General features: G+C 53.5%; 207 protein-coding genes, 2 tRNA genes, 1 other RNA gene and 9 pseudogenes (1 of these 219 cut by a window edge). 134 read left to right on the top strand and 85 right to left on the bottom strand.

The window, feature by feature from the left end; genetic code table 11:
• The 8 genes from tar to flhE form a co-directional block, all read left to right on the top strand.
• Positions 1–1,001: the 3' portion of a methyl-accepting chemotaxis protein II gene (tar, locus tag HV318_RS05065; RefSeq protein ID WP_182271842.1), read on the top strand. 667 nt of this gene lie to the left of the window's left edge; the window shows 1,001 of its 1,668 coding nt (coding positions 668–1,668); its start codon lies off the left edge, out of view; it ends in the stop codon at positions 999–1,001.
• Between the two features lie 124 nt (positions 1,002–1,125).
• Positions 1,126–1,992 carry a protein-glutamate O-methyltransferase CheR gene (gene cheR / locus HV318_RS05060; protein WP_182271841.1) on the top strand — a complete coding sequence of 289 codons (867 nt, stop codon included), beginning with the start codon at positions 1,126–1,128 and terminating at the stop codon, positions 1,990–1,992.
• On the top strand, positions 1,989–3,038 hold the full coding sequence (cheB, locus tag HV318_RS05055) for a protein-glutamate methylesterase/protein-glutamine glutaminase (protein WP_182271840.1): 1,050 nt from the start codon (positions 1,989–1,991) through the stop codon (positions 3,036–3,038). The genes cheR and cheB overlap by 4 nt, the downstream gene beginning before the upstream one ends.
• 17 nt (positions 3,039–3,055) lie before the next feature.
• Positions 3,056–3,445, top strand: coding sequence for a chemotaxis response regulator CheY (cheY, locus tag HV318_RS05050; protein ID WP_182271839.1), 390 nt, complete (start codon positions 3,056–3,058; stop codon positions 3,443–3,445).
• A gap of 10 nt (positions 3,446–3,455) precedes the next feature.
• On the top strand, positions 3,456–4,100 hold the full coding sequence (gene cheZ / locus HV318_RS05045; RefSeq protein WP_182271838.1) for a protein phosphatase CheZ: 645 nt from the start codon (positions 3,456–3,458) through the stop codon (positions 4,098–4,100).
• A gap of 151 nt (positions 4,101–4,251) precedes the next feature.
• Positions 4,252–5,400 (top strand): flagellar biosynthesis protein FlhB, encoded by a 1,149-nt coding sequence (flhB, locus tag HV318_RS05040; protein ID WP_182271837.1) that lies wholly within the window; start codon positions 4,252–4,254, stop codon positions 5,398–5,400.
• Entirely contained in the window at positions 5,393–7,471 is a 2,079-nt protein-coding gene (gene flhA, locus HV318_RS05035; protein WP_182271836.1) for a flagellar biosynthesis protein FlhA, read from the top strand. The genes flhB and flhA overlap by 8 nt, the downstream gene beginning before the upstream one ends.
• Positions 7,471–7,863, top strand: coding sequence for a flagellar protein FlhE (flhE, locus tag HV318_RS05030; protein ID WP_182271835.1), 393 nt, complete (start codon positions 7,471–7,473; stop codon positions 7,861–7,863). The genes flhA and flhE overlap by 1 nt, the downstream gene beginning before the upstream one ends.
• A 33-nt stretch (positions 7,864–7,896) precedes the next feature.
• On the opposite strand, the gene argS is transcribed toward flhE, so the two are convergent.
• Positions 7,897–9,630 (bottom strand): arginine--tRNA ligase, encoded by a 1,734-nt coding sequence (gene argS / locus HV318_RS05025; RefSeq protein WP_182271834.1) that lies wholly within the window; start codon positions 9,628–9,630, stop codon positions 7,897–7,899.
• Between the two features lie 239 nt (positions 9,631–9,869).
• Between argS and HV318_RS05020 the strand changes: the two genes are divergently transcribed.
• Entirely contained in the window at positions 9,870–10,430 is a 561-nt protein-coding gene (locus tag HV318_RS05020; protein WP_182271833.1) for a VOC family protein, read from the top strand.
• Positions 10,431–10,508: 78 nt separating this feature from the next.
• On the top strand, positions 10,509–11,252 hold the full coding sequence (gene cutC / locus HV318_RS05015) for a copper homeostasis protein CutC (RefSeq protein WP_182271832.1): 744 nt from the start codon (positions 10,509–10,511) through the stop codon (positions 11,250–11,252).
• A 203-nt stretch (positions 11,253–11,455) separates the two neighbouring features.
• On the opposite strand, the gene cmoB is transcribed toward cutC, so the two are convergent.
• The 4 genes and pseudogenes from cmoB to HV318_RS04995 form a co-directional block, all read right to left on the bottom strand.
• Complete coding sequence (gene cmoB, locus HV318_RS05010; protein ID WP_182271831.1) at positions 11,456–12,427, bottom strand: tRNA 5-methoxyuridine(34)/uridine 5-oxyacetic acid(34) synthase CmoB; 972 nt, start codon at positions 12,425–12,427, stop codon at positions 11,456–11,458.
• Complete coding sequence (gene cmoA, locus HV318_RS05005) at positions 12,424–13,167, bottom strand: carboxy-S-adenosyl-L-methionine synthase CmoA (RefSeq protein ID WP_182271830.1); 744 nt, start codon at positions 13,165–13,167, stop codon at positions 12,424–12,426. The genes cmoB and cmoA overlap by 4 nt, the downstream gene beginning before the upstream one ends.
• A gap of 40 nt (positions 13,168–13,207) precedes the next feature.
• Positions 13,208–13,603 (bottom strand): MAPEG family protein, encoded by a 396-nt coding sequence (locus HV318_RS05000; RefSeq protein WP_182271829.1) that lies wholly within the window; start codon positions 13,601–13,603, stop codon positions 13,208–13,210.
• A 52-nt stretch (positions 13,604–13,655) separates the two neighbouring features.
• A pseudogene (locus tag HV318_RS04995) lies at positions 13,656–14,003 on the bottom strand (DUF72 domain-containing protein); the annotation flags it as partial.
• A 52-nt stretch (positions 14,004–14,055) separates the two neighbouring features.
• Between HV318_RS04995 and HV318_RS04990 the strand changes: the two are divergent.
• The 3 genes from HV318_RS04990 (at position 14,056) to HV318_RS04980 (ending at position 16,988) form a co-directional block, all read left to right on the top strand.
• The gene (locus HV318_RS04990) at positions 14,056–15,681 is read left to right on the top strand and encodes a recombinase family protein (RefSeq protein ID WP_182271828.1); all 1,626 of its coding nucleotides are present in this window, start codon (positions 14,056–14,058) and stop codon (positions 15,679–15,681) included.
• A 66-nt stretch (positions 15,682–15,747) separates the two neighbouring features.
• Entirely contained in the window at positions 15,748–16,650 is a 903-nt protein-coding gene (locus HV318_RS04985) for an AbiTii domain-containing protein (RefSeq protein ID WP_047360925.1), read from the top strand.
• A gap of 41 nt (positions 16,651–16,691) precedes the next feature.
• Positions 16,692–16,988, top strand: coding sequence for an AbiTii domain-containing protein (locus tag HV318_RS04980; protein ID WP_182271827.1), 297 nt, complete (start codon positions 16,692–16,694; stop codon positions 16,986–16,988).
• On the opposite strand, the gene HV318_RS04975 is transcribed toward HV318_RS04980, so the two are convergent.
• A protein-coding gene (locus tag HV318_RS04975; RefSeq protein WP_223610842.1) for an IS1 family transposase occupies positions 16,982–17,679 on the bottom strand; the annotation gives its coding sequence in 2 pieces (ribosomal slippage) (positions 16,982–17,430 and positions 17,430–17,679; 699 coding nt in all). The genes HV318_RS04980 and HV318_RS04975 overlap by 7 nt on opposite strands.
• A 41-nt stretch (positions 17,680–17,720) precedes the next feature.
• Between HV318_RS04975 and HV318_RS04970 the strand changes: the two genes are divergently transcribed.
• The gene (locus tag HV318_RS04970) at positions 17,721–18,374 is read left to right on the top strand and encodes an AbiTii domain-containing protein (RefSeq protein ID WP_275943675.1); all 654 of its coding nucleotides are present in this window, start codon (positions 17,721–17,723) and stop codon (positions 18,372–18,374) included.
• 400 nt (positions 18,375–18,774) lie between these two features.
• On the top strand, positions 18,775–19,329 hold the full coding sequence (locus HV318_RS04965; RefSeq protein WP_032667372.1) for a recombinase family protein: 555 nt from the start codon (positions 18,775–18,777) through the stop codon (positions 19,327–19,329).
• 399 nt (positions 19,330–19,728) lie between these two features.
• On the opposite strand, the gene HV318_RS04960 is transcribed toward HV318_RS04965, so the two are convergent.
• On the bottom strand, positions 19,729–20,709 hold the full coding sequence (locus tag HV318_RS04960) for an IS5-like element IS5 family transposase (protein ID WP_000019402.1): 981 nt from the start codon (positions 20,707–20,709) through the stop codon (positions 19,729–19,731).
• A gap of 100 nt (positions 20,710–20,809) precedes the next feature.
• Here HV318_RS04960 and HV318_RS04955 point away from each other — a divergent pair, with 100 nt between their 5' ends.
• From HV318_RS04955 to HV318_RS04920, 8 genes are all read left to right on the top strand, one after another.
• On the top strand, positions 20,810–20,959 hold the full coding sequence (locus HV318_RS04955; protein WP_154598168.1) for a type II toxin-antitoxin system HicB family antitoxin: 150 nt from the start codon (positions 20,810–20,812) through the stop codon (positions 20,957–20,959).
• Between the two features lie 57 nt (positions 20,960–21,016).
• Complete coding sequence (locus HV318_RS04950; protein WP_182271825.1) at positions 21,017–21,580, top strand: helix-turn-helix domain-containing protein; 564 nt, start codon at positions 21,017–21,019, stop codon at positions 21,578–21,580.
• Position 21,581: 1 nt separating this feature from the next.
• Positions 21,582–21,719 (top strand): hypothetical protein, encoded by a 138-nt coding sequence (locus HV318_RS04945; protein ID WP_182271824.1) that lies wholly within the window; start codon positions 21,582–21,584, stop codon positions 21,717–21,719.
• Positions 21,709–21,852, top strand: a complete 144-nt coding sequence (locus HV318_RS04940; RefSeq protein WP_182271823.1) for a hypothetical protein — start codon at positions 21,709–21,711, stop codon at positions 21,850–21,852. Before HV318_RS04945 ends, HV318_RS04940 begins: the two co-directional genes overlap by 11 nt.
• Entirely contained in the window at positions 21,852–22,127 is a 276-nt protein-coding gene (locus HV318_RS04935; protein ID WP_182271822.1) for a hypothetical protein, read from the top strand. The genes HV318_RS04940 and HV318_RS04935 overlap by 1 nt, the downstream gene beginning before the upstream one ends.
• Positions 22,120–24,207: a tape measure protein gene (locus HV318_RS04930; protein ID WP_182271821.1), complete on the top strand. Its 2,088-nt coding sequence runs from the start codon at positions 22,120–22,122 to the stop codon at positions 24,205–24,207. Before HV318_RS04935 ends, HV318_RS04930 begins: the two co-directional genes overlap by 8 nt.
• 608 nt (positions 24,208–24,815) lie before the next feature.
• Positions 24,816–25,379, top strand: a complete 564-nt coding sequence (locus HV318_RS04925; protein ID WP_249421791.1) for a hypothetical protein — start codon at positions 24,816–24,818, stop codon at positions 25,377–25,379.
• Positions 25,376–25,639, top strand: coding sequence for a hypothetical protein (locus tag HV318_RS04920; protein ID WP_182271820.1), 264 nt, complete (start codon positions 25,376–25,378; stop codon positions 25,637–25,639). The genes HV318_RS04925 and HV318_RS04920 overlap by 4 nt, the downstream gene beginning before the upstream one ends.
• Positions 25,640–26,209: 570 nt before the next feature.
• Here HV318_RS04920 and HV318_RS04915 read toward each other — a convergent pair.
• Both HV318_RS04915 and HV318_RS04910 read right to left on the bottom strand, forming a co-directional pair.
• Positions 26,210–26,704 (bottom strand): annotated as a pseudogene (locus HV318_RS04915) (DUF72 domain-containing protein); the annotation flags it as partial.
• The gene (locus HV318_RS04910) at positions 26,701–27,267 is read right to left on the bottom strand and encodes a hydrolase (RefSeq protein ID WP_182271819.1); all 567 of its coding nucleotides are present in this window, start codon (positions 27,265–27,267) and stop codon (positions 26,701–26,703) included. The pseudogene HV318_RS04915 and the gene HV318_RS04910, both read right to left, overlap by 4 nt.
• 263 nt (positions 27,268–27,530) lie before the next feature.
• Between HV318_RS04910 and aspS the strand changes: the two are divergent.
• The 6 genes and pseudogenes from aspS to ruvB all read left to right on the top strand — a co-directional run.
• Positions 27,531–29,315, top strand: a pseudogene (gene aspS / locus HV318_RS04905) (aspartate--tRNA ligase); the annotation flags it as partial.
• A 103-nt stretch (positions 29,316–29,418) separates the two neighbouring features.
• Positions 29,419–29,862: a dihydroneopterin triphosphate diphosphatase gene (gene nudB / locus HV318_RS04900; RefSeq protein ID WP_182274531.1), complete on the top strand. Its 444-nt coding sequence runs from the start codon at positions 29,419–29,421 to the stop codon at positions 29,860–29,862.
• 27 nt (positions 29,863–29,889) lie between these two features.
• On the top strand, positions 29,890–30,630 hold the full coding sequence (locus tag HV318_RS04895) for a YebC/PmpR family DNA-binding transcriptional regulator (protein ID WP_182271818.1): 741 nt from the start codon (positions 29,890–29,892) through the stop codon (positions 30,628–30,630).
• A 37-nt stretch (positions 30,631–30,667) separates the two neighbouring features.
• Positions 30,668–31,189 carry a crossover junction endodeoxyribonuclease RuvC gene (gene ruvC / locus HV318_RS04890; protein ID WP_014832404.1) on the top strand — a complete coding sequence of 174 codons (522 nt, stop codon included), beginning with the start codon at positions 30,668–30,670 and terminating at the stop codon, positions 31,187–31,189.
• 273 nt (positions 31,190–31,462) lie between these two features.
• Entirely contained in the window at positions 31,463–32,074 is a 612-nt protein-coding gene (gene ruvA, locus HV318_RS04885) for a Holliday junction branch migration protein RuvA (RefSeq protein WP_182271817.1), read from the top strand.
• Between the two features lie 8 nt (positions 32,075–32,082).
• Complete coding sequence (gene ruvB / locus HV318_RS04880; protein ID WP_182271816.1) at positions 32,083–33,093, top strand: Holliday junction branch migration DNA helicase RuvB; 1,011 nt, start codon at positions 32,083–32,085, stop codon at positions 33,091–33,093.
• A gap of 59 nt (positions 33,094–33,152) precedes the next feature.
• On the opposite strand, the gene znuB is transcribed toward ruvB, so the two are convergent.
• Together znuB and znuC are read right to left on the bottom strand one after the other, a co-directional pair.
• Complete coding sequence (znuB, locus tag HV318_RS04875; RefSeq protein WP_182271815.1) at positions 33,153–33,938, bottom strand: zinc ABC transporter permease subunit ZnuB; 786 nt, start codon at positions 33,936–33,938, stop codon at positions 33,153–33,155.
• A complete protein-coding gene (gene znuC / locus HV318_RS04870; protein WP_182271814.1) occupies positions 33,935–34,690 on the bottom strand; it encodes a zinc ABC transporter ATP-binding protein ZnuC in 756 nt (251 codons plus the stop codon). The genes znuB and znuC overlap by 4 nt, the downstream gene beginning before the upstream one ends.
• Before the next feature lie 77 nt (positions 34,691–34,767).
• Between znuC and znuA the strand changes: the two genes are divergently transcribed.
• The 3 genes from znuA (at position 34,768) to lpxM (ending at position 38,140) form a co-directional block, all read left to right on the top strand.
• Positions 34,768–35,712: a zinc ABC transporter substrate-binding protein ZnuA gene (gene znuA, locus HV318_RS04865; protein WP_182271813.1), complete on the top strand. Its 945-nt coding sequence runs from the start codon at positions 34,768–34,770 to the stop codon at positions 35,710–35,712.
• A 15-nt stretch (positions 35,713–35,727) separates the two neighbouring features.
• Positions 35,728–37,047, top strand: coding sequence for a murein DD-endopeptidase MepM (gene mepM, locus HV318_RS04860; protein WP_182271812.1), 1,320 nt, complete (start codon positions 35,728–35,730; stop codon positions 37,045–37,047).
• Positions 37,048–37,168: 121 nt separating this feature from the next.
• Positions 37,169–38,140 (top strand): lauroyl-Kdo(2)-lipid IV(A) myristoyltransferase, encoded by a 972-nt coding sequence (lpxM, locus tag HV318_RS04855; protein ID WP_182271811.1) that lies wholly within the window; start codon positions 37,169–37,171, stop codon positions 38,138–38,140.
• Between the two features lie 51 nt (positions 38,141–38,191).
• On the opposite strand, the gene pyk is transcribed toward lpxM, so the two are convergent.
• Entirely contained in the window at positions 38,192–39,634 is a 1,443-nt protein-coding gene (gene pyk, locus HV318_RS04850) for a pyruvate kinase (protein WP_182271810.1), read from the bottom strand.
• Between the two features lie 116 nt (positions 39,635–39,750).
• On the bottom strand, positions 39,751–40,656 hold the full coding sequence (locus HV318_RS04845; RefSeq protein WP_182271809.1) for a MurR/RpiR family transcriptional regulator: 906 nt from the start codon (positions 40,654–40,656) through the stop codon (positions 39,751–39,753).
• Positions 40,657–40,975: 319 nt separating this feature from the next.
• Here HV318_RS04845 and zwf point away from each other — a divergent pair, with 319 nt between their 5' ends.
• From zwf to kdgA, 3 genes are all read left to right on the top strand, one after another.
• Positions 40,976–42,451, top strand: a complete 1,476-nt coding sequence (gene zwf, locus HV318_RS04840; RefSeq protein WP_182271808.1) for a glucose-6-phosphate dehydrogenase — start codon at positions 40,976–40,978, stop codon at positions 42,449–42,451.
• Between the two features lie 234 nt (positions 42,452–42,685).
• The gene (edd, locus tag HV318_RS04835) at positions 42,686–44,497 is read left to right on the top strand and encodes a phosphogluconate dehydratase (protein ID WP_182271807.1); all 1,812 of its coding nucleotides are present in this window, start codon (positions 42,686–42,688) and stop codon (positions 44,495–44,497) included.
• Between the two features lie 39 nt (positions 44,498–44,536).
• Positions 44,537–45,178 carry a bifunctional 4-hydroxy-2-oxoglutarate aldolase/2-dehydro-3-deoxy-phosphogluconate aldolase gene (kdgA, locus tag HV318_RS04830; RefSeq protein ID WP_006811025.1) on the top strand — a complete coding sequence of 214 codons (642 nt, stop codon included), beginning with the start codon at positions 44,537–44,539 and terminating at the stop codon, positions 45,176–45,178.
• A gap of 41 nt (positions 45,179–45,219) precedes the next feature.
• On the opposite strand, the gene purT is transcribed toward kdgA, so the two are convergent.
• Entirely contained in the window at positions 45,220–46,398 is a 1,179-nt protein-coding gene (gene purT, locus HV318_RS04825) for a formate-dependent phosphoribosylglycinamide formyltransferase (protein ID WP_182271806.1), read from the bottom strand.
• A gap of 195 nt (positions 46,399–46,593) precedes the next feature.
• On the opposite strand from purT, the gene ptrB reads away from it, so the two are divergent.
• Positions 46,594–48,654 carry an oligopeptidase B gene (ptrB, locus tag HV318_RS04820; protein WP_182271805.1) on the top strand — a complete coding sequence of 687 codons (2,061 nt, stop codon included), beginning with the start codon at positions 46,594–46,596 and terminating at the stop codon, positions 48,652–48,654.
• On the opposite strand, the gene exoX is transcribed toward ptrB, so the two are convergent.
• From exoX to HV318_RS04805, 3 genes are all read right to left on the bottom strand, one after another.
• On the bottom strand, positions 48,651–49,313 hold the full coding sequence (exoX, locus tag HV318_RS04815) for an exodeoxyribonuclease X (protein ID WP_182271804.1): 663 nt from the start codon (positions 49,311–49,313) through the stop codon (positions 48,651–48,653). The two genes, ptrB and exoX, sit on opposite strands and share 4 nt — an antisense overlap.
• Positions 49,314–49,337: 24 nt before the next feature.
• Complete coding sequence (locus tag HV318_RS04810) at positions 49,338–49,988, bottom strand: carbon-nitrogen hydrolase family protein (protein WP_182271803.1); 651 nt, start codon at positions 49,986–49,988, stop codon at positions 49,338–49,340.
• Positions 49,989–50,098: 110 nt separating this feature from the next.
• Complete coding sequence (locus tag HV318_RS04805) at positions 50,099–50,329, bottom strand: DNA polymerase III subunit theta (RefSeq protein ID WP_182271802.1); 231 nt, start codon at positions 50,327–50,329, stop codon at positions 50,099–50,101.
• Positions 50,330–50,466: 137 nt separating this feature from the next.
• On the opposite strand from HV318_RS04805, the gene yobA reads away from it, so the two are divergent.
• Genes yobA through HV318_RS04790 form a run of 3 tightly spaced genes read left to right on the top strand, consistent with a single transcriptional unit; the run spans position 50,467 to position 52,064 of the window.
• Positions 50,467–50,838, top strand: coding sequence for a CopC domain-containing protein YobA (gene yobA, locus HV318_RS04800; protein ID WP_182271801.1), 372 nt, complete (start codon positions 50,467–50,469; stop codon positions 50,836–50,838).
• A gap of 1 nt (position 50,839) precedes the next feature.
• Positions 50,840–51,709 (top strand): copper homeostasis membrane protein CopD, encoded by an 870-nt coding sequence (gene copD, locus HV318_RS04795; protein WP_182271800.1) that lies wholly within the window; start codon positions 50,840–50,842, stop codon positions 51,707–51,709.
• Positions 51,710–51,725: 16 nt separating this feature from the next.
• Entirely contained in the window at positions 51,726–52,064 is a 339-nt protein-coding gene (locus HV318_RS04790; RefSeq protein WP_182271799.1) for a YebY family protein, read from the top strand.
• A 696-nt stretch (positions 52,065–52,760) separates the two neighbouring features.
• On the opposite strand, the gene HV318_RS04785 is transcribed toward HV318_RS04790, so the two are convergent.
• The 3 genes from HV318_RS04785 to HV318_RS04775 all read right to left on the bottom strand — a co-directional run bounded on the left by HV318_RS04785 (position 52,761) and on the right by HV318_RS04775 (position 55,362).
• Positions 52,761–53,213: a DUF3828 domain-containing protein gene (locus HV318_RS04785; RefSeq protein ID WP_182271798.1), complete on the bottom strand. Its 453-nt coding sequence runs from the start codon at positions 53,211–53,213 to the stop codon at positions 52,761–52,763.
• A gap of 1 nt (position 53,214) precedes the next feature.
• A complete protein-coding gene (locus tag HV318_RS04780; RefSeq protein ID WP_182271797.1) occupies positions 53,215–53,574 on the bottom strand; it encodes a CHAP domain-containing protein in 360 nt (119 codons plus the stop codon).
• Positions 53,575–54,420: 846 nt separating this feature from the next.
• Positions 54,421–55,362, bottom strand: a complete 942-nt coding sequence (locus HV318_RS04775; protein WP_182271796.1) for a VirK/YbjX family protein — start codon at positions 55,360–55,362, stop codon at positions 54,421–54,423.
• Between the two features lie 178 nt (positions 55,363–55,540).
• On the opposite strand from HV318_RS04775, the gene pphA reads away from it, so the two are divergent.
• Entirely contained in the window at positions 55,541–56,185 is a 645-nt protein-coding gene (gene pphA / locus HV318_RS04770) for a protein-serine/threonine phosphatase (protein ID WP_182271795.1), read from the top strand.
• 38 nt (positions 56,186–56,223) lie between these two features.
• On the opposite strand, the gene HV318_RS04765 is transcribed toward pphA, so the two are convergent.
• From HV318_RS04765 to yebS, 4 genes are all read right to left on the bottom strand, one after another.
• On the bottom strand, positions 56,224–56,463 hold the full coding sequence (locus HV318_RS04765; RefSeq protein ID WP_182271794.1) for a YebV family protein: 240 nt from the start codon (positions 56,461–56,463) through the stop codon (positions 56,224–56,226).
• Between the two features lie 105 nt (positions 56,464–56,568).
• Positions 56,569–58,011: a 16S rRNA (cytosine(1407)-C(5))-methyltransferase RsmF gene (gene rsmF / locus HV318_RS04760; protein ID WP_197972223.1), complete on the bottom strand. Its 1,443-nt coding sequence runs from the start codon at positions 58,009–58,011 to the stop codon at positions 56,569–56,571.
• Between the two features lie 76 nt (positions 58,012–58,087).
• Positions 58,088–60,721: a PqiB family protein gene (locus HV318_RS04755; protein ID WP_182271792.1), complete on the bottom strand. Its 2,634-nt coding sequence runs from the start codon at positions 60,719–60,721 to the stop codon at positions 58,088–58,090.
• The gene (yebS, locus tag HV318_RS04750; RefSeq protein ID WP_182271791.1) at positions 60,690–61,973 is read right to left on the bottom strand and encodes a membrane integrity lipid transport subunit YebS; all 1,284 of its coding nucleotides are present in this window, start codon (positions 61,971–61,973) and stop codon (positions 60,690–60,692) included. Before yebS ends, HV318_RS04755 begins: the two co-directional genes overlap by 32 nt.
• 132 nt (positions 61,974–62,105) lie before the next feature.
• Between yebS and msrC the strand changes: the two genes are divergently transcribed.
• The 4 genes from msrC (at position 62,106) to htpX (ending at position 66,529) form a co-directional block, all read left to right on the top strand.
• The gene (msrC, locus tag HV318_RS04745; protein WP_182271790.1) at positions 62,106–62,603 is read left to right on the top strand and encodes a free L-methionine (R)-S-oxide reductase MsrC; all 498 of its coding nucleotides are present in this window, start codon (positions 62,106–62,108) and stop codon (positions 62,601–62,603) included.
• A 96-nt stretch (positions 62,604–62,699) separates the two neighbouring features.
• A complete protein-coding gene (proQ, locus tag HV318_RS04740; protein WP_119937251.1) occupies positions 62,700–63,386 on the top strand; it encodes an RNA chaperone ProQ in 687 nt (228 codons plus the stop codon).
• 19 nt (positions 63,387–63,405) lie between these two features.
• Positions 63,406–65,454, top strand: a complete 2,049-nt coding sequence (gene prc, locus HV318_RS04735) for a carboxy terminal-processing peptidase (protein ID WP_182271789.1) — start codon at positions 63,406–63,408, stop codon at positions 65,452–65,454.
• Positions 65,455–65,647: 193 nt separating this feature from the next.
• Entirely contained in the window at positions 65,648–66,529 is an 882-nt protein-coding gene (htpX, locus tag HV318_RS04730; protein WP_182271788.1) for a protease HtpX, read from the top strand.
• Positions 66,530–66,579: 50 nt separating this feature from the next.
• Here the strand turns inward: htpX and HV318_RS04725 are convergent, their stop codons facing one another.
• The gene (locus HV318_RS04725; RefSeq protein ID WP_182271787.1) at positions 66,580–67,953 is read right to left on the bottom strand and encodes an MFS transporter; all 1,374 of its coding nucleotides are present in this window, start codon (positions 67,951–67,953) and stop codon (positions 66,580–66,582) included.
• 178 nt (positions 67,954–68,131) lie between these two features.
• On the opposite strand from HV318_RS04725, the gene kdgR reads away from it, so the two are divergent.
• Positions 68,132–68,923 carry a DNA-binding transcriptional regulator KdgR gene (gene kdgR, locus HV318_RS04720; protein ID WP_182271786.1) on the top strand — a complete coding sequence of 264 codons (792 nt, stop codon included), beginning with the start codon at positions 68,132–68,134 and terminating at the stop codon, positions 68,921–68,923.
• A 66-nt stretch (positions 68,924–68,989) separates the two neighbouring features.
• On the opposite strand, the gene HV318_RS04715 is transcribed toward kdgR, so the two are convergent.
• Complete coding sequence (locus tag HV318_RS04715; protein WP_182274530.1) at positions 68,990–69,229, bottom strand: YobH family protein; 240 nt, start codon at positions 69,227–69,229, stop codon at positions 68,990–68,992.
• A gap of 160 nt (positions 69,230–69,389) precedes the next feature.
• On the opposite strand from HV318_RS04715, the gene mgrB reads away from it, so the two are divergent.
• The 7 genes and pseudogenes from mgrB (at position 69,390) to rlmA (ending at position 74,626) form a co-directional block, all read left to right on the top strand.
• Positions 69,390–69,533 (top strand): PhoP/PhoQ regulatory lipoprotein MgrB, encoded by a 144-nt coding sequence (gene mgrB / locus HV318_RS04710; protein WP_182271785.1) that lies wholly within the window; start codon positions 69,390–69,392, stop codon positions 69,531–69,533.
• Positions 69,534–69,607: 74 nt separating this feature from the next.
• Positions 69,608–69,898 carry a YebO family protein gene (locus tag HV318_RS04705; protein WP_182271784.1) on the top strand — a complete coding sequence of 97 codons (291 nt, stop codon included), beginning with the start codon at positions 69,608–69,610 and terminating at the stop codon, positions 69,896–69,898.
• Positions 69,899–69,921: 23 nt separating this feature from the next.
• On the top strand, positions 69,922–70,911 hold the full coding sequence (locus tag HV318_RS04700) for an MBL fold metallo-hydrolase (RefSeq protein WP_182271783.1): 990 nt from the start codon (positions 69,922–69,924) through the stop codon (positions 70,909–70,911).
• 526 nt (positions 70,912–71,437) lie between these two features.
• Positions 71,438–71,582 (top strand): annotated as a pseudogene (locus tag HV318_RS04695) (DUF2627 domain-containing protein).
• Positions 71,583–71,594: 12 nt separating this feature from the next.
• The gene (gene cspE, locus HV318_RS04690; protein ID WP_001062678.1) at positions 71,595–71,804 is read left to right on the top strand and encodes a transcription antiterminator/RNA stability regulator CspE; all 210 of its coding nucleotides are present in this window, start codon (positions 71,595–71,597) and stop codon (positions 71,802–71,804) included.
• Between the two features lie 219 nt (positions 71,805–72,023).
• A complete protein-coding gene (gene ftsI2, locus HV318_RS04685; RefSeq protein ID WP_182271782.1) occupies positions 72,024–73,742 on the top strand; it encodes a peptidoglycan DD-transpeptidase FtsI2/PBP3(PARA) in 1,719 nt (572 codons plus the stop codon).
• Between the two features lie 68 nt (positions 73,743–73,810).
• Positions 73,811–74,626, top strand: a complete 816-nt coding sequence (rlmA, locus tag HV318_RS04680) for a 23S rRNA (guanine(745)-N(1))-methyltransferase (RefSeq protein WP_182271781.1) — start codon at positions 73,811–73,813, stop codon at positions 74,624–74,626.
• Here the strand turns inward: rlmA and mntP are convergent.
• The 5 genes from mntP to manX all read right to left on the bottom strand — a co-directional run bounded on the left by mntP (position 74,623) and on the right by manX (position 78,824).
• Positions 74,623–75,189 carry a manganese efflux pump MntP gene (gene mntP / locus HV318_RS04675; protein ID WP_182271780.1) on the bottom strand — a complete coding sequence of 189 codons (567 nt, stop codon included), beginning with the start codon at positions 75,187–75,189 and terminating at the stop codon, positions 74,623–74,625. The genes rlmA and mntP overlap by 4 nt on opposite strands.
• A 398-nt stretch (positions 75,190–75,587) precedes the next feature.
• Positions 75,588–76,046 (bottom strand): DUF986 family protein, encoded by a 459-nt coding sequence (locus tag HV318_RS04670; protein WP_182271779.1) that lies wholly within the window; start codon positions 76,044–76,046, stop codon positions 75,588–75,590.
• Positions 76,047–76,149: 103 nt separating this feature from the next.
• Complete coding sequence (locus HV318_RS04665; protein WP_182271778.1) at positions 76,150–77,001, bottom strand: PTS mannose transporter subunit IID; 852 nt, start codon at positions 76,999–77,001, stop codon at positions 76,150–76,152.
• 12 nt (positions 77,002–77,013) lie between these two features.
• On the bottom strand, positions 77,014–77,814 hold the full coding sequence (locus tag HV318_RS04660) for a PTS mannose/fructose/sorbose transporter subunit IIC (RefSeq protein ID WP_182271777.1): 801 nt from the start codon (positions 77,812–77,814) through the stop codon (positions 77,014–77,016).
• 47 nt (positions 77,815–77,861) lie between these two features.
• Positions 77,862–78,824: a PTS mannose transporter subunit IIAB gene (gene manX / locus HV318_RS04655; protein ID WP_182271776.1), complete on the bottom strand. Its 963-nt coding sequence runs from the start codon at positions 78,822–78,824 to the stop codon at positions 77,862–77,864.
• 464 nt (positions 78,825–79,288) lie between these two features.
• Here manX and yoaE point away from each other — a divergent pair, with 464 nt between their 5' ends.
• Positions 79,289–80,848, top strand: coding sequence for a CNNM family cation transport protein YoaE (gene yoaE, locus HV318_RS04650; RefSeq protein ID WP_182271775.1), 1,560 nt, complete (start codon positions 79,289–79,291; stop codon positions 80,846–80,848).
• A 6-nt stretch (positions 80,849–80,854) separates the two neighbouring features.
• Here yoaE and pdeD read toward each other — a convergent pair whose 3' ends face one another.
• From pdeD to pabB, 4 genes are all read right to left on the bottom strand, one after another.
• Complete coding sequence (gene pdeD / locus HV318_RS04645) at positions 80,855–82,453, bottom strand: cyclic di-3',5'-guanosine monophosphate phosphodiesterase PdeD (protein WP_182271774.1); 1,599 nt, start codon at positions 82,451–82,453, stop codon at positions 80,855–80,857.
• A 130-nt stretch (positions 82,454–82,583) separates the two neighbouring features.
• Entirely contained in the window at positions 82,584–83,948 is a 1,365-nt protein-coding gene (gene sdaA, locus HV318_RS04640; RefSeq protein ID WP_182271773.1) for an L-serine ammonia-lyase, read from the bottom strand.
• A 183-nt stretch (positions 83,949–84,131) separates the two neighbouring features.
• Entirely contained in the window at positions 84,132–84,710 is a 579-nt protein-coding gene (locus HV318_RS04635) for a CoA pyrophosphatase (RefSeq protein ID WP_182271772.1), read from the bottom strand.
• A gap of 3 nt (positions 84,711–84,713) precedes the next feature.
• A complete protein-coding gene (gene pabB / locus HV318_RS04630) occupies positions 84,714–86,063 on the bottom strand; it encodes an aminodeoxychorismate synthase component 1 (RefSeq protein ID WP_182271771.1) in 1,350 nt (449 codons plus the stop codon).
• A gap of 61 nt (positions 86,064–86,124) precedes the next feature.
• On the opposite strand from pabB, the gene HV318_RS04625 reads away from it, so the two are divergent.
• Complete coding sequence (locus HV318_RS04625; RefSeq protein WP_008500497.1) at positions 86,125–86,307, top strand: YoaH family protein; 183 nt, start codon at positions 86,125–86,127, stop codon at positions 86,305–86,307.
• 151 nt (positions 86,308–86,458) lie between these two features.
• Here HV318_RS04625 and HV318_RS04620 read toward each other — a convergent pair whose 3' ends face one another.
• Positions 86,459–86,803: a RidA family protein gene (locus HV318_RS04620; RefSeq protein ID WP_182271770.1), complete on the bottom strand. Its 345-nt coding sequence runs from the start codon at positions 86,801–86,803 to the stop codon at positions 86,459–86,461.
• A 131-nt stretch (positions 86,804–86,934) separates the two neighbouring features.
• Between HV318_RS04620 and yoaA the strand changes: the two genes are divergently transcribed.
• The 5 genes from yoaA (at position 86,935) to rnd (ending at position 93,315) form a co-directional block, all read left to right on the top strand.
• Positions 86,935–88,845 (top strand): DNA repair helicase YoaA, encoded by a 1,911-nt coding sequence (gene yoaA, locus HV318_RS04615; protein WP_182271769.1) that lies wholly within the window; start codon positions 86,935–86,937, stop codon positions 88,843–88,845.
• A gap of 66 nt (positions 88,846–88,911) precedes the next feature.
• Complete coding sequence (gene tsaB, locus HV318_RS04610; RefSeq protein WP_182271768.1) at positions 88,912–89,607, top strand: tRNA (adenosine(37)-N6)-threonylcarbamoyltransferase complex dimerization subunit type 1 TsaB; 696 nt, start codon at positions 88,912–88,914, stop codon at positions 89,605–89,607.
• Between the two features lie 38 nt (positions 89,608–89,645).
• On the top strand, positions 89,646–90,227 hold the full coding sequence (locus tag HV318_RS04605) for a Slp family lipoprotein (RefSeq protein WP_182271767.1): 582 nt from the start codon (positions 89,646–89,648) through the stop codon (positions 90,225–90,227).
• Between the two features lie 203 nt (positions 90,228–90,430).
• The gene (gene fadD / locus HV318_RS04600) at positions 90,431–92,116 is read left to right on the top strand and encodes a long-chain-fatty-acid--CoA ligase FadD (protein WP_182271766.1); all 1,686 of its coding nucleotides are present in this window, start codon (positions 90,431–90,433) and stop codon (positions 92,114–92,116) included.
• 83 nt (positions 92,117–92,199) lie between these two features.
• Positions 92,200–93,315 carry a ribonuclease D gene (gene rnd, locus HV318_RS04595; RefSeq protein WP_182274529.1) on the top strand — a complete coding sequence of 372 codons (1,116 nt, stop codon included), beginning with the start codon at positions 92,200–92,202 and terminating at the stop codon, positions 93,313–93,315.
• 91 nt (positions 93,316–93,406) lie between these two features.
• On the opposite strand, the gene minE is transcribed toward rnd, so the two are convergent.
• Genes minE through minC form a run of 3 tightly spaced genes read right to left on the bottom strand, consistent with a single transcriptional unit; the run spans position 93,407 to position 95,220 of the window.
• Positions 93,407–93,673, bottom strand: coding sequence for a cell division topological specificity factor MinE (gene minE / locus HV318_RS04590; RefSeq protein ID WP_024909868.1), 267 nt, complete (start codon positions 93,671–93,673; stop codon positions 93,407–93,409).
• 3 nt (positions 93,674–93,676) lie between these two features.
• Positions 93,677–94,489 carry a septum site-determining protein MinD gene (minD, locus tag HV318_RS04585; RefSeq protein WP_182271765.1) on the bottom strand — a complete coding sequence of 271 codons (813 nt, stop codon included), beginning with the start codon at positions 94,487–94,489 and terminating at the stop codon, positions 93,677–93,679.
• Positions 94,490–94,512: 23 nt separating this feature from the next.
• Positions 94,513–95,220: a septum site-determining protein MinC gene (gene minC / locus HV318_RS04580; protein ID WP_182271764.1), complete on the bottom strand. Its 708-nt coding sequence runs from the start codon at positions 95,218–95,220 to the stop codon at positions 94,513–94,515.
• A gap of 123 nt (positions 95,221–95,343) precedes the next feature.
• On the opposite strand from minC, the gene HV318_RS04575 reads away from it, so the two are divergent.
• The 3 genes from HV318_RS04575 (at position 95,344) to ycgN (ending at position 96,860) form a co-directional block, all read left to right on the top strand.
• Positions 95,344–95,619 carry a YcgL domain-containing protein gene (locus HV318_RS04575; protein WP_182271763.1) on the top strand — a complete coding sequence of 92 codons (276 nt, stop codon included), beginning with the start codon at positions 95,344–95,346 and terminating at the stop codon, positions 95,617–95,619.
• A gap of 47 nt (positions 95,620–95,666) precedes the next feature.
• Positions 95,667–96,326: a fumarylacetoacetate hydrolase family protein gene (locus tag HV318_RS04570; RefSeq protein WP_182271762.1), complete on the top strand. Its 660-nt coding sequence runs from the start codon at positions 95,667–95,669 to the stop codon at positions 96,324–96,326.
• 93 nt (positions 96,327–96,419) lie between these two features.
• Positions 96,420–96,860: a cysteine cluster protein YcgN gene (gene ycgN, locus HV318_RS04565; protein ID WP_182271761.1), complete on the top strand. Its 441-nt coding sequence runs from the start codon at positions 96,420–96,422 to the stop codon at positions 96,858–96,860.
• 126 nt (positions 96,861–96,986) lie between these two features.
• Here the strand turns inward: ycgN and dsbB are convergent, their stop codons facing one another.
• Both dsbB and nhaB read right to left on the bottom strand, forming a co-directional pair.
• Positions 96,987–97,517: a disulfide bond formation protein DsbB gene (gene dsbB, locus HV318_RS04560; protein ID WP_032641201.1), complete on the bottom strand. Its 531-nt coding sequence runs from the start codon at positions 97,515–97,517 to the stop codon at positions 96,987–96,989.
• Between the two features lie 143 nt (positions 97,518–97,660).
• Positions 97,661–99,199, bottom strand: coding sequence for a sodium/proton antiporter NhaB (gene nhaB / locus HV318_RS04555; protein WP_182271760.1), 1,539 nt, complete (start codon positions 99,197–99,199; stop codon positions 97,661–97,663).
• Between the two features lie 200 nt (positions 99,200–99,399).
• Here nhaB and fadR point away from each other — a divergent pair, with 200 nt between their 5' ends.
• Positions 99,400–100,119, top strand: coding sequence for a fatty acid metabolism transcriptional regulator FadR (fadR, locus tag HV318_RS04550; RefSeq protein WP_182271759.1), 720 nt, complete (start codon positions 99,400–99,402; stop codon positions 100,117–100,119).
• Positions 100,120–100,187: 68 nt separating this feature from the next.
• On the opposite strand, the gene HV318_RS04545 is transcribed toward fadR, so the two are convergent.
• Positions 100,188–101,720: a SpoVR family protein gene (locus HV318_RS04545; protein ID WP_182271758.1), complete on the bottom strand. Its 1,533-nt coding sequence runs from the start codon at positions 101,718–101,720 to the stop codon at positions 100,188–100,190.
• A gap of 320 nt (positions 101,721–102,040) precedes the next feature.
• On the opposite strand from HV318_RS04545, the gene HV318_RS04540 reads away from it, so the two are divergent.
• From HV318_RS04540 to HV318_RS24485, 3 genes and pseudogenes are all read left to right on the top strand, one after another.
• A complete protein-coding gene (locus HV318_RS04540; protein ID WP_182271757.1) occupies positions 102,041–103,339 on the top strand; it encodes a D-amino acid dehydrogenase in 1,299 nt (432 codons plus the stop codon).
• 14 nt (positions 103,340–103,353) lie between these two features.
• Entirely contained in the window at positions 103,354–104,424 is a 1,071-nt protein-coding gene (gene dadX / locus HV318_RS04535) for a catabolic alanine racemase DadX (RefSeq protein ID WP_182271756.1), read from the top strand.
• 16 nt (positions 104,425–104,440) lie between these two features.
• Positions 104,441–104,539: pseudogene (locus HV318_RS24485) on the top strand (hypothetical protein); the annotation flags it as partial.
• On the opposite strand, the pseudogene HV318_RS04530 reads toward HV318_RS24485, so the two are convergent.
• A pseudogene (locus HV318_RS04530) lies at positions 104,537–106,204 on the bottom strand (potassium/proton antiporter); the annotation flags it as partial. The pseudogenes HV318_RS24485 and HV318_RS04530 sit on opposite strands and share 3 nt — an antisense overlap.
• A gap of 97 nt (positions 106,205–106,301) precedes the next feature.
• The gene (gene ldcA / locus HV318_RS04525) at positions 106,302–107,216 is read right to left on the bottom strand and encodes a muramoyltetrapeptide carboxypeptidase (protein WP_182271754.1); all 915 of its coding nucleotides are present in this window, start codon (positions 107,214–107,216) and stop codon (positions 106,302–106,304) included.
• A 107-nt stretch (positions 107,217–107,323) separates the two neighbouring features.
• On the opposite strand from ldcA, the gene emtA reads away from it, so the two are divergent.
• Positions 107,324–107,935: a membrane-bound lytic murein transglycosylase EmtA gene (gene emtA / locus HV318_RS04520; protein ID WP_182271753.1), complete on the top strand. Its 612-nt coding sequence runs from the start codon at positions 107,324–107,326 to the stop codon at positions 107,933–107,935.
• A gap of 35 nt (positions 107,936–107,970) precedes the next feature.
• Here the strand turns inward: emtA and ycgR are convergent, their stop codons facing one another.
• On the bottom strand, positions 107,971–108,702 hold the full coding sequence (ycgR, locus tag HV318_RS04515; RefSeq protein ID WP_182271752.1) for a flagellar brake protein YcgR: 732 nt from the start codon (positions 108,700–108,702) through the stop codon (positions 107,971–107,973).
• A 208-nt stretch (positions 108,703–108,910) separates the two neighbouring features.
• Between ycgR and HV318_RS04510 the strand changes: the two genes are divergently transcribed.
• Positions 108,911–109,165: a GlsB/YeaQ/YmgE family stress response membrane protein gene (locus HV318_RS04510; protein WP_182271751.1), complete on the top strand. Its 255-nt coding sequence runs from the start codon at positions 108,911–108,913 to the stop codon at positions 109,163–109,165.
• 74 nt (positions 109,166–109,239) lie between these two features.
• Here HV318_RS04510 and treA read toward each other — a convergent pair whose 3' ends face one another.
• Both treA and HV318_RS04500 read right to left on the bottom strand, forming a co-directional pair.
• Entirely contained in the window at positions 109,240–110,922 is a 1,683-nt protein-coding gene (gene treA / locus HV318_RS04505; RefSeq protein WP_182271750.1) for an alpha,alpha-trehalase, read from the bottom strand.
• A gap of 126 nt (positions 110,923–111,048) precedes the next feature.
• Positions 111,049–112,005, bottom strand: coding sequence for an AraC family transcriptional regulator (locus tag HV318_RS04500; protein ID WP_182271749.1), 957 nt, complete (start codon positions 112,003–112,005; stop codon positions 111,049–111,051).
• A gap of 116 nt (positions 112,006–112,121) precedes the next feature.
• Between HV318_RS04500 and HV318_RS04495 the strand changes: the two are divergent.
• Positions 112,122–113,309: pseudogene (locus tag HV318_RS04495) on the top strand (MFS transporter).
• A gap of 49 nt (positions 113,310–113,358) precedes the next feature.
• Here HV318_RS04495 and gap read toward each other — a convergent pair.
• Positions 113,359–114,369 carry a type I glyceraldehyde-3-phosphate dehydrogenase gene (gene gap / locus HV318_RS04490; RefSeq protein WP_182271748.1) on the bottom strand — a complete coding sequence of 337 codons (1,011 nt, stop codon included), beginning with the start codon at positions 114,367–114,369 and terminating at the stop codon, positions 113,359–113,361.
• An 80-nt stretch (positions 114,370–114,449) separates the two neighbouring features.
• A complete protein-coding gene (locus tag HV318_RS04485) occupies positions 114,450–115,430 on the bottom strand; it encodes a GlxA family transcriptional regulator (protein WP_182271747.1) in 981 nt (326 codons plus the stop codon).
• 858 nt (positions 115,431–116,288) lie between these two features.
• Here HV318_RS04485 and HV318_RS04480 point away from each other — a divergent pair.
• The 29 genes from HV318_RS04480 to comJ all read left to right on the top strand — a co-directional run bounded on the left by HV318_RS04480 (position 116,289) and on the right by comJ (position 151,858).
• Positions 116,289–116,783 (top strand): SH3 domain-containing protein, encoded by a 495-nt coding sequence (locus HV318_RS04480; RefSeq protein WP_182271746.1) that lies wholly within the window; start codon positions 116,289–116,291, stop codon positions 116,781–116,783.
• A gap of 23 nt (positions 116,784–116,806) precedes the next feature.
• Positions 116,807–117,310 (top strand): type VI secretion system lipoprotein TssJ, encoded by a 504-nt coding sequence (gene tssJ / locus HV318_RS04475; protein ID WP_182271745.1) that lies wholly within the window; start codon positions 116,807–116,809, stop codon positions 117,308–117,310.
• Between the two features lie 28 nt (positions 117,311–117,338).
• Positions 117,339–118,682 (top strand): type VI secretion system baseplate subunit TssK, encoded by a 1,344-nt coding sequence (gene tssK, locus HV318_RS04470; RefSeq protein WP_182271744.1) that lies wholly within the window; start codon positions 117,339–117,341, stop codon positions 118,680–118,682.
• 17 nt (positions 118,683–118,699) lie between these two features.
• The gene (locus HV318_RS04465) at positions 118,700–119,938 is read left to right on the top strand and encodes a DotU family type VI secretion system protein (protein ID WP_182271743.1); all 1,239 of its coding nucleotides are present in this window, start codon (positions 118,700–118,702) and stop codon (positions 119,936–119,938) included.
• Positions 119,939–119,941: 3 nt separating this feature from the next.
• On the top strand, positions 119,942–123,562 hold the full coding sequence (gene tssM / locus HV318_RS04460) for a type VI secretion system membrane subunit TssM (RefSeq protein WP_182271742.1): 3,621 nt from the start codon (positions 119,942–119,944) through the stop codon (positions 123,560–123,562).
• A gap of 16 nt (positions 123,563–123,578) precedes the next feature.
• Positions 123,579–124,295 carry a type VI secretion system-associated protein TagF gene (gene tagF / locus HV318_RS04455; RefSeq protein ID WP_182271741.1) on the top strand — a complete coding sequence of 239 codons (717 nt, stop codon included), beginning with the start codon at positions 123,579–123,581 and terminating at the stop codon, positions 124,293–124,295.
• 11 nt (positions 124,296–124,306) lie between these two features.
• Positions 124,307–125,320 carry a type VI secretion system protein TssA gene (gene tssA / locus HV318_RS04450; RefSeq protein ID WP_182271740.1) on the top strand — a complete coding sequence of 338 codons (1,014 nt, stop codon included), beginning with the start codon at positions 124,307–124,309 and terminating at the stop codon, positions 125,318–125,320.
• 75 nt (positions 125,321–125,395) lie between these two features.
• A complete protein-coding gene (gene tssB, locus HV318_RS04445; protein ID WP_008502644.1) occupies positions 125,396–125,920 on the top strand; it encodes a type VI secretion system contractile sheath small subunit in 525 nt (174 codons plus the stop codon).
• A 3-nt stretch (positions 125,921–125,923) separates the two neighbouring features.
• Positions 125,924–127,423: a type VI secretion system contractile sheath large subunit gene (gene tssC / locus HV318_RS04440; protein ID WP_182271739.1), complete on the top strand. Its 1,500-nt coding sequence runs from the start codon at positions 125,924–125,926 to the stop codon at positions 127,421–127,423.
• Positions 127,424–127,521: 98 nt separating this feature from the next.
• Positions 127,522–127,941, top strand: a complete 420-nt coding sequence (locus HV318_RS04435; RefSeq protein WP_182271738.1) for a T6SS amidase immunity protein Tai4 family protein — start codon at positions 127,522–127,524, stop codon at positions 127,939–127,941.
• A 180-nt stretch (positions 127,942–128,121) separates the two neighbouring features.
• Positions 128,122–128,604, top strand: coding sequence for an Hcp family type VI secretion system effector (locus tag HV318_RS04430; protein WP_182271737.1), 483 nt, complete (start codon positions 128,122–128,124; stop codon positions 128,602–128,604).
• A gap of 57 nt (positions 128,605–128,661) precedes the next feature.
• Complete coding sequence (locus tag HV318_RS04425; RefSeq protein WP_182271736.1) at positions 128,662–129,204, top strand: hypothetical protein; 543 nt, start codon at positions 128,662–128,664, stop codon at positions 129,202–129,204.
• A complete protein-coding gene (locus HV318_RS04420) occupies positions 129,195–129,602 on the top strand; it encodes a putative T6SS immunity periplasmic lipoprotein (protein WP_182271735.1) in 408 nt (135 codons plus the stop codon). Before HV318_RS04425 ends, HV318_RS04420 begins: the two co-directional genes overlap by 10 nt.
• A 96-nt stretch (positions 129,603–129,698) precedes the next feature.
• A complete protein-coding gene (gene tagH / locus HV318_RS04415) occupies positions 129,699–131,453 on the top strand; it encodes a type VI secretion system-associated FHA domain protein TagH (protein ID WP_182271734.1) in 1,755 nt (584 codons plus the stop codon).
• A complete protein-coding gene (locus HV318_RS04410; RefSeq protein ID WP_182271733.1) occupies positions 131,450–132,247 on the top strand; it encodes a PP2C family protein-serine/threonine phosphatase in 798 nt (265 codons plus the stop codon). Before tagH ends, HV318_RS04410 begins: the two co-directional genes overlap by 4 nt.
• 16 nt (positions 132,248–132,263) lie before the next feature.
• Positions 132,264–133,250, top strand: coding sequence for a hypothetical protein (locus HV318_RS04405; protein ID WP_182271732.1), 987 nt, complete (start codon positions 132,264–132,266; stop codon positions 133,248–133,250).
• Positions 133,251–133,259: 9 nt separating this feature from the next.
• Positions 133,260–134,072, top strand: a complete 813-nt coding sequence (locus tag HV318_RS04400) for a type VI secretion system accessory protein TagJ (RefSeq protein WP_182271731.1) — start codon at positions 133,260–133,262, stop codon at positions 134,070–134,072.
• A complete protein-coding gene (gene tssE, locus HV318_RS04395; RefSeq protein WP_182271730.1) occupies positions 134,065–134,628 on the top strand; it encodes a type VI secretion system baseplate subunit TssE in 564 nt (187 codons plus the stop codon). The genes HV318_RS04400 and tssE overlap by 8 nt, the downstream gene beginning before the upstream one ends.
• A 2-nt stretch (positions 134,629–134,630) precedes the next feature.
• Positions 134,631–136,502: a type VI secretion system baseplate subunit TssF gene (gene tssF / locus HV318_RS04390; protein ID WP_182271729.1), complete on the top strand. Its 1,872-nt coding sequence runs from the start codon at positions 134,631–134,633 to the stop codon at positions 136,500–136,502.
• Positions 136,499–137,542 carry a type VI secretion system baseplate subunit TssG gene (tssG, locus tag HV318_RS04385; protein WP_182271728.1) on the top strand — a complete coding sequence of 348 codons (1,044 nt, stop codon included), beginning with the start codon at positions 136,499–136,501 and terminating at the stop codon, positions 137,540–137,542. The genes tssF and tssG overlap by 4 nt, the downstream gene beginning before the upstream one ends.
• 34 nt (positions 137,543–137,576) lie before the next feature.
• The gene (tssH, locus tag HV318_RS04380; protein ID WP_182271727.1) at positions 137,577–140,192 is read left to right on the top strand and encodes a type VI secretion system ATPase TssH; all 2,616 of its coding nucleotides are present in this window, start codon (positions 137,577–137,579) and stop codon (positions 140,190–140,192) included.
• Positions 140,193–140,216: 24 nt separating this feature from the next.
• Positions 140,217–141,653 (top strand): serine/threonine protein kinase, encoded by a 1,437-nt coding sequence (locus tag HV318_RS04375; protein ID WP_182271726.1) that lies wholly within the window; start codon positions 140,217–140,219, stop codon positions 141,651–141,653.
• 37 nt (positions 141,654–141,690) lie between these two features.
• The gene (locus tag HV318_RS04370) at positions 141,691–143,157 is read left to right on the top strand and encodes a Tle-like phospholipase domain-containing protein (protein ID WP_182271725.1); all 1,467 of its coding nucleotides are present in this window, start codon (positions 141,691–141,693) and stop codon (positions 143,155–143,157) included.
• A 2-nt stretch (positions 143,158–143,159) separates the two neighbouring features.
• Positions 143,160–143,921 carry an ankyrin repeat domain-containing protein gene (locus HV318_RS04365; RefSeq protein ID WP_182274528.1) on the top strand — a complete coding sequence of 254 codons (762 nt, stop codon included), beginning with the start codon at positions 143,160–143,162 and terminating at the stop codon, positions 143,919–143,921.
• Entirely contained in the window at positions 143,918–144,391 is a 474-nt protein-coding gene (locus HV318_RS04360) for a hypothetical protein (RefSeq protein WP_182271724.1), read from the top strand. Before HV318_RS04365 ends, HV318_RS04360 begins: the two co-directional genes overlap by 4 nt.
• A 65-nt stretch (positions 144,392–144,456) precedes the next feature.
• Positions 144,457–146,382, top strand: a complete 1,926-nt coding sequence (tssI, locus tag HV318_RS04355) for a type VI secretion system Vgr family protein (protein WP_182271723.1) — start codon at positions 144,457–144,459, stop codon at positions 146,380–146,382.
• Between the two features lie 206 nt (positions 146,383–146,588).
• A complete protein-coding gene (locus HV318_RS04350; protein WP_182271722.1) occupies positions 146,589–147,029 on the top strand; it encodes a DcrB-related protein in 441 nt (146 codons plus the stop codon).
• Positions 147,030–147,032: 3 nt separating this feature from the next.
• Positions 147,033–151,376, top strand: a complete 4,344-nt coding sequence (locus tag HV318_RS04345) for an RHS repeat-associated core domain-containing protein (protein ID WP_249421790.1) — start codon at positions 147,033–147,035, stop codon at positions 151,374–151,376.
• A complete protein-coding gene (gene comJ, locus HV318_RS04340; RefSeq protein WP_182271721.1) occupies positions 151,376–151,858 on the top strand; it encodes a competence protein ComJ in 483 nt (160 codons plus the stop codon). The genes HV318_RS04345 and comJ overlap by 1 nt, the downstream gene beginning before the upstream one ends.
• Positions 151,859–151,989: 131 nt before the next feature.
• On the opposite strand, the gene ychF is transcribed toward comJ, so the two are convergent.
• A complete protein-coding gene (ychF, locus tag HV318_RS04335) occupies positions 151,990–153,084 on the bottom strand; it encodes a redox-regulated ATPase YchF (protein ID WP_182271720.1) in 1,095 nt (364 codons plus the stop codon).
• A gap of 126 nt (positions 153,085–153,210) precedes the next feature.
• Positions 153,211–153,795 (bottom strand): aminoacyl-tRNA hydrolase, encoded by a 585-nt coding sequence (pth, locus tag HV318_RS04330; RefSeq protein ID WP_182271719.1) that lies wholly within the window; start codon positions 153,793–153,795, stop codon positions 153,211–153,213.
• 274 nt (positions 153,796–154,069) lie between these two features.
• On the opposite strand from pth, the gene ychH reads away from it, so the two are divergent.
• Together ychH and HV318_RS04320 are read left to right on the top strand one after the other, a co-directional pair.
• Entirely contained in the window at positions 154,070–154,345 is a 276-nt protein-coding gene (ychH, locus tag HV318_RS04325) for a stress-induced protein YchH (RefSeq protein ID WP_182271718.1), read from the top strand.
• Between the two features lie 122 nt (positions 154,346–154,467).
• Positions 154,468–155,526, top strand: coding sequence for a MerR family transcriptional regulator (locus HV318_RS04320; protein ID WP_182271717.1), 1,059 nt, complete (start codon positions 154,468–154,470; stop codon positions 155,524–155,526).
• Here the strand turns inward: HV318_RS04320 and dauA are convergent.
• From dauA to lolB, 4 genes are all read right to left on the bottom strand, one after another.
• Complete coding sequence (dauA, locus tag HV318_RS04315) at positions 155,512–157,191, bottom strand: C4-dicarboxylic acid transporter DauA (protein ID WP_182271716.1); 1,680 nt, start codon at positions 157,189–157,191, stop codon at positions 155,512–155,514. The two genes, HV318_RS04320 and dauA, sit on opposite strands and share 15 nt — an antisense overlap.
• Before the next feature lie 124 nt (positions 157,192–157,315).
• A complete protein-coding gene (gene prs / locus HV318_RS04310; RefSeq protein ID WP_003856663.1) occupies positions 157,316–158,263 on the bottom strand; it encodes a ribose-phosphate diphosphokinase in 948 nt (315 codons plus the stop codon).
• A gap of 125 nt (positions 158,264–158,388) precedes the next feature.
• Entirely contained in the window at positions 158,389–159,258 is an 870-nt protein-coding gene (gene ispE / locus HV318_RS04305; protein ID WP_182271715.1) for a 4-(cytidine 5'-diphospho)-2-C-methyl-D-erythritol kinase, read from the bottom strand.
• Positions 159,255–159,866, bottom strand: a complete 612-nt coding sequence (lolB, locus tag HV318_RS04300; RefSeq protein WP_182271714.1) for a lipoprotein insertase outer membrane protein LolB — start codon at positions 159,864–159,866, stop codon at positions 159,255–159,257. Before lolB ends, ispE begins: the two co-directional genes overlap by 4 nt.
• 201 nt (positions 159,867–160,067) lie before the next feature.
• On the opposite strand from lolB, the gene hemA reads away from it, so the two are divergent.
• Genes hemA through kdsA form a run of 6 tightly spaced genes read left to right on the top strand, consistent with a single transcriptional unit; the run spans position 160,068 to position 165,371 of the window.
• On the top strand, positions 160,068–161,324 hold the full coding sequence (gene hemA, locus HV318_RS04295) for a glutamyl-tRNA reductase (RefSeq protein WP_182274527.1): 1,257 nt from the start codon (positions 160,068–160,070) through the stop codon (positions 161,322–161,324).
• 41 nt (positions 161,325–161,365) lie between these two features.
• Entirely contained in the window at positions 161,366–162,448 is a 1,083-nt protein-coding gene (gene prfA / locus HV318_RS04290) for a peptide chain release factor 1 (protein WP_182271713.1), read from the top strand.
• On the top strand, positions 162,448–163,278 hold the full coding sequence (prmC, locus tag HV318_RS04285; protein ID WP_182271712.1) for a peptide chain release factor N(5)-glutamine methyltransferase: 831 nt from the start codon (positions 162,448–162,450) through the stop codon (positions 163,276–163,278). Before prfA ends, prmC begins: the two co-directional genes overlap by 1 nt.
• Positions 163,275–163,667 (top strand): invasion regulator SirB2, encoded by a 393-nt coding sequence (gene sirB2, locus HV318_RS04280; RefSeq protein WP_182271711.1) that lies wholly within the window; start codon positions 163,275–163,277, stop codon positions 163,665–163,667. Before prmC ends, sirB2 begins: the two co-directional genes overlap by 4 nt.
• A gap of 3 nt (positions 163,668–163,670) precedes the next feature.
• The gene (gene sirB1, locus HV318_RS04275) at positions 163,671–164,480 is read left to right on the top strand and encodes an invasion regulator SirB1 (RefSeq protein WP_182271710.1); all 810 of its coding nucleotides are present in this window, start codon (positions 163,671–163,673) and stop codon (positions 164,478–164,480) included.
• Positions 164,481–164,516: 36 nt separating this feature from the next.
• Positions 164,517–165,371, top strand: coding sequence for a 3-deoxy-8-phosphooctulonate synthase (kdsA, locus tag HV318_RS04270; RefSeq protein WP_182271709.1), 855 nt, complete (start codon positions 164,517–164,519; stop codon positions 165,369–165,371).
• Positions 165,372–165,852: 481 nt separating this feature from the next.
• Here kdsA and HV318_RS04265 read toward each other — a convergent pair whose 3' ends face one another.
• The gene (locus HV318_RS04265) at positions 165,853–166,995 is read right to left on the bottom strand and encodes an IS481 family transposase (protein ID WP_524537210.1); all 1,143 of its coding nucleotides are present in this window, start codon (positions 166,993–166,995) and stop codon (positions 165,853–165,855) included.
• 194 nt (positions 166,996–167,189) lie between these two features.
• Positions 167,190–168,290, bottom strand: a complete 1,101-nt coding sequence (chaA, locus tag HV318_RS04260) for a sodium-potassium/proton antiporter ChaA (RefSeq protein ID WP_182271707.1) — start codon at positions 168,288–168,290, stop codon at positions 167,190–167,192.
• A gap of 490 nt (positions 168,291–168,780) precedes the next feature.
• Here chaA and HV318_RS04255 point away from each other — a divergent pair, with 490 nt between their 5' ends.
• Positions 168,781–169,476, top strand: a complete 696-nt coding sequence (locus HV318_RS04255; protein WP_182271706.1) for a gamma-glutamylcyclotransferase — start codon at positions 168,781–168,783, stop codon at positions 169,474–169,476.
• 42 nt (positions 169,477–169,518) lie between these two features.
• Here the strand turns inward: HV318_RS04255 and HV318_RS04250 are convergent, their stop codons facing one another.
• From HV318_RS04250 to HV318_RS04240, 3 genes are all read right to left on the bottom strand, one after another.
• The gene (locus HV318_RS04250; RefSeq protein ID WP_182271705.1) at positions 169,519–169,758 is read right to left on the bottom strand and encodes a DUF1883 domain-containing protein; all 240 of its coding nucleotides are present in this window, start codon (positions 169,756–169,758) and stop codon (positions 169,519–169,521) included.
• 212 nt (positions 169,759–169,970) lie between these two features.
• A complete protein-coding gene (locus tag HV318_RS04245) occupies positions 169,971–171,755 on the bottom strand; it encodes a methyl-accepting chemotaxis protein (protein ID WP_182271704.1) in 1,785 nt (594 codons plus the stop codon).
• 106 nt (positions 171,756–171,861) lie between these two features.
• Positions 171,862–172,215, bottom strand: coding sequence for a DsrE/DsrF/TusD sulfur relay family protein (locus HV318_RS04240; RefSeq protein WP_182271703.1), 354 nt, complete (start codon positions 172,213–172,215; stop codon positions 171,862–171,864).
• A 73-nt stretch (positions 172,216–172,288) separates the two neighbouring features.
• Here HV318_RS04240 and nasR point away from each other — a divergent pair, with 73 nt between their 5' ends.
• From nasR to HV318_RS04205, 7 genes are all read left to right on the top strand, one after another.
• The gene (nasR, locus tag HV318_RS04235; protein WP_182271702.1) at positions 172,289–173,473 is read left to right on the top strand and encodes a nitrate regulatory protein NasR; all 1,185 of its coding nucleotides are present in this window, start codon (positions 172,289–172,291) and stop codon (positions 173,471–173,473) included.
• Between the two features lie 229 nt (positions 173,474–173,702).
• Positions 173,703–174,950, top strand: coding sequence for a CmpA/NrtA family ABC transporter substrate-binding protein (locus HV318_RS04230; protein ID WP_182271701.1), 1,248 nt, complete (start codon positions 173,703–173,705; stop codon positions 174,948–174,950).
• Positions 174,951–174,952: 2 nt separating this feature from the next.
• On the top strand, positions 174,953–175,834 hold the full coding sequence (gene ntrB / locus HV318_RS04225) for a nitrate ABC transporter permease (protein WP_182271700.1): 882 nt from the start codon (positions 174,953–174,955) through the stop codon (positions 175,832–175,834).
• A 9-nt stretch (positions 175,835–175,843) separates the two neighbouring features.
• A complete protein-coding gene (locus HV318_RS04220; protein WP_182271699.1) occupies positions 175,844–176,632 on the top strand; it encodes an ABC transporter ATP-binding protein in 789 nt (262 codons plus the stop codon).
• A gap of 13 nt (positions 176,633–176,645) precedes the next feature.
• Positions 176,646–180,632 (top strand): nitrite reductase large subunit NirB, encoded by a 3,987-nt coding sequence (nirB, locus tag HV318_RS04215; RefSeq protein WP_182271698.1) that lies wholly within the window; start codon positions 176,646–176,648, stop codon positions 180,630–180,632.
• The gene (locus tag HV318_RS04210) at positions 180,629–183,115 is read left to right on the top strand and encodes a nitrate reductase (protein WP_182271697.1); all 2,487 of its coding nucleotides are present in this window, start codon (positions 180,629–180,631) and stop codon (positions 183,113–183,115) included. The genes nirB and HV318_RS04210 overlap by 4 nt, the downstream gene beginning before the upstream one ends.
• A 152-nt stretch (positions 183,116–183,267) precedes the next feature.
• A complete protein-coding gene (locus tag HV318_RS04205; RefSeq protein WP_182274526.1) occupies positions 183,268–184,674 on the top strand; it encodes a YchO/YchP family invasin in 1,407 nt (468 codons plus the stop codon).
• 2 nt (positions 184,675–184,676) lie between these two features.
• Here HV318_RS04205 and narL read toward each other — a convergent pair whose 3' ends face one another.
• Entirely contained in the window at positions 184,677–185,327 is a 651-nt protein-coding gene (gene narL / locus HV318_RS04200) for a two-component system response regulator NarL (RefSeq protein ID WP_003856701.1), read from the bottom strand.
• Complete coding sequence (gene narX, locus HV318_RS04195) at positions 185,320–187,116, bottom strand: nitrate/nitrite two-component system sensor histidine kinase NarX (protein WP_182271696.1); 1,797 nt, start codon at positions 187,114–187,116, stop codon at positions 185,320–185,322. Before narX ends, narL begins: the two co-directional genes overlap by 8 nt.
• A gap of 310 nt (positions 187,117–187,426) precedes the next feature.
• Here narX and HV318_RS04190 point away from each other — a divergent pair, with 310 nt between their 5' ends.
• Entirely contained in the window at positions 187,427–188,824 is a 1,398-nt protein-coding gene (locus HV318_RS04190) for a NarK family nitrate/nitrite MFS transporter (protein ID WP_182271695.1), read from the top strand.
• Positions 188,825–188,869: 45 nt separating this feature from the next.
• Here the strand turns inward: HV318_RS04190 and HV318_RS04185 are convergent, their stop codons facing one another.
• A complete protein-coding gene (locus HV318_RS04185; protein ID WP_182271694.1) occupies positions 188,870–191,158 on the bottom strand; it encodes a patatin-like phospholipase family protein in 2,289 nt (762 codons plus the stop codon).
• A 347-nt stretch (positions 191,159–191,505) separates the two neighbouring features.
• On the opposite strand from HV318_RS04185, the gene HV318_RS04180 reads away from it, so the two are divergent.
• The 4 genes from HV318_RS04180 to narI are packed head-to-tail and all read left to right on the top strand — an operon-like array spanning position 191,506 to position 198,165.
• Positions 191,506–195,249, top strand: coding sequence for a nitrate reductase subunit alpha (locus tag HV318_RS04180; RefSeq protein ID WP_182271693.1), 3,744 nt, complete (start codon positions 191,506–191,508; stop codon positions 195,247–195,249).
• Positions 195,246–196,781: a nitrate reductase subunit beta gene (gene narH / locus HV318_RS04175; protein ID WP_182271692.1), complete on the top strand. Its 1,536-nt coding sequence runs from the start codon at positions 195,246–195,248 to the stop codon at positions 196,779–196,781. Before HV318_RS04180 ends, narH begins: the two co-directional genes overlap by 4 nt.
• The gene (gene narJ / locus HV318_RS04170) at positions 196,778–197,488 is read left to right on the top strand and encodes a nitrate reductase molybdenum cofactor assembly chaperone (RefSeq protein ID WP_182271691.1); all 711 of its coding nucleotides are present in this window, start codon (positions 196,778–196,780) and stop codon (positions 197,486–197,488) included. Before narH ends, narJ begins: the two co-directional genes overlap by 4 nt.
• Positions 197,488–198,165 (top strand): respiratory nitrate reductase subunit gamma, encoded by a 678-nt coding sequence (gene narI, locus HV318_RS04165; RefSeq protein ID WP_182271690.1) that lies wholly within the window; start codon positions 197,488–197,490, stop codon positions 198,163–198,165. The genes narJ and narI overlap by 1 nt, the downstream gene beginning before the upstream one ends.
• Here the strand turns inward: narI and HV318_RS04160 are convergent.
• A complete protein-coding gene (locus tag HV318_RS04160) occupies positions 198,162–199,058 on the bottom strand; it encodes a DMT family transporter (RefSeq protein WP_182274525.1) in 897 nt (298 codons plus the stop codon). The two genes, narI and HV318_RS04160, sit on opposite strands and share 4 nt — an antisense overlap.
• 107 nt (positions 199,059–199,165) lie before the next feature.
• Between HV318_RS04160 and HV318_RS04155 the strand changes: the two genes are divergently transcribed.
• Entirely contained in the window at positions 199,166–199,609 is a 444-nt protein-coding gene (locus tag HV318_RS04155; RefSeq protein ID WP_182271689.1) for an Lrp/AsnC family transcriptional regulator, read from the top strand.
• A gap of 30 nt (positions 199,610–199,639) precedes the next feature.
• Here HV318_RS04155 and HV318_RS04150 read toward each other — a convergent pair.
• The 5 genes from HV318_RS04150 to HV318_RS04130 all read right to left on the bottom strand — a co-directional run bounded on the left by HV318_RS04150 (position 199,640) and on the right by HV318_RS04130 (position 201,630).
• Positions 199,640–199,770: non-coding RNA, RtT sRNA (locus HV318_RS04150), on the bottom strand.
• A 47-nt stretch (positions 199,771–199,817) separates the two neighbouring features.
• A tRNA-Tyr gene (locus tag HV318_RS04145) sits at positions 199,818–199,902 on the bottom strand.
• 136 nt (positions 199,903–200,038) lie between these two features.
• Positions 200,039–200,123, bottom strand: a tRNA-Tyr gene (locus tag HV318_RS04140).
• Between the two features lie 157 nt (positions 200,124–200,280).
• The gene (gene purU, locus HV318_RS04135; RefSeq protein ID WP_010432980.1) at positions 200,281–201,123 is read right to left on the bottom strand and encodes a formyltetrahydrofolate deformylase; all 843 of its coding nucleotides are present in this window, start codon (positions 201,121–201,123) and stop codon (positions 200,281–200,283) included.
• Between the two features lie 48 nt (positions 201,124–201,171).
• Positions 201,172–201,630, bottom strand: coding sequence for a YchJ family protein (locus tag HV318_RS04130; RefSeq protein WP_182271688.1), 459 nt, complete (start codon positions 201,628–201,630; stop codon positions 201,172–201,174).
• Between the two features lie 113 nt (positions 201,631–201,743).
• On the opposite strand from HV318_RS04130, the pseudogene rssA reads away from it, so the two are divergent.
• The 3 genes and pseudogenes from rssA (at position 201,744) to galU (ending at position 204,860) form a co-directional block, all read left to right on the top strand.
• Positions 201,744–202,645: pseudogene (gene rssA, locus HV318_RS04125) on the top strand (patatin-like phospholipase RssA).
• 92 nt (positions 202,646–202,737) lie between these two features.
• Entirely contained in the window at positions 202,738–203,751 is a 1,014-nt protein-coding gene (gene rssB / locus HV318_RS04120; protein ID WP_182271687.1) for a two-component system response regulator RssB, read from the top strand.
• 200 nt (positions 203,752–203,951) lie between these two features.
• The gene (galU, locus tag HV318_RS04115; RefSeq protein WP_182271686.1) at positions 203,952–204,860 is read left to right on the top strand and encodes a UTP--glucose-1-phosphate uridylyltransferase GalU; all 909 of its coding nucleotides are present in this window, start codon (positions 203,952–203,954) and stop codon (positions 204,858–204,860) included.
• 200 nt (positions 204,861–205,060) lie between these two features.
• Here the strand turns inward: galU and hns are convergent, their stop codons facing one another.
• Positions 205,061–205,474: a histone-like nucleoid-structuring protein H-NS gene (gene hns, locus HV318_RS04110; RefSeq protein WP_008502781.1), complete on the bottom strand. Its 414-nt coding sequence runs from the start codon at positions 205,472–205,474 to the stop codon at positions 205,061–205,063.
• Positions 205,475–206,025: 551 nt separating this feature from the next.
• Between hns and tdk the strand changes: the two genes are divergently transcribed.
• A complete protein-coding gene (gene tdk, locus HV318_RS04105; protein ID WP_182271685.1) occupies positions 206,026–206,640 on the top strand; it encodes a thymidine kinase in 615 nt (204 codons plus the stop codon).
• Positions 206,641–206,720: 80 nt separating this feature from the next.
• Here tdk and adhE read toward each other — a convergent pair whose 3' ends face one another.
• Positions 206,721–209,396 (bottom strand): bifunctional acetaldehyde-CoA/alcohol dehydrogenase, encoded by a 2,676-nt coding sequence (gene adhE / locus HV318_RS04100; protein WP_182271684.1) that lies wholly within the window; start codon positions 209,394–209,396, stop codon positions 206,721–206,723.
• A gap of 477 nt (positions 209,397–209,873) precedes the next feature.
• Between adhE and HV318_RS04095 the strand changes: the two genes are divergently transcribed.
• The 6 genes from HV318_RS04095 (at position 209,874) to oppF (ending at position 216,920) form a co-directional block, all read left to right on the top strand.
• Entirely contained in the window at positions 209,874–210,521 is a 648-nt protein-coding gene (locus tag HV318_RS04095) for a YchE family NAAT transporter (RefSeq protein ID WP_182271683.1), read from the top strand.
• Positions 210,522–211,291: 770 nt separating this feature from the next.
• Positions 211,292–212,926 (top strand): oligopeptide ABC transporter substrate-binding protein OppA, encoded by a 1,635-nt coding sequence (gene oppA, locus HV318_RS04090; protein WP_182271682.1) that lies wholly within the window; start codon positions 211,292–211,294, stop codon positions 212,924–212,926.
• Between the two features lie 124 nt (positions 212,927–213,050).
• Positions 213,051–213,971 (top strand): oligopeptide ABC transporter permease OppB, encoded by a 921-nt coding sequence (gene oppB, locus HV318_RS04085; RefSeq protein WP_182271681.1) that lies wholly within the window; start codon positions 213,051–213,053, stop codon positions 213,969–213,971.
• A 14-nt stretch (positions 213,972–213,985) separates the two neighbouring features.
• Complete coding sequence (gene oppC, locus HV318_RS04080; RefSeq protein ID WP_182271680.1) at positions 213,986–214,894, top strand: oligopeptide ABC transporter permease OppC; 909 nt, start codon at positions 213,986–213,988, stop codon at positions 214,892–214,894.
• 11 nt (positions 214,895–214,905) lie between these two features.
• The gene (locus HV318_RS04075; protein ID WP_182271679.1) at positions 214,906–215,919 is read left to right on the top strand and encodes an ABC transporter ATP-binding protein; all 1,014 of its coding nucleotides are present in this window, start codon (positions 214,906–214,908) and stop codon (positions 215,917–215,919) included.
• The gene (oppF, locus tag HV318_RS04070) at positions 215,916–216,920 is read left to right on the top strand and encodes a murein tripeptide/oligopeptide ABC transporter ATP-binding protein OppF (RefSeq protein WP_182271678.1); all 1,005 of its coding nucleotides are present in this window, start codon (positions 215,916–215,918) and stop codon (positions 216,918–216,920) included. The genes HV318_RS04075 and oppF overlap by 4 nt, the downstream gene beginning before the upstream one ends.
• Before the next feature lie 73 nt (positions 216,921–216,993).
• Here the strand turns inward: oppF and HV318_RS04065 are convergent, their stop codons facing one another.
• Positions 216,994–217,323 (bottom strand): HI1450 family dsDNA-mimic protein, encoded by a 330-nt coding sequence (locus HV318_RS04065; protein ID WP_014832243.1) that lies wholly within the window; start codon positions 217,321–217,323, stop codon positions 216,994–216,996.
• Between the two features lie 33 nt (positions 217,324–217,356).
• Positions 217,357–218,817: a cardiolipin synthase gene (cls, locus tag HV318_RS04060; protein ID WP_182271677.1), complete on the bottom strand. Its 1,461-nt coding sequence runs from the start codon at positions 218,815–218,817 to the stop codon at positions 217,357–217,359.
• A 144-nt stretch (positions 218,818–218,961) separates the two neighbouring features.
• Between cls and HV318_RS04055 the strand changes: the two genes are divergently transcribed.
• Both HV318_RS04055 and leuE read left to right on the top strand, forming a co-directional pair.
• On the top strand, positions 218,962–219,135 hold the full coding sequence (locus tag HV318_RS04055; RefSeq protein ID WP_182271676.1) for a YciY family protein: 174 nt from the start codon (positions 218,962–218,964) through the stop codon (positions 219,133–219,135).
• Between the two features lie 221 nt (positions 219,136–219,356).
• Complete coding sequence (gene leuE, locus HV318_RS04050) at positions 219,357–219,992, top strand: leucine efflux protein LeuE (protein ID WP_182271675.1); 636 nt, start codon at positions 219,357–219,359, stop codon at positions 219,990–219,992.
• A 31-nt stretch (positions 219,993–220,023) separates the two neighbouring features.
• Here the strand turns inward: leuE and HV318_RS04045 are convergent, their stop codons facing one another.
• Complete coding sequence (locus HV318_RS04045; protein ID WP_182271674.1) at positions 220,024–220,320, bottom strand: YciI family protein; 297 nt, start codon at positions 220,318–220,320, stop codon at positions 220,024–220,026.
• Between the two features lie 220 nt (positions 220,321–220,540).
• Here HV318_RS04045 and tonB point away from each other — a divergent pair, with 220 nt between their 5' ends.
• The gene (tonB, locus tag HV318_RS04040) at positions 220,541–221,263 is read left to right on the top strand and encodes a TonB system transport protein TonB (RefSeq protein ID WP_182274524.1); all 723 of its coding nucleotides are present in this window, start codon (positions 220,541–220,543) and stop codon (positions 221,261–221,263) included.
• Between the two features lie 38 nt (positions 221,264–221,301).
• Here the strand turns inward: tonB and yciA are convergent, their stop codons facing one another.
• The 4 genes from yciA to HV318_RS04020 all read right to left on the bottom strand — a co-directional run bounded on the left by yciA (position 221,302) and on the right by HV318_RS04020 (position 223,571).
• Positions 221,302–221,697, bottom strand: coding sequence for an acyl-CoA thioester hydrolase YciA (gene yciA / locus HV318_RS04035; protein WP_182271673.1), 396 nt, complete (start codon positions 221,695–221,697; stop codon positions 221,302–221,304).
• Positions 221,698–221,801: 104 nt separating this feature from the next.
• Complete coding sequence (locus HV318_RS04030) at positions 221,802–222,341, bottom strand: septation protein A (protein WP_182271672.1); 540 nt, start codon at positions 222,339–222,341, stop codon at positions 221,802–221,804.
• 56 nt (positions 222,342–222,397) lie between these two features.
• Complete coding sequence (locus HV318_RS04025) at positions 222,398–223,141, bottom strand: YciC family protein (protein ID WP_182271671.1); 744 nt, start codon at positions 223,139–223,141, stop codon at positions 222,398–222,400.
• Positions 223,142–223,166: 25 nt separating this feature from the next.
• Positions 223,167–223,571: a YkgJ family cysteine cluster protein gene (locus tag HV318_RS04020; protein ID WP_182271670.1), complete on the bottom strand. Its 405-nt coding sequence runs from the start codon at positions 223,569–223,571 to the stop codon at positions 223,167–223,169.
• Between the two features lie 281 nt (positions 223,572–223,852).
• Here HV318_RS04020 and ompW point away from each other — a divergent pair, with 281 nt between their 5' ends.
• Entirely contained in the window at positions 223,853–224,485 is a 633-nt protein-coding gene (gene ompW, locus HV318_RS04015) for an outer membrane protein OmpW (RefSeq protein WP_182271669.1), read from the top strand.
• A gap of 94 nt (positions 224,486–224,579) precedes the next feature.
• Here ompW and uspF read toward each other — a convergent pair whose 3' ends face one another.
• From uspF to HV318_RS03985, 7 genes and pseudogenes are all read right to left on the bottom strand, one after another.
• Positions 224,580–225,014 (bottom strand): universal stress protein UspF, encoded by a 435-nt coding sequence (uspF, locus tag HV318_RS04010; protein WP_182271668.1) that lies wholly within the window; start codon positions 225,012–225,014, stop codon positions 224,580–224,582.
• Between the two features lie 139 nt (positions 225,015–225,153).
• The gene (gene yedF, locus HV318_RS04005) at positions 225,154–225,387 is read right to left on the bottom strand and encodes a sulfurtransferase-like selenium metabolism protein YedF (RefSeq protein WP_182271667.1); all 234 of its coding nucleotides are present in this window, start codon (positions 225,385–225,387) and stop codon (positions 225,154–225,156) included.
• A pseudogene (gene yedE / locus HV318_RS04000) lies at positions 225,384–226,599 on the bottom strand (selenium metabolism membrane protein YedE/FdhT). Before yedE ends, yedF begins: the two are co-directional and overlap by 4 nt.
• A gap of 234 nt (positions 226,600–226,833) precedes the next feature.
• Entirely contained in the window at positions 226,834–226,920 is an 87-nt protein-coding gene (mgtU, locus tag HV318_RS24480; RefSeq protein ID WP_395121666.1) for a magnesium transporter protection protein MgtU, read from the bottom strand.
• Positions 226,913–227,026 (bottom strand): protein MgtR, encoded by a 114-nt coding sequence (gene mgtR / locus HV318_RS03995; RefSeq protein WP_182271666.1) that lies wholly within the window; start codon positions 227,024–227,026, stop codon positions 226,913–226,915. The genes mgtU and mgtR overlap by 8 nt, the downstream gene beginning before the upstream one ends.
• Positions 227,027–227,047: 21 nt before the next feature.
• Positions 227,048–229,780 (bottom strand): magnesium-translocating P-type ATPase, encoded by a 2,733-nt coding sequence (mgtA, locus tag HV318_RS03990; protein WP_182271665.1) that lies wholly within the window; start codon positions 229,778–229,780, stop codon positions 227,048–227,050.
• Positions 229,781–229,936: 156 nt separating this feature from the next.
• Positions 229,937–230,632, bottom strand: coding sequence for an MgtC family protein (locus HV318_RS03985; protein ID WP_182271664.1), 696 nt, complete (start codon positions 230,630–230,632; stop codon positions 229,937–229,939).
• Between the last annotated feature and the right edge of the window lie 54 nt (positions 230,633–230,686).

The raw sequence follows: 230,686 nt of genomic DNA, 5'->3' as shown, positions 1-230,686 counted from the left end.
TGATTGCCCATATCCGTGAAATTGCCGGTGGTGACCTGACCAAAACGCTGAACGTTTCCGGTCGCAATGAGATAACCGAGCTGGCGACCAGCGTTGACCATATGCAGCGCTCGTTGATTGATACCGTTGCCAACGTGCGTAACGGCTCAGATGCCATCTATACCGGCACCAGCGAAATCGCAATGGGGAATAACGATCTCTCTTCCCGTACTGAGCAGCAGGCTTCTGCGCTGGAAGAGACGGCCGCCAGCATGGAAGAGCTTACCGCTACCGTGAAGCAGAACGCCGATAACGCCCGTCAGGCATCTCAACTGGCTGAAAGTGCCTCCGAGACGGCACAGCGCGGTGGTCGTGTGGTGGACGGCGTGGTGAAAACCATGCATGAAATTGCCGACAGTTCGAAGAAGATTGCCGACATCATCAGCGTTATCGATGGCATTGCGTTCCAGACCAATATTCTGGCACTGAACGCTGCCGTGGAAGCCGCGCGTGCCGGTGAACAGGGCCGTGGGTTTGCGGTGGTGGCCGGGGAAGTACGTAACCTCGCCAGCCGTAGTGCCAATGCGGCAAAAGAGATTAAAGCCCTGATTGAAGACTCCGTCTCTCGTGTGGATACCGGCTCAGTGCTGGTGGAAAGCGCGGGGGAAACCATGAATGACATCGTGAATGCCGTGACCCGCGTAACAGACATTATGGGTGAAATCGCCTCTGCGTCTGATGAGCAAAGTCGCGGTATCGACCAGGTTGCCCTGGCGGTATCGGAAATGGATCGTGTGACACAGCAAAACGCCGCGCTGGTGCAGGAGTCCGCCACGGCGGCCGCTGCACTGGAAGATCAGGCCAGCCGTCTGAAGATGGCGGTATCGGCATTTCGTCTTGCTTCACTCGCGGGACATACAGTCGACCCGCATGCGACTCAACACACCCCGGCCTCCGCGCCCGCTGCAACACGTACGCGTGCCGGAGCGACCGGACAAGATGACAACTGGGAAACATTTTAACTGACATGTAAACCGTGGCGGCTTGCCGCTGTATTTAATGTGAAAGAGCAGGTTGAAGCAGTAACAGAAGTCGGGCGGTCGCAGGCCGTGCCAGTTGTATCCTGAATGTGATTAAGAAGGCGCTATGACATCACCAATGCCCTCAGGGCAAACGTCATTATTGTTACAGATGACACAGCGCCTCGCGCTGTCCGACGCGCATTTTCGTCGGATATGTCAGTTAATCTACCAGCGCGCGGGGATTGTGCTTGCCGATCATAAGCGAGACATGGTCTACAACCGTCTGGTTCGGCGCTTGCGTACGCTGGGGCTGGATGATTTTGGGCGCTATCTGAGCATGCTCAAAGCGAACCAGAACAGCGCCGAATGGCAGGCTTTTATTAACTCATTAACCACCAACCTGACGGCATTCTTCCGGGAAGCACATCACTTCCCGGTGCTGGCAGAGCACGCGCGCCGTCGTACCGGGGAGTATCGCGTCTGGAGTGCGGCAGCCTCTACGGGTGAAGAGCCGTACTCGCTGGCGATCACCCTCGCGGACACGTTGGGCATGGCTCCAGGGCGCTGGAAAGTGTATGCCAGCGATATTGATACCGAAGTGCTGGAGAAGGCTCGCAACGGAGTTTATCGCCAGGATGAACTGAAAACGCTGTCGCCTCAGCAGCTACAACGTTACTTCATGCGTGGAACAGGCCCGCATGAAGGGCTGGTGCGCGTACGCCAGGAACTGGCGAACTGCGTTGAATTCGCGCCAGTTAACCTGCTGGATAAGCAGTACAACGTTCCGGGGCCATTTGATGCCATTTTTTGCCGTAACGTAATGATTTATTTTGATAAAACGACGCAACAGGAGATTCTGCGTCGCTTTGTTCCGTTGCTCAAGCCTGACGGTTTACTGTTTGCCGGGCATTCGGAAAACTTTAGCAACCTCGTGCGTGAGTTTAGCCTGCGTGGGCAAACGGTCTATGCACTGAGTAAGGAAAAAGCATGAGTAAAATCAGGGTATTGTCTGTCGATGATTCGGCGCTGATGCGCCAGATCATGACTGAAATTATCAATAGCCACAGCGATATGGAGATGGTGGCAACCGCGCCAGATCCTTTGGTTGCGCGGGATTTAATTAAAAAATATAACCCCGACGTGCTTACGCTGGATGTCGAAATGCCGCGCATGGATGGCATTGATTTCCTGGAAAAATTGATGCGTCTGCGCCCGATGCCGGTCGTGATGGTGTCATCACTGACCGGGAAAGGTTCCGAAATCACGTTGCGCGCGCTGGAGCTGGGGGCGGTGGATTTCGTCACCAAACCGCAGCTGGGTATTCGTGAAGGGATGCTCGCCTACAGTGAAATGATTGCCGAGAAGATCCGTACCGCGTCACGTGCGAAACTTGCTGCCCACAAACCGATAGCCGCTCCGGCAACACTGAAGGCCGGCCCGCTACTCAGCTCGGAAAAACTGCTGGTGATTGGTGCATCAACCGGTGGAACAGAGGCAATTCGCCATGTACTCCAGCCATTGCCGCTTTCAAGCCCGGGTATTCTTATTACTCAGCATATGCCGCCAGGATTTACCCGCTCGTTCGCGGAACGTCTGAACAAACTGTGTCAGATCAGCGTGAAAGAGGCGGAAGACGGTGAACGTGTGCTCCCCGGACATGCTTATATTGCGCCGGGTGACAAGCATATGGAACTGGCGCGCAGTGGCGCAAACTATCAAATCAAAATTCATGACGGGCCGCCGGTCAACCGGCACCGTCCGTCGGTGGATGTGCTGTTTCATTCGGTGGCGAAACATGCGGGGCGCAACGCCGTTGGGGTGATCCTGACGGGGATGGGCAACGATGGTGCCGCCGGAATGCTTGCAATGCACCAGGCGGGAGCCTGGACGATTGCGCAGAATGAAGCAAGTTGTGTGGTGTTCGGCATGCCGCGCGAGGCCATCAATATGGGTGGCGTGAGCGAAGTGGTCGATCTTAGCCAGGTAAGCCAGCAGATGCTGGCGAAAATCAGTGCCGGACAGGCAATACGTATTTGACTCAGGAGTATTATTTTATGGCGGATAAAGAGCTTAAGTTTTTGGTTGTGGATGACTTTTCCACCATGCGTCGCATTGTGCGCAACCTGCTGAAAGAGCTGGGTTTCAACAACGTTGAAGAAGCAGAAGACGGCGTTGATGCGCTGAACAAACTGCAGACAGGCGGCTTTGGTTTTGTTATCTCCGACTGGAACATGCCAAACATGGATGGTCTGGAACTGCTGAAAACCATTCGCGCAGATGCAGGAATGGCCTCTCTGCGGGTTCTGATGGTGACCGCGGAAGCGAAAAAAGAGAATATCATTGCCGCTGCACAGGCGGGCGCAAGTGGCTATGTGGTGAAGCCATTCACTGCGGCGACTCTGGAAGAGAAGCTCGGCAAGATCTTCGAGAAACTCGGCATGTGAGGTGTTGGATATGTTGCAACCTGCTATGAAACCCGTTGAAGAACATTCGCCCAGCGATATTATTGCCCGCATCGGTAGCCTTACGCGCATGCTGCGTGACAGCCTGCGTGAACTGGGGCTTGACCAGGCTATCGCAGAAGCGGCAGAAGCGATTCCGGACGCGCGTGACCGTCTGGACTATGTCGTACAGATGACCGCTCAGGCGGCTGAACGTGCGCTGAACAGCGTTGAAGCATCACAACCGCATCAGGATGCGATGGAGAAGGGCGCGAAAGCGCTGACCAAACGCTGGGACGAGTGGTTTGAGAATCCTATTGAGCTGTCGGATGCCCGTGAACTGGTGACCGATACGCGTCAGTATCTTGGTGATGTGCCGGGTCACACCAGCTTCACCAACGCGCAGTTGCTGGACATCATGATGGCGCAGGATTTCCAGGATCTGACCGGTCAGGTTATCAAGCGCATGATGGATGTGATTCAGGAGATTGAACGTCAGTTACTGATGGTGCTGCTGGAGAATATCCCGGAACCGGCCTCTCGTCCGAAGCGCGAGAACGAAAGCCTGCTCAATGGCCCGCAGCTTGACGCCACCAAAGCAGGCGTTGTGGCAAGCCAGGATCAGGTGGACGACCTGCTGGACAGCCTCGGCTTCTGATTGTACTTCCCGCCTCAGGTTGCGAACGCGGCCTGAGGCGGTAAACGCGAAGAATCACCGAAAAGAGCCAGAATAAACTGGCTTTTCCCGCCATTGGATTTCCGCTGCACTGGCATGATACCCGTGACTAAATGGGCTGCGAGCATGCACTGTGGCAGAAGATAACGACGACAAAACGGAAGCCCCCACACCCCACCGACTTGAAAAAGCGCGTGAGGAAGGGCAGATCCCCCGATCCCGAGAACTGACATCCCTGCTGATCCTGATTGTGGGTGTGTGCGTTATCTGGTTGGGTGGGGAGTCGCTCGCCCGCAGACTGGCAGGAATGCTCTCAGCAGGGTTACGTTTTGACCACAGTATGGTTAATGACCCCAATCTGATCCTCGGACAAATTATTTTGCTGCTTAAAGGGGCGATGACCGCCTTGCTGCCGCTTATCACAGGCGTGGTGCTGGTGGCGATTGTGTCACCGGTTATGCTCGGTGGCCTGGTGTTTAGCGGCAAATCGTTGCAGCCTAAATTTTCCAAACTCAACCCGCTCCCGGGTATAGCCCGTATGTTTTCCGCCCAGACCGGTGCCGAGCTGGTTAAAGCGATCCTCAAATCCACCCTGATGGGAAGTGCCGCCGGGTTTTACCTGTTGCACAACTGGCCCGACATGATGCGCCTGATCAGTGAATCACCGTTAAGTGCAATGAGTAACGCCATGAATCTCATCGGGTTGGGCTCGCTGCTGGTGGTGCTGAGCATTATTCCAATGGTGGGCTTTGACGTTATCTTCCAGCTTTATAGTCACTTCAAGAAGTTACGGATGTCACGCCAGGATATCCGTGATGAATATAAGCAGATGGAAGGTGACCCGCATGTAAAAGGGCGTATTCGCCAGATGCAGCGTGCCGCCGCCCGTCGACGGATGATGGAGGATGTACCAAAAGCCGACGTCATCGTCACTAACCCGACCCACTACTCCGTTGCGCTGCGATACGACGAAAACAAAATGAGCGCGCCGAAAGTGGTGGCGAAAGGGGCGGGGTTGATAGCGCTGCGCATCCGCGAAATCGGTACCGAAAACCGCGTGCCAATTCTGGAAGCCCCGCCGCTGGCGCGTGCCTTATATCGCCACGCGGAAATCGGACAACAAATCCCGGGACAACTCTACGCCGCTGTGGCGGAAGTGCTGGCCTGGGTATGGCAATTGAAACGCTGGCGTCTGGCTGGCGGTCAACGGCCTGTGAAACCTGAAAACCTTCCGGTGCCTGCCGCGCTGGATTTTATGAACGAGAAGGACACTGATGGCTAATCTGGTGGCAATGTTGCGCCTGCCCGGCAACCTGAAATCGACTCAATGGCAGATCCTTGCCGGGCCGATCCTCATCCTGCTAATTTTGTCGATGATGGTACTGCCGCTACCGGCATTCATCCTCGATCTGCTTTTCACATTCAACATTGCGTTGTCCATCATGGTGCTGCTGGTGGCGATGTTCACCCAGCGTACCCTTGAGTTTGCGGCGTTCCCGACCATTTTGCTGTTTACCACCTTGCTGCGACTGGCGCTGAACGTGGCGTCCACGCGTATCATCCTGATGGAAGGTCACACCGGCGCGGCGGCGGCGGGTAAAGTGGTTGAGGCTTTCGGCCACTTCCTCGTGGGCGGTAACTTTGCTATCGGTATCGTGGTGTTCGTTATCCTCGTTATCATCAACTTTATGGTTATCACCAAAGGTGCCGGGCGTATCGCCGAAGTTGGCGCGCGTTTCGTGCTGGACGGGATGCCAGGTAAACAGATGGCGATCGACGCCGACCTGAACGCCGGGCTTATCGCCGAGGATGAAGCCAAAAAACGCCGTGCAGAAGTGACCCAGGAAGCGGACTTCTACGGTTCGATGGACGGTGCGAGTAAGTTTGTGCGTGGGGATGCCATCGCGGGCATTCTTATCATGGTGATTAACGTGGTGGGCGGCCTTCTGGTTGGGGTGTTGCAGCACGGTATGGACATGGGGCATGCGGCGGAAAGTTATACGCTATTGACCATCGGTGACGGCCTCGTCGCCCAGATCCCGGCGCTGGTTATCTCTACCGCTGCGGGTGTTATCGTGACCCGCGTCAGCACCGATCAGGACGTTGGTGAGCAGATGGTCGGACAGCTTTTCAGCAATCCGCGCGTAATGCTGCTGGCGGCGGCGGTGCTCGGTCTGCTCGGCCTGGTTCCGGGTATGCCAAACCTGGTGTTCCTGCTGTTCACCGCCGGTTTGCTGGGTCTTGCCTGGTGGATGCGCGGACGTGAAAGCAAGCCAGTTGCGGAGCCTGCGCCGGTAAAAGTACCGGAGAACACGCAAGCCGTCGAAGCAACCTGGAATGATGTTCAGCTGGAAGATTCACTGGGAATGGAAGTGGGTTATCGCCTGATCCCAATGGTGGATTTCCAGCAGGATGGTGAACTGCTTGGCCGTATCCGCAGTATCCGTAAAAAATTCGCCCAGGATATGGGCTTCCTGCCACCGGTTGTCCACATCCGTGACAACATGGATCTCCCGCCTGCGCGCTATCGCATTCTGATGAAAGGGGTGGAAATTGGCAGCGGTGATGCCTATCCAGGTCGCTGGCTGGCGATTAACCCGGGCACGGCGGCAGGAACGTTGCCGGGTGAACAAACCATCGATCCGGCCTTTGGTCTGGCGGCTATCTGGATTGAAAGCGCACTGAAAGAGCAGGCGCAAATCCAGGGTTATACCGTAGTGGAAGCCAGTACCGTGGTGGCGACCCATCTTAACCACCTGATTGGTCAATTCTCGGCAGAGCTGTTTGGTCGCCAGGAAGCACAGCAACTGCTCGACCGTGTGACGCAGGAGATGCCGAAGCTGACCGAAGATCTGGTGCCGGGTGTGCTGACGTTAACCACGCTGCACAAGGTGCTGCAAAATCTGCTCGACGAAAAAGTTCCTATCCGCGATATGCGCACCATTCTGGAAACGCTGGCCGAACATGCACCGCTGCAAAGCGATCCGCACGAGTTGACGGCGGTCGTGCGCGTGGCGCTGGGTCGTGCAATCACCCAGCAATGGTTCCCGGGAACCGGCGAAGTGCAGGTGATTGGTCTTGATACGCCACTTGAACGTCTGCTGCTTCAGGCATTGCAGGGTGGTGGCGGGCTGGAGCCGGGTCTGGCTGACCGCTTACTGGCCCAAACCCAGGAGGCGCTGGCGCGTCAGGAGATGCTGGGTGCGCCACCGGTTCTGCTGGTTAACCACGCGCTGCGACCGTTACTGTCGCGCTTCCTGCGTCGTAGCCTGAATCAACTGGTGGTGTTGTCGAACATGGAGCTGTCGGATAACCGCCACATTCGTATGACCGCGACGATTGGAGGTAAATAATGCGTAAGTGGCTATGGATCTTATTTTTCCCGCTGGCGGCGCAGGCTGCGGGCGAAGGGATGTGGCAGGCCAGCAGCATGGGCGTAACGCTCAATAATCGTGGTGTGTCGATGTCTTCGAACCCGCTGTCACCGCCTGATGCGGTTTCCGGGCTGATGACGATGGTGGTGTGGAACTATAAGCTGATTGGCCCAACGCCTGCCGGGCTGCGGGTGCGTTTGTGTTCGCAGACTCGCTGTACGGAAATTGACGGGGAAAGTGGCACCACGCAGGCGCTCAACGGTGTGCCAGCGGTGGAGCCTTTACACTTTGTCTGGGAAGTGCCGGGGGGAGGACGTTTGATCCCGGCGCTGAATGTTCAGAGCAATTCTGTGATTGTTAACTACCGTTAATCACCGTCCGCCCCTTGAGGCGGACGGTTCTGCTTACATACGCTCTACGGTTTCGATACCCAGAGTATCCAGACCCAGCTTCAGGGTTTTCGCGGTCAGTTGCGCCAGCTTCAGGCGGCTGTTACGCACCGCCTCGCTGTCTGCGGACAGGATAGGGCAGTGCTCGTAGAAGCCGGAGAACAGACCAGCCAGGTCGTACAGGTAAGCACACATCACATGTGGAGTACCGTCACGCGCGACAACCGTCAGCGTCTCCTCAAACTGCAACAGGCGCGCTGCCAGCTGCGCTTCACGATCTTCAGTGAGGGTGACAGTTGTTTTTGCCAGCACGCTTTCGTCGATGTCGGCTTTACGGAATACCGAGAGCACACGGGTATAGGCGTACTGCATGTACGGTGCCGTGTTGCCTTCAAACGCCAGCATGTTGTCCCAGTCGAAAATGTAGTCGGTGGTACGGTTCTTGGAGAGATCCGCATATTTCACCGCACCGATACCGACGGCATTGGCCAGTTTTTCCAGTTCATCAGCTGGCATATCCGGGTTCTTCTCGGCCACCAGGCGACGGGCGCGTTCCAGCGCTTCGTCCAGCAGGTCAGAAAGTTTCACGGTACCACCCGCACGGGTTTTGAACGGTTTGCCGTCTTTACCCAGCATCATGCCGAACATGTGGTGTTCCAGCGGCACAGAGTCAGGCACGTAGCCTGCTTTACGCACGATAGTCCACGCCTGCATCAGGTGCTGGTGCTGACGGGAATCGATGTAGTACAGCACACGGTCAGCGTGCAGGGTTTCGTAACGGTACTTCGCACAGGCGATATCGGTGGTGGTATACAGATAGCCGCCATCCTTTTTCTGGATGATCACGCCCATCGGTTCGCCTTCCTTGTTTTTGTACTCATCAAGGAACACTACCGTTGCGCCTTCGCTCTCAACCGCCAGACCTTTGGCTTTCAGGTCGGCCACAATGCCAGGCAGCATTGGGTTATACAGGCTTTCACCCATCACATCGTCACGGGTCAGCGTTACGTTCAGGCGGTTGTAGGTTAACTGGTTCTGGGACATGGTGATGTCAACCAGCTTGCGCCACATTTCCAGGAAGTACTGGTCGCCACCCTGCAGTTTCACGACATAACTACGTGCGCGCTCAGCAAACACTTCATCTTCGTCGTAGTGTTTTTTGGCTTCACGGTAGAAACCTTCCAGGTCCGCAAGCGCCATCTCGCCCGCGTTTTCTTGTTGCTGTTTTTCCAGGTAAGCAATCAGCATACCGAACTGAGTACCCCAGTCACCCACGTGGTTTGCGCGGATCACTTTATGGCCGAGGAACTCCAGGGTGCGGACAGCCGCATCACCAATGATGGTGGAGCGCAGGTGGCCGACGTGCATCTCTTTCGCCACGTTTGGCGCAGAGTAGTCAATCACCACGGTCTGCACTTCTGGCTGGGTGACACCCAGGCGGTCAGACTTCAGCGCGGCGTCAACATTGCTTGCCAGGAAGGCAGGCTCAAGGAAAATGTTGATAAAGCCCGGGCCGGCGATTTCGGTTTTGCTGGCGATACCGGTGAGATCCAGATGAGTCAGCACCAGCTCAGCGAGTTGTCGCGGCGGCATGCCCAGTTTTTTAGCGACTGCCATCACGCCATTAGCCTGATAGTCACCAAACTGTACTTTTGCTGACTGACGAACCTGCGGTTCGCAATCCGCAGGCGCGCCTGCGGCAATCAGTGCCTGACTGACTTTTTCTGAGAGAAGAGCCTGAATATTCACCTGGATACCTTACGTTTTTGATGCGGGTTAATAACCACCTGCATCAGTTAAAGAATTTAGGGCGGGAGTATACTGCAAATGCCTTCTGGCGTCAGCATTACGGGGGCCGAAGATTGCTCAGAATCCAGGCTAAGAAGGTGTGCATAATCATGCAGTCATAAAATCCGTTATTCTGCGGTTGGTCGAAAAGGGACAACAGAGTAAATTAGCGGCTTTGCGACACGATAAGAGACTGACATATGGCGAACTGGCACTCCATTGACGAACTGCATGATATTTCCGCAGATTTACCGCGCTTCACCCTGGCGTTCACAGAACTTGCCACCCGTCTTGGTCTGGATATCGCGCCGCTTGAGGCCGATCACATTTCCCTGCGCTGCCATCAAAACGCCACCGCTGAGCGCTGGCGTCGCGGGTTCGAACAGTGCGGTGAGCTGCTCTCTGAGAATATTATTAACGGCCGTCCTGTCTGCCTGTTCAAACTGCATGAACCGGTATGTGTGGCGCACTGGCAGTTCAGCGTTGTCGAACTGCCGTGGCCTGGGGAGAAACGTTACCCGCATGAAGGCTGGGAGCATATTGAAATTGTGCTGCCGGGTGAGCCGGACACGTTGAATGCCCGCGCGCTGGCGCTGTTATCCGACGAGGGCTTAAGCCAGCCGGGTATTTTTGTGAAAACAAGTTCCCCCAAAGGTGAGCGGGAGCGTTTACCCAACCCAACGCTTGCCGTGACGGACGGGCAGGTGACGGTGAAGTTCCATCCGTGGACGATTGAACAGATAGTTGCCAGCGAAGCCTGAGAGTTGTGAGTTCACGCCGGGACGAGGTACGGACGGTGTGTCATGATGGTGCGTTTAGTGGAATTTAAGGAGGATTGAATGGCGCTGCTGGAGATTTGTTGTTACAGCGTGGAGTGTGCCGTGACCGCGCAAAAACAGGGGGCCGACCGTATTGAACTGTGCGCAGCTCCCAAAGAAGGTGGGCTGACGCCTTCATACGGTGTGCTGAAATCTGCCCGCCAGGAGGTTAGCATCCCGGTTCACCCAATTATTCGTCCACGCGGCGGTGATTTTTGTTACACGGCGGGTGAGTTTAGTGCCATGCTTGAAGATATCGCACTCGTTCGTGACCTGGGGTTCCCGGGGCTGGTTATCGGTTTGCTGGATGAAGACGGTCATATCGATCTACCGCGTATGCGTCAGGTGATGAGCGCGGCAAAGGGGATGGCAGTCACGTTTCATCGCGCGTTTGATATGTGTAAAGATCCTCTTCAGGCGTTTGATACGCTTGCAGAACTTGGCGTGTCGCGAGTGCTGACATCGGGTCAGCAGTCCTCTGCTGAAAAAGGATTAAAATTAATTACGGAACTAAAAGCACATTCCGGTGTTCCAATAGTAATGGCTGGCGCAGGAGTACGTGCCAGCAATCTGGAACTGTTTTTAAACGCAGGGGTGGAAGAGCTTCATAGCTCAGCGGGTAAGTGGATACCGTCACCCATGCGTTATCGCAATACAGGGTTGTCAATGTCGACGGATGCTGAAGCGGATGAGTACTCGCGCTACGGTGTAGATGGAGAGTCGGTTGCGGTAATGAAATCGATAATTGAGCGTCATCACGTGTAGCAACGTACTGATTTTTACCGCGCATCATGTCGCCCAATATGATGCTTGCTTGTACCAGGCCCCTGCCAATTAAACAGGGGCCTTTTTTTCGCCTTCATATTTCAAGCCGCCGCTGCGTTGCCGTCTTGCTGCAACGTGAACTATTCTGGAGAAAACGTGCTACGAGTAGGCCGGGTAAGGCGTAGCCGCCACCCGGCAAAAGGCTACGGCTTCGTCGCAATCAATACCGCACGCATTGGCGCAGGGTAGCCTTCAATGGTTTTACTGTGATCCGCCGGGTCGAGGAATTGTTCCAGGGATTCGGTCACCATCCAGTCCGTCCGGCGCTGTTCTTCGATTGAGGTGACGCAGACGTCCGCAATGCGCACATCCACAAAACCGCACTTCTCCAGCCAGTTTTTCAACGCCAGCGCGGAAGGGATAAAGTAGACATTGCGCATTTGCGCGTAACGGTCACCCGGCACCAGAACGGCATGTTCATCACCTTCGACAACCAGCGTTTCCAGCACCAGCTCGCCGCCGCTGACCAGCTGATCTTTCAATTGCCACAGATGCTCCAGCGGGGAACGACGGTGGTACAGCACCCCCATCGAGAACACGGTATCAAATGCCTTCAGGGCTGGCAGTTGCTCAATCCCCAGCGGCAGCAGGTGGGCGCGCTGGTCGTTGCCCAGCAATTTACGCACCGCTTCAAACTGACACAGGAACAGCTGCATTGGGTCGATACCGACTGCCAGATGGGCACCCGCACCAATCATGCGCCACATGTGATAACCGCTACCGCAGCCAACGTCCAGAATCGTGCGCCCGGTAAGGTCGGACAGATGGGGAAGAACGCGATCCCATTTCCAGTCTGAACGCCATTCGGTATTGATGTCGATGCCATAGAGCGAGAACGGCCCTTTGCGCCACGGCATCAGGTTACGCATCAGTGTTTCAATACGGTTTGCCTGCCCGGCTGAGAGGGGTGTTTCGCTTTCTGCGGTTACGCTGTGGAGCAAGTCCAGACGATAGGGTTTCAGCTCAGGCAGAAACTCCACCGCGTTTGACCACTGCTTTAACAGACCGTGTTGCTGATCGCGCTGCCAGGTAGCAATCTGCGCCGGTAAGGTTTCCAGCCAGTGGGAGAGGTGGTTTTTCGCAATCAGTGAATAGAAGTTACCAAACTCGATCATGCCGCATCCTCAGCTTTCAGCGCGACCAGAGAGCCAAAGTTAAAGCACTGGAACCACAATTCGCTGTGTTCAAATCCGGCTTTACGCAGGCGTGCTTTGTGAGCTTCAACGGGATCCGTCAGCATTACGTTTTCGAGCATGCTGCGCTTCTGGCTGATCTCCAGCTCGCTGTAGCCGTTGGCGCGTTTAAAGTCGTGGTGCATGTTGAACAGCAGCTCGCCTACGTCAGCGTCTTCAAAGCTAAACTTCTCTGATAACACCAGCGCGCCACCGGGGTTAAGACCTTTATAAATTTTATCCAGCAACAGCTGACGGTCTTCAGGCACCAGGAACTGCAGGGTAAAATTCAGCACCACCATTGAGGCATTCTGGATGTCAATATTGCGAATATCGCCTTCCACCACTTCAACCGGCGTCGGAGCCTTATAAGCGTCAATATGACGACGGCAGCGTTCAACCATTGCGGGTGAGTTATCGACGGCAATGATCTTACAGCCCTCGTGGCGAATGTTACGACGAACCGACAGCGTTGCCGCGCCGAGCGAACAGCCCAGGTCATACACCTGCGTACCGGGCTGAACGAAACGCTCAGCCAGCATGCCGATCATGGAGATGATATTGGAATAACCGGGAACAGAGCGCTGGATCATATCCGGGAAGACTTCGGCTACCCGTTCATCAAAGGTCCAGTCGCCCAGGCTGGCGATAGGCGCGGAAAAAAGCGTGTCGCGATCTGACATAACGTAAAAATCCGGGAAAAATAAAGTGGCGTATTGTGCGCTAATGGAAGGAGAAAACCAACTCCCACGGCATATACCAAAGGTTAGCCAGCACCATCAGCACAAGCGAACACCAGGTCGCGCTCATGCCGGAACGACGCCAGCGGAATAAGCGGTGATGAAAGCCGTAATAGTGCATTAACCGGCCAGCAAGCAAAAGCAGACCACAGATATGTACCATCCAGGTTTCTGCACCATCCATCTCCATAAACAGCAGTAAAATGAGCGCAATGGGGATGTATTCGACCGCGTTGCCGTGGACGCGGATAGCACTTTGCAGTTCCGAAAAACCGCCGTCACCGTAGGAGACGCGGTATTGCATTCTCAGCCGAACAACATCAAACGAAAACTTAATCAGCAGTAATGCACCTAACACCGCATACAGCGCGCTGACCATACAAACTCCCTGTTTTTTGGCAGATGGTACCTCTCTATGATAGGGGGCTTCCTCAGAAAAGAGAAGATTGTTGTGGAATAGAGGGGGCGTTGCCCACCGACGGAACCACGTCCTGTAAGGCTTGCCACAGAACATCGACCAGTTCAGGTGCCTGGGCGATATCCGGGGTGTGTAAAAAGAGATACGGCGTGGTGCTTTGCTCCCATTTTGGCAACGTTTGCAGCCACACGGCGAACATGTCCCGATTTTGCGGCATGTTATCGCTACCGATAAATCTGACCATTGGGTTATGCGCAGTCACGACGGCATGGACGGGTACTTTGGGCTTTTTGCGTTGTGCATCAATGATGGCTTCGTTATGCGGAATGGCGCTGTGTACAGGGCGGCTGTCGAGGATTACACCTTTCTTATGATACACTTGTTCAATCTCTTCATAACCCATCATAAACCCCATGCCAAAAGCAATCTCATACATACGATTTTCTACAAAAATTCAATCGGTTGGTGATTCTACTAAGCGTCAAAGCAAGTACATTAACGATTGGTTGAAACGAAATCCCGATTACTATTTAGACGAATCATTACGTTTTCAGGATTTGGGTATAAGCGGCTTCTCCGGTGCTAATGCTAAGTCAGGTGCATTTGGTGAATTTCTAGCCGCTGTTGAATCTGGCTACATTGAAGCGGGTTCAGTTCTTCTTGTCGAATCTCTGGACAGGGTAAGCCGTCAGGACATCGACACAGCAGGGGAACAGCTAAGAAAAATTCTCCGCTCTGGCGTTGAAGTGGTGACACTTGTCGATAACGAGTGGTACACGAAAGAAAGTCTGAAAGATTCACTGTCCATGATTAAAGCGATGTTGGTCATGGAGCGAGCACATGAAGAATCAGCGATGAAATCTACCCGTTTAAGGTCTGTATGGGCTGCTAAGAGGGAACGGGCTGCTAAAGGTGAAATCATGTCTAAGCGTTGTGCAGCATGGTTAAAAGTCTCTGAAGACCGTTCACACTTTGAATTCATCCCTGAGAATGTGAAGGCTGTTCAACGTGTCTTTCAGCTACGGTTAGAAGGTAAATCACATGCCAAAATTGCTAAACAGATGAATGAAGAGGGCTTCTACACTCTCAATCAATTCAAGTCTGTTAAAGGTGGCTGGTCTCAATCGTCGGTCACTGAGTTACTTTCAAACCGTTCAGTGATTGGTTTCAAAGTTCCTTCTAAATCAATGGCTGTAAAGGGGGTTTCAGAGATACCAAACTATTACCCCTCAATAATCACCGATGAGCAATTTTACGCTGTACAGCAGCTTAAACAGGGTTCAGGGCGTAAACCTTCCTCTGACCTACCTTTGCTAACAAATCTCTTCAAGGGCGTTCTCAGGTGCTCTGAGTGTGGCTTTATCGTCGTTGTTGCGGGTGTCTCTGCTAAGAGGTCTGGTATATACAAATGCTCAATGAAGAGTGAAGGGCGCTGTAATAGTGTTGGGTTCAGCAGATTGCAGACTGACCGCGCATTGGTTCAGGGGCTGCTTTACAATACTAACCGTCTTGCCCTAAATCGTGATAATGGCTCTGCTATAGGCTCTCTTCAAAGTGAGTTAGAACAGCTTCAGAAACAGCGTGAGAGGCTCATTAAGCTGGCTATGCTGGCAGATGATACCGAATCAATGGCAAAGGATTTGAAAGCCCTGAATAGTCAAATTAAGGACGCTGAAAAGGCTGTCTCAGAGGTTCACCAGCGAGAGCAATCAAGCCAGCTTGAGACAATCAGTCATCTTGATTTGACTGTGAAGAAAGACCGGATAGAGGCGCAAATTATCATTAAGCGGATAGTGAAAGAAATCCGACTTAACACGGCTAGAAAGAAATGTGATGTCTTCTTACATAACGGCTTAAAGCTGCTGAATTTCCCATTGGATAGGGTGGTTGATGGCGCTCAGTGGCTGGAGGTTTTACCGCTGATTGATGGTGATGAGTTCGACTTTGAAGGGTTCACCACTAAGCCACAACACATAGCCTTAGAAGAGGCTCCAGAGTGGGTGAAAGAGATGGAAGAGCAACCTAATCAGCCGCTGTGAAAACTTTGCTTACACTTAGCACCGCTAAGGGTTAAAATCGAGTTGTGCAGAATAGGGAAAGAAAGAATGACTAACTCACCAGTTCTTGAGCTTCAGGCTTTAGCCAAAAATCGCGATAGCGACATTATCGAGGTTCTTTTAACAGCTAAAATGATAGCTGTGAAATTAGGATTGAAAGACCTTAGTGAATGGATGGAATATGAAATTGATGGTTATCCAGGTGGTGTGGATGTTCCTGATTATCGAAAAGGACAGGGCATTATAAGGTTCTGGAATCCCTATCATGGTTGGCAAAATCTTCAGTTTAGAAATGTTCCCGCCGATGTCATTACTACTATACAGACTTTCACTATTGATGAGTCTATATCCTCGATGCAAGGGATTGAAACTGAAGACGGAATGTTACGTTTAGTTATCCCCCCTAATTTGGTCGAACTGCTTTTTACACGCCAAGAAATCCCTACGGAAATTTGCTGGTTTTTCAGCGCAAACAAGCTCAAACACATTGTAACTACAGTAAGAAATAAAATTCTTAACTGGTCTTTAGAGCTTGAGTCACAGGGGATTTTTGGCGATGGGTTGCTTTTTACTCAGAAAGAAAGGGATGTCGCGCCATTAACCGTTTATAACACAAATATATTCAATGAAGCTGTTAATAACAATGGGGCAATTGGAGCGGGTAACTCAGGTAACATTCAGCAGCAAAATACCATCAAGTCGGGTGATTTTAATTCTCTGGGACGTGACCTCAAAAAGTATGGTATCGATGATGAGGATTTGGGGGATTTAAAGCATATTATTGATGATTCACCTGCACCAGCTACCCAAGACGAAGTAGAGCGATACTTTAGTCACTGGATTGGCAGTATGACAGTCAAAGCACTGAGTGGTGGGCTTAACATCGCTGGTACGGTTGCTCCAAATGTTCTGACTAAAGCTCTGTGTGATTACTTTAAAATTCAAGCTTAGCGGCTAACAAACCTTTTCTCTTCAGTGGTAAGGAGGTTCTTTTGTTGCATTCACCCGTTATTGAGCTTCAGTCTCTTGCAGGTGACCCGGATGCGGACATCATCGCAGTACTAATGAAAGCCAAAATGATTGCTGTAAAGCTAGACCTCACAGACCTTGTCGAATGGATAGAGTTAGAGCTTAACGGTTACCCGAACATTGCATCAGTGCCTGAATATCGTTCGGGGCAGGGGCAGTTGAAAGCATTCAACCCATTCAGGGGGTGGATACCTGTTGATTTAGGGGTTTCTGACCCGAAAATTACTACACCATTTACGGTAATGACTCCAACTTACTGATAGTGTTTTATGTTCAGATAATGCCCGATGACCTTGTCATGCAGCTCCACCGATTTTGAGAACGACAGTGACTTCCGTCCCAGCCTTGCCAGATGTTGTCTCAGATTCAGGTTATGTCGCTCAATGCGCTGAGTGTAACGCTTGCTGATTACGTGCAGCTTTCCCTTCAGGCGGGATTCATACAGCGGCCAGCCATCCGTCATCCATACCACGACCTCAAAGGCCGACAGCAGGCTCAGAAGACGCTCCAGTGTGGCCAGAGTGCGTTCACCGAAGACGTGCGCCACAACCGTCCTCCGTATCCTGTCATACGCGTAAAACAGCCAGCGCTGACGTGATTTAGCACCGACGTAGCCCCACTGTTCGTCCATTTCCGCGCAGACGATGACGTCACTGCCCGGCTGTATGCGCGAGGTTACCGACTGCGGCCTGAGTTTTTTAAGTGACGTAAAATCGTGTTGAGGCCAACGCCCATAATGCGTGCACTGGCGCGACATCCGACGCCATTCATGGCCATATCAATGATTTTCTGGTGCGTACCGGGTTGAGAAGCGGTGTAAGTGAACTGCAGTTGCCATGTTTTACGGCAGTGAGAGCAGAGATAGCGCTGATGTCCGGCAGTGCTTTTGCCGTTACGCACCACGCCTTCAGTAGTGGAGCAGGAAGGACATCTGATGGAAATGGAAGCCACGCAAGCACCTTAAAATCACCATCATACACTAAATCAGTAAGTTGGCAGCATTACCACCATTTACAACGTTTAAACTTACTGAGTCGATAGCTTCAATGAAGAGGCTAAAAGATAAAAAATTAGGGGCGGTAAGTCTTCCTATTCCTGCTGGTTACGCTGATATGCTTTATTCTGGACACTCGGACAGGTATGAAATTCGCTGGTTCTTCAGTGCCGGGAAAATTGACCATGTTATAACCACCGTCCGAAACAAGATTCTTGACTGGTCATTAGAATTAGAGAAAAAGGGAATACTCGGGGAAGGATTAATATTTACTAGAGAAGAAAAAGAGGTTGCACCAATGACGGTTAATAATACGAATATCTTTCATGGCTCAGTGAATAACGCCGGAGCTATCGGGGCAGGTAACACCGGAAACATCAATCAACAAAACTCTATCTCAGTTGGTGACATTGCATCCCTTGAGCGTGAGCTAAAGGGTCACGGTCTTGATGATAATGATGTTGCTGAATTGAAACAGCTTGTTGAGCAATCACCTAAACCAGCTTCAAAAGAAGAAGTTGAAAAAGGTTTTGGCTCATGGATTGGTAAGATGACAGGCAAGGCTTTTACAGGTGCTTTAAAAATCGCTGGTGCAGCCGCTCCTGCTGTTCTTACTAATGCACTTTGCGGTTACTTCGGGATCCCTGTTTAACTCTTTTAAGGTCGCTATGGTTAGCCAGATTCCCTTTACGGTTTCTGAAACTTCCATAGTGACCCCCCTTCAATGACTTGCTAACGCTGAATGATAGCCGTTTAGATGGCTAAATTAACAGTAAAAAACAGTCTCTCCGAATAGTGCTAAAACCCCTATCAACACCAGTGATTTCAATAGCTCTAGCCTATTAACTGTTTTAGTTCCGAAAAGAGATAAGAATCAGTATTTATATAACCTGTTTCAATGGTTTGGATTGTCTCAAAAGGAAGTGGTTTTGATACTGCTGAAAAGGGTCTCGAAAGGTGTGATTAGTTTGTCTCAAAAGGTTGATTTTGTTTTTTGGTACAGGTGTTATTTTGAGACTAGGTTTTGAGACAACTTTCAGGGAATCACCATAATGTCATCTGTAATCGCTTATGTCCGTGTATCAACTTCTGACCAGACTATTGAGAATCAGAAGCAGCAGATTAAAGAAGCTGGTTACCAGGTTGGTAAGTGGTTCTCTGATGAGGCTGTATCAGGTGGCATTAAGGCTACAGAGCGTAAAGGATTCGGTGACCTGCTGAACTATGTCCGTGAAGGTGACACGTTGATTGTTATCGCTATCGACCGCTTAGGCCGTAACACTATTGATGTTCTCTCAACAGTTGAGACTTTACAGGCCAAAGGTGTGAAGGTTATCAGTCTCCGTGAAGGATTCGACCTGTCTACACCAGTGGGTAAGGCTATGCTTACTATGATGGCTGGATTGGCTTCTTTAGAGAAAGACTTGATAGCAGAGCGCAGAACAGCAGGGATTAAACGTGCTCAATCTGAAGGTGTCCATTGTGGCAGACCGATTAAAGCAACCGCTGAACAGGTTCAGGAACTAATTGGACAGGGGATGTCGCCAAAGCAGGTACAGGATGAGTTACAGATTAGTAAGGCAACTTTCTATCGACTGAACAAGTAACAATTAGATAGTGATTCACAATGCCCCTTTATCGGGGCTTTTTTTATGTCTGGCGTTTATCAGGATCCCTGTAACGCATTCTAAGCAGTCTTTATTATTAACCTATGGGTTAGGGTTACCATCATTAAATAATCGCTTAGAACGCTGTACAGGCTCAGATATGTTCATTTTTTGCCATTGCTATGGAATCTTTGAAAAGGGCGCTACTAAGCAGACAGATTCAGACTATCCAATATCTTCAAAGTTGCTCTAGGGAAGGTGCGAATAAGTGGGGAAATTCTTCTCGGCTGACTCAGTCATTTCATTTCTTCATGTTTGAGCCGATTTTTTCTCCCGTAAATGCCTTGAATCAGCCTATTTAGACCGTTTCTTCGCCATTTAAGGCGTTATCCCCAGTTTTTAGTGAGATCTCTCCCACTGACGTATCATTTGGTCCGCCCGAAACAGGTTGGCCAGCGTGAATAACATCGCCAGTTGGTTATCGTTTTTCAGCAACCCCTTGTATCTGGCTTTCACGAAGCCGAACTGTCGCTTGATGATGCGAAATGGGTGCTCCACCTTGGCCCGGATGCTGGCTTTCATGTATTCGATGTTGATGGCCGTTTTGTTCTTGCGTGGATGCTGTTTCAAGGTTCTTACCTTGCCGGGGCGCTCGGCGATCAGCCAGTCCACATCCACCTCGGCCAGCTCCTCGCGCTGTGGCGCCCCTTGGTAGCCGGCATCGGCTGAGACAAATTGCTCCTCTCCATGCAGCAGATTACCCAGCTGATTGAGGTCATGCTCGTTGGCCGCGGTGGTGACTAGGCTGTGGGTCAGGCCACTCTTGGCATCGACACCAATGTGGGCCTTCATGCCAAAGTGCCACTGATTGCCTTTCTTGGTCTGATGCATCTCCGGATCGCGTTGCTGCTCTTTGTTCTTGGTCGAGCTGGGTGCCTCAATGATGGTGGCATCGACCAAGGTGCCTTGAGTCATCATGACGCCTGCTTCGGCCAGCCAGCGATTGATGGTCTTGAACAATTGGCGGGCCAGTTGATGCTGCTCCAGCAGGTGGCGGAAATTCATGATGGTGGTGCGGTCCGGCAAGGCGCTATCCAGGGATAACCGGGCAAACAGACGCATGGAGGCGATTTCGTACAGAGCATCTTCCATCGCGCCATCGCTCAGGTTGTACCAATGCTGCATGCAGTGAATGCGTAGCATGGTTTCCAGCGGATAAGGTCGCCGGCCATTACCAGCCTTGGGGTAAAACGGCTCGATGACTTCCACCATGTTTTGCCATGGCAGAATCTGCTCCATGCGGGACAAGAAAATCTCTTTTCTGGTCTGACGGCGCTTACTGCTGAATTCACTGTCGGCGAAGGTAAGTTGATGACTCATGATGAACCCTGTTCCATGGCTCCAGATGACAAACATGATCTCATATCAGGGACTTGTTCGCACCTTCCATAGCTTATTGAATTGCATGAAGGAAAGCCCAATGAGAAAAGACATCCCACAGCAAGTAACAATCCGCGTTGAAGTATCACACGCCATTCACCGTAAAATTGTTGAAATGGCAGCGAAACAGGGTGTTAGCTACTCAGCCCTGATTAAAAACATGATTCGTGAAAATGTAATCACAGCTTAAACCGAACAATATACGGCCTTGTTAAAAGGCATTTCTGATATTAGGAAAATCCCATGAATGAAACTCTATGAAATCCCGTTTATCCCCGCTTATAGTGATGTAACCCGAATCACTTCTTTCAACGGTGTTAAGTTATCTCTTTCAGCTAAAATGATTTACCTGTTTATGGTAGGTCTTCAAAGAAACGGTCAAGAAGTCTTCCCCTCAATCAATTACCTGTGTGAATTGTTCGGTATTGGACGAAAGGTTGCTTTAGGGGCTTTAACCCAATTACATGAATCTGGTCTTATTAGTTCTATTCAGCGTTATGATAGTTCTAAGGTGTACACAGTTGAAATCATGCCACCTGAATTGATTAAATGCCACCAGCAAGAGAATCAACCTGAACCAGTATCTGAACCAGAAACCACAATCACCAGTGATTCTAATAACGTCCTTCCCTTTCCAGTGATTGAAAGAGATGAAAATCCAGTTATCGACGTTGTAGAAGAGATTGAGCCAATTATTATCCGTCTTTCTAAGCCAAAGCATAAGCCAGAAAGTAAACTGAATTATCTGTTTGTCAGTGATTCAGAGGAAGACGAAGAACCATTTAAAATGCCAGCCTATGAGGAATTGTAAAATGAAATGCAGAGGTACAGTAGTACACATTGCACCAGCACTAATGAAAAAGCTGGAAGAATTATCAGAGATGTACGGTTTGAGCCGCCAGAAAACCTTAGAAATTATCCTGAAAGAGGAATTAAACAATGTCGGATAAGAAAGAACGTTCAGTAATAAATCTGTCGGATAAGACGCTTGGCCTTCTTAATCAGCTAAGTGAAAAATATGATTTGCCACGTCAGCAGGCCTTAGCGGTGTTGCTTAACAAGAAAATGAAGGAAATGAAATAATGAAAAACCGATTTTTGAATATGCTAAACAATCCTGTAACGCATCCTGATTTAACTGATGCAATCTTTAACTCAGTGAGTGAGCCGGAATTGTGTCTAACAGTCCTGAAAACTCTTCCAGAGATTAACCAAATCACTATTGCTACATTCTTTAGCGGTCAAGGGTTATCACTGATGGGTGCTGCACTAATCTATGAAATGGTGCTGAAGGCACACGATGCGCTGGTTGATTTAATCTGGAATGAATACGAGGTAACCAATATGACTAATGGCTAACTATACAGTCGATGAATTCATCATCCAATTAGGTTTTAACGAGAACGTTTCAAAGAATCTTCAAAAACTCGAAAGCAGAACATTAAAAGTCGCTGAACGAATTGAAAAGAATCTCAACCGTGCATTTACCCCAAAGGGTAATTTCAATAGTGTGATTCAATCCGCTAATACCGCCTCAAAACAAATTAACCGTGCATTCTCAAAGAACATGAATTTTGATGATGCTGGTAAATCCTCTGTGAAGTCTGTAGAGAATGCTGCTAAGGCTTCTGCAAAGCGCATTAAAGATTACATGAGCGATGCTTACGGGGCTAAAGGAAAAGGTGGACATTCAAATCCACCAGCCGGAAAGCCAAAGGCAGGCTCAGATTTAACAGCTTCTAATTCAATCCGTTCACTCGCTAATACTCAGTTCTATTCGAATCTGACCAGACGCTTAGAGGCTATGGGTTCAACTGGACAAGTAAGGGCGATGAAATTACGCCAGCAGATTCACGGATTAAGAGATGATGCTCTAGCCAACCCCTCAGCCAGCCTGAACCAGTTCCGTTTAGCTTTACGTGCAGCCACTGACAGCGCTTCTAAATGGGCTTCTCAGAACCGCAAGCAGGTATCTAATGCAGAAGGGTTATCAAGCTCCTTCGGTCGTCTGGTAAGCGTTTCAGCGGCCTTATACGGGACATTTGAAGCCGTCCGTAAGGTGGTTGAAACAGGTGTAGCCCGTGAAGGTGTGAATCTCTCCGCTGAAGCTGTCTTCAAAGGCCAATCAAAAGACGCTAAAACGTTCGCCGCTCAGTTCTCTGACCAAATCGGACAGGGTGTCACAGAGACCTTGAAGCAGTACACTGGCTTTGCTGCTGGTGCTCAGAATTCGTTAGGCTATCAGGGTACACAGGACTTCTATAAGAACGCTGCTGTATTCGGTCGTATTCGTGGGCTTGATGCTGAACAGTTGAAGGGTATCATGACAGCATTCACACAGATGGCATCTAAGGGACGTGTACAGGCTGAAGAACTCAGAGGCCAGTTGGGTGACCGCTTACCGGGTGCTGAACAGATGTTCGCTGATGCTTTAGGTGTGAACACACAGCAGCTTGATGCACTGATGAAGAACGGCAAATTACTGTCTAAAGATGTCCTTCCCCGTGTATCTGCTCAGATGAAAAAGATGGCTGATGAGGCAGGGGGATTAGACCGTGTATCACAAATGGCTGTAACTGGTATCGGACGTGTTAAAGCAGCGATGGAGAATGACCTTAACAAGGCTTTCACCAAATCTGAAAAGGGCTTAGGCCAGTTTAACGCCTCTGTAGCTAATATGCTCAATGATGCTTCACCAATTGCTGAGGCTTTAGGGCATATCCTCGGAAAGGTTGCCTCTATGACATCTGGAGCGGTTGACCACGTGGACGAATGGAGCCGTAAACTCTCAGCGTTAATCCTGAGAACTTCAGCATGGTACGATGACTTGTCAGACGGTCAAAAGAAACTGGTTGATTCTGCTGAACAGTTCGCTATCGGGGCTGCTGGTGTGTTGGTGCTGGTTAAGTCTATCGCTGGTGTGGCTAACAAGCTGAAATGGTTAAGTGCTCTGTTAGGTGGTGGTGCTGAAGCTGGTGCGGCTGCTGGTGCAGGTGGATTACTCAAGGGTGCATCCCGTTTAGCTGGCCCTGTAGGAGTTGCTTTAGTCGCTCATGATGCGGTTGATGCTTCAGGAGTTGAACAGAAGTACCCAAATGCTTTAGGGACTGATAACCCTATTGCAAAGGCTCTTAATTGGCTAACCAATCCTTCTAAAGTGTTGGGTGCTCAGGATGGTGACTCAATCACTAACAGCCCGTTCACACGTGCTATGGGTTCATTGGGTGACTGGCTTCAGGGTAATAATGCGCTGTCCGGTCAGGCTAATACATTCGCTGTCCCGTCTATGTATAACCCTGCTCAGACAACTATCCGAAATGACCAAAGAATCAACATTAGTGTGAATATGGATAGTCAGAAGATTGGAACATTCCAGACACAAGTTTTAACTGGTGGCTTTGAAGACCTGAATATTAACGCTGAACATTTAAGTGATTAGTAATTGTTTGAGTTTTACAGATTAGAATTATCATGTGATAATTGTTTTATCTGGTTTGCTTAATCAAAAAATCAACTGGTACAGGTCAAGAGGTATTTTGAGAAAGCAATGTAAAAGGGACTCTTCGGAGTCCTTTTTTATTTGTGTTGAGAAAGGTTCGATTATGAATGAAGACATATTGCAAAGTAACAGGAAAAACCTGTCACACTATCCATACTGAATTAAGAAAGATTGGTGATTTGATTAACCCAATCCCGAATAAGAAATATCACATCAAAAGAATGATGACTAAAGCCACTCGCTTATTACTCATTAAATCAATCAGTGAAAAAATTAAAAATAACCGTTGACAATTTGTTAATATATGACAGAATGGTTATATGAGTTAGAAATATTCACTATCCATCAATCACCGATTATTTCTGGCTCCTCAGTTTCCCTCTGTTTATCTTCTCAGGCATCCATCCCGAATGAGTGACGGGAATTCCTCTTGAGAAGATGAACAACCTAATTTGAAAATATTGAACCGTGTCCCGTAACATTAAGTTGGCTGGATGCGGTTTTGTGCTTTCTGAAATCTAAGCAAACCAGACTAAGAGTAAATTTAAATGAATACTTTAAATCAAGCTGTAAAAATTGAATCACCCGTTGCAAGTATCAGCCACCTCTTACCATTTGAGCAACGTAATCATATTGAAAAACTGTACTTTCCAAAGATTCAACAGGCAACTGACCGAATGAATAAGGCTGAAGCCGAATACCAGGACGCCTTAGAGTCCCGTTCAATGTTGATTAATCAGAAAGCTGCTGAATATCTGGCTAATCCTTCAGAACGTCACGGATTCATTGTGAAGCAGGTTTATCCAACTAACCAGCAACAAGTGATTCAAAGCATGGCTGAACAAGGTTATATGGTTCACCGTGTAGGAATGGGCTTAATCTATTTCATCTCAACTAAAAAGAATGCTTTGAAAGATGCAACTGACAAGGCAACTTCTGAAGCTGAGATGTCAATTGATAAGATGATTGAACGTCTGAAGGTAAAAGCCTCTGAAGCTGTCCACCAGCGTAATAAGATTGTGATTGAAGCCCGTAAAGCTCTGGATGCTGTGAAAGACTTTACCGATTACCTGAACGTGATTGTAACTGATTCTGAAGAGGTGTCCGAATGAGTATTCCAATGAAAGGGCTGTCCAAACGTGGCAGCTATAATCATCTGACTGATTCAATGGAATACAAATATTTCAACGGTACAGCAGAGATTAGCGAATCAACCTATAAGCTACTTGCTTCAGGTAATAAACCTAAACCAACAGTGAAACCAGCTAAAGCTGTCACCACGTATAAGGTGAAGCCTAAGCCGCCAACAGTTGAACAGCAAAGAGATGCAGCTTTAAAGGCTGCTATTAAACAGATGGTAAGCGGGGGCTGATAAATGGAAGAGAGAATCAACGCACCAATCAACTATTACGACTCTAACGGCTGTTTAATCGTCGGGGCTAACGTGGTTGGTAGAATTCATAATCAGCTAATGAGCAAATTAATCAGACGTTCTTCAAACGATGGCTCAAAACGTACACAGCAAGCCCGAATTACAGAATACTTAGAAGGACTCTTAACCAATGTCTAATACAACCACGATTAACACCCCTGATAAGCCGTGTATTCATTGCGGCTCAACTGTTCGCTATACCTCATCGGGTTCTTGTGTGGACTGTACAAAGACACGTAGACAGCCGCCTAAGCCTAAACCAAAGATTGCACGTGTAACCGCTACAGCAGCCGTTGCACCGTTCCATTCAGAGGGTGGGGATAACAGCAATAACATCATTGTGAAGCTCTCTAAACCCGCTTTAGATAACCTTGACCGTGTAGGATATGAGTTGGTTAGAAAGTATCGTCTAGCCGGATATTCACCAGAACGAATCCGAATGATTGCCCTGTCTCACCTGCTTGAAGCCGCTTAATCCCCGCTACAAAATCCCATCTTTAGAGTGTATCAATAGAAAGGTCTCTTCAGGATCACCCGGTTGACCGAGCGGTCATGCAGACCGCGATTAAGGGCTTTTTCGGCCTCACCTTTGGCAAAAAAGTCAGGATGCCTGACTTCCACACCATAAGTAAATTCCCGGGGCAGGGCGTCGAGAAACGGCCAGAGTGCGGGCAGGTCACGCGGGCCAAACGTCGCAGGAAGCTGGAGCCAGTACTGGCCGATACGATTAGCCAGTGGCACCATGCGGCTGAAAAATTCTTCGGTCAAATCGCCGCAGTTACGCAGCGCAGCGTTATGCGAAATGGTGGCCGGAAACTTAAAGCAAAAGCGGAAATCATCGGTAGTCTGTTCACGCCAACGCTCAACAATTTCTGCTCTGGGGAGGGCATAAAGCGTGGTATTGCCTTCAACACAGTTAAAGTGTCGGGCATACTCTTCAAGGCTGGTGATGCCAAGGCGCACCCATTTGGGGTGCGACCATTGAGGCAGGCCCACGTACATCATAAGGCGCTTAAGATTTCATCTGTGCTGCGCACGCGACCGATGCGTGGGAAGATGTGGGTCATGCTACCCTGGTGCTGATCCGTTGAGCCTGCGCTGCACGCATCTTCGGCGATCACCAGGTTAAAGCCCAGCTCCCAGGCGTTACGGGCGGTGGACTCTACACCAATGTTGGTGGAAATCCCGCACAGGATGATGGTGTCTATGCCACGACGACGCAGCTGTAGTTCCAGGTCGGTACCGTAGAATGCGCCCCACTGGCGTTTTGTCACTTCAATATCGCTGTCGCATTTACCAAGCGATGCCGGATACGTCCACCAGTTCTCTGGCAGAGCTCGCGCCGCTGGCTGGGCGTCAACAGGCTGTTTTAACGCTTCGGCGAAATCCGCAGACCAACCGACGCGAACCATGACAACAGGTGCACCGCTGGCACGGCATTTTTCCGCCAGGCGGGCGGCACGGCTGACCACACTGTCAGCGGTATGCGGGCCGCCGGCAAAGGGGAGGATCCCTTCCTGCAGGTCAATCACCACAAGTGCAGTTCTGGTGGCATCGAGTGTAAACATAATAACTCCAGTTAAATAAACAACCTGGGCTACACCTTACGACGTTGTGCCCTGCTGTGGGTCGGATAATTTTGTTAATTTTTGTGAGAATGCGCAATAAGAGCGCAGCAAACGTGCGTCTGGCGTGCTTCGCTCTTATCGTCCGGCGGAATTTCCAGTATAATAGCCGCCTTTTTTCATCCAGTTGTGACATACAGAAAGCTGCGACATAGTAGCCTGCATACCAGGCAACATTTAGCCTGCGGCTAATTAAGGGATATCTCATGCGTACAGAATATTGCGGGCAGCTGCGTCAGTCCCACGTCGGACAGCAGGTCACCCTGTGTGGTTGGGTCAACCGTCGACGTGATCTTGGTAGCCTTATCTTCATCGATATGCGCGACCGCGAAGGTATCGTTCAGGTGTTCTTCGATCCGGATCGTGCGGACGCGTTGAAGCTGGCTTCTGAGCTGCGTAATGAGTTCTGCATTCAGGTGACCGGCACCGTGCGTGCGCGTGACGAGAAAAACGTCAACACCGACATGGCAACCGGCGCAATTGAAGTGCTGGCGTCCGATCTGGTTATCATCAACCGTGCTGAAGCGCTGCCGCTGGACTCTAACCACGTCAACACCGAAGAAGCGCGTCTGAAGTATCGCTACCTGGATCTGCGTCGTCCGGAAATGGCTCAGCGCCTGAAAACCCGTGCGAAAATTACCAGCCTGGTACGTCGCTTTATGGATGACCACGGTTTCCTCGACATCGAAACCCCGATGCTGACCAAAGCCACGCCAGAAGGCGCGCGCGATTACCTGGTCCCTTCACGCGTTCATAAAGGCAAGTTCTACGCGTTGCCACAGTCTCCACAGCTGTTCAAACAGCTGCTGATGATGTCCGGTTTTGACCGCTACTATCAGATCGTAAAATGCTTCCGTGACGAAGACCTGCGTGCTGACCGTCAGCCTGAATTTACCCAGATCGACGTAGAAACCTCCTTCATGACCGCCGGGCAAGTGCGTGAAGTGATGGAAGCGCTGGTGCGTAGCCTGTGGAACGACGTGAAGGGCGTTGAGCTGGGTGATTTCCCAATCATGACCTTCGCCGAAGCAGAACGTCGCTACGGCTCAGACAAACCAGACCTGCGTAACCCGATGGAGCTGGTGGATGTGGCAGACCTGGTGAAATCCGTTGAGTTCGCGGTATTTGCCGGCCCGGCTAACGATGCGAAAGGTCGTGTAGCTGCGCTGCGCGTACCGGGCGGTGCGAGCTTAAGCCGTAAGCAGATTGACGACTACGGCAACTTCATCAAGATCTACGGTGCGAAAGGTCTGGCTTATATTAAAGTGACCGAGCGTGCAAAAGGCCTGGAAGGCATTACCAGCCCGGTGGCGAAGTTCCTGAACGCGGACATCGTGGAAGCGATCCTTGAGCGCACTGGCGCGCAGGACGGCGACATGATCTTCTTCGGCGCAGACAACAAGAAAGTCGTTGCTGATGCGATGGGCGCACTGCGTCTGAAGCTGGGTAAAGACCTGAGCCTGACCGACGAAACCAAATGGGCTCCGCTGTGGGTTATCGACTTCCCAATGTTTGAAGACGACGGTGAAGGCGGCTTGACCGCAATGCACCACCCGTTCACCTCGCCAAAAGATATGACTGCGGCAGAGCTGAAAGCAGCACCAGAAGACGCGGTGGCAAATGCCTACGATATGGTCATCAACGGCTACGAAGTTGGCGGTGGTTCTGTGCGTATTCACAGCGGCGAAATGCAGCAGACCGTGTTTGGCATTCTGGGCATCAACGAGCAAGAGCAGCGCGAGAAATTTGGCTTCCTGCTGGACGCGCTGAAATACGGTACGCCTCCGCACGCAGGCCTGGCATTCGGTCTTGACCGTCTGACCATGCTGCTGACCGGCACTGACAACATTCGTGACGTTATCGCCTTCCCGAAAACCACCGCTGCGGCGTGTCTGATGACCGAAGCGCCAAGCTTTGCCAACCCGGCCTCTCTGGCTGAGCTGGGCATTGACGTGGTGAAAAAGGAAGAGAAAGGCAATACTAAGCGCGAAGAAATTGAAAGGGAAATCAATAAATGGCGTCTGGAAGGGGTGTTCCTTGATGTAATTAAATGGCCTGATTCATTCAGTAAGGATGAAGTTGAGCACGATTAAGATGACATTTAAGCGCCCGGTTTCCGTTCTTGTCGTCATATACGCCCAGGACACGAAGCGGGTGCTGATGTTGCAGCGGCGCGATGACCCTGATTTCTGGCAGTCGGTTACCGGCAGTCTGGAAGAGGGGGAAACCGCGTTGCAGGCCGCCGCGCGCGAAGTAAAGGAAGAGGTCACCATTGATGTTGCTTGCGAGCAACTGACCCTGAAGGACTGTCAGCGCACGGTGGAGTTTGAAATTTTTAGCCATTTACGTCATCGCTATGCTCCGGGTATTGAGCGCAATACGGAATCGTGGTTCTGTCTTGCGCTCCCCCGCGAACGGGAGGTCGTGTTCACCGAACACCTGGCCTACCGTTGGGTGAATGCGGCGGATGCCGCCGCGCTAACCAAGTCGTGGAGCAACCGGCAGGCGATTGAAGAATTTGTAATTAACGCTGCCTGAGAAGGCGCGATTTTTGGAGAACTTTTTATGGCAGGTCATAGTAAGTGGGCCAACACCAAACACCGCAAAGCGGCACAGGATGCCAAGCGCGGTAAGATCTTTACCAAAATCATTCGTGAGCTGGTAACGGCAGCACGTCTGGGTGGCGGCGATGCGGGTTCTAACCCACGTCTGCGTGCGGCTATTGATAAAGCGCTGTCTAACAACATGACGCGTGACACCCTGAACCGTGCTATCGCACGTGGCGTGGGCGGTGACGAAGACGCGAACATGGAAACCATCATTTATGAAGGTTACGGCCCTGGCGGTACTGCGGTAATGGTTGAATGTCTGTCTGACAACCGTAACCGTACCGTTGCGGAAGTGCGTCATGCGTTCAGCAAAACCGGTGGCAACCTGGGTACCGACGGTTCTGTAGCGTACCTGTTCAGCAAAAAAGGCGTGATTTCCTTCGAGAAAGGCGATGAAGATGTGATCATGGAAGCGGCGCTGGAAGCCGGTGCTGAAGACGTTGTGACCTTCGATGATGGTGCTATCGACGTGTACACCGCGTGGGAAGAGATGGGTGCAGTGCGTGACGCCCTGGAAGCGGCTGGCCTGAAAGCGGACAACGCTGAAGTGTCTATGATCCCGTCAACCAAAGCGGATATGGATGCTGAAACAGCACCGAAACTGCTGCGTCTGATCGACATGCTCGAAGATTGCGATGACGTGCAGGAAGTGTATCACAACGGTGAAATCTCTGATGAGGTTGCGGCTACGCTGTAATGGCGTGGCTTAATTTTATCGTTACAGGAGACGCGTGATGTCGATTATCCTCGGGATAGACCCCGGCTCGCGCGTCACCGGTTATGGCGTCATCCGTCAGGTTGGACGCCAGTTAACCTACCTGGGCAGCGGTTGTATTCGCACCAAAGTTGACGATTTACCGTCCCGCCTGAAGCTCATTTATGCAGGCGTGACGGAGATTATCACCCAGTTTCAGCCGGACTATTTCGCCATCGAGCAGGTCTTTATGGCGAAAAACGCCGATTCGGCGTTAAAGCTCGGCCAGGCACGCGGCGTGGCCATTGTTGCTGCCGTGAACCAGGATCTTCCGGTATTTGAATACGCGGCACGACAGGTTAAGCAGACGGTGGTGGGGATTGGTAGCGCGGAGAAAAGTCAGGTACAGCACATGGTGCGCACCTTGCTGAAGCTTCCCGCAAACCCACAGGCCGATGCCGCCGATGCGCTGGCCATTGCGATAACCCACTGTCATGTCAGCCAGAACGCGATGCAAATGAGCGAGTCGCGGCTCAATCTGGCGCGAGGCAGGTTACGATAATGAGAAATCAGGCTGGATGTTTATCCAGCCTTTTTTTATTATACCCGTCATAATTCAAGCTGCATGTGCGTTGGCTGCACTCGCTCACCCCAGTCACTTACTGGTGTAAGCTCCAGGGGATTCACTCCCTTGCCGCGTGACTCGGCCTATGGCCTCGCCCCTTCGGGGCCAGCGCAAGCGCTGTTCAAAACGCTAAAGGCGTTTTGTCCTGCAACTCGAATTATTTAGGGTATACGTCGGCAGTTAATTTCTTCCAGAACGCAGGAGCGTCACGTGATAGGCAGACTCAGAGGCATCATCATTGAAAAACAACCCCCGTTAGTGCTGCTGGAAGTAGGTGGCGTGGGCTATGAAGTCCATATGCCAATGACCTGCTTCTACGAGCTGCCGGACGCGGGTAAAGAGGCGATTGTCTTTACCCAGTTTGTGGTGCGTGAAGATGCCCAGTTGCTGTACGGCTTTAATAACAAGCAGGAACGTACGCTGTTCCGCGAGCTGATTAAAACCAATGGCGTCGGGCCAAAGCTGGCACTGGCTATTCTGTCCGGGATGTCTGCCCAACAGTTTGTGAATGCCGTTGAGCGCGAAGATCCCGCTGCGTTGATTAAGCTACCGGGTATCGGTAAGAAAACCGCCGAGCGTCTGATTGTCGAGATGAAAGACCGCTTTAAAGGTCTCCACGGCGATCTGTTTACGCCAGCGGCAGACCTGGTGCTGACCTCTCCTGGTGCGCCAGCATCGGATGACGCCGAACAGGAAGCGGTTGCTGCGCTGGTAGCACTGGGCTATAAACCTCAGGAGGCCAGCCGCATGGTGAGTAAAATCGCCAAACCGGATGCCAGCAGTGAAACCCTGATTCGTGAAGCGCTGCGCGCTGCATTGTGAGGTAAAGGATGATTGAAGCAGACCGCCTGGTATCGGCAGGCACTATTCAGGCAGATGACGTGGTGGATCGCGCGATCCGCCCCAAACTGCTTGATGAGTATATCGGCCAGCCACAGGTTCGTTCCCAGATGGAAATTTTCATCCAGGCGGCAAAATTGCGTGGCGATGCGCTCGATCACCTGCTGATTTTTGGCCCTCCAGGCCTGGGTAAAACCACGCTGGCGAATATTGTAGCCAATGAAATGGGCGTAAACCTGCGTACCACGTCTGGCCCGGTGCTGGAAAAAGCAGGTGACCTGGCGGCGATGCTGACCAACCTTGAACCTCACGATGTACTGTTTATCGATGAGATCCACCGCCTGTCACCGGTGGTGGAGGAGGTGCTCTATCCGGCGATGGAAGACTATCAGCTGGATATTATGATTGGTGAAGGCCCGGCGGCACGCTCTATCAAAATCGACCTGCCGCCGTTCACCCTGATTGGTGCGACGACGCGTGCCGGGTCGTTAACCTCGCCACTGCGTGACCGTTTTGGCATTGTACAGCGCCTGGAGTTTTATCAGGTTCCTGACCTTCAGCATATCGTTGGCCGTAGTGCCCGCTATATGGGGCTGGAGATGAGCGAAGAAGGGGCGTTCGAAGTGGCGAAACGCTCTCGCGGTACACCGCGTATTGCTAACCGCTTGCTGCGCCGCGTGCGTGACTTTGCTGAAGTGAAGCACGATGGCTCGATTTCCGCTGAGATTGCCGCACAGGCACTGGACATGCTGAATGTGGATGCTGAAGGCTTCGACTATATGGATCGTAAGCTGCTGCTGGCGGTACTGGACAAGTTCTTTGGCGGCCCTGTCGGGCTGGACAATCTGGCGGCGGCAATTGGTGAAGAGCGTGAAACAATTGAGGACGTACTGGAGCCGTATCTGATCCAGCAGGGCTTCTTACAGCGTACGCCGCGTGGACGTATGGCAACGGTACGAGCGTGGAATCATTTCGGGATCACCCCACCGGAGATGCCGTAATGCTGTGTTCCCTCTCCCTGTGGGAGAGGGCCAGGGTGAGGGCATCAGCGCCCTCGGTCTTAACTTGCTGTTTTCTTCATCATACTGAAAATAAACAGCAGCGCCGCGCACAGCACTACTGACGGGCCTGCCGGTGTGTCATAAAATGCCGAGAAAGTCAGCCCGCCTGTTACCGCAATCATCCCCACGATAACCGCTACACCCGCCATTTGCTCCGGCGTACGGGCAAAACGACGTGCTGTGGCCGCCGGAATGATCAGCAGTGAGGTGATAATCAGCGCACCGACAAATTTCATTGCTACCCCGATGGTCAACGCAGTTACCAGCATCAGTAGCAGCTTCACGCGCTGCAGTTTCACGCCGTCGACAAACGCCAGATCCGGGCTCACGGTCATTGCCAGCAGGTTACGCCACTGCCACAGCAAAATGCACAGCACCACCACAACCCCGATGGCGATAGAAATCAGGTCTTCCGGCGTCACGGCCAGCAGGTCACCAAACAGGTAGGCCATCAGGTCAACGCGGATATTGGACATCAGACTCACCACGACCAGCCCCAGCGACAGGGCGCTATGCGCCATAATGCCAAGCAGCGTATCAATGGCGAGGTGAGGGCGCTTTTCCAGCCAGACCAGACCGGCAGCCAGCAGCAGCGTGACCACAATCACCGCATAGAACGGATTGATGTCCAGTAACAGGCCAAAGGCAACCCCGAGCAGAGAGGCATGCGCCAGGGTATCGCCGAAATAGGACATTCTGCGCCACACCACAAACGAGCCAAGCGGGCCCGCGGCGCAGGCAAGCATAATCCCGGCCAGCCAGCCGGGCAGTAACAGTTCAATCATGAGTGTCCATTTCCCCGGCGCAGGACAATTCGTCCCTGTAAATCGTGGCGGTGATTATGATGATGGCGATAAATTCCCAGCTGTTCAGCACCGCGGGGGCCAAACATAGAGATAAACTCCGGGTGCGTCGACACCACGTCCGGCGTGCCGGAACAGCAGATATGATGGTTCAGACACAGCACTTCGTCGGTTTTTGCCATCACCAGATGCAGGTCGTGGGAAACCATCAGTACCGCGCAGTTAAGCTCGCGGCGCAGCTGGTCGATTAAATCATAAAGTGCAACCTGACCATTCACATCCACACCCTGCGTCGGTTCATCCAGCACCAGCAACTGTGGGCTGCTCAGCAGCGCACGGGCAAGTAAAACGCGCTGGGTTTCACCACCAGAGAGTTTCTGCAACGGGGCGTCGACAAGATGACCCGCCTGGACACGTTTCAGCGCCGGGAGAATGTCGGCTTTATGTGTACCAGGGCGAAGACGCAGGAAGCGGCTGACCGTCAACGGCAGCGTGGCGTCCAGGTGTAATTTTTGCGGCACATAGCCGATACGCAATTTTTCTTCGCGCGTGATCACGCCTTCGTCAGGTCTTACCAGGCCAAGCACTACGCGAACGAGCGTGGATTTACCTGCACCATTAGGGCCGAGCAGCGTCAGAATTTTGCCGGGTTTCAGATCCAGTGACACGTCAGAAAGGACGCGGCGCTGACCGAATGAGACCGAAATATTTTCGAGAGAAACCAAAGTCGTCATGTCAATTTAAGCTTGCAGAAGTCAACGAATGTTATAATATCACATTCCACGCATTCATTACGATGATTAGTCGCATTATGTTACATAAAAATACGCTTCTTTTCGCAGCATTATCCGCTGCTCTTTGGGGTACAACAGCACAAGATGGTAACGCCGCCGTTGTCGCTTCGCTTAAACCGCTTGGATTCATTGCTTCGGCCATTGCAGACGGGGTGACAGAGACTCAGGTTTTGCTGCCTGATGGTGCCTCCGAACATGACTATTCCTTGCGGCCGTCGGATGTAAAACGCTTACAAAACGCGGACTTAGTTGTCTGGATTGGGCCAGAAATGGAAGCGTTTATGCAGAAATCGGCAAAACAGGTTCCTGAACAGAAACAGGTCACTATTGCCGAACTGTCAGGCGTGAAACCGCTGCTCATGAAAGGGGCTGATGACGACGGTGGCGAACACGACCACGCGCATGCCAGCAGTGAAAAAGGTGATGGAGATCACCATCACGGCGAGTACAACATGCATCTTTGGCTTTCCCCAGAGATAGCGCGGCTTTCAGCGGTTGCAATCCATGACAAATTAGTGGAACTTATGCCGCAAAGTCGAGCCAAACTAGACGCCAACCTGAAGGATTTTGAGGCTCAATTAGCCGCAACCGATAAGCAGGTGGGTAACGAGCTCGCACCGTTGAAAGGAAAAGGGTATTTCGTTTTTCATGACGCCTATGGCTATTACGAAAAACACTACGGCCTGACCCCACTTGGTCACTTTACCGTCAACCCTGAAATTCAGCCCGGTGCGCAGCGTTTACATGAAATCAGAACACAGTTGGTTGAGCAAAAAGCGACTTGCGTTTTTGCTGAGCCACAGTTCAGGCCAGCGGTCGTAGAAGCCGTGGCCAGGGGAACATCCGTGCGCATGGGAACCCTTGACCCGCTAGGAACGAATATCCAGTTGAGCAAAGCGAGCTATTCGCAGTTCCTCAGCCAACTGGCGAACCAGTATGCGAGCTGCCTGAAAGGAGATTAACGAGGAAGTGAATACGTGCAACAGATAGCCCGCTCTGTCGCTCTGGCATTTAACAATTTGCCCCGACCCCATCGCGTTATGCTGGGGTCGCTTACTGTTCTCACCTTAGCGGTCGCCGTCTGGCGGCCCTATGTGTACCACCCAAGTTCTGCCCCTATCATCAAAACCATTGAGCTTGAAAAGAGCGAGATCCGTTCTTTACTGCCAGAGGCCAGCGAACCCATCGACCAGACGGCTCAGGAAGATGAAGCCATCCCTCAGGATGAGCTGGATGATAAAACCGAAAATGACTCAGGTACCCATGAATATGTCGTCTCGACGGGCGATACGCTGAGCAGCGTTCTGAACCAGTACGGCATTGAAATGGGGGATATCAGCCAGCTGGCAGCCGCGGATAAAGCATTACGCAACCTTAAAATTGGTCAGCAACTCTCCTGGACATTGAGCGCGGAGGGCGATTTACAGAGCCTGACGTGGGAAGTGTCGCGTCGTGAAACCCGCACCTATGAGCGTACTGCAAACGGTTTCAAGATGGACAGCGAAATGCAGCAGGGCGACTGGGTGAACAGCGTGCTGAAAGGCACCGTTGGAGCGAGTTTTGTCTCCAGCGCACGTGATGCCGGGTTGACCAGCGCTGAAATCAGCGCGGTTATCAGGGCCATGCAGTGGCAAATGGATTTCCGTAAACTGAAAAAAGGCGATGAGTTCTCTGTGCTGATGTCCCGTGAAATGCTGGATGGCAAACGTGAGCAAAGTCAGCTGGTGGGTGTTCGCCTGCGTTCCGAAGGTAAAGACTACTACGCCATTCGCGCCGAAGACGGTAAGTTTTATGACCGTAACGGTACCGGGCTTGCGAAAGGTTTCCTGCGCTTCCCGACGGCTAAACAGTTCCGCGTCTCTTCCAACTTCAACCCGCGTCGTCTGAACCCGGTCACCGGACGTGTTGCACCACATCGTGGTGTCGATTTCGCGATGCCGCAGGGTACGCCAGTGCTGGCGGTGGGTGATGGCGAAGTGGTCATGGCTAAACGCAGCGGGGCTGCAGGGTATTACGTGGCGGTTCGTCATGGACGTACCTACACCACCCGTTATATGCACCTGCGTAAAATGCTGGTGCAGCCGGGGCAGAAAGTGAAGCGCGGCGATCGTATTGCGCTCTCGGGTAATACCGGACGCTCTACGGGTCCGCATCTGCACTATGAAGTGTGGATTAACCAGCAGGCGGTGAATCCGCTGACGGCGAAGCTGCCGCGCACCGAAGGCCTGACGGGTAAAGATCGTAATGATTACCTGGCTCAGGTGAAAGAGGTGATACCGCAACTGCGTTTTGACTAAACGCTGTTCAGCATAAAGCCGGTGCCAGTGCGCACCGGCTTTTTCTTTTGTGCCTGAGCCTCAGCCTCGCTACACTATTCGCATTATTCGTTTTTTTCGCATTACCTTCCCTGGAATCAGCATGGAAACAAAAAAAAATAACATTGAGTATATTCCTGAGTTTGAGCCGTCGTTTCGTCACCCGCGCAACTGGGGAGCCTGGCTTGGCGTATATGCCTTCGCCGGTATCGCGTTACTGCCAGCATCCGTGCGTGATCCTCTGCTGGGAAAGGTAGGCCGTCTTGCCGGACGGATGGGTAAAAGCGCCCGCCGCCGCGCACAGATCAACCTCTATTACTGTTTCCCTGAAAAGAGCGACGCCGAGCGCGAAGCGATTATTGATGCCATGTATACCACTGCCCCGCAGGCAATGGCGATGATGGCAGAGCTGGCACTGAAAGGGCCAGAGAAAATCCTCAATCGTGTGGACTGGAAAGGGCTGGAAATCATCGACGAGATGCGTCGCAATGATGAGAAGGTGATTTTTCTCGTTCCTCATGGCTGGGGTGTGGATATTCCCGCCATGCTGATGGCATCGCAAGGCCAGAAAATGGCGGCGATGTTCCATAATCAGGGGAATAAGATCTTTGATTACGTCTGGAATACCGTGCGTCGCCGCTTTGGTGGTCGCCTGCATGCGCGTAACGATGGAATCAAGCCGTTTATTCAGTCCGTGCGTCAGGGATACTGGGGCTACTATTTGCCGGATCAGGATCACGGTGCTGAGCACAGTGAGTTTGTCGATTTCTTTGCGACCTACAAGGCGACACTGCCTGCGATTGGCCGCTTGATGAAAGTCTGCCGTGCCAGAGTTGTTCCGCTGTTCCCTGTTTATGATGGCAAAACGCATCGTCTGAGCATTGAAGTGCGTCCACCGATGGATGACTTGCTGACTGCCGACGATAACACCATTGCGCGGCGCATGAACGAAGAGGTGGAGCTTCTGGTGGGGCCACATGCAGAGCAATACACGTGGATACTGAAGCTTCTCAAAACGCGTAAACCGGGCGAAAAAGAGCCGTACAAACGTAGAGAGCTTTTCCCGGGTAAATAAAAAATATCCCCTCTCCCTGAAAGGGAGAGGGGAGCGCATATCCAGCCTTGATTACTCGACTGTCATAACGCGTGTGGTGTTAGTCGAACCGATGGTGCTCATCACGTCGCCTTGCGTCACGATGACAATATCACCGGATACCAGATAGCCCTTATCACGCAGCAGGTTAACCGCATCAGTCGCCGCCGCAACACCGTCACAGGCACTGTCGAAGTGAACTGGCGTGACGCCGCGATACAGCGCTGTCAGGTTCAGGGTGCGCTCGTGGCGGGACATGGCGAAGATTGGCAGGCCGGAGCTGATACGGGAAGTCATCAGCGCGGTACGGCCAGATTCGGTCATGGTGATGATCGCCGTAACGCCTTTCAGGTGGTTAGCCGCGTACATGGCGGACATCGCAATCGCTTCTTCCACATTGTCGAACTGTACATCCAGACGGTGCTTAGAGACGTTAATGCTTGGGATCTTTTCAGCACCCAGGCATACGCGCGCCATTGCGGCGACGGTTTCTGCCGGGTACTGACCCGCCGCTGTTTCTGCGGACAGCATCACGGCATCGGTACCGTCCAGCACGGCGTTGGCCACGTCCATCACTTCTGCACGGGTTGGCATTGGGTTGGTGATCATGGACTCCATCATCTGGGTCGCGGTGATCACGGCGCGGTTCAACTGACGTGCGCGGCGAATCAGTGCTTTCTGGATACCGACCAGTTCCGGGTCGCCAATTTCCACACCCAGGTCACCACGGGCAACCATGACCACGTCAGACGCCAGGATCACGTCGTCCATTGCGTCCTGGTCGCAAACGGCTTCAGCACGTTCAACTTTGGCCACGATTTTCGCATCACAACCGGCATCGCGAGCCAGACGGCGTGCATAGTTCAGATCTTCGCCGCAGCGCGGGAAGGAGACGGCCAGGTAATCAACCCCAATCAGCGCAGCGGTTACGATATCCGCTTTGTCTTTTTCGGTCAGCGCTTCTGCAGAGAGGCCACCGCCGAGTTTGTTGATCCCTTTGTTGTTAGAAAGCGGACCACCGACGGTCACTTCGGTGAACACCTTCATTCCCTGAACGTCCAGCACTTTCAGCTGTACGCGACCGTCGTCGAGCAGCAGGATGTCGCCAGGCACCACGTCAGCCGGCAGACCTTTATAGTCGATACCGACTTTCTCTTTATCGCCTTCGCCTTTGCCCAGGTTGGCATCCAGCAAGAATTTATCACCGATATTGAGGAAAACTTTGCCTTCTTTAAAGGTGGATACGCGAATTTTGGGACCTTGCAGGTCACCGAGGATAGCAACATGGCGACCCAGTTTGGCCGCGATTTCGCGCACTTTATCAGCACGTAATTTATGGTCTTCTGGCGTACCGTGAGAGAAGTTCATACGCACCACGTTGGCACCAGCGGCGATAATTTTTTCAAGGTTATTATCGCGATCGGTAGCCGGGCCTAAGGTGGTTACGATCTTGGTTCTGCGAAGCCTTCTGGACATGTAATACTCCGTTGACTGAAACAACTTTGGTGTTGCGTGAACATTGAATCGGCCTTCTTCTGCTGCAAAGCAACAGAGAGGGGACCGAATGCCGTAAATCGTTTACATCTTAGTTATTAGGGAACATCACTCTTTATGAGCGATTCTTTATCAAAACGCGATTCCTTGAGCGCTTCTTTGACACGCTTCAAGTTATCTCTGAATTTTGTGCCCCGGCGTAAGGTAAAACCGGTTGCCAGCACGTCAATCACCGTAAGCTGCGCCAGACGAGACACCATCGGCATATACATGTCCGTGTCTTCAGGCACATCCAGAGTGATGGCGAGCGTCGCTTCTCGCGCCAGCGGTGTGCCCGCCGTCGTCAGGGCGATCACCATGGCATCGTTTTCACGCGCCAGCTGTGCCAGTTCAACCTGACTCTTGGTACGACCCGTGTGCGAGATAAGCACCACAACATCATCTTCGCTACAATTCATACAGCTCATGCGTTGCAGCACAATGTCATCGGAATAAATCACCGGAACGTTAAAGCGGAAGAACTTGTTCATGGCATCATGTGCCACAGCTGCTGACGACCCGAGACCGAAGAAGGCAATACGCTTGGCCTGCGTCAGTAAATCGACCGCGCGATTTACCGAGCTCATATCCAGCGACTGGCGGACGTGGTCAAGCGTGGCCATTGCCGACTCAAATATTTTCGCCGTGTATGCATCTACGCTGTCGTCTTCATCCACATTGCGATTAACATAGGGCGTGCCGTTTGCCAGACTTTGGGCCAGATGCAGTTTAAAATCAGGGAAACCGCGCGTTTCCAGACTGCGGCAGAATCGATTTACCGTCGGTTCGCTGACGCCCGATTCCTGTGCCAGAGCGGCGATGCTTGAATGAATCGCCTGAGCGGGGGAGGCGAGAATAACTTCGGCCACTTTTCGCTCGGATTTGCTAAGGTGTTCCAGTTGAAACTGGATTTTTTCCAGCATGTTCATCGTTAACAAGGCGCTCATGGGTGGAAACGATTTCATTGATTGATGAAATCATGATTCGATTTAGCCGATATTACCCCTGTGGTTTCTTAAAGGGTAACAGTCGACAAGAAATGTTGTTGTTTTTTTTCATTACTTGATCGATGTCGGGTTTTACCGTGGCCGGACAGAACAAAGAATCATCGGTTTTCGCGTTATTGCCGTGCCGCATGCGTTTGGCAGGTCAAAAATCACCGTATCGCACGTGACGTTAAGCGCTAATGGTTTCGGGAATGACGTAAAAGCAGTACAGTGCATTGTAATAAAATTACAACGATACCTGGCAGAAGCACCAGGTTATCCAACTGAGGAGAATGACATGGCGGTAACGCAAACAGCCCAGGCATGTGACCTGGTCATTTTCGGCGCGAAAGGCGATCTTGCACGCCGTAAATTGCTGCCTTCCCTGTATCAACTGGAGAAAGCGGGCCAACTCCATCCGGATACCCGTATCCTGGGTGTAGGGCGCGCCGACTGGGACAAGGACGCTTATACCAAAGTGGTGCGCGAGGCGCTCGAAACTTTCATGAAAGAGAAAATTGATGAAAGTTTGTGGGATACCCTGAGTGGCCGTCTTGATTTCTGCAACCTGGACGTTAACGACGTCAGCGCGTTCACCCGTTTAGGTGAAATGCTGGATCAGAAAAACCGTGTCACCATTAACTATTTCGCCATGCCGCCAAGCACCTTCGGCGCAATCTGCAAAGGGCTGGGCGAGGCAAAACTGAATAACAAACCAGCACGCGTGGTTATGGAAAAACCGCTGGGTACATCTCTGTCGACCTCACGCGAAATTAACGACCAGGTGGGCGAATACTTCGAAGAGTGTCAGGTGTACCGCATTGACCATTACCTGGGTAAAGAGACGGTACTGAACCTGCTGGCGCTGCGTTTTGCTAACTCCCTGTTTGTAAACAACTGGGATAACCGCACTATCGACCATGTGGAAATTACCGTGGCCGAAGAGGTGGGCATTGAAGGTCGCTGGGGTTACTTTGACCAGGCCGGTCAGATGCGCGACATGATCCAGAACCACCTGCTGCAAATCCTGTGCATGATTGCGATGTCTCCGCCATCCGATCTGACGGCTGACAGCATCCGCGATGCCAAAGTGAAAGTCCTGAAATCACTGCGCCGCATTGACCGTTCAAATGTACGTGAGAAAACCGTTCGCGGTCAGTACACCGCCGGGTTTGCACAGGGTAAAAAAGTACCGGGCTATCTGGAAGAAGAGGGTGCGAACAAATCCAGCAACACAGAGACGTTTGTGGCGATCCGTGTGGATATCGACGACTGGCGCTGGGCGGGTGTTCCGTTCTATCTGCGTACCGGTAAACGTCTGCCAGCCAAATGCTCTGAAGTGGTTGTGTACTTCAAAAACCCGGAACTGAACCTGTTCAAAGAGTCCTGGCAGGAACTGCCGCAGAACAAACTGACCATCCGTCTGCAGCCGGACGAAGGTGTGGATATTCAGATCCTGAACAAAGTCCCAGGCCTGGATCACAAGCACAACCTGCAGACCACCAAGCTGGATCTGAGTTATTCCGAAACCTTCAACCAGACGCACCTGGCTGATGCTTACGAGCGTCTGCTGCTGGAAACCATGCGTGGTATCCAGGCGCTGTTCGTGCGTCGCGATGAAGTGGAAGAGGCGTGGAAATGGGTCGACTCCATCACTGAAGCCTGGGCTGCCGATCAGGATGTGCCAAAACCGTATCAGGCGGGGACCTGGGGGCCGGTCGCATCGGTTGCGATGATCACCCGTGATGGTCGCTCATGGAACGAGTTTGAGTAAGATTATCCACTAACCCGGAGGTGTTATTTTACCGGTAACATGATCTGGCACAGTTAGTCGCATAATTTTTAATCTTTTAAGCTCCGCGTGGATTCACCCGCGGAGCTTTTTTTATTACACTGCCGGAAGTGATTTTGCCCCTGGGCTCCGGACAGCAAGCGTTTCAGCGTTGTTAACAACTGCCAGCAACTTTGTAAACTCCCGAGCACGGACAGATAAATTAGAGGAGCTTTTATGAATCCTGTATTGTTACGCGTAACAAAACGCATTATCGAGCGCTCAAAAGAGACGCGCTCGGCCTACCTCGCCCGGATTGAACAGGCAAAGAGTAACACTGTCCACCGCTCTCAACTGGCCTGCGGTAACCTGGCCCACGGCTTTGCCGCCTGCCAACCCGATGATAAAGCCTCGCTGAAAAGCATGCTGCGTAACAATATCGCCATTATTACCTCCTATAACGATATGCTTTCCGCGCACCAGCCGTATGAGGTTTACCCGGATATCATCCGTAAAGCGCTGCACAGCGTGAATGCAGTCGGTCAGGTCGCGGGTGGTGTGCCAGCGATGTGCGACGGTGTAACCCAGGGTCAGGACGGAATGGAGCTGTCTCTGCTGAGCCGCGAAGTGATTGCGATGTCTGCGGCGGTTGGCTTGTCTCACAACATGTTCGATGGTGCGCTGTACCTGGGCGTGTGTGACAAGATAGTCCCGGGGCTGGCGATGGCGGCACTGTCGTTTGGTCATCTGCCCGCAATTTTTGTGCCGTCAGGTCCAATGAGCAGCGGCCTGCCAAACAAAGAAAAAGTACGTATTCGACAGCTGTATGCTGAAGGCAAAGCAGACCGTCAGGCGCTGCTGGAAGCGGAAGCCGCCTCTTACCACGCGCCGGGTACCTGCACCTTCTACGGTACGGCCAACACCAACCAGATGGTGGTGGAGTTTATGGGGATGCAGCTGCCAGGTTCGTCCTTTATCCAGCCGGATGCTCCGCTGCGTCAGGCGCTGACTGAAGCCGCTGCCCGCCAGGTGACGCGTTTGACCGGTAACGGCAGCGAGTGGCTGCCTCTGGGTAAAATGATCGACGAAAAAGTCGTTGTTAACGGAATTGTCGCGCTGCTGGCAACCGGTGGTTCAACCAACCACACCATGCACCTGGTAGCGATGGCACGCGCGGCGGGCATTCTGATCAACTGGGACGATTTCTCCGATATTTCTGCTGTTGTACCGCTGATGGCGCGTCTGTACCCGAATGGCCCGGCGGACATTAACCACTTCCAGGCAGCCGGTGGCGTGCCGGTTCTGATGCGTGAACTGCTCAAAGGCGGCCTGCTGCATGAAGATGTGAACACTGTGGCGGGCTTTGGTCTGCAGCGTTACACCCTGGAGCCGTGGCTGAACAACGGCGAGCTGGACTGGCGTGAAGGCGCGAGCGCGTCCCTCGATGCGCAGGTTATCGCCACCATCGACAAACCGTTCTCTCACCACGGTGGTACTAAAGTGCTGAGCGGTAACCTGGGTCGTGCAGTAATGAAAACGTCTGCCGTACCGGAAGAGAATCAGATTATCGAAGCGCCGGCGGTGGTGTTTGAAAGCCAGCACGACGTGTTACCAGCCTTTGACGCTGGCCTGCTCGACAAAGATTGCGTGGTGGTGGTGCGTCACCAGGGACCAAAAGCCAACGGGATGCCAGAATTGCATAAACTTATGCCGCCACTTGGTGTATTATTGGACCGCTGTTTCAAAATTGCGTTGGTGACCGATGGACGCCTTTCTGGGGCATCAGGTAAAGTGCCTTCAGCGATCCACGTGACCCCTGAAGCTTACGACGGCGGCCTGCTGGCGAAAGTTCGCGATGGCGACATGATCCGCGTCAACGGTCAGACAGGCGAGTTAACCCTGCTGGTGGATGAAGCAGAGCTGGCGGCGCGTAAGCCACATATTCCTGACCTTAGCGCGTCGCGTGTGGGTACCGGACGCGAAATGTTTAGTGCGCTGCGTGAGAAACTCTCCGGCGCGGAGCAGGGCGCAACCTGTATTACGTTTTAAGACGACTTGATTTTATCGATCTGGCGAGAGAAAACTCTGATGAAAAACTGGAAAACAAGTGCAGAAGCAATCCTGACCACTGGCCCTGTCGTGCCGGTTATTGTGGTAAATAAACTGGAGCACGCTGTACCGATGGCGAAAGCGCTGGTTGCAGGTGGGGTTCGCGTTCTGGAAGTGACTCTGCGTACCGCCTGTGCGATGGACGCTATCCGCGCTATCGCCAAAGAAGTACCGGACGCGATCATCGGTGCGGGGACTGTTCTGAACGCGCAGCAGCTGGCTGAAGTGACCGAAGCAGGCGCACAGTTCGCGATCAGCCCGGGTCTGACGGAGCCTCTGCTGAAAGCCGCAACCGAAGGTTCTATTCCGCTGATCCCTGGTATCAGCACCGTGTCTGAACTGATGCTGGGCATGGACTACGGTCTGAAAGAGTTCAAATTCTTCCCGGCAGAAGCGAACGGCGGCACCAAAGCGCTGCAGGCCATTGCCGGTCCATTCTCTCAGGTTCGTTTCTGCCCAACCGGCGGTATCTCTCCGGCGAACTACCGTGACTACCTGGCGCTGAAAAGCGTGCTGTGCATCGGTGGTTCATGGCTGGTTCCGGCTGACGCGCTGGAAGCCGGTGACTGGGATCGCATTACGAAACTGGCTCGTGAAGCAGTTGAAGGTGCTAAGCAGTAAGCGTGTAGTCGAATGAAAAACGGGCCTTCTGGCCCGTTTTTTTATCCTGCTACGTTGACATTCGCGGCGGCCGTTTTGGCTCTTGCCACGGCATCATCTATATTCTCACCCGTCGCTAACGCCACGCCAAGACGACGTGAACCGTCGATTTCCGGTTTACCGAACAACCTGACCTGCAAACCTGCGCCGACGGCACCTTCAACGTTATCGAAGGTGACGTTCTGGCTGGTCAAGTGCGGCAGGATCACCGCCGATGCCGCCGGGCCGTACTGACGAATACCACCGACAGGCAGGCCGAGGAAGGCACGCACATGCAGGGCGAACTCAGAGAGATCCTGTGAGATCAGGGTCACCATGCCAGTATCGTGCGGGCGAGGGGAGACTTCACTGAAAATGACCTCATCACCGCGGACAAACAGCTCCACACCGAACAGGCCGTAACCGCCCAGCGCCAGCACCGTCTTACGGGCTATTTCCTGCGCACGTTCCAGGGCCAGAGGGCTCATCTGCTGCGGCTGCCAGGATTCGCGATAATCACCATCTTCCTGACGGTGACCAATCGGGTCGCAGAAATGAACGCCATCCACGGCGCTGACGGTGAGCAGGGTGATTTCGAAATCAAACTTAACCACACCTTCGACAATCACGCGCCCGGCACCGGCGCGGCCACCCTGTTGCGCATAGTCCCAGGCCTTATCCAGCGTGCTACTGTCGCGGATAAAGCTTTGCCCTTTACCGGAGGAGCTCATTACCGGCTTAATGATGCACGGGTAGCCAATCTCGTTGACGGCCTGAAGGAATTCGGCTTTGTTACCAGCAAAACGGTAGCTGGAGGTGGGGAGTTGCAGCTCTTCAGCCGCCAGACGGCGAATACCTTCACGGTTCATGGTCAGCTTCGCCGCTTTTGCACAGGGCACTACGCGTTGACCTTCCTGCTCAAGGGCAATCAGCATATCGGTAGCAATGGCTTCGATTTCCGGTACCACGAAATCCGGTTTTTCTTTGGTAATCAGGGCGTGCAGGGCGTCGCCATCCAGCATGTTAATCACATGAGCGCGGTGGGCTACGTGCATCGCAGGGGCATCTGCATAACGATCAACCGCGATGACTTCAACGCCTAAGCGCTGGCACTCAATGGCAACCTCTTTTCCCAGTTCTCCCGATCCTAGCAGCATTACGCGCGTCGCTGCAGGTCGCAGCGCGGTTCCTAAACGAGTCATAACAATCCCCCTGAAAAAGTTGCGCGCAGTATAAACGAAAACGTTTGCGTCTGTCTTGTTCCGGGAGCCGGGAGACCGGTAAGAAATTTAACCAGCCAGAGAATGCGTCTTTCTGCGAGTGGAGGCCATGTTTCGCTTGCATGATGTGTGCGTTTTGCCAACCTTATAGGGTGTGAAACTCAAAAGAAACATGACATGCCACCGAAAGCCCGACGTACGCCCTATGCGATCACCATGCATGGCGATACACGTATAGATAACTATTACTGGCTGCGGGACGATTCGCGCGCTCAGCCAGATGTGCTCGACTATCTGCACCAGGAAAATGAGTATGGCCGGAAGGTCATGTCCAGCCAGCAGGCGCTGCAGGATCAACTGCTGAGTGAGATGGTGCAACGCATCCCCCAGCGCGACATTTCTGCGCCCTGGACCAAAAATGGCTACCGTTACCGCCACCGCTATGACCCCGGCAATGAATATCCTGTCTATCAGCGACAGCCGGTGTTAAGTGCCGAGTGGGATGACTGGGAAACCCTGCTTGACGCTAACCAGCGCGCGGCCCACAGCGAGTTTTATACACTGGGTGGCATGTCTGTCTCACCTGATAACGCCATTATGGCGCTGGCGGAAGATTACCTCTCTCGCCGCCAGTACGGACTGCGTTTCCGTAACCTGGATACGGGGAACTGGTATCCAGAAACGCTGGAGAATGTCTCACCGGATTTTGTCTGGGCGAACGACTCTGAAACGGTCTATTACGTCAAAAAGCATGCTTTGACCTTACTGCCCTGGCAGGTATGGCGTCACACCGTGGGCACGGCTTCCTCTGATGATGAACTGGTGTATGAAGAGAAAGACGATACGTTTTACGTTAGCCTGCATAAAACCTCGTCGCGCCGCTACGTCATCATTTCGCTCGCCAGCGCGACCACCTCTGAAGTCTTGCTGCTGGATGCCGAACTGCCCGATGCGCAGCCGCTCTGTTTTCTGCCGCGTCGCAAAGATCATGAGTACAGCCTGGATCACTTCCAGCACAGCTTTTATTTGCGTTCTAACCGTGAAGGCAAAAACTTTGGCCTCTATAAGACCAAAGTACGTGATGAGCACAAATGGGAGGTCTTAATTCCCGCCCGGGAACAGGTGATGCTCGAAGGATTTACGCTCTTCACCGACTGGCTGGTGGTGGAGGAGCGTCAGCGGGGGCTGACCAGCCTGCGACAAATTAACCGCAAAACGCATGAAGTGGTGGGGATTGCGTTCGACGATCCGGCCTATGTAACGTGGATTGGTTTTAACCCCGAACCGGAATCATCGCGGCTGCGCTACGGCTACTCATCGATGACCACGCCAGACACATTGTTTGAACTGGATATGGACACCGGGCAGCGGCAGGTGATTAAACAGGTGGAAGTGGCGGGTTTCGACGCGGAGAAATACCGCAGTGAACACCTGTGGGTAACCGCCCGCGATGGAGTGGAGGTACCAGTGTCACTGGTGTACCGGAAGGAACATTTCCGGAAAGGTAAAAATCCGATCCTGGTATACGGCTACGGATCCTACGGCTCCAGTATGGACGCGGACTTCTGCAGCAGCAGGCTGAGCCTGCTCGATCGTGGGTTTGTTTTTGCTATCGCCCATGTGCGCGGCGGTGGGGAACTGGGTCACCACTGGTATGAAGACGGTAAGTTCCTGAAAAAGAAAAATACCTTCAATGATTATCTCGATGTTTGTGATGCGCTGGTGGATCAAGGTTATGGCGATCCGACGCTCTGCTTTGGTATGGGCGGCAGTGCCGGTGGGATGCTGATGGGGGCGGTCATTAATCAGCGTCCTGAACGCTTCAAAGGCATTGTGGCGCAGGTTCCTTTTGTGGATGTGGTGACCACCATGCTGGATGAATCCATTCCGTTAACGACGGGTGAATTCGAGGAGTGGGGTAATCCGCAGGACGATGTGTATTATCGCTATATGAAAACGTACAGCCCTTATGACAACGTAGAGGCGAAAGCCTACCCGCATTTGCTGGTGACCACTGGCCTGCATGATTCGCAAGTGCAATATTGGGAACCCGCGAAATGGGTAGCAAAACTCCGTGAACTGAAAACCGACGATAACCTGTTGCTATTGTGCACGGATATGGATTCCGGACACGGGGGAAAATCGGGGCGGTTTAAATCCTACGAAGGGGTTGCGCTGGAGTATGCCTTCCTGATTGGCCTGGCGCAGGATACGCTGCCAGGCCGTGCCGAACGTTAGGCGTCACCCAGATAGTGCTTCAGCGTTAAGCGGAGCTCCGGGCTCATTTTGTCCAGGTTGTTGTACAGCCAGCGCAAATAGCCCGGATCTTTATCCGCGATATCGGAAACCGCTTTGCCGCGGTATTTACCAAAGGTAAAGGTCGTCAACAATGCGGGACGTCCGGTAATCGTGGCCATATCATCCGGCGTCCAGCCAGATGTATTCATGATGTCAATCAGCAGCGCGGCGGTGATATAGCAGTCGTACAGGGCGCGGTGGTGATGTAACCCTTCCGGCGTTCTGACGCTGAGCTTGCGGGATTTATACAGCGCCATGTTGCTGTATTTGATCCCTGGCCACAGGCGGCGCGCCAGCTTCATGGTGCAGATCCACTCCCCGGGCATTTCCGGCAATACCCGGCGGTCAAAACTGGCGTTATGCGCAACATACCACGGGCTACCGTAATAGTGGGGAATGACCTCTTCAATCCACGGCTTGTCTGCCACCATAGACTCCGTAATACGGTGGATGGCCATCGCCTGCGGACTAATTGGACGGTCCGGACGCACCAGGTGGCTCATAGGGTTGACTATCTTTCCGTCAACAACGTCGACAGAGGCCACTTCCACTATTCCGCCCTGGAGATCGCAAGTTTCGGTATCGATGACGCGCAGCATTGATCGCTCCTGACCATAAAACGCTTAGCCTAATGGAATGATATCGCCTTGCCAACCCTGTCGGCCCAGAGAGCCGGTTAATAACAGCTCGCCTTTATCCGCACGCACGATCAACTGACCTTTTTCATCCCACAGTGCGCTACCGCTACGGGCATTGGCCATTAACACCGCGATGGCATACTTATGTGCAAAGCGCTGCAGCATACTGATGGACTGCCGCCAGCGGTTTTCCCCCACGGCCTGACAGCTGGTAAACAAGGTTGCCTGAGGGTCAAGATTCGGGGAGTCTGACTGTGTATCAATGATGGTGAGCTGTTTCTCGCCGGGGATCAGGCTTGCACCGTTACCCTGAGGATATCGCAGAATGCCATCGTGGTACGGCGTAAAAAGGACGAGCCCTTTCTGGCGTTGGCCTTGAAGATCAAGTGTGATCCCCGCAATGACGGTAATGCGGTGGAACTGTGCGGCGGCAAGCAGAGGTTCCAGCTGCCGATCGCCGGGTGGGGCAGGTAAAGTCGTTGTCCCCGGGCCGGTTAACGAGAGTTCAGGAAACACCAGCAAATCGCATTGCTGCCGTGCCGCTTCTTCAATGAAACGGAGATGGTGTTCGACATGGTCATCTACACTGTGGTGCTGCCCGGCATACTGAGCTGCCGCAATATTCCATCGTGACATCGTGACTTCCTTATACACTGAGTCGCAGGGATTTAAGAATACACCTAATTTAATCAGGGTTTTCTTATCCTGCCATAATCAGCGTAAGGAAATGTAACGGCTCGTTAAGCTTATTTAACTTTAGGTTCGTACGGCAAACGCGAGAGATTGACGGAGGCGAGACGGTGCGTAATTAAGCGTTCGCGAAACCAGTCACGCAGGTGGGCAGGTTGCTCACGTTCAACCACTTCTGCCACGATTGGCATGTTGTAACGCTCTTTAAATGCAACGCCAGCGGCAGCGAGATCGACATTCACTTTGTCCATCTCGTCCTGAGGAAGGGCGGCCAGATTGATCTTCATTACCTTCTCCTTTTTATGCGGCGGCAACGTTACCGCGATTGCCCGACGATGACAAGTGCAGGCAGGATGATCCTCGACTCGTTTATTATACAGAGTTATTCTTTACTACACAGGCATAACAAAAAGGAATAATTGCGATGAGCTTATCCACTTCCCGCGCGGTTTGCGCACTGGCTTTTCTGCTCTCTTCAGCAATGACGCCCTCTGTGCTGGCGCATGCTCACCTTAAACAACAATCACCGGCAGCAGATACCCAGGTGGCGGCTCCGCAGGTTCTTACGCTGAATTTCTCCGAGGGCATTGAACCGGGGTTTAGCGGTGTGGTAGTAACCGATGCACAACAGCAGGCTATCAAAACCGGTGCGGTTAAGCGTAATGAAAAGGACAAGGCTCAGCTTATTGTTCCACTGGAACAAACACTGAGTGCAGGGACTTATCAGGTTGACTGGCATGTGGTCTCTGTGGACGGCCACAAAACCAAAGGCAGCTACCACTTTAGCGTGAAATAGTATGTTGCTACCGATTGATGTGGCGTTGCGCTTTATCCACTTTGGCGCGCTGATGCTGATTTTTGGTAATGCGCTATACAGCACCTGGCTTGCTCCGTTTTCACTGCATCGCCTGATGACCGGACGCTTTCAGTTGCAGCAAAAAATCGCGGCGCTCGTTAGCCTGGTTACTGCGGTCCTGATGTATGGCCTTCAGGGCGGGTTGATGGGCAATGGCTGGGAGGATGTGCTGCGCCCTGATACCTGGCATGTCGTCGCCACGACGCGGTTTGGCAGTATCTGGCTGTGGCAGATAATTCTGGCGATGGTCACGGCCGGTGCGGCATGGCTGGCCCCGCAAAAAGGGGCGCGATTGCTGTTGCTCGCGATGGGGCAGTTTGTCCTGCTGGCGGGCGTAGGGCACGCAGCGATGCATGAAGGTGCGTCGGGGACATTACAGCGTCTCAACCACGCGATTCACCTGCTATGTGCAGCCACCTGGCTGGGCGGATTATTGCCGCTGTTGTTTTGCATGCGCCTGGCGAAAGGGCGCTGGCAGACCGCCGCAATCTACACCATGATGCGCTTCTCTCGTGTTGGGCATTACGCCGTCGCAGGAGTGGTGCTCTCTGGCATTATCAATGCGCTCTTTATTCTGGGTGTCAATGTCCCCTGGCATACGGGCTACGTACAGCTTCTGTTGTTCAAATGTGCGCTGGTGGCATTGATGGTGGTAATTGCGCTGATGAATCGGTATTTTCTGGTGCCACGATTTCGTCCTGAAACCGGGCGAGAACAACAGCTTTTTATCAGAATGACACAGGCAGAGGTGGTGCTGGGTGCGCTGGTCCTGGCAACGGTCAGTCTGTTTGCGACCTGGGAACCCTTTTGACAAGGTTAAATATCATATGAAAAAGACAGTACTTTCTCTCTTATTGCTGGCCTGCGCGGGGAGTGCCCTGGCGGCACCGCAGGTTATTACCGTCAGCCGTTTTGAAGTGGGTAAGGACAAATGGGCTTTCGATCGTGAAGAGGTCATGCTGACCTGTCGTCCAGGGCATGCGTTGTATGCGATCAACCCAAGCACGCTGGTGCAATACCCGTTAAACGATATCGCTGAGCAGCAGGTGGCCAGCGGTAAGAGCAGCGGGCAGCCGATAAGCGTGATCCAGATTGATGACCCGGCGAAACCGGGGCAGAAGATGAGCCTGGTACCGTTTATCGAGCGTGCCGATAAGCTCTGCTAGCGTTCTGGTTTCCAATAAAAAACCGCAGATGCTTGCGAAAGCACTGCGGTTTTTCACATTTAATGATGCTCTGACGCTTTTTTTCAGGCCGCTTTAACTGTGGACTGGAAAACCTGGCGTCGTCATCTATTCTTAAAAGGCAAGGCGATTTTAGCCTGCATTAATGCCAACTTTTAGCGCACGGCTCTCTCCCAAGAGCCATTTCCCTGGACCGAATACAGGAATCGTATTCGGTCTCTTTTTATCTGCTTTTAATTTCAGTCACTTACGGTGCTCCGACCGAAAATGCCCTAAAATCGTCCGAACTTTTATATTCGGCGTTTTTCCGTTATACCACACCATTTTTAACAATCCCAACCCATTTACACGCAAAAAATCAGATCGTCACAAATTCTTTTTTTCTGCTGTTCAGGTCTTTCTTCATCATTTTTTCTGATTTCAAAACTAACAGTTTTGGGTGAAATCCTTTCCAGAATTCTTCTTATACGTCCTGCTAGTCAGGCTTCTAAGCTCATGAAGCAACAGCGAGTTTCTGTAAATACTGGCATGAAAAAGAAAGATTGAAGTTGAATGGCTTGAAATGACGGGGAAAAATCCTCAGCATTAACACTGGTGTATGGCTCGAGTTTTGAAGCGTCGGAATCTCTCTACAGCAAATCAAAAACGCCCCCGTCAGTGTCGGACTTTTTATACTGGTCATTCACTGATTACGTTATCCGGAATACCCTGATTGGCCACAGACTGTACTTTCCATGTCCCATCTTCTTTGACCATGCAGTCAATGACAGTGTGATCCTTTTTCTTACCGAAAGAAACATAGACTTGCATGCATGCAGCATCATAATCCTGAGCCACAACATTGACGGTTTTCCAGTCGTCTTCATAGCCCTGGGCCTTGATAAACATATCTGCGTCGGGTAAGTCATTTTTATTGGGATCAAGTTTATTCATTGCTTTTAGTTTGCCGATTGTCTCGCGCGTTATATAGCGACTAAGCGCAGGATAATCAGTAAGTGGCGCTTTTCCTGCAATGATCTGTGATATGTACCACTGATTAAAATGAAGTGCGGCTAATGCCTCCGGCGTTACATCCTGTGTGGCTGAGGTGAGCGATGGAATGAACATGGCAGTAATGATGATTTTTTTCATATCAGTTATGCCTGTAAATTTCGTACGCGGGTTTAACCTCTCTGTATTCCGCTCCTGGATACATTGAATGTTGAATAAAATCCGAATACCAGACGTCACTGCCGCCATAAATGCAGGTGTGGCCGTATGGGTGATGGGCGGTAGCCTGAATAACAGCAATATCACCTTTAATTGGATCGCCGTAGACCTTGTGGAATCCGGCCATTATTAAATTATGATCCATATCTTTAGCATAATGAGTATTATGAATATTCGCACCGCCAGCACGAATAGCATTCGATACAAACTCAGCACATCGTTTCTGGCTATGTTGCCCTGCATTCTGACGAGCATACGCAACGGCTTTATAAGCACTCCACATAATGCAATTCCTGATGAGTTAGACGATTAACAAGGAAATATTACGCCAGTAATTTATCATTTTTTGTAATGAATAGTGATGCAATGTTAACCGCTATAAATTTTACAAATATATAAAATTTAATCATAGAACTACTAAATGTAAGTTGTGTATGCAATTTTTATGGGTGCAAATTCCCTGTTAATAATCCATTCAGCTTTGATACCACTTAGAGTGGTTTTTTTATATTCCCACAAATAAATTTGTGGCATTCTGAATCGACGGATTCATTGAGTGCCATTGATTACATGCAGGTATTTACAGATGATTTCTGATAGTTTATTTTTTTCATGCACTTGGACTTTCTCTTATTACCTACACATAGAGAAGGCGGGGATAACAGGAGCGCTAAAAATGGCCAATTGGACCGAAAAAAATTCAGGATGTTTGGGACAAAGGGACTATAGTTTCAGGTTACGATAAAGATAAGTATCGCAAAGACCAGTGTAAGGCTTGGATGAAACGTGATAAGCATGGCGATCGCAATTCTATTTTAGGGTGGGGAAATTGATCATATTCAAACCGTTTCAAAGGACGGAACGGATAATTTAGGGAATCTGAGACCGCTGCAATGGAACAACAACGCGGGACGCAGTGACGGGCGCTTGACGCTCGTCGTCACAAGCGAAGGACAAAATAACGTTTTTGTTAAGAAAACGGATGATGTGGCATAAATATGCAAACCATCCCCACAATAGCCTCGCAAATGCGAGGCTATTTTATACATAAAAACAGTCTGCGGAAGCCCAGCCTTTATGCCTGTTTTGTGAGAGCTAGGTGTCCGTGTCGCGAAAGCGAGCGCTGTGCTTAAAAGCGCGCTTTAATTGCCGCCTCAATCTCATCAAGCAACTCGAAGCGGCGGCGATATTCAGCTCGTTTTTTACTGGCAATCTCTTCGAGGGATTTGCGTTCCATTTGTAATGGCAGCTGCCAGCGGAAAGTAGAACGTTTTTGGCCGTCGATGGACTCCCAGAACTCATCGTAGCTGGCGTGGAAATGGCGACCTTTACTCAGACGATAACGCAGCGCGCGGAAGATGTGCCCTTCATCGCTGACCGCATAAATCGCTTTGATGCCTGAAAGCGTCGCCAGCTGGAACAGAACTTCCATCAACACACGCTTGGGGAACAGGCCATGACAGGCGCGGGTCGCTTGCTTAATGACATCACGGGACACGCTACGGCGTGGGCCTTGCAGGCCGCCAATCACCAGCACGGGCTGACCATTCTCACGCGCAACGCAAAACGTCAGGCTCGCAAGCAGGGTATTCTCGCTATCGCGCAACCACAGCGTACATTCACCTTCGCGCTCGGCTTTGCTGGCGTTCATGGCGTTGACGTTATAACAGACGCCATCTTTGGCATGAAACTCAACAATGGACTGCTCTTGCGGGCCCGTTAACGCCTTAACCAGATCGGCGTCTTTCAGGGAATCAATCCACTGGTAGTGGTTAATGATGGCATCTGCACGATCGTTGGCGTTCATGCCACGCATCAGATACTGACGGTGGGTTTTACTCGGCAGGGTGATTTGCGAGGCCAGCAGCTGGTCAAAATCATTGCGGCGGGACAATGCGTCCAGCATACGGTGTGTCGAAGACCAGAAAAGAAGCGAACGTAACAGGAATTTCAGACGATACTCGCGTTTTTGCCAGATTGGGCCTGGGACGAGTTTACCTTTCACCAGTTCAGAAATGATATTTGTGTGATGCGAATGTGGCGCATCGTTTTGCAGGCGCGAATTTGACACGTGAAAACCTCAAAGTTTATGCATTGCACATTTTAGGGGGCATGCAAAAGTCTATTAATACTGGTGAACTATTTATTTATCCCTAGTTTACTGTCTGTTTAACTTTGTGAAAAGCGCAGTAACATCGTTGCCCGTTGGTTGTTTTCTGTTGCAACTATACTCCTTTACAGGAGGGCTTATGTATCAGCGAATCGATGGTGAAAAGTGGCGTCACGTCTGGGTTGTGAGCGATATACATGGTTGCTATCAGTGGCTTATGGATGAACTGAAACGTCGTCATTTTAATCCTTACGAGGATTTACTTATCTCGGTAGGAGATTTGATTGATCGCGGGCCAGATAGTGTTAAATGCCTGCAACTCATGCATGAAAAGTGGTTTCGTGCGGTTCGGGGTAACCATGAACAAATGGCGCTCGACAGTCTGGATAATAACGATTTTGCGCTCTGGACAATCAATGGCGGAATGTGGTTTGCACGGCTTGAGTGCGAACAACAAAAACAGGCACTGACGTTACTCGAGGCTAGCCGGAATTTACCGCACATTATCGAAATAACCTGCAAGAATGGTCTGAATGTGATCGCGCATGCCGACTACCCCGCAGCAGAGTATCAGTGGGGTAAACCCGTGAACGCACAGCGCGTGCTGTGGGATCGAAACCGGTTAATGGGCTTTATGGCAGGGAAAGGGCAGGGGATTAGCGGCGCGGATCATTTTTGGTTCGGGCATACGCCTGTTGATAAGCGGTATGATTTTAACAACCTGCACTACATCGATACCGGGGCCGTCTTCGGAGGTTACTTTACGCTGGCGCAACTGCAGTAGGAAATAAATAACCCGCCTTCGGGCGGGTTCTCTTTAGGTCAGGCAAGGCGCATGACCCAGGCATCGGTACTACGATCGTAATGCTCACGATAAAGGACAGAGTGTTCGCCATCAAGAATAGCCGGGATGCTGGTGTCTGCGTCCCAGGCATCAAGCTGCATACATAAATCCGGGTCGGACTTGCAGGGAATACTTAACGTTCGATCGCTCTGTGTTTCGCCGCGCAATTCTGCATCGTCGATTTCAAAAGCGCCAATACGCACGCTGGTTTTCGTCATAATGCTCTCCGGGGTTTGTACTAAAAATCTGGTATGACCAGTACGGGCATCCATTTTTTATCGTAGACAAGGAGAGCAAAATCGCCAGTAAAAAAGTGCGCTTTTTTAGGCTGTGCGTTCGTTACCGGTAAACAGGCGACCGTCGCGTACCAGTTCACGCGGGTAGCTGTTTTTCAGCCGCGATCCCACCTTTTTCGCCAACCCAAGCGGATAGCCCTGATAAGTCACCACCACTTCATCCTGCGATGGGGTGTTTTCAGGGTAAACGTCGCGGCCACGGTACCACTCTTCGGCTTCCTGATGCGTCAGGGCAAAGGTATTTTCACTTCCGGCAAGGGCAATGACCGCCTCATGCTGCCAGCGGTAACCTTTGTTATGGACTTCCGCCAGACGGATCCCGATGCGGGAAAAACGGACTTTCCCAATCAGTGGTTCGATATTCGCCGGGAAAAGCCAGATCTCTTTATCACGTAACCAGAGATGAAGGCTTTCATCCCAGACCAGCCCGGCCTTGTTGGCTGCAATTTTTACCTGCTCTGCTTCACGGCCTTTTAACGGCGTGAAGGGGAATTTTCCCACCTTAAAGCCAGGTGCGGGCAGGGGGGGAACGGCGAGGGTTTTACGCAGTCGTGCCACAAAGAAACCTTCGCAATCATAGATCTGCGGAAAAACGTGCAGGAACCCTTCGAGGGTAACGGCCTCTTTTGCCGAAACAAACAGGCCATCCAGCGGCAGGAACTCGACGGCGTCCGGATACTGTGCTTTCAGCCACAGACAGACGTCTTCATTCTCATCGCGGTTTAACGTACAGGTGGAGTAAACCAGTGTGCCACCTGGGCGCAAGGCGTGAAACGCGCTATCAATCAGTTCACGCTGTGTGGCTGCGATCTCAAGGTTGCTTTCCACTGACCAGTTTTTTAACGCATCGGGATCTTTACGCACGACGCCTTCTCCAGAACACGGTGCATCCAGCAGGATGGCATCAAACGATTCTGGTAATGCGGCACCGAACACCCGACCGTCGAAGTGCGTCAGCGCCACATTATGAATACCACAGCGGCTGATATTGGCGTGCAGCACTTTAACGCGGCTGGCGGAAAATTCATTGGCGAGAATGGCACCGCGGTTGCCCATGCGTGCGGCAATCTGCGTGGTTTTAGACCCTGGTGCTGCTGCGACATCCATCACCCGCTCTGGCGCGTTGTCATCCGCAAAAAGTGCGGCAACCGGCAACATGGAACTGGCTTCCTGAATATAAAACAGACCACTCAGATGCTCAGCGGTACTTCCCAGCGGCAGGGCTTCTTCGTCATCACGTTCGATCCAGAAACCCTCTTCACACCACGGTACCGGCGTGAGTTGCCAGTTGTAAGGTGAAACCAGCTCAAGAAATGCGTCGACGCTAATCTTCAGGGTGTTGACGCGAATGCTACGGCGTAACGGACGCTGGCAGGCGGCGATAAAGTCGTCTAATGAGAGGTGAGAAGGAAGCGCCTCGCGCATTTGCGCCAGGAATTGTTCAGGAAGAAATACGGAATTTTGAGCCACGGGCACACCACAGGGAAACATTCAGGTGCGCAGTGTAACATAAAGGCTCCGGTGCGTTGACACCGGAGCCCTGAGATTAACGCGGCAGCGCAGTGCCCCATTCACGCCACTCTTTTGGTTCGCTTTCGAGCAGCAGGAAGTGTTTGTCAGGCTGCGCCTTCGGTGCCAGAGGTGTACCCGGTGGCGTGGCGAAGGCGATACCGCCGCGAATGAACTGGTTGAATGTCCCGGTTTTCACTACTCCGCCGGTCAGACCAAAGTCCAGTGAATATCCGGATGCCAGCCAGAACACGGAGTTATTACGTACCAGATGCTGATAACGCTCGCTGATGCGCAGTGCCACCATGACGCGGTCGGACAATGTTCCCAGCGTCAGGCCAGTTACTGTACCCACTTCAATACCGCGGAACAGAACCGGTGTGCCGATGTTTAGCGAGCCCGCTTCCGGTACTTCCACTACGATGCTCAGGCCATCAAGATAGCGCGAGTCGGTAATGGTGGCTTCCTGCAGTTCAAAATCACGACGGGCATTGCCCTGGCCGGGTTCGACGTTAATGTACGGCTGCAAAATGGTGTCGAGGTGCTCAACCCCTGCCGCTGAGATTTTCGGTGTCACCACGGAGAAACGCGAACCCGTGCGGGCAAAGGTCTGGACATATTCCGGGTAGAGTACCGCTGTAGCCTGCACTTCATTACGTGAGGTAATCAGCGTCAGCTTCTGGATCTGCCCGATATCAATGCCCAGATAGCGGATGGGCATCCCTTCAGCCAGTTTGCCCGCATCGAAGGCATGCAGGGTAATCTGCCCACCAACGGCACGGGCAGCGGTTTCAGACGGGAACAGGATGCGTTTATCATCTTTGCGCAGGTTCGCGCCTGCGCCGCTGAGATTATCGAAGCTAATCGCACCGCGCAACGCGCGGGAGAGCGGAGAGGCCTGAACGGTCAATCCACTGCTATTGAGCTGAACCTTTGCACCGCCCTCGGCCCAGAACACGCTGTTTGGCGTGAGCAGCTTGCGGTACTCCGGTTTGATGTGCAGTTCGATATCAAATGCGTCTGCCCGCGGGCGAACGGTGATCACTTCCCCGACGGCAAATTTACGGTAGAGCACAACGGAGCCGGCCTGCACGTCTGGCAGCGTCTCGGCGCTCAAGGTCAGTGTGGTGGTTGGCAGATCGCTCAGGCTATTTTCAACCGCTTTGTCCAGATTGGCATACAGTGGATAGCTGTCGCGCATCGGGCCTTTCTCACCTGGCAAAATACGGATCCCGCCGTTCACCCATTCGCTGGCGCTGGCACCAAGGAACTCCACGCCGTCCAGACCCACCTTCACGTCGACACGGCTGTTGACCACGAATTTACTGTCGCCATGCACCAGGTCGGTATAGTGAGGATCGATGGCCACCGAGAAACTCACGCCTTTCTCCGACAGCGTACGCTCCAGCACCTGGCCGACCTGCACGCCATGCAAAATCAGCGGCTGACCGGCTTCAATACCGTAGCTTTCCGGGGCATTCAGCGTCAGCGTGATAACGCCTGGTTTTTGCAGAAGGGATTTATCCGCAGGGACGATAACGAAGCTGTTGCTCGGTTGGCCTTCACCCGGGATCAGCTCAAAAGTGCTGCCGGTCAGCAGGCTGCTGATGCTGGCATCGCTCAGCGACAGCTTCGGACTGCGCATTTCAATACGCGTTTTTTCGCGCAGGAGATCAACCACGCTCGGATCAACGGTCATCTCCCCGGTCACAGAATCGTCGGGATTGAGCGTCATTTTAGTGAGCTGCCCAACCTGCAATCCCTGATACATGAGTGGAGTAGAACCGGCTTTCAGCCCTTTGGCATCGGGCAGAGTGAGCTTGACGATCACGCCACGCTGGCTGTGTGCCAGGTCGGCATACAATCCAAATGTATCATCTGTGGTGGCAGGGCCAGAGTTTTCCGGGGAATCGAAGGCAATGGCACCATTGACCAGTGCGGCCAGGCTCTCAAGCTTCACTTTCGCACCGCTCAGGCTGACGTCAGCATCCACACCTGAAACATTCCAGAAACGGCTGCCTTTTTTCACCAGGTTCGTGAACCGGCGTTCGATGAGCACATCAATAGTGACCCCCTGTTTGTTGGGGTTGATAGCATAATCGTAGACGCGGCCTACCGGGATTTTGCGAAAGTACACCAGCGAGCCACTGTTCAGCGAACCGAGATCCGGGGCCTGGAGGTGGATCATCAAATCCCCGTTGTTCAGACGGTATTTGGGCTGCGTATCGAGCGCGACGAAATGCTCCTGCGGCTCACCTTTACCGGGCATCATGCCAATGTAGTTACCGCCAACCAGCGCATCCAGCCCTGAAACACCGGCCAGAGACGCTTTGGGTGTTACCAGCCAGAACTGTGTTTCGCTGCGCAGCGCATCCTGCATGTCTGATTTAATGCTGGCACGCACCTGAATTTTGTTCAGCCCTTTGCCAAGCCGTATATCCTGTACGGTACCAACTTCTACACCCTGGAAACGCACAGGCGTACGCCCGGCGATGATGCCGTCAGCAGACTGGAAATCAATGGTGATGGTATTGCCGCGATCTTCATAGCTCGTCCAGATAAGCCAGCCTGCGATCATCAACGCAATGACGGGCAGCAACCAGAATGGCGAAATGCGGCGTTTTGTTTTAATTCGCGCTTCAGTCGGCGAAGCGGGCGTTTCCTGACTCATGTGCATCCCAAAGTAAGCGGCTATCCAGCCATTCCACAGCAAGAATAGTCAATATCACCGCAGAGCCGAAGTAAAAAGCTGCGGGTCCCATTGTAAAAGCAAGTAACTGATCGCGATTGATGAGCGACATCATCAACGAAATCACAAACAGATCCAACATCGACCAGCGGCCAATCCAGGTGACCAGCCGCAGAAGCAGAATGCGCGAGCGTAACCCCTGCTCGCATTTAAAGTGAATACTGATGAGCAGGGTAAACATCACCACCACTTTGGTAAACGGCACCAGAATACTGGCGATAAAGACAATTGCCGCCACGCCAACGTTGCTATGGGCGAGCGAGACAATACCGGAGAGGATGGTATCTTCCTGACGGCTGCCATTCACGTAAATAATGGAAATCGGCATCATGTTGGCAGGGATCAGGAGCATCACCGAGGCAATCAGCGCCGCCCAGCATTTTTGCAGGCTGTTGTTGCGCCGAAGTCTTAACGGGATATGGCAGCGGGGGCAGCGTCCGCGCGCGTCAGCTAACCCGGTGTAGTGGCATCCCAGGCAGACGCGGAGGTTTTCATCGGGGCGCGTGGCAGGGCGCTGCGGATAAAATCGCTCCCAGAGCTGTTCAACATTCAGGTGGATCAGGGTCAAAATACTGAGCAACACCAGCGAGATAAAGGCCACCAGGCCAATGCCGGGCTGTAAGAACGCATAGTCTTGTACCTTAATTGAGGCGACGCCAATGCCAACCAGGTAAATATCCAGCATCACCCACTCTTTGAGTTTATCCAGCATGAGCAGGACAGGGCGCAGGTTCATCCCCAGAATGTTGCCAAGCCAAAGGTAAGCGATGGCGGCGACCAGAACCAGCGGCGCACCAACGGTGCAGAACAGCACCATTGAGGCGGTGAGTGGATCACCCTGGCGTGTCATCTGCCAGATCCCCTGCAGCACGTTGGCATCAATGCGCACGCCCAGAAGATAGAGTTTCAGCAGCGGTTCGCTCCAGGCAAACGGCATCAGCAACAGCATGGCGACCGCCATTGCAGCGAGTCGAGTGAGTGACCAGTCGCGGCCGTCGCGAATTTTGGCGTTACAGCGAGGACAAAAGGCACTTTGGTGCGATTTCATCTTCGGCAACATAAAAAGCGTATCGCACTGAGGGCAACGCTGATAATGTGCTCGAGGCAGCGCTTCGCTTACCGTACGGACAGTTATCTTTTTGGTCGGCGTAATTCTGGTTATTTTTAAGGCCATCAGTTGCGCACAAATAAGTAATGTTGAACGTTATATTAACTCATGAACGGATTCATCTTGAGCATAAGCGCATTTAATGCTTATTTTAATAGGCTATGCGGTAGTTTTGTAAGACAACCAAGTGATTGAATAATGAACAAAACAGAATTCTACGCGGATCTTAACCGCGATTTTAAGGCATTGATGGCAGGTGAAACCAGCTTCTTAGCCACTCTGGCAAATACAAGTGCGTTACTGTTTGAGCGTCTGTCTGGTGTGAACTGGGCCGGTTTTTATCTTCTTGAAGGTGAAACGCTGGTGCTTGGGCCATTCCAGGGGAAAATTGCCTGCGTGCGTATTCCGGTGGGACGCGGAGTGTGTGGCACCGCTGTTGCGACAAATCAGGTTCAGCGCGTAGAAGATGTTCATGCCTTTGATGGGCACATTGCCTGCGATGCGACCAGCAACGCCGAAATCGTCCTTCCGCTGGTGGTGAAAAATCAGATTATTGGCGTTCTGGATATCGACAGTACGGTCTTCAGTCGCTTTACAACCGAGGACGAACAAGGGCTGCGCGAGCTGGTAGCGAACCTGGAAAACGTTCTTGCAGCAACCGATTATCAAAAATTCTTTGCGAGCGTCGCAGGATAATCAACGGATAACGTAGCATTTACTGATAGCGTCATTATAATGACGCCTGTTCATGCCTGCGCTTGTTGGCAACGTCCGTTGTAATCAGGAAATTTCATGGAAAATCAACCTAAGTTGAATAGCAGTAAAGAAGTTATCGCATTTCTGGCCGAGCGTTTCCCACAGTGCTTCAGCGCTGAAGGTGAAGCTCGTCCCCTGAAAGTCGGTATTTTTCAGGATCTGGTGGCACGTGTTGAGGGGGAAATGAACCTCAGCAAAACTCAGCTTCGTTCCGCCTTACGTCTTTATACTTCGAGCTGGCGTTACCTGTACGGTATCAAAGCGGGCGCGACCCGTGTTGATCTCGACGGCAACCCTTGCGGTGAGCTGGATGAGCAGCACGTTGAGCACGCGCGTAAGCAGCTGGAAGAAGCCAAAGCACGCGTTCAGGCACAACGTGCTGAACAGCAAGCGAAAAAGCGTGAAGCAGCAGCGGCAAACGGTCAGGAAGACGCACCTCGTCGTGAGCGTAAACCGCGTCCTGCACCGCGTCGCAATGAGAATAACGATCGCAAACCGCGTGCTGACAAACCAGCAGCGAAAGCCCCGCGTGCGCCTCGTGAAGAGCAGCGCCATACCCCGGTTTCTGACATTAACGCACTGAGCGTAGGTCAGGCGCTGAAGGTAAAAGCGGGTAACAATGCGATGGACGCCACCGTACTGGAAATCACCAAAGATGGCGTTCGTGTACAGCTGACTTCTGGTATGTCAATGATTGTACGCGCAGAACACTTGTTGTTCTGAAACGGAGGCCAAGCCTGGCATGAACACTTTTTTTAAGCTCACCGCGCTGGCGGGTCTGTTTGCCATAACAGGCCATGCTTTCGCAGTGGACGATATCACGCGTGTTGATCAAATTCCGGTATTGAAGGAAGAAACGCAACACGCGACGGTGAGTGAGCGTGTGACGTCACGCTTCACTCGTTCGCACTATCGTCAGTTCGATCTCGATCAGGCCTTTTCGGCCAAAATCTTTGACCGCTATCTGAACTTGCTGGATTACAGCCATAACGTACTGCTTGCCAGCGATGTCGAGCAGTTCGCAAAACGCAAATCCGACGTGGGTGACGAGCTGCGCTCCGGCAAACTGGACCTGTTCTACGATCTGTATAACCTGTCGCAAAAGCGTCGCTTTGAGCGTTACCAGTATGCGCTGAAAGTGCTGGAACGTCCGATGGACTTCACCGGCAACGACACCTTTAATCTGGACCGCAGTAAAGCACCGTGGCCGAAAGATGAAGCCGAACTGAATGCGCTGTGGGACGGAAAGGTAAAATATGACGAGCTGAGCCTTAAGCTCGCTGGCAAAGACGAAAAAGAGATCCGTGACACGCTGACGCGTCGTTATAAATCGGCCATTCGTCGTCTGGCGCAAACCAACAGTGAAGATGTGTTCTCACTGGCGATGACCGCTTTTGCTCACGAAATCGACCCGCACACCAACTATCTCTCCCCGCGTAATACCGAACAGTTCAATACCGAAATGAGCTTGTCTCTGGAAGGTATTGGTGCGGTGCTGCAGATGGACGATGATTACACCGTGATCAACTCGATGGTTGCTGGTGGCCCGGCGTCGAAAAGCAAAGCGATTAGCGTTGGTGACCGCATTGTGGGTGTCGGGCAAACCGGCCAGAACATGGTCGACGTGATCGGCTGGCGTCTGGATGATGTGGTTGCGCTGATTAAAGGTCCGAAAGGTAGCAAAGTTCGCCTGGAAGTGTTGCCTGCAGGCAAAGGCACCAAAACCCGTATCGTTACCCTGACGCGTGAGCGTATCCGCCTGGAAGATCGCGCGGTGAAAATGTCGGTGAAAACCGTGGGTAAAGAGAAGGTGGGTGTTCTTGATATCCCTGGCTTCTACGTTGGTCTGACCGACGATGTGAAAGTGCAACTGCAGAAGCTTGAGAAGCAGAATGTCAGCAGCGTGATCATTGACCTGCGCAGTAACGGCGGCGGGGCACTGACCGAAGCGGTTTCTCTGTCAGGCCTGTTTATCCCGTCTGGCCCGGTGGTTCAGGTGCGTGATAACAACGGTAAAGTACGCGAAGATGCCGACAACGATGGTGTGGTCTACTATAAAGGCCCGCTGGTGGTTCTGGTCGACCGCTTCAGTGCTTCTGCATCTGAAATCTTTGCCGCGGCAATGCAGGACTATGGCCGTGCGCTGATCGTGGGTGAGCCGACGTTCGGTAAAGGTACCGTTCAGCAGTATCGCTCTCTGAATCGTATCTACGATCAGATGCTGCGTCCGGAATGGCCGGCACTGGGTTCTGTACAGTACACCATTCAGAAGTTCTACCGCGTGAACGGCGGCAGTACGCAGCGTAAAGGCGTAACGCCGGACATCATGATGCCGACAGGCACGGAAGAGACTGAAACCGGCGAGAAGTTTGAAGATAACGCGTTGCCGTGGGATAGCATCAATGCCGCGACTTACGTGAAATCAGGTGATATGACGCAGTTTGGCCCTGAATTGCTGAAAGATCATAACGATCGTATCGCGAAAGATCCGGAATTCCAGTACATCATGAAAGACATTGCTCGTTTCAATGCCATGAAAGATAAACGGAATATTGTGTCTCTTAACTACGCTCAGCGTGAGAAAGAGAACGCGGAAGACGATGCAACACGTCTGGCGCGTATCAACGATCGTTTCAAACGTGAAGGTAAGCCTTTGCTCAAGAAACTGGACGATCTGCCTAAAGATTACCAGGAGCCCGATCCGTATCTGGACGAGACGGTTCATATCGCTCTCGACCTGGCGAATCAGGAAAAAGACAAACCTGCCGTGCAACCTGCTCCGGCAAAATAATCTCCCGACAGGCACAAGAAATTGTGCCTGTTTTTTTAAGTTCTGCATCCTCCCGTCAATCAGATTTTCAATTGTGTAAAGTTGTGTCTTTCTGGTGACTTACACATGCTGGATACTTGAAAATAGCCACAATACCCATACGATGTGGGTAATCGCATAGTGCGTTTTGTTAAACTGAGGTTAAAAGAAAATTATGATGCGAATCGCGCTCTTCCTGCTCACCAACCTGGCGGTTATGGTGGTTTTCGGGCTGGTGCTAAGCCTGACAGGAATTCGGTCGAGCAGCGTTCAGGGTCTGTTGATTATGGCGCTGCTGTTTGGTTTCGGGGGCTCTTTCGTTTCGCTTCTCATGTCGAAATGGATGGCGCTGAAATCGGTAGGTGGTGAGGTTATTGAACAGCCGCGCAACGATATGGAGCAGTGGCTGATGAATACGGTTGCACAGCAATCCCAGCAGGCCGGGATCGCTATGCCGCAAGTGGCGATTTATCATGCACCGGATATCAACGCCTTTGCCACGGGTGCCCGTCGCGATGCGTCACTGGTTGCTGTCAGCACCGGTCTGTTGCAGAACATGAGCCGTGATGAAGCTGAAGCGGTCATCGCTCACGAAATCAGCCATATCGCGAACGGTGACATGGTGACCATGACCCTGATTCAGGGCGTAGTGAACACCTTCGTTATCTTCATTTCCCGTATTCTGGCGCAAATTGCCGCTGGATTTATGGGTGGCAACCGCGACGACGGTGAAGAGAGCAACGGCAACCCGCTGATCTATTTCGCTGTTTCGATGGTTCTGGAGCTGGTATTCGGTATTCTGGCAAGCATCATTACAATGTGGTTCTCCCGCCACCGTGAATTCCACGCGGATGCCGGCTCTGCAAAACTGGTAGGGCGTGAGAAGATGATTGCAGCGTTGCAGCGTCTGAAAACCAGTTACGAGCCACAGGAAGCCACCAGCATGATGGCATTCTGCATTAACGGTAAATCGAAATCGCTGAGCGAAATGTTTATGTCTCACCCGCCGCTGGATAAACGCATTGAAGCGCTGCGCAGCGGGGAATACCTGAAGTAACGCTGAAGAGTTGTAATGAACCGGGCAGGAGAACACTCCGCCCGGTTTTTTTATGCCTGTACTCTGGGCTGAGTGATGCGGAGCCCACTGATGATAGCGGCGATGGTGGCAAGGGTTCCTGCGGTAAGGAGTGCAATGTGGTTACCATTTTGTCCGGCAAGGTTAAACATCAGGGCGACCAGGGCCGCACCGGTGCTTTGCCCCAGCAGGCGCGCGGTTCCCAGCATACCGCTGGCTCCACCACTGCGATGGCGTGGTGCTGAAGTAATAATGGTGTGGTTATTAGGTGACTGGAACAGGCCAAAACCCGCGCCGCACAGGATCATACGCCAGATAATATCCAGATCGGAGGGTGACGACGGGAGCAGCGCCAGCGCGAAAAGCCCTGTCGCCATCACAATCAACCCCAGTGCGCCAAGCAATCCGGCATGCACGCGCTCAATCAAATACCCCGCCAGCGGAGCCATCACCATTGTCGCCAGCGGCCACGGTGTTAACAGCAGCCCGGTCTCAACTTCTGAACGTCCAACCACGCTTTGCAGGAAGAAGGGCAGGGAGACCAGCGCCAGCATCTGGGCGCAAAACGAGCAGACTGAGGTACAGATAGACAGCGAAAACAACGGAATTCGTAGCAGATCCACCGGTAATAGCGGCACCGGTAAAGCCAGCTGGCGTCGTACAAAGAAGAAACCGATCACCAGCAGGGCGACGAGCTCTGCCCCGGTAAGCATGAGTGACTGGCCTTGCGCAAAACCGCCAAGAGCGGTAATAAGCAGGCCAAATGTCAGCGCATTCATTACTGCACCCGGCAGGTCAAAGCGTGTGGTTGTGTTTTTAGAGCCGTTCGCCGGGAGATAGCGCAGCGCAAAGAAGAGTGCCACGATGCCCAGCGGTACGTTAATCGCAAACAGCCATTGCCATGAGGCGACAGAGAGAATTGCGGCCGCAATTGTCGGCCCGGCGGCTGACGATACGGCCACGATGAATGAGTTGATCCCCATACCGCGGCCCAACTGGTGTGACGGATAGATTAAACGAATCAATGCGGTGTTTACACTCATCAACGCTGCGCCGCCAAACCCTTGCGCAATTCGGGCGAGCGTCAGGGTATGCAGTGAATCTGAAAGGGCGCAGAAAAGCGAGGTTAGCGTAAATACAGCCAACCCGCACTGGTAGATCCGGCGATAACCGAACATATCACCCAGAAAAGAGAGTGAGAGCAGGGAAACAACAATCGCCATCTGGTAGGCGTTGACGATCCAGATGGAGCTGGCGGGAGAAGCATGAAGGTCGCTGGCAATGGTTGGCAGGGCAACGTTGGCAATTGCACCGTCAAGGACGGCCATCGAAATACCGATGATAATTGTCGCAATAGCGCCGTATCGCTGGGGCAAAGGCAGACCATCGGAAAGGTTTTTTTCCATTACGAGTGAAAAGCTCAGTGTGAAATTATTCTCATGGTAACTATTTTAGCATTATTAATGCCTCTTTATGCAGCAGATTTGTAACGAAGCAAACGGGGATTGATTGCAGGTAACATGACGGGAATTTATAATAAAAACAGGTTCTGATTTTTATAAAACACTCTCTATGAGGTGATAAATGGCAATCGCAGATTTGGATAAGCAGCCAGATTCTGTTTCTTCCGTGTTGAAGGTGTTCGGCATCTTACAGGCGCTCGGAGAAGAGCGTGAAATAGGTATTACAGAGTTATCACAGCGTGTAATGATGTCGAAAAGCACTGTTTATCGCTTTTTACAAACCATGAAGTCCCTGGGATATGTTGCACAGGAAGGCGAATCTGAAAAGTATTCTCTGACGCTAAAACTGTTCGAATTAGGTGCCCGCGCGCTGCAAAACGTTGATCTGATCCGTAGCGCAGATATTCAGATGCGTGAAATTTCCCGCCTGACGAAAGAGACCATCCACCTGGGGGCGATGGATGAAGACAGCATTGTTTACATCCATAAAATTGACTCCATGTACAGCCTGCGCATGTATTCGCGCATTGGCCGCCGTAACCCACTGTATAGCACTGCAATTGGTAAAGTTCTGCTGGCATGGCGTGACCGTGAAGAGGTGAAGCAGATCCTCGAAGGCGTGGAATACAAGCGCAGCACTGAGCGAACCATTACTAATACTGATGAGTTAATGGTCGTGCTCGATAAAGTGCGTGAGCAGGGTTATGGCGAAGATAATGAAGAGCAGGAAGAAGGGCTGCGCTGTATCGGTGTTCCTGTATTCGACCGTTTTGGCGTTGTCATTGCGGGGCTGAGTATCTCCTTCCCGACGCTGCGTTTCTCGGAAGAGCGTCTGCGTGAATATGTTGCTATTCTTCATACCGCTGCGCGCAAAATTTCTGAGCAGATGGGTTACAACGACTATCCGTTTTAACCGTCGTTGAGAATAAAAAACGCCGCATTTTTTGCGGCGTTTTTTATGGTTACGTCTGGCAGAGTGTTACCCGTTATCGACCACGACGGTCATTTTACGGAACACCGGGCAATTCGATAACCCGAAAATACCGCTGTCAGAATGCAGATACTGTGCTGTGCTTACACCCTGGGCTGTCAGGTATTTGCACTGGATACCTAACCCAGCCGCGTTTTCGGTGCTGCCCACAAGGACACCGTAACCGGTTAGCAGAAGGCCAGTCCATAGCACGGCCAGCGCAATAAGGGTTCGAATGATTAAACGCATCATTGCCTCTTTTTCTTCGTTGTCATGCTCTTAAGCGTAACCTGTTTACGTAATGAAACAAGTACATGATTCTGAAAAGAGCTTGATGAAGTTACAGTTAGTCCCTGTTTAAGATAAGCGTGATAACCTGGTAACTTCAGGCCTTAAGACGGAGTGTGGAGTGAAAAAAATACGCTGGATAATTCTGATTATTGTGCTGATAGCATGCGTAGTGCTGTGGACGCAGACTATCAATGTGATGTGCGATCAGGATGTACAGTTTTTTAGTGGCGTTTGCGCAATCAATAAGTTTATTCCGTGGTAGCACGCATTTTTTCTAAAGGTGATTTCCTTCCTTCGCGCCAGTGGTAAAATGAACGTTTTTATTGAGGTGGTGAAATGGGTGAGTTACTGAATTCAGGGCTGCTGAATATGGCGTCCCTGGTGATCTCTTTGGTTGTTCTGGTTGCGGGTCTGGTTATTTGGTTTTTCGTGAACCGCGTCAGTTCTCGTACTAACGAGCAGATCGAACTGCTGGAAGCGCTGCTCGATCAGCAAAAGCGTCAGAATGCACTGCTACGTCGTCTGTGCGAAGCGAATGAACCTGAAGAGAAAGCAGCCCCGCAAGAAGCGGTAGCTGAAGACAAAGAAGGCGAAGACGATTTTATCCGCCTGGTGGCTGAACGTTAATCTGTCTGTCCCGGGAGGTGGTTATGGTCTGGAAAAATCCCTGGTATGACCCCTCCCTGAAGCATCACACACCAGATGGTTTTCGTAATACCTATCCGGTAGGGCACCAGGCTGGTGACGTTGACCGCTGGCGTAAGGCGCGCAAAGTTGCGGGCTTGCCTAAGCCTCCTGCGCTCGGTTATGACGCATTCATTCGTCAGTGGTGGCAGCCTGCCGAACTGAATCAACCGCAGGGCGACGGGGTATGGTGGCTGGGGCACGCGAGTTTGCTGCTGCAGATGGATGGCAATACCCTCCTCACCGATCCGGTTTTTTCACAGCGCGCTTCACCGCTTCCGTTTTTAGGGCCACAGCGCAAAACACCTCACGCTATTTCTGTTGAACACCTTTCGCAACTTGATGCGGTGGTGATCTCTCATAACCATTACGATCATCTCGATAACGCGACGATTCGCCGTATCCTGAAACGCTTTCCTGACGTGAGCCTGTTTGTCCCTTTAGGCCTGGCGGACTGGTTTCGTCGTCGGGGAGCCAGACGCATTGTTGAACTCGACTGGTGGCAGAGCATCACCTGGCAGGGGATAACCCTGACCGCCGTGCCCGCACAGCACTGGAGTATGCGGACACCGTGGAACCGAAACCGTTCCCTGTGGTGCGGTTGGGTCTTTGAAGGGCGACAGCACCGTTTCTGGTTTAGCGGTGACACAGGTTATTCGCCTGAGCTGTTATTGATACCGGAACGGCTTGGCAAAATTGACGCAGCAGCGTTGCCGATAGGCGCGTATGCTCCAGAATGGTTCATGGCTGTGCATCACATGGATCCACAGTCTGCTGTTGCGTTGTGGCAACAACTTGACTGCCCTCTGGCATTTCCCATTCACTGGGGCGTGTTTGAACTGGCAGACGAGTCCCTCGATGAACCGGTTCAGGAGTTGACCCGGGCGCTTGTTAATTTAGCACCAGTTAATAATTCATTCATGATACTGAAAATTGGTGAATATTTATCCTTGTAAACACCTCGCTGTTTTGTTGCATATATTCTGCATTTGAACCCATTGGTGAATATTTTATTTTTATCGAAACGTTTTGCTTGCCTTCTTTTGAGGCAGGGTCATAAAAATTTCATTATTTTGGTGCATAACCCTGCTTATTAATTGGTGGTTTTTAATACAGTTAAACGGTATCTATTAGCATCTTTTTTTCATTGTAACATTGCAGGTGCGTTGTAATGTTTCAGCATAACTTTTCACAAATTGTTCTAACTCAATGCTTGTAGCAAGGATTCTTCTCTTCGGCTCTGGACGCACTGAAGTGATTGAGCTATGGTAAAAAAGTCTCAGATTACAGCGGTTATGAACGTAACGCGAAGTCTGTGTAGAGGCGTCACACTGTCCATGAGCATTGCGCATAATTGTGCAGGTACTTGCAGGGCAGTGTTTGAATTTGTGCGGCAGATCGAGACACGTTTAAAAATGGCTTGCCATATTAAACGTTGTGTGTGATAACACGTTTTGGGTCAAACGAGGTACAGTTCTGTTTATGTGTGGCATTTTCAGTAAAGAAGTCCTGAGTAAAAACGTTGTCGTTGAATACCGCTTCTCTGCCGAACCTTATATTAGTGCCTCAAGCAGTAATGTCTCAGTTTTATCTCAGTCAATGCCTGCGGGCTAAGAAAACACTCTAAGGAATTTTGCAAATGGCAAAGATTAAAGGTCAAGTTAAGTGGTTCAACGAGTCTAAAGGTTTTGGTTTCATTACTCCTGCTGACGGCAGCAAAGACGTGTTCGTACACTTCTCTGCAATCCAGGGTAACGGCTTCAAAACTCTGGCTGAAGGCCAGAACGTTGAGTTCGAAATTCAGGACGGCCAGAAAGGCCCAGCTGCAGTTAACGTAACTGCTATCTGATCGAACCACTGCTGACGGAAGTGCTTTTGCACTTCGTTTTCAGATATAAAGCCTCGCATCCTGCGGGGCTTTTTTATAACGTTATTTTTCAAAATATTACGAACGCCTCTCTTGTTAGCAACTTGTTGCAAAGCTGCGAGATTAGTAGCACTGTTTTCCCTCCTTTATATCCGCTTTTCCCGTTAAATCAGGGCGTTGTTTAACAGTCCTGGGGTTCAGGTGAAAAAGAAAACGATACCGACCACCGGAAATTTTACCCCGGTGCGTTTTGCTCTGCTGTGTTTTGCCATTTTTTGTAGTCTGGCGTTTTTGCTGGGACGTGTTGCCTGGCTACAAATTGTTAAACCAGACAATCTGGTTAAGCAGGAAGACATGCGTTCGCTGCGTGAAGTCGAGATCGACGCCCCGCGTGGGATGATTGTCGATCGCGAGGGGCGACCACTGGCGGTGAGTGTGCCGGTCAGGGCCGTATGGGCTGACCCAAAAACGGTGCTGGCAAAAGGCGGTGTAGGTTTTGATGATCGCTGGCAGGCTCTGGCGAATGCGTTGCATCTCTCTCTTGGCACGCTTTCATCGCGGATTAACAACAACCCGCAGGGGCGATTTATCTACCTCGCGCGCCAGGTCGATCCTTCTCAGGCACAGTGGATAGATAAGCTGAATTTACCGGGTATTAATTTACGCGATGAGTCCCGTCGTTTTTATCCGGCCGGACACATTGCGGCGAACCTTATTGGTTTCACCAATATTGATGGGCAGGGTATTGAAGGTGTAGAGAAAAGTTTTAACACTCAACTTATGGGTAAGGCGGGGGTGAGACAGGTAAGGGAAGACCGTTACGGACGGGTGGTTGAGAACCTGACCGAAATTTCACCCGTCCCTGCACATACTATCCAACTGAGTATTGATGAACGCCTGCAAACCATCACTGAAGATGCACTCGATAATGCAGTGGCATGGAATAAAGCTGAGTCGGGCGCATCGGTTTTAATTAATATCCAGACGGGTGAAATTCTCGCGATGGCGAGCTACCCGGATTTTAACCCGAATAATCGTGAAGGGGCGACGTTAAACGATTTTCGCAATCGTGCGATTAGCGATACCTTCGAACCTGGCTCGACCGTCAAGCCGCTCGTGCTCATGACCGCATTACAGCAGGGGCTGGTGCAGCCGGACAGCGTAATCGACACTCATCCGTATACGCTTGATGGTCACCGTATCCGCGACGTCGGCTACTATCCCGAACTGACAATGACCGGGATCCTGCAAAAATCGAGCGATACCGGCGTATCTCGCCTCTCTCTCGCCATGCCAATTCAGCATCTGCTTGATACCTACAGAAATTTTGGATTTGGCACCAATACCGGACTGGGTCTGACGGGAGAAAGCTCAGGGCTATTACCACAGCGCAAGTTCTGGAGCCAGCTTGACAGGGCCACCTTCGCTTTTGGCTACGGCTTAATGGTGACACCGCTTCAACTGGCGCATGTCTACGCGACCATCGGCAGCTATGGCCTTGAGCGTCCCCTCTCGATCACCCGCATCGATCCACCGGTTATCGGGCACAGAGTGATGCCGGAAGAGATTGCTCATGAAGTGGAACACATGATGGAGAGCGTTGCGCTACCTGGCGGCGGCGGCATAAAGGCGGCTGTTCGCGACTATCGTGTCGCGGTTAAAACCGGTACGGCGAAAAAAATTGGTGATGACGGCAAGTATGTTGATAAGTATGTCGCCTATACTGCCGGCGTTGCGCCAGCCAGCGATCCACATTTTGCACTGGTGGTGGTGATCAACGATCCGAAAAACGGGGATTACTACGGTGGTGCCGTTTCCGCACCCGTTTTCAGCGAGATTATGGGTAACGTTCTGCGTCTGGAAAATGTTAAACCTGACGGCTTAGCGGCGGACTCAGATCACCTTATCGTTATGCGTTAACCCAGGCGTTTATAACCGGGGCGAATAGCGGTACACTTTCGCCCTTTGATGAATGCCCCGGAGTCACCATGTCTTTCAGCTGTCCCCTTTGCCACGCGCGGTTGACGCGCTCTGAGAAAAGTTTTACCTGTCCACAGGGGCACCAGTTTGATATGGCGAAAGAAGGGTACGTGAATCTTCTGCCCGTGCAACATAAACGCTCCCGCGACCCGGGAGACAGCGCTGACATGATGCAGGCGCGTCGCGCGTTTCTGGATGCCGGGCACTATCAGCCGCTCAGGGATACCGTTGCGCAGATGCTGGGTGATAACCTGGCTGACAATGCCTGTGCCGTGCTGGATATCGGCTGTGGCGAAGGTTACTACACGGCAACGTTTGCAGAGGTTGCGGGTGAAAAGGGGGCCGAAACATACGGTCTGGATGTGTCGAAAGTGGCTATTCGCGCAGCGGCAAAGCGCTATTCTGCGGTGACGTTCTGTGTGGCATCCAGCCACCGGTTGCCGTTTGACGATACCAGCATGGATGCGGTTGTGCGTATCTATGCACCCTGTAAGGCAGAGGAGCTGGCACGCGTCGTGAAACCAGGTGGATGGGTTATCACCGTCACGCCTGGCCCACGTCATCTGATGGAACTGAAAGGGTTGATCTACGATGAAGTGCGCCTGCATGCGCCTCACTCAGAGCAACTGGCGGGCTTTACGCTGAAACAGGAACAGTCTGTGGCGTATGAAATGAACCTGAAAGGGGATGAGGCCGTGGCGTTGTTGCAAATGACGCCGTTTGCGTGGCGGGCCAAGCCCGAGGTGTGGGAAACGTTGGCACAACAGACAGAGTTTCGCTGCCAGACGGATTTCAGTATCCATTGCTGGCAGCGCGAAGTTTAACCTGCGAAGTGTGCCCAGAGAATTTGGGCACCAATACCAATCAACACAATACCGCCCAGGATCTCGGCTCGCTTACCCAGCAGCGGGCCGATAAACCGACCCACCATTATTCCCAACGTCGACATGATCAGCGTCGCGCAGCCAATGGCCAACGCGGTGGCGATGATATTCACCTGCAGGAACGCCAGACCGACACCCACAGCCATTGCGTCAAGGCTGGTGGCAATCGCCGTGGTCACCAGTAGCCAGAAACCGTGGCGGTGCAGTGGCTCCTCATCGTCATCACTGTTACCGCGCAAACCTTCGATGATCATTCGACCGCCGAGGAATACCAGCAGCACAAAGGCGATCCAGTGGTTCCACTCCAGCACAAACTGACTGGCCAGCATGCCAAGCCCCCAACCGATAAGCGGCGTCAGCGTTTCAATGGCACCAAAGATCAGGCCAGTACGCAGGGCTTCAGAAAATTTAGGTTTGTGGAGTGTGGCACCTTTACCGATGGAAGCAGCAAATGCATCCATAGACATGCCGAAGGCAAGAAGAACAGTTGCAGAGATATTCATAAAAGCGTCCAGACCGGGAGATATCCATATGACACATCACTGCCCCCAGTAAACAGCAGGTAATGTATCTATGGTCTCGCCTGACCGCTTTGCACATAAATGCACTGAAAGCGATCCGTACGCGCCACGTTTTTCAACGAGTATGTTGACACGTACATTTCCTGCGGACAGGAAATCAGCTACTCCCCAACGACGGGCGCAACCTTAACATATTTTGAGAATATAAAACAACAACCGGAGGGTATTATTCCGCTCTCTTGTTGATAACGGTTTTCATTTAGATTTAAGCGTGAGAATATCGTTAAAAAATATGAGTTTTAAAATGACCAAATATAGCTTTGGCTATATTTTTTTTGCGTGGAATAAACACAATATATAGCCAGTGCTATGAATTCAACTCATTGAGTTTTAACGAGTAATTTGTATATTTTTTCCAGGTCGTCAATGTTTTTGACCCGGATAAGCAGGCGGCGTTGTTCTAATTGCATTACCAGCACACCATCTTCCGATAAATTCATCTCGCTGATGCGGTTATATTCTACCCATACATTGGCGAAGAAAAAGCCACGGCTTTTAAAAATGACTTTGGGTGTGCGGATCCAGAACAGATAAATCGCCATTAATGCCAGCGCACATAATAACCATGTGGTTAATATTGCACCGTGGCTGGTGACATTATTGTAAATCAGAATGACTATCAGACCCGCGAAGATAAACGCATCAACGCGTCCGCGGCGTAAAAGGGGCAGGGAGAGCAGCGTTTCGCCGTGGCGGTGGGGCATGATGAACTCGTCATAGATAGCGTAAGCCAGAAGGGCAACAATAAACAAAACCAGTACGATGTCCGTGACAGTCATTCATCCTCCAGATAAAAAGACCGGGGGCAAGCCCCCGGTGTATAGCCCGTCATACTTCAGGTTTCATGTGCGTTGGCTGCAACTCGAATTATTTAGGGTTGTCTTACAGACCCAGCAGGCCGACAGCGTAGCCTACGATACCGATGATGAAGAAGCCAACGATGATCCACAGTGGGTTAACTTTCTTACGCAGTAACCACATGCAGGCGAAGGTCAGCAGCAGCGGCACCAGACCCGGCATCAACTGATCCAGGATGGTCTGCACGGTGGTCACGCGGGTTTGTCCATCCTGACCGGTAATGGTCGACACCACCAGCGGGATGTTCACGTGCGTCCATTTGTTAACCAGTGCCCCCATGACAAACAGGCCGAGGATTGACGCCCCCTCAGTCAGTTTTTGCAGGAAGCCACCGCCCATGTCCTTAACGATGTCCACACCTTTACGGTAGCCATAAGCTACGCCGTAGTAACGGGTCAGCAGACGTACTGCGTTGAACAGGATGAAGAACAGCAGAGGGCCGAGCAGGCTGCCGCTCATCGCGATACCGGCACCCAGTGCCGCAAATACCGGACGAACCGTACCCCAGAAGATAGGGTCGCCGACGCCTGCCAGCGGCCCCATCAGACCAACTTTGATACCGTTTATCGCACCATCGTCAATCTCTGCGCCGTTTGCACGCTGCTCTTCCATTGCCAGCGTTACACCCAGAACTGGGGCCGCAACGTAAGGGTGGGTGTTGAAGAATTCCAGGTGACGCTTAATCGCCTGACGACGTGCTTCGTTGTTCTCTGGATACAGGCGTTTGATGGCCGGTACCATAGAGAAACAGAAGCCCAGCGCCTGCATACGTTCGAAGTTCCATGAACCCTGAAACAGGTTAGAACGGATGAACACGCCACGAATATCACCCGGAGTGAGTTTTTTCTCAGTGGTATTTTTTGTCATATCAACCATTTCGCTCACCTGCTAGTCCAGTTCGTTATCGAGGGAGTTATTACCAGCAGCCTGCGCTGGGGCACCCGCAACGCGGTTATATTTCGGGCTGAGCTGGATGTAGAGAATCGCCATAACCGCACCAATCACACCCAGAGCAACCAGGTTGAAGTTGGTGAACGCAGCGGTAACGAAGCCAAGGTAGAAGAATGGCATCAGGTAGCCTGCACGCATCATGTTGATGACCATTGCGTAACCAACTACCACAATCATGCCGCCCGCAATGTTCAGACCGCCGGTGACGACTTCTGGAATGGCGTTCAGCATGCTCTGTACTTCACTGGTGCCGACAGAGATGGCAACGATAACCGCCGGAATGGCGATACGCATCGCCTGCAGGAACAGGGACGAGACGTGGATCCAGGAAAGTGCCGTGAGGTTGCCATTTTCGGCCGCCTTATCTGCCGCGTGCTGGAAGGCAACGGTGATAGTACGAACGATGATGGTCAATACCTGGCCTGCAGCAGCCAGTGGGATTGCCAGCGCAATACCCGCACCGATACTTTGGTGACCGGCAATAACCAGAACGGTTGAAATAATGGATGCCAGAGCAGCATCTGGCGCAACTGCCGCACCGATGTTCATCCAGCCGAGGGCGATCATTTCCAGGGTACCACCGATGATGATACCGGTTTTCATATCACCGAGTACGGCACCAATCAACGTACAGGCCACCAGCGGACGGTGGAACTGAAATTCATCAAGTACGGATTCCATACCCGCAATACATGCGACGACGAACACCAGCACAATCTGAAGAGTGGTAATCTCCATTGTACTTCTCCTATTGCATAATCTTTATGTGAAAAACCGGCGCGGGCTTATTTCCCCACTTTGCCGATCAAATCCATCATTTTCAGTTTCTGATCTGTGGAAACCTTACGGGCTTCCAGCTCAATACCGCGTGCATTCAGCTTGTTGAATGCTTCGATATCTTTTTCATCGACTGAAATCGCGTTGTTGACCTGCGTTTTGCCCTGACGGAAAGCCATACCACCAATGTTAACGGAGGTGATTTTCACGCCACCTTCAACAATGCGCTCGACGTCTGTCGGGTTTGTGAACAGAAGCATCACGCGCTCACCCGCATATTTCGGGTTGTTATAAACGCGGATCATTTTAGCGACATCCACAACGTGCGCGGTCACGCCCGGTGGTGCAACCTGGGTCAGAAGGGTTTTACGTACGGTGTCGGCGGCCACTTCGTCGCTGACGACGATAATGCGGCGAACGTTGGTTTCTTTGGTCCAGCGCGTAGCGACCTGGCCGTGGATCAGACGGTCATCGATACGTGCAAGGCCAATGACCATATAATCGTTCGGGCCCATTGGTTTTGCAGGTTCTGCGGCCTTTGGTGCCACGGCAGCAGGTGCAGGTTTTTCAACCGGTTGTGCTTTCAGCGCTTTCACGCCTTCGCGACCCGTCTCGACAGCCAGTGCGACCAGCTCATCGAAGCTCGGGTTATCGTCACGCGCCATGAAGGTTTCCACCAGCATAGGAATGTTCACCCCGGCGACGACTTCGTAATGCTCTTTATCGACGACAATGCGGCTGGCAGCGTTAAACGGACTGCCGCCCCATGTATCAACGAGAAACAGCACGCCTTTGCTGGTATCCAGCTTCTCAAGTTGAGCGGTGTACTTCACAATCAACGTTTCGGCATTTTCACCCGGAACGAAATCGATCCAGCCGACGTTTTCCTGCTCGCCCAACAGCATCTCTGCCGTCTTGATTAACTGCTCTGCAGCCCAACCATGTGTGCCTATGACAATAGCAATGGTCACTTGCTACCTCCTTTTATTATCATTAATACGTCTGCCAGGCAGTCGTACTGAGAATCGCATCTGGCGAACCGAATCGATTCAGATAAGGGTTATCGTTAAATAAACTAAGACTTACGCGAATTATTTTAGACAGTGAAAGAATAATTTATGTGATGAAGATCCGTAATTTAGCTTTCGAAACACAGAAAATACGCGACGAAAATTTAGTCTTTTGACGCGTTCTTGCAAAAAAAAGTAAATCTTTGCCAAAAGATTATTGTCTCTGATATGTTTAGCCTCCGTTTATCTATTCAGGAGTATAGGGCAGCAGCCCACTATATGGACCGTCACCGACGTCAGTCATCTTTCAGGCCGTTCTGCGCCTCTTTCACCGGCGATCCTCGCCACGTTTCAACGCTGTCTACCATTGATTTGCCCATGCCGATTGGGGCACCGTTTTGTCATTCCTTTAGCAGGAGCTTGTCATGGAATTCTTAATGGACCCGTCAATCTGGGTAGGATTGCTCACGCTGGTGGTGCTGGAGATTGTTCTCGGCATCGATAACCTGGTGTTTATTGCCATCCTTGCGGATAAACTTCCGCCAAAACAACGTGATAAAGCGCGTCTGATCGGTCTCTCGCTGGCACTGTTCATGCGACTGGCACTGTTGTCCGTCATCTCGTGGATGGTGACGCTGACGAAACCGCTTTTTTCCGTCATGGATTTCACCTTCTCTGGCCGCGATTTGATCATGCTGCTGGGGGGGATATTCCTGCTGTTCAAGGCCACAACCGAACTGCACGAACGGCTGGAAAACAGACAGCACGATGATGGTCACGGTAAGGGGTATGCCAGCTTCTGGGTGGTTGTATTGCAGATCGTGGTGCTTGATGCCGTCTTCTCGCTGGATGCGGTGATCACGGCGGTGGGTATGGTGAACCACCTGCCAGTGATGATGGCAGCCGTAGTGATTGCGATGGCGATGATGTTGCTGGCCTCGAAGCCGCTGACGCGTTTCGTGAACCAACATCCAACGGTCGTGGTGCTGTGTCTGAGCTTCCTGCTGATGATTGGTCTGAGCCTGGTCGCGGAAGGTTTTGGCTTCCATATTCCGAAAGGTTACCTGTATGCCGCGATTGGCTTCTCGATCCTTATCGAGCTGTTTAACCAGATTGCGCGTCGTAACTTCATTAAGCAGCAATCGAATCAGCCGCTGCGTGCCCGTACGGCGGATGCCATTCTGCGCCTGATGGGGGGCCGTCGTCAGGTGACCGTACAGTCCGATAACGAAAGCCGTAACCCGGTTCCGGTCCCTGAAGGGGCGTTCGTTGAAGAAGAACGCTACATGATCAACGGCGTGCTCTCACTGGCCTCCCGTTCGCTGCGCGGTATCATGACCCCGCGCGGTGAAATCAGCTGGGTAGATGCCAACCTGAGCGTCAGTGAAATCCGTCAGCAACTGCTCTCTTCACCGCACAGTCTGTTCCCGGTGTGTCGTGGTGAGCTGGATGAGATAATCGGCGTGGTGCGTGCGAAAGAGCTGCTGGTGGCGCTGGAAGAGGGCGTCAACGTGGAAGCCATCGCGGCCGCATCACCTGCAATTGTGGTGCCGGAAACGCTGGATCCGATCAATCTGCTGGGCGTACTGCGCCGCGCTCGCGGGAGCTTCGTCATCGTCACCAACGAGTTTGGTGTGGTGCAGGGGCTGGTCACGCCGCTGGACGTGCTTGAAGCGATTGCCGGTGAATTCCCGGATGCAGACGAAACGCCAGAAATTGTGGCCGACGGCGAAGGCTGGCTGGTGAAGGGAACGACCGACCTGCACGCGCTCTCGCATACGCTGGGGCTGGAAAACGTCATCAATGATGATGAAGACATTGCCACCGTTGCAGGGCTGGTGATTTCCGTTAACGGGCAAATCCCGCGTACCGGTGACGTGATCGAACTTCCACCTTTGCACATTACCATTGTTGAAGCGAACGATTATCGCGTTGATATGGTGCGTATTGTTAAAGAGCAATCGGCACACGACGAAGACGAGTAAGTCTTCTTAACGCAACGGCATTAAGGGCACGATGTGTCCATTGTGGTGCGCTGGCGGGGGGGAACTCTCCGCCAGCCATTTTGGAAATTCCCGTAGCGGCATTGGTCGCGCATAAAAAAATCCCTGCAGGTTATGCACGCCGTGTCGGCGTAAATACCGCGACTGTTCCTCTGTTTCGACCCCTTCCGCAACCAGCTCAATATTCAACCGCTGACCCAGCGCAATAATAATGTCCGTTACCGTCGAGTTCACGGCATCGGTACCAATTGCCGTGGTGAATGATTTGTCAATTTTCAACACGTCAGGATGGAGTTTTTCGAGCCAGGAAAGTGAACTGTTCCCGGTACCAAAATCATCAATCGCCAGTTTCACGCCTTCGCGATGCAGCTCCCGAACAATGCGGTAATCGACGTCGAGCAGGTCGTCGCGTTCGGTCAGTTCAATAATCAGCTGTTGAGTGGGTTTTGCGCTGAACCAGGCGCGGTTCAGATCCTGCAACAGGGTGGCGCGGCGGAAGTGGCTGGCAGCCACATTTATCCCGATCTGAAAACTGTTTGAGGCCGGAAAATAACCAATCTGACGCACGGTCTCCATGATGACGTAGCGTGTCAGAGGAACAATCAGGTTATGTTCTTCTGCCAGGGGAATAAACACTTCCGGTGAGATCCAGCCCTGTCGCGGGTTATGCCAGCGCAACAGGATCTCGACGCCGATGCAGTCCTGGGTACGGGCATTCACCAGCGGCTGGCAAAAAAGTTCAAATTCCCGTGCCGCGATCCCCATGTTAATTTCCCACGTGAAGCTCATGCGGCGCGCAGTTGCCAGCCAGGCGATATAGCCCAGCAGCAGGCTCAGCATTAACCCCAGCGGTAACTGCGTTGGCAGGTTGATTAACGCCATTTCACCAGGGCCTGGCCCGCTGACCGTAATGGAGAAGGGATAGTGTGTCGACGCCTTCTCCAGAAGCGAATCTCCGTCATCAAAGCTCAGGGTTTCCGTGACCTGTTGACCATAGCGCAGATAATGATCGCCCACGGTCAGCACCACGTCGGTAATCAGCGGGGTCTGTGGCTCGAGTATCATTCTGGTGATGAGATCAATATTGACGATCTCCATCACGCCATCTTCACCGCTCGGGGAAATCGGGGTCCACTGAATCAGAATGGGGCTGCCTTTGAGCAGCCACTGGTCGGTCGACAAAATCAGTTTTGGCTTACTGGCAGGCAAGACCGGTTGAAAATCACGCACGAGGACATTACGGCTGCCGAAAATACTGGAGCAGTACAGGATCCCGTCTTTAATCAGCGCGATGGAGCGAACGGTCTGCAAAATGGCGGCCTGTTTTCGCAAAACCAGGTGCACCTGCGGGCAAGGTTCACCCACCAGCGTTTGCAGAAGATTCCGGCGGCGTTCTAATGAAAGCAGTACGTTATCGAGAGAGCGAACGGTATAGCTGGCAAAATCGAGGATCCGCTCCTGATTGGCATTACGCTGTGAAACAAAACGAATACCTAACGTCAGGATGAGCGTAAGGAGCGCAACCGTCACACAGACGATAACGCGTTTTCGGCGATAGTTTTTAATGATCGTTTGTGCATTTTGCATGAACGGTCGCTCTATGCGCTACCAGCCCCAAAAGCCGGAAGCAATAGAGAAAGTGTAGTGGGGAAAGAGGAAGGAGACGAGACGTGAGAGGTAATATCGCCCATCCGTTGCAGATGGGCGAAAGGAAGTATTAGTCGCACTGCACCTTAATGGCCAGACCACCGCGTGACGTTTCGCGGTACTTCGCGTTCATGTCCTTGCCGGTTTCGTACATGGTTTCGATAACCTTATCCAGCGATACGCGAGGTTCGCTGGTACGGCGCATTGCCATACGAGAGGCGTTGATCGCTTTCACTGAGGCAATAGCGTTACGCTCAATACACGGTACCTGTACCTGGCCTGCAACCGGGTCGCAGGTCAGACCGAGGTTATGTTCCATACCGATTTCCGCCGCCACACAGACCTGCTCTGGGCTTGCACCCAGCAGTTCTGCAAGGCCAGCTGCTGCCATAGAACACGCCACGCCCACTTCGCCCTGGCAGCCGACTTCTGCGCCAGAGATGGATGCGTTCATTTTGTACAGCGCGCCAATCGCACCCGCTGCCAGGAAGTAACGGATGTAAATATCCGGGCTGACAGGCTCAATAAAGTGATCGTAATAGGCCAGTACCGCCGGAACGATACCGCATGCGCCGTTGGTAGGCGCAGTTACCACACGGCCACCGGCGGCGTTTTCTTCGTTAACCGCAAGGGCAAACATGTTCACCCAGTCGACCACGTTCATGGGGTCGTTGGAGAATTTGTCCGTTGTCACCAGCATACGACGCAGCGCAGAGGCACGACGCGGCACGCGCAGTGGCCCAGGTAACACACCTTCGGTGTTCATACCGCGGTCGATACAGGCGCGCATGGTCTGCCACACATTAGCAAAATAGTCTTCAATTTCTTTTTTGCTGTGCAGTGCCAGTTCGTTTTGCATCACCATGCCGGAAAGCGACAGGCCGCTCTCTTTGCAATAACCCAGCATCTCGGTGGCCGATTTAAACGGATACGGCACGCTGACGTCGCCCACGCTCTCTTTGCCAAAGTGCTCTTCATCAACAATGAAGCCACCGCCAATGGAGTAGTAGGTTTTGCTGTAAATCTCTTTTTCGCCGTTAAACGCGTGGATGGTCATCCCGTTTTCGTGCAGCGGCAGGTTGTCGCTGCGAAAACGCATGCCATCATCCTGCGGGAAATCCACTTCGCGCTGGCCGTTTGCAAGCAGCAGGCGACCGCGCGTTTCCACGTCGCGGATGAATGCCGGAATGGCATCAATATCAACGGTGTCCGGCATGTTGCCCGCCAGACCCATAATAATGGCGATATCGGTGTGGTGGCCTTTACCCGTTAATGACAGCGAGCCGTAAACATCCACGGCAACACGGGTAACGCTTTCCAGTAATCCTTTTTCGACCAGATCATCGACGAACTGTTTACCGGCCTTCATCGGGCCTACAGTATGGGAAGACGAAGGGCCAATTCCCACTTTGAACATGTCGAATATACTAATCACTTTCACACTCCTGACAGGGTTACCGGGTTTCCAGTAACGATGTTATAACTGCGCATAGTGTAAGAGGGAACATCGACCTCGGCTTGACTATTCACATGAATTAAACTAATGGATAACCCCTGATTTACTAATGCTGAGACGCACCTCGCAAACTTACGTTAAATTCGCGAATGTAAAGTATAGTCAAGGCTTCAGGCCGATTTGCAGCGCCAGTTCACGAATGATGCCTGCCGTCATGCCCCAGACAAAATAATGCTGATACCAGGACAACCAGACCCGGTGTGCATGACCTCGTCGCTGAATGTCCAGAGGGTGATAGCGCCCGAGACGAAGAGCCTCTTCCAGCGGCATTTCAAACACCGCAGAGACTTCATCGACGCTGGCATGATACTGAAGATCAGGGGGGATAATGCCGACGACCGGCGTGACCTGAAAACCGGTGACACTGTCGACTGGCGGCAGAACACCAATGATCTCGACGACCTCCGGTGGGATCGCGACCTCTTCCTGTGCTTCACGCAGCGCGGCAGCAATCAACGAAGCGTCGGTACTGTCGACCGCGCCCCCCGGGAAAGCAACCTGACCGGCGTGTTTGCGCAAGTGCGGTGAACGCTGTGTCAGCAGTAAACCGGGCTGTTCGCGGCGCACCACCGGGATAAGCACCGCGGCCTGACGGCGATTCAGGGTTTCTCGGCTCACCTGTGGGCGCAAAAGCTGGAAACGCGACAGAAAATCATCCAGCGTCAGGTTCTCTTTCTCCACCCGTTATGTCTCCAGTTGTTGAAGGATACGGTTAACTTTATCAAAGGTTTCCTGATATTCCGCCTGAACTTCGCTATCCGCCACAATTCCGCCACCGGCAGAACAGTAAATATTGCCCGCGCAGGCGGTCAGAGTGCGAATGGTAATGCTGGTATCCAGCGTACCGCAGAGGCTGACATAGCCAATGCTGCCGCACCAGGCGTTGCGGCGGTGTGGCTCGAGTTCATCGATAATCTCCATCGCCCGCACTTTGGGTGCGCCGGTGATGGAGCCTCCCGGAAACGCGGCGCGCAGGAGATCGCAGGCCGTACGCGACGCAGGCAACTGTGCGGTAATGGTGCTGACCAGATGATGCACCGCCGGGAAAGGCTCGACCACGAACAGTTCAGGCACCCGCACGCTTCCCGGTACGGCCACCCGGCCAATATCGTTGCGCATCAGATCAACAATCATCAGGTTTTCGGCGCGGTCTTTTGGTGATGCGGCCAGCTTTTTCGCCTGCAGACGATCGGCTTCAGGGTCTGCCAGACGCGGAAGCGTACCTTTGATCGGGCGGGTCTGAATGGTACCTTCAGCGAGATGAATAAATCGCTCTGGCGAGAGGCTAAGGATTGCGCCCTGTTCCAGACGTAAAAACGCGCTGAACGGTGCCCGGTTACTGGCGTTGAGGCGGGTAAAGGCCTGCCATTCATCACCCTGATACGTCGCCTGAAAGCGCTGGGCGAGGTTGACCTGATAGCAATCACCGCTTTGCAGATACGCCTGAACGCGTGAGAACTTTTGCGCATATTCCTGCGCGGTCATGTTCGAACGCCAGTTCGAGGTCAGGCTGAAGTCTGTTGCTGAAGCCGGTTGTTGTGATTCCAGCCAGGCCAGACGTGCATTTACATCCGAGTGGCTAAGCAGGGAAACCACCTGCCGGTGGTGGTCAACAATTAACGCCCAGTCGTACAGACCTACTGCCATATCCGGCAGCGGGATATCGTCCTGCGCATTATCGGGAAGTGTTTCAAAACGACGGCCTAAATCATAGCCGAACAACCCCAGAGCGCCGCCCTGGAAGGGAAGATCGGGATCCGGGTTTACGGATAAGCCCAGTGCGTCAATGGACTGCTGAAGCAACATCAGCGGATCGTCCGTTGACTGACGCGTCCCAACAGACGTCACCCCGCCGTGGGTTATCAGGGTTTCTACCGGATCGGCAACCAGAATATCAAAACGGCTGTAGGGATGGTCGGCATGACCGGAGTGCAACAGCATCGCGAAAGGAAGGTGGCTCAGGCGAGCAAACCAGAACTCAGCGGCGTCAACACGCCAGGGCAAGGTCATAACAGTGGGGAAGCGCATGTTCATGTGTGGCATACTACCGGGCAGCGTGAAATAATTAGCGCAGACAATTTAGCAGGAGTTGACAATGTTTGCAGGTTTACCTTCTCTGAGCCACGAGCAGCAGCAGAAAGCAGTTGAGCGGATCCAGGAGCTGATGTCCCAGGGGATGAGCAGCGGGCAGGCAATTTCCCAGGTGGCGGAAGAACTTCGCGCCACTCATACCGGTGAGCGGATCGTGGCGCGTTTCGAGGATGAAGACGAAGAATAATCGGGCTTAGAGCTTGGCCCAGTAGGGTTATTAGCGCAGGCAGTTTGAACACGGACAGCGCGGAGAAACCGGAGCATACACGTAGTACGTGAGGATTTCGAGCACTGCCCAGGTTCAAAATGGCAAGCCAAATAGCCCTAATGGGTCAGGCTTAAACTGCCGCGATAATCTTAATCTCTACCTTATATTCCGGTTTCATCAGCGTCGCCTGTACGGTGCAGCGTACAGGCGCGTGACCCGCCACCACCCACGCATCCCAGGCTTTGTTCATCGCCGCAAAATCCGCTTTGTCAGCCAGAAAAAGGGTGGCATCCAGAATGCGGGACTTATTGCTGCCCTGTTTTTCCAGCACCTTATCAATCTGTGCCAGGGTGTTCGCCGTCTGCTCGAACGCGTCTGCGTCCAGATTTTCCGGCACGCCGGTGTAATAGAGCGTCTGGTTATGAATTACGACATCAGACCAGCGGGCTTCCGCATCAATGCGCACAATCGTCATAAACGTTTCCTCGTTATTTTCATATCAGGCGGCAAGACTGCCATATTGTTCTCCCGTCGTCACTATTTGGGGTGGCACTGTGACGGATGGGCTGACATAATCCCTGTGCAAAAATACAGTGAGAGAGCACCGTGGCAGACGATTTTTCCCCTGAGGGTCAGTTAGCACAGGCCATTCCCGGCTTTAAGCCGCGTGAACCACAGCGTCAGATGGCGCATGCCGTGGCGCATGCCATCGACAAAGCACAGCCGCTGGTGGTGGAAGCCGGAACCGGTACAGGTAAAACCTATGCATACCTTGCCCCGGCGCTGCGTGCAAAAAAGAAAGTGATCATCTCTACGGGGTCAAAGGCGCTTCAGGACCAGCTCTACAGTCGCGATTTGCCCACGGTGGCAAAAGCGCTGAAATACAAAGGTCGCCTGGCGTTGTTGAAGGGGCGTTCTAACTATCTCTGCCTGGAGCGTCTTGAACAGCAGGCGCTGGCGGGCGGTGACCTGCCGGTGCAAACCCTGAGCGATGTCATTATTCTTCGTGCCTGGGCCAATCAGACCGAAGAGGGCGATATCAGCACCTGCGCGAGCGTGCCGGAAGATTCTCCCGCCTGGCCGCTGGTCACCAGCACCAACGACAACTGCCTTGGCAGCGACTGCCCACTGTATAAAGACTGTTTTGTGGTAAAAGCACGTAAAACCGCGATGGATGCGGATGTCGTGGTGGTTAACCATCATCTGTTCCTCGCGGATATGGTGGTCAAAGACAGCGGCTTTGGTGAGCTCATACCGGAAGCGGAAGTGATGATCTTTGACGAAGCCCACCAGCTACCGGATATCGCCAGCCAGTATTTTGGTCAGTCACTTTCCAGCCGTCAGCTGCAGGATCTGGCGAAAGATTTCACCATTGCCTATCGCACTGAATTAAAAGACACCCAGCAACTGCAAAAATGTGCCGACCGCCTGGCGCAGAGTGCGCAGGATTTCCGCCTGCAGCTTGGGGAACCGGGCTACCGGGGTAATCTGCGCGAGCTACTGGCAGACAGCAATATCCAGCGTGCGTTGTTATTGCTGGATGATGCTCTGGAACTTTGCTACGACGTGGCGAAACTGTCACTTGGCCGTTCAGCGTTGCTGGATGCCGCCTTTGAGCGCGCCACGCTCTACCGGGGGCGGCTCAAAAGGCTAAAAGAGATCAACCAGCCGGGCTTTAGCTACTGGTATGAATGTACCTCTCGCCATTTTACGCTGGCCCTGACGCCGCTGACCGTAGCAGATAAATTCAAAGAGGTGATGACGCAAAAGCCGGGGAGCTGGATATTCACCTCCGCTACGCTGTCGGTCAATGACGATCTGCACCACTTTACTGAACGTCTGGGGATTGAGCAGGCAGAATCACTGCTCCTGCCAAGCCCGTTTGATTATGAAAAACAGGCGTTGCTCTGTGTTCCACGCAATCTGCCGTTACCTAACCAGCCGGGCGCAGCGCGCCTGCTGGCGGCGATGCTGAAACCCATGATTGAGGCCAACAACGGTCGCTGTTTTATGCTCTGCACCTCTCACGCCATGATGCGTGACCTGGCCGAACAGTTCCGTGCCACCATGACGCTGCCGGTACTGCTTCAGGGTGAAACCAGCAAAGGGCAACTGCTTCAGCAGTTTGTCAGCGCGGGTAATGCCCTGCTGGTAGCAACCAGTAGTTTCTGGGAAGGGGTGGACGTGCGCGGTGACACGCTCTCTCTGGTGATCATCGATAAACTGCCGTTTACCTCCCCGGACGATCCGCTGCTGAAAGCGCGAATGGAGGACTGCCGTCTGCGTGGGGGCGATCCTTTCGATGAAGTTCAACTGCCGGATGCGGTGATCACCCTTAAACAAGGGGTAGGGCGTCTGATCCGTGATGTAGATGACCGGGGTGTGCTGGTCATTTGCGATAACCGGCTGGTGATGCGTCCATACGGAGCGACGTTCCTGGCAAGCCTGCCGCCTGCCCCCCGCACGCGGGACATTAAGCGCGCGGTTCGTTTCCTGGCAAACCCAACGGCGGAGTAATTTGCCCCGGAGTGTGCTAAGATGCGCGCCATTTTGTGACTGACCATTGCGAGAGCGCGACAACTGATGCGAATTCTGGCTATTGATACCGCTACAGAGGCCTGTTCTGTTGCCCTGTGGAACGACGGTGTTATCTCTGCTCATTTCGAAGAGTGCCCACGGGAACATACCCAACGTATTCTGCCCCTGGTCAAAGCGATTTTGACTACGGGCGACACCTCCTTAACCGACCTTGATGCACTGGCCTATGGCCGGGGCCCCGGCAGCTTTACGGGCGTACGCATCGGGATTGGGATTGCACAGGGGCTGGCGCTGGGCGCTGAGTTGCCCATGATTGGCGTCTCCACGCTGGCAATAATGGCGCAGGGCGCATGGCGCATGACCGGCGCAACACGTGTGCTGGCGGCAATTGATGCCCGCATGGGCGAAGTCTACTGGGCTGAATACACCCGCGATGAGCAGGGCGTGTGGCACGGTGAAGAGACCGAAGCGGTACTTAAGCCTGAAGCGGTGACCGAACGGCTGAAACAGCTGTCCGGCGAGTGGGCGATGGTTGGCACGGGCTGGCCGGCATGGCCTGACATGGCGAATGACACCGGGTTAACGCTGGTGGAAGGCAACATGTTGCTGCCAGCCGCCGAAGATATGCTTCCTATTGCCTGTCAGCTGCTTGCAGCAGGAAAAACCGTTGCAGTTGAACATGCTGAACCGGTTTATTTGCGAAACACCGTCGCGTGGAAGAAACTTCCGGGCCGCGAGTGAATCTCAGTAACAGGAACTGAGAAATAAGGAGTCGCATCATGGCGGTTCAGACTACAGTAGTACGCCTTATTATGGCTGGCGTGGTGGCCATTACACTGAGCGGATGTGTCACCGTTCCTGACGCGATAAAGGGAAGTAGTCCTACACCACAACAGGATCTGGTGCGCGTAATGAATGCGCCTGAACTGTATGTTGGTCAGGAAGCCCGCTTCGGCGGCAAGGTGGTTGAGGTGTTAAACCAGCAGGGGAAAACCCGTCTGGAGATCGCCACCGTACCGCTGGATAGCGGCGCGCGGCCAGTACTGGGTGAGGCGTCTCGCGGGCGCATTTATGCGGATGTCAGCGGGTTCCTCGATCCGGTCGATTTTCGCGGTCAACTGGTCACTGTCGTTGGGCCTATTACCGGAACGGTACAAGGCAAAATCGGCAATACGCCGTACAAATTCATGACCATGCAGGTAAACGGCTACAAGCGCTGGCGGATTGAACAACAGATTGTGATGCCGCCACAGCCTATGGATCCGTGGATGTGGGGGCCGCACCCATACCGCTATGGTTACCCTGGCTGGGGCTGGTACAACCCGGGTCCCGCACAGGTTCAAACGATTGTAACCGAGTAACTTACTGTTATTGTTAGGAAAGAGACAGCGGCTCAGCCGCTGTCTCTGTTTTTTTACGGACAAAACGAAAAAAAAGAGTGACGCGCTTCGCAACCTTAAATCTGAACGATTAATAAACTGGTACGCTGAGTTAATATAATGTTAACAAACTGTTTATTATCGGGGTTGTGATGACGACGAACACTCATTTCAGAGGTGATGCATTGAAGAAGGTTTGGCTTAACCGTTATCCCGCAGATGTTCCGGCGGAGATCAATCCTGACCGTTATCAATCCCTGGTTGAATTATTTGAAAATTCAGTCACGCGTTACGCCGATCAGCCTGCGTTCGTAAACATGGGCGAGGTAATGACGTTTCGCAAGCTGGAAGAGCGCAGCCGCGCCTTTGCTGCTTACCTGCAGGAAGGGCTGGGGCTACAGAAGGGTGACCGCGTCGCATTAATGATGCCGAACTTGCTGCAATACCCGGTGGCGTTGTTTGGCATCCTGCGAGCCGGGATGATCGTTGTGAACGTTAACCCTCTGTATACCCCGCGTGAGCTGGAGCATCAGCTGAATGACAGCGGTGCGGCCGCGATCGTCATTGTTTCTAACTTCGCCCATACGCTGGAAAAAGTCGTCGACAAAACCCAGGTCAAACACGTCATTCTGACGCGAATGGGCGATCAGCTCTCTACCGCTAAAGGGACGCTGGTTAACTTCGTCGTAAAATACATCAAACGACTGGTACCGAAATACCATCTGCCGGATGCCATCTCATTCCGTCGCGCACTGCATGCGGGTTATCGTATGCAATACGTGAAGCCGGAGGTGGTGCCGGAAGATCTCGCCTTCCTGCAATACACCGGGGGCACCACCGGTGTTGCCAAAGGCGCGATGTTGACCCACCGCAACATGCTGGCAAACCTGGAGCAGGTCAACGCAACCTATGGGCCGTTGCTGCACCGTGGTAAAGAGCTGGTGGTCACGGCGCTTCCGCTGTATCACATTTTCGCCCTGACCATGAATTGCTTGCTGTTTATCGAGCTGGGTGGTCAGAACCTGCTTATCACCAACCCGCGTGATATCCCGGGGCTGGTCAAAGAGCTGGCGAAATATCCGTTCACGGCCATGACGGGGGTGAATACCCTGTTTAACGCACTGCTTAACAACAAAGAGTTCCAGCAGCTTGATTTTTCCACGCTGCACCTCTCTGCGGGCGGTGGGATGCCTGTTCAGCAGGCGGTGGCGGAGCGCTGGGTGAAGCTCACCGGCCAGTATTTGCTGGAAGGCTATGGGCTGACAGAGTGTGCGCCGTTGGTCAGTGTGAACCCGCATGATATCGACTACCACAGCGGAAGCATTGGCCTGCCGGTACCGTCGACGGAAGCCAAACTGGTGGATGACGACGATAACGAAGTAGCTCCGGGTGAACCCGGTGAGCTGTGTGTCAGAGGCCCGCAGGTGATGCTGGGTTACTGGCAGCGTCCGGATGCCACTGATGAGATAATCAAAAACGGCTGGCTGCATACGGGTGATATCGCTGTGATGGACGATGAAGGCTTCCTGCGTATTGTCGACCGTAAAAAAGACATGATCCTTGTCTCTGGTTTCAACGTCTATCCGAATGAAATCGAAGACGTGGTCATGCAGCACAACGGTGTACGGGAAGTGGCGGCCGTTGGCGTCCCTTCTGGCAGCAGCGGTGAGGCGGTGAAAATTTTTGTGGTCAAGAAAGATCCTTCGCTGAATGAGGAAGAACTGATAACGTTCTGCCGCCGTCAATTGACCGGTTACAAGGTGCCGAAGCTGGTTGAGTTCCGCGATGAGCTGCCGAAATCGAATGTCGGGAAGATATTACGACGAGAATTACGTGACGAAGCCCGTGGCAAAGTAGACAATAAGGCCTGAGCTTCACGCTAATCGCCCAGACGCCGGTTAAGCCGGCGTTTTTTATGGGCGCAAACAAAAGAGAAACCGTTTTGAATTACCAGATGATCACTACCAATGACGAGCTGGCTTCGCTGTGCGAGGTTACGCGCGACTTTCCTGCCATTGCCCTGGATACCGAGTTTGTCCGTACCCGGACGTATTATCCGCAGTTGGGTCTGATTCAGATGTTCGACGGCAAACGCGTCTCGCTGATCGACCCTCTTGGTATCACCGACTGGACGCCAATGCGTGAATTGCTGCTCGATCCTGCCGTGACGAAATACCTGCATGCAGGCAGTGAAGATCTGGAAGTGTTCCTGAATACCTTTGGCATCATGCCGCAACCGTTAATTGATACGCAGATCCTTGCTGCGTTCAGCAATCGCCCGCTTTCATGGGGATTTGCCGCAATGGTTGAGGAGTATACCGGCCTGACGCTGGATAAGAGTGAATCCCGTACCGACTGGCTGGCACGCCCGCTGACGGAGCGTCAGCTTGATTACGCCGCGGCAGACGTGTTTTACCTGCTGCCAATTGCCGGGCAGTTGATGAAAGAGGCGGAAGCTTCAGGTTGGTTGCCTGCGGCCCTGGATGAGTGCCGTATGACGCAGTTGCGTCGTCAGGATGTGGTTGATCCGAAAGAGGCCTGGCGTGATATCAGCAACGCGTGGCAGTTACGTACGCGTCAGCTGGCCTGCCTGCAATTACTGGCTGACTGGCGTCTGCGTAAAGCGCGTGAACGCGATCTGGCCGTTAACTTCGTGGTCCGCGAAGAACACCTCTGGGCCGTTGCGCGCTATATGCCGGGCAGCATGGGTGAGCTCGACAGCATCGGACTTTCGGGCAGCGAAATTCGTTTCCACGGTAAAACCCTGCTTGCGCTGGTGGCAAAAGCGCAGCAAACGCCGGATGAGGAACTGCCGGAACCACTGCTGAATCTGATGGATATGCCGGGCTATCGCAAGGCGTTTAAAGAGATCAAAGCGCTGGTGCAGGAGGTTGCAACGGAAAGCAAGCTGGGGGCTGAATTACTGGCATCACGTCGTCAGATTAACCAGCTACTGAACTGGCACTGGAAGCTGAAGCTACAGAATGGATTGCCGGAACTGATGGCAGGCTGGCGTGGCGAATTGATGGCCGATCGCCTCAATACGCTGCTGGAAGGGTACCCACGCTGATAAACCTGTAGCCCCGGTAAGCGCAACGCGCCGCCGGGGGAATTACCGGGCGACGCGTTGCGTGCCCGGCCTACACAATCAACACGTGCGGCTAACGTGACTCTTCCGCTTCTGGTAGCGTCACGTTCAGCTCCAGAATCGAAATATCCCCGTCTTTTTGCTCCAGTTGCACGGTGACCATCTCCGGGTCAATCTGCACATACTTACAGATCACTTCCAGGATGTCCTTACGCAGCTGTGGCAGGTAGTGTGGCTCGGCGTCACTACGACGACGCTCCGCAACGATGATTTGCAGACGTTCTTTTGCGATGTTGGCGGTGTTCTTTTTCCGCGAGAGAAAAAAGTCCAGTAATGCCATAATTTATCCTCCGAACAGGCGTTTGAGGAAACCTTTCTTCTCTTCTTCAATGAAGCGGAAAGGACGTTCTTCTCCCAGCAGGCGGTCAACGGTATCCGCGTAAGCTTTACCCGCATCTGCCAGCGTATCCAGGATAACAGGCTCACCCTGGTTAGAGGCACGTAACACGGATTGGTCTTCCGGGATCACGCCGACCAGTTTGATGCGCAGGATCTCCAGCACGTCTTCCATGCTCAGCATGTCACCTTTGTTCACGCGGCCCGGGTTATAGCGGGTCAACAGCAGGTGCTCTTTAATCGGGTCTTCGCCATTTTCCGCACGTCGGGATTTAGAGGCGAGAATACCCAGAATTCGGTCAGAGTCACGAACGGATGAGACTTCAGGGTTAGTGGTGATGATCGCTTCATCAGCGAAGTAGAGCGCCATCAGCGCACCGGTTTCGATACCGGCAGGGGAGTCGCAGACCACAAAGTCGAACTCCATTTTTTTCAGTTCACCGAGTACGGTTTCCACGCCTTCACGGGTCAACGCGTCTTTGTCACGCGTCTGAGAGGCCGGGAGGATGTAGAGATTCTCGGTGCGCTTGTCTTTAATCAGCGCCTGGTTAAGCGTTGCATCGCCCTGAATGACGTTAACGAAATCATACACAACGCGACGTTCACAACCCATGATCAGGTCGAGGTTACGCAGGCCGATATCGAAATCAATAACGACGGTTTTCTTTCCCTTCTGGGCCAAACCAGTAGCGATGGCCGCGCTGGAGGTGGTCTTGCCAACGCCTCCTTTACCCGAAGTAACAACAATAATGCGTGCCATAGAAATTCCTTGTTAAAAAGGGATCAATTCAACGGTTGAACGGTCAACGCGTCATCTGCCAGTCGCAGACGAGCTGCTTTGCCATAAAATTCGGCTGGGATCTTGTCGCTCAGCCAATATTCACCTGCGATGGACACCAGTTCCGCCGTCAGGTGAGTACAAAATATTTGTGCATCCCGGTCACCACTTGCACCTGCGAGCGCACGCCCACGCATCATACCGTAGACGTGAATGTTGCCATCCGCAATCAGTTCTGCGCCGGCGCTGACGTGGCTTGTAACAATCAGATCACAGTTTGGTGCATAAATACGCTGACCGGAACGAACCGGCACATCAATCATTCGTGTTTTTGTGACGGGTGTAACGCTTTGCACCGGAGGAGGGGGCGTTTGCGCTGCAGCAGGAGCCGGGCGAGGGGCTTTTTCTTTGCCCTCGGTCAACAGCGGCAGTCCCGCACGGTCAATCTCTGCTTTCAGTTCCGCATCTTTACAGCCACTGATGCCCACAATGCGCAATCCGGTTGAGGAGACGGCCTGCTGGAGACGTGCCCAGTTAACCGGGGTATCCAGACCACTGACATTGATAACGACAGGCGCGTGCTTCAGAAAGGCGGGAGCCTGAGCGATTTTGTCTTCTAACGCCTGACGAATAACCTCGGGTTTTGCATCATGCAAATGTACCACTGATAAGGTGAAGCTACTGCCTTTAAGCTCGATGGGCGTGTTTGACATCCTGGCCTTACTCAATTTGCTATTAACCGCAACAACTCGCTGCGATATTCCGAAGAGTATCAGGCATGTTATAGTCAGGAGTATATTGAGGCAAGCAACCACCCATTAATTCAGAGTAAAAACATGTTTTGTGTGATCTACAGAAGTACAAGCCGTGACCAGACTTATCTTTATGTCGAAAAGAAAGACGACTTTTCCCGCGTGCCTGAAGAATTAATGAAGAGCTTTGGCCGTCCTCAGCTGGCGATGTTGCTGCCGCTCGACGGGCGTAAGAAACTGGTGAATGCCGATCTGGAAAAAGTGAAAACGGCATTAGCCGGGCAAGGCTATTATTTACAGCTTCCACCACCACCCGAGAATTTATTAAAACAGCATCTTGAGGTGAACGGAAAAAAATAGTCCCGAACGCTTCCGGGCACAACATATCAACCGTTTAGGGGTCGACCATGTATCAACATCATAACTGGCAAGGTGCATTACTGGATTATCCCGTCAGCAAAGTGGTCTGCGTTGGCAGCAATTATGCCAAACACATTCAGGAGATGGGCAGCGCGACGCCAGAAGAGCCGGTGCTGTTCATCAAACCGGAAACGGCACTTTGCGATATCCGCCAGCCGCTGGCGCTGCCGCAGGGGCTGGGAGCCGTTCATCATGAAGTGGAGCTGGCCGTGCTGATTGGCGCGACCCTGCGCCAGGCTCCGGAAGCGCATGTGCAAAAAGCGATTGCCGGTTATGGCGTGGCGCTGGATCTGACCCTGCGAGATGTACAGGGTAAAATGAAGAAAGCCGGACAACCGTGGGAAAAAGCCAAAGGGTTTGATAACGCCTGCCCAATCTCTGGTTTTGTTCCCGTGAGTGAGTTTACGGGCGATCCGCAGGACACCACGCTCAGCCTTAAGGTCAACGGTGAGATCCGTCAGCAGGGCACGACGGCAGACATGATCCACAAAATTGTACCGCTGATTGCCTACATGAGCCGTTTCTTCACCCTGAAGCCGGGCGATGTGATCCTGACCGGTACGCCAGAAGGCGTTGGCCCGCTGACCAGCGGCGACGAGCTGGACGTGAGTTTTAACGGTCTGTCGCTGAAAACCCGCGTGCTGTAAAAGCATCTTGCCGTCTTAAGAGGGCGGCAAAACTTGCATCAACGTGCCAGACTCGCTATAAGGTGCGCTTTCTTTTGACGTGTGGACATCCTGATGAACGACATTCCTTTCTGGCAAAGCAAAACTCTCGACGACATGACCGATGTGGAGTGGGAATCGTTGTGTGACGGCTGCGGGCAGTGTTGCCTGCATAAGCTGATGGATGAAGACACTGACGAAATCTATTTTACCAACGTTGCCTGCAAACAGCTGAATATCAAAACCTGCCAGTGCCGCAACTATGAGCGCCGTTTCGAATATGAGCCGGACTGCATCAAGTTAACCCGTGAGAACCTGCCTACCTTCGAGTGGCTGCCGCATACCTGCGCCTATCGCCTGCTGGCGGAAGGAAAGGATCTCCCGGCATGGCATCCGCTGCTGACAGGCTCGAAGGTGGCGATGCACGGGGAGCGGATCTCCGTACGCCATATTGCAGTGAAAGAGTCTGACGTGCGGGACTGGGAAGATCACATCATGAATCACCCCAACCGCTGATTATAAAAAACCCGCCGAAGCGGGTTTTTTTATGGGGTATGTCTGTTCCGATGCCTTCAACCCAACCTTCTCCTGCGGGAGAGGGCGAAAACACTAAAAACGGTAACCGAAGTGACCGTTTTACGTTTACCTGCCGAAAAGATCGCGTTTCTTCGGTTTGAACGGCTGAGCAATCAGCACCAGCAGTGCCACAACGAAGTAAGCAACAAAAATACCCACCAGCCACTGTGGCATCTCCAGTGTCAGGAATTCCCACTGACGAACGGAGCAGTCACCGGACGCCACAAACACCTGCGGCAGCCATTTATCCAGTGGCAGCCAGCTCGGGAAGCGGGCGGCGAAATCACAGGTCATAAACGGTGACGGATGCAGCTGCATCATGGTGTGCTGCCAGGAAAGTTCGATGCCTTTCCAGGCGCTGTAAAGCCAGATTGCAATCCCGGCATAGCGCAACGGCGATTTTGGGGCAATCGCACCCACCAGACCGGCACCCATAATGCCGAACAGTGCGCAACGCTCGTAGATACACAGCACGCAAGGTTTTAGCCCCATCACATGCTGGAACCACAGCGCGACCATTTCCAGCGCAAAGGCGGTCAGGGCCATTAACAACCACGCTCCGCGACCGCGGGAGCACTGGTTCAAAAATCTCAACATAATCATTTCCCTGGAACATGCTTAGAAAGCGCAGTGTAAACGAATTCGTTTTTCACGCCACCTGTACCTGACGAATTAAAACGTAATTGGATGTTTATCATGCGAAAAGGCAAACGGGCAGCGTGCTGCCCGGGATTCATATTTTACTGCGCCGCAAGTATACCCGCTTGTATCAACCATTGCGTATAAGGAATGAGGGTAATTTTGATGCACAGCAATCCTGTGACAGTCAGCACCAGCGTATAGGGCAGCGCCATCCACACCATACGGCCATAAGAGAGGCGAATGAGTGGCGCAAGGGCTGAGGTCAGCAGGAACAGGAATGCAGCTTGTCCGTTTGGCGTCGCCACCGAGGGCAGGTTCGTCCCGGTGTTGATTGCCACTGCGAGCAATTCAAATTGCCCGGCGCTGATACCCCCGTTCGCCATCGCCGCTTTGGCCTCATTGATATACACCGTCCCGACGAACACGTTGTCGGAAATTGATGAGAGCAGGCCGTTGAACAGGTAAAAGAGCGATAGCTGGGCATCGGGCGCGGCTTTCAGTACGAAAGCGATCAGTGGAGAGAACAGCTGTTGGTCGATAATTACCGCCACAACCGCAAAAAACACCGCCAGCAGCGCGGTAAACGGCAGGGCTTCCGTGAAGGCTTTGCCAATGGCATGCTCGTCCGTCACGCCGGTAAAGGTGGTGGCCAGGATAATGACCGACAGGCCGATTAAGCCAACTTCAGCAAGATGGAAAGCCAGTGCGGCAATCAGCCAGATGCCGATAATACCCTGCGCGACTAAACGCAGCGTCTCCTGACGCGTGCGCTGGCTGCGGCTTTGCAGATCGAATTTCTGGAGTTCCTGGCGTACCGGTTCCGGGAGGGTTGCACCATAGCCAAAGACCCGGAATTTCTCCAGCAGCACACAGGTGAGCAAACCACAAATCAGCACCGGTACGCTAACCGGGGCCATCCGCAGGAAAAATTCACCGAAATGCCAGCCTGCGGCTTTGGCAATGATCAGGTTTTGCGGCTCACCCACCATTGTCATCACGCCACCCAGTGCGGTACCCACGCCGGCATGCATCATCAGACTGCGCAGGAATGCGCGGAACTGCTCCAGCACTTCCCGGTGCCAGGTATCAACCTGACTGTCGTCCAGCAGGTCATCCCCGGGGCGCGAGGAAGCCACCCGGTGATAAATCCCGTAAAACCCCACGGCGACGCTGATCACGACGGCAACCACCGTCAGTGCATCCAGGAAGGCTGAAAGGAACGCGGCTGCCAGGCAGAAGGCCAGCGATAATAACGTTTTGGAGGAGATGCTTAATAACAACCGGGTAAAAATAAACAGCAGGAGCTGCTTCATAAAGTAGATCCCGGCGACCATAAACATCAGCAACAGCAGGACTTCAAGATTTGACGCCAGCTCCTCTTTCACATGTTCTGCGCTGGTCATGCCAATCACGACGGCCTCGAACGCCAGCAGTCCACCGGAGAGCAACGGATAACATGTCAGCGCCATCGCCAGCGTGAAGATAAATTCAGCGACCAGAAGCCATCCGGCAATAAACGGGTTCACAACGAAAATAACAGGATTAACAACCAGGAATACCAGCAGTATCAGTTTGTACCAGTCGGGAGACTGGCCTAAAAAGTTGCGCCACAGCGCGCGCCCGAATGACATTTCCACGACAGACTATCTTCCCCGTCAAATAAGACAAAGCACAAGTATACGCAAAAATCGTCTCCGGGAGGGCGACAAAGCGGTCTGTAAATTTCATCAAAATTAAACGGTGATCCCTCTTTTCTCGCTTTCCTGCGCTATCTGCCTCTGCATGCCTCTGGTATGATGAGTGCAATTTGCTAAAGCTGTGTAATGGAAATCTCACTATGGTTATTAAGGCGCAGAGCCCGGCGGGTTTCGCGGAAGAGTACATCATTGAAAGCATCTGGAATAATCGTTTCCCTGCAGGATCCATTCTTCCGGCTGAACGCGAACTCTCTGAACTGATTGGCGTCACTCGCACCACGCTGCGAGAAGTGCTCCAGCGACTGGCGCGTGATGGCTGGTTGACGATCCAGCACGGTAAGCCAACAAAAGTGAATAACTTCTGGGAAACCTCCGGGCTGAATATTCTTGAAACGCTGGCACGTCTTGACCACGAAAGTGTGCCACAGCTGATCGATAACCTGCTCTCTGTGCGTACCAATATCGCGACAATCTTTATTCGTACTGCATTTCGTCAGCACCCGGAAGATGCGCTTGCGGTTCTGGCCAGCGCGAATGCAATAGAAGATCATGCCGATGCCTTTGCCACCCTTGATTACAATGTATTCCGTGGGTTAGCGTTTGCCTCCGGCAACCCGATTTACGGTCTCATCCTGAATGGAATGAAAGGGTTGTACACCCGCATTGGGCGTCACTATTTCGCCAACCCGGAAGCCCGTAGCCTAGCGCTGGGGTTCTATCACAAGCTGGGCGAACTGTGTTCCTCTGGTCTGCACGACCAGGTTTACGAAACGGTGCGTCGCTACGGTCACGACTCCGGTGAAATCTGGCATCGTATGCAGAAAACGCTGCCGGGTGATTTAGCGATTCAGGGTCGCTAAAAGAAAAAACCTCTCGTCTGAGAGGTTTTTTTTCGCCCGGTAAGCAGAGTGCCACCGGGCAAACAGCGTTAAAGCGTATTCAACCGCGCCGGGCAGCGTTCCAGCAGCTCTACGCTGCCATCCTCATTCTGCTGCTCCAGCAGTACGTCAAACCCCCACAGGCGATGCACATGCTTCAGCACCTCTTTGCGCCCTTTATCCAGCGGCGCGCGGTTGTGCGGAATGTAGCGTAACGTCAGAGAGCGGTCACCGCGCAGATCCACATTCCATACCTGAATGTTTGGCTCAAGGTTGCTCAGGTTGTACTGGGAAGAGAGGCGAGAGCGGATCTCACGGTATCCCTCTTCGTTATGAATTGCCGAAATCTCCAGGTAGTTATTGCGGTCATCATCCAGCACGGTGAAGAAGCGGAAATCACGCATGATTTTCGGCGACATAAACTGGCTGATGAAGCTCTCATCCTTAAAGTCGCGCATCGCAAAATGCAGCGTTTCCAGCCAGTCCGAACCGGCAATATCCGGGAACCAGTATTTGTCTTCGTCCGTTGGGGACTGGCAGATGCGTTTAATATCCTGGAACATGGCAAAGCCAAGCGCATACGGGTTAATACCGCTGTACCACGGGCTGTTGTAAGGGGGCTGGAACACCACATTGGTGTGGCTGTGCAGGAATTCCATCATGAACCGCTCGGTGACTTTCCCTTCGTCATAGAGGTGATTAAGGATGGTGTAGTGCCAGAACGTCGCCCAGCCTTCGTTCATCACCTGCGTCTGTTTCTGCGGGTAGAAGTACTGGCTCACCTTGCGCACGATGCGCAGGATCTCACGCTGCCATGACTCCAGCAGCGGGGCGTTTTTCTCCATAAAGTAAAGCAGGTTTTCCTGCGGCTCAGACGGATAGCGCCGCGCCTCGGCGACCGCTTTTTCCTCTTCACGCTTCGGCAGGGTACGCCACAGCATATTCACCTGGCTTTGCAGATACTCTTCGCGGCTTTTCTGCCGGGCTTTCTCCTCCTGCAGGGAGATTTTCTGTGGCCGTTTGTAACGGTCGACGCCGTAGTTCATCAGCGCGTGACAGGAGTCGAGCAGTTTCTCCACTTCATCCACGCCGTAGCGTTCTTCGCAGTCGGTAATGTATTTGCGGGCGAAGATCAGGTAATCAACGATTGAGCTGGCATCCGTCCAGCTACGGAACAGATAGTTATTTTTGAAGAACGAGTTGTGCCCGTAGCAGGCATGCGCCATCACCAGCGCCTGCATGGTAATGGTGTTCTCTTCCATCAGATAAGCAATACACGGATTGGAGTTGATGACAATCTCATACGCCAGCCCCTGCTGGCCGTGTTTATACAAGCGCTCGGTTTCAATGAATTTTTTACCAAACGACCAGTGTGGATAGTTAATCGGCATCCCGACGCTGGAGTAGGCATCCATCATCTGTTCGGACGTAATGACTTCAATTTGATGGGGATAGGTATCCAGGCGATACAACTTTGCTACCCGGTCGATCTCGGCGAGGTAGACATCCAGCAGCTCGAAGGTCCAGTCGGGTCCATCGCTCAGACGTGTGTTGTCCTTGGATATGGAATCAATAGTAGCCATTAGCGCGCCCTCGTTGTTGGTGCTCTCTCTGTCTGGAGAGCCTCCTTTCAAGCATAGAACAACGTGTTAAAAAGCGTGCTGGCGCAGAAATTTTTTCTTTGCGATTTCCCGTTTTTGATACGGCAAAAAAACCGGTATCAACAGTATTTTATGCTGGTTAAAAATAACGCGCAGCAGGAGATGCCAAATAAGCGCTATCCCCGTATGCAGGGGAAGATGTGAGGTAAGTCACCATAAAAAAGTCATATGTTGAATAATATTTTCAACTAGGTTATCAATCTGTAATTAGATGATTGTTCTTTTGCACATATGGGGTAGCTATGCGTGTTGTCATACTGGGAAGTGGTGTCGTTGGCGTAACCAGCGCCTGGTATTTAAGTCAGGCGGGACATGAGGTTACCGTTATCGACAGGGAACCCGGCCCGGCGCTGGAAACCAGCGCGGCGAATGCCGGGCAAATCTCACCGGGCTATGCGGCACCGTGGGCGGCTCCCGGCGTCCCGTTGAAGGCGATCAAGTGGATGTTCCAGCGTCATGCACCGCTGGCGATCAGCCTGGACGGCACGCAGTTCCAGCTTAAGTGGATGTGGCAGATGCTGCGCAACTGCGATACCCGGCATTACATGGAAAACAAAGGGCGCATGGTGCGTCTGGCGGAATACAGTCGTGACTGCCTGAAAGCCTTGCGCGCCTCGACCGGTATTGAGTATGAAGGCCGTCAGGGGGGAACGCTGCAGTTGTTCCGTACGGCACAACAGTATGAAAACGCCACCCGCGATATTGCCGTACTTGAAGATGCTGGCGTACCGTATCAACTGCTGGAAGCCAGCCAACTGGGGCAGGTAGAGCCTGCACTGGCGGAAGTGGCGCATAAGCTGACCGGGGGGCTGCGTTTACCTAACGATGAAACCGGCGACTGCCAGCTCTTTACTCAGCGTCTGGCGCACATGTGCGAACAGGCGGGGGTGAAATTCCGGTTTAACACCTCTGTCGACAAGTTGCTGTCGGAAGGGGAAAACCTCTACGGCGTGAAGTGCGGTGAAGAGGTGATCAAAGCCGACGCGTACGTCATGGCGTTTGGCTCATACTCCACCGCCATGCTGAAAGGCATTCTCGATATTCCGGTATATCCGCTGAAAGGCTACTCGCTGACGATCCCGGTGAAAGAGGAAAGCGGTGCCCCTGTATCGACCATTCTGGATGAAACCTACAAAATCGCCATTACCCGTTTCGATAACCGCATCCGTGTGGGCGGTATGGCGGAGATCGTCGGCTTTAACACCGAGCTGCTGCAACCGCGTCGTGAAACGCTGGAGATGGTGGTGGGCGATCTCTTCCCGCGCGGTGGGTTTGTTGAGCAGGCAACGTTCTGGACTGGTCTGCGTCCAATGACACCTGACGGTACGCCAATTGTGGGCCGCACGCCGTTTAAAAATCTGTGGACGAATACCGGGCACGGTACCCTCGGCTGGACGATGGCCTGTGGTTCGGGACAATTGTTGAGCGACCTGATCTCCGGGCGCACGCCGGCCATTCCGTTTGATGATTTAAGTGCCGCGCGCTATCAATCAGGGTTCACCCCATCGCGTCCACAGCACCTGCACGGCGCGCATAATTAACATAAGGAGTCGTCATGTCCCGTCCTGTTCTGGCTCAGCTGAATTTGCAGGCTCTGAAGGATAACCTGCAAATTGTTCGCCGCGCCGCACCAGGTTCACGCGTGTGGTCGGTGGTGAAAGCGAATGCCTACGGTCACGGCATTGACCGTATATGGAGCGCGCTCAGTGCCACCGACGGCTTTGCCTTACTGAATCTGGAAGAGGCTATTCTGTTGCGCGAGCGCGGCTGGAAGGGGCCAGTCTTGCTGCTGGAAGGGTTCTTCCACGCCGACGATCTGCCGCTGCTGGATAAGTACCGCCTGACCACCAGCGTGCACAGCAACTGGCAGATTAAAGCTCTGCAGAATGCGAAGCTGCATGCCCCGCTGGATATTTATCTCAAAATGAACAGCGGCATGAACCGTCTGGGCTTCCAGCCTGAGCGGGTACATACGGTCTGGCAGCAGTTGCGCGCCCTGAAAAACGTGGGGGAAATGACGCTGATGGCGCATTTTGCCGATGCCGAAAGACCGGACGGTATTGCCGATGCGCTGGTGCGTATCGACCAGGCGGCAGAAGGGCTGGATTGTCCGCGCTCGCTATCGAATTCGGCGGCGACGCTCTGGCATCCTGAAGCACACTATAACTGGGTGCGCCCTGGGATCGTTTTGTACGGTGCGTCCCCGTCTGGTCAGTGGCAGGATATCGCCAACAGCGGCCTGAAGCCGGTAATGACTCTGCGGAGCGAAATTATCGGCGTACAGACGCTGAAGGCGGGAGATACGGTAGGGTACGGCAGCCGTTACCGGGCAACGGGTGAACAGCGTATTGGTATTGTGGCAGGCGGCTATGCAGACGGTTATCCGCGCATCGCACCGACCGGCACGCCAGTGTGGGTAAATGGTGTTCGCACGGGGACGGTGGGGACAGTGTCGATGGATATGCTGGCCGTTGACCTGACTCCGTGCCCGCAGGCAGGCATTGGTTCGCCGGTAGAGCTGTGGGGCAATGAAGTGAAAATTGACGATGTGGCCGCCGCGGCGGGGACGGTCGGCTATGAGCTGATGTGTGCTCTGGCACCGAGAGTACCTGTTGTGACGGTATAACCTTCCTGGTTGCCGGGTGGCGCTAACGCTCACCCGGCAACCAATCTTACTCCGCGTCTTCTTCCATCGGCCGCACGCCGACCTTGCGTACCGCATTATCCTCTTTCTCTGCCACCGTCCAGATCATCCCGGCAAACTCCACGTGGTCACCGACGACCGGTGCAGCGCCAAGCAGCTGCTGGATAATTTCGCCCAGTGTTTGCTGTTTATCGCGGTATTCCAGACCTTCATCCAGACCGTAAATCAGCGCCACGTCGGCAAATTTTGCGCTGGCTTCCAGAATAAAATCACCGAAGAAACGCTGATCCAGCGCAACAGGCGGAGACTGGCTGAACAGTTTGCCCAGTGCGGGCAAATCGTGTTCGCGGCCAATGACGCAGAGAATATCACCTTCGCGCAGGCGGGTACTGCCGGTTGGATGCAGCAGGATATTATCGCGGAACAGCGCCGCAATTCGTGTTTCGGTCGGCATATGCAAATCGCGCAGCGACGCCCCCACGCACCATTTATCAGCACTGAGCTGATAGACAAACTGTTCCCACGGGTTCTCCGGGTGAATATCCAGCCCCACACGGGAGACCGGCCAGCCGATGGGTGGCACCACCACTTTGGCTTTTTTCGCCGCCCACCCGAGTGACGTTCCCTGGAACAGCAGCGACACCAGCACCACGAAAAAGGCCACGTTAAAGAACAGGCGTGCGTTATCCAGACCCGCCATCATCGGGAAGACGGCAAGGATAATCGGCACTGCACCGCGTAACCCCACCCAACTGATAAAGATGCGCTCGCGCAGGTTGAAGCCGCGAAACGGTAGCAGACCGGCAAACACCGAGAGCGGACGGGCGAAGAAAATCATCCATGCCGACAACATCAGGGCCGGAACGGCAATGGGTAACAGATCCGATGGCGTGACCAGCAGGCCAAGCACCAGGAACATACCGATCTGTGCCAGCCAGGCCAGACCGTCAAAGTTCTGCAAAATGGCGTGGCGGTTACGAATCGGGCGGTTACCCAGCAAAAAGCCGCACAGATAAATGGCCAGAATACCGCTACCGCCTATTGCGGTGGTCAGGGCGAAAATCAGGATCCCGCCGCTCAGGGCCAGTAACGGATAGAGTCCCGCAGGCAGCGAAATCCGGTTGATCATCTGCTGCAGCAAATAACCGCCAGCAAGGCCGATGACAATACCCAGGCCGAACTGTTGCAAAATATGCCAGGCGAACATCCAGCTCAGACCGCTTTCATGCTGCTGGATCATCTCAATCAGGGTGATGGTGAGAAACACCGCCATCGGATCGTTACTGCCGGATTCAATTTCCAGCGTTGAGCCGACACGCTCGTTCAGCCCTTTACCCCCGAGCAGGGAGAAGACTGCGGCCGCATCGGTAGAGCCGACAATTGCGCCAATCAGCAATCCTTCCATGATATTGAGATGGAACAGCCACGCGGCCATCATACCGGTCAGGCCGGAGGTAATCAGCACGCCGACGGTGGCGAGCGACAGCGCTGGCCCTAAGGCCACGCGAAATGAACTCGCCTGGGTGCGCATCCCGCCGTCCAGCAGGATCACCGCCAGCGCGAGGTTACTCACCATGTAGGCGAAGGGGTAGTTATCGAATGGGATACCACCGATACCATCGATACCGGCCAGCATGCCGATGGCAAGGAAAATAACTAAAATAGGTATGCCGAGACGTGATGACAATGAACTCAATAAAATACTACAGGTTACAAGCACAGAACCCAGAATAAAAAGGCTGATTACCGCTGCGGCATCCAATGTTGTCTTACTCCCACCTCAATGTTAACGCTGTTATTAAAACCCTAACATATTAACGACCCAAACGGCGTTTAATTGAGGCGGTTTAAGGGATTTTTTAACCTTTAATAACAGGATGGCCGCTCATCGTTAACCGGCTACCCGAATCATCGTGTGTCAGGGTCGCCTGCGCGCCCAACGCCAGGGTGACGGTTTGTTGTTCATGGCCGAAATCCAGCCCGGTGATCACCGGGATGTCAAGACGCGAGCGGATGAATTCGATCATCGTTTCAAGGGAATAGCCTGCGTCGTAGTCGTTTGGCGCAGAACCGCTAAAACTGCCCAGCACGATGGCGGACTGACGGGCAAGAATACCGGCATGATAAAGCTGCAACAGCATACGTTCGACGCGGAACGGATGTTCATTGATATCCTCCAGTACCAGGATACCGTCCGCAATTTGTGGCAACCACGGCGTGCCAATCAGCGACACCAGCATTGCCAGGTTACCGCCCCACAGCTGCCCCTCGCACGCCCAGTGGGGTCCGTCACCTTGCCACTCCACGTGGTAGACCGGGTTTTGCAGCGCGCGCCAGAAATGTTCCTGCGTAAACGCGTCCAGCTCCGGCGCACCGAAATTACCGGCCAGCATGGGGCCGCTAAAGGTGATGACGTTATGCAGTGCAAGCAGGCCAAGCTGGATCGCCGTGAAATCGCTGTGTCCGCAAATCAGCAGAGGATCCTGTTGTTGACGTTTTGCCAGCCCTTGCCAGTCGACGCTCTCCAGCAACCGGCTCGCACCATAGCCGCCGCGCACCGCGAGGACAATCTGATCCACACCCTTCAGGTTCACCAGACCGTTGATATCGTTCAGTCTCTGCGCTTCGGTACCGGCAAAGCGTTGCTGGCGGCGGGGGATAATCGTCTGATTTTCTACCCGGTGGCCGGACTCCAGTAAGCGCTGGACACCCCGCTGTGCCGCCTCCTGGTTAATGCAGTAGCCCGACGGTGCGATGAGATGAAACTGAGACATGGCAATTCCTTGCTGAATGAGAAACTAATTGTCTATATCATGCCGCTTATACGCTGCCTGCTTCAAGGGGCTGTATACCGCGATGACCGGCTATAAGGATAGATGACGTGAAATTGAGATGGTTTGCTTTTTTGATTGTGTTGCTTGCTGGCTGTAGTTCAAAACATGACTATCAAAATCCCCCCTGGAACCCTGAAGTACCTGTAAAACGGGCCATGCAGTGGATGCCGATCAGTGAACAAGCCGGGAAGGCATGGGGCGTCAGCCCACGTCTGGTTACGGCGATTATTGCCGTTGAATCCGGTGGCAACCCAACGCTTGTCAGCAAATCGAACGCGGTGGGGTTGATGCAGCTTAAAGCGTCAACGGCGGGGAAAGAGGTCTACCGCTACATGGGCTGGAGCGGTCAGCCGTCGACCAGCGAGCTGAAAAACCCGGAACGCAACATTTCAATGGGCACGGCGTACCTGAGCATTCTGGAGCATGGCGTGCTGAAGGGAATAGAAGATCCTGAAGTCATGCAGTACGCGCTGGTGGTTTCATACGTTAACGGTGCCGGGGCACTGCTCAGAACCTTCTCATCTGACCGCAAAGAGGCGATTGAAGAGATTAACGGCATGGACAAAGACGAGTTCTTTGAGCATGTCGTGAAGAATCATCCGGCACCACAGGCTCCTCGCTATATCTGGAAAGTGCAGAAAGCGATGGATGCCATGTAATGCCGTGATCGGGCGGCCACGCTGCCCGATATGCATCACAGCACTTTGTTGGCACGTTCCCGCGCCTCTCGCTCCAGAGAGAAAATAATGCGCTGCAGTTCGCGCTCAGCGCCAGGCCCCACGTTCAGGAAGCGGAAGCTCAGGCGTGGGGTGGTAATGGTTTCGTTTTTGCTGTCCACCACTTTACGCTCGCTGATGGCAATCAGCTGTGCATCGAAATAGAACCGTCCCCAGCCGCCCATATCCAGTTCGATTTGCGTGAATCGCATACCTTCCACCAGCCCCTCGGGCTTTGGCGTGTCCATCAGCGCACCCATGCCGCCCAGCGACAGGTCAAAGAGACGGAAGCGGAGCTCTTTTTTATCCGGCATTTTGGCCTTACAAAAATAAGCGGGGTGAAGCGGGGCGCTGATACGGAAATATTCACGGCGCTGAACAAACCAGAGGTTAGTGGGAAGCGGCGTGACGAATGCAGGCAGACCCTGGTATTCGTTTAGTTCCAGTCGCGGCATCACAAACTCTACCTTTGCACCCTGGGTTTCAGCCATCACGGAAATGTTTTCTGCCCGCATCACCGCGCGGTTTTCATACTCCTGGCTCCCCAGGTCGATGACCATACGCTCCGACGAGACATCAAGGATCTTGCTGATAAACTGATTGGTCGACCAGGTGATGCGCAGCGGCACCTCGCCTTTTTGCAGATCGCGTAATACCCCTAATACAGCCAGCGGATTTTGCTTCAGGAACTGCTCACTGTAATTTCTCACGCCAGATGGCTCCTCAGATATATGACAGACTGTCTTTGCGTTATCGGCAGTCTGAAATGGAACTTAATACAAACCGGTGAGTTTTTTTTCATAATGGCGGTAATTTAAGTCGGTGAGATGAAACCGGTTTTCCGGTGGTGACCTATAATTAAGTTACCTGCGCGGAAGGTTTTCTGTGCATGGGTTAAACCTGCAAGAGGGCATTGCTATGGGTATCATCGCCTGGATTATCTTTGGTCTAATTGCTGGCGCTATCGCTAAACTTATCATGCCAGGGCGTGATGGCGGCGGCTTTATTTTGACCTGTGTCCTCGGGGTCGTTGGTGCGGTTGTTGGTGGCTGGCTGGCGACGATGTTTGGCATCGGAGGCAATATAAGTGGTTTTGATCTGCACAGTTTTCTGGTCGCCGTGGCAGGAGCCATTGTTGTACTGGGTGTGTTCAGACTGCTCAGACGGGCATAAGATTACTGAAAACGGCTCTCTCCTGAGGGCCGTTTTTTTGTGCGCATTACCCTCTCTGCTGTTTTTCGCCAGGGCTACTGTGCCACACTTTTCTCCGGTACCGCCCCGTGACTCGCTGCGGGCTGATTTTCAGGCACCGTGTCACACGGCTTCTCTTTTGGACACACCAGATCCAGCATCTTCAGCGTCACGCCGTTACTCCAGCCAAAACCATCCTGCAGCGGGTACTCGCCACCACCACCCCCCGTACCAGTGGTAGACACATCATACTTCTCCACCAGTTTTTGCTCGCGGTCATAGGTGTGCTGAACATTTTTCAGGAAGCGCCACGTGACGTCCATCGCAACCTTGTTTTGTCCGTAGTTCTGTAACCCTTCCGTTGCAACCCATTGCAGCGGTGCCCAGCCATTTGGCGCATCCCATTGCTGGCCACTGGTGACGGTGGTCGTTGAAATCCCACCCGGTTTAAGCAGGTGTGAAGCGGCAGCCGATGCCACTTTATCAGCACGATCCTGCGCTGCTGCCTTCACGTAAAGCGGGAACAGGGCCGCGGCCGTGAGCTGATTGCGCACCTGTTTACGCCTGAGATCGTAATCGGCGTACCAGCCCTCTTTTTCATTCCACAGGTGGTTTTCAATTGCTTTCTGGCGCGCGGAGGCCAGCGCCTCATATTTGCCTGCGCCAGCGGTATCACCACTCTCCTTGCTTGCCCGCGCCAGCAGTTTTTCCATCTTAAACATCAGGGAGTTCAGATCTACCGGGACAATGCTGGTGGTGTGAATTGTACCAAGCTTGTGCGGATCGTCCATCCAGCGGGAGCTAAAGTCCCAGCCTGAAGCGGCGGCAGAACGCAGATCGCGGTAGATTTCCGTTGCCGGGCGGTCAGGATTGCTTTTAGCGGTCGTCACATCATCCAGCCAGGACTCCGGGCGTGGCGTATCGCGGTCATCCCAGTAACGGTTGAGGACTTCGCCGTCAGTCAGTTTTACCACCCGTTTGTTGGCCTGCCCCGGCTGTAGCGCATCAGCCCCCGCCATCCACCAGGCGTACTCTTTCTCCATCTGCGGACGGTATTTTTTCAGCGCATCGCTGTCGTGCGTGGCCAGCAACTCCACCATCAGGGAGAAAAACGGCGGCTGAGAGCGGCTCAGGTAGTAGCTACGGTTACCGTTGGGGATATGCCCCCAGGTATCAATTTCCCAGGCGAAATTGTCCACCATATCGCTGATTTTATCCCAGTGGCCACTTTCGGCCAGACCCAGCATGGTGAAATAACTGTCCCAGTAGTAAACCTCACGAAAACGGCCGCCGGGCACGACATACGGTTTCGGCAGCGGCAGGAGTGAATCCCATCTGGAGGCTTTCTCAGTGGTTCGGGTCAGAACGGGCCAGAGATCGTCAATGTGCGCACGTAAACTTTGTCCTGCCGGGGGAACGTATTTTTCCCCCTCTGCTGGCAGGGTAAAGTTCATTTCGACAAAGTGACGTAAGTCAAAGCCGGACTGGGTGTGTTGCATCCGGTAATCCGCCAGAATCATCATTGGATCGCTTTTCGGGATCGCATCGGCAAAGGTCTTTTGATCGGGAAAGAGTCTGGCGCTCTGCACATCATTAAAGAGAGGGCCGAGCAAAATATCGGGCGGGCTTTTCTGGGGCGCTGGCAGAGAGTCTGCATAACCCAATGTGGTAACACCGAGCAGCGCACCTCCCAATGCAAGGCGCAAAAGGGATGGGCGTAATGTACGAGGTCGTATCATTGGTTCGTCTCCTGTATTCGCTGAGCAGCGTGACCGCTGTTGTCAATCACCTGAAAACCTTAGACGAATATGTGTGGCTGCGCGTGTTTCATGTCCCATTTTGCGCACATCCGGACGATTTACCGTTTAAACCTCTTCTGACGCCGGGAGCGATTCCCTGAGCGAGCCTGGGGCATGTCCGATGATCCGCTTAAACGCCCGGCTAAAGGCCGCCAGCGATCCGTACCCCAGACGCAATGCCACCGTTTCGATGGGCTGATTTTCGTGGCGAATGTACTGAATGGCCAGACGCATTCTCAGCTCGCTGAGATATTTTGCCGGGGTTGTCCCCGTAGCGGAAAGAAAACGCTCGGCGAACACGGAACGGGAGGTACCCGCTTCTTTTGCCAGGTCTGCCACGCTCCAGTTCAGCCCCGGCTGCTGGTGCATGGCGTAAATCGCCCGGCTCAGGCGCGGATCGCGCAGAACCTGTACCCAGCCGGTGGCTTTACCACACCCTGCCTCTACCCAGCCACGGACGATCAACGCGGCCACCACATCGGCCAGCCGGGCCAGGATCCCCGCGAACCCCACCTGACGCGTCATTGACTCTCGTTCCATCGCCGCCAGCAGGGGATGGATCTCCGGCCAGGTGGACATCAACCGGCTTACCATCATCACTTCCGGCATCGCTTTGATCAGCGGTTGCATGCCGCCCAGTTCGAAATCCATACATCCGCTGAAGATGATGGTGTGCTCGCTCTCCGGGCACGGCTCACAGGTAATCGCACAGACCGAGCTGCAGATAGGCTCGCTGGGAAATGCGCTGACCGGGGTGATTGTTGCCTGTTCGTCTGAGAGCAGGGCATGGGCGTTACCGTTGGGGATAAAGAGCGCGTCACCGCCGTTCAGGGCGAAGGTTGCGCCGCTTTCCATCCGCAGCAGGGCATTGCCGCGGCTGACAAAATGAAATTGTGCCTTACCGGCCGCCTGATGAAACGCCACGCCAAACGGCGCGCTGGCTTCAATCCGGCGGTATTTCACGCCCGACAGACGCATGCCGCGTAAAAGTTCGCTGATCAAATCGGGTGACTGAACGGTCATGAGCGCAACTCCGGACGAATAATCAATAAGTGGAGATTATATGTCATAGATCGTCCACGGGGAACACTCTATGCTTTTGCGACAGTTGTCACATTTTTATAACGGGAGAACAACAGATGAATTCATGTATCGCGGCGAGAGAGGCTATAGCGCCCGCAAAACCCGCCTGGCGAGCCGTCTATTCACTGGGGCTGGGGGTATTTGGTCTGATAACGGCAGAGTTCTTGCCCGCCAGTTTGCTGACGCCAATGGCGGCCAGCCTGGGCGTCACCGAAGGGATGGCCGGGCAGGCGGTGACCGCAACCGCACTGGTGGCGCTGGTCACCGGTTTGCTGATTACCTCTGCCACCAAAAGCATCGATCGCCGCTGGGTATTGATGTTTTTCTCGGTGCTGCAAATCATCTCCAGCCTGCTGGTGGCCTTTGCGCCAACGCTGCATGTTCTGCTGATGGGGCGTTTGCTGTTGGGTATCGCCATCGGGGGATTCTGGGCGATGTCGACCGCCACGGCGATGCGGCTGGTACCTGCCGATAAAGTGCCGAAAGCGCTGGCGGTGATCTTCTCCAGCGTGTCGATTGCGACAGTAGTGGCTGCCCCGCTGGGGAGCTATCTTGGCAGCCTGATCGGCTGGCGTAACGTCTTTATCCTCTGCATTCTGCCGAGCATGCTGGCGCTGCTGTGGCAGCTCTGGGTACTGCCATCCATGAAACCGGAGAGCAGCGGCAGCCTGGGAACGCTATTCCGCGTGCTGAGACGTCCGGGGATGATCGGCGGGATGCTGGCGACCATCCTGATCTTCAGCGGCCATTTTGCCTTCTTTACCTATCTGCGCCCGTTTCTGGAAACGGTCGGCCAGGCGAGCGTAGAGAGCATTTCGCTGATCCTGCTGGGCTTTGGTATTGCCAACTTTGTCGGGACATCCATTGCCGGGCATCTTCTGGCGCGCAACCTGCGCCTGACGCTGGCGCTGGTACCTTTCGCTATGGGTGTACTGGCGCTCATCATGGTGGCATTTGGTCATCTGGCGATGCTGGACGGGTTGCTCGTTGCGCTGTGGGGTTTTGCCTTTGGTCTGGTGCCGGTGGGCTGGTCAACCTAGCTTGCAACGACCGTTCCCGATGAAGCCGAAAGCGCGGGGGGATTGCTGGTGGCCTCTATCCAGCTGGCGATAAGTGCGGGTGCGGCAGGCGGCGGAGCCGTGTTTGACCTCAACGGTGCCAGCGGCGTGTTTGCCGGAAGCGGTTTACTGCTGGTTACCGCCATGGTGATTGTGCTGATGGGCGTCAGGGTTAAAGCGGAATAACACGGTATGCATAAGCCCGGTAACCGTAGCGTCACCGGCATAACGTGCCTTACACGCCTTTTTTATCCATCAGCACGGCGAGATCCACCAGACGGTTTGAGAACCCCCATTCGTTGTCATACCACGCCAGGATTTTGACCATATTGCCGCCGATCACCAGTGTGGAAAGCCCGTCGATAATGGAAGAACGCGGGTCACCCTGATAATCGCTGGAGACCAGTGGTTCATCGCTGTAGCCCAGAATGTCTTTCAGCGGCCCGCTGGCTGCTGCTTTACGGAACGCATCGTTGACCTCTTCGACGGTCACATTCCGGCTCAGCTTCACCGTCAGATCGACGATGGACACTACCGGAACCGGCACGCGCAGCGAGTATCCGGTCAGACGGCCATCCAGCGCCGGGATCACTTTCCCCAGCGCTTTTGCTGCCCCGCTGGAGTAAGGCACAATCGACAGCGCGGCCGCGCGGGCACCGCGCAGATCTTTCTCCGGCTGATCGTGCAGCGCCTGGCTGTTGGTGTAAGCATGCGTGGTGTTCATCAGCCCGTGTTCAATACCAAACTGCTGATGCAGTACTTGTGCCGCCGGAGCCAGCCCGTTGGTGGTACAACTCCCGTTACTCACCACCTGGTGCCGGGCCGGGTCGTACAGCTCATGGTTCACACCCATCACCACCGTCAGGTCGTCGTTTTTACCGGGGGCGGAGATAATGACCCGTTTCGCGCCACCGCGATGAATATGCACCGCTGCTTTATCACGTTCGGTGAAGAAACCCGTGGCTTCAATCACCACGTCTACCCCAACATCGCGCCACGGAATGTTGGCCGGATCGCGTTCGCTGAACACGACGATCCGCTGGCCGTCGACCTGCAACGCACCGTCTGCCGCTTCAACGGAAACCGGTAATGTACCGAGCAGGGAATCGTACTTGAGCAGATGGGCGAGGGTTTTGCTGTCCGTCAGATCGTTAATCGCCGCAATCTGAATGTCGGGGTTACCCAACGCGGCACGCAGAAAATTACGCCCGATCCTGCCGAAACCGTTAATACCGACCTTAACCATGATCAACTCCTTAGTATCTGTGATGTCTGGAGTGACTGTAGGCTTCAGGCGAAATGGCGTAAATGACAAAAAGGATCAGATTACGCCATCTTGCGGCAGTGGAAGCGCTGGCGGTACTCTCCCGGCGTGAGGTGAAGCTGTTTCTCAAAGACGCGACGCAGGTTGATGCTGGTGCCAAATCCGCTTCTCCCGGCGATAAGCTCCAGCGAGTCATTTGTCTGTTCAAGAAGCTGTCTGGCAGCGGCAAGACGTGCTTCGGTTACGTAGCGCGCCGGAGAGGCTCCTGCGTCGCGGGTAAACACGCGGGTGAAATTTCGTGGGCTCATGGCGACTCTTTCCGCCAGATTTTCAACGCACAGGTCGGCGGTGAGGTTTTGCAGGATCCAGGCCTGTAATTCGCTAATGGGGCCGGAAGCCCCCGATTGCTGCAGGTTATAACGGCTGAACTGCAACTGCCCGCCCGGGCGACGCAGATACATCACCATGTCCTGCGCCACGTCACGAGCGAGGGTAAAACCGTAGTCATCTTCAACCAGTGCCAGCGTCAGGTCAAACCCGGAACTGACACCGCCGGACGTCCAGATGGGACCGTCCTGAATATAGAGTGGGCCACCTTCCACACGGATAGCCGGATACGTTTCCTGCATTGTCTCCAGAAGCCGCCAGTGCGTCGTGGCGCGACGTCCGTCGAGTAATCCGGTCTGTGCCAGCAGCATCGCGCCACCGCAGATGGAGGCAATACGCCGGGCGTGAGGGGCTGCAAGGTGCAGCCAGTCCACCACCGCGGTGCTCTCCAGCTCGTTCATGCCGCGTCCGGTAATGATAATGGTGTCGAGCGGCTCGCGTGGGTCCAGCTCCGGCAGGCGATAGTCCGCCAGCAAATTTAAGCCAGACTGCCCGTGGATCACCTGATGGGGCTGAGTGGTGGCAATGAGGATACGGTAGCAGGGATTGCTCAGACCTTCCGGGTGCAGTCGGTTGGCCTGCATCAGAATGTCGGCAATACCGGCGGCTTCAAACAACATGCCGCCGTCAGGAACGATAATCAGGATTTTCTTCATGTCCTGAAAAGTACCTTTATCGCAAAATAAGTCAAGCTGCAGACTCTGTATTAACCAATGCCCTGGTAAAAGTACGTGTAAAAGGAAACTATGTAGTGAACGTTAAACAGAAGTAGGGCATTTGCGAACCGCTTTGCGGCGCGTAATGGAGCCTTCTGTGGGTAAGAACACAGCAATGATATGGCTGAGAGAAAGAGGGGGGAGCTATAATGGCGGACCGAATCTGATTTAGTCACGCTTAATAGTTCATGCGCTGCGAGACACCTGATGAAAGCGCTTTTGCTATAATGTTGCCGTTATTTCGTGGTGCAAAATTAATATGCTTCAGCACTATCGGAAATTTCTTCACCATTAAAAGAAAATTCGAATGAAACCTATCTCGTGAATGCAACAAATATGATGTGCATAATATATTCATATTGTCATAAATAATTTAAATTCTACTAATTATGGTAGTGGTAATGCTATGTTTATTGCGTTAATGCGATCCATTCTCTTTTTTAGATAATCTCTTTTAATTCAGATGGTTGTTGTGTGTTTTGGTGGGCTAAATTGAACTTGGCACGCTATGTATGGGTTTTTGGTAGGATTATTCCTATATTTTCATGAGTGACTCATAAAACACCAGGAAATTAGAAGGTAATATTGAATTGATGACGAGCTTATGTAAACTTGTGGGCTGATTGTTAAAATATGTCAGGATGAAGCAGGGCCTTATTCTGTAAGGCTTGTGCGGTAGCTATACCCTAAGAATAGTCACGCTGTGAAAATACCTGTCATATTCTAAACGATACTATTTAAGTCAAATATCATCTCCCCCCAATCTACTATCATCTAAATATCGCTACGGAAAAGCATATGAAAATGCGCGTATTGTTTTCACTCCTGTTTGTAATGGCGGTGGCGGGCTGTAAAGCGCCGCAGAAACCTGTGATAACCGACGATACGATCGTTACCAGCCAGGTCAATGGCGTCACGTTAACCCACCGTCATGTTGTTACCCCTCCGGCAGAATTTACCCAGGTTAATGAACCTTATCGTGCAATGTATCCGGCGTCATTGATGAGCCGTCCTGATTACGGCGGAAAGGCGATCAGCACGCTTGAGACCGGAAAAACCTACGTGGTTCTGGGTCAGGTTGAACACTACTGGATGGCGCTTGCGGATGAGGGTAGCGAACAACTGATTGGTTACGTCCCCATGCGTGCCGTGATCAAGGCCGATCAGTATGACGCGGCCGTGCGTAAACAAGCGCTTCGTCCAAAAGCGCGTAAGAAAACGACCTGCGTTGATGTGGATGGCAACAGTAAAGCCTGCAAAGACAACGCGAACGGGACCTGGATCCTGAACTAAACGGATTTCATGAGCGTATTTTTATGAATAATAAAAATTTTCACAGGATGTGGTTAGCATTTTACGCGGTGATTTTTGTTCTGGTCAGTGGTTGTACGTCCTCTTCACACAACGACCCCTCCCGCTACAATCTGCAGTTTCAGGCTCATCCGCAAATCAATGATTCCGCGCCGCTTAAAGTCAGAGTGTTGCTGCTGAAATCTGATGCGGATTTCATGTCCAGCGACTTCTATTCCCTGCAGAACAACGCGTCAACCACGCTTGGCGCGAATCTGCTTAACAGCGATGTCTTCTTCCTGATGCCGGGCCAGCTTTCGAAAACCCTGAGTGGGCAAAGCTCTCCCGACGCCCGCTATATCGGTGTGATGGCGGAATACCAGGCGCTGGATGGGAAAAAATGGCGCGTTTCACTCCCGCTGCCTGTTCCCGGCGAAAACCCTGTCTATCAGTTCTGGAAATGGTCCGCAGATGAACTCCAGGCCAACGTCTTTCTGGACGTGAATGGCATCCGGGTCATCAGCCAGTAACGCGCTTCATAACAGGAAACACATCATCATGACGAAAGCAGAAAAGGTCGTCTGGACCGAAGGGATGTTTCTGCGTCCACACCATTTTCAGCGGACAGAGAGTTACCTGCTCAACCACGTTCGTGAGTGGGGGGCGCTGCAGCGCTCGTATCTGTGGGGCTTTCTCGACGTTGAACTCGACGAGGCGATGCTTCGTCAGGGTTGCATTGCGCTGAGCTACTGCAGCGGTTTGCTGCCTGACGGAACCTTTTTCCAGGTACGTAACGGGCGCAACGGCCCGGTACCGCTAAAAATCCCTGATAACCTCACCAATGAGAAAGTGGTGCTCGCGCTGCCGGTTCGCCGGGGTGAACGCGAAGAGGTTATCTTCAGCGAAGAGCAGGCCTCGCTCGCGCGTTTTATCGCCTTCGAACAAGAGGTGGAAGACGATAATGCCATGTCGGTGGGGGATGCTACGGTACAGTTTGGCCGTTTGCGCCTGACCCTGATGCTGGAAAAAGATCTGACAGCAGAGTGGACTGCTATCGGCGTGGCGTTTGTCACCGAGAAGCGCAACGACAATCATGTGCGGCTGGACAGCAGCTACATCCCTCCGATGCTGAATGCCAACAACAACCCGCTGCTCTATAGCATGATTAACGATCTGCACGGTTTACTGGTGCAGCGTAGTCAGCAGATTGGCGGTCGTCTGCGTCAGCCTGGCCGTTTTAACACCTCTGAGCTGATTGAATTTACACTGCTCTCGCTGGTGAATCGCCATCTGGGCGAAGTATCACATTTAAAAACTCTCCCGCTGCTCCACCCGGAAGCGCTCTGGCATCGCTGGCTACCGTTTGCCACCGAACTTGCTACCTGGACCTCTCAGCGTAGCGCAGAAAGCGTGCTGCCGATTTATGACCATGATGATCTCGCGGGCTGCTTCAGCAAGTTGATGCTGATGCTGCGCCAGGGGCTGTCGCTGGTGATGGAAGACCATGCTATCCAGTTACCGCTTAACGAACGTTCTCATGGCCTGAACATCGCCACCGTCCCTGAGACCAGCATGGTACGTGAGTTTGGCTTTGTACTGGCGGTAAAAGCCAATGTGCCGGGCGATCACCTGCAAACCCATTTCCCTGCCCAGATGAAGGTGGCTCCGGTCTCCAGGATCCGCGATCTGGTTCAGCTGCAACTGCCGGGCATTATGCTGCGGGCTATGCCGGTCGCGCCACCGCAAATCCCCTGGCATGCGGGTTACAGCTATTTTGAGCTGGAGAAGGGCAGTGAACTGTGGCACGAGATGGACAAGTCCGGTGCTTTCGCTCTGCATCTTGCAGGGGAGTTCCCGGGTCTTGATATGGAGTTTTGGGCCATCCGTAGCCCGACAGAATAATAAAGCGAGCGCTAAATATGCAGGAACGACAGGATACCGGCAGTGATGCCGTGTTTACCGGGGCCAGTAGCAACAATCAGCTGGTGGCGGCCGCCAATCCGCTGCTCAACGCGATTCCGCAAATCCGTCACTCAGTATCACATGACGATCAGGTGGCGTTGCGCCAGCGCTTGATCGACGAAATTCGTCGTTTCGAAGTCCGTTGCCAACAGGCGGGACTGCCTTATGAAGTGATCGTCGGTGCCCGTTATTGCCTGTGTACGGCACTGGATGAAGCCGCTGCGCTTACCCCGTGGGGGAGCAGCGGCGTCTGGTCCAGTAGCGGGTTGCTGGTGACGTTTCATAACGAAACCTGGGGGGGAGAGAAGTTCTTCCAGCTGCTGGCGCGTCTGTCGCAGAACCCGCGCGAACATATTCTGTTGCTGGAGATGATCAACTACTGCCTGCTGCTTGGATTCGAAGGGCGCTACCGGGTGCTGGATAACGGCCGCACCCAGCTTGAAACCATCAAGCAGCGGCTGTGGCAGATGATCCGTGGCGTGCGCGGCAGCTATCCACCGCTGCTCTCACCACACCCGGAAGACCGGCCTGTGCTACGTAAACTGTGGCGTCCGATGGTGCCGCTGTGGGCCTGTGCCACGCTGGTCGGTTTCATTGCCTGTCTGTTCTATATCGTTCTTAACTGGCGTCTCGGTGACAACACCAATCCGGTGCTGGCGAAGATTTACCAGTCCCAGCTCCCGGAAACCTCAGTTCAGCAACCGACACGGCAATTGCCCGCTGTGCTGAATCTGCGCGGCTTCCTGAAACCTGAAATTGATGCTGGCCTGGTGGCGGTGAAGGACGAAGCAGATCGCAGCGTAGTGATCCTGAAAGGCGACGGCCTGTTCGCTTCCGCCTCTACGGTGGTGCGCGATCGCTATGAGCCGGTGATCAACCGCATTGCCCAGGCGATGAATAACGTCAGCGGCAAAATTCTGGTGGTTGGCTACAGCGACAACGTGCCCATTCGCAGCGCGCGTTTTGCCTCTAACTATGAGCTCTCTCTGGAACGTGCCCGGTCTGTGCAAAAACAGCTGCAGGGAAGCCTCTCCCAACCTGAGCGCGTGAAAGCGGAGGGGCGAGGCGAGATTAATCCTGTGGTACCGAACAATACGCCTGAAAACCGCGCCCGTAACCGCCGTGTGGAAATTACTCTGCTGGTGTCGCCTGAGAATACGCAGGCTGAGCTGAACGGATTGCCGCAAGGAAACTAAGGAATGCTGACTACTCTTCTTTCCATTCTGACCAATCGCATTCTGTGGAGCTTCCTGGGCGTAACGGCGCTTGCGGCGGTGATCTGGATGATTGGTCCATTGCTGTCCATCGTAGATACCCGACCGCTCGAATCTGAACAGAACCGGGTTATCAGTATCGCGGTGGTCTATTTGATCTGGGCACAGAGCCATATTCTGCCGCGGCTGTATAACGCCTGGCTGAACCGTAAGCTGATGGACCGGCTGAATGAGAATACGGCCCACCAGGAAGCTGCAGATCCACAGAAGCGACTGAACAGCGAGGAGCAGATCCTCGCCGGACGTTTTGATGAAGCCGCTCAGATGCTGAAAAAAGCGCACTTCAGCAAAGCAGGGCATGGCGCACAGTGGACGCAGCGCTTCAGCACGCAGTATCTGTACCAGCTGCCCTGGTATGTGATCATTGGCGCGCCAGGCTCCGGTAAAACGACCGCACTGGCCAATTCCGGGCTGCAATTCCCGCTGGCAGACCGTTTTGGTAAAACCGCATTGCGGGGCATTGGCGGCACGCGTAACTGCGACTGGTGGTTTACTAACGAAGCTGTGCTGCTGGATACCGCAGGCCGCTACACCACACAGGAAAGCGAGCAGGTTCAGGACGCCGGTGAATGGCTTGAGTTCATTGGCTTGCTGCGTAAGTATCGTCGCCGCCAGCCGATCAACGGTGTCATTATCACCATCAGTATTTCCGATCTGTTGACCCAATCCGCAGAAGCTTCCCGCCAGCAGGCGGTGAATCTGCGTCAGCGTCTTTCTGAGCTGCACGAACAACTGGGGATCCGCTTCCCGGTGTACGTCATGGTGACCAAAGCTGACCTGCTTAAAGGCTTCCGCGCCTGGTTTGCTGATTACGACAAAGCGCAACGCGACCAGATCTGGGGCTTTACGCTGCCGTGGGAGCAGACCAAACACGCTGATTATGATCTGATGGGCAACTTCCAGCAGGAGTTTTCGCTGTTACAGCAACGTCTGGATGCAGGTCTGCCGGAAACCATGCTGAAAGAGCATGATGCCAAAACCCGTGCGGAAGCGTATATCTTCCCCCAAGAGTTCGCCGCACTGCGTCCGCTGCTGGCGGACTACCTGAGCACGGTCTTCGCCCGTTCTAACTTTGAAACGGAGTTTTCGCCGCGCGGGATCTACTTCGCCAGCGGTACCCAGGAGGGCATGCCCTTCGACCGTGTGATGGGCGAACTGAATCGCGCCTTGTCGCTGCCTGAAGGTGGAGATAACGAGAACTGGGATTCAGTCAGTAAGGAGGCACCGATCCCGGGGGCGAAAGGTCAGAGCTTCTTTATCAAGGATCTGCTGCAAAACGTTATTTTCCAGGAAGCCGGGATCGCCGGTGAAAACCGCTGGTGGGAACTGCGGAACCGCGCCGTGATGTGGTCTGGCTATGCGGCGCTACTGGCACTGCTGGTGATCCTCGGCGGGCTGTGGCTGACCAGCTACACCAAAAATAAAGCCTATCTGGAAGAGGTTGATGCGAAAGTACCGCAGCTGGAGCAGCAGGGCAAAGCGTTACAAAATCAGCCTCAGCGCGATCTGTTTACCCTCCTGCCGTTGCTCAACAGTCTGGTGGATTTACCGAAAAGCACCGCCTTTGATGTTAACAACCCGTCCGTCTCTCGTCGTATGGGGCTGTACCGTGGGGATGACGTCAGCGATGCCTCGCAGTCGCTGTACCAGAAAGCGCTGGATCAAATGCTGTTGCCCGCCGTCGCGATGCACGTCACGACCTGGCTGCGCAACGATAACGGCAGCGATGTGGAATACAGCTACGAAGCGCTGAAAGCCTATCAGATGCTCTATCAGCCAAAGCACTACGACGGCAAATTCCTGCACTCGTGGGTGATGCTCAACCTGCAGCGAAACCTGCCGCAAAACGTCACCCAGTCGCAGCTTCAACAGCTGGCATGGCACCTGACGCAGTTGCTGGAACCGCAAATTCAGTCTTCACCTTATGCCCAGGACGACACACTGGTCACTCGTGAAAGAGCGCTCATCAACCAGCAACCGCTTTCCACCCGCGTGTATGGTCGCCTGAAGCGCCTGCTTGAGCATGATGAAAATCTGAAACCGGTATCGCTTTCTGACCTCGGCGGCCCGCAGAGTGAGCTGGTATTTTCACGCAAAAGCGGCAAACCGCTGAGCGAAGGCGTACCCGGGCTCTATACCCCGGACGGTTACTGGAAAAGCTTCAACGGCCAGATCGACAGTGTGACCTCCGCACTGCACGAAGATGATGTCTGGGTTCTGGGGAGTACCTCATCCCGGGAAGATAAACAGCAGATTGATAACGCCGTGCGTCAGCTCTACATGCGCGACTTTATCGCTAACTGGGATCGCTTCCTCGCTGATATTCAGCTCAACAACAGCGCCGATCTCTCGCAGCGCATCAATACCGCGCGCCTGCTCTCCGGTGCAAACTCGCCGCTGCGTCGCCTGGTGCAGAACCTGAGCCAGGTGCTGACGCTATCGCGTAATACGCCAGCACCAGCTGACGCCGGAAAAGCGGAAGAGCAGAGCAACCGTGCCACCCGCACGTTGCAGGCGCTGTTCAGCAACAATGACGCAGCACCAACGCAGGAGGCTGTGGTAACCCAGGTTCCTGAGCAACTGGTGACCGATCACTATGCGCCAATGATTGAGCTGGCACAGCCGCTGGAGAAGGGTGGCAAGACCATCGTATTTGATGATTTTCTCAAGCAGGTTGATGAGCTTTACCGCTATCTGACCGCCGTACAGGACGCCGCCAACAGCGGTATGCCTGCCCCGGGTGGCGAAGCAATTAGCCGCCTGCAGGCCAGCGCCGGCCGTCTGCCCGGTGGGCTACAAACCATGTTCAGCAACATGGCCGTCGGGGCCAGCAGTGATACCCAGCGCCGCGACCTGGAAAACGTTCGCAAGCGGATTAACGTTGAAGTGGGTGGTTTCTGCCGTCAGGCGATTGCTGGTCGTTATCCACTGGTGCGCAGCGCCAGTACCGAAGTCACACCTGACGATCTCGCACGGATGTTTGCGCCGGGCACCGGGCTGATGGATACCTTTTTCCGCGACAACCTGACCAACAAAGTCGATACCACTCAGGCTAACTGGCGCTTTATGCCTGGCATCGACGGTAAAACGCTGCCGGGAAGTGAAGGGCTGCTACGGCCGTTCCAGCAGGCGCAGTCTGTCCGGGATGCCTTTTTTGCCAACGGAGCCACCACGCCATCTTTCAAAGTTACGGTGCGCACCGTGCGGATGGATAACGCCATTCTGAACCTGACGCTGGACGTGGACGGGCAGTTGCTGCGCTATAGCCACGGCCCGCAGGCAGTACAGATTATGAACTGGCCGGGACCAGGCGGTACTAACCAGGTGCGTATGCAACTGGGGCTGGCCAACGGCAGCACGGCAACACTGGTGACGAATGGATCCTGGGCGCTGAACCGCTTTTTCGATAAAGCGAGCACCAGCCCGGGCGCGGGGAGTCTGAGCCGTCAGGCCACCTTCAGCGTTGACGGACATCAGGTCACGCTGGAGTTTGCGCCAAACAGTATCCGCAACCCGTTCCAGCTTCCCCGTTTCTCATGCCCATAACCGCAAGGACAGCCGTATGACGAATACCCCTGCGATGAACCGTTATAGCTGGTATGGCAAATTACCCAGCGCCGGTGACTTTTTGCAGCGTCGCTTTCCTGACACCTTACAGCGTCAGTGGTCACACTGGTTTCAGGTTGGCCTGCTGGCCTGGCAACAGGAAGAGCAGCGCAGCGGCGAACGCCAGTTTAATAAAGCCCCGGTCTGGAATTTTGTCGTCCCGCCGATGCTGGACAGCCAGATGATCCAGATGGGTTGTCTGTTACCCGGACGTGACAGCGTTGGCCGACAATACCCGGTGTGCATTCAACTGAGCTTCACCCCGGCCGAATGGTCGTCACGCCTGCTCGGCCAGGCCGAAAGCTGGTACCAGCAGATTGGCCGCGTGGGATTGCACGCGGTGCGCAACAGTTTCTCCGCCCCACAGCTTGATGACGTATTGATGGCCATTCCGGCACCGCAGCCTGTAGAGCCGCAGATGCGCTCCGATATTCTGGACGTGATTGGTTATGAAGAGGACGGCCAGACCACGCTGGGATGGCCGCAGGCGGCAGAGTGCTTTGATCCGCTTCGCCAGACCAGCTTCTGGTGGACGAACCGCTGCGACGGATACCCCCTTTACACCCACGTTCACAGCGGAAACTTTACCGGACAGCTTTTTACGCTGCTGTTCGATCCGGCAGGCGGTGCCCGCCCGGGCCGTCACGGTCTTTATCCGCCGATGTTTGAATAAGCAGGGACTCCATGAATATTGATGAATTTCTCGCGCCGATCAGTGCCGAAAACCCCTGCGGCGAAAACCTGGAATACGACGCCGATTTTCAGGCGATGGGGCAAGCCAGCCTGGGCAAAGCTGAGCAACAGTTCGGTGACACCATTATTCCTGCGGAACCTGCTGACTGGAATACGGTAGAAAAACATGCCACCAGCCTGCTGGGCCGCACCAAAGATCTCCGCGTGATGCTGGCACTCACCCATGCCTGGACACGGCGTCGCGGGCTACCGGGTTACGCGGATGGGCTGTTGCTGGTACAGGAAGCGCTGTCGCGTTATTGGGAGCGACTTTATCCGCTACTGGAAGAGTATGGCGAAACCGATCCGTTCTACCGCATTAACGCGCTTGCAGGGCTGAGCGATAAATCTGACCTGACCCTTGCCGTGCGCAATGCCTCGTTGTTGCGTTCGAACGGCGATGAGATCTCGCTACGTGATGCGCAGGCACTGCTTGACGGCAGTAAAACCGAATGCCCGGATTATCCCGGTGGTCGTCCAAGGCTGATTGATGAGCTGGCTCGCGGCGACCAGCCCGGTACCGCAGCGGTCATTGTGATGAATGAACGGTTGCGGGCCATACGCGAGCTGCTCACCGGGTATCTCGGTGAAAGTGGCGTACCGGAGATGGAACAGCTACTGAAAACAGTCGGGCTGGTTGCCAGCGCCTGTCAGGTGACGGATATCAGCAAGCTATTGCCGACCCGAGAGGCGCAGGCCGAACAAACTACAGCGTCTGTCACCGCCGTACCAGCCGTACAGCAAGCGACAGACTGGCGTAGCGTGCAGGTGACCAGCCGCGCCGATGCGCAGCTGATGCTGGAGAAAGCGAAGCAATATTTTGCGCAGTACGAACCAAGCCACCCCGCACCGCTGATGATTGAACGGGTGCAGCGGCTGTCTGAACTCAACTTTATGGACATTATTCGCGACCTCGCGCCAGACGGCGTTAACCAACTGGAAAACATCTTTGGACGCCGCGAATGACGCGTCCAGGCATTATGACGACAGGCATGGCGTCTGCCGTTTTACCTTCACCGCGCATCTTTGATGGAGAACATCATGGCAATGAGTAACAGTGGGCAGAAATTCATCGCACGTAACCGTGCTCCCCGCGTGCAAATCGAGTACGACGTAGAGATCTACGGTGCAGAACGTAAAATTCAGCTGCCGTTTGTGATGGGCGTTATGGCCGATCTGGTCGGTAAACCGGTGGAAAATCTGCCGGCCGTCGATGAGCGCAAATTCCTTGAAATCGACATTGATAACTTCGACGAACGCATGAAAGCGCTGAAACCGCGCGTGGCATTCCAGGTGGATAACACGCTGACCGGCGAAGGCAAACTCAACGTCGATCTGACCTTTGACAGCATGGACGACTTCCTGCCGGATGCGGTGGCTCGCAAGGTTGAGCCGTTGAACAAGCTGCTGGAAGCGCGCACTCAGCTTTCCAACCTGCTGACCTACATGGACGGTAAAAATGGGGCGGAAGAGCTGATTGCGAAAATTCTGCAGGATCCCACGCTGCTCAAATCCCTGAGCCAGTTGCCAAAAAATGACGAAAGCGCGAAAGGTAGCGAGGAATAATCGATGAGCAACCAGACTCAACAACATGAGCAGCAGGCGGACCTGGCGTTCAGCCAGGACGAATTCAGTGCGCTGCTGAATAAAGAGTTCCGCCCGAAAACCGATCAGGCGCGTTCCGCCGTGGAAAGCGCGGTAAAAACGCTGGCGCAACAGGCGCTGGAAAATACCGTCACTTTCTCCAACGATACCTACCGCACTATTCAAAATCTGATTGCCGGTATCGATGAGCAGCTGTCACAGCAGGTGAATCAGATTATTCATCACGATGAGTTTCAGACGCTGGAAAGTGCGTGGCGTGGCCTGAGCTATCTGGTGAATAACACGGAAACCGATGAGATGCTGAAGATCCGCTTCATGAGCATCTCTAAACAAGAGCTGGGCCGCACCCTGAAACGCTACAAGGGTGTGGGCTGGGACCAGAGCCCGATCTTCAAGAAAATCTACGAGCAGGAGTACGGTCAGTTCGGTGGTGAACCGTTTGGTTGCATCGTCGGCGACTACTACTTCGACCACAGCCCGCAGGACGTTGAGCTGCTTGGTGAAATGGCACGCATCGGCTCTGCGGCGCACTGTCCGTTCATTACCGGTACCGCGCCGGGCGTGATGCAGATGGAATCCTGGCAGGAGCTGGCGAACCCGCGCGACCTGACCAAAATCTTCCAGAACACCGAATATGCCGCCTGGCGTTCACTGCGTGAATCCGAAGATGCGCGCTATCTGGGTCTGGTGATGCCGCGCTTCCTCTCGCGTTTGCCGTACGGCATTCGTACCAACCCGGTCGACAGCTTTGACTTTGAAGAGCAGACCGACGGCGCGAACCACAACAGCTACTCCTGGGCGAACGCCGCTTATGCGATGGCGGCCAACATCAACCGCTCCTTCAAAGAGTACGGCTGGTGTACCTCCATTCGCGGTGTGGAGTCCGGCGGGGCGGTTGAAAACCTGCCGTGCCACACCTTCCCGAGCGATGACGGTGGCGTGGACATGAAATGTCCGACCGAAATTGCCATCAGCGACCGCCGCGAAGCCGAGCTGGCGAAAAACGGCTTTATGCCGCTGGTTCACCGTAAAAACTCTGACTTTGCCGCTTTCATCGGCGCGCAGTCTTTGCAAAAACCGGCCGAGTACCACGATCCGGATGCGACCGCCAATGCCCGTCTGGCATCACGCCTTCCGTATCTGTTCGCCTGCTGCCGTTTTGCCCACTACCTCAAGTGCATCGTGCGCGACAAAATCGGCTCCTTCCGCGAGCGTGAAGAGATGGAGCGCTGGCTGAACGACTGGGTAATGAACTACGTGGACGGTGACCCGGCCAACTCCTCCCAGGAGACCAAGTCCCGTAAACCGCTGGCGGCTGCGGAAGTGCAGGTGCAGGAAATTGAAGACAACCCGGGCTACTACGCCGCGAAGTTCTTCCTGCGTCCGCACTACCAGCTGGAAGGTCTGACCGTCTCCCTGCGCCTGGTTTCTAAACTGCCATCGCTGAAGACGAAAGACGCGTGATGAAGGTTACCGGCCCGTAGGGGCCGGTAATATTTGAGTACGCACGAGACAGTTAATGAATTTGGCTGCGAAGACATCAGATCGCGAAAGGATACTAAATGAAAGGTTTCTGTTTTTTCCTTGTCTGCATGACATCTTATGCGTATAGCGGAAACAACGACCCGGATTTTTACCAGAGGCAAACATACAGGCAGGTCGTAAAAGATTTGGTTCTGGCGCGTTGCCTTTCACAGGTGGCAGATAAAGGCAGCCTGTTTTCTTCTGATGCGGCCCGCAGTGCGAGTGCATTCATTGAGTGGATACCTTTCGATGCTGAAAACGGCACTGATAAAGTGGATGCCCTCATTGGGAAATATAAAGATCACATTAACGGTTTTCATGCTGAACGAAAGCCCGATGTCAAAGGCGTCACATTAAATTGTCTGCGTCTTTATCATAGTGACGAGCTTAACAAGCTGGCTTCTCAATTAATTATCGGAAATCCTGATCACACCTGGAGTCAGGATAACCCGCAGTAGTAAAGACTTCACATTCTTTCCGTTCACTCAGGGGGAATGTTAAGACTGTCAAATGACATGAGTCGTTTGATATGAGGCAGAGGTAAAATATGGACGGTTTTATTCAGCCCCATGCTTTCCTGTTTGCCATATAAGGGCTTTTTCGAAAGCAATATTGTTCATTCACGAAGAGTAGATATTATGGCTATTGATATGTTTCTGAAGGTCGAGGGTGTTACGGGTGAATCTAAAGATTCTAACCACACCGGCTGGACTGATATTACCTCCTTCTCCTGGGGCGCATCCCAGCCAGGTAATATGAGTGTCGGTGGTGGTGGCGGTGCCGGTAAAGTTAACTTTAACGACCTGCACATTAACGCACTGATCGACAAATCTACCACAGCAGTTCTGAAGCACTGCGCGAGCGGTAAACACCTGACCAAAGTTGAACTGTCTGTTTGCAAAGCAGGCGGCCAGCAGGTTGAATATACCCGCATCACGCTGGAAGATGTTCTGGTGACCTCCGTCCAGTATACCGGTGCAGACAACGGCGATACCGTTGGTGTGACCTATGCATTCCAGGCTGCGAAAGTGAAACAGCAGTACTGGGAGCAGACGACTGCCGGTGGTAAAGGTGCTGAAAGCAGCGCTGGCTGGAATATCAAAGAGAACAAAGAAGCGTAATTGCGTGAGTGGCCGGGGAGTTTGCCCCGGCCATTATCAACCGGGAAGGAAGATAACATGGCAAGTTTGCAGGAAGGAGGAGCTCGCTCGCTCACCATTGGTGAAATTGCGCTGGCGAGATCTGTCTTTAGTGATGCAATAAAATACTCAGAAGTTAAAGTGCATAATAAAAGCTACCTGCCTTTTAATATGCAATCTAACAATGTTGCGATGACTCCCAATGGTGAGCTTTATTTCCGCGAACCACATTATCGTGATGATTTCTCCACTGAGATTCCTCGATATAAGCATTGGTTTATTCACGAAATGGTTCATGTTTTGCAACATCAGATTGGAATGAATGTTCGTACTCGTGGCGCATTTAGTTGGGCTGCAAGTTATAACTACTCTTTACCACCGGATAAGAAGTTGTCTGATTTTGGAATGGAGCAACAAGCATCGATCATTTCTGATTATTATTATCTGGTAAATTACGGTTTGGGTGACTTTCGAAATATCGCAGGTTTTGAAGGTATTATCGGTTCAGACTTAAATGATAAATACCGTCAGGTACTATCGTTGTTCCTCATCAATCCTAAAGAACGGCGGGTGTGGTTATGAAAAATATATTTTGTGTCTTAGCGATAACGTTAATGGCGAGTGCTTGTGTATCTCACCCGGCACAATATCAACCGCTTTCAGTTACGTTAAAAAATAATCAACCTTGTTTTGCTATCCCGGCAAATTCCGGATTAGAAGAGCCGATCACCAGCCACTCACCTACAGTAATGAAAAAAACGGGTACTGAATGGGAAACGGTTTCTCCGCCATCCACATTTAGTCCCGTTGTAACGTTAAACACTCAACAGTGTTATCAGTGGAGCGGTATTTCATGGCAAACCGGAGAATATGATGTCGCGCTTAAGGTTGCGGGTAAAAACGAATCTGTCCGTTATGCCGCTCGATTTGTATTAGAAAAAAATGCCTCAGGCCAATTTACGATTTCACAGAGTGAATAGTCGTTGAAAAATTTTACGCGTTAACCCCCAAACGCCGCCGTTCTCGCCCCGAGAGCGGCAGCGTTTGAGCGCTAATCATACCAGCAGGAATACGCCATGCGATTCACGATTATTTCTACGAAACCCGGTCATCAGCCGCCACAGAGTAGCTGCGATTTCTATGCCCCGGGGGGCACTATTGGTCGCGGTACGGATAACAATCTGGTGCTGCCGGACAACGACCGTACCATCTCGCGTCTGCAGGCCATTATCCACGTTGACGCACAGGGCGAATGCCGCGTCACCAACCGTGGCAGCGTCACCCGCGTGGTATTGAACGATATTCCGCTGGAGCGAGGGCGTCAGGTTGAGCTGCAGGATGGGGATATTCTCGGTATTGATGACTACCGCCTCGAAGTGACCGACCTTATCCACGACACTCAGCCAGTCAGCCGTATGGCGGCCAGCATGCAACAGCAAGCCCGTCCGACAGTCGCACCTGCGCCTGCTGTAGAACCGGGGACGGTGAACGCGCCACCTCGCGCGAAAAGTGAACCTACCGCGGTGCCGACGGAAATCTGGGACAGCCTGATGCAGGAGTTTTCCATCTCCGACAGCATCTCCAGCAACCGGACGAAGCCGCAGCCTGCGGCATCACACGATCCGTTCTCTCAGCCTGCCGCGCCGGAACGTAATGCCGAAGATCCGCTGGCGCTCTTTAACGATAGCGACCTGAAGCTTGAACGTAAGAATGTCGATCCTGATGCGTTGTTTAACGACGAAGCCTTGTTCAGGAATGAAAGCATTTTTGACGACGTTACCCCCTCAACGCTGGTGCCGCCAGATGAGGATACGCCCTCCCTGCCAAAAGAAGAGGCGACGGATGAACTCGATCCGCTGGCCCTGTTTGGTGGTTCGGCCAGCGCACCAGCGGCACGCAGTGATGACCCGCTTGGTCTGATGGGCGGTGCGCCATTAACTCATCCGGATGAAATTATTGCCGCTCAACCGGTAGCAGAGCAGGAAGAACAGGTGCCTGCAGAATCTGCCCTGTTTGCACCTGAACCTCAGGAAACTCTGCATGCTGTAGATGAAGAGCCCGTGCGTCCGGATTACGCCGGGTTCACCCTGCCAACGCCGCAGGCCGTTGTACGCAGCAATGCGCAAACCCCGAAAGGTCGTCTGCGTATCGACCCGGTAAAAAATGCAGCGTCCCCATCGGCGACCGCACACAGTGGAGATAAGGGGGAGGTGCTTCAGGGTGAACTGCTGGAAGCATTGCTTGAAGGTATGGGGCTGAGCGAAATGCAGCCTGTGCCGCAGTTTAACCGTGAAAATATGCGCCAGCTCGGCCAGATTCTGGGCATGTTCTCTCAGGGCACCGTGGCGCTGCTCTCTTCGCGTTCCATTCTCAAACGCGGTGTAAAAGCCGATATGACGATGGTGCTCGATGATGCGAACAACCCGTTCAAGCTGTTGCCAACCGGTAAAACGGTATTGATTCAGATGTTCGGGACCCCGATGCCAGGCTTTATGCCACCCACAAAATCCGTACGTGATGCACTTATTGATCTGCAGGCGCACCAGCTGGGGATGATCTCCGGCATTCGCGCCATTATTGCCGCGATGCTGCAATCCTTTAACCCAGAACAGCTCGAAGAGCAGGCGAAGCAAAATGGTATGACATCGCGTCTGGCGCTGCCGGGCAGCCGAAAGGCCGCGCTGTGGGACTATTTTGTGCGCAGCTATGGTGAGACGGCCGGTGAAATTGAGGACGACTTCCATACCCTGTTTGGTGAGGCCTTCCTTCATGCCTACGACATGGAGGTTAATCAGTACAAAGACTCACAGAGCGGATCGGAAGAAAAATGAATATCGCAACGGCTTCTCTCTCCCGCCAGGGGACGCGCGCCAGCAACCAGGATCAGACGGGAGAAACCATAGGGGAACGTTCAGCCTGCTTTGTCGTCTGTGATGGCATCGCTGGCTTGCCGGGTGGCGAGGTGGCTGCTGAGCTGGCCCGCAACAGCATTATTTCCCGCTTCGATGGCGACAAACACCTCAATGCGCAACATATCCGCGATTATGTGCAAACGGCGAATCGCACGATCCTTAATGAACAACAGGTCGTCCAGGAACATCACCGGATGGGCACAACGCTGGTCAGCCTGTTTATCGACAGGGATTACCGTCTGGCCTATTGGGCGCATGCCGGGGATAGCCGCCTGTATCTGTTCCGCCGTGGCTGGCTGTGGCATGTGACCACCGACCACAGTCTGGTTCAGCAGATGAAAGATGCCGGACACCAGACCGATAACCTGAACAGTAACCTGCTGTATCTGGCGCTGGGTATTGAGAACGGGGGGCCGGAAGCGAGCTACAGTGACGTGGTTCAGGTCGAAGACGGCGATGCTTTTTTACTCTGCACCGACGGATTCTGGCATGGCGTCAGTGAAGAGCAGATGAAGCAGTCACTGCACATGGTCAATACGCCGCAAGAGTGGCTGACGTTAATGAACCAAATCATTCAAAAGAATGGCGAACAGGAGGGGAATGCTCAGGATAACTATACCGCCGTGGCGGTGTGGATGGGCAGCCCTCAGGACACCACTTTGCTGCATACGCTCTCTGACGCGGCACAATTTCTTCCCTGCGGAACTGATTAGACACACAAGGACTGATATGAAACTTTGGCTATCGGGTTTGGCACTTCTGGCGGTGGCGTCCACCGCACAGGCTGAAAATTTCCGCATCGTGCAGTCACCTGCGCAGAAGCTGGATATCTGGATCGACGGTATTAAAGACAACACGCCACAGAGCTGGTGTAAGTCTGAGGTTGCGCTGCGTATTGTGGCGAACGGCAACAAAAACGTGTCTGTGCTCGAAAATTTTGTGCCACGTCTTGGCTCACTACTGGAACACCAGTGCAGCAAGCTGAATAAACTCAACTGGACGCTCAACGATCCCACTGGCGTGACGCTTGCACAGGGTACCGCCGGTAAAGCGCAGGACTGGGCGCTGGTGGTGAAACAGCAGCAGGCTACGGCAGCCAACACCGCCACCAGCACTGCACTATTACCGCCTGAGCAAAACCCTGAATCACACACGGTGGCAGCAGACCGTACACCGTGGCAGGAGTTTACCCTTCTGGATGGTTGCCATCTGCGCACCTTCTGGGAGGGCGGTTCTTCTGAACCTGCGATATTTATTCCGGACTCTGACACCACCCGCTGTGGAAATGGCAGCTGGCTGAGCGGTCACACGGTTATCTCGCAATCCCGCAGTGGGGCGCAGAAAGAGATGGCGGTGACGTACATTCACGGTTTCCCGGTGATGGGATTAAATAAAAGTGCCGATCCGGAAAACGCCCTGATCACCACTGTCAATAAAGAACGCATGGTGTTCAGCACCAGGAATAGCGATCAGAGCTGGATGATCCTGCCTTACGACAGCACCCTGAATGGCTGGAAAAGTAACGGTACGGTGGCGGTAGAAATCTCTCGTGAGACAGCCAGCGACGACGCAAAACTGCAGGCGCGCATTGCCGCGGTGAAACAGGTCTGGAGTGCCTGGGTTGCTCCCGGTACCCCTCTTAATATTGTCCTGATTGACACGCTTCGCCCTCAACTGCGCGAGCCGGCAGTGGGCACCTGGCGCGCGGCAAATTAAGGAATGGCTATGAACACTCTCTATCAACACCTGGCCGGTGAGTCGCTCAGTGACGCACTGCAGCGCATTGAAGCCGGGATCAAAGCCCGACCGGCGGACGCCGATCTCCGCGCCGCGTTTGTGCAGTTTTTAACACTCAGCGGTAACTGGACGCGGGCTCTGACCCAGCTGAAAAGCTGGCTGGCACTTAAACCCCAGGCAAAACCGACCGTGACGCTGCTGGAACAGTCCATTGAGGGCGAGCTGCAGCGTGCCCGGGTTTTCGCAGGGCAGGCTCGTCCGTCCATGCCGGAGGCGCAGTGGCCGTGGTTAACCCTGCTTGCCGATGCGCTCATGGAGAGCGGAGAGCGCGCTCAGGCGTTGCGTCTGGCTGCGCTGGAGCAGGCATCAGCGAATGCCGGCCAGCGGGTGTTCGAAAACGAAGAGACGCAGGCATTTGAGTGGCTGATGGACGGTGATGCCCGTCTGGGACCGGTGTGTGAAACCCTCGTCAATGGCCGTTATTTCTGGCTGCCGTTTAGCGCTATCGAAGAGATCCGTTTCCAGGCTCCTGCCAGTGTGACCGACCTGGTCTGGCGTCATTCGCTGGTACGTCTGACTGACGGTACGGAGCAGGTCTGTCAGATCCCTGCACGCTATCCCTTTGCTGATGATGCTTCAGACGCCGTCAGGCTTGGGCGCACCACAGAGTGGTTACCGCTCGACAGCGAAGGCACGCTTTACGAAGGCATGGGGCAGAAGGCCTGGCTCAGCGAGCAAAGCGAAAGCCCGCTGCTGTCGCTGAGTCTCGTGACGTTTGCAACGGATGGAGCACATGAGTAATCCCGCTGGCGAAGGCGACCTGCTACGCAGTGGCTGGCAAGCCCGCAACAGACAGGAAAAAGTGGGGGCGCGCGACAAAATGCAGCCTTCACTGCTGGATCGCCTCACCGATAACGACCCGGAAAAAAAACGTGAGGCGGCCAACAGCAATCTGATTACCCACGCGGCGCTGCGCCGCAGCGTGCTGCGGGATTTACAGTGGCTGTTTAACACCATTAACCATGACGCGTCCTGTGACCTGGGTGCGTTGCCGCAGGTGAAACGCTCTGTGGTGAATTTTGGCGTTGCCCCGCTGGCGGGGAAGAGAATGTCAGATATCGAATGGCACGACCTTCAGCGCAAACTCACCGAGGCCATCATTAATTTCGAACCCCGTATTTTGCCCCAGGGGCTGCAGGTTCGCTGCGTGTCTGATACCTCCTCGCTGGATCTGCATAACGTTCTGTCCATCGAGATAAAAGGGCGTTTGTGGTGTGTACCGTACCCGCTGGAGTTTCTGTTTCGCACGGATGTTGATCTGGAAAACGGTCATTTTGAACTCAAAGATGCGGGGTAATCATGGAAAGTAAACTGCTCGAATATTACAACCGTGAGCTGGCCTATCTGCGCGAGATGGGGGCCGAGTTTGCCGAACGTTACCCCAAAGTTGCCGGGCGATTGGGGATGCGTGGCATCGACGTGGCGGATCCGTACATCGAGCGACTGATGGAGGGGTTTGCCTTCCTCACCTCCCGCGTGCAGATGAAAATGGACGCGGAGTTTCCGCGCTTCTCCCAGCGGATGCTGGAGATGATCGCGCCTAACTACCTTGCACCGACACCCTCAATGGCGATTGCTGAAATCCAGCCCGACAGTAGCCGGGGCGATCTGAGCAATGGCTTCATTGTGCCGCGCGGTACCATGATGGACAGCCTGGCGCTGAAAAAAACCGGCGTGACCTGCAGCTATACCACGGCGCACGAAGTTAACCTGCTCCCGCTGAAAATTGAAAAGGTCGAACTGGGCGGTGTACCTGCCGATCTGCCGCTGGCGCAGCTCGGTCTGAGCCAGCGGGGTATCAACAGCGCTTTGCGGATCCGTATCGCCTGCGATGGCCCGCAAAACCTCGGGCACCTTGATTTTGACCGTCTGGAGTTTTTCCTCAGCGGCCCGGACATTGAGGCACTGAAACTGCTGGAACTGGTGATGGAGCACCACGTGGACATTGTCTGCCAGACCGTGAGCGGACAACCACAACGTCAGATGCTGGCGTCTGATTCGCTGCGTCAGGAGGGCTTTGCGCCGAACCAGGCGCTGCTTCCGGACGACCTGCGCAACTTTGACGGCTACCGTCTGCTCCAGGAGTATTTTGCCTTTCCGGCACGTTTTCGTTTCATCAGCCTGAGCGGTCTGGGCAAGCTTATCCAGCGCTGTGAAAGCGAAAAAGCATTCGATATGTTCATTCTTCTGGATAAGACCGATGAACAGCTTGAGCGTGTTGTGGATGCCAGCCATCTGGCGCTGCACTGTACTCCGGTTATCAACCTGTTTCCGAAGGTTGCGGCGCGCCAGAAGCTGAATGAAGGCCAGCATGAATACCACCTGGTGGTGGATAATATTCGCCCCCTGGATTATGAAATTTACGCAGTCAACAACATCTATGCCAGTGCCGATGGCCAGCGCGACGACCAGACGTTTCGTCCGTTCTGGAGCTCCTGGAGCGGGGATGCGGGCAACTACGGTGCCTATTTTTCACTGCGCCGCGAACAGCGCGTACTTTCGGAGCATGCGCTGAGATATGGCACGCGCACTGGCTATATCGGTTCGGAAGTTTTTGTCTCGCTGGTGGATGAGCAACATGCGCCGTGGCAGGACAACCTGCGCTACATTTCCGCTGACGTGCTGTGTACCAGCCGCGACTTGCCCCTGATGCTGCAGCAGGAGCTTGGGCAATTCATCATGGCCGACTCGATGCCAGTGAAATCCCTGACTCTGCGTAAAGGTCCGACGCCACCGCGTCCGGCACTGGCCGAAGGATTCAGCACCTGGCGGCTCATTAGCCAACTGCAGATGAACTATCTCAGCCTGATGGACAGCGAAAATGAAGAGGGGGCTGCGGCGCTGCGTCAGCTGTTAGGACTGTATGCCAGCCTGGCAGAAACGCCCGTTGCACGTCAGGTCGATGGCGTTCGCCACTGCGTGCTGGAGCCGGTTCACCGACGCGTCCCTGAGCCTGGCCCGGTCGTATTTGCCCGTGGAATTGGCATTACCCTGACGGTGGATGAGCGTGCATTTTCCGGTGCCAGCCCCTGGCTTTTCGGTAGCGTGCTGGAACGTCTGTTTGCTCGCCTGGTGTCGATCAACAGCTTTACGGAGTTTACCCTGAACAGCCAGCAGCGCGGCGAGATTGGCTACTGGGCACCGAGAATGGGTAAAAGGGCACTGATATGAGCGATGTTGCCACCGCGCCACTGCGCGTGCATCGTCTGACGCCACTGCCGGATATGTTCTGGCGTGGCGTTCGCGAGACGCCGTGGCGCTACGATCTGTTTCAGCTGTTAAGACGTATCGATGCTCAGGGCGGAGAGCGCTACCCGCTGGGGCGTGCGCCGTTGCCCAGATTTGAACCGTTGCGTATCGGCCAGCAGCCGTCGATGAGTTTTGCTCCCTCGACGGTTACGCAGGTCCGTCAGCGTGAAGAGAACGGGCTGCACGAGGTGTCGATTCTGAGCTTCGGCCTGTTTGGCCCTAACGGCCCGCTGCCGGTACACATGACTGAGTACGCCCGCGAGCGTATTCATCATCATCAGGACAACAGCCTGAGCGCGTTTGCTGACCTGTTCCATCACCGCCTGACCTTGCTGTTTTACCGCGCCTGGGCGGATGCGCAGCCCGCTGTCTCGCTTGACCGTGCTGATAACAAACGCTTCGAAGGCTATCTGGCATCGCTGATCGGCATGGGGCAACCGGGCCAGATGGATAAAGGCAGCCTGAGCGCACACGCACGCTTTACTCATGCCGGGCACCTGACCCGCCACGGACGCGATCCTGAAGGGCTGGAGAAGATCCTGCGTGATTACTTTAAAGCCCCCGTGACGCTGGTCGCGAATGTACCGCAGTGGATGCCGTTGACGCGGCGTGAGCAGGCACAGCTGGGTGAAGGCCGCCGCCTGCCGCGTATGGGGGAGTCCGCCTTTCTCGGCGTTGCGGTACGCGACGTGCAGCATAAATTTCGGATCGAGATTGGCCCGCTGAGCGCAGAAGAGTACAACCGTTTTCTGCCGGGAGAAGCCTGGGTCACCGAGCTACGCGACTGGGTACGCCAGTACGCCGGTCTGGAATTTGAATGGGAAACGCGCGTGATATTGCGCGCTGACGCGTTGCAGGGGGCCGCGCTCGGCAACGGTGGCCGACTGGGGTACAACACCTGGCTGGGGATCCAGCCTCAACCAGTGCCACGTGGCGATCTGGTTTATCGCGCAGAGCGATAATTTTTCTAACGCATTGTTATCAACGGAACCGAACATGTCAGAAATAAGCCGTGCCGTGCTTTTCGGCAAACTGGATACGCTGTTATTTACCTCTCTGGAAAGCGCCACTGCATTCTGTAAGCTGCGGGGCAACCCGTATGTTGAGCTGGTGCACTGGCTGCACCAGCTGATGCAGCAGCAGGATGGCGATCTGCAGCAGGTGATACGCCACTTTGCTCTCGATGAACAGCAACTGACGCGGGATATCATTGCGGCGCTGGATGCGCTGCCGCGGGGAGCCAGTTCAGTCTCTGATCTTTCCGAACATATCGACAGCGCCGTGGAGCGCGCCTGGGTCTATGGTTCCCTGAAGTTTGGCGTCAGCCGCATTCGCGGTGGGCATTTGCTGATCGGTATTCTCAAAACCTGGAATCTGGCCAACGTACTGAAAAGCATCTCCGCGCAGTTCACCCGTCTGAACGTTGAGGTGCTGATTGAGCAGTTTGAGACGATTTGTGCCAACAGCAAAGAGACGCAGCAGGCTGCCGCTGCCGTCGATGCACCTGCAGGAACGGTACCGGCCGCGCAGGGGACGCTGGCCCAGTATGGTCAGGATCTGACGGCTCGCGCCCGTGAAGGTAAGATCGACCCGGTTGTCGGACGTGATGAAGAGATCCGCCAGATGGTCGATATTCTGATGCGCCGCCGCCAGAACAACCCATTGCTGACCGGGGAAGCCGGGGTAGGGAAAACGGCGGTGGTGGAAGGGCTGGCGCTGCGTATCGCCGAAGGTGATGTGCCTGAGTCGCTCCAGAATATTCAGCTGTGGTCACTGGATATTGGCATGTTGCAGGCTGGTGCGGGGATGAAAGGCGAGTTTGAAGCCCGTCTCCAGGCCTTAATCAATGAAGTGCAATCCAGCGCCACGCCGATCATTCTGTTTATTGATGAAATCCACACCCTGATCGGTGCGGGTGGCCAGCAGGGAACCGGCGACGCCGCTAACCTGCTGAAGCCTGCCCTGGCGCGCGGACAGCTGCGCACCATTGGTGCCACGACCTGGGCCGAATACAAAAAGTACATTGAAAAAGATCCGGCGCTGACCCGCCGCTTCCAGACGGTGCAGGTGCACGAGCCGGACGAGGTCAAAGCCGTTCTGATGCTGCGCAGTACCGTGTCGCCGCTGGAGACACACCATCAGGTATTACTGCTCGATGAAGCGGTTAGCGCTGCGGTGAAGCTTTCGCATCGCTACATTCCGGCACGTCAGTTGCCGGATAAAGCCGTTGCCCTGCTGGATACCGCCTGCGCCCGTGTGGCAGTCAGCCAGAGCGCGCCACCCGCACAGCTGGAAGATTGCCTGCGTCACCTTGCCGCCCTTGATGTTGAAATCGAGATTGCCGGACGCGAAGCGCGCGTGGGGGCAGGTGAGCCACAGCGCGTGGCCGCGTTAACCGCTGAGCGCAGCGCGTATGAAGCGACGCGCGATGCCCTGGCCCGACGCTGGGAAGAGGAACGTAGCCTGGTCGGCGAAATCATCCGTCTGCGCGCCGCGCTGTTTGACGCGGGTGACGATGACACAACCGAACTGCGCAGCCAGCTTGCCGGGCTGCAGCAAGCGCTGAATACCGTTCAGGGCGACGAACCGCTGCTGTTCGCGGCGGTAGATGAAAATGTGGTGGCCGCCGTTGTTTCTGACTGGACGGGTATTCCGCTGGGGCGGATGGTGAAAAACGAGATCGACGCGGTGCTGAACCTGGCCGATACGCTGAATCAGCGGGTTATCGGGCAGCGCCATGGCCTGGATCTGATTGCCCGTCGGGTGAAAACCTCGCGGGCGAAGCTTGACGATCCCAACAAGCCGGTTGGTGTGTTTATGCTGTGCGGACCGTCTGGCGTCGGGAAAACAGAAACCGCGCTGGCGCTGGCGGAGTCACTTTACGGCGGCGAGCAGAACGTCATCACCATCAATATGAGTGAATTCCAGGAAGCGCATACCGTCTCCACCTTAAAAGGTGCGCCTCCGGGATACGTAGGTTATGGTGAAGGTGGCGTGTTAACCGAGGCCGTGCGCCGCCGTCCTTACAGCGTGGTGCTGCTGGACGAAATTGAAAAAGCGCACCCTGATGTACATGAAATTTTCTTCCAGGTTTTCGACAAGGGCTGGATGGAGGATGGCGAAGGACGTCACATTGATTTCCGCAACACCATTATTATTCTGACCTCCAACGTCGGCACCGAGCTTATCAGCGCCATGTGTGCCGATCCGGCGCTGGTCCCCGAGCCGGACGCGCTGAGCGGTGCACTGCGTCAGCCGCTGCTTCAGGTGTTCCCGCCTGCGCTGCTGGGGCGTTTGCTGGTGGTGCCGTATTATCCGCTGAGTGACGAGATGCTGGGGCAGATTGTTCGCCTGCAGCTCAAACGCATTCAGCGTCGCCTGGAAGAGAATCACAACATTATTTCGGAGTTTGACGACAGCGTGGTGGAACAGATTGTTCAGCGCTGCACCGAGGTGGAATCAGGTGGTCGTATGGTGGATGCGATCCTGACGAACACCCTGCTGCCTCAGATGAGCCAGATTTTACTTACCGCCAGCCGCAGTGACGAGCAGTACCGACGTCTGCATATCACCTGCGAGCAGGGCGAGTTTCACTGTCAGTTTGCCGCGTAATAATCATCAAGAGAACTGTAAAAGATGACGGATAATGATAACAATCGGACTGTCCCAAACGCGCTCCCGGTCGGGTATCGCTTCAATGAGTTTGAAATCAAAGAGGTGATTGGCGGCGGTGGATTTGGCATCGTCTACCGCGCCTGGGATCACCAGCTCGAACGCACGATCGCTATCAAAGAGTTTATGCCTTCTTCGCTTGCCGTGCGTGGCGATGATATGACGCTGGTGTTGCGCAGCGAGCGCTTCGGCAAAGCATTTTCCGCTGGCCTGAACAGCTTCATTCAGGAGGCGCGTCTGCTGGCGCGTTTCAACCATCCGAACCTGTTGCACGTGCTGCGTTTCTGGGTGCAAAACGATACGGCTTACATGGGCACGCTGTTCTACAGCGGCACCACGCTTTCACGTCTGCGCGAAGAGAAGCCGGAATTGATTAACGAGACGTGGATCCGTCGCATGCTGCCAATGCTGTTTGGCGCGATTAAGACGATCCACGACGAAGGCTATCTGCACCGCGATATCTCTCTGGATAACATTCAAATCCAGGACAACGGCCTGCCGGTGCTACTTGATTTTGGCTCGGCGCGTCGCACCATCGGTAATCTCTCAGACGAGACAGAGACCATGCTGCGCCCGGGCTTTGCCCCCATCGAGCAATACACCGACGACAACGAAAGCGAGCAGGGACCGTGGACGGACATTTACGCCCTCGGTGCCGTGTTGCGTACTCTGATTGTGGGCTCTCCGCCACCGGTCAGCGTGGTACGCTCGATTCAGGACACCTGTAAACCGCTGGTGGAACTGATGCCGCAGGGGTATTCCATCCCGTTGTTGCAGGCCATCGACCGTGCGCTGGCGCTGCATATGGAAGACCGACCACAGTCTATTGATGAGTTCGCTGCCCTGATTGAGATGCCTGTTGCAGGCATTGACGATGTGTTGACGGCCAAAAAGCCGGGCACGATGCTGGTGCCGGTGGAAGACGAGGTACCTGCTTCAGCGCTGGACTGGCGACGCTACAAAATCCCGGCGATGATTGCCGCAGGCGTGCTGGTTGGGGTTGTGACGGGGGCAGTATTGTTTGGCGGTGGCGGGCACGATGTGCCAGACCAGACGGCGCAGACACCTGCAGAGACTCGCCCGGCTGAAGCTGCCGTGCAAACGCCGGAAACGAAACCGCAAGTCGCTCAGGCGAGCGAGCAGGCTACACCGTCTGCCACGGTGGAACAAAGCCCTCCGCCGGTTGAAGCAAGCCCGATAGCGCTGGTTTATATCCGTATGCTCGACGGCGAGACGCTGAAGGTGAACGATGAGCCAAAAGCGCTGCGTCCGGCAACCAATGGCTACGCGTCGCTTAAGCTGCCAGCGGGCGAGTTTAAAATTGAGCTGGAGGGAAGCGGCAAGGCGCGTACCCAGACTCTGGATATTGCGAAGCCGGGAACCTGGCTGGTGAACCCGTAAATAAGGCGAACAGGGACTGGTAACAAGGACGGAGCGAATGTACAACATCAAATTTGTCTATCTGTTTAGCGAGAATGTCTCGCCAGCGTTATTTGCGAAGATCATGCGCCCGTCCGTTGCCGGGCAGTGGGTTATGTCGGTACCGGACAATTCACTACGCTCGCTGTTCACGCGCTACGATTTACTTCATTCCATTACCGGCGCGAATCCTTATCAGTCAGGGCGCGATACGCGCAAGTTGATTGTGCAGGATCTCGATATGGGCAGGATCGTTGCGATTGACGAGAGTTTTCGCAACTGGTCATCGGTAACGGAAATCTTTTATATCAATACAAAAGGGCGGTTGCAGGCCGCCTCGCTCACCGGACTGGGCTGGTACCCGGTAAGCACTATTGTCGATCGTTACGAAACGATGGTGCGAACCTATGGTTCCCGTCCTGCACCAACGGAGTTGCCAGCACAGGTGGTGAAATCCAAAGCGGCGCAGGTACCCGACCAGCCGACGCCGGGAAAAGAGGGCAAAACCTATGCCTCTCAGCTTCAGAATATGACCAAAGCCGAACGCTGGCAGGCACGTAAAGATTTGATTGCGAAGGGCAGTAATAGCCTCTACCCGGATGCGCAGATCGCGGCTAAACGATTAGCGGCGAATAATATTGCGGTGGAGAAGGCAAAGCTTGCTGAAAATGTTTATAAGACCGTAAACCCGCTGGAAACGACGCCGGGCGTGCCGGAGGGGTGGAAGGATATTAGTAATGATGCGGGGGCGCTGAAGAAGTTTGGCCTGGAAAAAGAGATGCTTTTTGATCGCGCCGATGCGCCTGATTTCCTGGCTCGCGTTTATCAGCCTGACCCAAATGTGTTTGGAAGTGATATTAATCCAACGTTAGTGTTTAGAGGTTCAAGAGAACCGGGAATTCCTTCTTTAAGTGAATATGCTTCCGCGATTTGGAATAAAACTGATTTACCTTCTGTTAAAAATGGAGCTGACTGGGCGAATAACTTTATGCAGGCTGTAGGTGGTGATTCCCCCTATTATCGAAACGCCGTAGGTTTGGGGAAAAAATTGTCCATGACAACGCAAAATATCGATGTGGCTGGGCACTCACTGGGAGGGGGGCTCGCATCTGCAACATCTATGGCCAGCGGTAAAGCAGGATGGACTTTTAATGCCGCTGGGTTAAACAGCAGTACCGTAGCAAAATATGGTGGGACCATACTTGGAAGCGCGGATAACATTCAGGCTTATCGGGTTGAGGGTGAACTGCTCACCAAAGTTCAGGAAGTAAATCTTTGGGAAGATTATAAAACTGTGAAAGGATACACCCCGGCGTTACTTCTTAAAGAAGAAATATCGGCTTTAAGCCCTAATGCCGCGGGGATAGCGCATGATCTTCCTGGCGGTACTGGAAACGAACTTGATCGCCATGGTATCAACCAGGCAATTGATTGTATTGAGAAGCAAAAGAATGAGGATATTTCAATCATCGGGGGCCGCTTGTGAAAATGCTATTAGCAGTAGCGCTATGTGTACCATTCTTGATTCTGGGGTGTAAGCAAAATATGGAATTAAATCCGAAAGATTATTTTTCCGGGCAGCAACTTGTGCTGGCGGAGGTAATTGCAAAAGGCGATGAACAGTCAGTCCAAAAACTTGTAACACATACGGATCTTAATAAACCCGGTAAACATGAAATGACGCTACTCTTTTGGGCGTTAGGCAATGCCATGAATGAAAAGAAAACTGCGGAACAGCTAAATATTGTAACCACCCTGGTTAAGGCAGGAGCCGATCCACTTCAACCTCGTTCTAACGGTAAATATAGTCCTGCTGAATTTGTGCTGAACGCCGATAGTGGCGTATGGATTAAAGCCCTTCTTGATGGAGGGCTATCTCCAGATGCAAAAGATAAAACATTTGATAAGCCAATTATTTTTCAGTCGATAAAAGCCAAAAACACTGAAACATTAAAAGTGATGCTCGATTATGGCGCAAACGTAAATACAGTTAACTCGCTGGGTAGCACATTATTATTCGAAGCGTTTGACTATCATTCATATGATCATGTCTTTCTTCTGTTAGAACGCGGGGCCAACCCGGAGATTAGGGCCGATAATGGCTGGACGATGGTGAATCAATTACAAAGGATGTTAAATTCACCTGGGAAAAGTAGCGATGAGTATGAGTTGTTAACAAAAATAAAAAATGCAGTAATTAAACATGGCGGGAAGTGGCCACCAGAGGCGGTCAAAAGAGGGATTGAATGAATATAACCGCGAAAAATAAAATATTCTATTTCTGGGGCGTCATGGATGTCATTGGTATTGTATTTTATTTAATTGGCCCATACCACTTGCTTCAGTCATGGTGGGATTCTACTGGCGGGAATTTTGGTGTCATCATCTTTATGCTGATAGCAGGAGGGGTAAACGGTTTATTGACGGGGCTTTTTTACCTCGTTTACCTTCTGTGGCCGGTTTCATTATGCTTTTCTGCCTGGTTTTTTTTCACAACGCACCGATATGCCGTCCGGTTTGCTCTGGCGCAGGAAGTACTGCGCCTGCTCACCATGAGTTGTTCGGTGACCTTGTTCCCGATGATTATAGTCGGTCTGGGAATTAGTGTTATCCCTCTCAATATCACGCTGTTCGTTTTTTCTGAAATAGTAAAAATTGGTTCGCTCATATTTGTAATGAAAAAATATTCTGCCGCGAATATCAAGTCTGACTCAGAATAGTTATTATCATCGTACGTTTATTGCCGTAATTATCTACATCGCATAAGCCATATGGAATAACGATTATGCTCAACCGAATTACCGTTCAGCTCCCGGCCGAGGGGCTACTTTTCTGGAAACTCTCCGGCCGCGAGGCGATGTCCGAGTCGTTCGCCCTGACGCTGACGCTGCTTGGCACGGATGCGCGCATTGACCGCAGCAAACTGCTGGGTCAGCCGGTCACGGTAACCATCCCGACACAAAACCTGCTCACCTCCCGCTATATCAACGGGAAGATCACGCGCGTGGCCGTCAGCGCTATTGAGCTGACCGGAACCCGTTACGCGGTGTATCAGCTGACGGTGGAGCCGGATCTGTGGCCGATGAAGCGCGACCGTAACCTGCGTATCTTCCAGGGGCAGACGGTGCCGCAGATTGTGAAAACCATGCTGGGTGAGCATCAGGTCAACATGGAAGACAAGCTCACCGGCAGCTACCGGGTGTGGGACTACTGCGTGCAGTATCAGGAGTCGAGCCTGGACTTTATCAGCCGTCTGATGGAGCTGGAAGGGATTGCCTGGCACTTCAGCCATGAAGCCGACAAACACACCCTGGTCCTGACCGATGCCGCCACGCAGCATCAGCCGTTCAGCGGCTACGAGGTGATCCCTTATCACCAGACGCCGTCAGGCGGCAGTACCGACGAAGAAGGTATCGGCCAGTGGGCGCTGGAGGACAGCGTCACGCCGGGGATTTACAGCCTTGATGACTATGACTTCCGCAAGCCAAACGCGTGGCTGTTCCAGGCGCAGCAGAACCCGGCGTCGCCGAAACCGGGCAGTATTGATGTGTACGACTGGCCGGGGCGCTTTGTTGAGCAGGGACATGCGGAGTTCTACGCCCGTATCCGCCAGGAGCGCTGGCAGGTTGAGCATCAGCAAATTCAGGCCACGGCGACGGCGGCGGGGATTGCGCCAGGGCATACATTCACATTAACCAACGCGCCGTTCTTCAGCGACAACGGCGATTACCTGATCACGGCGGCCGGGTATCACTTCGAAGAGAACCGCTATGCGAGCGGCGAGGGTGAAACTATTCACCGTACCGACTTCAGCGTTATCCCGTCGTCTGTATCGTTCCGTCCGGCACAGTCCACGGCATGGCCACGCACCTACGGCCCACAGACCGCGAAAGTCGTCGGGCCGCAGGGGGAAAGCATCTGGACGGACAAATATGGCCGCGTGAAGGTGAAATTTCACTGGGACCGTCTGGCGAAGGGCGATGATACCAGTTCCTGTTGGGTACGTGTTTCCAGCGCCTGGGCGGGCCAGGGTTATGGTGGTGTGCAGATCCCGCGTGTCGGCGATGAAGTGGTCGTGGACTTTATCAACGGCGACCCGGATAGACCAATCATCACAGGCCGCGTGTACAACGAAGCAAGCATGCCGCCGTGGGCGCTGCCTGCAGCGGCCACACAGATGGGCTTTATGAGCCGCACGAAAGATGGTTCTGTCGACAACGCCAACGCCCTGCGCTTTGAGGACAAGGCGGGCGCGGAGCAGGTGTGGATCCAGGCTGAACGCAATATGGATACCAGCGTTAAAAATGATGAAACGCACAGCGTCGGCGGCGAGCGCAGTCATTATGTGAAGAAAAATGAGCTGCACCGCGTGGAAGCAAATCAGATCCAGGCCGTGAAAGGCGGTACTGAGATCCTTACCGGCAAAGGCAAGCTGGATGCGGCGGTCGAACAATATGTGCTTGCCTCTGGCACGAAACTGCGGCTGGTCTCGGGGGAAAGCGCGATTGAACTTAATGCTAACGGCAAAATTAACCTGATTGGAAAAGAGTTTAACTTCTTTGTTGAGGGGGATGGTCATATCACCACGGGCGGCAAGCTACACCTGAATACCTCTGGCACCCAGCCCGGCACGACGGCACCGGGAGCGGGGCATAAAGGAGATATTGATGCTGCGGTGCAGGCGAAATTCTCATCGGGAGAGGGTGAATAGCCCGATGAATTTATCCTGCGTACGCAAAAGTGATAGCAGTACGATCCCATTAAAGGGAAAACGTTGCACGGCCCCACAGGTAAAATAATTGGCTCAGCGTATAGAACAGTCCGGTCAGTGGTCTAAATAAACATTTCGCCAGCCAAAAGGCCAGCATGGATTGGCCTCTTTTGTTTCTCACAATATTAATCATCCCGAGTTCACTTATGAAATACACCCTCCAGGAAGGTTCCTTTTCCCTGTTCCCTGCTGCCTGGCAGGATAACAGCATGAACATTATTCGTGATGACGAAAGCGGCTTATCCGTCGTCGTCAGTCGCGGTGCTATCCCGGATGGCAGCGACTATGAGAAAGAGTTTCACCGCCAGTGGGATTTATTGCGACCTCAGATGGGCGAAATTACCCAAAGCGAATTCCACCGCGTAAATGCAGGGCCGAAAAGCAACATTGACGGCATAGAAGTGGAGACCGCCTTCGACCGTAACGGCCAGCGCCTGTGGCAAAAACAACTTGCCGTACAAACGCCAGGCAAACCGGTATTAATGATATTTACCCTCTCTGCGCTACGGGCATTTACCGAAGAAGACGGGGTGCGCTGGAGCGCGCTTAAGCAAAGTTTGACGCTAAACGACAACCGGAATGTGTAAGGCATGAGCGATAACAACGCGGCCCGTCAGGGCGACGAGATTATTCACTCCAGCATTTTTGCGGATATCACCAGCATTGTGGCAGAAGGTGCCGCCTATGCGGTGATCGGTGCGGCCGTTGGTGCAGCGGCCACCGTGGCCGCGCCGTTGCTGGGGGCAGGAGCCGCTGCTGCAAGCGTTGCGGCGATTGGATCCAGCTGTCTGTTGAGTGGGATTATCGGTGGCGTGCTGGCAAATGTGGCGGGAATAACGGATGACATCAGCAACGCGGCTGAAGGTTTAGGCAATGCGCTTTTCCCTCCATCACCCGCGGGTAAAATTACCTCGGGTTCCGACAACGTGCTGACCAACACGCTTCCTGCCGCACGTGCGGCCGGGACGCTGACGCCTGCCGATACCCCGTCACCTGAGCCGCAGTCTCCAGGCAGTTTTGCCGATTACGCGGGCATGTTGCTCTCCGCCGCCGGGCAGTTTGGTAGCGAAATGTGGCAGCCGAGCGTAGCCTCTGCGGCATCGGGTACTTCACCGCTGGAGCAGGATAAGGTGGCGTGCGAAAAGCACTCCGGACCGCAATATCTGGCGGAAGGTTCTAAGAGCGTCTTTATTAACGGCCAGCCTGCAGTGCGTGCGAAAGACCGTACCACCTGTGAAGCAACCGTTTCTGACGATGTTTCCCCGAATGTGATCATCGGTGGTGAGACGCTGACGGTTCGCGATATCAAAAGCGGTAAGACGCCTGGTCTTGCGCTGGGGATGATTGCACTCTCTTTGCTGCGTGGGCGACCAGGCAAAATATTAAAGAATATGCCCTGTGCGCTGGCTGCCGCGGGGGGCGGCATGTTGGCCGATATGGCCGTCAATGCTGTATTTGGTTCCTCGCACCCGGTGCATGCCGCGACCGGCGTGAAGGTGCTGAATGATGACGATGAACTCGATTTCTCACTGCCGGGGCGCTTCCCACTTCGCTGGCAGCGCAGTTATAACAGCCTGACCACGCGTGAAGGGCTGTTTGGTTTAGGCTGGGCGACCACCTTTGATAGTTATCTCACCCTGGAAGAGAACAACGCGACCTGGTTCGATGAAACCGGACGCGAACTGAGCTTTGAGCTGCCGCCAGTCGATCGCGCGTTTTACAGTATCAGCGAAGGTATCATTATCCGCCGTAACGACAGCGGCGATGTAGCGATTGCCGATGACGACGGCGCGGTGTGGCGTCTGTACAAACCTACTCGTGCTAACCCTTCCGTGCTGCGTCTGGCTTCCCTCAGCGATGAGTATGGCAACGCACTGCTGACGGAGTGGGACGAATACGGCAGGCTGGTCAATCTTCACGACGAACCGAGGACGATAGACCTGACGCTGCGCTATGAAGATGAACGCTTCCCGCAGCGTGTGACGTCAGCCAGCCAATTTGACGGCAGCCGCAGTTGGCCATTAATGCAGTGGCGCTATGATGCGCGCGGTCAACTGGCGAGCGCGACAGATGCCTCTGGCGTGATAACCCGCGAGTATCGCTATAACGACAAGGGGTTGATGGTCTGGCATCGTTTACCGGGTGGGCTGGAAAGCGAATATCGCTGGCAAAAATTTGATCACTGGCGGGTGGTGGAAAACCGTACCAGCACGGGCGATGGTTGCCGCTTTACTTACGATTTAGACGCCGGGCTGACGACAGTCGAACACTACGATGGTCAGACGCGACTGCACTACTGGAATGCGCAGAGTCTGATCGTCTGCTACGTTGATGAACGCGGTGAAAACTGGCGCTACGAGTGGGACGAAAATGAGCTCCTCACGCGCCGCATCGATCCGCTCGGGAATGCCGTCACGTTCGTCTATGACGAGATGGGTAATCGGGTACAGGAGATCGACGCCGAAGGCAATGCCCGTACGACAACCTGGCTGGAGCATCGCGCGTTGCCTGCGGCCATCATTGAAGCGGATGGCAGCGCCACCCGTTTTTGGTATGACGAACATCACGGCTTAAAGCGCGTGGTCGACCCGCTGGGGCAGACCACGCAGTTGCGCCGGGATGAGTTTGGTCAGGTCGTTGAGGAGGTTGATGCTGCCGGAAACAGTCGTTATCAGGAATACAATGAGGCAGGACAGGTTGTACGCGCGACAGACTGTTCAGGACGCATCACCCGCTACCGCTATCATCCGCTGGGCTGGCTGACGGCTGAAACTGGCGCTGATGGCGAAGAGACGCGTTATCGCTACGACGCTGCCGGGCGTCCGGTACAGCTTGAGCGCCCGGAGGGCTGGTCAGAATCATTGACGTGGAACGAACGCGGCCTCCCGGTTCAGCACCAGGGGGCCGACGGTAAAGAGAGTGTATTCAGATATGATGCTGCCGGTCGGTTAACCGCCACACGCAATACGCAGGGTGAAGAAGTTCGCCGCCGCTGGGACAACCGCGGGCGGCTGGTGGCGCTGGAAAATGAAAACGGTGAAGCGTATCAGTTCCGTTGGGGGGCAGACTCGCTGCTGCTGGAAGAGGTGGGGCTGGATGGCGTGGCTTCGCAGTATCGCTATGATGCCTGCGGACGCACGGTAGCGCGTACCTTCGCTGCCGGTCATCCGCAGGCCATCACCCACGCCTTCGCCTGGAGCGCAAGCGGCCAGCTTGTTGCCCGTACCACGCCGGAAGGACTGACCCGCTATCATTACACATCGTCAGGGCTACTGAGCCGGATCGGGCTGCATCCTGCGCTTTCAGCCAGCGTATGGAGCAATGAAGCAGAGCAGGAGCTGGCGTTCGAGTATGACGCGCTGGGCCGTGTTACGCGCGAACAGGGTGAGTATGGTGAGCTCGCATGGCAGTATGATGCCCTCGGCAACCGCACCTCGGTAACGCTACCCGACGGCCGTGAGCTGAAACAGTTTTACTACGGCAGCGGGCATCTGCTCGGCATTGCCCTCGATAAACTGTCGGTATCCGACTTTACCCGCGATGAACTGCACCGGGAAACCAGCCGAACTCAGGGGCTGCTGACCACCCGCAGCGAATATGACCGACTTGGCCGCCTGCATCGTCGGGATGTCTTTACCGGCAATGCCCAGCGCCCGTCGCCAAGACGCTGGTCGCGGCGCTGGGACTACGACTACCGCAATAACCTGGTGCGTGAAGAGCGTGACGATAACCCCTTCAGCTGGTATCGCTGGCAATACGACAGCGCCGGGCGGTTGCTCGTTCAGGATGGCACGCTTCCCGGGCAGGAACAGTGGCGCTGGGATGCCGCGGGTAACCCGTTAGAAGGCATTGGGGAGAAGATCACCCATAACCGCGTAACGCAGCTGAACGGCATTCGCTGGCGCTACGACATCCACGGCCGCACCGTGGAGAAGGATAACGGCCAGACGCGCTGGCAGTATCGCTATGACGGTGAACATCGCCTGACGGAGGTCATCAGCCAGCCGCGGGACCGCAACAAACCGCAGACCGTGGTCAGCTTCCGTTACGATCCGCTTGGCCGACGTATTAACAAAACGCGACGCCAGATCCTCGGCGGACAACCTACAGGTAAGCCGGTTACAACCCAATTCGTCTGGGAAGGGTTCCGCCTGCTGCAGGAAGTTCACGATGATGTACCGCTGACCTACGTCTACAGCGATCAGGACAGCTATGATCCTCTGGCGCGTATTGATGGCGTTGATGCGCCGGAGATCTTCTGGTTCCACTGCCAGCCCAACGGCACACCGGAACGGATGACGGATGTCGAAGGACAGGTGCGCTGGGAGGGAGTGAACAGCGCATGGGGCAAGCTGCTGCGGGAAAGTGAGACGCAGCTATCAGGATATTCTCAGAACCTGCGAATGCAGGGGCAATATCTGGATCGTGAGACAGGGCTGCACTACAATCTGTTCCGGTATTATGACCCCGACAGTGGGCGGTTTACGCAGCAGGACCCGATTGGGCTGGCGGGTGGGATAAACTTATATAAATATACTGTTAATCCACTTACCTGGATCGATCCTCTAGGTTTAGCTGGTTGTACTTTAACAAAATCGAAGTCAAAAAATTACGAATATGTTCTGAAATTAAAACGCTCTGAATATCCTGCAACGTTTGGTCACATTTCAGATGCTATTAAATTAGGACACGCAAGAGTTGTGACAATCCAACGTGGCTCTGCTAAAACTAATAGGAAAACGAGTCTAAAAAATATCAAAACTAAGCCAGGTTATGATCGCGATGAATGGCCTATGGCGATGTTTAAAGAAGGCGGTGATGGGGCTAGTGTGAGATATATCGATCCTAGCGATAACCGTGGTGCAGGTTCAAGCATTGGTAATGTTTTATCAGAACTGCCTGATGGAACAAGAATAAAAGTTGAGGTAATATAATGAGTGACAAAAATATACAAACAGTTGACCTGCTGATTTCGCATCGTCAGATATTGTTACGATCCCGAGACTATGATGAAAAATTGAGTCAGTGGGGGCAAGGTAATATTTCTCAAGGCGCTGTTATTCATAAGGATTATGTTATCTTCGATCCGTTGCCAGAGGACGCGTTTGGAGCCAACGTCAATATCAAAGTAGAGAATGTGTTCAAACTAGATGAAAATGCTCAACGCCGCATTGTTGTTCCATTTTTTGTGACCGACAAACATAAGTTGCAAGTCGCTTCTGCAACTGAGAAATTTGATTTAAATTTGGATTTATGCGGTGAAATTTATTCACTTTATTATGAGATTTGTGAAGGAGATGAAATTTATTATAATTTCTCCCTTGTACCGTCAAAAGGTGCTGTTGATGCTAAATTTTTGTTAGACGATCCTTGGGGGGGGGTTAAAGATCATCATCTCAAAGAAGGTGTTTTTTAAATTTAATACTAGCCAAACTAAACTTGCTAATAATTAGTTAGTTTATTTAGAGAGATTGATTTTTTTATTTCTATCCTACTTGCAGAAAAAATCCACGCCAAAGCGTGGATTTTTCATACATGCAAAACAAATCAAACGTTAAACAGGAAGTTCATGATGTCGCCATCTTTAACGACATAATCTTTCCCTTCCGCACGCATCTTGCCTGCTTCTTTCGCGCCTTGTTCACCCTTGTAGGTGATGAAGTCTTCAAACGCGATAGTCTGCGCACGGATGAAGCCTTTCTCGAAGTCGGTGTGGATTTTACCCGCCGCCTGTGGCGCTGTTGCGCCAACAGGGATGGTCCATGCGCGCACTTCTTTTACACCTGCGGTGAAGTAGGTCTGCAGGTTCAGCAGCTCGTAGCCTGCGCGGATCACGCGGTTCAGACCAGGCTCTTCCAGACCCAGCTCGGCCATGAACTCTTCACGGTCAGCGTCGTCCAGCTCTGCGATATCAGATTCAACGGCGGCGCAAACGGCCACAACCACAGAACCTTCAGCCGCAGCGATTTCACGTACTTTGTCCAGGTACGGGTTGTTCTCAAAACCGTCTTCGTTGACGTTGGCGATGTACATGGTTGGCTTCAGGGTCAGGAAGCTCAGGTATTTGATTGCCGCTTTGTCTTCTTCGGTCAGGTTTTTCAGCGCGCGCAGCATGCCTGCGTTTTCCAGCTGCGGCAGACATTTTTCCAGCGCGGCCAGTTCTGCTTTCGCGTCTTTGTCACCACCTTTGGCTTTCTTCTGCACGCGGTGAATAGCGCGTTCACAGGTGTCCAGGTCAGACAGTGCCAGTTCGGTGTTGATTACGTCGATATCGTCAGCCGGATCCACTTTGTTGTTTACGTGGATAATGTTGTCGTTCTCGAAGCAACGCACAACGTGACCGATAGCTTCGGTTTCACGGATGTTGGTCAGGAACTGGTTACCCAGACCTTCCCCTTTGGACGCGCCTTTAACCAGGCCCGCGATATCCACGAATTCCATTGTGGTAGGCAGAATGCGCTGCGGCTTAACGATTTCCGCGAGCTGGTCCAGACGCGGATCGGGCATAGGTACAACACCGGTGTTCGGCTCAATGGTACAGAACGGGAAGTTTGCCGCTTCAATACCTGCTTTGGTGAGCGCGTTGAACAGGGTGGATTTGCCAACGTTTGGCAGACCGACGATACCGCATTTGAATCCCATTTCTAAATCACCTTAATATCTTGATAATCAATCCGTTAGTGATAACCGATTGAAGAAAAGTAAATAACTACGCCCATTATACACGTAACCCGCAGGCCGCGCGGTAAAAAAGCCGTATTGCGTGGATTATTGCGCTTTGAAGGCATGTAAGCGGTTTGTTGCTTTGGTTAAGCCTTCTTTCAGCCAGATTTCGGTGCAACGTGTCGCTTCGTCTACCGCCTCGTCAATTAATTTCTGTTCAGAAACCGGAGGTTTACCCAGCACAAAACCGACAACTTTGTTTTTATCGCCCGGATGGCCGATTCCTACGCGCAAACGGTGGAAATTAGGGTTATTGCCCAGTTTGCTGATGATGTCTTTCAGACCGTTGTGACCGCCATGACCACCACCCAGCTTGAACTTTGCAACGCCAGGAGGCAGGTCAAGCTCATCGTGGGCAACCAGAATTTCATCCGGGTTGATGCGATAAAACGTCGCCATTGCCGCAACGGCTTTACCGCTCAGGTTCATGAACGTGGTTGGCACCAGCAGACGCACATCGGCACCGGCAAGGTTGATACGTGAGGTATACCCGTAGAATTTCGGTTCTTCACGCAGGGGAGCACGTAACCGTTCGGCCAGCAGGTCAACGTACCAGGCACCGGCATTATGGCGAGTGGCAGCATATTCAGCGCCCGGGTTGGCTAGACCGACAATCAGTTTAATCGTCACGATTCAATTCCTAATGGGTTCCAGATCTGGCGCGTAGTTTACTGTCTGGCGAGCCGCTTGACAAAATTCTGCAACCGGAACGGCAAAATACGAATAATTACTGAGTTGAACCATTAGAATTTCAATCTGTTCAGTTGCTTATTTGTAAACTTTTGTTCCAGCGTTGCCCATTATTGTGATCATTCGCGCAACTCATAAAAGCAGTGTTGTCTATACTTTACACACAAGGAACAGGGGCTTTTCCCCTTACAACCCAAAGTTCCGGAGGTGACATATGAAACGCAGAAACGCTTCGTTACTCGGTAACGTGCTGATGGGGTTGGGGCTGTTCGTGATGGTAGCCGGTGTGGGGTATTCTATTTTAAACCAATTGCCGCAGCTTGACCTTCCACAATACTTCGCGCATGGCGCGGTACTGAGCATCTTTGTGGGGGCGGTATTGTGGCTCGCAGGGGCGCGCGTGAGCGGCCATGAGCAGGTCAGTGACAGATACTGGTGGGTGCGCCACTTTGATAAACGTTGCCGCCGTGACCAGCATAAGCACAGCTAGTGCGTTAACATAAAGAACACCGAAACGGCTCCAGATGGAGTCGTTTTTTTTTGCATGATGGGTTGACCCTCACGTAACGTAAGGCTCCAGAGTTGCATCACTGGCAAAGAAAAGGAGCAGCTATGTTGATTCAGGTAGGGGAACTGGCAAAACGTGCCGGGATCACCGTGCGAACGTTGCATCACTACGAGCAAACAGGGGTATTGCTCCCTTCGGCCAGAAGTGCGGCAGGTTACCGGCTCTATAATCTGGCGGATGTGCAGCGTCTGCTTATGATTCAGGCGCTGGCAAAAGCAGGGCTGGAACTTGCTGAAATCAGGGATTTTCTGGAGCAGGAGTCACTCCCGTTAGCCGGATTGCTCGATGCACAAATCAGCTTGCTGGAAAAGCAGTTGCGCAGCATTGACACGCTACTCGACAGACTTGTTGATTTACGTGCCGGGCTTTCCACCGGTGAGGCTCCCGATCTGGAATCCTGGCTACAGACTCTGGAGTTAATGAATATGTACGATCGCTGGTTTAGTAAAGAGGAATTACAGCAGTTGCCATTTGCTGTGCAAAAAGATGCGCTGGCGGCCATCTGGTCAGGGCTGGTTACGGAGGTGAAAACCCTGCAGGAACTGAGCGTTGAGGTTTCTGACCCGCGAGCGATGGATCTGGCTACGCGCTGGATGGTGCGTCTGGAGCAGGATACGGCAGGCAAGCCGGAATTTCTCACTCGTCTGAACGAGATGCACTGTGCTGAGCCCCAGATGCGGGAACAGACGGGGATCACCGCGGAGATGACTGATTACATTACGCGGGCGTTTGCGGAATCAAAACTCATCATCTGGCAGAACTATCTGTCACCGGAGGAGATGGCCTTTACCCGGGCACACTATTTTGACCGCATGCTGGAGTGGCCGCCGCTGGTGGCGAAACTGCACCAGGCGCAGCGCGAAGATCTGGATCCAACGTCTGATGCAGCGCAACGTCTTGCTAAAAACTGGCTGGCATTGTTCCAGTCATATGCGGGAACGAACCCTGAAACACAGCAGAAATTTCGCACCGCCATGCAGCAGGAGCCACATCTGATGAAGGGAACGTGGATGACGCCTGTCGTGCTCGGGTGGCTACAGCAGGCGATAGGCGTGATGATGCAGAGACGTTTCTCTGCATCAGGCCAATCACAGGTCGGCTAACGCGGCGTCGCGGTTCGGATAAAAGGTCAGGCGGCCAGGGATCGGCTGCACACCCGCGCGTGCCATCGTGCGCAGCGGCTGAAACTCCAGGTTACTCACCCGCAGCTCACAGCCTTCTGGCAGGCGCTTAACAAAGCGCTGGAAGGCATCCAGCCCGCCGGCATCCAGCACCGGTACTGCATCCCACTTCAGCACCACAATGCGTTTACCCGCGATACGGGACTCCAGATCGCTAAACAGACCTTCGGCAGCAGCAAAGAACAGCGGGCCTATCACGCGCAGCACCAGCACATCGTCCGGCACCTCAACGTTAACCGGAGAAAGGCGAGTCATCTTTGCAATGCGGCGCATAAACAGCAGCGATGCCAGCACGATGCCTACGCTGATGGCGATAACCATGTCGAACAGGACGGTCAGCGACATACAGATGAGCATCACGATGATGTCGTCTTTCGGCGCGCGACGCAGAAGATTAACCACCTTATGCGCTTCACTCATGTTCCAGGCGACCATCAGCAGCAAAGCCGCCATTGCGGAGAGCGGGAGCCACGAGAGCAGAGGCGCAAGAATAAGCAGAGCAAGGATCACCAGTACGGAGTGGATCACCGCTGACACGGGGGACGTTGCCCCCGCACGCACGTTTGCCGCAGAACGGGCAATCGCCGCCGTTGCCGTGATGCCACCGAAGAACGGTGCAATGAGGTTACCTAAACCCTGGCCGACCAGTTCGCTGTTCGCTTTATGTTTGGTGCCGGTCATACCGTCCAGTACCACGGCGCAGAGCAGGGATTCAATCGCCCCCAGCATCGCCATAGAGAACGCGGCAGGAAGCAGGGCACGCAGTGAATCCCAGCTCAACGTAAAGCTGGAGCCGGGCATATCCCACGGCAGAACCAGCTGCGGCAACAGCTGTGGAATGCCGCTGCCCTGTGATCCATCTGCCAGAATATAGTGGAACTGCGAGCCAATGGTGGCCACATGCCCGCCGAGTAAATTAACAATAGCCATCACCGCGCAGCCCAGCAGAAGTGCGGGCAGGTGACCCGGCAGGCGAATGCCTAAACGGGGCCAGACGATAAGCGTCCCCAGCGTAACAATACCGATGGCGGCATCGCCCAGGTTGGCGGTTGGCAGCGCCATAAACAGCGCCCCGACTTTTTGCAGGTAGTGCTCAGGGACGTGGGTTATCTGCAGGCCCAGGAAATCTTTGATTTGCATCGTCCCGATGGTGATACCAATACCGGATGTGAACCCCAGCGTCACGGAAAGGGGGATATATTCAATCAACCGGCCAAAGCGGGCCAGACCGAACAAAATTAAAAAGACGCCGGACATCAGCGTAGCAACCAGCAGGCCTGCCAGACCAAATTGCTGGGATACCGGATAGAGGATCACCACAAAGGCGGCCGTCGGGCCGGACACGCTGAAACGAGAACCGCCCGTCAGCGCAATCACAATCCCGGCGACGGCCGAGGTATACAGGCCGTACTGCGGCGCAACGCCGCTGCCAATCGCCAGTGCCATCGCCAGCGGGATGGCGATAATACCGACGGTGATCCCGGCAATAAGGTCACGGACAAAACGTGACGAGGTGTATTTCTCTTTCCAGCAAGCGTCGATGAGGGCGCGAAAGGGCAGAACATGTGAGGAAGCTATATTTTTCACAATTATCTATTATCCGTGTGCGCATCATCTGTCATGTGAATGGCAGGTGAAGGAGGCATTAGTCATACAAATAAATACCAGAGACAAAAAAACCCGCCGCAGCGGGTTTTTTGGCCGTGTTCGATCAGTGCTCGAACATTGCAGAGATGGATTCTTCGTTGCTGATACGACGAATCGCTTCGGCCAGCATCCCGGACAGGGTTAACGTACGTACGTTTGGCAGTGCTTTGATCTCATCACTCAGCGGGATGGTATCGCACACTACCACTTCGTCGATAACGGAGTTACGGAGATTATTCACCGCGTTGCCGGAGAAGATCGGGTGAGTCGCGTAAGCGAACACGCGCTTGGCACCACGTTCTTTCAGCGCTTCGGCTGCTTTACACAGCGTACCGCCGGTATCGATCATGTCGTCAACCAGCACGCAGTCGCGGCCAGCCACGTCACCGATGATGTGCATCACCTGAGAAACGTTAGCACGCGGACGGCGTTTGTCGATGATGGCCATGTCGGTATCGTTCAGCAGCTTAGCAATAGCACGTGCACGTACTACGCCGCCGATGTCCGGAGAAACCACAATTGGGTTGTCCAGGTTCAGCTGCAGCATATCTTCCAGCAGGATTGGACTGCCGAATACGTTATCAACCGGAACGTCGAAGAAGCCCTGGATCTGCTCTGCGTGCAGGTCAACGGTCAGAACGCGGTCAACACCGACGCTGGACAGGAAGTCAGCGACAACTTTGGCCGTGATAGGCACACGCGCGGAACGAACGCGACGGTCCTGACGAGCATAGCCAAAGTAAGGGATAACAGCAGTGATACGGCCTGCGGAAGCACGACGCAGCGCATCGACCATAACAACCAATTCCATCAGGTTGTCGTTTGTTGGAGCACAGGTGGACTGGATGATGAAAATATCACCACCGCGTACATTTTCGTTAATTTGTACGCTGACTTCGCCGTCGCTAAAGCGACCTACGGCGGCGTCGCCGAGGGAAGTGTACAGGCGGTTGGCAATACGTTGTGCTAGTTCCGGGGTGGCGTTACCAGCAAAAAGCTTCATATCAGGCACGAGAAGAACCTCAGGCATGCGTCCAGTGGTGGATAACCTTCGCCAAAAACTGTGCGGGCCAGGCGAAAACTATCCAGGCGGTGTATTAATGAGCGCGATGCAACGTCTGGAACAGGGTGACGTTGTCACCGAAACTCAGTCTGCGCCAGAATGGCGTGCTGTAGTGGGGAGGTGTTCATCCCGCGTGCTACAAAACCATGCAGCCAAACCGGCGCTTGCTCAAGCACCTGACGAGCGGCGGATTCGGTGTCAAATTCAGCAAAGACACAGGCCCCTGTACCAGTCAGGCGCGACGGCGCGTATTCTAACAGCCAGGAAAGCACCGCATCAACCTCGCGAAAACGTTTTCTTGCGATATCCTCGCAATCGTTGCTGAATTCACAATTTAATAACGTTTCTATTGACCGCACCGGAGTATTTCGTGGCAGGTCAGGATCTTTGAAGATAACCGGGGTCGGAATGCTGACACCCGGGTGGGCAACCAGATACCATTTTTCCGGCGGTTCAACCGGGGAGAGGATTTCGCCAATCCCTTCCGCGAAAGCGGCATGGCCGCGCACAAACACCGGCACATCAGCACCCAGCGTTAACCCTAAGGCCGCCAGCTCGTCTTTCGACAACCCGCAGCCCCAGAGATGGTTCAGCGCAACCAGCACGGTGGCCGCGTTCGACGAACCACCACCCAGACCACCGCCCATCGGCAGACGCTTCTCAATGCGGATATCCGCGCCGCTCCCCGCAGGTAACCGACCCGTGTCGGCTGCCGCTTTCATCAGCAGTCGCGCGGCGCGAACGATCAGATTGTCTTCGTGCGCGACACCTTCAACGGGCGTCAGCAGGCAAATCTGGCCGTCATCGCGCAGCTCAATGGAGATGGTGTCGCCATAATCGACAAACTGAAATAGCGTCTGCAGGGTGTGGTAACCGTCAGCACGCTGCCCGGTGATGTATAAAAACAGGTTCAGTTTTGCAGGAGAGGGCCAGTGGGTCATCATTTAACGATCCAGTTGTCCATTTTCAGCTTGATGCGCTGGCTGCCCTGCGTCAGCTCCATATTGGATGGCAGCGACGGTTTACTGTTGCTGTCATAGGCGTTGTACACCACTTTCCAGGTTTTGCCGTTCTGAGCGTAGTTCACCTGGCTCAGACGGTACTGATCGTCGAGGGTGTAGTCGGTCGCCTCACCCGGCAGGCCAAGGATCCACTGGCGCAAACTGTTCAGCGGGATTGGCATACCGGTCAGCTTGCCAATCATCTCTTCGGCATCGGTGGCCGTGTAGTGCTGGCCTTTGTTATCGGTTACCTGCGCTTCACCTGGTTTGGCGACAAGCTCCAGCTCGGTGCTGCCCAGCGGGTTTAACAGCAGCAGACGGTAGTTGTCCTGACCCGTTTGCTGCCAGAAGAATCGCGCATACACTTTTTGCTCGTCAGACAGATAAGCAAAGGCACCACGGGTCTGATACTGACTTAAATTGCGCACATCTTGCTGGTGCTGACGCCACTGCGGCGAGTCAGGACTTTTACCTGGACCTTTGGGTGGGGTGATTGAACACGCGGTCAGAACCAGCGCCGCCAGAGGCAGCAGGCGAATCAGTCGGGTCATAATGATGACAAATCCTTGAGATACGTTGCAGTTATAACTGTTAATGCTAGCGTTGAAGGGTGCCACCGTCTACGTTCAAATTATCTCAAAGCGTTGTATAACCTATTACTCCGAAAGGGTGCAGTCTCTTTTATTGATCTCGCGCATCCTGTATGATGCATCTTGCTAACCTTATTAACGCTGGTACTACTCCCGCTCAACATGACCCTATTAGCACTCGGTATTAACCACAAAACAGCCCCGGTTTCGCTGCGAGAACGCGTAACGTTTTCGCCGGATACGCTCGACCTGGCGCTGGATAGCCTGCTTGCACAGCCGATGGTGCAGGGCGGCGTGGTACTCTCGACGTGCAACCGTACCGAGCTTTACTTAAGCGTGGAAGAGCAGGACAACCTGCATGAAGCGCTTATCCGCTGGTTATGTGACTACCACAATCTCAATGAAGAAGAGCTGCGCACCAGTCTGTACTGGCATCAGGACAACGATGCGGTCAGCCATCTGATGCGGGTGGCCAGCGGGCTGGATTCACTGGTGCTGGGCGAACCACAAATTCTCGGTCAGGTGAAGAAGGCGTTTGCAGATTCACAAAAAGGACACCTGAAAGCCAGCGAACTGGAGCGTATGTTCCAGAAGTCTTTCTCTGTGGCAAAGCGTGTGCGAACCGAAACCGACATTGGTGCCAGTGCGGTTTCTGTTGCTTTCGCGGCCTGTACCCTCGCGCGTCAAATCTTTGAATCCTTGTCGACTGTCACCGTGTTGCTGGTTGGCGCAGGCGAAACCATCGAGCTTGTGGCGCGCCATCTGCGCGAGCACAAGGTGAAAAAGATGATTATCGCTAACCGTACCCGCGAACGTGCGCAGGTGCTGGCGGACGAAGTCGGCGCAGAGGTGGTTGCGCTGAGCGACATCGATGAACGCCTGAAAGAGGCGGATATTATTATCAGTTCAACTGCCAGCCCGCTGCCCATTATTGGCAAAGGGATGGTGGAACGAGCGCTGAAGTCCCGTCGTAATCAGCCGATGCTGCTGGTGGATATTGCCGTCCCGCGTGATGTCGAGCCTGAAGTCGGCAAACTGGCTAACGCCTATCTTTACAGCGTGGATGACCTGCAAAGCATCATTTCGCACAACCTTGCCCAGCGTAAAGCGGCGGCGGTTCAGGCGGAAACCATCGTTGAGCAGGAAACCAGCGAATTTATGGCCTGGCTGCGCGCGCAAAGCGTCAGCGAGACTATCCGCGATTACCGCGGGCAGGCGGAGCAGGTGCGTGATGACCTGACTGCCAAAGCGCTGGCGGCCCTTGAACAGGGCGGCGACGCACAAGCCATTCTGCAGGATCTGGCCTGGAAACTGACCAATCGCCTGATCCATGCACCAACCAAATCTCTCCAGCAGGCTGCCCGGGACGGGGACGATGAACGCCTGACTATTCTGCGCAACAGCCTCGGGCTGGAATAGCGCGCTATACCCATTTTCTATTACAAGGTGCATTTACGCCTATGAAGCCTTCTATCGTCGCCAAACTGGAAGCTCTGCATGAGCGCCATGAAGAAGTACAGGCGCTGCTCGGTGATGCCGGGACTATTGCAGACCAGGAACGTTTTCGCGCACTGTCGCGTGAGTACGCGCAGTTAAGTGATGTTGCAAAATGCTTTACCGACTGGCGACAGGTCCAGGAGGATATTGAAACCGCGCAGATGATGCTCGACGACCCTGAAATGCGTGAAATGGCGCAGGAAGAGCTGCTGGACGCGAAAACGCGTTCAGAAGAGATGGAGCAACAGCTCCAGGTGCTCCTGCTGCCAAAAGATCCGGACGATGAACGTAACGCCTTCGTGGAAGTCCGCGCCGGTACCGGCGGTGACGAAGCGGCGCTGTTTGCGGGTGACCTGTTCCGCATGTACAGCCGTTACGCGGAAGCGCGTCGCTGGCGCGTGGAAATCATGAGTGCCAACGAAGGCGAGCATGGCGGTTTCAAAGAGGTGATTGCCAAGATCAGCGGCGACGGCGTGTACGGCCGTCTGAAGTTTGAATCCGGTGGTCACCGCGTACAGCGCGTTCCGGCTACCGAATCACAGGGACGTATCCACACTTCCGCCTGTACGGTGGCGGTCATGCCTGAGCTGCCGGAAGCGGAACTGCCGGACATCAATCCGGCGGATCTGCGCATTGACACCTTCCGTTCCTCAGGGGCGGGTGGTCAGCACGTTAACACCACCGACTCCGCAATCCGTATTACCCACCTGCCAACCGGCATCGTGGTTGAGTGCCAGGACGAACGTTCCCAGCACAAAAACAAAGCCAAAGCCCTCTCCGTGCTCGGGGCGCGTATTCGTGCCGCCGAAGTGGCAAAACGCCAGCAGGCGGAAGCGTCTACCCGTCGTAACCTGCTGGGCAGTGGCGATCGTAGCGATCGTAACCGCACCTATAACTTCCCGCAGGGGCGCGTGACCGACCACCGCATCAACCTGACGTTATACCGTCTGGATGAAACGATGGAAGGTAAACTCGATATGCTGATTGAGCCTATCGTGCAGGAATATCAGGCCGACCAGCTGGCGGCATTGTCCGAGCAGGAATAATGGATTTTCAACACTGGTTACGCCATGCCGCCAGTGCGCTTTCTGAAAGTGAAAGCCCTAAACGCGACGCTGAAATTTTGCTGGAGTATGTGACGGGGAAAACCCGTACTTACCTGCTTGCCTTCGGCGAGACGGTGCTGACTGCTGAACAGGAAACACAACTTACCGCGCTGCTTGCCCGGCGTAAAACCGGTGAGCCGGTGGCGCATCTGGTTGGTGAGCGTGAATTCTGGTCATTGCCGCTGTTTGTCTCACCCGCCACCTTGATCCCCCGGCCGGACACCGAGTGTCTGGTGGAGCAGGCGCTGGCGCGTTTACCGGCAAACCACTGTCGTATTCTCGATCTCGGTACCGGTACTGGCGCGATTGCGCTGGCGCTTGCCAGCGAACGCCCGGACTGCGACGTGACGGCGGTTGACGTGATGCCTGACGCAGTGGCACTGGCACAGCGAAATGTCGAACACCTCGGATTCCGCAATGTGACGGTGCTGCAAAGCAGCTGGTTCAGCGCACTTGAGAACCGCGCGTTTGAGATGATTGTCAGTAATCCTCCCTACATTGACGAACACGACCCGCACCTCGCGCAGGGAGATGTTCGCTTTGAGCCGCTGACGGCACTGGTTGCGGCCAACGAAGGTTTAGCCGATCTTGATCACATTGTGACAACGTCACGACAACATTTGCTTCCCGGTGGCTGGCTGCTGGTGGAACATGGCTGGACGCAAGGAGAAGCTGTCCGTGCTCTGTTTACGCAAGCAGGGTACGCCGCGGTAGAAACCTGCCGCGATTACGGCGGCAATGACCGTCTGACGCTGGGGCAGTGGTCATGAGTCTGTTTACCGTGCTGATAACTGTTCACCTGCTCGCCGTTGCGATGACCATCGGTTTTTTCATCGTGCGGTACTGGTGGCGCTACAGCAATAATCCACTGATTGACCTCCGCTGGGTGCGAATTGCACCACACTGTATCGACACGGTGCTGTTTCTCTCTGGAGCCGGGTTAATGTGGAAGACGGGCTATCTGCCTTTTACTGATAAAGGTACATGGCTGACTGAAAAGCTGTTTGGCGTTATCATCTACATCGTTTTGGGTTTTATCGCGCTTGGGCGTCGTCGTCCGCGCAGCCAGCAGACCGGGTTTATTGCCTTTCTGCTGGGTCTGGTGGTGCTGTACATCATCATTAAACTCGCCACCACAAGAATACCGTTACTGGGGTAAGTCATGAAGTCCTTAGCCGATTTCGAATTTAACAAAGTGCCGCTCTGCGATGGAATGATCCTGATTTCGGAGATGATCCGCGACGATTTTACGTCGCAGTACGTCTACGCGGAGCTGGAAAATCTGGTCAGTCTGGCGCGTGAAGAGATCAATCAGGCGCACCCGCAGGACTGGCAATTAGAGAAGCTTATTGAGCTTTTCTACGGCGAATGGGGTTTCTGCGACACGCGTGGCGTGTATCGCCTGTCTGACGCATTATGGCTGGACCAGGTCTTAAAAAATCGTCAGGGCAGCGCTGTGGCGCTGGGTTCTATTTTGCTGTGGGTCGCACACCGTCTGGATATCCCGCTGGTGCCGGTCATCTTCCCGACGCAGATGATCCTGCGGGCGGAGTGGCTGGACGGCGAGATGTGGTTAATCAATCCATTTAATGGCGACACGCTGGATGAACATACGCTGGACGTGTGGCTGAAAGGTAATATCAGCCCGGTGGCCGAACTCTTCAACGAAGATCTCGACGAAGCCGATAACTCAGAGGTTATCCGCAAGCTGCTGGATACGCTGAAGTCTGCGCTGATGGAAGAGCGGCAGATGGAGCTGGCGCTGCGTGCCAGTGAAGTGCTGCTGCAGTTTAATCCGGAAGATCCGTACGAAATCCGCGATCGTGGCCTTATCTATGCCCAGCTCGATTGTGAGCATGTGGCGCTGAATGATTTGAGCTATTTTGTGGAGCAATGCCCGGAAGACCCGATCAGCGAAATGATCCGCGCGCAGATCAACGCGATCTCGCACAAACAAATTACACTGCATTAATCTTAATTCCGATTCACACCTGAATAAGGCGATCCTATGAAACAAAAAGTGGTTAGCATTGGTGACATCAACGTGGCAAACGACCTGCCGTTCGTGCTGTTTGGCGGCATGAACGTGCTGGAATCACGTGATCTTGCGATGCGCATTTGCGAGCACTACGTGACCGTGACCCAGAAACTGGGCATTCCGTACGTGTTTAAAGCCTCTTTTGACAAAGCCAACCGCTCCTCTATCAACTCTTACCGTGGCCCGGGCCTGGAAGAGGGAATGAAGATTTTCCAGGAGCTGAAACAGACCTTTGGCGTGAAAGTGATCACCGACGTGCATGAAGCTGCGCAGGCGCAGCCAGTGGCTGACGTGGTAGATGTGATCCAGCTTCCTGCGTTCCTGGCTCGCCAGACCGACCTGGTTGCCGCAATGGCGAAAACCGGTGCCGTGATCAACGTGAAAAAACCACAGTTCGTAAGCCCTGGCCAGATGGGTAACATCGTCGATAAGTTTATCGAAGGGGGTAACGACAAGGTTATTCTGTGTGACCGTGGTTCAAACTTCGGTTATGACAACCTGGTTGTGGATATGCTGGGTTTCAGCGTGATGAAGAACGTGTCCAACCAGTCTCCGGTGATCTTCGATGTGACCCACGCCCTGCAGTGCCGCGACCCGTTTGGTGCAGCGTCTGGTGGCCGTCGTGCGCAGGTAACGGAACTGGCGCGCGCCGGTATGGCAACCGGCCTGGCAGGTCTGTTCATTGAAGCGCACCCGGATCCGGCTCACGCGAAATGCGATGGCCCATCGGCGCTGCCGCTGGACAAGCTGGAGCCGTTCCTGAAACAGATCAAAGCAATTGACGATCTGGTGAAAAGCTTCGACGAGCTGGATACCAGCAACTAATAAAAAAACCCGCTTCGGCGGGTTTTTTTATGTTTTCTCCCTCTCCCTGTGGGCTGAGGGTTCCCCAGTAATTTTGTTCTTCTTAAGCAATTAAACTATTTCATTGAAATATAAGACTTATAGCGACTCCATGGTCCGGCTGAAAATCGCCGAAGCGTTTCCTGAAGGCCGGGGCGAGGCGCAGGGATGCGCCGAGAGGGCATTGCCTGCAGGGATGCAGGCTAATGCCCGACCCGAAGCCTGAAGGAATAAGCTGAGGGTACCGCGCAGCGGCGATTTTCCTGCCGGGAGCCCGGGTTGCCAGGGCGGTGGCGGTGAACCGCCCTGGCACGTTCACCTGTATCGTCGTTACAGAGTAGCAATCAACATAAAGTGAACGGAATAACCACTACTGCTTTATGTTCCCCCTCACCCCAGCCCTCTCCCTCTGTACGGTCCGGGGACATGGTAGACAGGTGTTCGGGGACATGGTGAACACTTTTTAACATCCTTTACCTATGGTGATCGACTTTTTCTTCAGGTCGATCACCCCCACTTTCGTGCTGTACCACCACACGTCATAACAGCCGTCTTCCTGTGTTTCCCTCAGCCCTACCCGTTCCCCCCTGAACGCCTTGCCTGCGCTCAGACTGACTCCTTTCACGCTCAGCTTCCCGCTGATATCGACTTTCCTGACCATCACCCCCTCATCGTATTCCGGTGGGATTGTGTTGCCGTTGTACTGCCGTGCGGACGGCTGATACCGGGAGGCCGGAACGTTCATACCCAGCGCCTCGTGCGGTCGTTCAAGGTTATAGACGGTGCGCCAGTGTTCAAATGCACGCTGCAGTTCACCGCTGTCCGCGAACCACTTCCCCTGCAACACTTCCGCCTTCAGGCTGCGGTGAAAACGCTCCAGCTTGCCCTGTGTCTGCGGATGATATGGCCGGGAGTGCCCCACCCGGATACCCAGGCGCATCAGCCACAGCTCCAGTGCCGTCCAGATGCCGGTGGTGTCGCCCCACGGCGCTCCGTTATCCATCGTCATCCTGTCCGGCAGACCGTAGCGTTCAAACACGCTGACCAGCTGCTGCTGTACGGTCTCACGCCGTTCATCGGTGCAGTGTGCCAGGCACAGGGAAAAGCGGGAGTGGTCATCCAGCAGGGTGAGCGGATGACAGCGGCCACCACCAAAGGGAAAGTGTCCCTTAAAATCCATCTGCCAGAGGCGATTGGGCGCATCATGTTCGAACCGCCCTGAGGCCGGAATGCCCGGTGAAACGCCCGGCAGCAGACCGTGGCGGGCCATCAGGTTATGGACGGTGCTGAAAGCGGGCATGCAGTGCCCCAGGTCTTCCAGCCAGCGCTTAATCTTGCGTGCGCCCCAGCGTTCATGACGGTCATGTGCCATGCGCAGCAGAGCAGTGATGTCATCAGATGAGCGGTTCGGGGAATGATGAGGTATACGGGGCCGGTCCAGAAGGCCGGATGCGCCTTCCTGAGCCCAGCGCTGAAGCCACTTATAGCCAGTGGCAGGCGAAATGCCGTAGTGACGGCACAGGGAACGGATGTTCGCCCCGTCCTGCGAGGCAAACAAAACAAACCCGGTACGTAATGACATGGTATCTCTCGCATCCCAGGGCATAAGTGACTCCATAAACGGGTTCTTATGCCTTAGTTGTAAGTGTCTACCATGTCCCCGAACAAGTGTTCACTATGTCCCCGGACCGTACACCCTCAAGGGAGAGGGGGTATTCTGTGCCAACCTGTAATTTGTGGGGATCCCTCAACCCTGTGGGAGAGGGTTGGGTGAGGGCATCAGGCCGCAGCGGATGAAAACTACGCAAATATTGTCATCAGATACGCCACAAACAGCGCCATATGTGCCGCACCGTTCAGCACGTTTGTGCGTCCGGTTGAGAAAGAGATATGGCACAGCACCAGCGACGCTACCATCACAATCATCTCTGGCGCGCCCAGCGCAAACTGCAACGCGTTGCCGGTCATAAAGGCAATCAGCGTCACCACCGGAACGGTGAGTGAGATAGTCGCCAGCACGGAGCCGAAGAACAGGTTCATTGCACGCTGCACCTGATTGCTCAGCACCGCCTTCAGCGCCCCCAGCCCTTCAGGGGAGAGAATGAGCAGCGCCACCAGGAAACCGGTAAACGCCACCGGAGCATTCAGCTCAGTTAGCAGTGTCTCCAGCGGGTTCGCGTTCATCTTGGTCACGGCGATAACCGCAATCAGATGCACAAGGAGCCAAACGGTGTGCCATAGGCTGCTGTGAGCGGACGGCTTACCGTGGTGCGGATCGTCGTCGTCGCTATCATCTTCATGCTCGTATACAAACAGGCTCTGGTGCGTTTTGGTCTGAATAAGCAGGAATACGCCATACATAGCCGCAGAAATCAGCGCCACCAGTAAGGCCTGCCCGGTAGTGAAGTTCGCGCCAGGCAGTGCCATCGGGAAGACCAGCACGATAATGGCCAGCGGGAACAGGGCGATAAGATACTGTTTAATGCCAAACAGGTTCATATATTGAGTGGCAAATTTACGGCCACCTAATAACAGAGAGAAACCCACCAGACCGCCCGTTACAATCATAATGATGGAATAGAGCGTGTCGCGCATTAGCGTGGGGGCAGCATCCCCGGTTGCCATTAGCGCGGAAATCAGGCTGACTTCGAGAATAACAACGGAAAGACTTAAAATTAATGAGCCATATGGCTCGCCCAGACGGTGGGCTAAGACGTCGGCATGGCGTACCACGCTAAAGGCACTGCTTAAGATCCCCACCAACGCGAGAATATTGATACCAACCACCACTGGCAGTGACTGACTGCTTCCCCAGAAGAGCAGCACCGCCAGCGCCAGAACCGGGAAAATGAGAGACGTCTCCTTGTGGCGGGTCTTTACCGCCTCGTGTGTTGCTGTCATGTGCTTCTCCATCAATGCAGGTGCTTGTAATTATAGATAGAATTTTGAGGGCGTTAAACTAACAGAACTCTGTTAAATTCCCTTTAATTTTTACTTAATTTTACCTTGATAAGGACATTGCCATTCAGAGTGACATAATAGCGACTCTTTTATGAATAAACATTAAATAACAGTCAATTAATGATTGTAATAATTCATAATTTTAATCTTTATTAGCGACAGAAAAGCGCTATTCAGTAGTGAAAACAGGACGTAGTGATACTATATAAAATGAAGTATACGTTACCAGATAACGTGCCAAATGAGCTTCCCGCCATGAAATAATTAGCTGCCTTTGTTTTGACTTTTCAGGCGGTTGAACTTCCGTTGTATTGCAACTGGCCTGTGAATTGCTTATCGTTAATTAACTGCTGGCAAAATGACCAGCACATAATGCCGGGAAGGCGAATTACAGATGTCGCAAGGAAGCATGCAGTGGCGGAGGTGTAAAGTGTTAACGCGTGATTTCTTAATGAAGGCAGATTGTAAGACGGCATTTGGTGCTATTGAGGAATCGCTTCTCTGGTCGGCTGAACAACGTGCAGCATCGCTCGCTGCTACGCTGGCATGTCGCCCGGATGATGGCCCGGTATGGATTTTTGGCTACGGTTCGCTGATGTGGAACCCGGCTCTGGAATTTATTGAATCAGCAACAGGTACGCTCCCTGGCTGGCACCGCGCATTTTGTTTGCGCCTGACCGCCGGACGCGGGAGTGCTTGTCAGCCTGGACGGATGCTTGCCCTGAAAGAGGGTGGACGCACCACGGGCGTGGCATACCGCCTGCCGGATGCCACTCTGGCAGATGAGCTGATGCTGTTGTGGAAGCGCGAGATGATCACCGGCTGCTATATGCCAAGCTGGTGCAAGCTGGAGCTTGACGACGGTCGCACCGTCAATGCGCTGGTGTTTATTATGGATCCGCGCCATCCGCTGTATGAAGCGGATACCCGTACGCAGGTGATTGCTCCGTTAATTGCTGCCGCCAGTGGGCCATTGGGTACCAATGCACAGTATCTTTTTTCCCTCGATCAGGAGCTGACGCGCCTTGGCATGAAGGATGATTGTCTGAATGAGCTGGTGGTGAAGGTGAAAGCGCTGCTGGAAGGAAATGTGCTGAATAACCCGCTGCACCCGGGTTTTGCCTGACAATACGCCCGGCTGCAAGAGAGCAGACCGGGCGTTCGTGTATTATGCCGCAACGTAGCTGACTGAATGCTCCAGCGACTGGCTGTGGCTGTCAATCAGAACATCCCATGTGCCGGTATACGGCACAGTAAGCCACGCTTTGTCATCCTGTACGGTCAGAATGTCTGCCTGCGATTGCCGCTGCGCTTTTGAACTCATCAGATGAATACGGCAGCGCTCTGAGCAACGAACCACTATTGTATCCCCGCCAAACAGTTTCAAACTTGTTTTAACCAGTGCCATTTTTTACCCCGTCGTCTTAAACAACGCTCTCCCTGCAACCCATTCCGAGCGTGATGTTGTTCACAATTCACTCACTGCATAACACCAAAGGGGAGGGGGTGGGATGCTGATTTTGATCAAAAAATGGCATAACATTTAAACAAAAATGACAAAACACCTGAAAGCTTTCAGCTGACGCGCGTTTCACCAGGCTAACGCGCGTCAGAAGAAAATTAAATGCGGAAATGTCCGGCTGTTTCAGCAAGGTCACCCGCCTGGCTTTGCAGGGCGCTGGCTGCAGCGGCGGATTGCACCACCAGCTCAGCATTCTGTTGTACCATCCTGTCGAGATGGGTAACTGCATGGTTAATCTCGTGAATACCTTTCATCTGCTCGCTGGTGGCAATGGAAATCTCACGCATGATGCCCGAAACGCTACCGATGCTGGAGCGGATCTCATTCATGCTTTCCCCTGCCAGGTGAACGTAGCGAGAGCCGGTTGCCACGCTGTTGGTGGTGGAGTCGATCAGCGTTTTGATCTCTTTTGCCGCCTGAGCACTGCGGCTGGCCAGGTTACGCACTTCACCCGCAACCACCGCAAACCCACGGCCTTGTTCCCCGGCACGGGCCGCTTCCACCGAGGCGTTCAGTGCCAGAATGTTGGTCTGGAAAGCAATGCCGTCAATTACACTGGTAATATCGCCAATTTTCGCTGACGCCACTTCGATAGACTGCATGGTGCTGATGGCCTGAGATACCACTTCGCCACCGCGTGAGGCGGCCGCAGAGGCCTTGCTTGCCTGATCGTTGGCTTCTGCCGCAGACTCATTCGACTGGGTCACCGAAGCGGTGATCTCTTCGACGGCGCTGGCGGTTTCACGCAGACTGGAGGCGGCCTGCTCGGTACGCCCGGAGAGATCCTGGTTACCGGCGGCAATTTCCTGTGCGGCGTTTTTCACCGATGCGCTGGCATCTCGCAGCTGAACCATTACCACCGAGAGCTTATCGCTGAAGGCGTTAAATGCATGTGCGATTTGCGCCACTTCATCCTCGCCGTTATCTGGCAGACGCTGTGACAGGTCGTTAGTTCCGTTAGCAATGTTGTTCATCGCGTCGCGGATATCGGACAACCGTTTGAGCAGGCGGGCAATCAGGAAGTGAACAATTGCACCGCTCAACAGTGCCAGGATCACCAGCGACAGTGCTGACGCTTTCAGCAGCGAGCGCATGCCGGAGGTGGCATCGCTGTTGTCGAGCGCCACGATCAACATCCAGTGGGTACCCGGAACCGCCGTCGCGATGAAGGTTTTTTCGACACCGTTGAGCGACCCATCAACCGGGTTACCGCTTTTCAGGGCCGCAAAATCGGTGTCTTTGATGGTTTCGCCAAAGGGTTTCAGGGTCAGGGCCGGATCGTTCGCGGCAATGACGGTGCCATCGCTGTCAAGGAGCAAGCCGCTGCTGGCCGGAGTAGGATGGATCCCGCGCACGTTAGCCACCACGCTGTCCATTGCTACGTCACCGGCGACGACCGCTTTCAGTGAGCCGTTTTCTTTCACCGGCACGGCAAAGGTCACCACCAGTTTCCCGGTGCCTGCATCAACGTAAGGCGCTGTCACGACGGGGGCGTCAGCGCTGACTACCTGCTGATACCATGGTCGAATGGTAGGGTCGTAATCCGCAGGAACACCGGCGGGATCGGAGAATTTCGCCGTTTTGCTGGTATAGCCAACATAAACGTTAGTAAACCCACCCGCCTGGGCGAGTTGTTTAAACACCGGAACCGGGTCGTCACTCAGCGCAACAGTCTGCGCCGAGGCGATCACCGTCATTTTGCTGTGTACCCAGTCCGCAATCGCCATGTTATGGCTGGCACTGGTGCTGTTCAGAATATCACGCTGTGATTGCTGGTTATCCTGGCGCGTGACCTGGAAGTTTATAACGGTATTGAGAAGAAGCGCGACGACCAGACAACCTGTCGTCGCGGCAATGATGCGTGCACGAATGGATCTGAACATAAGTAAAATACCTGCTGTGTTGTTTTCATGCCTATCGGCAACCTGGCAGGTAAACTTGATGCTGAAACCGCGTCCATAAGAAAATAATATTTTTTCGGATTTATTATTAAAATGTTAATACTTTATCGGCGTCCAGCGTCCACTCTGCCAGCTCGACGAGGGTTCCAATTTCAACCCCCTCAATCAACGGTAGCCCGGTAATGCCGCGCCCGTCGGTGCAGGTCTTACACAGTTTGACCGGTACATTTTGCGCAGTCAGGATCTCCAGCATTTGCTGAATATTGTACCCTTCTGCGGGTTTTTGCCCCTTCAGCCCGGCGGTGACGGCATCCGACATTAAAAAGAGACGTAGCGCCAGGTTGCTCTCCCGTTCGCGCAGTGCGATTGCCAGACGCAGGCTGTTAAAAAGGGATTCGCTGCCGTAGGCCGCGCCGTTGGCGACGATCACAATCTTCTGCATGTTGACTCCTGTTCTTTGATAAGGCACGAATATTGCTTATTTCTCCGGAGATTCGCTATCCGGGAGAGTAAGCATGACATTAATGGCTGGCAGTACGCCAGGTGCAACCGAATGGTTCCAGCGCGCAAGAGTGATGCGCCGGGAACAGCTCAGCAAACTGGCACAGCTGGGTGTGCTGGTGAGCGGCATCAGTCGGCTGGTGCATATGCTACAGTGCGAGCGTGGGGCATCTAACGTCTGGCTCTGCTCACAGGGTAAGCTGTACGCGCCTGAATGCAAAGCCAGCCGGGGTCTGGTGGATGAAAATCTCGCCGCGCTTTATGACATGCTTGAAAAGCACACCCCAATGCCAGGCAGTGCCGTCTGCGAACGTATCGCCAGCGCACTGCTCAGCCTGGAAATACTGCCTGCCCTGCGTGACGGGGTGAATAAGCAAACCATCACGTCACCGCAGGCGATGGAGCACTACTGTCGCATGCTTCGCCATCTGCTCAGTATCGTGCCACAGCTCAATGACAGCATTGACGATCCGCAAATTGCAGGCCGTTTTGTCGCGCTCTATAGCCTGATGCAGGGCAAAGAACTGGTGGGACAAGAGCGGGCGCTGGGTGCCATCGGTTTCACGCTGGGGAATTTTAATGATGACACCCGCCAGAGACTGGTTGACCGCATTGACGGTCAGCAGGCCTGTTTTGAGGTTTTTTTGTCGCACAGTCATGCCGACGTGCAGAACACATTCTCCCTCAACTGCCTGCCAGAGCGTGAGATCGAACAGCTCAGACGCGTGGCCTGTACCCGCCAGCCTGCCGCGGATAACGGTGACACCGCGCTGAACTGGTTTTCCCTGCAAACGACACGTCTTGAGCACCTGCGCACGCTGGAGGAGATGGCGATTGCCGATCTGATGATCGCAGTGGATGAGCGCATCCAGAGTGACGACGACATTACGGTACCGGCCGATGAGCACGACGATCCCCTTGTGCATTACCCGGATAAACCCTTGCTACCCCTGGTTCGCCAGCAGGCGCGCGAAATAGAGCAACTCTCCCGCCAGCTTGCTTCTTTGCGCGATACGCTCGAGGAGCGCAAAACCATTGATAAAGCCAAAAGCGTGCTGATGATGCACCAGAGTATGAGCGAAGAGCAGGCGTGGACTGCCCTGCGTAAAATGGCGATGGACAAGAATCAACGCATGGTGGATATCGCCCGCGCTTTGCTTACCGTGAAGACGTTGTGGCAGGTAACACCAAAGGAGTAGTTGCACAAGTTGTGGGCATTTTGTGCCTGATTGAGGTGCGTCAACGCGTGCCCGTTCTGGCAACCACCAGCAAAACCGCGGGTTAAAAACTGGCATTCCCTTTGCATTAACAAATTAACCATTTTTGACGATGCGCCAACGGCGGTGCATGCGTCTTCGGGATAAAGGCGTCCAGCGGTGCTCCGGCACCGTCGGGCGCTTTTTTTTGTCTTTTTTTCAGGAGTGGGTCATGGCGGATGTGTCGAGACGGCGGTTTTTGCAGGCCAGCATGCTGGCGGGTGGCGCAATGTTGTTACCGGGTGTCATGCAGGCTGCGTGGGCGGCAGGGTCGGATAAACCGGAGCTGGAGACAGTGCGTATCGGGTTTATCCCGCTGACCGATTGCGCCCCGGTGGCGATCGCGGCGCTGAAAGGGTTCGATAAAAAATACGGCATTACCATTGTACCGACGAAAGAGGCGAGCTGGGCGGCAGTACGCGACAAACTGGTGGCCGGTGAACTGGATGCTGCACACATTCTTTACGGCCTGTTATACGGGCTGGAACTGGGCATTGCGGGTAAGCCGCAGCCAATGGCGAACCTGATGACGCTCAACCAGAACGGTCAGGCAATTACGCTCTCAGGTGACCTGGCGGAGAAGGGGGTTCGCGATCCCGACGGGCTGAAAAAGCTGATCGGACAACAGGCTCCAGGGACGTACACCTTTGCGCACACCTTCCCGACAGGGACGCACGCCATGTGGCTCTACTACTGGCTGGCCAGCGCGGGCATTAATCCGTTCGACGACATCCGTACCGTGGTGGTTCCGCCCCCGCAAATGGTGATGAACATGCGCATTGGCAACATGGTCGGTTTTTGCGTCGGCGAGCCGTGGAATGCACGCGCCATTAACGATCGTATCGGGTTCACTGCTGCAACGTCCCAGTCTGTCTGGGCGGATCATCCGGAAAAAATTCTCGGTACGCGTCGTGACTGGGTAGAGAAAAATCCGCATACCGCGCGGGCTCTGGTCAGCGCGGTGCTGGATGCCGCCCGCTGGATCGATGCCTCCCCGGAAAACAAACGTGAAACTGCGCAGCTCCTTTCTCGCCGGGCGTGGCTGAACACCAAAGAGCAGTATCTCACCGGGCGGATGCTCGGCGAGTACGACAACGGGATTGGTCAACGCTGGCAGGATGCGCATCCGATCCGCTTCTTCAACGACGGTGCCGTCAGCTATCCGTATCACTCCGACGGCATGTGGTTCTTAACCCAGTTTCGTCGCTGGGGCTTGCTCAAAACCGCGCCAGACTACGCGGCAATCGCACAACGCATTAACCAGACGTCAGTCTGGCAGGATGCCGCCACGGCAGTGGGTGGTATTGCCGCGCCGTCGTCACCGTATCGCAGCAGCACCCTGATGGACGGTACCGTCTGGAACGGCACCGATCCGGAAGGATACGCCAACCGCTTCGCTATTCACCGTAAAGGGGCCTGATTATGCAGCATCTGCAACGTACGACATCCAAAGAGAAAACGCCGGTGAGTGGGGAGGTGATTAGCCTGCCACCGGTACAGGTTCGCCGTCGTGCGCCAGCGTTTACGCGCCGTCTTAATGACGTTTTACAGCGCATCATTCCGGCGTTTCTCGGCCTGGGGTTACTGGTGTTGCTGTGGCAACTGGCGGCGATTAACAGTAAAGGCTTCCCGACTCCGCTCAGCACGCTGGATTCCGCCTTAACCCTGTTTGCCGACCCGTTTTACCGCGACGGGCCAAATGATATGGGCATCGGCTGGAACGTACTCGCCTCACTGCAGCGCGTGGCGGTGGGCTTTGGTCTGGCGGCGCTGGCAGGTATTCCGCTGGGTTTTCTGATTGGTCGCTTCACCTTTTTCTCCCGCATGTTTGGCCCGTTGATCGCCCTGTTACGCCCGGTCAGCCCGCTGGCATGGCTGCCCATTGGCCTGCTGTTGTTCCAGAAAGCGGAACCGGCATCGAGCTGGACGATTTTCATCTGCTCGATCTGGCCAATGGTGATCAACACCGCCGAAGGGGTGCGTCGTATTCCACAGGATTACCTCAATGTTGCCCGTGTGCTGCAACTCTCTGAGTGGACGGTTATGCGTCGCATCCTCTTTCCGGCGGTTCTTCCGGCGGTACTGACCGGGGTACGCCTGTCCATCGGCATTGCCTGGCTGGTGATTGTTGCCGCCGAGATGCTGACCGGGGGGTTAGGGATCGGTTTCTGGATCTGGAATGAGTGGAACAACCTCAACGTCGAAAACATTCTCATCGCCATCGTCATTATTGGCGTGGTCGGGTTGCTGCTGGAGCAGGGATTGATGCTGATCGCCCGTCGCTTTAGCTGGCAGGAAAAATAAGGAGTGACTATGAAACCGTTAATTCAGGTACAGGCCGTGAGCCAGCGTTTTTCCACTGCCAGCGGGGAGTTTCTGGCGCTGCAAAACGTCTCTTTTGATATTCACGAAGGTGAAACCGTGAGCCTGATTGGCCACTCCGGCTGCGGTAAGTCGACGCTGCTGAACCTTATCGCCGGGATCACCTTACCGACAGAAGGCGGGCTGATTTGCGATAACCGCGAAATTGCAGGCCCTGGACCAGAGCGTGCGGTGGTGTTCCAGAACCACTCTTTGCTGCCGTGGCTGACCTGTTTCGACAACGTCGCACTGGCGGTGGATCAGGTGTTTCGTCGCACCATGAGCAAGGCTGAACGCCGGGAGTGGATTGAACACAATCTTGAACGAGTGCAGATGGGGCATGCCCTGCATAAACGTCCGGGGGAGATTTCCGGGGGGATGAAACAGCGTGTTGGCATCGCCCGTGCGCTGGCGATGAAGCCGAAAGTGTTACTGATGGATGAACCTTTCGGGGCGCTGGATGCACTCACGCGTGCTCATCTGCAGGACTCGGTGATGCAAATCCAGCAGACGTTGAACACCACCATTGTGCTTATCACCCACGATGTGGATGAGGCGGTCCTGCTTTCTGACCGCGTGCTGATGATGACCAACGGCCCGGCGGCAACCGTGGGAGAGATCCTGCACGTTGACCTGCCACGCCCGCGCAACCGGGTACAGCTGGCGGAAGACAGCCGCTATCACCATATGCGTCAGCAAATCCTCCATTTCCTCTATGAAAAACAGCCCAAAGCGGCGTAACGAGGAGGCCACGATGCGACTGGTGATTATCGGTAATGGAATGGCAGCAACGCGGCTGATTGCCTCGCTGACCGAACGTGCGCCCGGTCGTTTCGCCATCACCGTCATCGGTGAAGAGCAGGAGCATGCTTACAACCGTATTCAGCTCTCTCCGGTTCTCGGTGGTGAAAAACAGGCGGCAACGATCCGTCTGCAGGATGACAACTGGTATCGCGAACGCGGCGTCACGGTGCTGAGAGGGGAAAAGGTCACCGCTGTGGATGTGGCGGCGCGGACAGTTCACACCCCAAGCCAGACGCTGTTGTGGGATGAACTGGTCTTTGCCACCGGGTCAATACCCGTTGTGCCGCCAATACCCGGAGGTGATGCGCCGCACGTGCTGACCTTTCGCACGCTTGCGGATACCCGCGCCATTCTCGACAGGTCAGGTCCGGCAGTGGTGTTGGGCGGTGGTGTTCTGGGCGTTGAAACGGCAGCGGCGCTTGCCCTGACTTGTGACAACGTCACCATTGTGCATCGTGGTGCGTGGTTGATGGAGCAACAGCTGGATCAGCAGGCGGGTGTGCTGCTTGAAGAGGCGCTGGCGGAGCGCGGTGTTCGCTGTGAACTGTCGTCAGGCATCACTGCCGTGACGGCCGATTCGGTGACATTGCTGAACGGGCGTCAGCTTCACGCCACGCGCGTGGTGCTCGCCACCGGCGTGCAGCCCTGCATCACCCTGGCAAAAGCCAGCGGCGTTCACTGCGCGCGCGGCATTGTGGTGGATCCGCAGATGCAGACCTCCGCACCGAATATTAGCGCTATTGGTGAATGCTGCGAAATTGACGGCCAGACGTTTGGCCTCGTCGCCCCTTGCCTGGCTCAGGCGGATATCCTCGCGGCCCGACTGACCGGGGAGAAGACTGCACCCTTTGCGCTCAACGACAGCGGGATGCGGCTCAAGGTGACCGGCATGGCGTTGTTCAGCCTCGGGCGTGCCACCGCGCAGCCCGACGATGTGGTCTGGAGCTCATGGGACCCACTGACGCGCCACTACCGTCGTTTATTGATCCATCGCGGCGTGCTGGCTGGCGTGCTGCTGATGGGGGATTGCCGTAGCGCGGCAACCTTTACCGATTTACTGGCAACGGCAGCTCCTGCTCACGCGGACTGGCTGTTCGATCGTTTCACAACGCAACCGCAGGTTGCAGGACAGAAAGCTATGACAAAACCTACTCTGGTGGTGGTTGGACACGGTATGGTCGGCCATCATTTTCTTGAAGATTGCGTTAGCCGCAATTTGCACCAGCAATACCAGATTGTCGTTTTTGGCGAGGAACGTTACGCCGCCTATGACCGCGTCCATCTGTCTGAGTATTTTGGCGGGCGTAGCGCGGAATCACTCTCGCTGGTGGCCGGGGATTTCTTTGCTGATAACGGCATTGAGCTGCGCCTGTCGCAGCAGGTGGTTGCTATCGATCGTGAGGCTCATGTGGTGCGCACGGCCAGCGGGCATGAAACCCACTGGGACAAACTGGTGCTGGCAACCGGATCGTATCCGTTCGTTCCCCCCGTGCCGGGCAACGATCTCCCGGGCTGTTTTGTCTACCGTACGCTGGACGATCTCGACAACATTGCTGCGCATGCTGAAGGTGCCCGTCGTGGGGTGGTGATCGGCGGCGGTCTGCTCGGGCTGGAAGCGGCAAACGCTCTGAAGCAGCTGGGGCTGGAAACGCATGTGGTGGAGTTTGCCCCCAACCTGATGGCGGTGCAGCTCGACAACGATGGCGCTTCAATGTTGCGTAAAAAAATCGAGGCGCTGGGCGTAGGGGTTCACACCAGTAAAGCCACCACCGAAATCGCCTCAACGGACGACGGGCTGGTATTACGCTTTGCCGGGGGTGAGCAGCTGGAAACCGATATGGTGGTCTTCTCAGCGGGGATTCGTCCGCAGGATGCGCTGGCCCGTAGCAGCGGTTTGCTCACTGGCGAGCGAGGCGGGATCTGCATTGATACGCACTGCCAGACTTCCGATAAAGACGTCTTTGCCATCGGAGAGTGTGCGCTCTGGGAGGGCAAAATTTTTGGTCTGGTTGCGCCTGGCTACCAGATGGCTCGCGTTGCCGCCGCGGCCCTGGCGGGTGAGGAGAAATCATTCGCCGGAGCCGATATGAGCACCAAACTGAAACTGCTCGGGGTGGATGTGGCCTCGTTTGGCGATGCGCATGGCCGTACGCCAGGCGCATTAAGCTACCAGTGGACGCACGGCCCACAGCAAATCTACAAAAAAATTGTGGTCAGCCATGACAGCAAAACCCTGTTAGGCGGTGTGCTGGTGGGCGATGCCAGTGAATACGCCACACTGGTGCAGATGATGCTCAACGGTATCAGTCTGCTAAAAGAGCCAGAAACGCTGATTTTACCCGCGCTCTCCGGCAGTGCGCCAAAAGTGCTCGGCGTGGCGGCGTTGCCGGAAAGTGCGCAGATCTGCTCCTGCCATAACGTCAGTAAAGGCGATATCTGCCAGGCAGTGAGTGCCGGTGCGACGGATATCGGGGCCATCAAGCAGTGTACCAAAGCGGCAACCGGCTGCGGGGGGTGCAGTGCGCTGGTAAAACAGGTGATGGAATTCCAGCTTGCTGAGCAGGGCGTGGAGGTGAAAAAGGATATCTGTGAACACTTCCCGTACTCACGCCAGGAGATTTACCACCTGGTGCGCGTCAACCATATCCACACTTTTGAGCAGCTGATTAGCCGCTACGGGCAGGGGCACGGGTGCGAAATTTGTAAGCCGCTGGTGGGGTCGGTGCTGGCGTCCTGCTGGAATGAGTATCTGCTCAAACCGGCGCATCTGCCGCTGCAGGACACCAACGACCGCTATTTTGCCAATATCCAGAAGGACGGAACCTATTCCATTGTGCCGCGCATGCCTGCGGGGGAAGTGACTGCCGACGGGCTGATCGCCATCGGCCAGATCGCGAAACGCTATAACCTGTACAGCAAAATCACCGGTGGGCAGCGTATTGACCTGTTTGGTGCCACGCTCGACCAACTGCCGGAGATCTGGCAGGCGCTGGTGGAGGCCGGGTTTGAAACCGGGCATGCGTACGGTAAGTCGCTGCGTACGGTGAAATCCTGCGTCGGCTCGACCTGGTGTCGTTACGGTGTACAGGATTCCACCGGCCTCGCGGTGAAGCTGGAGCATCGTTATAAAGGCCTGCGTTCTCCGCATAAAATCAAAATGGCGGTGTCCGGCTGTACCCGTGAATGCGCCGAAGCGCAGAGTAAAGACGTTGGCGTTATTGCCACGGACAAGGGGTGGAACCTCTATCTGTGCGGCAACGGCGGCATGAAACCGCGCCATGCGGATCTGTTTGCCAGCGATCTGGATGACGAAACGTTGATCCGTACCGTCGATCGTTTCCTGATGTTCTATGTCCGCACGGCGGATCGCCTGCAACGCACCAGCACCTGGATGGACAACCTGGAAGGGGGACTCGACTACCTGCGTGAGGTGATCCTCAACGATAGCCTGGGTATTGCCCACGAACTTGAGCAGGAGATGGCCCGGGTGGTGGAGACATATCAGTGCGAATGGCAAACCACGCTTAACGATCCAAACCGGCTGGCGCTGTTCCGTACCGCAGTGAACGGCACCACGACGGATGACAGCAAGCGCTGGCAGGAAATTTGTGGCATCGATGATATTCCGGAGCAGGCGGGGATTGGCGCACGGCTGGGACGCAAACACATCGCACTGTTCCGTTTTGGCAAGTCTGTCTATGCCCTTGACGATCTGGAGCCTGGCAGCAACGCAAACGTGCTTTCACGCGGCATTCTCGGTGATGCGGGAGGAGAGCCGGTGGTGATCTCCCCGCTCTACAAACAGCGCATTCGCCTGCGTGATGGTTGCCAGATCGACAATGGTGAACCGGCGGTGCGCGCCTGGCCGGTGAAAATAGAGAACGGCAAGGTGTGGGTCGGTAACGATGCGCTGGTGATGCGGGCGGAGGCATCATGAATGAAACCCGAACAACGTGCCCTTACTGCGGGGTGGGCTGTGGTGTGGTCGCCAGAGTCGAGGACGATAAGATCGCTGTGCGGGGAGATGAAAACCACCCCGCAAATAGCGGTCGGCTTTGCGTAAAAGGTTCGGCGTTGGGTGAAACCACCGGGCTGCAGGGGCGCTTATTGCGTCCCGTTGTCGACGGTCATCAGGTGGAGTGGGGAGACGCGCTGAGTACGGCAGGCGAACGACTGCGGGAGGTCATCGACACCTGGGGGCCGCAGGCCGTGGCGTTTTACGCGTCTGGCCAGCTGTTAACCGAGGACTATTACGCCGCCAACAAGCTGATGAAAGGGTTTATCGGCGCGGCGAATATTGATACCAACTCGCGGCTCTGCATGTCGTCGGCAGTGGTGGGCTATAAGCGAGCCTTTGGTGAAGACATTGTACCGTGCAGCTATGACGATGTGGAAAACAGCGATCTGGTGGTGCTGGTCGGGTCGAATGCGGCATGGACGCACCCGGTGTTGTATCAGCGGCTGGTACAGGCGCGGCAGGCTAATCCGGAGATGAAAGTGGTGGTGATCGACCCACGCAAAACCGCCACCTGCGATATCGCTGACCTGCATCTGGCGCTCACACCCGGCAGTGACGCCGGGCTGTTTGTCGGTTTGCTTAACGTTATCCAGGGCACTGACGCGTGGCCGATGGCCCGCGTGGCGGAGTTTTGTGGCCTGTCGCCGGAAGAGATTGGCACTTTTTACGACTGGTTTCTCACTGCTCCGCGCGCCATCACGCTCTATACGATGGGGATCAACCAGTCCTCCAGCGGCAGCGACAAGTGTAATGCCATCATCAACGTCCATCTTGCCAGCGGAAAATTTGCTAAACAGGGCTGTGGTCCGTTTTCGCTGACCGGACAGCCAAATGCGATGGGAGGGCGGGAAGTGGGCGGCCTGGCGAATCAGCTGGCGGCACACATGAACTTTGAACCGGACGATCTCTCGCGAGTGGCACGTTTCTGGGGAACTGCGCGGCTGGCGCAAACGCCAGGGCTGATGGCGGTAGAGCTGTTTGATGCCATTGCCCGTGGTGAGGTGAAAGCGGTGTGGATTATGGGCACCAACCCGGCCGTGTCGCTGCCGGACAGTCACGCGGTGTGTCAGGCGCTGGCGAGCTGTCCACTGGTGATGGTGTCTGAGGTGATGGAGGAAACCGATACCAGCCGGTTTGCCCATATCCGTTTCCCGGTACTGGGCTGGGGAGAGAAAAACGGCACGGTGACCAACTCTGAACGGCGTATTTCACGCCAGCGTGCCTTCCTGCCTGCGCCGGGAGAGGCAAAACCGGACTGGTGGGTCATCGCTCAGGTGGCGAAACAGCTGGGCTACGGCGAGGCGTTTGCCTGGACACATCCGCAGGAGATTTTTTGCGAACATGCGGCGCTTACGGCATTTGAAAATAACGGCGAGCGGGCGTTGAACCTGCGCGAACTTGCTGCGCTCACCCGCGATGAATGGGATGCTCTGGAGCCATACCAGTGGTCGGCAGGGGATTTTCCGCGCCGGCAGATTGTGCCCGTTGAGCCGACGTCACACGCCGCTACCGTGGATGCACTTTATCCTCTGCTGTTAAACACCGGGCGCATTCGCGATCAATGGCACACCATGACCCGCACGGGGTACGTTGCCAGACTGATGCAACATATCGCCGAGCCGTTTGTCGATATTTGTGCTACCGATGCCACGCGGTTTGCACTGCACGACGGGCAGCTGGCGCGGATCAGCTCACCGCGCGGGGTGATGGTTGCCAGGGTTCGCATCAACGATGGGCTGCGGGCGGGGGAGTTGTTTGTACCGATGCACTGGAATGGGTGTTTCGCCCGTCAGGGAAAAGTGAATACGCTGGTGGAAGGGCGCTGCGATCCGCTCTCGGGTCAGCCGGAAAGCAAACAAACGGCCGTGAGGATCATGCCCTGGCAGCCCGGCTGGCAGGGTGAACTTTACGCCCGCACGCTGCCGGAACTGCCGTCTTCCGTTTACTGGTGGCGCAAAGCCTCACGTCTGACGATTGCAGGTGATAAACCGCTGCTGGAATGGGTGATGAACTACTGCACGGCCCGGGGCTGGCAGATGCAAATCGCCCAGACCGGCGAACGCAGTAGCGTACTGGCCTGGCATCAGGGTGAGCTGATGCTCGGTTACTGGGAAGGTACAGAACTGCCGGCGCTGGCACATACGTTTATAGAAGAGGCATTTCGTAACGCCCCCGTGCAGCTTGCTGAACGCCATGCGCTGCTGAACGGGCAAAACCCGGGGACGCGCGTGGAGCCGGGGCGGATCATCTGCAGCTGCTTTAGCGTGGGTGAAAATGCAATACGTGAGGCGATTGCCGGAGGGTGTGATTCCGCTGCGGCACTGGGGGCAACATTGCGCTGTGGCACGAACTGCGGATCGTGTGTACCGGAGCTGAAGACATTGATTGGGTCGAGGGGATAAAGGCGTCGGGTGGCGCTTACGCCACATGAAGTACCATCCGATAGTCAGTTTCAGGATATTCCTGAAATTTCCGTTAAGGCTGTAATTCACTCCCGATCGCGTTAATGTATTAAGCGTATTTTCATAAACACAGGTTCTTATTTCCGACGTTGATGGTTGTATCGTCCCGCTTTCGCCCCCTGTTTTTACTCCTCCTTTTTTTGGCCGGAGCCGTTCACGGTGCGCCGGATGCTTTTATGCAACAGGCGAAAAACCCCTTTGATAACAATGGCGACGGTTTACCGGATCTCGGCCTTGCCCACCCTTCGGCTGAAAGGGAAAAACACCTGGCGGAGATGGTAAAAGCGTTTGGCGAAGCCAGTATGACCGATAATGGTTTGAACACCGGAGAGCAGGCGCGTCAGTTCGCATTTGGTCAGGTGCGTGATGCGGTGAGCGGGGAGGTAAACCAGCAGATTGAATCGTGGCTCTCCCCCTGGGGTAATGCCAGCGCGGATTTACTGGTCGATGAAAATGGCAAATTTAACGGCAGCAGCGGACGCTGGTTTATTCCCTGGCGCGACAACAACCGGTATTTGAGCTGGAGTCAGCTTGGCCTGACGCAACAAACGGACGGGCTGGTGAGTCATGCCGGGGTCGGGCAGCGCTGGATAACCGGAAACTGGCTGCTGGGTTACAACACGTTTTACGACAACCTGCTGGATGAAAACCTTCAGCGTGCCGGGTTGGGAGCGGAAGCGTGGGGTGAAAACCTGCATTTATCGGCCAACTACTATCAACCGTTTTCTGGCTGGCGCGAGCATTCCGACATTCAGGAGCAGCGGATGGCGCGTGGATATGACGTAACGGCCAAAGCCTGGCTACCGTGGTTCCATCACCTGAACACCAGCATCAGCCTTGAGCAGTATTTTGGTGACAACGTCGACCTGTTTAACAGTGGAACGGGCAATCACAACCCGATGGCGGTCAATCTGGGGCTTAATTATACCCCGGTTCCGCTGGTCACCCTGACGGCTACACATAAGCAGGGGGAGAGTGGGGTCAGCCAGAATATCCTCGGGCTAAAACTCAACTATCGCTTTGGCGTACCGCTCTTTAAACAACTTTCAGCCAGCGAAGTTGCCACCACGCGTTCTCTTCGCGGTAGTCGCTATGATTCGCCGGAACGGGATAGCTTACCAGTTATGGCGTTTCGCCAGCGCAAAACGCTGTCGGTTTATCTGGCAACGCCGCCGTGGGATCTGAAAGGGGGTGAAACCGTAATGCTGAAGCTCCAGATACGCAGCGCGCGCGGTGTTCGTCAGCTTCACTGGCAAGGGGATACGCAGGCGCTGAGCCTGACGTCACCGGCAAACAGTACCAAAAGCGATGGCTGGAGCGTCATTATGCCTGCCTGGGATGACCGCGAGGGGGCAAGCAACCGCTGGCGGCTGTCAGTGGTAGTGGAAGATGAAAATGGGCAGCGTGTCTCTTCCAATGAGATCACGCTAACGGTGGTGCAGCCGCTTATCGCATTACCGAATGACGATCCCCGGTGGAAGCTGCTGCCGGAGGAGTGACATCAGAAAATACGTTCCTGATGTACCCACACGGCGGCTTCGACGCGGGATTTTAACTTCATTTTCTTCAGCATGTGTTTGACATGCACTTTGACCGTGCTTTCGGTGATATCCAGGCGACGGGCGATCATTTTGTTCGGCAGGCCCTGGGCAATCAGCTTCAGAATATCGCGCTCGCGCGGTGTTAACTGGCTGACGTCACGGTCAGAGGTGGCACGGTTTGCCCGCAGGCTGGCGGCCAGCACTGGCGTTAATGCTTCGCTCAGTACCATCTCTCCGGCGGCAGCCTGTTGTAACGCCTTGAGCAGATCTTCTGGCTCCATATCTTTTAGCAGATAGCCGTCTGCGCCGCGCTTCAGTGCCGTGACGACATCTTCTTCGTGGTTCGAGACGCTAAAGACCACCACGCGGCCAGAAAGTGATTTTTCCCGCAGCTTGTCGAGGGTTTCCAGACCGTTCATGCCGGGCATATTCAGATCGAGTAAGATCAGATCGGGATCGAGGGATTCGGCAAGCTCAATACCCTGTTCGCCATTGCTGGCTTCGCCAACCACGGTGATATCGGGTGCCATGCTGACCAGCTGTTTTACGCCAGTACGCAGCATCGGATGGTCGTCGATCAACAGGATGGATGCCGGTTCCTGATTAGTCATGGTTTTCTCCTTGAGCAGTTGTAAGCGGTTTTTCGGGAATAAAGGTGACCACGACTTCAGTGCCACCGGGCTCTCTCCGACGAACCTGGCAATCGCCGCGCAGGCTTTGCGCGCGGTCTCGCATGATAATTAAACCATAGTGGTTAGTTCTTTCGGCATTTTCCGGCACGCCGCAGCCGTTGTCCTGAACCGTGAGCTTCACCTGATTCGTGTGCTGGCTGACGGTTACCGTTACCGCCGTCGCGCCGGAATGTTTGAGCACGTTGCTCAGGGCTTCGCGGGCGATCTGCAATAAATGGATGGCCTGATGGGAAGGGACGAAACGCGGGGGGAGCTGGTAATCCAGCTTCACCGGGAACCCCAGTCGGGCGCTAAATTCTTGACAGCTGGACTCCAGCGCGGGACGCAGGCCCGGTTCGGTCAGCTGCAGGCGGAAAGTGGTCAACAGCTCGCGAAGTTGTATCCAGGAGGTATTCAGCTCGTTGCGGATCTGGCTCAGTAACTGTTTGCTGCTTTCCGGCATGCCCGCATCCTGCATCTGCAGGCAGCTCACCTGCATTTTCATACAGGAGAGCGACTGGGCAATGGAGTCGTGAAGCTCACGGGCGATGGTGGCGCGTTCTTCCATGACGATCAACTGCTGCTGTTTTTCCTGATGCCTGTCGAGCGCCAGCGTGGCCGTTAACTGCTCCACCAGAGTATCTACCAGCTGCTGTTGGTCGTGGCTGAGGTGGCGTCCGGCAGGTAGCGTTGCGAGTAAAATACCGTACTGCGTGTGGCTGTCTGTCAGCCGCCACTTAAGCGTTGTGCCGCTGGTGGTCAGAGGCGGTAAACCGCGTGGGCAAAGGTGACACCCTTTGTCATCGCAGGACATGTCCGACTGACAGGTAAATTCCTGATGATTTTCTTCATCTTCAACGTCGTAGACCCGCAGCTCCAGGTCATGGAGTAGCGTCAGGTTTTGCAGGCCGTTCAGTACCGGAGAGAGCCGCTCGCACAGCGGCACCTGCATATGCAGACGTCGGTTGGCCTGCCACAGGAACGAGAGGATTTCGTTTTTCTGCTCAAGCCCGGCCGTTTTTTCCTGTACCCGTTGCTCCAGCACCGCGTAGCTTTCTGACAGCTCTTCCGACATGGTATTGAGCGCCTGACCCAGCATCGCCATTTCGTTACGCCCGCTGATATGGGTACGCTGCGTAAAGTCTCTTGCCGTCACGGCGCGCGCCATCGCCAGCAGCTGTTTCCACGGATTCAACAGCCGCGCGCGTAGCCAGACGATGGTGAAAATCAGCAGCAGCGCCATGAACAGCGCCATCGCGCGGTGAACCATCACCACGCGGTTAATGCGTAGCTCAGTAGCTTGATCAAAAGAGGAGACCAGCGCATCAATGCGTGAAACGAATCCGGCAACATCCTGGGCGACGGTGTCGGCGCGTGCTGCCTGTTTTAACCCTGGCTCCAGTTGCGTGTGCCAGTAGTTCTGCAGTGATTTAAGCTGAGACTCTTGTCCGGCGCGAATGGCGGCCTGTTCCAGCGCCGGGCTGAATGCGGTACGCTCCATGTCGTCAACCAGCTTCTGGTCATCCTGCGTCAACGGTACCGACGCCAGCAGACGGTAACTCTGCATGCGTAGTGAACCTGCCTCATTGATGGCATGTGCATTACCCTGTACCCCCTGTACCAGCCAGCCAGAGATAGCCATGCCAGTCACACCGATAGCAGTAGACAGCAAGACAATAAGCGCCAGCTGGTTAACCAGCGTCAACGGGGATAAACATCTTTTTAACATAGAGTTGCCGGGCTCCTGACGTGGCCTGCTTGCAGGAATGGCCGCTATTCTCGTGCATACCCTGGAGTATACCCATACCAATAAAGGATTACCTCTAAATTGCCAGTGGGGTAATGGTCAGGAGGAGGGATGCACAGGGATGCTTCAGTACCGTGAAAAACCACATCTTTTTTACCACCAAAGTCTACCCACTAAGAGTGATGGCTTTTTTTTCGCCGCAAATCCTCCCACTTTTCCTTTGATTTATATCAACTTACCGCCGCCCTAAAACCCTAATGTTTGCAGCATCATTCGAGAATCAGAGGTGTCTATGAGTCACTCATCCGCTCCCGAAAGGGAAAATGGTGCCGTTATTACAGAATGGCGTCCGGAGGATCCGGCGTTCTGGCAACAGCGCGGCCATCGTGTAGCAAGTCGTAATTTGTGGATTTCCGTTCCGTGTTTATTGTTAGCGTTTTGCGTATGGATGCTGTTTAGTGCCGTGGCGGTTAACCTGCCGAAAGTCGGTTTTGCCTTTACCACCGACCAGTTGTTTATGCTGACCGCACTGCCGTCGCTGTCAGGCGCACTGTTGCGTGTCCCTTACGCATTTATGGTGCCGGTCTTTGGCGGTCGTCGCTGGACGGCGTTCAGTACCGGTATCATGATCGTGCCTTGCGTGTGGCTCGGTTTCGCCGTGCAGGATACTTCCACGCCGTTTAGCGTGTTCGTGATGATTTCCCTGCTGTGCGGTTTTGCCGGTGCTAACTTTGCTTCCAGCATGGCAAACATCAGCTTCTTCTTCCCGAAAGCGAAGCAGGGCGGTGCGCTGGGTATTAACGGCGGTCTGGGGAACATGGGCGTGAGCGTGATGCAGCTGATTGCACCGCTGGCGATCTCTGTCTCCATCTTCGCGGCCTTTGGTGGCGGTGGTGTTGAGCAGGCGGATGGGTCTTCCCTGTACCTGCAGAATGCGGCCTGGATTTGGGTACCGTTCCTGGTGGTATTCACTCTGGCAGCCTGGTTCTTTATGAATGACCTGTCTGCGTCGAAGGCGTCGCTGAGCGAGCAGTTGCCGGTACTGAAGCGCGGTCACCTGTGGGTGATGGCGCTACTGTATCTGGCAACGTTCGGTTCGTTTATCGGTTTCTCGGCGGGCTTTGCCATGCTGTCGAAAACGCAGTTCCCGGAAGTACAGATCCTGCATTTTGCGTTCTTCGGTCCATTTATCGGCGCGCTGGCGCGTTCTCTGGGCGGGATGGTGTCTGACCGTCTGGGCGGGACCCGCGTCACCCTCGTGAACTTTGTTGTGATGGCTGTCTTCTGTGCGCTGCTGTTCCTGACGCTGCCGACAGGCGGACAGGGTGGTAACTTCATCGCCTTCTTCGGCGTGTTTATGGTGCTGTTCCTGGCGGCCGGTCTGGGCAGTGCTTCAACCTTCCAGATGATCTCCGTTATCTTCCGTAAGCTGACGATGGATCGCGTGAAAGCGCAGGGTGGAAGTGAAGAGCAGGCAATGCGTGAAGCTGCGACCGATACTGCGGCGGCGCTGGGCTTTATCTCGGCGATTGGCGCGATTGGCGGCTTCTTTATCCCGAAAGCGTTCGGTATCTCCCTGGATCTGACCGGTTCTCCGGCCGGGGCAATGAAAGTGTTCCTCGTCTTCTATATCGCCTGCGTCGTGATTACGTGGCTGGTATATGGCCGTAATACCAAGAAAAACAAGTAAGTTTGATTATCCGTTTGCGCGGCCTCCGGGTCGCGCTTTTTTTTGCTACGACAACATATCTTTTGTAATTGCTTTACCTGCCTGCAAACCTAGCTGGTGATAGGCTTCCCATTGTTCCTCATCAAAGAACTGATCCCCTGTTGTTTGCTGTGGAAAATCGCTATGACGTTTTGCATAGCGCTCGGTGTCTAACCCCATGCCTTCCAGTAAGTGGGGTTTGACGACAAGCAATGTCCCTTTCATGGCGGGTTTGCCATCCTGTGCCGGGTAAAAAATGGTTGCCTTAATGAGAGGAGGAGTAATATCGCCTTTTTTTAATGTTGTAACAGCGCTGAATTCAGGGCCAGGAGAGGGGGTAAACACGATAGAAATGGCGTAATCAATCCGCGCTTTACGCACCAGATTTTCCAGATCGTCGAAGATAAACTCGGGGTCTGCGCCGCAGTCGGCAACGACGATGGTTTTAACCCGACGTTTCAGGAGGGGATAAACACCTGTATTTTCGAAATGCCCGCCATCCGAGAGATACCAGTATTCGCTGTTTTTACCGGGAAATTGGGCAAACATTTCGGCGAACAGGGCGGGAATTAAAGACGATTTGTTGGCTTTGGGGGTGAGATTCTTTTCCCAGTAGCCTAACCGGCCGCCAATCAGAAAAAGGATTAATGCCAGCCCCGGAGATGTCAGCGATCCCATTCCTGCTGCGGCTGCGGCCCCTGAGATTGCCACCCATTTTGATAATGTCGAACTCTCCAGTTCGGAAGAGGGCTTTGGAAAAGACGTTCCTGTTTCAAAACCAAATGAACTGACCGTTAACGCAATTCCTTTTCTGTCGGCGTTATAGTTTCCTGAACGGTCGTCTACCGTCTGGTTAATACAACAGGTGATGAGATGAATGGGTCCCTGATTGTTATGCGGCTGATAGTCTTTGAATTGCACGTCATCCATTGGCAGCGCATCGGTGACTTTCTTGATATCACCAGGCTTATGATCAAACCAGTCAATTAATGGGCTTTGCTTAAAACGGTTATTGTGCGAAGAACCCACATTGGCAACCGACAGCCACGCCCGCTCAATACGTGAACGATAGAAGTTATGCAGGGAGCTTAGATTCAGAAATTTGATTATTCGCTCCGGTTTACAGAGATAGCTGAGGAAACCCACGATTGCTAAACCCAACAGTGAGGGGTACAAGGCATAACGGAAAAGAGATGTGTAACTGAGAATATGGATTTCTGCGGCACATACAGTGACCAGCGAAAACAGTAACAAAAGGTAGCCAAGAATGTTGGCACCTTGCGTCAAACTGATTGAGATACGAGGGCCACTTTTTTTCATTTTACTGAGTAATTTTTTTACGCCATTCACTTCCCAGACGGCTTTTAACAGCGCCAGAAGTGTGGGGGGGATCAGCGCATCTGAAACTGAAATTCCTCTGGACCAGAGCAACCCCAGACCATAAATAATCCACAGACACAGGATTACCCCTGCCAGCCACAGGCAGTTTGCCATCGCCCGGGTGAGTTGCTGTCGGAGCGTTCCAGGGTCAGGACTGAGTATTTTCAGTGGGGCGCTAACGCATTTTATATTAATAAGCGTGATAATGAGCAGGGCGATCAACGGGATGTACGGTTGTACAAAATAACCGGGTAATTGGGTTATCCATGCGAACAGCACATAACAAAGCGTCGTAATCGTGAACGCGATTTTTAGCGATTTTTTGGGTTTGTTTACATCAAGTATCCAGTAAGAGAGCGACAGTGCTGCAGAGAAATAGACTGGAATGGCGAGCGCGATAAGCCAGGGGGGCGTTGCCAGTGCTTTGGGCTCTAAGACCAACAGGGTATTCAGGCTGATGGCAATACCGCTCACGACCAGACACATTAATGTCAGGAGAAATAACGACGCCAGGAAAGAGCGGAAAATTTGCGTGATCGCCAGCGATTTGTCGAGAAACCCCGCAGGGGTAAGATACCGGCCATTGTTTCGTAGCCATGCAAGCAAAATGGTGTCATCACTGGCAAGTGATTGCTCTACCGGGCGGTTCGTTGGCGGTAAAGCATATAAACGTCCCAACATGCCCCCTAAATATCCCCCACCTGAGACTGTCGACAGGTAATCTATTTTTTTTAGCAGCCCTTTTTTGGCCAGCGCGCGCACCAGACCCAGACAAAATGTGGCACTGCGAATTCCGCCCCCTGACAGCGCCAGACCCACGGTGCCCGTGTCATCGATTTCATTTAAACCCAGCTCTTTTCGGCGCGTGTTGATAGCTTTATTTTCTATTTCTATGTCAGATGTCTGGACATGAAGGGGGGACGGTTCACTCATCATTAAATCCTGGGTGGGGAATTTGGGATATTTAAAAGAACTCTAGACGATGAAATAAACAATGAGACTCATGCACTGTTCTTAAACCCCCAAAAATACCTACCACTTAATAACTAATCGTCGTGGGTTTTTACAACTACAGTGATGGATGTTTGTTAAATTCATTTAAAAACAGATGGTTAGAAAATTAAAGTCGCTACTTCTTTGGTGGTATTTCGCGTAACCCTCCATAAAACAGACCCCTCCGCCCTTGATCGTTATCAATTCTCCCTCTCTTTCAGGGCGTTACCTTCGCTGCAAATCAGCAATGTCGATTTAGAGAGCCACAGGCTCCACACAGGAGATACCCGATGAGCAAATTTTTGGACCGGTTTCGCTACTTCAAACAGAAGGGTGAAACTTTTGCCGATGGGCACGGCCAGGTTCTGGAGACCAACCGGGACTGGGAAGACGGTTACCGCCAGCGCTGGCAACATGACAAAGTGGTTCGTTCGACCCACGGCGTAAACTGCACTGGCTCATGTAGCTGGAAGATTTTCGTTAAAAATGGTCTGGTAACCTGGGAAATGCAGCAGACTGATTATCCGCGCACCCGTCCGGATATGCCGAACCACGAACCGCGTGGCTGTCCGCGTGGCGCAAGCTATTCCTGGTATCTCTACAGCGCTAACCGTCTGAAATACCCTCTGATGCGCAAACGCCTGATGAAAATGTGGCGTGAAGCGAAAGTTCGTTACAGCGATCCGGTTGATGCCTGGGCGTCCATTATCGAAGATGCCGACAAAGCCAAAAGCTTCAAACAGGCCCGCGGGCGCGGCGGCTTTGTCCGTTCCTCCTGGAAAGAAGTGAATGAGCTGATTGCGGCCTCTAACGTCTACACCGTTAAAACCTACGGCCCTGACCGCGTGGCGGGCTTCTCGCCAATTCCGGCGATGTCGATGGTTTCTTACGCTTCTGGCGCGCGCTATCTGTCCCTGATTGGTGGTACCTGCCTGAGCTTCTACGACTGGTACTGTGACCTGCCGCCGGCCTCTCCGCAGACGTGGGGCGAGCAGACTGACGTGCCTGAGTCCGCTGACTGGTATAACTCCAGCTACATCCTTGCCTGGGGCTCTAACGTTCCGCAGACGCGTACCCCGGATGCTCACTTCTTCACTGAAGTACGCTACAAAGGCACCAAAACCGTTGCGATTACACCTGACTATGCGGAAATCGCTAAACTGTGTGACCTGTGGCTGGCACCAAAACAGGGCACCGACTCCGCAATGGCGCTGGCGATGGGCCACGTCATGCTGCGTGAATTCCACCTGGACAAACCAAGCCAGTACTTTACCGATTACGTGCGTCGTTATACCGACCTGCCAATGCTGGTTATGCTGGAAGAGCGCGACGGCTACTATGCCGCGGGCCGTATGCTGCGTGCTGCTGACCTGGTCGATGCACTGGGCCAGGAAAATAACCCGGAATGGAAAACCGTTGCCTGCAACAGCAACGGCGAACTGGTTGCGCCTAACGGCTCTATCGGTTTCCGCTGGGGTGAAAAGGGTAAATGGAACCTGGAACAACGCGACGGTACGAGCGGCGCGGAAACCGAGCTGTGTCTGAGCATGCTGGGCAGCCAGGACGATATCGCTGACGTTGGCTTCCCGTACTTTGGCGGCGATGGTACCGAACACTTTAATAAAGTTGAACTGCAAAACGTACTGATGCACAAGCTGCCGGTGAAACGCCTGCAGCTGGCGGACGGCTCTACCGCACTGGTGACTACCGTTTACGATCTGACAATGGCCAACTATGGTCTGGATCGCGGTCTGAATGATGAAAACTGTGCCACCAGTTATGACGACGTGAAAGCGTACACTCCGGCCTGGGCGGAGCAGATCACCGGTGTTCCACGCGCGCAGATCACCCGCATCGCACGCGAGTTCGCGGAAAATGCCGATAAAACGCACGGTCGTTCGATGATCATCGTCGGTGCCGGTCTGAACCACTGGTATCACCTCGATATGAACTATCGCGGTCTTATCAATATGCTTATCTTCTGCGGTTGTGTAGGCCAGAGCGGCGGCGGCTGGGCACACTATGTGGGCCAGGAAAAACTGCGTCCGCAGACCGGCTGGCAGCCGCTGGCGTTTGCTCTTGACTGGCAGCGTCCTGCGCGTCACATGAACAGCACGTCTTACTTCTATAACCACTCCAGCCAGTGGCGTTACGAGACGGTTACCGCGCAGGAATTATTATCACCAATGGCGGATAAATCCCGCTACAGTGGCCACCTGCTTGACTTTAACGTTCGCGCTGAACGTATGGGCTGGCTGCCGTCTGCACCACAGCTGGGCACTAACCCGCTGCGCATCGCGGAAGAAGCGAAGAAAGCCGGTATGACCCCGGCGGATTACACCGTGAAATCCCTGAAGGACGGTTCCATTCGTTTTGCGGCTGAGCAGCCAGAAAACGGTAAAAACCACCCGCGTAACCTCTTTATCTGGCGCTCCAACTTGCTGGGTTCATCCGGTAAGGGCCACGAGTACATGCTGAAGTATCTGCTCGGTACTGAAAACGGTATTCAGGGTAAAGATCTTGGCAAGCAGGGCGGTGTGAAGCCGGAAGAAGTGGAATGGCAGGACAACGGCCTGGACGGGAAACTGGATCTGGTGGTGACGCTGGACTTCCGTCTGTCCAGCACCTGTCTGTATTCCGACATCGTGCTGCCAACCGCCACCTGGTATGAAAAAGACGACATGAATACCTCGGATATGCATCCGTTTATTCATCCGCTGTCTGCCGCTGTTGACCCAGCGTGGGAATCGAAAAGCGACTGGGAAATCTACAAAGATATCGCGAAGGTATTCTCCGAAGTCTGCGTGGGCCATCTGGGTAAAGAAACGGACGTGGTTACCCTGCCAATTCAGCACGACTCCGCTGCCGAACTGGCGCAGCCACTGGACGTGAAAGACTGGAAAAAAGGCGAATGTGACCTGATCCCGGGCGTGACGGCACCGCACATTATTGCGGTTGAACGTGATTATCCGGCGACATACGAGCGCTTTACCTCTATCGGCCCGCTGATGGAGAAAATCGGTAACGGCGGTAAAGGCATCGCCTGGAATACCCAGAGCGAAATGGATCTGCTGCGTAAGCTCAATTACACCAAAGCAGATGGCCCGGCCAAAGGCCAGCCAATGCTGAACACCGCAATTGATGCTGCAGAGATGATCCTGACCCTGGCACCAGAAACCAACGGTCACGTGGCCGTGAAAGCATGGGCGGCGCTGAGTGAGTTTACCGGGCGTGATCACACGCACCTGGCAACGAATAAAGAGGAAGAGAAAATCCGCTTCCGCGATATTCAGGCTCAGCCGCGCAAAATTATCTCCAGCCCAACCTGGTCAGGCCTGGAAGATGAGCACGTGTCTTATAACGCCGGTTATACCAACGTTCACGAGCTGATCCCCTGGCGTACCCTGTCCGGTCGTCAGTCGCTGTATCAGGATCACCAGTGGATGCGTGATTTCGGGGAAAGCCTGCTGGTTTACCGTCCGCCAATCGATACCCGCTCAGTGAAAGGGGTGATGGGCAAGAAATCCAACGGTAACCCGGAAAAAGCGCTGAACTTCCTGACACCGCACCAGAAGTGGGGGATCCACTCCACCTACAGCGACAACCTGCTGATGCTGACGTTGTCCCGTGGTGGCCCGATTGTGTGGATGAGCGAAGCGGATGCCAAAGATCTGGGTATTGAAGATAACGACTGGATCGAAGTGTTCAACAGCAACGGTGCGTTGACGGCCCGTGCGGTAGTGAGCCAGCGTGTACCCGCCGGGATGACCATGATGTACCACGCGCAGGAACGTATCGTTAACCTGCCGGGTTCAGAAATCACCGAGCAGCGTGGCGGTATTCACAACTCCGTGACCCGTATTACGCCAAAACCGACCCACATGATCGGCGGTTATGCGCAGCTGGCCTACGGCTTTAACTACTACGGCACCGTAGGGTCAAACCGCGATGAGTTTGTGGTGGTTCGTAAGATGAAGAATATTAACTGGTTAGACGGCGAAGGTAATGACCAGGTACAGGAGAGCGTAAAATGAAAATTCGTTCACAAGTCGGCATGGTGCTGAATCTGGATAAATGCATCGGCTGTCATACCTGCTCAGTCACCTGTAAAAACGTCTGGACCAGCCGTGAAGGTATGGAATACGCCTGGTTTAACAACGTAGAAAGTAAACCAGGCACTGGCTTCCCGACCGACTGGGAAAATCAGGAAAAATGGAAGGGCGGCTGGGTCCGCAAGATCAACGGTAAACTGCAACCGCGCATGGGTAACCGTGCAATGCTGCTGGGTAAAATCTTCGCCAACCCACATCTGCCGGGTATTGACGATTACTACGAGCCGTTTGATTACGACTACCAGAATCTGCACAACGCGCCGGAAAGTAAACACCAGCCGATTGCCCGTCCACGCTCACTGATCACCGGTCAGCGCATGGACAAAATCACCAGCGGGCCGAACTGGGAAGAAATTCTGGGCGGCGAGTTCGAAAAACGCGCCAAAGATCAGAACTTCGAAAACATGCAGAAAGCCATGTATGGTCAGTTCGAGAACACCTTCATGATGTATTTGCCGCGCCTGTGCGAGCACTGCCTGAACCCGGCGTGTGTAGCAACCTGCCCGAGCGGAGCCATCTACAAGCGTGAAGAAGACGGTATCGTACTGATTGACCAGGACAAGTGTCGTGGCTGGCGCATGTGCATCACCGGTTGCCCGTATAAAAAGATCTACTTCAACTGGAAGAGCGGTAAGTCAGAGAAGTGCATCTTCTGTTATCCGCGTATCGAAGCGGGTATGCCAACCGTCTGTTCCGAGAGCTGCGTAGGCCGTATCCGTTACCTCGGGGTGCTGCTGTACGATGCTGATGCAATTGAAAATGCGGCCAGCACCGAGAACGAGAAAGATCTGTACCAGCGTCAGCTGGACGTGTTCCTCGATCCGAACGATCCGAAAGTGATTGAGCAGGCGCTGAAAGACGGTGTCCCGCAGAGCGTGATCGACGCGGCACAACAGTCTCCGGTGTACAAAATGGCGATGGACTGGAAGCTCGCTCTGCCGTTGCACCCGGAGTACCGCACGCTGCCGATGGTCTGGTACGTGCCGCCTCTGTCTCCGATTCAGTCTGCTGCTGACGCGGGTGAACTGGGCAGCAACGGTATTCTGCCAGACGTAGAAAGCCTGCGTATTCCGGTTCAGTACCTGGCGAATCTGCTGACCGCTGGCGACACCCAGCCAGTGCTGCTGGCGCTGAAACGTATGCTGGCAATGCGTCACTTTAAACGTGCGGAAACCGTTGATGGCGTTAACGACACCCGTGCGCTGGAAGAGGTCGGTCTGACTGAAGCGCAGGCGCAAGAAATGTACCGCTATCTGGCGATTGCCAACTATGAAGATCGCTTCGTGGTACCGAGCAGCCACCGTGAGCAGGCGCGCGAGGCCTTCCCGGAGAAAAGCGGTTGTGGCTTCACCTTTGGTGATGGTTGCCACGGTTCAGATACCAAATTCAACCTGTTCAACAGCCGACGCATCGACGCCCTGGATGTGACCAGCAAAACGGAGCCGCACCAATGATTGAACTCGTCATTGTTTCGCGTCTGCTCGAGTACCCGGATGCTGCGCTTGCGCAGCATCAACAGGAACTCTTTGATGCACTCGCGTCATCTGAAAACCTGGATAAAGAAGATGCCCGGTCACTGAGCGCTTTCCTGCGCGACCTGCTCGCGCGGGATCTTCTGGATGCACAGGCTGACTACAGCCAGCTGTTTGACCGTGGCCGTGCGACGTCGCTGCTGCTGTTTGAACACGTTCACGGCGAATCCCGCGACCGTGGTCAGGCGATGGTTGACCTGATGGCACAGTACGAGCAGCACGGTCTGCAGATTGACAGCCGCGAGCTGCCGGATCATCTGCCACTCTATCTGGAGTATCTGGCCCAGTTGCCTGAAGAAGAGGCGCTCGGTGGTCTGCAGGACATCGCACCGATTCTGGCTCTGCTCGGTGCGCGCCTGAAGCAGCGTGAAAGTTGCTATGCGGTGCTGTTCGACCTGCTGGTGAAGCTGGCGAAAGCGGCTGTCGACAGTGAGAAAGTGGCGGAAAAAATCGCGGATGAAGCCCGTGATGATACGCCTCAAGCGCTGGATGCGGTCTGGGAAGAAGAGCAGGTGAAATTCCTGGCTGACCAGAACTGTGGTGAATCTGAAATCTCAGCTCACCAGCGTCGTTTTGCCGGAGCGGTTGCCCCGCAATATTTGGAAATCTCTAACGGAGGACAGCACTAATGCACTTCCTGAATATGTTCTTCTTTGACATTTACCCGTATATCGCGGGCACCGTGTTTCTGGTGGGAAGCTGGCTGCGTTATGACTATGGTCAGTACACCTGGCGTGCTGCCTCCAGCCAGATGCTGGATCGCAAAGGGATGAACCTGGCGTCCAACCTGTTCCACATTGGGATCCTGGGGATTTTTGCCGGTCACTTCCTCGGTATGCTGACTCCGCACTGGATGTATGAAGCCTGGCTGCCAGTCGAAGTGAAGCAGAAGATGGCGATGATTGCGGGCGGTGCCTGTGGGGTGATGACGCTGGTGGGTGGGCTGCTGCTGCTGAAACGCCGTCTGTTCAGCCCGCGCGTACGTGCCACTACCACCGGGGCAGATATCCTGATCCTCTCGCTGCTGATGGTGCAGTGTGCGCTGGGTCTGCTGACGATCCCATTCTCTGCTCAGCATATGGACGGCAGCGAAATGATGAAACTGGTCGGCTGGGCGCAGTCGGTGGTGACTTTCCACGGCGGTGCGTCTGAGCATCTCGACGGTGTGGCATTTGTCTTCCGTGTACATCTGGTGCTGGGGATGACGCTGTTTGTGCTGTTCCCGTTCTCCCGTCTGGTTCATATCTGGAGCGCGCCAGTCGAGTACCTGACGCGCAAATACCAGATTGTTCGTGCCCGTCGCTAATTCGTTGTTTTGATCCCAACCCCGCACTCGCGGGGTTTTTTTTCGCCCCAGCCCAGGTTGTTGCCTGCTGCCGCAAACAGAATCAGCGCACCACCTGCCAGTTGCGTGATGTTCAGCGAATGTCCAAATACCAGGTTATCGACAATGATTGCCACCACCGGATAAATGAATGACAGGGAACCCGTGATTGGCGTCGGGAGTTTCTGAATGGCGCTGTACAGCAGTTGGTACATGATGCCGGTGTGGACAATGCCCAGCGTTAATAAAATCGGCCACGTAAAGTCGCCCGAGAAGGCAGGTATCTGCGCCAGCGGCAGCAGCATCGCCACGCCGGTTAGCACCTGGATAAAGGCGATATGCTGCGGCGCAATGGACCTGAGTTTGCGGGTAATGATTGCTGTCAGCGCGTAGAAGAAGGCGGCTCCCAGCGCCAGACCGATACCGGTGAACCATTCGCCACTGTGCGCGCCAGTTAACTCGCTGGAAAGCAAAATGACCACGCCGCCGAAAGCGAGGAACAGCCAGCCCCATTTTACCAGGCTGACGCGTTCGCCTAACAACATCCCCATCATCACCAGCATAAACGGTTGGGTGTTATATACCACGGTAGAAAGGCCAATCGAGATGCGTTCGTAGGCTGCGAACAGCAGTAGCCAGTTCACCACTAACGCAATGCCGCCGAGAACGGCCAGCAGCAGCGTGATTCGGGTCAGCGGACTGAATGGCTTGTTACTCATCCGGATAAAAATAAAAAGAGCGATAGCGCCGATAAAACAGCGCCAGAACACCACTTCGGTCACCGGCAGGCCGGAGAGTAAAACAAACGCTCCGATAGAGCCGGAAATTAACATCGCCAGGCTCATTCGCCATACGCCTTTTTGCAGATCACGCATCATCCACCTCCTGATTAATGATGCTATTGTCGAAAAAGTCTGCCGGGTTTTACAGGGGTGATATAAGGTGAAATACATTAATGGCTTTTTAAAATCAGGTGAAAACGATGGAATACCTTCCCGATGATATCGACCGGCAAATTTTAACCTGCCTGGTGGAGGATGCGCGCGTGTCGCTGAAGGTGCTCAGCGGGCGTATTGGATTGACATCGCCCAGCACGGCGGAGCGTCTGAAAAGGCTGGAAGAGCGCGGCGTAATTCAGGGTTATGGTGCGCGGGTGAATCTGGGGGCGCTAGGGTATACGTTGCAAGCGCTGGTGCGCGTGCGGCCTTTGCCGGGGTTGTTGCATAAGGTGGATAAATACATTCAGGCCATGCCGGAGTGTATTGAGAGCGATAAGGTGACCGGGGAAGATTGTTTTGTTATCAGGCTGGTTGTGCGGTCGATAGAGCAGCTTGATACACTGCTGGATGGCCTGGCGGAGCACGCCCAGTGCAATACGTCGATTGTGAAAAGTTCACCAGTGAAGCGCCGGTTACCGCCGATGTAGTCGTCTGTGTTTGGGTTGATTCAGAAGTGATGGTGGTGGGGGAAGGATGACCCGGCGCGTTGCGCCTCGCCCTTCGGGTCGTTGCCTGCGGAAACGCTTTCTCGCTGCGCTCGAATCGAACCTTAGTCGACGCTTCTCATCCTTCCCTGCAACAGAAGAACATAGGGGTAACTGAGCTAATTTGAGTATTTGTGCTTTATGGAAATGATGGTGGTGGGGGAAGGATTCGAACCTTCGAAGTCGATGACGGCAGATTTACAGTCTGCTCCCTTTGGCCGCTCGGGAACCCCACCAGGGGTAATTCAAATTTTGAGGTAATGCTGAGAGATGGTGGTGGAAGGATTATTCGTCGCTTCACTCCTCACCCTTCCCGATAAGTGCAAACATCACGTTTCCACATCGGTGTTACCACATCGCTGTGGTGAATAATGGTGGTGGGGGAAGGATTCGAACCTTCGAAGTCGATGACGGCAGATTTACAGTCTGCTCCCTTTGGCCGCTCGGGAACCCCACCACGGGGTAATGCTTTTTACTGGCCTGCTTCCTGTTGGAAGCGGGGCGCATCATATCAAATGAGACGCCCCTGTAAAGTATTCCTTTAGGAAAACTGAGTTGTTTGCCTGCTTTTTATCCGTAAAGGCGCAAAGCTAATCAATTCATTTTCCGAAAGATTAAAGAATGATGGTTCTGTTGCCGTAGACAAAGACGCGCTGTGCCAGCACCTGATACAGCGCACGGCTCAGGACGTTTTTCTCCACATCACGTCCGGCACGCATCATATCTTCCGCCGTATAGGTGTGATCCACATGAATCACGTCCTGCATGATGATTGGGCCTTCATCCAGATTGTCATTCACGTAGTGCGCGGTTGCACCGATGATCTTCACGCCGCGCTCGTAAGCCTGATGATACGGGCGTGCACCAATAAAGGCTGGCAGGAATGAGTGGTGAATATTGATGATCTTGTTCGGGAAACGTGAAACGAAAGACGGCGTCAGTACGCGCATATATTTCGCCAGTACCACGTAGTCCGGATTATGGGCTTCGATGGCCTGCGCCATCAGGTCGTCGTGCTCTTCACGGGTATGACCTTCATGGCTCACCAGCTCAAACGGAATATCAAAACGTTCGACCAGCGTACGCAGTGTCTCGTGGTTGCCGATAACAGCGGCGATTTCGACGTCCAGGCCGCCGTAGTTCGCTTTCATCAGCAGATCGCCCAGACAGTGGGCTTCTTTCGTCACCAGAATCACAATGCGACGACGGCCGGCGGGTGTTAACTCGCGCACGGAGCCTTCTGGCAGGGCGCTATCAAGGTCGGCAAGCAGGGTGGTGTCGTTGAAAATCCCCTCCAGTTCGGTACGCATGAAAAAGCGACCGGTACGGTGGTCAACGAACTCGTTGTTCTGCACGATATTCAGTTCATGTTTGTAACAAATGTTGGTAATTCGTGCGATCAGCCCTTTTTGATCGGGACAGATGGTGCGCAGAACTTTACGTTGTAGTGATTGCATCGCCGGGAAATCCTGTTTATGTATTTGCGAAATCTGGGTTGTCAGGCATTACTGCCCGCAACACTTTTTAAATTTTTTACCTGAACCACATGGGCAGGGATCATTACGACCAAACTGAGGGCGCGTTCCGTCAATATAATACCATTGCCCGCTTTCCTTTAAGAACCGGGAACGCTCGATAATGGCACCTGGTTTATTTTGTTCGGTAAACCGGGCGACAAAACTGACGTAGCCTTCATTGTGGTCACTGTCTGTTGCGAATTCATAGACGGTGAGCCCGAGCCAATGGGTGTTGGCAAATCCGGCTTCTATATCTTGCCTGAAACTGGCGGCATGACAGGATGGGTGCCAGGTTTTGATCAGGTAGTCTGCGTCTTTGATCACAAAAGCAGTATACCGCGAACGCATTAGGTGTGACGGGTCTGGTGCAACCTGTTCACCAGAAAGATATCGCTGGCAACATAGGCTATACTCCAGAGCGCTACCACAAGGGCAGAGTTGAGACACGATTCTCTTCCTGGAACAAAAATAAGGGCGTAAAACGCTTCGGGTAGCACCATGTTAACTGAGCAGATGCGTTGACGCTATGTCAGGAATCCAGGGGAAGTAAAACAGGGCTAATGAGAAAGGTTAAAATTGGACTGGCGCTGGGCTCAGGTGCAGCCCGGGGGTGGTCACATATCGGCGTGATCAATGCCTTAAACAAGATGGGTATTGACGTCGATATTGTTGCAGGGTGTTCTATTGGTTCGCTGGTCGGGTCTGCATACGCCTGCGGAAAGCTTCCGGAACTTGAAACCTGGGTGCGCCCTTCAGCTACTGGGATGTGCTGCGCCTGATGGATCTTTCCTGGCAGCGTGGCGGGTTACTGCGCGGTGAGCGCGTGTTTAACCAGTTCCGCCAGATTATGCCTCTTGATGACTTCAGTCATTGTCAGATGCCTTTTGGTGCCGTCGCGACAAACCTGAGTACGGGACGTGAGCTTTGGCTTACCGAAGGGGATATCCATCTCGCTGTTCGCGCCTCCTGCAGTATGCCGGGGTTAATGGCCCCTGTCCTGCATAACGGCTACTGGCTGGTTGATGGTGGGGTGGTGAACCCCGTTCCCATCTCCCTGACGCGAGCGATGGGGGCCGATATCGTGATCGCCGTGGATTTGCAGCACGATGCGCACCTGATGCAGCAAGACCTGATGCCAGTCAATCTTCAAAGTGATGATGCCGACGGTGAGAAACTGGCATGGCATGAACGTTTACGTGGACGAATTGGCCGTGTGGCAGCGCGTCGCGCAGTGACCGCGCCGACGGCGATCGAAATTATGACCACCTCCATTCAGGTGCTTGAAAACCGCCTGAAGCGCAACCGTATGGCAGGCGACCCTCCGGATATTTTGATCCAGCCGTATTGCCCGCAGATTGCAACCCTTGATTTCCATCTGGCTGAGGCCGCCATTACTGCGGGCGCTGTAGCCGTCGAAAAGAAAATGGATGAATTGTTGCCATTTGTGCGGGCAGCACGTTGAGCACCCTTTTTTTGATTACTTAAGCAAAATCTGACAGGCGATAGTATCGATAGCATGCCACTATTTAGTTACTGTCAGTCAGGGGAGGTACCATGACGCAGCCATTGGCCGGAAAACAAATTTTGATTGTTGAAGACGAGCCCGTTTTCCGCTCGCTGCTGGATTCGTGGTTATCCTCACTGGGTGCAATCACTGCACTGGCTGAGGATGGTATCGACGCGCTGGAAAAAATGGTCAGCATCACACCCGATCTGATGATCTGTGATATCGCGATGCCGCGGATGAATGGCCTGAAGCTGGTTGAGCATCTGCGTAATGAAGGCGATAAAACCCCCATTTTGATGATTTCAGCGACGGAGAATATGGCGGACATCGCCAAAGCATTACGCCTGGGCGTTCAGGATATTCTGCTTAAACCCGTTAAGGATTTGAACCGTCTGCGTGAAACGGTGTTGGCCTGCCTTTATCCAAATATGTTTAATTCCCGGGTAGAGGAAGAGGAGCGTCTTTTCCAGGACTGGGATGCTTTAGTCAGCAACCCTCCGGCGGCCGCAAAATTGTTACAGGAACTCCAGCCTCCGGTACAACAAACTATTTCACATTGCCGAATAAATTATCGACAGTTGATGGCCGCCGATCAGCCTGGACTGGTGCTGGATATTGCGCCATTGTCTGATGCGGATCTTGCGTTTTATTGTCTGGATGTTACCCGGGCAGGAGACAATGGTGTATTAGCGGCGTTATTACTTCGTGCGCTATTTAATGGCCTGTTGCAGGAGCAACTATCGCATCAGGGACAACGACTCCCTGAGTTAGGCAGTTTACTTAAACAGGTTAATCAGCTTTTTCGCCAGGCCAATTTGCCGGGACAGTTTCCGCTATTGGTCGGTTATTACCACAGCAGTTTGAAAAATCTTATCCTCGTTTCAGCGGGTCTGAATGCCACTCTGAATACCGGGGAGCATCATATTCAGGTGAGCAACGGTGTGCCCCTTGGCACACTGGAGACGGCTTACCTTAATCAAATTAGCCACCGCTGTTCCTCCTGGCAGTGCCAAATTTGGGGTGCCGGGGGGCGGTTACGCTTAATGTTGTCCACGGAATAAGCAGTTGGTTCTTATTCGTAAGATTGCTTTTCCTGTGTTTTGCCGGGAGTGCTACTATCACAGCCCAGATTCATGCGTATTTATCCTAATTGATCGGCAACGCGTTCTTTTCAGACCCGGACTGTAAGGTGAGACTGATATACTCGACGCGTTATTTAATGCATAAAAGTTCAAAACTTGAACAGCTCAGGAGAATTTCAATGGCTGCCCTAAATTCGAAAGTCAGAAAGGCCGTTATCCCGGTAGCGGGATTGGGGACCAGGATGTTACCAGCAACTAAGGCAATTCCTAAAGAGATGCTGCCTTTGGTTGATAAGCCATTAATCCAGTACGTCGTTAATGAATGTATCGCCGCCGGTATTACTGAAATTGTGCTGGTTACGCATTCATCTAAAAACTCAATCGAAAACCATTTCGATACAAGTTTTGAACTTGAAGCTATGCTGGAAAAACGTGTTAAGCGCCAGCTGTTAGCTGAAGTTCAGTCTATTTGCCCTCCACACGTTACCATTATGCAGGTGCGTCAGGGGCTGGCTAAAGGCCTGGGTCACGCGGTACTGTGCGCACACCCTGTCGTGGGCGACGAACCTGTCGCGGTGATCCTGCCAGACGTTATTCTGGATGAATATGAATCCAACCTGTCTAAAGACAACCTGGCTGAGATGATTCACCGCTTTGACGAAACCGGTAGCAGCCAGATTATGGTTGAGCCTGTTGCCGATGTGACAGCTTACGGTGTCGTTGACTGCAAAGGCGTGAATCTGGAACCTGGCGAAAGCGTGCCAATGGTGGGCGTTGTTGAGAAACCAAAAGCAGACGCAGCACCGTCTAATCTGGCGGTTGTAGGCCGTTATGTCCTGAGCGCTGAAATCTGGCCACTGCTGGCGAAAACCCCTCCAGGAGCGGGTGATGAGATCCAGCTGACCGACGCTATTGATATGCTGATCGAGAAAGAAACCGTTGAAGCCTACCATATGAAAGGTAAGAGCCATGACTGCGGGAATAAGCTCGGTTATATGCAGGCATTTGTTGAATATGGCATTCGCCACAATACGCTGGGTGAAGAATTTAAAGCCTGGCTCAAAGACAGTATGGGTATTAAAAAATAACCCGGGCTGTAAATGAACAAGACCGGTGTGGCGATGCCCACCGGTTTTTTTATGCCCATAACAACCTGTGACAGGCTCAGACCGTAAGGAATGTTAAATAGTCCATTGTCACTATATGACAGAGTGTAAGGGGATGTTTGACGTGAATTTCAGATACAAAAAATCCCGCATTAAGCGGGATTTTTCAGAATGCGTCCTGATTAATCCTTGATCAGGAAGTCATCCAGCTGTTTGCCTTGCTCATCCATTGCTTTCTTGATAACAGCAGGAGTACGACCCTGGCCAGTCCAGGTTTTAGTTTCGCCGTTTTCATCAACATAGCTATATTTAGCAGGACGAGCAGCGCGTTTGGCTTTGGTACCGGTTTTAGCAGCAGCCATGCTGTTCAGCAATTCGTTTGGATCGATACCATCAGCAATCAGCATTTCACGATATTGCTGCAGTTTACGAGTGCGTTCTTCGATTTCAGCTGCAGCAGCGCTTTCTTCTTCACGACGTTCATTAACTACAACTTCTAATTTTTCCAGCATTTCTTCAAGCGTTTCAAGGGTACATTCTCTTGCCTGCGCACGAAGAGTACGGATGTTGTTCAGAATTTTAAGTGCTTCGCTCATTGTAGTAATCTCAAACTTATAATGGGGGGGTGGTTTGTTGACCTAATAATAGAGCGATAATTTGAGTTGTGCAATAGGTGGGAATGTAAGGAATTCAAAAAATACTAAATAATGGTCGCTATTATTAATTACGCTAACTTAAATTTCATCAGGTCCCGGACTGCGTGTTATCACGGTAACCTGCTTAACAGGGTCGGTTACATGTTTTTTTTGTGACATTTACCGCAGGAATTATAGTTGCGGCGGATAAATATCAGCCTTTTGTATTACTTCGCAAAAGCGGTGTAAAGGCAAAAATAGTTAATAAATAGTGAATTTTAATGAACCTGGATTCCAGTATAAAAAGAAGTGTTATCTTTGGCCGATGCCATAACTTATTGGCGATGCTTAATGCGTTTACTGCATGTTTTGACGCATTATTTTCTTAATTTACGGGTTTTTACCCACGTCCTGAGCCCGCAGGGTCTGTGCAGTGTGTCGCTGATGGTGAGGCAAAATATGGTACAATGAATCATTGGGAATATTACACATTGATTAGGGTTTTACGGCCAATGGCACAACTTTATTTCTACTATTCGGCAATGAATGCCGGGAAATCTACGGCGTTACTGCAATCCTCCTACAATTATCAGGAAAGAGGTATGCGTACCGTGGTTTACACCGCTGAAATCGACGATCGCTATGGCGCGGGCAAGGTGAGTTCCAGAATAGGTCTCTCGTCGCCTGCCAGACTGTATAACCCGGAAACCGACCTGTTGCAGGATATTCGCACAGCACACGCTGCACAGCCTATTCATTGCGTTCTGGTTGATGAAAGCCAGTTCCTTACACGTGAACAGGTTCATGCGCTTTCAGAGGTCGTTGATGAGCTTGATATCCCCGTTCTGTGTTATGGGTTGCGTACGGATTTCCGGGGGGAATTATTTGCCGGGAGCCAGTATTTACTTGCCTGGTCCGATAAGCTTGTTGAACTGAAAACTATCTGTTTTTGCGGCCGTAAAGCCAGTATGGTGCTTCGTCTCGATCAGTCCGGAAAGCCTTATGCGGATGGTGAGCAGGTGGTGATAGGGGGCAATGAGCGTTATATCTCGGTTTGCCGTAAACACTATAAGGAAGCATTGGTGGTAGGTTCACTGACGGCGATTCAGCACGACAACCGGAAATAATGAGCCGCTGAATGTTTTCAGCTTAATATGCAGACATAAAAAAACCCGCCAAATGGCGGGTTTTTTTATCGGGCTATCAATTAAGCGCTTTTCTTCGCTTTTTTGTCAGCTTTTACGGCAGGTGCTTCAGTTTTTGCAACAGTATCACCTTCTTTGAACTCGCGGCCGTAGTAGGTATCCAGCAGGATCTGTTTCAGCTCGGAGATCAGTGGGTAGCGCGGGTTAGCACCGGTACACTGGTCATCGAATGCATCTTCAGACAGCTTATCTACGTGAGCGAGGAAGTCAGCTTCCTGTACGCCTGCTTCGCGGATGGATTTAGGAATACCCAGTTCAGCTTTAATGCTTTCCAGCCATGCCAGCAGTTTCTCAATCTTCGCAGCAGTACGGTCACCCGCAGCGCTCAGACCCAGGTGGTCTGCGATTTCAGCATAACGACGACGTGCTTGCGGACGGTCGTACTGGCTGAATGCAGTCTGCTTGGTTGGGTTGTCGTTAGCGTTATAACGGATAACGTTGCTGATCAACAGGGCGTTCGCCAGACCGTGAGGAATGTGGAACTGAGAACCCAGTTTGTGTGCCATTGAGTGGCAAACACCCAGGAAGGCGTTGGCAAACGCGATACCGGCGATGGTTGCTGCACTGTGTACACGCTCACGCGCTACCGGGTTTTTAGACCCTTCGTTGTAAGATGCTGGCAGGTTTTCTTTCAGCAGTTTCAGCGCCTGCAGAGCCTGGCCGTCAGAGAACTCAGAAGCCAGTACGGAAACATAGGCTTCCAGGGCGTGAGTTACAGCATCCAGACCACCGAACGCACACAGTGATTTCGGCATATCCATCACCAGGTTGGCATCAACGATAGCCATATCTGGGGTCAGCGCGTAGTCAGCCAGTGGGTATTTCTGGCCGGTCGCATCATCAGTTACAACCGCAAACGGTGTCACTTCTGAACCGGTACCGGAAGTGGTAGTCACAGCGATCATCTTCGCTTTTACGCCCATTTTCGGGAACTTGTAGATACGTTTACGGATGTCCATAAAGCGCAGTGCCAGTTCTTCGAAGTGCGTTTCAGGATGCTCGTACATAACCCACATGATTTTCGCGGCATCCATTGGGGAACCACCACCCAGTGCGATAATCACATCTGGTTTGAAGGAGTTCGCCAGTTCAGCACCTTTGCGAACAACGCTCAGTGTTGGGTCAGCTTCAACTTCAAAGAAGACTTCAGTTTCGACGCCAGCCGCTTTCAGAACAGAGGTGATCTGATCTGCGTAGCCGTTGTTGAACAGGAAACGGTCAGTCACGATGAGCGCACGTTTGTGGCCATCAGTAATCACTTCATCCAGCGCGATTGGCAGAGAGCCACGACGGAAGTAGATAGATTTCGGAAGTTTGTGCCACAACATGTTTTCAGCTCGCTTAGCAACGGTTTTCTTGTTGATCAGGTGTTTTGGACCAACGTTTTCAGAGATGGAGTTACCACCCCAGGAACCACAACCCAGAGTCAGGGAAGGTGCGAGTTTGAAGTTGTACAGGTCACCGATACCACCCTGAGAAGCCGGGGTGTTAATCAGGATACGTGCAGTCTTCATCTTCTGACCGAAGTGAGCAACACGTTCTGGCTGGTTATCCTGGTCGGTGTACAGGCAAGAGGTGTGACCGATACCGCCCATTGCAACCAGCTTCTCTGCTTTTTCTACCGCGTCATCAAAATCTTTTGCACGGTACATTGCCAGAGTAGGGGACAGTTTTTCGTGAGCAAACGGCTCGCTTTCGTCCACAACTTTAACTTCACCGATCAGGATCTTGGTGGTGACCGGAACGGTAAAGCCTGCGAGTTCAGCAATTTTATATGCTGGCTGACCAACGATAGCGGCGTTCAGCGCGCCATTTTTCAGAATGATGTCCTGAACGGCTTTCAGCTCTTTGCCCTGCAGCATGTAGCCACCGTGGCTGGCAAAACGTTCGCGAACAGCATCGTATACGGAATCAACAACCACTACAGACTGTTCAGATGCACAGATAACGCCGTTGTCGAAGGTTTTAGACATCAGTACAGACGCGACAGCACGTTTGATATCTGCGGTTTCGTCGATAACCACTGGCGTGTTACCTGCGCCTACGCCGATTGCCGGTTTACCGGAGCTGTATGCTGCTTTAACCATACCAGGACCACCGGTCGCCAGGATCAGGTTAATGTCCGGGTGGTGCATCAGTGCGTTGGACAGTTCAACAGACGGTTGATCGATCCAGCCGATGAGGTCTTTAGGTGCGCCAGCTGCAATGGCAGCCTGCAGGACGATATCCGCAGCTTTGTTGGTGGCGTCTTTCGCACGTGGGTGCGGGGAGAAGATAATTGCGTTACGGGTCTTCAGGCTGATCAATGATTTGAAGATAGCAGTAGACGTTGGGTTGGTGGTCGGAACGATACCGCAGATGATGCCGATAGGTTCTGCAATGGTGATCGTACCGAAGGTGTCGTCTTCAGACAGCACGCCACAGGTTTTCTCATCTTTATAGGCGTTGTAGATATACTCTGAAGCAAAGTGGTTTTTAATCACTTTATCTTCAACGATACCCATGCCGGATTCGGCAACGGCCATTTTAGCGAGAGGGATTCGAGCATCTGCAGCAGCCAGAGCGGCCGCGCGGAAGATTTTATCAACCTGTTCTTGGGTGAAATTGGCATATTCACGCTGGGCCTTTTTAACGCGCTCTACGAGGGCGTTCAGTTCAGCGATATTGGTAACAGCCATAATGCTCTCCTGATAATGTTTAAACTCTTTTAGTAAACCAGCGCTCGATACGTCAGACAGTATAGTCAGGGCTTATAGGACTTGCGTAACACACAGTAAAACAAAGGGTTACTTCCTGTCGATTCACTAATTTACTAAAAGAGCCTTACCTTAGCATCATACCTTTTTGATAGGTGATCTCCCTGGCGGCGTAATCAGATTACTCACTTCTGAGTACGGAAATCATGATCTGCATCAATTTTCCCCCAAGCTGATACCATTCAGCAGGGTTATTTCTTTGAGATTATTCCACTGTTAAATAATTACGTAACTATTGGAAGCGTGGCTATCATTGATTCTACAAATGTTTAACATCATGAAATGCTAACGTTTTGGCACAGATTTCTGGTGAAGTATGCTAATAAAAAGCGTATCTTCAGCGCGGTTCTACCATGACACAGTATCAGTCCCGGGCCATGCGCATAAGCGGAGCTAAACGTGATCCAAACGCTCTTTGATTTTCCAACATATTTTAAGTTTTTTATTGGTTTGTTTGCCCTGGTCAACCCGGTGGGGATTATCCCTGTCTTCATTAGTATGACCAGCTACCAGACGGCGGTGGCCAGGAACAAAACCAATCTCACGGCCAACCTGTCCGTGGCCATTATATTGCTTACCTCTCTTTATCTGGGGGATGCCATCCTGCAACTGTTTGGCATTTCCATTGACTCCTTCCGCATCGCGGGTGGGATCCTGGTGGTCACCATTGCCATGTCGATGATCAGCGGTAAGCTGGGGGAAGATAAACAGAACAAACAGGAGAAGTCAGAAACCGCCATTCGCGAGAGCATTGGTGTGGTGCCGCTGGCGTTACCGTTGATGGCAGGACCCGGGGCGATCAGTTCGACAATCGTCTGGGGGACTCGCTACCACAACCTGATGCACCTTATTGGTTTCTCCGTGGCGATTGCCATTTTTGCGCTTTGTTGTTGGGGCGTGTTCCGTATGGCTCCCTGGCTGGTGCGTTTGCTGGGACAGACGGGCATCAACGTCATTACCCGTATTATGGGTCTGTTATTGATGGCGCTGGGCATTGAGTTCATCGTCACCGGTATAAAGAGCATTTTCCCCGGACTGCTGCACTAACCACGTCATATGAATAAACGGAGCCACGGGCTCCGTTTTTTATGTGATTATCAGCAAATCATATTAATAAAGTTGAAATTTGCACAAACCATAATAAATTCTACTGATAATTGTAATTCAATGCATTTCAGTAACTTATGTGTTTTGTGTTTACCCGCCTGCACATAAATCCTGCGATCGATCTGTTATTTGACTCACATGATACTCTGGGGCTTGCTGAGAGATAACCGAAATGATATTAGTAATTTCAACGTTCCGTTAGAGGAATGTGCTAAATAATAACCAGTTGTTAAATTTTCGTACAAAACCAGTCAATGACAGCGCAGCGACGCGCTTGTAGAGAAAATTATCTCTATCATATTGAATAGCAGGGTGTTTCCCTGGTGTTTGGTGTCCGGCAGGGCTGCCCATAAAAACGCGGTACTCACCGTAAAAGAGAATTGCTTAACAAATTTGCAAAATGTATTGGCGCGAGTTTACGCCATTTGATACTTTCCGGCCTTATATTTTGCAGCATAAAACAAGTAGATGAGAATTATTTTCATATAGTCCTCTTCTCAGGTATCCAGCACACGTCCCAGACAGGGGAGGCGTGTTAAGAATCGACGCAAGACGGCCATACGAGCGGTCAGTAATAAAGAAGTCGGTGATAGCAAGAAGTAAAAAAAGAACCTGACAGCAGCAAAAAAAACTCCTGCGCTGTACAGGCCCCAACAGGGGATACACAGCTGGCGAAGGCCAGTAATTATAATGAGTGGAGTATCAACACAATGTCCATCATCACAAAAAAAAGTCTGATAGCAGCGGGTATTTTCACTGCGCTGATCGCGGGTAATATGGCAATGGCTGCCGACGTGCCTGCAGGTGTAACGCTTGCAGAAAAACAAACCATGATCCGTAACAACGGCGCTGAGCCGCAGTCTCTGGATCCGAACAAGATTGAAGGTGTTCCTGAAGCGAATATCAGTCGCGATCTGTTCGAAGGTCTGCTGATTACCTCGACGAAAGACGGTCACCCAATCCCGGGCGTGGCTGAAAGCTGGGATAATAAAGACTTTAAAGTCTGGACATTCCACCTGCGTAAAGACGCAAAATGGTCCAACGGTGAACCTGTCACCGCACAAGATTTCGTATATAGCTGGCAGCGTCTGGTTGATCCTAAAACGGCTTCTCCTTACGCCAGCTATCCGCAGTACGGTCACATCCTGAACGTTGATGAAATCATCGACGGTAAAAAAGCTCCATCAGAACTCGGCGTGAAAGCCATCGATGACCACACTCTGGAAGTCACCCTGAGCGAACCTGTTCCGTATTTCTACAAACTGCTGGTTAACCCGGCAATGTCTCCGGTTAACAAAACTGCCATCGAAAAATTCGGTGAGAAGTGGACTCAGCCAGCTAACATCGTCACTAACGGTGCTTATAAGCTGAAAGACTGGGTGGTTAACGAACGTATCGTGATGGAGCGTAACACCAACTACTGGGATAACGCGAAAACCATCGTAGACCAGATTACCTATCTGCCGATTTCCTCCGAAGTGACGGACGTTAACCGTTACCGCAGCGGCGAAATCGACATGACCTATAACAACCTGCCGATTGAACTCTTCCAGAAGCTGAAGAAAGAGATCCCAACCGAAGTTCACGTCGATCCGTACCTGTGTACGTATTACTACGAAATCAACAACCAGAAAGCGCCATTTACCGATGCTCGCGTACGTACTGCGCTGAAGCTGGGACTGGATCGCGATATCATCGTAAACAAAGTGAAAGCGCAGGGCGACCTGCCGGCATTCGGTTACACCCCGCCATACACAGATGGCGCGAAGCTGACCAAACCAGAGTGGTTCACCTGGACACAGGCAAAACGTAACGAAGAAGCGAAGAAACTGCTGGCCGAAGCGGGCTACACCGCAGACAAGCCGCTGACGTTTAACCTGCTGTATAACACCTCCGATCTGCACAAGAAACTGGCTATCGCGGCCGCATCCATCTGGAAGAAAAACCTGGGTGTGGATGTGAAGCTGGTGAACCAGGAGTGGAAAACCTTCCTGGATACCCGTCACCAGGGTAACTACGATGTGGCGCGTGCCGGCTGGTGTGCGGACTACAACGAACCTACGTCCTTCCTGAACACCATGCTGTCTGACAGCTCCATGAACACCGCGCACTATAAGAGCCCGGCGTTTGATTCAATCATGAAAGAAACGCTGCAAGTGACTGATGAGGCACAACGTACTGCCCTGTACGACAAAGCAGAGCAGCAGTTAGGTAAAGATTCTGCGATCGTTCCGGTTTACTACTACGTGAACGCGCGTCTGGTGAAACCTTGGGTTGGCGGTTATACCGGTAAAGACCCGATGGACAACATCTACACCAAAGATCTGTACATCATTAAGCATTAATGGCAATCCGTGGGGCAATGTTATTTGCCCCACTGTGTCTTAACTCATCGCACTATATGCACATGATTTTTCGGGTTCGCCAGAAAGAACATGTGCAAAAGGCACACGCCAGAAGGTACGGGCAATGTTGAAATTTATCCTACGTCGCTGTCTTGAAGCGATTCCGACGCTCTTTATTCTTATTACGATTTCGTTCTTCATGATGCGTCTTGCTCCCGGTAGTCCATTTACCAGCGAGCGTGCGCTGCCGCCAGAAGTGATGGCAAATATCGAAGCGAAATATCATTTAAACGATCCTATCTCCACCCAATACTTCAGTTATCTGAAGCAGCTGGCGCATGGCGATTTTGGGCCCTCGTTCAAATATAAAGACTATTCCGTTAACGACCTGGTGGCTTCAAGCTTCCCGGTCTCGGCTAAATTAGGTGCTGCGGCATTCTTCCTGGCCGTTATTCTCGGGGTTGCCGCGGGCGTTATTGCCGCACTAAAACAAAATACCAAATGGGATTATACCGTAATGGGGGTCGCAATGACCGGGGTCGTTATCCCCAGTTTCGTTGTGGCACCATTACTGGTGATGATATTTGCCATCACGCTGAAATGGCTGCCTGGTGGCGGCTGGAACGGCGGGGCACTGAAGTTTATGATTTTGCCGATGGTGGCATTATCACTGGCGTATATTGCCAGCATTGCGCGTATTACCCGTGGCTCGATGATTGAAGTGTTGCACTCAAACTTCATTCGTACCGCGCGTGCAAAGGGGCTGCCAATGCACCGGATTATTCTCCGTCACGCGCTTAAGCCTGCGCTGTTACCCGTACTGTCCTATATGGGCCCGGCCTTCGTCGGTATTATTACGGGTTCAATGGTGATTGAAACTATTTATGGCCTGCCAGGTATTGGCCAGCTGTTCGTTAACGGTGCGCTTAACCGCGATTACTCGCTGGTATTAAGCCTCACAATCCTTGTCGGAACGCTGACCATTCTCTTTAACGCAATTGTCGATGTGCTGTATGCCGTTATCGACCCGAAAATCCGTTACTAACACTGGAGCACGCCATGATGTTGAGTAAGAAAAACAGCGAGGCGCTGGAAAACTTCAGTGAAAAACTGGAAGTAGAAGGCCGTAGCCTCTGGCAAGATGCCCGTCGTCGTTTTATGCACAACCGTGCTGCCGTCACCAGTTTGTTTGTGCTGGTGTTGATTGCTCTGTTTGTGACCCTGGCTCCCATGCTGTCACAGTTCACCTATTTCGATACCGACTGGGGCATGATGTCCAGCGCGCCGGATATGACATCCGGGCACTATTTCGGTACGGATTCTTCCGGGCGTGATTTGCTGGTTCGTGTGGCGATTGGTGGCCGTATCTCGTTGATGGTCGGTATTGCCGCCGCGCTGGTGGCGGTGATCGTCGGTACGCTCTATGGCTCACTTTCCGGCTATCTTGGCGGTAAAGTGGACTCCGTAATGATGCGTCTGCTGGAGATATTAAACTCCTTCCCGTTCATGTTCTTCGTTATCCTGCTGGTGACCTTCTTTGGCCAGAATATCCTGCTGATCTTTGTGGCGATCGGGATGGTTTCCTGGCTGGACATGGCGCGTATTGTGCGCGGTCAAACGCTGAGCCTTAAACGCAAAGAGTTTATCGAAGCTGCACAGGTTGGTGGGGTATCAACCGGTAATATCGTGGTTCGACACATCGTTCCTAACGTACTGGGTGTGGTTGTGGTCTATGCCTCGCTGCTGGTGCCAAGCATGATCCTGTTTGAATCCTTCCTGAGCTTCCTGGGTCTGGGGACGCAAGAACCGTTGAGCAGCTGGGGTGCGCTTCTGAGTGATGGTGCAAACTCAATGGAAGTTTCTCCGTGGCTGCTGTTATATCCGGCGGGCTTCCTGGTCGTCACCCTGTTTTGTTTCAACTTTATCGGCGATGGCCTGCGTGATGCCCTCGACCCGAAAGACCGTTAAGGAGCGCCGTCATGACGATAATTGAAACGGCAACTGCGCCACAGGCGCAACAACAGAGCAAAATTCTGCTGGATGTCAAAGACCTCCGCGTCACCTTTAAAACGCCGGACGGAGATGTTACCGCCGTAAACGATCTCAACTTCAGCCTGCGTGCGGGTGAAACGCTGGGGATCGTGGGTGAATCCGGTTCGGGGAAATCACAAACGGCGTTTGCGCTGATGGGGCTTCTGGCGCAAAACGGGCGTATTGGTGGTTCCGCGACCTTCAACGGGAAAGAGATCCTGAACCTGCCGGAGCAGGAGCTGAACAAGCTTCGTGCTGAGCAGATTTCGATGATTTTCCAGGATCCGATGACGTCACTTAACCCGTATATGCGCGTCGGCGAACAGCTGATGGAAGTGCTGATGCTGCACAAAGGCATGGGCAAAGCGGAAGCGTTCGAAGAGTCCGTCAAAATGCTGGATGCGGTAAAAATGCCGGAAGCACGTAAGCGCATGCGCATGTTCCCGCACGAGTTTTCCGGCGGTATGCGCCAGCGCGTGATGATTGCGATGGCGCTGCTGTGTCGGCCAAAATTGCTGATCGCCGATGAACCGACCACCGCGCTGGACGTGACCGTTCAGGCGCAGATCATGACCCTGTTGAACGAGCTTAAGCGCGAATTCAACACGGCGATTATCATGATCACCCACGACCTGGGCGTGGTTGCGGGTATCTGCGACAAAGTGCTGGTGATGTATGCCGGTCGTACCATGGAATATGGTAAAGCGCGTGATGTGTTCTATCAGCCTGCGCATCCGTACTCAATTGGCCTGTTGAATGCTGTTCCACGCCTCGACGCGGAAGGCGAATCTCTGTTGACCATTCCGGGCAACCCGCCAAACCTGCTGCGTTTGCCGAAAGGCTGCCCGTTCCAGCCGCGCTGTCCGCACGCGATGGAAATCTGTAACAGCGCTCCGCCGCTGGACGAGTTTGCACCAGGCCGTCTGCGCGCCTGCTTTAAGCCGCAGGAGGATCTGGTATGAACGCATTAGATGAAAAAAGAAATGTACTGCTCGAAATCGCCGATCTGAAAGTGCATTTCGACATTAAAGACGGCAAGCAGTGGTTCTGGCAGCCGCCTAAAACCCTGAAAGCGGTGGATGGCGTCACGCTTCGCCTGTACGAAGGGGAAACCCTGGGCGTGGTGGGTGAGTCAGGCTGTGGTAAATCCACGTTTGCGCGCGCCATTATTGGCCTGGTGAAAGCGACGGGCGGTAAAGTGGCATGGCTGGGCAAAGATTTGCTGGGCATGAAGCCGGACGAGTGGCGCGATGTGCGTAGCGATATCCAGATGATTTTCCAGGATCCCCTGGCATCATTAAACCCGCGTATGACTATCGGTGAGATTATCTCCGAGCCGCTGCGCACCTATCATCCGAAGTTATCACGTCAGGAAGTGCGCGATCGTGTCAAGGCGATGATGCTGAAAGTCGGGCTGTTGCCTAACCTCATCAACCGCTACCCGCACGAATTCTCCGGCGGTCAGTGCCAGCGTATCGGTATTGCACGTGCGTTGATCCTCGAACCGAAGCTGATCATCTGTGATGAGCCAGTTTCTGCACTGGACGTTTCTATTCAGGCGCAGGTGGTTAACCTGCTGCAAAAACTGCAGCGTGAAATGGGGCTGTCGCTGATCTTCATTGCGCACGACCTGGCGGTGGTCAAACACATTTCTGACCGCGTACTGGTGATGTATCTGGGGCATGCCGTGGAACTGGGCACGTATGATGAGGTGTACCACAACCCGTTGCACCCTTATACCAAAGCGCTGATGTCGGCCGTACCGATCCCCGATCCCGATCTGGAAAAAAATAAAACCATCCAGCTTCTGGACGGTGAATTGCCATCGCCGATTAACCCGCCTTCAGGCTGCGTATTCCGTACGCGGTGTCCGATGGCAGGGCCGGAATGTGCGAAAACACGTCCGGTTCTGGAAGGCAGCTTCCGGCATGCGGTTTCCTGCCTGAAAGTCGATCCGTTATAAACATAAGGGCTGACATTACGTCAGCCCTTATCGTCTGTAGATGATAAAAAAGGCTGCATCGCAGCCTTTTTTATTATTCACGCCAGATAATATGGCACAGCTTGTGGTCTTTCTCGCGACACAGCAGCACGCGGGCAAAAATGTCGTTAATTTCACCACCATCTTCATCCGCCAGCCCAATCACGACTTCGGCGAAGAAATCAGGATTGAGGTCGAAATCCACGTGTTCGGCCCAGTCTTCTGCCGGGTCGAACAATTCGGCACCGCCGCGCTCTTCGAATTGCAGATTAAAGAGGATCACGTCTGCGGGATCGAGGTTATCAACCGCCAGTTCGAGAAAAATGTCATAGGCCTGCTCGAGCGTTTCGTCTTCGGTCAGGCGATTGTTCAGATCCATTTCCATGATGACTACCTGTTTAACATCGTTGGGCACGTTTTACAGCAACGGGCTAAAGAAGTAAAACAGTCGTTCGGCAATTCTCTGCCACAGCGGACGTTTCACCCACAGTCTGGCATCCAGCAGGCGCGAGCGGGAGATATAGTCATCCTGTACCGCCGCCAGATCGCCACCAAATCCGGAATCGTCTATCACCAGCGTGATCTCAAAATTTAGCCACAGGCTGCGCATATCGAGATTGACGGTTCCCACCAGGCTCAGCTCGCCGTCAACCAGTACGCTCTTGGTATGCAGAAGCCCGCCCTCGAACTGGTAAATTTTCACGCCAGCAGCCAGCAGTTCGGTAAAGAAGGCGCGGCTGGCCCAGCCCACGAGCAGCGAGTCATTTTTGCGCGGCATAATAATACTGACGTCCACACCACGCTGCGCAGCGGTACAAATCGCGTGCAGCAGATCATCGCTGGGAACAAAGTAGGGGGTGGTCATGATCAGATATTCACGCGCTGAGTAGGTGGCAGTGAGCAGCGCCTGATGAATCAAATCTTCCGGGAAACCCGGCCCGGAGGCGATGGTGTGAATAGTGTGGCCACTGGCCTCTTCAAACGGCATGATATTACCGTCCGGTGGCGGAGGAAGAATGCGTTTGCCGGTTTCAATTTCCCAGTCACAGGAGTAGACGATCCCCATAGAGGTGGCAATCGGGCCTTCCATTCTTGCCATCAGGTCGACCCATTGGCCGACGCCGGAATCTTGCTTGAAGAAACGCGGGTCAACCATGTTCATACTGCCGGTATAGGCAATATAGTTATCGATCATGATCATTTTTCGGTGCTGACGAAGATCCATGCGACGCAGAAAAACACGCAGCAGGTTGACCTTTAGCGCCTCAACCACTTCGATACCGGCATTACGCATCATGCCCGCCCAGGGGCTGCGGAAAAATGCGACGCTACCAGCGGAGTCCAGCATCAGGCGGCAGTGAATACCCCGGCGAGCGGCCGCCATCAGCGATTCTGCGACCTGATCGGCCATCCCACCGGGTTGCCAGATATAGAACACCATCTCAATGTTATGGCGAGCCAGCTGAATATCACGGATCAACGCCTGCATCACATCATCGGAGGTTGTCAGGAGCTGGAGCTGATTCCCTTTTACGCCGGCAATTCCCTGGCGACGCTCGCACAGTTTAAACAGCGAGGAAGCGACGCTACTGTTGTTCTCAGCGAAAATATGTTTACAGGCTTTAAGATCGTTGAGCCATTTTGCGGTGGAAGGCCACATGGCCCGGGCACGTTCGGCACGGCGCTTACCGAGATGAAGCTCACCGAACGAGAGATAGGCAATAATGCCCACCAACGGCAGGATGTAAATAATCAGTAGCCAGGCCATGGCAGAGGGTACGGCTCTGCGCTTCATCAGGATGCGCAACGTCACACCCGCGATTAACAGCCAGTATCCCAGAATGACCAGCCAACTCACCACGGTGTAGAAGGTTGTCATAGATAAGAAAATCCTTTTGAAAGCGTATTGTTATGAGTGTACGCATCAGGATTCATCTGGCAAATAAAAACGCCAGATAAAAGCGCTGGTTTGCTGAGGGGTTGGGTTTATAATGGGATTTCTGTTAGAGAAAGAGTTGTAGACATGAAGCGCAGTAGAACAGAAGTAGGGCGCTGGCGCATGTTGCGACAGGTGAGTCGTCGCAAGGCTCGTTGGCTGGAAGCACAATCCCGCCGCAATATGCGTATCCACGCTATCAGAAAATGTGGACTGGACAAACATCGTAACGCGTTGCTGTTCGCGATCCAGGATATCTGAGTACCATGAGGGCACCGTTAAGGTGCCCACTGTTTATGTCATTTCTCAATCTTTCCCCCAAACGAACTCCCCGATACTGCGCTCACCTGACAATTACCCGGCAATGAACTGACCGCGACTTATATTGATGGCTATAACGGCGTACAATAGCGCGACTGATATTTTTGGGACTATCGTTATTGCAGCGATATTCCCGTTGTTTTTAGCAAAAGGAGGGAGAAGTGTTTGCGGAGTTTGGAGTACTTAATTTCTGGACGTACGTCGTTGGCGCGTTCTTTATTGTGCTGGTTCCAGGGCCAAACACCTTGTTTGTGCTGAAAACCGGAATTGGTCACGGCGTCAAAAAAGGTTATCTGGCTGCGAGCGGCGTGTTCATCGGTGATGCTGTCTTGATGTTTCTGGCCTGGGCGGGTGTTGCCGCATTGATCCAGACTACCCCGGTTTTATTTAATATCGTGCGTTATCTGGGGGCGTTTTATCTGTTGTGGCTGGGCGGGAAAATGCTCTGGTCGGTTATCACCCGGCAGAATAATGCGCATGCGAATGGAGCCGAGCCTGCAAGCGCAATCATGAAGCGCGCGCTGGTATTGAGCCTGACGAACCCCAAAGCGATTCTGTTTTACGTTTCGTTCTTTGTGCAGTTTATTGACGTGAGTGCTGAAAATACGGGTACCTCTTTCCTGATCCTGGCGACGACTCTTGAGCTGATCAGCTTTATATATATGAGCTTCCTGATCTTCTCTGGTGCTTTTGTCACACGTTATCTTAAAACCAAAAAGAAACTGGCAAAGCTGGGGAATGGGCTGATAGGGTTGCTGTTTGTCGGATTTGCGGCGAGGTTAGCGTCGCTGCATTGAGAGAAAGGCTCCTGAGGGAGCCTTTTTTACATCAGAACACTTTCTTGTACGGTCGAACCGTGACCTTTTCGTACACACCGGCCGCAATGTACGGGTCGGCGTCGGCCCAGGATTTTGCCGCTTCCAGAGATTCAAACTCTGCAATCACCGTAGAGCCAGAGAAACCGGCTGCGCCAGGGTCATTGCTGTCTACTGCGGGCATTGGGCCCGCGGTCAGTAATCGGCCTTCATCATGCAGCAACTGTAAGCGCGCCAGATGGGCAGGGCGAACTGAAAGGCGTTTTTCCAGGGAATTAGCGATATCTTCAGCATAAATCACATAAAGCACGGCGAAGCTCCTTAACCGTTAAAAGTGTCATTTACGTTATGTGAAAGCACAATTGACTGCAATGTAAAGATAAAAACAATGTTAATACCCTGATCTAAATGCATCTTTTTGGACCTGCTGTGCGCTTAAATTGCGCGAAGACAAAGTGTCTTATTGAATATGATTGCTATTTGCATTTAAAATCGAGGTCTGGTTTTTTAATGTGATGATTATGACTTCGATGACCCTTGACCTACCTCGCCGCTTTCCCTGGCCGACGTTACTTTCTGTCGTTATTCACGGTGCCGTCGTTGCGGGGTTGCTCTATACCTCGGTTCATCAGGTTATTGAAATGCCCGCGCCAGCGCAGCCCATTTCTGTAGTGATGGTATCGCCAGCGGATCTCGAACCGCCGCAGGTCGCGCCACCACCAGCGCAGCCTCAGCCGGTTGCAGAACCAGAACCTGAACCGATCCCGGAACCGCCGAAAGAGGCCCCGGTGGTGATCCACAAGCCAGAACCGAAGCCTAAACCTAAGCCGAAGCCAAAACCAGTGAAGAAGGTGGAAGAACGTCCGAAACGCGAAGAACGTCCGGTTGAGCCTCACGCTACGCAAACGGTAGAGAATGCCGCACCGTCGCGTCCGGCGATGAATAATACCGCGACAGCGGCGAAACCGACGGTCACGGCACCCGCAGGCCCTCGTGCGCTGAGCCGCAACCAGCCGCAATACCCATCGCGTGCTCAGATGTTACGTATTGAAGGCCGCGTACGCGTGAAATTTGACGTAACACCGGACGGACGCGTGGAGAATGTAGAAATCCTGTCGGCACAGCCTTCTAACATGTTTGAACGCGAAGTTAAAACGGCGATGCGTAAATGGCGTTACGAAGCGGGTAAACCGGGTAGTGGGCTGACGGTGAATATTATTTTCCGCCTGAACGGCGGGGCGCAGATGGAATGAAAGAAGCCTCTGTAAAGAGGCTTCTTTTTACCTGACTCTCAGGACTGAGGAAGCTGACGAGGTTTGCCCTGGCTGTCTACAGCCACGTAAATAAACAACGCTTCCGTCGCCTTATAACGCTGTCCGATAGGTTCGGAAGAGACTTTTTTCACCCATACTTCAATGTTGATGGAAATCGACGTATTGCCACGTTTTACACAACGCGCGTAACAGCAGACCACATCACCCACTGCAACCGGGCGCAGGAAGGTCATTCCGTCCACTCTGACGGTAACAACACGGCCATGCGCGAGCTCTTTTGCCAGGATTGCGCCGCCCATGTCCATTTGCGACATTAACCAGCCGCCAAAAATATCGCCATTGGCATTCGTGTCAGCGGGCATTGCCAGTGTGCGTAATACCAGTTCGCCCTGAGGGGCGTCATTTGTTGTCATTGTTTTAACTCGTAACTGAAGACTTCAGGCGGGATGCTACTATGATTTTCGACTGGAGAAAATAGACCAGAACGCCTGCTGTACTACGTTCTGGTCATAACCGATCAGTGTTTGTCGTCCTGCGGCATGTGTCGATAAATATATACGCCGCTTAAGAGCGTGAAGATAAGCGTCAGCGCGGTCAGGCCAAAGACCTTAAAGTTGACCCAGATTTCTTCCGGTAACCAGAAGGCAATATAGATATTAGCCAGGCCACACAGAATGAAAAAGACGGCCCAGGCGAGGTTAAGGCGGGACCATACATCCTGCGGCAGAGTGAGTTCTTTACCCAGCATGCGCTGGATCAGCGGCTTTTTCATTACCCACTGGCTGACCAATAACGCGCCTGCAAACAGCGCATAAATCACTGTAACCTTCCATTTGATGAATTCAACATTGTGGAAGGCCAGGGTAAGCCCGCCGAATACGACCACCAGACCGAAAGTGATGAGCGCCATTTTTTCTACTTTGCGATAGCGGATCCAGCTATAGATCAGCACCACGGCGGTAGCAATGATCAGCGCATAGGTTGCCGCAAAAATGTCATACAACTTATAAAAAGCGAAAAAGACCACCAGCGGTAAAAAATCAAGAAACTGCTTCATTCTGTGATTCCATCTTCTGAGCAGGGCCGGGCGCAGCGATGCACCCAGCCTCAGGATTACTGACGAATTAACATATACAGGCGGAACAGATAGACCAGCAGTACAGCTGAAATCAGGTTGCTCAGCGTATTTGCCACCACCGCGCCAACATTTGGCGTTAACACAGCAAAGTTTGGTGCAAACAATAACAGGAGCGTTTTAGCAAGCAGCCAGCCGATCACGGCCGGAGCCACCAGGCGCATGTTAGACCACGCCAGCTTTGCACTGCTCCGCATTGCGGTGAAGATCCCCATTTTGTCCTGCACAACCATCACCGGCGCGAAGGAGAGCACTATAGCCAGTAACACACCCGGTACCACAATAAGCATAATCCCCATTTGCACCAGCATGGTGGTTAAAAAGATGAGGATAAACAGCTTCGGCAGTACAGGTGCGCTGGCACCGATAGCGCGTAATGCACTCACGCGATGGCCTGCGGACACGAGCTGGATCATCAGCAGTACACCACCCGCAAGAATGGCATTGCCAATCAGACCTGAAAAGGTTGAGGCAGCTGACGCGCGCAGCAGAATTTGCTGTTGCTCAGGCGTCATGTTCTGCACCAGGTCAAACAACCCCACGCTGCCCGCAAGATGGTCGCCCTGGCTCAGGCTGGCAATTTGTTCTTCACTCGGAGAGAACGCATGACCAAGCACCACCGTGATAAAGGCGCATAACAATGCGATCAGTAAAAAGGTTATGAACTGATTGCGGAAAAAATTTCCCGTGTCACGGTAGACAGAATTCGCCGTGATAGACATGCACTCTCCTTGAGTATTGCAGGTGTTAATTAGCCGGCAATTGTACACCGGATAACGCTGCCGTGGCAGCATCAAGGCTTGTATGGAAAAGCATATCTTTGTAAAGCGGAGGTAATCCGTAGTGCGCACGTGCGCGATTACAGGCTTCGTTAACCTGTCCATCCACCCCCGACATCGAAAAATCCCGGCATGGGCTGGGGCGCTGCTCGTAGATTTTACAACGCGTGGCCTCCCCGGGCGTGCCCTCCAGTGCCGAACAACGGCTCTGTTTTTGGTTCGTACCGCTCATGCAACGCAGAAAAGGAGAGACGGGCTCAGTGAGCTGAACCGGAACGGTACCGCCGCCATCGCTGGCTTCGGCCCAGTAGAAAGAGACTCGAAAATACGCACAACAGGCCCCGCACGTCATGCACGGATTGAGATCACTCATGGCACACCTGCAATAGAAGAACGCATCAAATCACATTGTGAGAGAGCTAAATTATCCAGAGCCAGAGAAGAGGGCAAGGGGGGATAAGGGGAAAATTTTCTCACTGTGAAATGGCAAAAATTGACTTAAAGACAAAATAACCATTTAGGGTGAGTTATAAAAAATTAACTCAGATCAATGAATGTTAACTTACTGGTTTTAATGTGATCTGTGTTAGATCACTTATTACTCATTTGTGAGTATATTGCCCCCGCAATTAAAACCACAACGATGGAGCGGATATGAAAAAATTAGCGGTGGCAGCCCTTGTCTTAAGCAGTCTCTCTGGTGGCGCGTACGCGCATGAAGCAGGCGAATTCTTTATTCGTGCCGGTTCGGCTACAGTTCGTCCGACTGAAGGTTCTGATAATGTGCTGGGGTTGGGCGGTTTTAACGTCAGCAATAATACCCAGTTAGGTTTGACGTTCACGTATATGGCAACAGATAACATCGGCGTTGAACTCCTGGCCGCAACGCCATTCCGCCATCATGTCGGAACCGGACCTACCGGAGATATCGCCACGGTAAACCTTTTACCTCCAACGCTGATGGCACAGTGGTACTTTGGTGATTCAAGCAGTAAGGTACGTCCGTACATCGGCGCGGGGGTGAACTACACCACCTTCTTTAATGAGAAATTTAACGATACCGGTAAAGACGCTGGGCTTTCCGATCTCAGCCTGAAAGACTCCTGGGGTATGGCGGGGCAGGTCGGTCTGGATTATCTGATAAACCGCGACTGGCTGATTAATATGTCAGTCTGGTATATGGATATCGATACCGATGTGCGCTTTAAAGCGGCTGGCGAGCAGCAAAGCATCAACACCCGTCTGGATCCGTGGGTATTTATGTTCTCAGCGGGTTACCGTTTCTAAGTTATTTCCTGAGACTGGCCAGATGATGGCCAGTTTTCTCTCCTCTGAAGTGATCCCTTGTAAAAAAGCCCCGGTATAACCGAGGCTTTATTTTTTAGCGTACAACCAGCACCGGACATTTTGCGTGGCGCACGACCACCGCAGCGTTTGATCCTAAAAGGTAAGTTGTAATATCAGGCCGATGAGAGGCAATAATAATCAGGTCAGCGTTGATGGTGTCCGCCAGCTTCAGGATCTGATCTTTCGGCGAGCCAGAAATGGCATGCGTCTGGATGCGGTCAGCGGGCAGGTTGAACTGTTTAACAATCTCATTCAGTTTCTCTAGTGCATCCTGCTGTATCTCAGCCAGTTTCGGCATCTCAACCGAATACGCCAGCCCAAGCGACGAGTAGTAAGGGAAAGACGGTATTACCGTCAGAAAATGAACTTTGGCGTTGTTGATTGCTGCGTTTACCTGAACATAGGGAACCACCTGTTCAGTCAGACGGCTCTCTGAAATATCGAGAGGGACTAAAATCGAATGGAACATGCCGTACCTCCTGTTTGTTTTTTATCCACTTCAAGTTTAGTCCTGGCGTAACCGCAGGCACTGTATTTGCTGTGAAAATGGGACTTAAGGCGGCTTTTATGGCAGAGAGAACGCCCCAGAGAGGGGCGCAAGGGGCATGTTACTTCTGGATCAAATAACGAATGGTAGGCCCATCCTGTTGAATATCCAGCACGGTGTAGCCGTGGTTTTGGGCATCCAGCGGAATATTGTTAATGGATTGCGGGCAATCGCTCACCACTTCCAGAATCTCACCTTTCCTGAGCTGTGGCAGCGCTTCAAGTGTGGCGACTGCCGGGTAAGGGCACGGTTCACCGATCATATCGAGGCGATAGTCAGGCACGATCTCTTTCATGCTGCATTCTCCCGGGGTTCAATGGTTGTGTCGGTACGACGACGGAAGAAGCGTTTTTCTTGCGCGACGACCAGTAAAAATGCGATCAGCAGCAGAGCGTATGTCACCACCAGTCCGCCGAGCGGGCCAAAGGTCTTCAGCAGGTTGACCTTGTCCCAGTTTGTCGCCAGCACGGGCGACATGTCATCCCAGTAGTATGCCAGGATTGTAGAGCCGATCACGTTTCCCAGACCCACCCACCAGTAATGCACCTGACCTTCCACGGCGCGGTACATCCAGCCGGTTTCGCAACCGCCAGCGAGCACAATTCCAAAACCAAACAGCAGCCCGCCAATCACTGCATTAGGGCCCGCCCACATGATTTTCGGTTCAACGCCAAGTTGCACATAGCTGAAGATGCCGATCGCGCTGACAGCCATACCGGCGATAATTGCTTTGGCCATCATGGTACGGCCGGTGATCCACATGTCGCGAAACGCAGAGGTAAAGCAGATTTGTGCGCGCTCAATCAGCAGACCAAAGCCCACGCCAAACAGCATGGCTAACCCCAGTTTTGGCTGGTTCAGTGCAGTGCAAATAGCCCATGCAACCATCGCAAAAAAGACCAGCATACCCAGGCGGAAACGGCGGCGTGCCTGCGCCGGTTTTTGCGTCAGTGGTGAAGCTGCACTGACTTTGACCATCCTGACGGGAATGCGAAACAGCGGCAGTAGAGTGAATTTCGCGCCGAAATAAGAACCTATGGCCGTGGCGATGGCAAAGAACCAGGCATGTAGCGAAAACTGCGGAATGCCAGTCAAAGAAGGCGGCAAGGTTACAGCCCATTGCGAGGCGAGCGCCGAACCCGGCGATCATCCCCCCAATCACCGCCTGCATGATGCGAATACGGCTCTTTGGCATTCTCAGTTTAACGTTGTTCGCCCACAGTGCCGCGGCAAAACAGCCGCCGAACATACCGATAATCATCATTCCGTCGATGCGAGTCAGCGGTGTGCCATCCAGATGGATAAGTTTATAGTAACCCCATTCTTCGGCATGCACGCCCGCCATCTGCAGCAGTTGCCCGCCCCAGCGGGTAAACTCGCCGGTAACGGCCCAAAAGGTGCCAGTAATGCCGAAATAATAGGTAGACAGGATCCCCGCAGCGATGACTGCCGGTACTGGTGACCAGAACTTAACCAGGTAAGTCTGTTTGAAGTATTGCCATGACATGTGTAAGCCTCTGAACTCAGAAGGTATATGTGGATTTAACGGCCTGGAATATATAACCTTTTTCCTGTCTCCAAAACCTCTCCAGAACGTTTCACCAAAATACCTCGCTTTTTTATGACTTTCATCATTAAACCGCACAGCTTAAAGATTGCCTGCACGGCTCCAGAATTAAGACAGCAAGCAAAGCTCGTGATGATGAAAAGGGACGCGTCAGACGCGTCCCTTCTTTAATGGTTAACGAACAAACACCGTGAGTAAAATAATCAGGGCTGCGAAAATAATGACCTGAATAAACACAGACTCCACGCTACGTTTACGCATGCATCCCTCCCGGTGACTCGAATATCAGCCAGATACCGCCCAGCAGCACCAACAGACCGATAACGAAAAAGGTAAGCGCGATAATCCGGTCATGTGAATGCTTCATATCAGCCTCCTCTGTGTCGAATCAAAACCACTGACCAAACCGTTTGATATAAAAGCGTTTCATCCCCTGCGCCACGAGACAGTAGCTCAGAAGCGTCGCCACCAGCCACGGGAAGTAGCTTAACGGCAGCGGCTCAAGCCCCACCATCGCCCCCAGCGGCGAGAACGGTATATAGATACCGATGACCATAACGCAGGCGGTGGTCAGCAGCACCGGTAGCGTCGCGCGGCTCTGAATAAACGGGATCTTCTGCGTCCTTAACATGTGCACCACCAGCGTTTGCGACAACAGCCCTTCAATAAACCAGCCGGACTGGAACAGCGCCTGGGCCTCAACGTGGTTTGCCGCAAAGACGTACCACATCAGCGCAAAGGTGGTGATGTCGAAAATGGACGACGTCGGTCCAATCCACAACATGAAGCGGCCGATGTTTTTGGCATCCCACTTGCGCGGTTTACTCAAAAACTCTTTATCCATTTTGTCCCACGGTAGCGACAGCTGGGAGATGTCGTACATCAGGTTCTGGATCAGCAGATGGATCGCCAGCATCGGCAGGAACGGGATAAACGCGCTGGCTACCAGTACGGAAAAAACGTTGCCGAAGTTAGAGCTGGCGGTCATATTCAGGTACTTGATGATATTGCCGAAGGTTTCACGACCTTTGATCACGCCTTCTTCCAGCACCATCAGATCTTTTTCCAGCAGGATAATATCCGATGACTCTTTGGCGATATCCGCCGCGCTGTCGACGGAAATGCCCACATCGGCATCGCGGAGTGCCGGAGCATCGTTAATGCCGTCGCCGAGAAAACCGACGGTATGTCCGTTCTTTTGCAGCGCCTTCAGAATGCGGGATTTCTGCAGTGGCGTCAGTTTGGCGAACACAGAACGTTGCTCCACCGCCTGCGCCAGTTCGCGATCTGACATGGTCTCCACCTCGGTGCCTGTCAGAATACCGTGCGGATCGATCCCCACCTCAAGGCAGATACGGGCAGTCACCACAGGGTTGTCGCCGGTGAGCACCTTCACCGCCACGCCGTTGTCGCGCAGTGCGGTAATGGCCTTTTCCGCACTCTCTTTCGGCGGGTCAAGGAACGTCAGCATCCCTTCTATCGTCAGTTCCTGTTCATCCCCGGCGCAAAGTGCCTGATTACGCGGTGAGTCGTCCAGCGAACGGGTCGCCACCAGCAGTACGCGAAACCCCTGCGCATTGTAATCCTGTGTTTTCGCCAACAGCAGGTCGCGACGCGTCTCGTCCAGCGCCACTACGCGGTCTCCTTCGCGCAGGTGCGTGGCGACCATCAGCATCTCTTCCACCGCGCCTTTGCAGATGAGACTTCTGCGGCCGTCGCGCACATCTTCCACCGAAACAGAAACGCGGCGGCGCACAAAATCGAAGGGCAGCTCATCGAGCTTAACGAAGCTCTCCTTCACGGCGGGTGCCAGACGCCCCTCACCAACGTGTAAGATCGCACGATCCATCAGGTTACGGGTGCCGCTCTGGCTGTTGCTGTTGAGCCAGGCCAGCGCCAGTACCCGGCTGCTTTCGCTACCACGCATGTCCAGGTGATGCTCCAGGATAATGTGGTCCTGCGTCAGGGTGCCGGTTTTATCGGTACATAACACATCCATTGCGCCAAAGTTCTGAATAGCGTTCAGCCGCTTGACGATCACTTTGCGTCTCGACATGGCAATAGCGCCCTTCGCCAGGTTCGAACTGACGATCATCGGCAGCATTTCCGGGGTTAAACCGACGGCAACCGCCAGCGCAAACAGCGATGCCTCGACCCAGTCACCTTTGCTGAAGCCGTTAATCAGCAGCACAATGGGCACCATCACCAGCATAAAACGGATAAGCAACCAGCTGACGCTGTTCACACCGCGGTCGAACGCCGTTTGCGAGCGTGTACCGACGATGGATTTTGCCAGCGACCCGAACCAGGTCTGGCCGCCTGTCGCCATGACCACCGCCTGCGCTCTGCCGCTGGTCACGTTGGTGCCCATCAGGCAGATGTTGCCAAGTTCCAGCAGGCCTTTGCTGCGATCGGGGGCCGGTAGCCGCTGGCTGTCTTTACCAGAGACGCTCGCCATCACGTCATATTTTTCCACCGGTAAAGATTCGCCGGTAAGAATCGACTGGCTGACAAACAGGTCCCGGGACTCCAGCAGGCGCACATCCGCAGGCACCAGATCGCCCGCCGCGAGGAAGATAATGTCGCCCGGCACCAGCTCCTCAATGGCGATTTCCATTTTGACCGACTCATTATCTTCACCGCCCCGACGCAGCACCGTGGCGGTGGTTCTTACCATTGATTTCAGCGCCTGGGCGGCCTTGTTGGTACGAAACTCCTGCCAGAAACGCAGTAAGCCGCTCAGGCTGACCATGGTCAGAATGATAGTGACCCCCGTCAGATCGGTTTCCTCTCCACTGCGTAGCGGAAGCCAGTAGTCGGTGAAGAAACTCACGACGGCAAGCGCCATCAGAACGTAGATAAACGGGTTATTGAATGCCTGCAGCAGTTGAACCAGCGCTGGCGGCGCTTTCTCATGCGCCACCTCGTTGCGGCCATACGCGAACAGTCGCTCGCGGGCGTCATCGACGTACAGACCGCGACGATCGCTCTCGAGTCGTGAGAGCGTATGCTCCGGGCTGTTAAATGCTTCCGCTTCGATCGCAAAGCGTTTCTTATTTTGCTTATCATTTTCTGACGCCAGCCGGTTTAATTTCCGGTTTTCTACTTTCATGTCAGTCATGATTTATCCCCACTTTAAGACGTGTGTATCCCTGCATAAAAAACTATGCATAATTTTTTCTGGTATGACTCAATATGGTGCGTTTATTTTACGCTTATGGGAATCTCCATCATTCCCTCCTTATATCAGACGATATTATTAGGCAGGCGCGGGATCTCAACTCCCCGCAAGGCTCCAGCGTACAGAGGTGATACTTTCATTAACGCCAATTTTACTCATAATAAGATCGAACGTTTTTCGCGAATCTGCGCTGCTAATCACTTCGGCATGAATTTCTTTATACCCGGATTCATCCAGCACCGACGAACCGAGTCCCTGCACGCTCAGAGAAAACTCCTTTGCCACATTAAATAAAAGCTGACGTACTGCGCTTTCATTATCATGATTGCAGGTTACTTTCAGGACATAGCGTTTTTCTTCATCTGCAGCGCCTGGATACTGATTAATTCGCTGCGCCGCTTCACGCAGTAAAATATTGGCACACAGAATAATGAGGGTGGCCGCCGCGGCATTCCAGAATTGTCCCAGCCCGCACAGCACGCCGATGGCTGCCGAGCACCAGAGCGTGGCAGCAGTATTGAGGCCGCGCACGTTCATGCCTTCACGCATGATGACGCCAGCGCCAAGAAAGCCAATACCGGAGACTATCTGGGCGGCAATGCGTCCCGGACTGTCCGGCGATGTTGACATTGAGCTAAGAATAAATACCGCAGCGCCGGTGGCGACCAGTGCATTTGTCCGCAGCCCCGCCATACGTTGACGCCATTGTCTTTCGGCACCAATAAGTGCCCCCAGCAGCATGGCTGCCAGTAAATTTGAGATATAAGGGAACATCAGCATATGTTCCTCCATTTATGCTGGAAGAATAAATACGTGCTGTATTCAGCACACGACAAATTGTCACCT

Origin of the sequence: Enterobacter sp. RHBSTW-00901 (assembly GCF_014103115.1) — a bacterium.
GTDB classification, from domain to species: Bacteria; Pseudomonadota; Gammaproteobacteria; order Enterobacterales; family Enterobacteriaceae; genus Enterobacter; species Enterobacter cloacae_P.
The sequence above is the reverse complement of the archived record's forward strand: the minus strand, read 5'-3'. Positions and strand labels throughout refer to the sequence as shown.

Bases quoted from the DNA above. Each gene is read 5' to 3' on its own strand.
- cheR (WP_182271841.1), top strand. From the start codon at position 1,126: ATGACATCACCAATGCCCTCAGGGCAAACGTCATTATTGTTACAGATG.
- cheB (WP_182271840.1), top strand. From the start codon at position 1,989: ATGAGTAAAATCAGGGTATTGTCTGTCGATGATTCGGCGCTGATGCGC.
- cheY (WP_182271839.1), top strand. From the start codon at position 3,056: ATGGCGGATAAAGAGCTTAAGTTTTTGGTTGTGGATGACTTTTCCACC.
- cheZ (WP_182271838.1), top strand. From the start codon at position 3,456: ATGTTGCAACCTGCTATGAAACCCGTTGAAGAACATTCGCCCAGCGAT.
- flhA (WP_182271836.1), top strand. From the start codon at position 5,393: ATGGCTAATCTGGTGGCAATGTTGCGCCTGCCCGGCAACCTGAAATCG.
- flhE (WP_182271835.1), top strand. From the start codon at position 7,471: ATGCGTAAGTGGCTATGGATCTTATTTTTCCCGCTGGCGGCGCAGGCT.
- HV318_RS05020 (WP_182271833.1), top strand. From the start codon at position 9,870: ATGGCGAACTGGCACTCCATTGACGAACTGCATGATATTTCCGCAGAT.
- cutC (WP_182271832.1), top strand. From the start codon at position 10,509: ATGGCGCTGCTGGAGATTTGTTGTTACAGCGTGGAGTGTGCCGTGACC.
- cmoB (WP_182271831.1), bottom strand. From the start codon at position 12,427: ATGATCGAGTTTGGTAACTTCTATTCACTGATTGCGAAAAACCACCTC.
- cmoA (WP_182271830.1), bottom strand. From the start codon at position 13,167: ATGTCAGATCGCGACACGCTTTTTTCCGCGCCTATCGCCAGCCTGGGC.
- HV318_RS05000 (WP_182271829.1), bottom strand. From the start codon at position 13,603: ATGGTCAGCGCGCTGTATGCGGTGTTAGGTGCATTACTGCTGATTAAG.
- HV318_RS04990 (WP_182271828.1), top strand. From the start codon at position 14,056: ATGCCAAAAGCAATCTCATACATACGATTTTCTACAAAAATTCAATCG.
- HV318_RS04985 (WP_047360925.1), top strand. From the start codon at position 15,748: ATGACTAACTCACCAGTTCTTGAGCTTCAGGCTTTAGCCAAAAATCGC.
- HV318_RS04965 (WP_032667372.1), top strand. From the start codon at position 18,775: ATGTCATCTGTAATCGCTTATGTCCGTGTATCAACTTCTGACCAGACT.
- HV318_RS04960 (WP_000019402.1), bottom strand. From the start codon at position 20,709: ATGAGTCATCAACTTACCTTCGCCGACAGTGAATTCAGCAGTAAGCGC.
- HV318_RS04955 (WP_154598168.1), top strand. From the start codon at position 20,810: ATGAGAAAAGACATCCCACAGCAAGTAACAATCCGCGTTGAAGTATCA.
- HV318_RS04950 (WP_182271825.1), top strand. From the start codon at position 21,017: ATGAAACTCTATGAAATCCCGTTTATCCCCGCTTATAGTGATGTAACC.
- HV318_RS04945 (WP_182271824.1), top strand. From the start codon at position 21,582: ATGAAATGCAGAGGTACAGTAGTACACATTGCACCAGCACTAATGAAA.
- HV318_RS04940 (WP_182271823.1), top strand. From the start codon at position 21,709: ATGTCGGATAAGAAAGAACGTTCAGTAATAAATCTGTCGGATAAGACG.
- HV318_RS04935 (WP_182271822.1), top strand. From the start codon at position 21,852: ATGAAAAACCGATTTTTGAATATGCTAAACAATCCTGTAACGCATCCT.
- HV318_RS04930 (WP_182271821.1), top strand. From the start codon at position 22,120: ATGGCTAACTATACAGTCGATGAATTCATCATCCAATTAGGTTTTAAC.
- HV318_RS04925 (WP_249421791.1), top strand. From the start codon at position 24,816: ATGAATACTTTAAATCAAGCTGTAAAAATTGAATCACCCGTTGCAAGT.
- HV318_RS04920 (WP_182271820.1), top strand. From the start codon at position 25,376: ATGAGTATTCCAATGAAAGGGCTGTCCAAACGTGGCAGCTATAATCAT.
- HV318_RS04910 (WP_182271819.1), bottom strand. From the start codon at position 27,267: ATGTTTACACTCGATGCCACCAGAACTGCACTTGTGGTGATTGACCTG.
- nudB (WP_182274531.1), top strand. From the start codon at position 29,419: ATGACATTTAAGCGCCCGGTTTCCGTTCTTGTCGTCATATACGCCCAG.
- HV318_RS04895 (WP_182271818.1), top strand. From the start codon at position 29,890: ATGGCAGGTCATAGTAAGTGGGCCAACACCAAACACCGCAAAGCGGCA.
- ruvC (WP_014832404.1), top strand. From the start codon at position 30,668: ATGTCGATTATCCTCGGGATAGACCCCGGCTCGCGCGTCACCGGTTAT.
- ruvB (WP_182271816.1), top strand. From the start codon at position 32,083: ATGATTGAAGCAGACCGCCTGGTATCGGCAGGCACTATTCAGGCAGAT.
- znuB (WP_182271815.1), bottom strand. From the start codon at position 33,938: ATGATTGAACTGTTACTGCCCGGCTGGCTGGCCGGGATTATGCTTGCC.
- znuC (WP_182271814.1), bottom strand. From the start codon at position 34,690: ATGACGACTTTGGTTTCTCTCGAAAATATTTCGGTCTCATTCGGTCAG.
- znuA (WP_182271813.1), top strand. From the start codon at position 34,768: ATGTTACATAAAAATACGCTTCTTTTCGCAGCATTATCCGCTGCTCTT.
- lpxM (WP_182271811.1), top strand. From the start codon at position 37,169: ATGGAAACAAAAAAAAATAACATTGAGTATATTCCTGAGTTTGAGCCG.
- pyk (WP_182271810.1), bottom strand. From the start codon at position 39,634: ATGTCCAGAAGGCTTCGCAGAACCAAGATCGTAACCACCTTAGGCCCG.
- HV318_RS04845 (WP_182271809.1), bottom strand. From the start codon at position 40,656: ATGAAATCGTTTCCACCCATGAGCGCCTTGTTAACGATGAACATGCTG.
- zwf (WP_182271808.1), top strand. From the start codon at position 40,976: ATGGCGGTAACGCAAACAGCCCAGGCATGTGACCTGGTCATTTTCGGC.
- edd (WP_182271807.1), top strand. From the start codon at position 42,686: ATGAATCCTGTATTGTTACGCGTAACAAAACGCATTATCGAGCGCTCA.
- kdgA (WP_006811025.1), top strand. From the start codon at position 44,537: ATGAAAAACTGGAAAACAAGTGCAGAAGCAATCCTGACCACTGGCCCT.
- purT (WP_182271806.1), bottom strand. From the start codon at position 46,398: ATGACTCGTTTAGGAACCGCGCTGCGACCTGCAGCGACGCGCGTAATG.
- ptrB (WP_182271805.1), top strand. From the start codon at position 46,594: ATGCCACCGAAAGCCCGACGTACGCCCTATGCGATCACCATGCATGGC.
- exoX (WP_182271804.1), bottom strand. From the start codon at position 49,313: ATGCTGCGCGTCATCGATACCGAAACTTGCGATCTCCAGGGCGGAATA.
- HV318_RS04810 (WP_182271803.1), bottom strand. From the start codon at position 49,988: ATGTCACGATGGAATATTGCGGCAGCTCAGTATGCCGGGCAGCACCAC.
- HV318_RS04805 (WP_182271802.1), bottom strand. From the start codon at position 50,329: ATGAAGATCAATCTGGCCGCCCTTCCTCAGGACGAGATGGACAAAGTG.
- yobA (WP_182271801.1), top strand. From the start codon at position 50,467: ATGAGCTTATCCACTTCCCGCGCGGTTTGCGCACTGGCTTTTCTGCTC.
- copD (WP_182271800.1), top strand. From the start codon at position 50,840: ATGTTGCTACCGATTGATGTGGCGTTGCGCTTTATCCACTTTGGCGCG.
- HV318_RS04790 (WP_182271799.1), top strand. From the start codon at position 51,726: ATGAAAAAGACAGTACTTTCTCTCTTATTGCTGGCCTGCGCGGGGAGT.
- HV318_RS04785 (WP_182271798.1), bottom strand. From the start codon at position 53,213: ATGAAAAAAATCATCATTACTGCCATGTTCATTCCATCGCTCACCTCA.
- HV318_RS04780 (WP_182271797.1), bottom strand. From the start codon at position 53,574: ATGTGGAGTGCTTATAAAGCCGTTGCGTATGCTCGTCAGAATGCAGGG.
- pphA (WP_182271795.1), top strand. From the start codon at position 55,541: ATGTATCAGCGAATCGATGGTGAAAAGTGGCGTCACGTCTGGGTTGTG.
- HV318_RS04765 (WP_182271794.1), bottom strand. From the start codon at position 56,463: ATGACGAAAACCAGCGTGCGTATTGGCGCTTTTGAAATCGACGATGCA.
- HV318_RS04755 (WP_182271792.1), bottom strand. From the start codon at position 60,721: ATGAGTCAGGAAACGCCCGCTTCGCCGACTGAAGCGCGAATTAAAACA.
- yebS (WP_182271791.1), bottom strand. From the start codon at position 61,973: ATGGCCTTAAAAATAACCAGAATTACGCCGACCAAAAAGATAACTGTC.
- msrC (WP_182271790.1), top strand. From the start codon at position 62,106: ATGAACAAAACAGAATTCTACGCGGATCTTAACCGCGATTTTAAGGCA.
- proQ (WP_119937251.1), top strand. From the start codon at position 62,700: ATGGAAAATCAACCTAAGTTGAATAGCAGTAAAGAAGTTATCGCATTT.
- prc (WP_182271789.1), top strand. From the start codon at position 63,406: ATGAACACTTTTTTTAAGCTCACCGCGCTGGCGGGTCTGTTTGCCATA.
- htpX (WP_182271788.1), top strand. From the start codon at position 65,648: ATGATGCGAATCGCGCTCTTCCTGCTCACCAACCTGGCGGTTATGGTG.
- HV318_RS04725 (WP_182271787.1), bottom strand. From the start codon at position 67,953: ATGGAAAAAAACCTTTCCGATGGTCTGCCTTTGCCCCAGCGATACGGC.
- kdgR (WP_182271786.1), top strand. From the start codon at position 68,132: ATGGCAATCGCAGATTTGGATAAGCAGCCAGATTCTGTTTCTTCCGTG.
- HV318_RS04715 (WP_182274530.1), bottom strand. From the start codon at position 69,229: ATGCGTTTAATCATTCGAACCCTTATTGCGCTGGCCGTGCTATGGACT.
- HV318_RS04705 (WP_182271784.1), top strand. From the start codon at position 69,608: ATGGGTGAGTTACTGAATTCAGGGCTGCTGAATATGGCGTCCCTGGTG.
- HV318_RS04700 (WP_182271783.1), top strand. From the start codon at position 69,922: ATGGTCTGGAAAAATCCCTGGTATGACCCCTCCCTGAAGCATCACACA.
- cspE (WP_001062678.1), top strand. From the start codon at position 71,595: ATGGCAAAGATTAAAGGTCAAGTTAAGTGGTTCAACGAGTCTAAAGGT.
- rlmA (WP_182271781.1), top strand. From the start codon at position 73,811: ATGTCTTTCAGCTGTCCCCTTTGCCACGCGCGGTTGACGCGCTCTGAG.
- mntP (WP_182271780.1), bottom strand. From the start codon at position 75,189: ATGAATATCTCTGCAACTGTTCTTCTTGCCTTCGGCATGTCTATGGAT.
- HV318_RS04670 (WP_182271779.1), bottom strand. From the start codon at position 76,046: ATGACTGTCACGGACATCGTACTGGTTTTGTTTATTGTTGCCCTTCTG.
- HV318_RS04665 (WP_182271778.1), bottom strand. From the start codon at position 77,001: ATGGTTGATATGACAAAAAATACCACTGAGAAAAAACTCACTCCGGGT.
- HV318_RS04660 (WP_182271777.1), bottom strand. From the start codon at position 77,814: ATGGAGATTACCACTCTTCAGATTGTGCTGGTGTTCGTCGTCGCATGT.
- yoaE (WP_182271775.1), top strand. From the start codon at position 79,289: ATGGAATTCTTAATGGACCCGTCAATCTGGGTAGGATTGCTCACGCTG.
- pdeD (WP_182271774.1), bottom strand. From the start codon at position 82,453: ATGCAAAATGCACAAACGATCATTAAAAACTATCGCCGAAAACGCGTT.
- pabB (WP_182271771.1), bottom strand. From the start codon at position 86,063: ATGAACATGCGCTTCCCCACTGTTATGACCTTGCCCTGGCGTGTTGAC.
- HV318_RS04625 (WP_008500497.1), top strand. From the start codon at position 86,125: ATGTTTGCAGGTTTACCTTCTCTGAGCCACGAGCAGCAGCAGAAAGCA.
- HV318_RS04620 (WP_182271770.1), bottom strand. From the start codon at position 86,803: ATGACGATTGTGCGCATTGATGCGGAAGCCCGCTGGTCTGATGTCGTA.
- tsaB (WP_182271768.1), top strand. From the start codon at position 88,912: ATGCGAATTCTGGCTATTGATACCGCTACAGAGGCCTGTTCTGTTGCC.
- HV318_RS04605 (WP_182271767.1), top strand. From the start codon at position 89,646: ATGGCGGTTCAGACTACAGTAGTACGCCTTATTATGGCTGGCGTGGTG.
- rnd (WP_182274529.1), top strand. From the start codon at position 92,200: ATGATCACTACCAATGACGAGCTGGCTTCGCTGTGCGAGGTTACGCGC.
- minE (WP_024909868.1), bottom strand. From the start codon at position 93,673: ATGGCATTACTGGACTTTTTTCTCTCGCGGAAAAAGAACACCGCCAAC.
- minD (WP_182271765.1), bottom strand. From the start codon at position 94,489: ATGGCACGCATTATTGTTGTTACTTCGGGTAAAGGAGGCGTTGGCAAG.
- minC (WP_182271764.1), bottom strand. From the start codon at position 95,220: ATGTCAAACACGCCCATCGAGCTTAAAGGCAGTAGCTTCACCTTATCA.
- HV318_RS04575 (WP_182271763.1), top strand. From the start codon at position 95,344: ATGTTTTGTGTGATCTACAGAAGTACAAGCCGTGACCAGACTTATCTT.
- HV318_RS04570 (WP_182271762.1), top strand. From the start codon at position 95,667: ATGTATCAACATCATAACTGGCAAGGTGCATTACTGGATTATCCCGTC.
- ycgN (WP_182271761.1), top strand. From the start codon at position 96,420: ATGAACGACATTCCTTTCTGGCAAAGCAAAACTCTCGACGACATGACC.
- dsbB (WP_032641201.1), bottom strand. From the start codon at position 97,517: ATGTTGAGATTTTTGAACCAGTGCTCCCGCGGTCGCGGAGCGTGGTTG.
- fadR (WP_182271759.1), top strand. From the start codon at position 99,400: ATGGTTATTAAGGCGCAGAGCCCGGCGGGTTTCGCGGAAGAGTACATC.
- HV318_RS04545 (WP_182271758.1), bottom strand. From the start codon at position 101,720: ATGGCTACTATTGATTCCATATCCAAGGACAACACACGTCTGAGCGAT.
- HV318_RS04540 (WP_182271757.1), top strand. From the start codon at position 102,041: ATGCGTGTTGTCATACTGGGAAGTGGTGTCGTTGGCGTAACCAGCGCC.
- dadX (WP_182271756.1), top strand. From the start codon at position 103,354: ATGTCCCGTCCTGTTCTGGCTCAGCTGAATTTGCAGGCTCTGAAGGAT.
- ldcA (WP_182271754.1), bottom strand. From the start codon at position 107,216: ATGTCTCAGTTTCATCTCATCGCACCGTCGGGCTACTGCATTAACCAG.
- HV318_RS04510 (WP_182271751.1), top strand. From the start codon at position 108,911: ATGGGTATCATCGCCTGGATTATCTTTGGTCTAATTGCTGGCGCTATC.
- treA (WP_182271750.1), bottom strand. From the start codon at position 110,922: ATGATACGACCTCGTACATTACGCCCATCCCTTTTGCGCCTTGCATTG.
- HV318_RS04500 (WP_182271749.1), bottom strand. From the start codon at position 112,005: ATGACCGTTCAGTCACCCGATTTGATCAGCGAACTTTTACGCGGCATG.
- gap (WP_182271748.1), bottom strand. From the start codon at position 114,369: ATGGTTAAGGTCGGTATTAACGGTTTCGGCAGGATCGGGCGTAATTTT.
- HV318_RS04485 (WP_182271747.1), bottom strand. From the start codon at position 115,430: ATGAAGAAAATCCTGATTATCGTTCCTGACGGCGGCATGTTGTTTGAA.
- HV318_RS04480 (WP_182271746.1), top strand. From the start codon at position 116,289: ATGAAAATGCGCGTATTGTTTTCACTCCTGTTTGTAATGGCGGTGGCG.
- tssJ (WP_182271745.1), top strand. From the start codon at position 116,807: ATGAATAATAAAAATTTTCACAGGATGTGGTTAGCATTTTACGCGGTG.
- tssK (WP_182271744.1), top strand. From the start codon at position 117,339: ATGACGAAAGCAGAAAAGGTCGTCTGGACCGAAGGGATGTTTCTGCGT.
- HV318_RS04465 (WP_182271743.1), top strand. From the start codon at position 118,700: ATGCAGGAACGACAGGATACCGGCAGTGATGCCGTGTTTACCGGGGCC.
- tssM (WP_182271742.1), top strand. From the start codon at position 119,942: ATGCTGACTACTCTTCTTTCCATTCTGACCAATCGCATTCTGTGGAGC.
- tagF (WP_182271741.1), top strand. From the start codon at position 123,579: ATGACGAATACCCCTGCGATGAACCGTTATAGCTGGTATGGCAAATTA.
- tssA (WP_182271740.1), top strand. From the start codon at position 124,307: ATGAATATTGATGAATTTCTCGCGCCGATCAGTGCCGAAAACCCCTGC.
- tssB (WP_008502644.1), top strand. From the start codon at position 125,396: ATGGCAATGAGTAACAGTGGGCAGAAATTCATCGCACGTAACCGTGCT.
- tssC (WP_182271739.1), top strand. From the start codon at position 125,924: ATGAGCAACCAGACTCAACAACATGAGCAGCAGGCGGACCTGGCGTTC.
- HV318_RS04435 (WP_182271738.1), top strand. From the start codon at position 127,522: ATGAAAGGTTTCTGTTTTTTCCTTGTCTGCATGACATCTTATGCGTAT.
- HV318_RS04430 (WP_182271737.1), top strand. From the start codon at position 128,122: ATGGCTATTGATATGTTTCTGAAGGTCGAGGGTGTTACGGGTGAATCT.
- HV318_RS04425 (WP_182271736.1), top strand. From the start codon at position 128,662: ATGGCAAGTTTGCAGGAAGGAGGAGCTCGCTCGCTCACCATTGGTGAA.
- tagH (WP_182271734.1), top strand. From the start codon at position 129,699: ATGCGATTCACGATTATTTCTACGAAACCCGGTCATCAGCCGCCACAG.
- HV318_RS04410 (WP_182271733.1), top strand. From the start codon at position 131,450: ATGAATATCGCAACGGCTTCTCTCTCCCGCCAGGGGACGCGCGCCAGC.
- HV318_RS04405 (WP_182271732.1), top strand. From the start codon at position 132,264: ATGAAACTTTGGCTATCGGGTTTGGCACTTCTGGCGGTGGCGTCCACC.
- HV318_RS04400 (WP_182271731.1), top strand. From the start codon at position 133,260: ATGAACACTCTCTATCAACACCTGGCCGGTGAGTCGCTCAGTGACGCA.
- tssE (WP_182271730.1), top strand. From the start codon at position 134,065: ATGAGTAATCCCGCTGGCGAAGGCGACCTGCTACGCAGTGGCTGGCAA.
- tssF (WP_182271729.1), top strand. From the start codon at position 134,631: ATGGAAAGTAAACTGCTCGAATATTACAACCGTGAGCTGGCCTATCTG.
- tssG (WP_182271728.1), top strand. From the start codon at position 136,499: ATGAGCGATGTTGCCACCGCGCCACTGCGCGTGCATCGTCTGACGCCA.
- tssH (WP_182271727.1), top strand. From the start codon at position 137,577: ATGTCAGAAATAAGCCGTGCCGTGCTTTTCGGCAAACTGGATACGCTG.
- HV318_RS04375 (WP_182271726.1), top strand. From the start codon at position 140,217: ATGACGGATAATGATAACAATCGGACTGTCCCAAACGCGCTCCCGGTC.
- HV318_RS04370 (WP_182271725.1), top strand. From the start codon at position 141,691: ATGTACAACATCAAATTTGTCTATCTGTTTAGCGAGAATGTCTCGCCA.
- HV318_RS04365 (WP_182274528.1), top strand. From the start codon at position 143,160: ATGCTATTAGCAGTAGCGCTATGTGTACCATTCTTGATTCTGGGGTGT.
- HV318_RS04360 (WP_182271724.1), top strand. From the start codon at position 143,918: ATGAATATAACCGCGAAAAATAAAATATTCTATTTCTGGGGCGTCATG.
- tssI (WP_182271723.1), top strand. From the start codon at position 144,457: ATGCTCAACCGAATTACCGTTCAGCTCCCGGCCGAGGGGCTACTTTTC.
- HV318_RS04350 (WP_182271722.1), top strand. From the start codon at position 146,589: ATGAAATACACCCTCCAGGAAGGTTCCTTTTCCCTGTTCCCTGCTGCC.
- HV318_RS04345 (WP_249421790.1), top strand. From the start codon at position 147,033: ATGAGCGATAACAACGCGGCCCGTCAGGGCGACGAGATTATTCACTCC.
- comJ (WP_182271721.1), top strand. From the start codon at position 151,376: ATGAGTGACAAAAATATACAAACAGTTGACCTGCTGATTTCGCATCGT.
- ychF (WP_182271720.1), bottom strand. From the start codon at position 153,084: ATGGGATTCAAATGCGGTATCGTCGGTCTGCCAAACGTTGGCAAATCC.
- ychH (WP_182271718.1), top strand. From the start codon at position 154,070: ATGAAACGCAGAAACGCTTCGTTACTCGGTAACGTGCTGATGGGGTTG.
- HV318_RS04320 (WP_182271717.1), top strand. From the start codon at position 154,468: ATGTTGATTCAGGTAGGGGAACTGGCAAAACGTGCCGGGATCACCGTG.
- ispE (WP_182271715.1), bottom strand. From the start codon at position 159,258: ATGATGACCCACTGGCCCTCTCCTGCAAAACTGAACCTGTTTTTATAC.
- lolB (WP_182271714.1), bottom strand. From the start codon at position 159,866: ATGACCCGACTGATTCGCCTGCTGCCTCTGGCGGCGCTGGTTCTGACC.
- hemA (WP_182274527.1), top strand. From the start codon at position 160,068: ATGACCCTATTAGCACTCGGTATTAACCACAAAACAGCCCCGGTTTCG.
- prfA (WP_182271713.1), top strand. From the start codon at position 161,366: ATGAAGCCTTCTATCGTCGCCAAACTGGAAGCTCTGCATGAGCGCCAT.
- prmC (WP_182271712.1), top strand. From the start codon at position 162,448: ATGGATTTTCAACACTGGTTACGCCATGCCGCCAGTGCGCTTTCTGAA.
- sirB2 (WP_182271711.1), top strand. From the start codon at position 163,275: ATGAGTCTGTTTACCGTGCTGATAACTGTTCACCTGCTCGCCGTTGCG.
- sirB1 (WP_182271710.1), top strand. From the start codon at position 163,671: ATGAAGTCCTTAGCCGATTTCGAATTTAACAAAGTGCCGCTCTGCGAT.
- kdsA (WP_182271709.1), top strand. From the start codon at position 164,517: ATGAAACAAAAAGTGGTTAGCATTGGTGACATCAACGTGGCAAACGAC.
- HV318_RS04265 (WP_524537210.1), bottom strand. From the start codon at position 166,995: ATGCCCTGGGATGCGAGAGATACCATGTCATTACGTACCGGGTTTGTT.
- chaA (WP_182271707.1), bottom strand. From the start codon at position 168,290: ATGACAGCAACACACGAGGCGGTAAAGACCCGCCACAAGGAGACGTCT.
- HV318_RS04250 (WP_182271705.1), bottom strand. From the start codon at position 169,758: ATGGCACTGGTTAAAACAAGTTTGAAACTGTTTGGCGGGGATACAATA.
- HV318_RS04245 (WP_182271704.1), bottom strand. From the start codon at position 171,755: ATGTTCAGATCCATTCGTGCACGCATCATTGCCGCGACGACAGGTTGT.
- HV318_RS04240 (WP_182271703.1), bottom strand. From the start codon at position 172,215: ATGCAGAAGATTGTGATCGTCGCCAACGGCGCGGCCTACGGCAGCGAA.
- nasR (WP_182271702.1), top strand. From the start codon at position 172,289: ATGACATTAATGGCTGGCAGTACGCCAGGTGCAACCGAATGGTTCCAG.
- HV318_RS04230 (WP_182271701.1), top strand. From the start codon at position 173,703: ATGGCGGATGTGTCGAGACGGCGGTTTTTGCAGGCCAGCATGCTGGCG.
- ntrB (WP_182271700.1), top strand. From the start codon at position 174,953: ATGCAGCATCTGCAACGTACGACATCCAAAGAGAAAACGCCGGTGAGT.
- HV318_RS04220 (WP_182271699.1), top strand. From the start codon at position 175,844: ATGAAACCGTTAATTCAGGTACAGGCCGTGAGCCAGCGTTTTTCCACT.
- nirB (WP_182271698.1), top strand. From the start codon at position 176,646: ATGCGACTGGTGATTATCGGTAATGGAATGGCAGCAACGCGGCTGATT.
- HV318_RS04210 (WP_182271697.1), top strand. From the start codon at position 180,629: ATGAATGAAACCCGAACAACGTGCCCTTACTGCGGGGTGGGCTGTGGT.
- HV318_RS04205 (WP_182274526.1), top strand. From the start codon at position 183,268: ATGGTTGTATCGTCCCGCTTTCGCCCCCTGTTTTTACTCCTCCTTTTT.
- narL (WP_003856701.1), bottom strand. From the start codon at position 185,327: ATGACTAATCAGGAACCGGCATCCATCCTGTTGATCGACGACCATCCG.
- narX (WP_182271696.1), bottom strand. From the start codon at position 187,116: ATGTTAAAAAGATGTTTATCCCCGTTGACGCTGGTTAACCAGCTGGCG.
- HV318_RS04190 (WP_182271695.1), top strand. From the start codon at position 187,427: ATGAGTCACTCATCCGCTCCCGAAAGGGAAAATGGTGCCGTTATTACA.
- HV318_RS04185 (WP_182271694.1), bottom strand. From the start codon at position 191,158: ATGATGAGTGAACCGTCCCCCCTTCATGTCCAGACATCTGACATAGAA.
- HV318_RS04180 (WP_182271693.1), top strand. From the start codon at position 191,506: ATGAGCAAATTTTTGGACCGGTTTCGCTACTTCAAACAGAAGGGTGAA.
- narH (WP_182271692.1), top strand. From the start codon at position 195,246: ATGAAAATTCGTTCACAAGTCGGCATGGTGCTGAATCTGGATAAATGC.
- narJ (WP_182271691.1), top strand. From the start codon at position 196,778: ATGATTGAACTCGTCATTGTTTCGCGTCTGCTCGAGTACCCGGATGCT.
- narI (WP_182271690.1), top strand. From the start codon at position 197,488: ATGCACTTCCTGAATATGTTCTTCTTTGACATTTACCCGTATATCGCG.
- HV318_RS04160 (WP_182274525.1), bottom strand. From the start codon at position 199,058: ATGCGTGATCTGCAAAAAGGCGTATGGCGAATGAGCCTGGCGATGTTA.
- HV318_RS04155 (WP_182271689.1), top strand. From the start codon at position 199,166: ATGGAATACCTTCCCGATGATATCGACCGGCAAATTTTAACCTGCCTG.
- purU (WP_010432980.1), bottom strand. From the start codon at position 201,123: ATGCAATCACTACAACGTAAAGTTCTGCGCACCATCTGTCCCGATCAA.
- rssB (WP_182271687.1), top strand. From the start codon at position 202,738: ATGACGCAGCCATTGGCCGGAAAACAAATTTTGATTGTTGAAGACGAG.
- galU (WP_182271686.1), top strand. From the start codon at position 203,952: ATGGCTGCCCTAAATTCGAAAGTCAGAAAGGCCGTTATCCCGGTAGCG.
- hns (WP_008502781.1), bottom strand. From the start codon at position 205,474: ATGAGCGAAGCACTTAAAATTCTGAACAACATCCGTACTCTTCGTGCG.
- tdk (WP_182271685.1), top strand. From the start codon at position 206,026: ATGGCACAACTTTATTTCTACTATTCGGCAATGAATGCCGGGAAATCT.
- adhE (WP_182271684.1), bottom strand. From the start codon at position 209,396: ATGGCTGTTACCAATATCGCTGAACTGAACGCCCTCGTAGAGCGCGTT.
- oppA (WP_182271682.1), top strand. From the start codon at position 211,292: ATGTCCATCATCACAAAAAAAAGTCTGATAGCAGCGGGTATTTTCACT.
- oppB (WP_182271681.1), top strand. From the start codon at position 213,051: ATGTTGAAATTTATCCTACGTCGCTGTCTTGAAGCGATTCCGACGCTC.
- oppC (WP_182271680.1), top strand. From the start codon at position 213,986: ATGATGTTGAGTAAGAAAAACAGCGAGGCGCTGGAAAACTTCAGTGAA.
- HV318_RS04075 (WP_182271679.1), top strand. From the start codon at position 214,906: ATGACGATAATTGAAACGGCAACTGCGCCACAGGCGCAACAACAGAGC.
- oppF (WP_182271678.1), top strand. From the start codon at position 215,916: ATGAACGCATTAGATGAAAAAAGAAATGTACTGCTCGAAATCGCCGAT.
- HV318_RS04065 (WP_014832243.1), bottom strand. From the start codon at position 217,323: ATGGAAATGGATCTGAACAATCGCCTGACCGAAGACGAAACGCTCGAG.
- cls (WP_182271677.1), bottom strand. From the start codon at position 218,817: ATGACAACCTTCTACACCGTGGTGAGTTGGCTGGTCATTCTGGGATAC.
- HV318_RS04055 (WP_182271676.1), top strand. From the start codon at position 218,962: ATGAAGCGCAGTAGAACAGAAGTAGGGCGCTGGCGCATGTTGCGACAG.
- tonB (WP_182274524.1), top strand. From the start codon at position 220,541: ATGACCCTTGACCTACCTCGCCGCTTTCCCTGGCCGACGTTACTTTCT.
- yciA (WP_182271673.1), bottom strand. From the start codon at position 221,697: ATGACAACAAATGACGCCCCTCAGGGCGAACTGGTATTACGCACACTG.
- HV318_RS04030 (WP_182271672.1), bottom strand. From the start codon at position 222,341: ATGAAGCAGTTTCTTGATTTTTTACCGCTGGTGGTCTTTTTCGCTTTT.
- HV318_RS04025 (WP_182271671.1), bottom strand. From the start codon at position 223,141: ATGTCTATCACGGCGAATTCTGTCTACCGTGACACGGGAAATTTTTTC.
- HV318_RS04020 (WP_182271670.1), bottom strand. From the start codon at position 223,571: ATGAGTGATCTCAATCCGTGCATGACGTGCGGGGCCTGTTGTGCGTAT.
- ompW (WP_182271669.1), top strand. From the start codon at position 223,853: ATGAAAAAATTAGCGGTGGCAGCCCTTGTCTTAAGCAGTCTCTCTGGT.
- uspF (WP_182271668.1), bottom strand. From the start codon at position 225,014: ATGTTCCATTCGATTTTAGTCCCTCTCGATATTTCAGAGAGCCGTCTG.
- yedF (WP_182271667.1), bottom strand. From the start codon at position 225,387: ATGAAAGAGATCGTGCCTGACTATCGCCTCGATATGATCGGTGAACCG.
- mgtU (WP_395121666.1), bottom strand. From the start codon at position 226,920: ATGCGTAAACGTAGCGTGGAGTCTGTGTTTATTCAGGTCATTATTTTC.
- mgtR (WP_182271666.1), bottom strand. From the start codon at position 227,026: ATGAAGCATTCACATGACCGGATTATCGCGCTTACCTTTTTCGTTATC.
- mgtA (WP_182271665.1), bottom strand. From the start codon at position 229,780: ATGACTGACATGAAAGTAGAAAACCGGAAATTAAACCGGCTGGCGTCA.
- HV318_RS03985 (WP_182271664.1), bottom strand. From the start codon at position 230,632: ATGGAGGAACATATGCTGATGTTCCCTTATATCTCAAATTTACTGGCA.